At 59.8% G+C, this 230686-nt stretch carries 172 protein-coding genes, 3 tRNA genes, 5 pseudogenes and 2 riboswitches (2 of these 182 cut by a window edge); of the genes and pseudogenes, 80 read left to right on the top strand and 100 right to left on the bottom strand.

Features of this window, described 5'->3' with window-relative positions; translation table 11 throughout:
- From PspCFBP13508_RS01765 to PspCFBP13508_RS01750, 4 genes are all read right to left on the bottom strand, one after another.
- Positions 1 to 2441, bottom strand: partial view of an SIR2 family protein gene (locus tag PspCFBP13508_RS01765; RefSeq protein WP_241669483.1) — the 5' portion only. Its footprint begins 1264 nt before the window's first position; the window shows 2441 of its 3705 coding nt (coding positions 1-2441); the start codon lies at positions 2439 to 2441; its stop codon lies off the left edge, out of view.
- A gap of 1068 nt (positions 2442 to 3509) precedes the next feature.
- Positions 3510 to 4280, bottom strand: coding sequence for a molybdopterin-dependent oxidoreductase (locus PspCFBP13508_RS01760; protein WP_039760272.1), 771 nt, complete (start codon positions 4278 to 4280; stop codon positions 3510 to 3512).
- Positions 4277 to 4897, bottom strand: a complete 621-nt coding sequence (locus PspCFBP13508_RS01755) for a cytochrome b/b6 domain-containing protein (RefSeq protein WP_110599401.1) — start codon at positions 4895 to 4897, stop codon at positions 4277 to 4279. The genes PspCFBP13508_RS01760 and PspCFBP13508_RS01755 overlap by 4 nt, the downstream gene beginning before the upstream one ends.
- 71 nt (positions 4898 to 4968) lie before the next feature.
- Positions 4969 to 5577 (bottom strand): hypothetical protein, encoded by a 609-nt coding sequence (locus PspCFBP13508_RS01750; protein ID WP_137213456.1) that lies wholly within the window; start codon positions 5575 to 5577, stop codon positions 4969 to 4971.
- 215 nt (positions 5578 to 5792) lie between these two features.
- Between PspCFBP13508_RS01750 and PspCFBP13508_RS01745 the strand changes: the two genes are divergently transcribed.
- Together PspCFBP13508_RS01745 and PspCFBP13508_RS01740 are read left to right on the top strand one after the other, a co-directional pair.
- Positions 5793 to 6488: a heavy metal response regulator transcription factor gene (locus PspCFBP13508_RS01745; protein ID WP_039760267.1), complete on the top strand. Its 696-nt coding sequence runs from the start codon at positions 5793 to 5795 to the stop codon at positions 6486 to 6488.
- Positions 6461 to 7849, top strand: coding sequence for a heavy metal sensor histidine kinase (locus PspCFBP13508_RS01740; protein WP_039760264.1), 1389 nt, complete (start codon positions 6461 to 6463; stop codon positions 7847 to 7849). The genes PspCFBP13508_RS01745 and PspCFBP13508_RS01740 overlap by 28 nt, the downstream gene beginning before the upstream one ends.
- Here PspCFBP13508_RS01740 and PspCFBP13508_RS01735 read toward each other — a convergent pair.
- Both PspCFBP13508_RS01735 and PspCFBP13508_RS01730 read right to left on the bottom strand, forming a co-directional pair.
- Entirely contained in the window at positions 7821 to 8327 is a 507-nt protein-coding gene (locus tag PspCFBP13508_RS01735) for a nuclear transport factor 2 family protein (protein WP_042609814.1), read from the bottom strand. The genes PspCFBP13508_RS01740 and PspCFBP13508_RS01735 overlap by 29 nt on opposite strands.
- A gap of 79 nt (positions 8328 to 8406) precedes the next feature.
- Positions 8407 to 9165, bottom strand: coding sequence for an SDR family oxidoreductase (locus PspCFBP13508_RS01730; RefSeq protein WP_039760604.1), 759 nt, complete (start codon positions 9163 to 9165; stop codon positions 8407 to 8409).
- A gap of 267 nt (positions 9166 to 9432) precedes the next feature.
- Here PspCFBP13508_RS01730 and PspCFBP13508_RS01725 point away from each other — a divergent pair, with 267 nt between their 5' ends.
- Positions 9433 to 10845 carry an MFS transporter gene (locus PspCFBP13508_RS01725; protein ID WP_241669482.1) on the top strand — a complete coding sequence of 471 codons (1413 nt, stop codon included), beginning with the start codon at positions 9433 to 9435 and terminating at the stop codon, positions 10843 to 10845.
- Between the two features lies 1 nt (position 10846).
- Here PspCFBP13508_RS01725 and PspCFBP13508_RS01720 read toward each other — a convergent pair whose 3' ends face one another.
- Complete coding sequence (locus PspCFBP13508_RS01720; RefSeq protein WP_122704478.1) at positions 10847 to 11707, bottom strand: LysR family transcriptional regulator; 861 nt, start codon at positions 11705 to 11707, stop codon at positions 10847 to 10849.
- A gap of 148 nt (positions 11708 to 11855) precedes the next feature.
- Between PspCFBP13508_RS01720 and PspCFBP13508_RS01715 the strand changes: the two genes are divergently transcribed.
- From PspCFBP13508_RS01715 to PspCFBP13508_RS01700, 4 genes are all read left to right on the top strand, one after another.
- A complete protein-coding gene (locus tag PspCFBP13508_RS01715) occupies positions 11856 to 12677 on the top strand; it encodes an NAD(P)-dependent oxidoreductase (protein WP_241669481.1) in 822 nt (273 codons plus the stop codon).
- A gap of 34 nt (positions 12678 to 12711) precedes the next feature.
- Positions 12712 to 13044: a chorismate mutase gene (locus PspCFBP13508_RS01710; RefSeq protein WP_042609810.1), complete on the top strand. Its 333-nt coding sequence runs from the start codon at positions 12712 to 12714 to the stop codon at positions 13042 to 13044.
- A 46-nt stretch (positions 13045 to 13090) separates the two neighbouring features.
- Positions 13091 to 13744 (top strand): hypothetical protein, encoded by a 654-nt coding sequence (locus PspCFBP13508_RS01705; RefSeq protein WP_110599395.1) that lies wholly within the window; start codon positions 13091 to 13093, stop codon positions 13742 to 13744.
- A 232-nt stretch (positions 13745 to 13976) separates the two neighbouring features.
- Positions 13977 to 14369, top strand: coding sequence for a RidA family protein (locus PspCFBP13508_RS01700; protein WP_009049394.1), 393 nt, complete (start codon positions 13977 to 13979; stop codon positions 14367 to 14369).
- Between the two features lie 191 nt (positions 14370 to 14560).
- Here PspCFBP13508_RS01700 and PspCFBP13508_RS01695 read toward each other — a convergent pair.
- Positions 14561 to 15162, bottom strand: a pseudogene (locus PspCFBP13508_RS01695) (terminase small subunit).
- On the opposite strand from PspCFBP13508_RS01695, the pseudogene PspCFBP13508_RS01690 reads away from it, so the two are divergent.
- Positions 15162 to 15647, top strand: a pseudogene (locus tag PspCFBP13508_RS01690) (tyrosine-type recombinase/integrase); the annotation flags it as partial. The pseudogenes PspCFBP13508_RS01695 and PspCFBP13508_RS01690 sit on opposite strands and share 1 nt — an antisense overlap.
- A 93-nt stretch (positions 15648 to 15740) precedes the next feature.
- On the opposite strand, the gene PspCFBP13508_RS01685 reads toward PspCFBP13508_RS01690, so the two are convergent.
- Positions 15741 to 15827: transfer RNA gene (locus tag PspCFBP13508_RS01685), tRNA-Leu, on the bottom strand.
- 488 nt (positions 15828 to 16315) lie between these two features.
- On the opposite strand from PspCFBP13508_RS01685, the gene PspCFBP13508_RS01680 reads away from it, so the two are divergent.
- Positions 16316 to 16855 carry a GAF domain-containing protein gene (locus PspCFBP13508_RS01680; RefSeq protein ID WP_016774514.1) on the top strand — a complete coding sequence of 180 codons (540 nt, stop codon included), beginning with the start codon at positions 16316 to 16318 and terminating at the stop codon, positions 16853 to 16855.
- Positions 16856 to 16938: 83 nt separating this feature from the next.
- On the opposite strand, the gene PspCFBP13508_RS01675 is transcribed toward PspCFBP13508_RS01680, so the two are convergent.
- The 6 genes from PspCFBP13508_RS01675 to PspCFBP13508_RS01650 form a co-directional block, all read right to left on the bottom strand.
- Positions 16939 to 17012: transfer RNA gene (locus PspCFBP13508_RS01675), tRNA-Cys, on the bottom strand.
- 46 nt (positions 17013 to 17058) lie between these two features.
- Positions 17059 to 17134, bottom strand: a tRNA-Gly gene (locus tag PspCFBP13508_RS01670).
- 60 nt (positions 17135 to 17194) lie between these two features.
- Complete coding sequence (pgsA, locus tag PspCFBP13508_RS01665) at positions 17195 to 17755, bottom strand: CDP-diacylglycerol--glycerol-3-phosphate 3-phosphatidyltransferase (RefSeq protein ID WP_041478738.1); 561 nt, start codon at positions 17753 to 17755, stop codon at positions 17195 to 17197.
- A 32-nt stretch (positions 17756 to 17787) separates the two neighbouring features.
- Positions 17788 to 19611: an excinuclease ABC subunit UvrC gene (gene uvrC / locus PspCFBP13508_RS01660; RefSeq protein ID WP_137213455.1), complete on the bottom strand. Its 1824-nt coding sequence runs from the start codon at positions 19609 to 19611 to the stop codon at positions 17788 to 17790.
- A 2-nt stretch (positions 19612 to 19613) separates the two neighbouring features.
- Positions 19614 to 20255: a UvrY/SirA/GacA family response regulator transcription factor gene (gene uvrY, locus PspCFBP13508_RS01655; RefSeq protein WP_024012761.1), complete on the bottom strand. Its 642-nt coding sequence runs from the start codon at positions 20253 to 20255 to the stop codon at positions 19614 to 19616.
- Positions 20256 to 20382: 127 nt separating this feature from the next.
- Positions 20383 to 20826, bottom strand: a complete 444-nt coding sequence (locus PspCFBP13508_RS01650; protein WP_130909663.1) for a GNAT family N-acetyltransferase — start codon at positions 20824 to 20826, stop codon at positions 20383 to 20385.
- Between the two features lie 606 nt (positions 20827 to 21432).
- Between PspCFBP13508_RS01650 and PspCFBP13508_RS01645 the strand changes: the two genes are divergently transcribed.
- Positions 21433 to 22506 (top strand): 3-deoxy-7-phosphoheptulonate synthase, encoded by a 1074-nt coding sequence (locus PspCFBP13508_RS01645; RefSeq protein WP_130909662.1) that lies wholly within the window; start codon positions 21433 to 21435, stop codon positions 22504 to 22506.
- Positions 22507 to 22558: 52 nt separating this feature from the next.
- On the opposite strand, the gene PspCFBP13508_RS01640 is transcribed toward PspCFBP13508_RS01645, so the two are convergent.
- On the bottom strand, positions 22559 to 23638 hold the full coding sequence (locus PspCFBP13508_RS01640; RefSeq protein WP_130909661.1) for a hypothetical protein: 1080 nt from the start codon (positions 23636 to 23638) through the stop codon (positions 22559 to 22561).
- 334 nt (positions 23639 to 23972) lie between these two features.
- Here PspCFBP13508_RS01640 and PspCFBP13508_RS01635 point away from each other — a divergent pair, with 334 nt between their 5' ends.
- From PspCFBP13508_RS01635 to PspCFBP13508_RS01590, 10 genes are all read left to right on the top strand, one after another.
- Entirely contained in the window at positions 23973 to 24842 is an 870-nt protein-coding gene (locus tag PspCFBP13508_RS01635) for a triacylglycerol lipase (protein ID WP_137213793.1), read from the top strand.
- Positions 24843 to 24936: 94 nt separating this feature from the next.
- Positions 24937 to 25218 (top strand): peptidylprolyl isomerase, encoded by a 282-nt coding sequence (locus PspCFBP13508_RS01630; RefSeq protein ID WP_016774509.1) that lies wholly within the window; start codon positions 24937 to 24939, stop codon positions 25216 to 25218.
- 131 nt (positions 25219 to 25349) lie between these two features.
- Positions 25350 to 27218, top strand: a complete 1869-nt coding sequence (locus PspCFBP13508_RS01625) for an extracellular solute-binding protein (protein ID WP_137213454.1) — start codon at positions 25350 to 25352, stop codon at positions 27216 to 27218.
- Positions 27218 to 28279 carry a microcin C ABC transporter permease YejB gene (locus tag PspCFBP13508_RS01620; protein WP_137213453.1) on the top strand — a complete coding sequence of 354 codons (1062 nt, stop codon included), beginning with the start codon at positions 27218 to 27220 and terminating at the stop codon, positions 28277 to 28279. The genes PspCFBP13508_RS01625 and PspCFBP13508_RS01620 overlap by 1 nt, the downstream gene beginning before the upstream one ends.
- A complete protein-coding gene (locus PspCFBP13508_RS01615) occupies positions 28279 to 29301 on the top strand; it encodes an ABC transporter permease (protein ID WP_137213452.1) in 1023 nt (340 codons plus the stop codon). Before PspCFBP13508_RS01620 ends, PspCFBP13508_RS01615 begins: the two co-directional genes overlap by 1 nt.
- A gap of 9 nt (positions 29302 to 29310) precedes the next feature.
- Complete coding sequence (locus PspCFBP13508_RS01610) at positions 29311 to 30900, top strand: ABC transporter ATP-binding protein (protein ID WP_137213451.1); 1590 nt, start codon at positions 29311 to 29313, stop codon at positions 30898 to 30900.
- A gap of 129 nt (positions 30901 to 31029) precedes the next feature.
- Positions 31030 to 32445 (top strand): sigma 54-interacting transcriptional regulator, encoded by a 1416-nt coding sequence (locus PspCFBP13508_RS01605; RefSeq protein ID WP_137213450.1) that lies wholly within the window; start codon positions 31030 to 31032, stop codon positions 32443 to 32445.
- Positions 32446 to 32721: 276 nt separating this feature from the next.
- Positions 32722 to 34113, top strand: coding sequence for a GntP family permease (locus tag PspCFBP13508_RS01600; RefSeq protein WP_137213449.1), 1392 nt, complete (start codon positions 32722 to 32724; stop codon positions 34111 to 34113).
- A gap of 7 nt (positions 34114 to 34120) precedes the next feature.
- Entirely contained in the window at positions 34121 to 34894 is a 774-nt protein-coding gene (gene hbdH, locus PspCFBP13508_RS01595; protein WP_137213448.1) for a 3-hydroxybutyrate dehydrogenase, read from the top strand.
- 150 nt (positions 34895 to 35044) lie between these two features.
- Positions 35045 to 37000, top strand: coding sequence for an acetoacetate--CoA ligase (locus PspCFBP13508_RS01590; RefSeq protein WP_137213447.1), 1956 nt, complete (start codon positions 35045 to 35047; stop codon positions 36998 to 37000).
- Between the two features lie 48 nt (positions 37001 to 37048).
- On the opposite strand, the gene PspCFBP13508_RS01585 is transcribed toward PspCFBP13508_RS01590, so the two are convergent.
- Complete coding sequence (locus PspCFBP13508_RS01585; protein WP_137213446.1) at positions 37049 to 40804, bottom strand: hypothetical protein; 3756 nt, start codon at positions 40802 to 40804, stop codon at positions 37049 to 37051.
- Between the two features lie 131 nt (positions 40805 to 40935).
- Positions 40936 to 42045: a PilT/PilU family type 4a pilus ATPase gene (locus PspCFBP13508_RS01580; RefSeq protein ID WP_137213445.1), complete on the bottom strand. Its 1110-nt coding sequence runs from the start codon at positions 42043 to 42045 to the stop codon at positions 40936 to 40938.
- A gap of 110 nt (positions 42046 to 42155) precedes the next feature.
- Here PspCFBP13508_RS01580 and PspCFBP13508_RS01575 point away from each other — a divergent pair, with 110 nt between their 5' ends.
- Together PspCFBP13508_RS01575 and PspCFBP13508_RS01570 are read left to right on the top strand one after the other, a co-directional pair.
- Positions 42156 to 44705 (top strand): PAS domain-containing protein, encoded by a 2550-nt coding sequence (locus PspCFBP13508_RS01575; RefSeq protein WP_137213444.1) that lies wholly within the window; start codon positions 42156 to 42158, stop codon positions 44703 to 44705.
- Positions 44706 to 44745: 40 nt separating this feature from the next.
- Positions 44746 to 45021 (top strand): peptidylprolyl isomerase, encoded by a 276-nt coding sequence (locus PspCFBP13508_RS01570; protein ID WP_007912322.1) that lies wholly within the window; start codon positions 44746 to 44748, stop codon positions 45019 to 45021.
- A gap of 44 nt (positions 45022 to 45065) precedes the next feature.
- Here PspCFBP13508_RS01570 and PspCFBP13508_RS01565 read toward each other — a convergent pair whose 3' ends face one another.
- From PspCFBP13508_RS01565 to PspCFBP13508_RS01530, 8 genes are all read right to left on the bottom strand, one after another.
- On the bottom strand, positions 45066 to 45989 hold the full coding sequence (locus PspCFBP13508_RS01565) for a sugar kinase (protein ID WP_137213443.1): 924 nt from the start codon (positions 45987 to 45989) through the stop codon (positions 45066 to 45068).
- A gap of 134 nt (positions 45990 to 46123) precedes the next feature.
- Entirely contained in the window at positions 46124 to 47338 is a 1215-nt protein-coding gene (locus tag PspCFBP13508_RS01560) for an amino acid deaminase (RefSeq protein ID WP_137213442.1), read from the bottom strand.
- Positions 47339 to 47376: 38 nt separating this feature from the next.
- Positions 47377 to 48141 carry an IclR family transcriptional regulator gene (locus tag PspCFBP13508_RS01555; protein ID WP_110646502.1) on the bottom strand — a complete coding sequence of 255 codons (765 nt, stop codon included), beginning with the start codon at positions 48139 to 48141 and terminating at the stop codon, positions 47377 to 47379.
- A gap of 210 nt (positions 48142 to 48351) precedes the next feature.
- Complete coding sequence (locus tag PspCFBP13508_RS01550; RefSeq protein ID WP_130911291.1) at positions 48352 to 48738, bottom strand: RidA family protein; 387 nt, start codon at positions 48736 to 48738, stop codon at positions 48352 to 48354.
- 31 nt (positions 48739 to 48769) lie between these two features.
- On the bottom strand, positions 48770 to 49561 hold the full coding sequence (locus PspCFBP13508_RS01545) for an amino acid ABC transporter ATP-binding protein (RefSeq protein ID WP_073474746.1): 792 nt from the start codon (positions 49559 to 49561) through the stop codon (positions 48770 to 48772).
- Positions 49558 to 50220 (bottom strand): amino acid ABC transporter permease, encoded by a 663-nt coding sequence (locus PspCFBP13508_RS01540; protein WP_071172258.1) that lies wholly within the window; start codon positions 50218 to 50220, stop codon positions 49558 to 49560. The genes PspCFBP13508_RS01545 and PspCFBP13508_RS01540 overlap by 4 nt, the downstream gene beginning before the upstream one ends.
- Before the next feature lie 9 nt (positions 50221 to 50229).
- Positions 50230 to 50892, bottom strand: a complete 663-nt coding sequence (locus tag PspCFBP13508_RS01535; RefSeq protein WP_024012746.1) for an amino acid ABC transporter permease — start codon at positions 50890 to 50892, stop codon at positions 50230 to 50232.
- A 51-nt stretch (positions 50893 to 50943) separates the two neighbouring features.
- Positions 50944 to 51792 carry a transporter substrate-binding domain-containing protein gene (locus tag PspCFBP13508_RS01530; protein WP_016774493.1) on the bottom strand — a complete coding sequence of 283 codons (849 nt, stop codon included), beginning with the start codon at positions 51790 to 51792 and terminating at the stop codon, positions 50944 to 50946.
- 458 nt (positions 51793 to 52250) lie between these two features.
- Between PspCFBP13508_RS01530 and PspCFBP13508_RS01525 the strand changes: the two genes are divergently transcribed.
- Both PspCFBP13508_RS01525 and PspCFBP13508_RS01520 read left to right on the top strand, forming a co-directional pair.
- Complete coding sequence (locus PspCFBP13508_RS01525) at positions 52251 to 52682, top strand: thioredoxin family protein (protein ID WP_137213441.1); 432 nt, start codon at positions 52251 to 52253, stop codon at positions 52680 to 52682.
- A 115-nt stretch (positions 52683 to 52797) separates the two neighbouring features.
- Positions 52798 to 53874 (top strand): GGDEF domain-containing protein, encoded by a 1077-nt coding sequence (locus tag PspCFBP13508_RS01520; protein ID WP_130911295.1) that lies wholly within the window; start codon positions 52798 to 52800, stop codon positions 53872 to 53874.
- A gap of 35 nt (positions 53875 to 53909) precedes the next feature.
- On the opposite strand, the gene PspCFBP13508_RS01515 is transcribed toward PspCFBP13508_RS01520, so the two are convergent.
- The 5 genes from PspCFBP13508_RS01515 to cobW form a co-directional block, all read right to left on the bottom strand.
- On the bottom strand, positions 53910 to 55469 hold the full coding sequence (locus tag PspCFBP13508_RS01515) for a TerC family protein (RefSeq protein ID WP_130911296.1): 1560 nt from the start codon (positions 55467 to 55469) through the stop codon (positions 53910 to 53912).
- A 357-nt stretch (positions 55470 to 55826) separates the two neighbouring features.
- On the bottom strand, positions 55827 to 56519 hold the full coding sequence (locus tag PspCFBP13508_RS01510) for a VWA domain-containing protein (RefSeq protein WP_137213792.1): 693 nt from the start codon (positions 56517 to 56519) through the stop codon (positions 55827 to 55829).
- Positions 56492 to 57502, bottom strand: coding sequence for an ATP-binding protein (locus PspCFBP13508_RS01505; RefSeq protein ID WP_137213440.1), 1011 nt, complete (start codon positions 57500 to 57502; stop codon positions 56492 to 56494). Before PspCFBP13508_RS01505 ends, PspCFBP13508_RS01510 begins: the two co-directional genes overlap by 28 nt.
- 213 nt (positions 57503 to 57715) lie before the next feature.
- Positions 57716 to 61564: a cobaltochelatase subunit CobN gene (gene cobN, locus PspCFBP13508_RS01500; protein ID WP_137213439.1), complete on the bottom strand. Its 3849-nt coding sequence runs from the start codon at positions 61562 to 61564 to the stop codon at positions 57716 to 57718.
- 3 nt (positions 61565 to 61567) lie between these two features.
- Positions 61568 to 62632, bottom strand: coding sequence for a cobalamin biosynthesis protein CobW (gene cobW, locus PspCFBP13508_RS01495; protein WP_024012737.1), 1065 nt, complete (start codon positions 62630 to 62632; stop codon positions 61568 to 61570).
- 98 nt (positions 62633 to 62730) lie between these two features.
- A riboswitch (cobalamin riboswitch) is annotated at positions 62731 to 62943 on the bottom strand.
- 742 nt (positions 62944 to 63685) lie between these two features.
- Positions 63686 to 63905, top strand: a riboswitch (cobalamin riboswitch).
- Between the two features lie 122 nt (positions 63906 to 64027).
- Between cobW and PspCFBP13508_RS01485 the strand changes: the two genes are divergently transcribed.
- The 4 genes from PspCFBP13508_RS01485 (at position 64028) to cobM (ending at position 66172) form a co-directional block, all read left to right on the top strand.
- Entirely contained in the window at positions 64028 to 64225 is a 198-nt protein-coding gene (locus PspCFBP13508_RS01485) for a CbtB domain-containing protein (RefSeq protein ID WP_137213437.1), read from the top strand.
- Between the two features lie 11 nt (positions 64226 to 64236).
- Positions 64237 to 64938, top strand: coding sequence for a CbtA family protein (locus PspCFBP13508_RS01480; RefSeq protein ID WP_137213436.1), 702 nt, complete (start codon positions 64237 to 64239; stop codon positions 64936 to 64938).
- Positions 64935 to 65348: a cobalamin biosynthesis protein gene (locus tag PspCFBP13508_RS01475; RefSeq protein ID WP_130911562.1), complete on the top strand. Its 414-nt coding sequence runs from the start codon at positions 64935 to 64937 to the stop codon at positions 65346 to 65348. Before PspCFBP13508_RS01480 ends, PspCFBP13508_RS01475 begins: the two co-directional genes overlap by 4 nt.
- A 77-nt stretch (positions 65349 to 65425) precedes the next feature.
- Positions 65426 to 66172: a precorrin-4 C(11)-methyltransferase gene (gene cobM, locus PspCFBP13508_RS01470; RefSeq protein ID WP_130911563.1), complete on the top strand. Its 747-nt coding sequence runs from the start codon at positions 65426 to 65428 to the stop codon at positions 66170 to 66172.
- A 139-nt stretch (positions 66173 to 66311) separates the two neighbouring features.
- On the opposite strand, the gene nfuA is transcribed toward cobM, so the two are convergent.
- The gene (gene nfuA / locus PspCFBP13508_RS01465) at positions 66312 to 66896 is read right to left on the bottom strand and encodes a Fe-S biogenesis protein NfuA (protein WP_003225494.1); all 585 of its coding nucleotides are present in this window, start codon (positions 66894 to 66896) and stop codon (positions 66312 to 66314) included.
- A gap of 266 nt (positions 66897 to 67162) precedes the next feature.
- Between nfuA and PspCFBP13508_RS01460 the strand changes: the two genes are divergently transcribed.
- On the top strand, positions 67163 to 71629 hold the full coding sequence (locus PspCFBP13508_RS01460) for an SET domain-containing protein (protein WP_137213435.1): 4467 nt from the start codon (positions 67163 to 67165) through the stop codon (positions 71627 to 71629).
- Positions 71630 to 71753: 124 nt separating this feature from the next.
- Here the strand turns inward: PspCFBP13508_RS01460 and PspCFBP13508_RS01455 are convergent, their stop codons facing one another.
- Positions 71754 to 74048 (bottom strand): fatty acid cis/trans isomerase, encoded by a 2295-nt coding sequence (locus tag PspCFBP13508_RS01455; protein ID WP_137213434.1) that lies wholly within the window; start codon positions 74046 to 74048, stop codon positions 71754 to 71756.
- A 155-nt stretch (positions 74049 to 74203) separates the two neighbouring features.
- Between PspCFBP13508_RS01455 and metH the strand changes: the two genes are divergently transcribed.
- Positions 74204 to 77914 (top strand): methionine synthase, encoded by a 3711-nt coding sequence (metH, locus tag PspCFBP13508_RS01450; protein WP_137213433.1) that lies wholly within the window; start codon positions 74204 to 74206, stop codon positions 77912 to 77914.
- Positions 77915 to 77965: 51 nt separating this feature from the next.
- Here metH and PspCFBP13508_RS01445 read toward each other — a convergent pair whose 3' ends face one another.
- On the bottom strand, positions 77966 to 85300 hold the full coding sequence (locus PspCFBP13508_RS01445) for a DUF6543 domain-containing protein (RefSeq protein WP_137213432.1): 7335 nt from the start codon (positions 85298 to 85300) through the stop codon (positions 77966 to 77968).
- Positions 85301 to 85430: 130 nt separating this feature from the next.
- On the bottom strand, positions 85431 to 92630 hold the full coding sequence (locus PspCFBP13508_RS01440; protein WP_137213431.1) for a DUF6543 domain-containing protein: 7200 nt from the start codon (positions 92628 to 92630) through the stop codon (positions 85431 to 85433).
- A 170-nt stretch (positions 92631 to 92800) separates the two neighbouring features.
- Here PspCFBP13508_RS01440 and PspCFBP13508_RS01435 point away from each other — a divergent pair, with 170 nt between their 5' ends.
- The 3 genes from PspCFBP13508_RS01435 to PspCFBP13508_RS01425 all read left to right on the top strand — a co-directional run bounded on the left by PspCFBP13508_RS01435 (position 92801) and on the right by PspCFBP13508_RS01425 (position 95636).
- Positions 92801 to 93019 (top strand): DUF2970 domain-containing protein, encoded by a 219-nt coding sequence (locus PspCFBP13508_RS01435; RefSeq protein ID WP_130911569.1) that lies wholly within the window; start codon positions 92801 to 92803, stop codon positions 93017 to 93019.
- Between the two features lie 480 nt (positions 93020 to 93499).
- Complete coding sequence (locus tag PspCFBP13508_RS01430) at positions 93500 to 95158, top strand: nitrite/sulfite reductase (RefSeq protein ID WP_137213430.1); 1659 nt, start codon at positions 93500 to 93502, stop codon at positions 95156 to 95158.
- A complete protein-coding gene (locus tag PspCFBP13508_RS01425; RefSeq protein WP_130911571.1) occupies positions 95142 to 95636 on the top strand; it encodes a DUF934 domain-containing protein in 495 nt (164 codons plus the stop codon). The genes PspCFBP13508_RS01430 and PspCFBP13508_RS01425 overlap by 17 nt, the downstream gene beginning before the upstream one ends.
- 65 nt (positions 95637 to 95701) lie before the next feature.
- On the opposite strand, the gene sohB is transcribed toward PspCFBP13508_RS01425, so the two are convergent.
- Entirely contained in the window at positions 95702 to 96733 is a 1032-nt protein-coding gene (gene sohB, locus PspCFBP13508_RS01420; RefSeq protein ID WP_016774479.1) for a protease SohB, read from the bottom strand.
- Between the two features lie 204 nt (positions 96734 to 96937).
- Between sohB and PspCFBP13508_RS01415 the strand changes: the two genes are divergently transcribed.
- Positions 96938 to 97648: a histidine phosphatase family protein gene (locus PspCFBP13508_RS01415; protein WP_016774478.1), complete on the top strand. Its 711-nt coding sequence runs from the start codon at positions 96938 to 96940 to the stop codon at positions 97646 to 97648.
- A 63-nt stretch (positions 97649 to 97711) separates the two neighbouring features.
- Entirely contained in the window at positions 97712 to 98029 is a 318-nt protein-coding gene (locus tag PspCFBP13508_RS01410; RefSeq protein ID WP_016774477.1) for an SCP2 sterol-binding domain-containing protein, read from the top strand.
- Between the two features lie 78 nt (positions 98030 to 98107).
- Here PspCFBP13508_RS01410 and PspCFBP13508_RS01405 read toward each other — a convergent pair whose 3' ends face one another.
- From PspCFBP13508_RS01405 to PspCFBP13508_RS27795, 3 genes are all read right to left on the bottom strand, one after another.
- A complete protein-coding gene (locus PspCFBP13508_RS01405) occupies positions 98108 to 98713 on the bottom strand; it encodes a hypothetical protein (RefSeq protein WP_137213429.1) in 606 nt (201 codons plus the stop codon).
- 154 nt (positions 98714 to 98867) lie between these two features.
- Positions 98868 to 99362, bottom strand: coding sequence for an RES domain-containing protein (locus tag PspCFBP13508_RS01400; RefSeq protein ID WP_016774476.1), 495 nt, complete (start codon positions 99360 to 99362; stop codon positions 98868 to 98870).
- On the bottom strand, positions 99359 to 100231 hold the full coding sequence (locus PspCFBP13508_RS27795; RefSeq protein WP_343287054.1) for an MbcA/ParS/Xre antitoxin family protein: 873 nt from the start codon (positions 100229 to 100231) through the stop codon (positions 99359 to 99361). The genes PspCFBP13508_RS01400 and PspCFBP13508_RS27795 overlap by 4 nt, the downstream gene beginning before the upstream one ends.
- A 12-nt stretch (positions 100232 to 100243) precedes the next feature.
- On the opposite strand from PspCFBP13508_RS27795, the gene PspCFBP13508_RS01390 reads away from it, so the two are divergent.
- The 4 genes from PspCFBP13508_RS01390 (at position 100244) to PspCFBP13508_RS01375 (ending at position 105405) form a co-directional block, all read left to right on the top strand.
- The gene (locus PspCFBP13508_RS01390; protein WP_137213428.1) at positions 100244 to 101971 is read left to right on the top strand and encodes a hydrogenase maturation protein; all 1728 of its coding nucleotides are present in this window, start codon (positions 100244 to 100246) and stop codon (positions 101969 to 101971) included.
- 239 nt (positions 101972 to 102210) lie between these two features.
- Positions 102211 to 103074 carry a LysR family transcriptional regulator gene (locus tag PspCFBP13508_RS01385; RefSeq protein ID WP_024012724.1) on the top strand — a complete coding sequence of 288 codons (864 nt, stop codon included), beginning with the start codon at positions 102211 to 102213 and terminating at the stop codon, positions 103072 to 103074.
- A 112-nt stretch (positions 103075 to 103186) separates the two neighbouring features.
- On the top strand, positions 103187 to 104332 hold the full coding sequence (locus tag PspCFBP13508_RS01380) for an SRPBCC family protein (RefSeq protein ID WP_137213427.1): 1146 nt from the start codon (positions 103187 to 103189) through the stop codon (positions 104330 to 104332).
- Positions 104329 to 105405 (top strand): SMP-30/gluconolactonase/LRE family protein, encoded by a 1077-nt coding sequence (locus PspCFBP13508_RS01375; protein WP_137213426.1) that lies wholly within the window; start codon positions 104329 to 104331, stop codon positions 105403 to 105405. Before PspCFBP13508_RS01380 ends, PspCFBP13508_RS01375 begins: the two co-directional genes overlap by 4 nt.
- Positions 105406 to 105514: 109 nt before the next feature.
- Here the strand turns inward: PspCFBP13508_RS01375 and PspCFBP13508_RS27375 are convergent, their stop codons facing one another.
- Both PspCFBP13508_RS27375 and PspCFBP13508_RS01370 read right to left on the bottom strand, forming a co-directional pair.
- Positions 105515 to 105679 (bottom strand): hypothetical protein, encoded by a 165-nt coding sequence (locus tag PspCFBP13508_RS27375; RefSeq protein WP_165368399.1) that lies wholly within the window; start codon positions 105677 to 105679, stop codon positions 105515 to 105517.
- Positions 105680 to 105778: 99 nt separating this feature from the next.
- On the bottom strand, positions 105779 to 106033 hold the full coding sequence (locus PspCFBP13508_RS01370) for a DUF465 domain-containing protein (protein ID WP_130909934.1): 255 nt from the start codon (positions 106031 to 106033) through the stop codon (positions 105779 to 105781).
- A 204-nt stretch (positions 106034 to 106237) separates the two neighbouring features.
- Here PspCFBP13508_RS01370 and PspCFBP13508_RS01365 point away from each other — a divergent pair, with 204 nt between their 5' ends.
- Positions 106238 to 106759, top strand: coding sequence for a DUF4142 domain-containing protein (locus tag PspCFBP13508_RS01365; RefSeq protein ID WP_016774469.1), 522 nt, complete (start codon positions 106238 to 106240; stop codon positions 106757 to 106759).
- A gap of 56 nt (positions 106760 to 106815) precedes the next feature.
- Here the strand turns inward: PspCFBP13508_RS01365 and PspCFBP13508_RS01360 are convergent, their stop codons facing one another.
- Entirely contained in the window at positions 106816 to 107079 is a 264-nt protein-coding gene (locus tag PspCFBP13508_RS01360; RefSeq protein ID WP_137213790.1) for a hypothetical protein, read from the bottom strand.
- A 260-nt stretch (positions 107080 to 107339) separates the two neighbouring features.
- Here PspCFBP13508_RS01360 and PspCFBP13508_RS01355 point away from each other — a divergent pair, with 260 nt between their 5' ends.
- The 6 genes from PspCFBP13508_RS01355 to PspCFBP13508_RS01330 are packed head-to-tail and all read left to right on the top strand — an operon-like array spanning position 107340 to position 112768.
- Positions 107340 to 108191, top strand: a complete 852-nt coding sequence (locus PspCFBP13508_RS01355; RefSeq protein ID WP_137213425.1) for an STAS domain-containing protein — start codon at positions 107340 to 107342, stop codon at positions 108189 to 108191.
- A 2-nt stretch (positions 108192 to 108193) separates the two neighbouring features.
- Positions 108194 to 108556, top strand: a complete 363-nt coding sequence (locus PspCFBP13508_RS01350) for an STAS domain-containing protein (protein WP_016774466.1) — start codon at positions 108194 to 108196, stop codon at positions 108554 to 108556.
- Positions 108553 to 108957 (top strand): anti-sigma regulatory factor, encoded by a 405-nt coding sequence (locus PspCFBP13508_RS01345; RefSeq protein ID WP_016774465.1) that lies wholly within the window; start codon positions 108553 to 108555, stop codon positions 108955 to 108957. Before PspCFBP13508_RS01350 ends, PspCFBP13508_RS01345 begins: the two co-directional genes overlap by 4 nt.
- On the top strand, positions 108954 to 109967 hold the full coding sequence (locus PspCFBP13508_RS01340; RefSeq protein WP_137213424.1) for an ATP-binding protein: 1014 nt from the start codon (positions 108954 to 108956) through the stop codon (positions 109965 to 109967). Before PspCFBP13508_RS01345 ends, PspCFBP13508_RS01340 begins: the two co-directional genes overlap by 4 nt.
- Positions 109960 to 110835: an ATP-binding protein gene (locus tag PspCFBP13508_RS01335; protein ID WP_122507075.1), complete on the top strand. Its 876-nt coding sequence runs from the start codon at positions 109960 to 109962 to the stop codon at positions 110833 to 110835. Before PspCFBP13508_RS01340 ends, PspCFBP13508_RS01335 begins: the two co-directional genes overlap by 8 nt.
- Entirely contained in the window at positions 110825 to 112768 is a 1944-nt protein-coding gene (locus PspCFBP13508_RS01330; RefSeq protein WP_137213423.1) for a response regulator, read from the top strand. Before PspCFBP13508_RS01335 ends, PspCFBP13508_RS01330 begins: the two co-directional genes overlap by 11 nt.
- Before the next feature lie 734 nt (positions 112769 to 113502).
- Here the strand turns inward: PspCFBP13508_RS01330 and PspCFBP13508_RS01325 are convergent.
- The 3 genes from PspCFBP13508_RS01325 to PspCFBP13508_RS01315 form a co-directional block, all read right to left on the bottom strand.
- A complete protein-coding gene (locus tag PspCFBP13508_RS01325) occupies positions 113503 to 116136 on the bottom strand; it encodes an excinuclease ABC subunit UvrA (protein WP_137213422.1) in 2634 nt (877 codons plus the stop codon).
- 38 nt (positions 116137 to 116174) lie between these two features.
- A complete protein-coding gene (locus tag PspCFBP13508_RS01320) occupies positions 116175 to 118286 on the bottom strand; it encodes a PAS domain-containing hybrid sensor histidine kinase/response regulator (RefSeq protein ID WP_137213421.1) in 2112 nt (703 codons plus the stop codon).
- 135 nt (positions 118287 to 118421) lie between these two features.
- Positions 118422 to 119111 (bottom strand): GntR family transcriptional regulator, encoded by a 690-nt coding sequence (locus PspCFBP13508_RS01315; RefSeq protein WP_016774461.1) that lies wholly within the window; start codon positions 119109 to 119111, stop codon positions 118422 to 118424.
- A gap of 126 nt (positions 119112 to 119237) precedes the next feature.
- Here PspCFBP13508_RS01315 and PspCFBP13508_RS27530 point away from each other — a divergent pair.
- The 3 pseudogenes from PspCFBP13508_RS27530 to PspCFBP13508_RS27525 form a co-directional block, all read left to right on the top strand.
- Positions 119238 to 119351: pseudogene (locus PspCFBP13508_RS27530) on the top strand (metal ABC transporter ATP-binding protein); the annotation flags it as partial.
- An 8-nt stretch (positions 119352 to 119359) separates the two neighbouring features.
- Positions 119360 to 119485: pseudogene (locus PspCFBP13508_RS27790) on the top strand (metal ABC transporter ATP-binding protein); the annotation flags it as partial.
- Positions 119486 to 119778: 293 nt separating this feature from the next.
- Positions 119779 to 119889 (top strand): annotated as a pseudogene (locus PspCFBP13508_RS27525) (EamA/RhaT family transporter); the annotation flags it as partial.
- 140 nt (positions 119890 to 120029) lie between these two features.
- Here PspCFBP13508_RS27525 and PspCFBP13508_RS01295 read toward each other — a convergent pair.
- From PspCFBP13508_RS01295 to PspCFBP13508_RS01220, 16 genes are all read right to left on the bottom strand, one after another.
- Positions 120030 to 123107 carry an error-prone DNA polymerase gene (locus PspCFBP13508_RS01295; protein ID WP_137213420.1) on the bottom strand — a complete coding sequence of 1026 codons (3078 nt, stop codon included), beginning with the start codon at positions 123105 to 123107 and terminating at the stop codon, positions 120030 to 120032.
- Entirely contained in the window at positions 123104 to 124519 is a 1416-nt protein-coding gene (locus PspCFBP13508_RS01290) for a DNA polymerase Y family protein (protein WP_137213419.1), read from the bottom strand. Before PspCFBP13508_RS01290 ends, PspCFBP13508_RS01295 begins: the two co-directional genes overlap by 4 nt.
- A 5-nt stretch (positions 124520 to 124524) precedes the next feature.
- Positions 124525 to 125142, bottom strand: coding sequence for a translesion DNA synthesis-associated protein ImuA (gene imuA / locus PspCFBP13508_RS01285; RefSeq protein ID WP_122601792.1), 618 nt, complete (start codon positions 125140 to 125142; stop codon positions 124525 to 124527).
- Positions 125142 to 125756, bottom strand: coding sequence for a transcriptional repressor LexA (gene lexA, locus PspCFBP13508_RS01280; RefSeq protein ID WP_137213418.1), 615 nt, complete (start codon positions 125754 to 125756; stop codon positions 125142 to 125144). Before lexA ends, imuA begins: the two co-directional genes overlap by 1 nt.
- Before the next feature lie 198 nt (positions 125757 to 125954).
- Positions 125955 to 126233 carry a DUF971 domain-containing protein gene (locus PspCFBP13508_RS01275; RefSeq protein WP_137213417.1) on the bottom strand — a complete coding sequence of 93 codons (279 nt, stop codon included), beginning with the start codon at positions 126231 to 126233 and terminating at the stop codon, positions 125955 to 125957.
- Complete coding sequence (locus PspCFBP13508_RS01270) at positions 126230 to 127192, bottom strand: HEAT repeat domain-containing protein (protein ID WP_137213416.1); 963 nt, start codon at positions 127190 to 127192, stop codon at positions 126230 to 126232. The genes PspCFBP13508_RS01275 and PspCFBP13508_RS01270 overlap by 4 nt, the downstream gene beginning before the upstream one ends.
- Entirely contained in the window at positions 127189 to 128037 is an 849-nt protein-coding gene (locus PspCFBP13508_RS01265; protein WP_016774454.1) for an ABC transporter ATP-binding protein, read from the bottom strand. Before PspCFBP13508_RS01265 ends, PspCFBP13508_RS01270 begins: the two co-directional genes overlap by 4 nt.
- Positions 128037 to 128816 (bottom strand): ABC transporter permease, encoded by a 780-nt coding sequence (locus PspCFBP13508_RS01260; RefSeq protein ID WP_137213415.1) that lies wholly within the window; start codon positions 128814 to 128816, stop codon positions 128037 to 128039. The genes PspCFBP13508_RS01265 and PspCFBP13508_RS01260 overlap by 1 nt, the downstream gene beginning before the upstream one ends.
- Before the next feature lie 216 nt (positions 128817 to 129032).
- On the bottom strand, positions 129033 to 130442 hold the full coding sequence (locus tag PspCFBP13508_RS01255) for an ABC transporter substrate-binding protein (RefSeq protein ID WP_137213414.1): 1410 nt from the start codon (positions 130440 to 130442) through the stop codon (positions 129033 to 129035).
- A gap of 232 nt (positions 130443 to 130674) precedes the next feature.
- Positions 130675 to 130920, bottom strand: coding sequence for a ferredoxin family protein (locus tag PspCFBP13508_RS01250; RefSeq protein WP_003225615.1), 246 nt, complete (start codon positions 130918 to 130920; stop codon positions 130675 to 130677).
- A gap of 27 nt (positions 130921 to 130947) precedes the next feature.
- Positions 130948 to 132678, bottom strand: a complete 1731-nt coding sequence (locus PspCFBP13508_RS01245) for a fumarate reductase/succinate dehydrogenase flavoprotein subunit (protein ID WP_137213413.1) — start codon at positions 132676 to 132678, stop codon at positions 130948 to 130950.
- Positions 132675 to 133427, bottom strand: a complete 753-nt coding sequence (locus PspCFBP13508_RS01240; protein WP_137213412.1) for a GntR family transcriptional regulator — start codon at positions 133425 to 133427, stop codon at positions 132675 to 132677. The genes PspCFBP13508_RS01245 and PspCFBP13508_RS01240 overlap by 4 nt, the downstream gene beginning before the upstream one ends.
- 226 nt (positions 133428 to 133653) lie before the next feature.
- On the bottom strand, positions 133654 to 134619 hold the full coding sequence (locus PspCFBP13508_RS01235; RefSeq protein WP_137213411.1) for a Gfo/Idh/MocA family oxidoreductase: 966 nt from the start codon (positions 134617 to 134619) through the stop codon (positions 133654 to 133656).
- A 9-nt stretch (positions 134620 to 134628) separates the two neighbouring features.
- Positions 134629 to 135516, bottom strand: coding sequence for a Dyp-type peroxidase (locus tag PspCFBP13508_RS01230; protein WP_137213410.1), 888 nt, complete (start codon positions 135514 to 135516; stop codon positions 134629 to 134631).
- A gap of 75 nt (positions 135517 to 135591) precedes the next feature.
- Complete coding sequence (locus tag PspCFBP13508_RS01225) at positions 135592 to 136329, bottom strand: DUF72 domain-containing protein (RefSeq protein WP_178084463.1); 738 nt, start codon at positions 136327 to 136329, stop codon at positions 135592 to 135594.
- Between the two features lie 10 nt (positions 136330 to 136339).
- Positions 136340 to 138127 carry a thiamine pyrophosphate-requiring protein gene (locus PspCFBP13508_RS01220; protein WP_137213409.1) on the bottom strand — a complete coding sequence of 596 codons (1788 nt, stop codon included), beginning with the start codon at positions 138125 to 138127 and terminating at the stop codon, positions 136340 to 136342.
- A gap of 182 nt (positions 138128 to 138309) precedes the next feature.
- Here PspCFBP13508_RS01220 and PspCFBP13508_RS01215 point away from each other — a divergent pair, with 182 nt between their 5' ends.
- The 4 genes from PspCFBP13508_RS01215 (at position 138310) to PspCFBP13508_RS01200 (ending at position 143640) form a co-directional block, all read left to right on the top strand.
- Positions 138310 to 138813, top strand: coding sequence for a cupin (locus tag PspCFBP13508_RS01215; RefSeq protein WP_137213408.1), 504 nt, complete (start codon positions 138310 to 138312; stop codon positions 138811 to 138813).
- A 229-nt stretch (positions 138814 to 139042) separates the two neighbouring features.
- Positions 139043 to 139882 (top strand): glutathione-dependent disulfide-bond oxidoreductase, encoded by an 840-nt coding sequence (gene yghU, locus PspCFBP13508_RS01210; protein ID WP_137213407.1) that lies wholly within the window; start codon positions 139043 to 139045, stop codon positions 139880 to 139882.
- A gap of 268 nt (positions 139883 to 140150) precedes the next feature.
- Entirely contained in the window at positions 140151 to 142319 is a 2169-nt protein-coding gene (locus PspCFBP13508_RS01205) for a TonB-dependent siderophore receptor (RefSeq protein ID WP_137213406.1), read from the top strand.
- 127 nt (positions 142320 to 142446) lie between these two features.
- Positions 142447 to 143640, top strand: coding sequence for a GAF domain-containing sensor histidine kinase (locus PspCFBP13508_RS01200; protein WP_024012698.1), 1194 nt, complete (start codon positions 142447 to 142449; stop codon positions 143638 to 143640).
- Positions 143641 to 143648: 8 nt separating this feature from the next.
- Here PspCFBP13508_RS01200 and PspCFBP13508_RS01195 read toward each other — a convergent pair whose 3' ends face one another.
- A complete protein-coding gene (locus tag PspCFBP13508_RS01195; protein ID WP_024012697.1) occupies positions 143649 to 144581 on the bottom strand; it encodes an AraC family transcriptional regulator in 933 nt (310 codons plus the stop codon).
- A gap of 541 nt (positions 144582 to 145122) precedes the next feature.
- On the opposite strand from PspCFBP13508_RS01195, the gene PspCFBP13508_RS01190 reads away from it, so the two are divergent.
- The 4 genes from PspCFBP13508_RS01190 (at position 145123) to PspCFBP13508_RS01175 (ending at position 149044) form a co-directional block, all read left to right on the top strand.
- The gene (locus PspCFBP13508_RS01190) at positions 145123 to 146472 is read left to right on the top strand and encodes an MFS transporter (protein WP_122507058.1); all 1350 of its coding nucleotides are present in this window, start codon (positions 145123 to 145125) and stop codon (positions 146470 to 146472) included.
- Between the two features lie 98 nt (positions 146473 to 146570).
- Positions 146571 to 147263, top strand: a complete 693-nt coding sequence (locus tag PspCFBP13508_RS01185) for a fumarylacetoacetate hydrolase family protein (RefSeq protein ID WP_137213405.1) — start codon at positions 146571 to 146573, stop codon at positions 147261 to 147263.
- A 34-nt stretch (positions 147264 to 147297) separates the two neighbouring features.
- Positions 147298 to 148056 (top strand): SDR family oxidoreductase, encoded by a 759-nt coding sequence (locus tag PspCFBP13508_RS01180; RefSeq protein WP_137213404.1) that lies wholly within the window; start codon positions 147298 to 147300, stop codon positions 148054 to 148056.
- A gap of 31 nt (positions 148057 to 148087) precedes the next feature.
- The gene (locus PspCFBP13508_RS01175) at positions 148088 to 149044 is read left to right on the top strand and encodes a 2-hydroxyacid dehydrogenase (protein WP_137213403.1); all 957 of its coding nucleotides are present in this window, start codon (positions 148088 to 148090) and stop codon (positions 149042 to 149044) included.
- 888 nt (positions 149045 to 149932) lie between these two features.
- Here the strand turns inward: PspCFBP13508_RS01175 and PspCFBP13508_RS01165 are convergent.
- Positions 149933 to 150274 (bottom strand): hypothetical protein, encoded by a 342-nt coding sequence (locus tag PspCFBP13508_RS01165; protein WP_137213401.1) that lies wholly within the window; start codon positions 150272 to 150274, stop codon positions 149933 to 149935.
- A gap of 85 nt (positions 150275 to 150359) precedes the next feature.
- Positions 150360 to 151001: a class II glutamine amidotransferase gene (locus tag PspCFBP13508_RS01160; protein ID WP_051600691.1), complete on the bottom strand. Its 642-nt coding sequence runs from the start codon at positions 150999 to 151001 to the stop codon at positions 150360 to 150362.
- Positions 151002 to 151168: 167 nt separating this feature from the next.
- On the opposite strand from PspCFBP13508_RS01160, the gene PspCFBP13508_RS01155 reads away from it, so the two are divergent.
- The 3 genes from PspCFBP13508_RS01155 (at position 151169) to PspCFBP13508_RS01145 (ending at position 153183) form a co-directional block, all read left to right on the top strand.
- Positions 151169 to 151417, top strand: coding sequence for a hypothetical protein (locus PspCFBP13508_RS01155; RefSeq protein ID WP_122699173.1), 249 nt, complete (start codon positions 151169 to 151171; stop codon positions 151415 to 151417).
- Positions 151418 to 151522: 105 nt separating this feature from the next.
- Positions 151523 to 152680 carry a GGDEF domain-containing protein gene (locus PspCFBP13508_RS01150; protein ID WP_073474876.1) on the top strand — a complete coding sequence of 386 codons (1158 nt, stop codon included), beginning with the start codon at positions 151523 to 151525 and terminating at the stop codon, positions 152678 to 152680.
- An 8-nt stretch (positions 152681 to 152688) separates the two neighbouring features.
- On the top strand, positions 152689 to 153183 hold the full coding sequence (locus PspCFBP13508_RS01145) for a PaaI family thioesterase (protein ID WP_137213400.1): 495 nt from the start codon (positions 152689 to 152691) through the stop codon (positions 153181 to 153183).
- Between the two features lie 319 nt (positions 153184 to 153502).
- Here the strand turns inward: PspCFBP13508_RS01145 and PspCFBP13508_RS01140 are convergent, their stop codons facing one another.
- Entirely contained in the window at positions 153503 to 155707 is a 2205-nt protein-coding gene (locus PspCFBP13508_RS01140) for an OsmC domain/YcaO domain-containing protein (RefSeq protein ID WP_110599287.1), read from the bottom strand.
- Between the two features lie 220 nt (positions 155708 to 155927).
- Here PspCFBP13508_RS01140 and PspCFBP13508_RS01135 point away from each other — a divergent pair, with 220 nt between their 5' ends.
- The gene (locus tag PspCFBP13508_RS01135) at positions 155928 to 158537 is read left to right on the top strand and encodes an EAL domain-containing protein (RefSeq protein ID WP_137213399.1); all 2610 of its coding nucleotides are present in this window, start codon (positions 155928 to 155930) and stop codon (positions 158535 to 158537) included.
- Positions 158538 to 158540: 3 nt separating this feature from the next.
- Here PspCFBP13508_RS01135 and cydB read toward each other — a convergent pair whose 3' ends face one another.
- The 5 genes from cydB to ppk2 form a co-directional block, all read right to left on the bottom strand.
- The gene (cydB, locus tag PspCFBP13508_RS01130) at positions 158541 to 159542 is read right to left on the bottom strand and encodes a cytochrome d ubiquinol oxidase subunit II (protein WP_137213398.1); all 1002 of its coding nucleotides are present in this window, start codon (positions 159540 to 159542) and stop codon (positions 158541 to 158543) included.
- Positions 159543 to 159554: 12 nt separating this feature from the next.
- The gene (locus PspCFBP13508_RS01125) at positions 159555 to 160904 is read right to left on the bottom strand and encodes a cytochrome ubiquinol oxidase subunit I (protein WP_241669479.1); all 1350 of its coding nucleotides are present in this window, start codon (positions 160902 to 160904) and stop codon (positions 159555 to 159557) included.
- A gap of 27 nt (positions 160905 to 160931) precedes the next feature.
- Positions 160932 to 161321 carry a VOC family protein gene (locus PspCFBP13508_RS01120; protein ID WP_137213396.1) on the bottom strand — a complete coding sequence of 130 codons (390 nt, stop codon included), beginning with the start codon at positions 161319 to 161321 and terminating at the stop codon, positions 160932 to 160934.
- Between the two features lie 23 nt (positions 161322 to 161344).
- Positions 161345 to 161560, bottom strand: a complete 216-nt coding sequence (locus PspCFBP13508_RS01115) for a hypothetical protein (protein WP_016774424.1) — start codon at positions 161558 to 161560, stop codon at positions 161345 to 161347.
- An 816-nt stretch (positions 161561 to 162376) separates the two neighbouring features.
- Entirely contained in the window at positions 162377 to 163192 is an 816-nt protein-coding gene (gene ppk2, locus PspCFBP13508_RS01110; protein WP_130888068.1) for a polyphosphate kinase 2, read from the bottom strand.
- A 190-nt stretch (positions 163193 to 163382) separates the two neighbouring features.
- On the opposite strand from ppk2, the gene PspCFBP13508_RS01105 reads away from it, so the two are divergent.
- The 5 genes from PspCFBP13508_RS01105 (at position 163383) to msrA (ending at position 167987) form a co-directional block, all read left to right on the top strand.
- Complete coding sequence (locus tag PspCFBP13508_RS01105; RefSeq protein WP_137213395.1) at positions 163383 to 165509, top strand: TonB-dependent receptor; 2127 nt, start codon at positions 163383 to 163385, stop codon at positions 165507 to 165509.
- Positions 165510 to 165594: 85 nt separating this feature from the next.
- On the top strand, positions 165595 to 165954 hold the full coding sequence (locus PspCFBP13508_RS01100) for a hypothetical protein (protein WP_137213394.1): 360 nt from the start codon (positions 165595 to 165597) through the stop codon (positions 165952 to 165954).
- Between the two features lie 97 nt (positions 165955 to 166051).
- Complete coding sequence (locus tag PspCFBP13508_RS01095) at positions 166052 to 166513, top strand: NUDIX domain-containing protein (RefSeq protein ID WP_137213393.1); 462 nt, start codon at positions 166052 to 166054, stop codon at positions 166511 to 166513.
- 35 nt (positions 166514 to 166548) lie between these two features.
- Positions 166549 to 167334: an enhanced serine sensitivity protein SseB gene (sseB, locus tag PspCFBP13508_RS01090; protein ID WP_137213392.1), complete on the top strand. Its 786-nt coding sequence runs from the start codon at positions 166549 to 166551 to the stop codon at positions 167332 to 167334.
- Positions 167335 to 167480: 146 nt separating this feature from the next.
- On the top strand, positions 167481 to 167987 hold the full coding sequence (msrA, locus tag PspCFBP13508_RS01085; protein ID WP_016774420.1) for a peptide-methionine (S)-S-oxide reductase MsrA: 507 nt from the start codon (positions 167481 to 167483) through the stop codon (positions 167985 to 167987).
- Positions 167988 to 168005: 18 nt separating this feature from the next.
- Here msrA and PspCFBP13508_RS01080 read toward each other — a convergent pair whose 3' ends face one another.
- The gene (locus tag PspCFBP13508_RS01080) at positions 168006 to 169223 is read right to left on the bottom strand and encodes an MFS transporter (RefSeq protein WP_016774419.1); all 1218 of its coding nucleotides are present in this window, start codon (positions 169221 to 169223) and stop codon (positions 168006 to 168008) included.
- Between the two features lie 129 nt (positions 169224 to 169352).
- Here PspCFBP13508_RS01080 and PspCFBP13508_RS01075 point away from each other — a divergent pair, with 129 nt between their 5' ends.
- A complete protein-coding gene (locus PspCFBP13508_RS01075) occupies positions 169353 to 169976 on the top strand; it encodes a TetR/AcrR family transcriptional regulator (protein ID WP_016774418.1) in 624 nt (207 codons plus the stop codon).
- Positions 169977 to 169981: 5 nt separating this feature from the next.
- Here PspCFBP13508_RS01075 and PspCFBP13508_RS01070 read toward each other — a convergent pair whose 3' ends face one another.
- Positions 169982 to 171208, bottom strand: coding sequence for an MFS transporter (locus PspCFBP13508_RS01070; protein WP_130912175.1), 1227 nt, complete (start codon positions 171206 to 171208; stop codon positions 169982 to 169984).
- A 62-nt stretch (positions 171209 to 171270) separates the two neighbouring features.
- Here PspCFBP13508_RS01070 and PspCFBP13508_RS01065 point away from each other — a divergent pair, with 62 nt between their 5' ends.
- Both PspCFBP13508_RS01065 and PspCFBP13508_RS01060 read left to right on the top strand, forming a co-directional pair.
- Positions 171271 to 172263 carry an AraC family transcriptional regulator gene (locus PspCFBP13508_RS01065; protein WP_137213788.1) on the top strand — a complete coding sequence of 331 codons (993 nt, stop codon included), beginning with the start codon at positions 171271 to 171273 and terminating at the stop codon, positions 172261 to 172263.
- Between the two features lie 361 nt (positions 172264 to 172624).
- The gene (locus tag PspCFBP13508_RS01060; RefSeq protein ID WP_052269086.1) at positions 172625 to 173383 is read left to right on the top strand and encodes an NYN domain-containing protein; all 759 of its coding nucleotides are present in this window, start codon (positions 172625 to 172627) and stop codon (positions 173381 to 173383) included.
- Positions 173384 to 173406: 23 nt separating this feature from the next.
- Here PspCFBP13508_RS01060 and PspCFBP13508_RS01055 read toward each other — a convergent pair whose 3' ends face one another.
- The 3 genes from PspCFBP13508_RS01055 to PspCFBP13508_RS01045 all read right to left on the bottom strand — a co-directional run bounded on the left by PspCFBP13508_RS01055 (position 173407) and on the right by PspCFBP13508_RS01045 (position 175671).
- Positions 173407 to 174039: a carboxymuconolactone decarboxylase family protein gene (locus tag PspCFBP13508_RS01055; protein WP_241669478.1), complete on the bottom strand. Its 633-nt coding sequence runs from the start codon at positions 174037 to 174039 to the stop codon at positions 173407 to 173409.
- Positions 174040 to 174180: 141 nt separating this feature from the next.
- Positions 174181 to 174618 (bottom strand): cyclophilin-like fold protein, encoded by a 438-nt coding sequence (locus PspCFBP13508_RS01050; protein ID WP_241662941.1) that lies wholly within the window; start codon positions 174616 to 174618, stop codon positions 174181 to 174183.
- A 24-nt stretch (positions 174619 to 174642) separates the two neighbouring features.
- Positions 174643 to 175671, bottom strand: coding sequence for an alpha/beta hydrolase (locus PspCFBP13508_RS01045; RefSeq protein WP_137213390.1), 1029 nt, complete (start codon positions 175669 to 175671; stop codon positions 174643 to 174645).
- A 134-nt stretch (positions 175672 to 175805) separates the two neighbouring features.
- Between PspCFBP13508_RS01045 and PspCFBP13508_RS01040 the strand changes: the two genes are divergently transcribed.
- Complete coding sequence (locus tag PspCFBP13508_RS01040; RefSeq protein ID WP_137213389.1) at positions 175806 to 176714, top strand: LysR family transcriptional regulator; 909 nt, start codon at positions 175806 to 175808, stop codon at positions 176712 to 176714.
- Positions 176715 to 176916: 202 nt separating this feature from the next.
- Here the strand turns inward: PspCFBP13508_RS01040 and PspCFBP13508_RS01035 are convergent, their stop codons facing one another.
- From PspCFBP13508_RS01035 to PspCFBP13508_RS01025, 3 genes are read right to left on the bottom strand one after another with little or no spacing between them, the layout of a single operon-like run.
- Positions 176917 to 177159 (bottom strand): hypothetical protein, encoded by a 243-nt coding sequence (locus tag PspCFBP13508_RS01035; protein WP_137213388.1) that lies wholly within the window; start codon positions 177157 to 177159, stop codon positions 176917 to 176919.
- Positions 177159 to 177689 (bottom strand): hypothetical protein, encoded by a 531-nt coding sequence (locus PspCFBP13508_RS01030; protein ID WP_071171999.1) that lies wholly within the window; start codon positions 177687 to 177689, stop codon positions 177159 to 177161. The genes PspCFBP13508_RS01035 and PspCFBP13508_RS01030 overlap by 1 nt, the downstream gene beginning before the upstream one ends.
- 49 nt (positions 177690 to 177738) lie before the next feature.
- Positions 177739 to 177963 (bottom strand): DUF2188 domain-containing protein, encoded by a 225-nt coding sequence (locus tag PspCFBP13508_RS01025; protein ID WP_016774410.1) that lies wholly within the window; start codon positions 177961 to 177963, stop codon positions 177739 to 177741.
- A gap of 573 nt (positions 177964 to 178536) precedes the next feature.
- Here PspCFBP13508_RS01025 and PspCFBP13508_RS01020 point away from each other — a divergent pair.
- Genes PspCFBP13508_RS01020 through PspCFBP13508_RS01005 form a run of 4 tightly spaced genes read left to right on the top strand, consistent with a single transcriptional unit; the run spans position 178537 to position 195089 of the window.
- A complete protein-coding gene (locus PspCFBP13508_RS01020; protein ID WP_137213387.1) occupies positions 178537 to 190257 on the top strand; it encodes a BapA/Bap/LapF family large adhesin in 11721 nt (3906 codons plus the stop codon).
- Positions 190258 to 190300: 43 nt separating this feature from the next.
- Entirely contained in the window at positions 190301 to 191737 is a 1437-nt protein-coding gene (locus PspCFBP13508_RS01015; RefSeq protein WP_130910116.1) for a TolC family outer membrane protein, read from the top strand.
- Positions 191734 to 193896 (top strand): type I secretion system permease/ATPase, encoded by a 2163-nt coding sequence (locus tag PspCFBP13508_RS01010; RefSeq protein ID WP_137213386.1) that lies wholly within the window; start codon positions 191734 to 191736, stop codon positions 193894 to 193896. The genes PspCFBP13508_RS01015 and PspCFBP13508_RS01010 overlap by 4 nt, the downstream gene beginning before the upstream one ends.
- Positions 193897 to 193904: 8 nt before the next feature.
- Positions 193905 to 195089, top strand: coding sequence for an HlyD family type I secretion periplasmic adaptor subunit (locus PspCFBP13508_RS01005; protein ID WP_038862077.1), 1185 nt, complete (start codon positions 193905 to 193907; stop codon positions 195087 to 195089).
- Here PspCFBP13508_RS01005 and PspCFBP13508_RS01000 read toward each other — a convergent pair whose 3' ends face one another.
- Both PspCFBP13508_RS01000 and PspCFBP13508_RS00995 read right to left on the bottom strand, forming a co-directional pair.
- Entirely contained in the window at positions 195090 to 195620 is a 531-nt protein-coding gene (locus tag PspCFBP13508_RS01000) for a trypsin-like peptidase domain-containing protein (RefSeq protein WP_137213385.1), read from the bottom strand.
- 304 nt (positions 195621 to 195924) lie between these two features.
- Positions 195925 to 197814, bottom strand: a complete 1890-nt coding sequence (locus PspCFBP13508_RS00995; protein ID WP_137213384.1) for a sigma-54-dependent Fis family transcriptional regulator — start codon at positions 197812 to 197814, stop codon at positions 195925 to 195927.
- Positions 197815 to 198060: 246 nt separating this feature from the next.
- Between PspCFBP13508_RS00995 and PspCFBP13508_RS00990 the strand changes: the two genes are divergently transcribed.
- A complete protein-coding gene (locus PspCFBP13508_RS00990) occupies positions 198061 to 199884 on the top strand; it encodes an NAD(P)/FAD-dependent oxidoreductase (protein WP_137213383.1) in 1824 nt (607 codons plus the stop codon).
- Positions 199885 to 199998: 114 nt separating this feature from the next.
- Complete coding sequence (locus PspCFBP13508_RS00985; RefSeq protein WP_137213382.1) at positions 199999 to 201003, top strand: NAD(P)-dependent oxidoreductase; 1005 nt, start codon at positions 199999 to 200001, stop codon at positions 201001 to 201003.
- A gap of 21 nt (positions 201004 to 201024) precedes the next feature.
- Here the strand turns inward: PspCFBP13508_RS00985 and PspCFBP13508_RS00980 are convergent, their stop codons facing one another.
- From PspCFBP13508_RS00980 to PspCFBP13508_RS00920, 13 genes are all read right to left on the bottom strand, one after another.
- Positions 201025 to 202134, bottom strand: a complete 1110-nt coding sequence (locus PspCFBP13508_RS00980; RefSeq protein ID WP_137213381.1) for an NAD(P)/FAD-dependent oxidoreductase — start codon at positions 202132 to 202134, stop codon at positions 201025 to 201027.
- Entirely contained in the window at positions 202131 to 203234 is a 1104-nt protein-coding gene (locus PspCFBP13508_RS00975; RefSeq protein WP_137213380.1) for a DegT/DnrJ/EryC1/StrS family aminotransferase, read from the bottom strand. The genes PspCFBP13508_RS00980 and PspCFBP13508_RS00975 overlap by 4 nt, the downstream gene beginning before the upstream one ends.
- Positions 203218 to 204459, bottom strand: coding sequence for an MFS transporter (locus PspCFBP13508_RS00970; RefSeq protein WP_137213379.1), 1242 nt, complete (start codon positions 204457 to 204459; stop codon positions 203218 to 203220). The genes PspCFBP13508_RS00975 and PspCFBP13508_RS00970 overlap by 17 nt, the downstream gene beginning before the upstream one ends.
- Positions 204456 to 206720 carry a glycoside hydrolase family 65 protein gene (locus tag PspCFBP13508_RS27500; protein ID WP_206665444.1) on the bottom strand — a complete coding sequence of 755 codons (2265 nt, stop codon included), beginning with the start codon at positions 206718 to 206720 and terminating at the stop codon, positions 204456 to 204458. Before PspCFBP13508_RS27500 ends, PspCFBP13508_RS00970 begins: the two co-directional genes overlap by 4 nt.
- Positions 206714 to 208426 (bottom strand): NAD-dependent epimerase/dehydratase family protein, encoded by a 1713-nt coding sequence (locus tag PspCFBP13508_RS00960; protein ID WP_137213378.1) that lies wholly within the window; start codon positions 208424 to 208426, stop codon positions 206714 to 206716. Before PspCFBP13508_RS00960 ends, PspCFBP13508_RS27500 begins: the two co-directional genes overlap by 7 nt.
- A gap of 13 nt (positions 208427 to 208439) precedes the next feature.
- Positions 208440 to 208922, bottom strand: a complete 483-nt coding sequence (locus PspCFBP13508_RS00955; RefSeq protein WP_039758830.1) for an adenylyltransferase/cytidyltransferase family protein — start codon at positions 208920 to 208922, stop codon at positions 208440 to 208442.
- Positions 208923 to 208928: 6 nt separating this feature from the next.
- Complete coding sequence (locus PspCFBP13508_RS00950) at positions 208929 to 209432, bottom strand: GNAT family N-acetyltransferase (protein WP_039758832.1); 504 nt, start codon at positions 209430 to 209432, stop codon at positions 208929 to 208931.
- Complete coding sequence (locus PspCFBP13508_RS00945; RefSeq protein WP_161984063.1) at positions 209422 to 210819, bottom strand: aminotransferase class III-fold pyridoxal phosphate-dependent enzyme; 1398 nt, start codon at positions 210817 to 210819, stop codon at positions 209422 to 209424. Before PspCFBP13508_RS00945 ends, PspCFBP13508_RS00950 begins: the two co-directional genes overlap by 11 nt.
- A 438-nt stretch (positions 210820 to 211257) precedes the next feature.
- Positions 211258 to 214347: an efflux RND transporter permease subunit gene (locus PspCFBP13508_RS00940; protein ID WP_137213376.1), complete on the bottom strand. Its 3090-nt coding sequence runs from the start codon at positions 214345 to 214347 to the stop codon at positions 211258 to 211260.
- A complete protein-coding gene (locus tag PspCFBP13508_RS00935) occupies positions 214344 to 215453 on the bottom strand; it encodes an efflux RND transporter periplasmic adaptor subunit (protein ID WP_137213375.1) in 1110 nt (369 codons plus the stop codon). The genes PspCFBP13508_RS00940 and PspCFBP13508_RS00935 overlap by 4 nt, the downstream gene beginning before the upstream one ends.
- 100 nt (positions 215454 to 215553) lie before the next feature.
- On the bottom strand, positions 215554 to 216825 hold the full coding sequence (locus PspCFBP13508_RS00930) for an outer membrane protein transport protein (RefSeq protein ID WP_137213374.1): 1272 nt from the start codon (positions 216823 to 216825) through the stop codon (positions 215554 to 215556).
- A 171-nt stretch (positions 216826 to 216996) separates the two neighbouring features.
- Complete coding sequence (locus PspCFBP13508_RS00925; RefSeq protein WP_137213373.1) at positions 216997 to 217623, bottom strand: TetR/AcrR family transcriptional regulator; 627 nt, start codon at positions 217621 to 217623, stop codon at positions 216997 to 216999.
- 134 nt (positions 217624 to 217757) lie between these two features.
- On the bottom strand, positions 217758 to 219080 hold the full coding sequence (locus tag PspCFBP13508_RS00920) for an APC family permease (protein ID WP_137213372.1): 1323 nt from the start codon (positions 219078 to 219080) through the stop codon (positions 217758 to 217760).
- Positions 219081 to 219627: 547 nt separating this feature from the next.
- Here PspCFBP13508_RS00920 and PspCFBP13508_RS00915 point away from each other — a divergent pair.
- On the top strand, positions 219628 to 219990 hold the full coding sequence (locus PspCFBP13508_RS00915) for a hypothetical protein (protein WP_137213371.1): 363 nt from the start codon (positions 219628 to 219630) through the stop codon (positions 219988 to 219990).
- A 129-nt stretch (positions 219991 to 220119) separates the two neighbouring features.
- Here the strand turns inward: PspCFBP13508_RS00915 and PspCFBP13508_RS00910 are convergent, their stop codons facing one another.
- The 4 genes from PspCFBP13508_RS00910 to PspCFBP13508_RS00895 form a co-directional block, all read right to left on the bottom strand.
- Positions 220120 to 220251, bottom strand: a complete 132-nt coding sequence (locus tag PspCFBP13508_RS00910; RefSeq protein WP_096144211.1) for a YHYH domain-containing protein — start codon at positions 220249 to 220251, stop codon at positions 220120 to 220122.
- A gap of 238 nt (positions 220252 to 220489) precedes the next feature.
- Entirely contained in the window at positions 220490 to 221626 is a 1137-nt protein-coding gene (locus PspCFBP13508_RS00905; RefSeq protein ID WP_137213370.1) for a nickel/cobalt efflux protein RcnA, read from the bottom strand.
- A gap of 7 nt (positions 221627 to 221633) precedes the next feature.
- Positions 221634 to 221939 carry a metal-sensing transcriptional repressor gene (locus PspCFBP13508_RS00900; protein ID WP_122699136.1) on the bottom strand — a complete coding sequence of 102 codons (306 nt, stop codon included), beginning with the start codon at positions 221937 to 221939 and terminating at the stop codon, positions 221634 to 221636.
- Positions 221940 to 222315: 376 nt separating this feature from the next.
- On the bottom strand, positions 222316 to 223209 hold the full coding sequence (locus tag PspCFBP13508_RS00895) for an AraC family transcriptional regulator (RefSeq protein ID WP_161984062.1): 894 nt from the start codon (positions 223207 to 223209) through the stop codon (positions 222316 to 222318).
- Positions 223210 to 223481: 272 nt separating this feature from the next.
- On the opposite strand from PspCFBP13508_RS00895, the gene PspCFBP13508_RS00890 reads away from it, so the two are divergent.
- The gene (locus PspCFBP13508_RS00890; RefSeq protein ID WP_137213368.1) at positions 223482 to 223994 is read left to right on the top strand and encodes a nuclear transport factor 2 family protein; all 513 of its coding nucleotides are present in this window, start codon (positions 223482 to 223484) and stop codon (positions 223992 to 223994) included.
- A gap of 282 nt (positions 223995 to 224276) precedes the next feature.
- Here the strand turns inward: PspCFBP13508_RS00890 and PspCFBP13508_RS00885 are convergent, their stop codons facing one another.
- The 3 genes from PspCFBP13508_RS00885 to PspCFBP13508_RS00875 form a co-directional block, all read right to left on the bottom strand.
- Positions 224277 to 227696 carry a hypothetical protein gene (locus PspCFBP13508_RS00885; RefSeq protein ID WP_137213367.1) on the bottom strand — a complete coding sequence of 1140 codons (3420 nt, stop codon included), beginning with the start codon at positions 227694 to 227696 and terminating at the stop codon, positions 224277 to 224279.
- 2 nt (positions 227697 to 227698) lie between these two features.
- Positions 227699 to 227887 (bottom strand): hypothetical protein, encoded by a 189-nt coding sequence (locus PspCFBP13508_RS00880; protein WP_137213366.1) that lies wholly within the window; start codon positions 227885 to 227887, stop codon positions 227699 to 227701.
- Between the two features lie 211 nt (positions 227888 to 228098).
- Positions 228099 to 229016 carry a LysR family transcriptional regulator gene (locus tag PspCFBP13508_RS00875; RefSeq protein WP_137213365.1) on the bottom strand — a complete coding sequence of 306 codons (918 nt, stop codon included), beginning with the start codon at positions 229014 to 229016 and terminating at the stop codon, positions 228099 to 228101.
- Positions 229017 to 229224: 208 nt separating this feature from the next.
- Between PspCFBP13508_RS00875 and PspCFBP13508_RS00870 the strand changes: the two genes are divergently transcribed.
- A complete protein-coding gene (locus PspCFBP13508_RS00870; protein WP_241669477.1) occupies positions 229225 to 230208 on the top strand; it encodes an SDR family oxidoreductase in 984 nt (327 codons plus the stop codon).
- 58 nt (positions 230209 to 230266) lie between these two features.
- Positions 230267 to 230686 carry the 5' end (the start) of an MFS transporter gene (locus PspCFBP13508_RS00865; RefSeq protein ID WP_137213363.1) on the top strand. It continues 891 nt past the right edge of the window, so 420 of the gene's 1311 nt are visible here — the first part of the coding sequence; it begins with the start codon at positions 230267 to 230269; the stop codon falls past the right edge of the window.

Raw genomic sequence — 230686 nt, 5'->3', positions numbered from 1 at the left:
GCCTTTCCAGCAATCGTCAGCGCAGACAATGCCTTTCGCGGTTTGACTTTTACCAAGCCAGTGAAGGGTCGCCTCTCAGTAAAGCTGCCAAAATCACGCTTCAACTCTTCCTTTGCCTTCGAAACTACCTCGTTTATGGGGAGATCCAAGACTGCATCTGGTTTTTCGTCCGTGCCGACCCAGCCGGTGTATGAGCCGTGCTCGATGACCGTTGAAGTCGCCCAACCGTCGTTCCAATCAGCAATACCTTCAGTCATCACGGCAAGCCGTTCACTGTGAGCAGCTGCAAGTTCGCAACCTTGAAGTTCGAGATATCTCGCGTATCTAGCCGCGAACTCGCCTCGCAGCCGATGGAACTCCTCGTCAGACCAGTGGGCCTGCTGATCGGGGCCTGTCAAGATGCGGTCGATGAGTTGATTACGACTCGTCTCAGAGAGTTCTTTCCATCGGTCAACGATCAGAAAAAGCAGCTCTCGGGCCACATCAATGTCCCAAAAAGCTTCTTGATCTAAAAGTAACACTTGCTCGGCAATCGAGTCGGCCTCGAAGAGGTCGACTTTATTGAAGGCATAAAGCTTGAGCTTTCGGAAGAAGTACCGCTCCGTAGCGGGCCAAGTCATCGCATGCGCTATTGCAAGTACCGGCCATTTGGCAATCATTTGATCGAAAAGTTGAACAAACCAAACCACCGCCTCCGCGGGTTTCGTGATGTACTTTTCCCCGTCGACTTCGCGTACCGGATAGCAGGTCGGTGTACGGAAGTACATGGTCTCGATATCCCCCAATAGCCCTGAGGCGAAAGTAAGCTGCTCCTGAAGGATGCCAAATACCTGCGGTAGTAGGTCGTCGGGAATGTCTAAATCTTCGTCGTGCTTATCAAGGAACATAACTTCATACTGACCGAGGTCGCCGAGGTGAATGTCCATCCAGGATGCTGAGGGAGGCTTGGACTGCCCCAGACCAATCGGTCGCTTGATCTCCAAACGCGGAGTCGTAACCTTCCGGAATTCTCTTAGGACACTAGCCGTCCATCCTTCCACATTGATCCGTTCCCTCAGGCTAAACCATTCGCCATCCCACTGACGATTGCGAGGATCTCGATGGTGTTCGAGGATGAGATTCCAGATATGGCGCGCTCGTTTTTCGAGAGTTTTTGAGTGATCCAATTGCCACTCGATTTGTTGAAGAAGTCGCGGATGCAGACCGTTCTGTCGGATCGCCCACCAAGCCAGCACAGGGCTTACAATGGCCTTGCTGATCCAGGTGATAAGGTGAGCAAGCCTTATTGGCGTCGCCTTGAAACCTTCTGCTTGGCGACCACCGAGCCGATGAAACTCGTGTGGATTGTCGTCTTCATCTCTCCAAATTAATAGATTGTCGTTGCTTACGCCCTGCTTGCGATCTTCATCAGAGATATCGCTCAGATCGTCATCAAGTCCGTATGCGACCAGAGGATCAAAGGTCTCTGCATCAATGCCATAGTCACGTACTGATTCAGCCGATCGCACATACGCATCCATCACACATATCCATTCAGGATGTGGAGTCGGATTAGCTTCCGAGAATAATCTAGCGCCCTGTATCGTGCGAAGGGCATGAGCAACTTGGCCGCGCACATGAGGGGCAAGTACTTTCGGATCCTGCTGGGATTGAGCGATTACGGATGCACGCCATCTACGAGGATCATCAGCTCGCTCTGCCCAAGCTTCCATGCTCGTCCACAAGTCCGAGTGATCGGAATAGGCTATGGCTGTAACCCCTCGGTCACGCCATTTAGCTTCGATGTCCTCAGGAAGCCCACGGTCAAAGGCATAGAGTTGAGATCGATCATACTGGCCGTCATGGTTAAGGCCCTGAAGAAGATATTTGACGGGCGGGTCTTCTGCCTGATAACCGACTAAAACGACGGTATGTCGTTCTAGGAGGTGCCTGATAAAGTTGGTAGCCCATCCTTCTGATAGGTACGCACGTCCGAAGTCCGCGCTGCTAAGCACGTAGGGATGAGTTTCAGAGGCCGCCTCCACCAATCGCCCGTGAAGATAAGTGATCCCCTCAATTTTCGATCCGAAGTTCAGATCGGGAAAAGCAGGCGGCACGTGCCGGACCAGATGCCCTCCCACATGCCCGACTTCGAACAATCGGTCGAAGTTCGTCGTGACAATCTGCGGCACGCCGTTTTGACTTGAAGAAATCCGCTTAATCAGATCGTGTTCACGTCCCACATCTTTGATTTGTAAAGGAGCACTTAGTCGCTCCGTGACCAGTGCGTTAACTTCATCCTTACCGTATTCCAGGTGGAGGAGGTTGAAGATTTGGTCGAGTGGGACATTCGCAGCAGATTGATCATCCAGCCATGGCCGAAACGCGGCCATAATTTCTGAATCGGCTGGCGGATCAAAAAAATCAATGACGTGCCGAGTAAGACCGACGAAAGTAGGCATTCCAGATGGTAACGAAACTCCGGCGCCGCACAGAAATACGACGCGGCCAGCATCACAGCGCTCGAGGAGGATATCTGGTATCGCAGGGCCATCGGGATGGAATCTCATAAGTTCAATTCATCAATGCGTTAAAGTGGTCATACCGGAGCGGCAAATACGCTTTCGACGGTAGGGCTACAGATGCTGAGTCGCACAGTATAGGCGTGCATCGACAGTAACTGCCGTCTCCATCCCCATGTACTATGTTCATAGCTAACTTCTCATCCTGAAGGGTATCGGCAAGGGACCGCTTTTGGCCGAAAGCGGCCGTTCACGAACGACTACCTTCGGCCAAAAGTAGCCCTGATGGCGGGCTATAATTCTCTGATGCTCAGAATAAACGGGGGATGACAGCGGGGTGGAAAAATAGGCTGTAAGTCGACGCTGCCTCATAACACCACCTTCGCCACGGTAGAGAAGCCATCGGGCTTTCTACTTCAGGCGAACGAAAGACCATTCAACGCTACAGGTGAGAATTGGCGGTATGTGCTTCTCCCTTAATAATACTGGCCTACGGCGAGCAAGCTCTCGAGACACGTCTAATCATAACCCCTATCCTCCGAGCTTGACCGGTTGAGGAAGGAGCTCTCGGCTGAAGAGGGATTGCGACGGCGAAAAGTCCGTATCCCAGGCGAACGCAGTGGCGCTCGAACAATCTCGGTCGGTACCCAGGTGACGGTTAGCGGCGAAAGAGCCACTGCAATGGCGAACGCATTCAGTCCCCCTGTGCCGATAACATCAGAGCAGATAGCCCTTTTTTCGCCATTGAAGGTACATGCGGCAAGATTATCAAAGAGCATCCGAGTGCGAGCTTTATCTGACTGTTGTAAAGGTGGCCTGGACTGAGCCTGCAAGAGAGATTGGAAATCTGCTCCATCACTCGTTGCCCGCATCCTGGGTTCTGATGTTGGCCAGTCGGATGGTGCTGGCGGTACTGCAGAAATACCGGTCATCGGCATGCCTCATATCACGCTTGGTGTCATGAATCTCGCCAGTGTTCCTGGCGTGACAGTTCCGTTCTTTGCTTCATCAGATCCCGCTGAACCAGTTGTAGCCCTGGTCTTCCCAATACCCGCCCGGGTTGTCGTTGCTGACGAAAATCTCGACAACATGCTTGGGGTTTTTGAATCCCAGTTTGGTGGGGACCCGAACCCTCAGCGGATAGCCGTACTCGGGCGGCAGCGCCACGTCAGCGTAATCCAGTGCCAACAGCGTCTGCGGGTGCAAGGCAGTCGGCATGTCCAGACTGGAGTAGTAACGATCGGCACATTTGAAACCGACAAATTTCGCTGTGGTGTCGGCGCCGATGTGTTCCAGGAAGGTTTTCAGCGGTACACCTCCCCATTGACCGATCGCGCTCCAGCCCTCAACACAGATCAGCCGAGTGATATCGCTGCGTTGCGGCAGCTTGCGCAAGCTTTCGAGTGTCCACGGCGCCTTGTCCCTGATCCGGCCGGAGACGGCGAGCGAGTAACTGGTCAGGTCTACTTCAGGGATATCGTCCTGACCATAGAAAGCGTTGAACGGAAACGGCTTGGTGATCTGCGCGCGGGCGAAGGTCGGCGCCAGTTTCCGTCCACTGAACAGCCACGCCTGGACCCGGTCGTTCCAACGCGACATGGCCCAAAGCACTTTGTCGACCTGATCGCCGTCCTGCAGGTTGCAACCGGTCAGCATCGACATCGCGCCAACCGTCAGGCCGGCCCGAAGAAAATGCCGGCGCTGAATGTTTTCCAGTTCAAGCTGTTGCGCAGGTTCAATCCTGACGCGCTGACGCGTTGTTATTTTAAATTCAGTCATGACCCATTTTTCTCGTTATTAGGCGTCCGCACTCCACCCGTGATCATTGGCACCAGGGTTTTTGGTACCAGAATCACCAAGACCAGGTGAATCACTACAAACGCTGCAATCATCGCCATGGCCGCAAAATGTACGTAACGAGCAACGTCATAGCCGCCCAGTAACGCGACCAGCTCTTGAAGTTGAACCGGTTTCCAGATCGCTACACCCGAGATCACGATCAGTACACCTGCCGCCAGCACGATCCAGTACATCAGGCGCTGTACTGCGTTATAGACACCCTTTTCATGCACCAGCCGAAAGCGCAAGGCATCGGTCAGATCATGCTTCAATGCGGCAATGCCGATGGGCAGCAGCTCACGTTTGAAATGACGACTGGCCAACCCGTACAGCACATAGATTGCGCCGTTGATCAGCAGCAGCCACATGAACGCAAAATGCCAGGCAAGTGCCCCGCCCAGCCAACCGCCCACGGTCAATGACACCGGAAACCTGAAACTGAACAGTGGCGAGGCGTTGTAGATAGCCCAACCGCTCATGAACATGCAGACCATGCAGGCCGCATTGAGCCAATGGGTGAGGCGAACCGGCCAGGGATGCAGTTTCTTCTGTCTCACGTGGTTCCCCTTGCAAGCCTTCCGTGTAGCGGAGCGTTGCCAGACGGCAACGCTCAAGCTTTCTCAGATGATTACATCGGTGGCTGGAAGCCATCCTTGCCGACTGCAATGCCGCGTGCGGTGCCATCTGCAGCGGGGAACACGACGATTTTCGTTCCTTTGACCAGCTCATCGGCTTTGCCTGGCTCGACGTAGGCGATAGGCACGTCATCCGGCACGACGATTTGTTTCTCGCCGCCCTGGTAGTTGACGGTCAACGTGCGGCCGTCGGTTTTGGACAGTTTGCCAACGGTGCCGTTGGTCATGGTGCCAGTGCTACCGTCTGCGTTCTGCCAACCGTAATGACCTTCGCCGCTGCCCTTGAGCCTGGCGTCGAATACCGTGACCTCAAGCGCCTTCAAGGTTCCGTTGGCCTGCGGGATGGCCGCCGAGCCGATGAAGCTGTCGGATTTGATCGAGTCGATATTGGCCTTCGATACCCGGCTGATACCGGTCTTGTCAGTCAGTCCGATCGTCTGCTGCGCGCCAGAGCGGACAGTGAAGGTCAGCGTTTTGTTGCTGACGCTTTCCACCGTACCGCGCAGTGGTTTGATGACCGGCATGTCGGCGGCGGTGGCAATGACGGCAGCGCTGAGCATCACCAAACCGAACGTGGTAGACAGGGCGTTTTTGAGTTGCATGGCGACGATTCCTCATGGGTTGATGTGTCGCCATCCTCGACCGCAGACCGGGACGTCACGATGACCGCCGAATGACAATTTTGTCATTCGCCAACCCTGACCATGAATGACAGAAATGTAACCGACTGCGCCCGCTCATCCCGTTACACTGCACAGCCGAGATACCGATGTCGCGGACTGAATCCCGTCATGAAGAAACCCGAGCGCGCCTGACGATGCATATCCTGCTGATCGAAGATGACACCAAAACAGGTGAGTACCTGAAAAAGGGGCTCGGTGAGTCCGGTTACAACGTCGACTGGACCCAGCATGGCGCTGACGGCCTGCACATGGCCTTGCATACGACCTATGACCTGATCGTGCTGGACGTGATGTTGCCCGGGATTGACGGGTTTCAGATCATCGAGCTGTTGCGCGCCAGACAAGACGTACCCGTGCTGTTCCTTACCGCGCGCGACCAGTTGCAAGACCGCATTCGCGGTCTGGAACTGGGCGCCGATGATTACCTGATCAAACCTTTTTCGTTTACCGAACTGCTGTTGCGCATCCGCACTATTCTGCGCCGCGGTGTCGTGCGCGAAGCCGACCATTTCCACCTTGCCGATCTCGAACTGGATCTGGTCCGGCGCCGCGTGACCCGCCAACAACAGGTGATCGTGCTGACCAACAAGGAGTTCGCCCTGCTCCATCTGTTTCTCCGTCGAGCCGGCGATGTGTTGTCCAGGACACAAATCGCTTCGGAAGTCTGGGACATGAATTTCGACAGCGATACCAACGTGGTGGACGTCGCTGTCAAGCGCCTGCGCAACAAGGTCGACCAGCCCTACCCGATCAAGCTGATCCATACCATTCGCGGTATCGGCTATGTCTGCGAGGTGAGGCCATGCGGTCCCGACGCCAACCCTCGCTGACGCTGCGATCGACCGTGGCGTTTGCCATGGTCGCGATGCTGGCCGTGGCCGGCGCGGGCTTCTATCTGTATCAGACGATGAAGGCCTCGGTATTGGTCTACAGCGATCACGCGGTGATGGGCCGTCTGGAGCATTTTCGCAAGCTCCTGCATTACGAACTCGCCATCGAAAAGCTGCGCGACAGCCCGCAGATTTTCAAGAACATGCTCGACAGCGAAGACGACATCTTCATCATTGAAGAGCCGGGGCAGCCACCGGTCATCCAGGTCAATCCACTCAACGTCACGTTGCCTGAACTGCCGGTGATCGGCCAGGACACAAAGCTGAGCGTCAGTGATCTGCGCAGCGGCGTGACCGACTCGGGAACAAGGCTGCGCGCCGCCTCCGTAGTCACGACGTCGGGTGGCCGTGTAGTCCGATTGACGGCCGCCCACCTTATGGGCAAGGAAATGGCGATGCTTGCAGCGTATCGCGAGCGCATCTACCTGGCCGTGGCCCTTGCCTTTCTGGCAACCGCGTTGCTGGGTTATCTGTTATTGCGTCGCGGGCTGCGTCCGCTGCGCAAAATGGCCGCCCATGCCGCAGCCATAACGCCTGAGCGTCTGCACAGCCGTATGGACAGCGCCGATACGCCGGTTGAATTGCAACAGCTGAGTGACGCCTATAACGCGATGCTTGATCGTCTTGCTCAGGGTTATCAGCGACTGACGCAATTTTCCGCCGACCTTGCCCATGAAATCCGCACGCCGGTCGGGTCGTTGATGGGACATTGTCAGGTTGCCCTTCGCCAACGCCGTAGCGAGGACGAATATCAGGCGCTGATCGCTTCGAACCTTGAAGAACTCGAACGGATCTCGCGCATCGTCGAAAGCATTCTATTTCTGGCGCGCGCCGATGAAGCGCAAGCCGTAGTGGAGCGCCAGCAACTGTCGCTGCATGACGAATCACAGCGCATCGCTGAGTATTTTGAGGGTTTGGCTGAAGAGCGGCGAATGAGCTTCCAAATAACGGGCGATGGTATCGTGCTCGCTGACCCCTTGCTGCTGCGCAGAGCGTTGAGCAACCTGGTGGCGAACGCTGTTCGCTACGCTTACGAGGGCACCGAGATTCTGATACGGGTATTGGAAACCCACGGAGGTGCCCGGATTGAGGTGGAGAACCAAGGGCCGGTGCTGGGCGACGAAACCCTGGGCAAACTCTTCGACCGCTTTTACCGTGGCGATGCGTCTCGGCACCAGAATTCCGACTCCTACGGGCTTGGCCTCGCCATTGTCGTGGCCATCATGCAACTGCATGACGGCCACGTGGGTGTCGAACAGCCAAGGGCCGGGACTATTCGTTTTTCGCTGTCGTTCCCTTGAGCTGCTCGAACGGTGCAAACTGTTCTTCGCCCGCTGCGGGTACCCAATCTTTTAACGGCGTCAGGAAATGCATTTCAAAACGACGTGACAGGAACGCCCACTTTCCGTCCCGACGTTCAAACCTGTCGTGGTAAAGACCGCTGACTTGCACCGGGCCTTTTTCAATGTCATGAAACAGGCAATCCGCAGCTACCGTGCCCACTGCGCTGTCACCCTCGATTTCAATAAGCGGGTTGGCCATCCAGTGGTGCATATGGGGCATCTGGCGCCAGCTGTTTTGCGCCATCGCCAGGATTTCGTCACGGTTTCCAGCCTGGCCAAAACCCGGTAGATCCAGTGTCGACTCTTCGTGCCAGATTGAGCTAAGAAGCGAGGCGTCGATGCGGTCGAAAGCATTGGCGTAGGCGCTGATCAGCGACTCGATGGCGGCGCGACTTTCCAGGGCGTCCAGTCGGGCTGTCAGTTGTTCATTGTTCATGATGAGGTTTCCTGCAGGGGCTGCGCATAAGCGAGGAAGGCAGCCCTGCGCGAGGGCTGCGCTACGGTTGAGCACGTGGTCAGATCTGCGACAGGCCGCCGTCGACCATCAACTCCACACCGTTGACATATTTCGCATCGGCAGACGCAAGAAACAGCGCCGACGAGGCGATTTCCTCAGGCTCGGCCATGTACCCCAATGGCGTGATCTGCTCGACGTGCTGACGCAGCGCGGCGACGTCGGTTTCGCTCATCTTCAAGCCGTTATCCATCAGCGGTGTGCGGGTGAAGCCAGGGCTCAGGACATTCGCTCTGATCTTGCGACCTTTGAGTTCGTTGGCCCACGTCCTGGCAAAGGAACGTACCGCGGCTTTGGAGGCGTTGTAGAGGCTCAGTCCTTCCATGCCATTGCTGGAACAGATAGAGGCCGTCAGCACGATCGAAGCGCCATTTTTCAACAATGGCATCAACGTCTGTACAGTAAAAAAGACTCCCTTTACGTTGATGTCGAACATGTTGAAATAGGCGGCCTCGGTGGTCTCGCCCAGCGGGTTCTTTTCACAAATACCCGCATTGGCAAACACTGAGTCCAGTTGATCGCCGTGCGCCTCAATCGTCGCCTTGAGCTCGTCCAGATCAACCTGGCGCGCGACATCGGAAATGACCGCGACCGCCCTGTCGCCAAGCTTGGCCACCGCAGCCTCCAGCGTGGCTGCAGAACGCCCGGTGATGTAAACGCGCCTGGCGCCCTCGGCAATCAAACCCTGTGCAATCGCAAATCCGATCCCGGTGGACGCGCCGGTGACGACTGCGACCTGATCAGCGAATTTACCTGACATAACTGACTCCTCGATTTCGGTTGTGTGGCTCGACTGGAACCACAGTGCGGCCATTTTGCGAGGAGGCAGGGGCGCAGCGGCACTGCCATAAATGAACATTGGCCGTTCATTTATGTGAGGCGTCAGCCAGGGTTTGATCGTTTAGATTGAAGTCAGCTTATTCAAAGCATGACTCGCAATCGAAAATATTCTGGAGCCGAAGGGTTTCAGAAAGGAGACCTTATGCCTGAGAAAATAGTAGCCCTTCCGGAACAGCGGCGCTGGCTGATGTTCGCCATCCTGTTGGTCGGTGCATTCTTGCCGCCGCTGGATTTCTTCATCGTGAACGTAGCGCTGCCTTCGATTCAGCAATCGCTGGGCACGGCCTCCTCTGCCGAACAGTTGATCATCTCTTCTTACGCGGCGCTGTATGCCGTGACACTGATCACCGGCGGAAGGCTTGGCGACATCTTTGGCCGCATGAGAATGTTCTTCGTTGGCCTGATTGGCTTTGCCGTCGCCTCACTGATCTGCGGCGTCGCCGAGTCACCCTGGGTGTTGATCGCCGGACGCTCGCTGCAAGGCGTGACGGCCGCTGTCATGGCGCCGCAGGCACTCGCTTCAGTGCAGGCGATATTCCCTGAGTCGGAAAAACCCTTGGCGTTGAGCCTGTACGGTGCGGTGTTTGGTTTGGCGTCGGTAGTCGGCCAGGCACTTGGCGGGATTCTGATCTCGCTCAACCTGATGAACCTGGGCTGGCGGTCGATATTTCTGGTGAATCTACCGATTGCGTTGCTGGTCATTCTGATCGCCATCCCCGTGGTCAAGGAAACCCGCGCACCCCAGACCAGCAAGCTGGATCTGGGTGGAACGCTGTTGTCGATGGTGACGCTTGCGGCGCTGATCGTTCCACTGATCGAGGGACGTGAAGCGGGCTGGCCGTGGTGGGCCTGGCTGTCGCTGGCGGCGGTGCCACTGCTGGCCTGGCTGTTCTGGCGCTACGAAGCCCGCTTGTATCAAGCGCAAGGCGCGCCGTTGCTGAACCCTGCTGCACTGCGTGCGCCCGGGCTGGGCCGGGCATTGCTGGTGGCGCTGACTTTTTACGCGATCGGCGTGTTCTTCCTGCTTTTTTCCATCTATTTACAGGGAGCGCTGCATACGAGCCCGCTCAGTGCAGGTCTGGTCTTTCTGCCATTCGGCGCTGGTTTCTTGCTGGGGCCGCTCGCCACCCATCTATTCCGGCGTTTGCTGGGGTCTTATGTGAATCCCTTCGGAATGGCACTCGAAGTGCTGGGGTTCGTGCTATTGGCCTGGCTCGTGGCGCACACGCCAACCGCCGTCACGCCCTCTGCGCTGTCCCTTGCCGTGATTCTCTTTCTGATCGGTTTCGGACAAGGACTGGCCCTTCCGACATTGATGCGCATGATCACTGGACGCGTGGCACCGGCGTATTCCGGCATGATTGCGGGCATCACCAGTTCCACACTGCAAATCAGCACGGCACTGAGCGTAGCGATCATCGGTGGCATTTTTTACACGCTTCTGGGCAAGGACACGGACGCGGCGGCCATCACCCACGCCTTCACCGTCGCCATACTGTGCATCGCTGCGTGTCTGGTGGTAGGCGCAGGACTGAGCCTGAGTCTGGCGCGCCAATCTGCTGCAGAGCTGCAAACGGCGGCCATGCAGCCGGCAGAGTGAATCAACCGCCTGCCTGAGTGCCAATCATGACGGAGGCCAGGTCGGCAAGCGCGCGCAGACTGTCCATCTGGCGCATGTCCTGGTGGTAGCCCATCCAAATGTCGCGGCCTGGTGGCGGTTCATCTGAATCGATCAGACGCAGCGCCGTCAACTGGTCGCCCAAAGCGCGGGGCAATACCGCGACGCCCTGCCCCTGCGCACACATTTGCGCCTGGACTGTGCGGCTGCTACTGGTAAACACGGTACGCGCCAGAGGGTAACGCTGCTGCAGCCACTGCACATCGGGATAATGAGACTGGGCAACACTCATGGTGATCAGACCCAGCCCGGCGCCCTGTGGCTCAGGGTCAGCAGATCCAACGGCTGCGTATAACCCGTAAGTCAGGGAGATCAGCTTGCGGTGCACGATATCGGGTTCGGTGAACGGAACGATTCGAAACGCGATGTCGGCGTCGCGGCGAGCCAGATCAAACAATCGATGCCCGGCAATGACCTCGGGCACGATCAATGGATAACGCCGGCCCAGTTCACTCAGCACCGGGGCCAGCACATAACAGGCGAACCAGTCAGCGCAGGAAATGCGCAGCACACCTTCGGGCTGTGCGCTGTCCCCCGCGAGGCGCCTTTCGATGGCCAACGCACTTTGCTCCATTTCCTGCGCGAGGCTGAGGAGCTTCTCGCCGCTGTCGGTCAACACGAGACCTTGGTTGGTACGCAGGAAAACGGGTTGGCCACTGAACTGTTCCAGCACCTGCAAGCGCCGCCCCACGGTCGGATGGCTGACCCCCAACAGCTTGGCGGCAGCCCCTAATGACCCGCTGCGGGCAATCGCGAGAAAGACCCGCACATCACTCCAGTCCATGCTCCGCCCCCGTACAAAAATGAACAGTGAGAGTGCAGCAATGGCAGTGCCGTAGCAATCCCGTGCCCGACATACTTGTCTGCATTCACCGTCGTCGAATACCAACCGGAGACTGCAAATGAAGATTGGTTTTATCGGAGTGGGATGCATGGGCAGAGCCATCATTCCACTGCTCGTCCGCGCTGGCCATCACGTCTCGGCATGGAACCGCAGTCAGGCGGCGATCAAGGATCTCGAAGGCATCAGCGTTATCGAAACGCCGGCCTCGGCGTTCCAGCAAGAGGTAGTCATCACTCTTCTGGCCGATGATGCCGCCGTCAGGCAAGTGCTGCTCTCCAGCGCTGTTCTGGAAACTGCAGACAAAGCTTGCGTGCATGTCGTGATGTCGACCTTGTCGCCTTCGCTGATGTTGGAGTTGCAGCGCGAACATGAAGCCGTCGGCATGCCATTGATCGCGGCGCCGGTCTTCGGCGTGCCCGCCGTGGCGGCCAAGGGCGAGTTGAATATCCTGGCGGCCGGATCGCAGGCCGCTGTCTCGACCGTCCAACCGCTGTTCGACCTGCTCGGGAAAAAAACCTGGTATCTGGGCGACCAACCTGAACAGGCCTGTATCGCGAAAATCGCCGGCAACATGATGATCACCCAAGCCATCCAGTCGCTGGGCGAAGCCAGCGGACTCGTTCAACGCCACGGACTGAGCCCTTCGATTTTCATCAAGCTCATGACCCAGACCCTGTTCGCCTGCCCCAGTTATCAACGTTATGGGCAGAACATCGTCAGCAGCAATTTTGAACCGGGATTCAAACTGTCGCTTGGCCTCAAGGATATGAATCTGGCGATCGATGCGGGTCGTCTCAAGGGGCTGGAGTTGCCAGCGGCGGATGCCGTGCGATTGAAAATGACGTCGGCGGTAGCCAGGGGAGATGGCGACAAGGACTGGTCGGTTTTTGCTCAGCAGACGAATCATTGAGAAGCTCTTTCGAACACCTGTCACGAGGTCATTCATGGAAAACTCCGACATCGCGCGTCAACTCTCAACATTCAGGAAAACCATCGACAATATCGACGCCGCCCTCATCCACCTGCTCGCGGAACGGTTTCGCTGTACCGATGAGGTCGGATTGCTCAAGGCCCGATATCAGTTGCCTGCGGTAGACGAGGCCAGAGAGCAGCAGCAATACCAGCGTCTGGCAGCACTTGCTCAGGAGGCCGAGCTGGATACGGCCATCGTGCAGAGGCTGATGCAGTTGGTCATTGGCGAAGTGGTCGAGCGCCACAGGCAGATCGCCGCCAGGCATGCCCCGGCACCCGCCAATAACCCTGACCCTCGGGCCTGACCCCGGCGCCACTTATCGAAGCAATCAGACAAACGAGCAGAACCGCATGAAATGGCCAACGATCGAGCAAATTCGCAGCTTCACCGATTTACCCTATGGCTACAGTTGGGATTACCTGAAACGTGAGGAGATCAATGTCGCGACAGATTTTTTCCGGACATGGTTTCCCTCCATTTCGGTGGGGTTGGCAAGCCCGTTTCTGGACCAGCAGTTCTACGCAGACAACGTGGTGCTCGAAGACGATCCGGATCGAGGCATATTCGCTACCGTCGTCCGCCAGAACGATGAGATTGTCGCTATCGCCACGTGGGAAAAAATTGACGGTGCTGACGTTATTTTCGGGCGGGTCGGCGCGGTAGCCAAACCGCACAGACAAGCCAGACTGGCCGTTGCGGCCCAGGACCTGGGAGAAAAAATCGGCACGTTCATGGGCGCGGGGCTGATCTATGGCATGGCAACAACCCGCACGCCGTATATGCAACAAGCACTGGAGCAAGCCGGTTACAAAGCGGTAGGGATAATGCCTGGCTTGGACCGGGAAGAAACAGCACCTGGAATCGTGCGCAGGGTTTACGAAGTCATCTACGTAAAACGGCTCGCACCACACGCCGACTTTCTCATTCCTGCCGGTCATAACCTTACCCCTACAGTCGCGCGACTTTACGCAGATATATTTCAAGGTGATGACGACACGAACTGACGAGCCAGCCTAGCAGCGAACCAACCATCGAAATGCTTCTGATCAGTAACGCTACCGGCTCGCGCCTTTTGCATCGATCGAGGTAGCCACATTAGGTAATGAGTTCAAAAAGACTCAGCAGCGGCTAAAAGCACCTGTGGGGTTGATTAATAGATGAGAAGTGAACTGAGTGGACGCGGCTCTGGCCCCTGAGTTAGCTTTCGTAACCGTTCTAACTTGGGGCTCCGCAATCATGACTGACCGTCAGATCATTGTTCCAGATGGCATGAGATTGATCTACGAGCGCGCGGGTTATGCACCAGCAGTAAAGGTAGGAAAAACTCTCTACTGCGCGGGTCAGGTAGGCAGGACGCCGGAATTATCCGTCATTGAAGAACCTGAGCAGCAGTTTTTAGCTGCATGGGACAATCTCCGGATCGTCTTGGAGGCAGGTGGCTGTAAATTTGAAGATGTCGTAGAAATGACAACTTACCACGTCGACATGCACCGTCACATGCCAATTTTCAGACGCGTAAAGGATAAAGTATTTCCGAGAAGCACTTGTGCATGGACCTGCATTGGTGTCAGTGAATTAGCTCGACCTGGCCTTCTCGTGGAGATCAAGTGCGTCGCAGTAGAGCGATAACCCTCTGACAAGAACCTGCATATCCAGGTCTCAAAATGGGTGACTACGCATGCGGTGGTAGATTCAAAATTACACTTGCCTGCTGCATCGGTAGGCGCGTGATAACACTTTACGCCGACGGCTAATACTGACTGGAAGCAGGCGCCAATCAATTCCGATGCGAGCAGAAAAATGCCTATCAGCGGATATCCTTAGCACTCGCTAAACGCAAATCCAAAGTCATCGCTTGACACTTGTGCCGCTTCGTTAAGTCGTTGGCGCAGCGCAGCCGTTAGCTGCCTCTCCACCACCCACGGATCCGACAGCGCGGCGAGTTGTGGCGCCAATTGCGGCGACAGGCTCATTAGCGAATGATTAAGCGATCGCGCCGTTTCAAAAGCGGCTTTCTGCACAAAGCTGATTTCCACCAGCTCCCCCTGCGCCTTGCGAAACTCCATCTCAGCCATCCGCGCCAAGTAGTGCTCGCGATGTGCACGCGCTTTCTGAAAGTCCGGGGACTGCCCTTGCGCGGGATCAACGGGCGGCGGCGCAGCCATGTTGGTCGGTTCGGATTGTGTAGCGACGTGGCTGTACACATTACGCTGAAGCCGCTCCTGTTGGTGGCGAGCAGCGACGGCAGCCTTGCTCGGGTCAGCGGTATCGCGGATCAATGCTTCGGTGGCCAGAACGTCGACCTGCTTGCCATTGGGGACAGGACCAGTCGACCGTTTTCCTTCAGCCAGGTGATGTAACTCGGTGAGCGGCCGATGTGTGCGGCGAAGGCGCTCTTGGATAGGTACGTGGCTGCGATCATACCAGCATGCCGATCAACCATTAAGAGATGCTTTGGACCTGTTCTATCTAACAGGTCAGAGGGTCGCTGACACATTGAAGATGGATGAGCGCGACATAAAGGACGGAAAGCTCTCCGTCCAGCAAGGCAAAACTGGGGCTAAACGAAGGATCGAAATCATTGGTGAGCTCAAAGTCGTAATAGATCGAATCATGGCGCGAAAGACCGGACAGAAAATCAGATCAACACGCCTGGTAGTAATCGACTCTGGGCAGCCGATGACGACCAGCATGCTCAGAAAAAGGTTCGATGACGCCAGGGAAGCAGCCGGGATTCCAAAAGCAGAATTTCAGATGCGCGACCTACGAGCAAAAGCGGCCACGGATAAAGAGGAGTCAACAGGGAACATCAGAGAAGCTCGAGACCAACTTGGGCACACCACCGTAGGGATGACAGAACAGTACATCCGTATGCGGAAGGGCATGAAGGTCACCCCTACGAGGTGACTAACGGTCACGAATTGCGGAAAAGATTTTTTGATTGCGGAAAAAAGAACTAAGGGCTTGCATGAGGTATGTCATGCAAGCCCTTGATATTCATGGTGCCCGAAGCCGGAATCGAACCGGCACGCCCTTACGAGCGGGGGATTTTAAGTCCCATGCGTCTACCAGTTTCGCCATTCGGGCGGTAGCGCGGTGTTGCTTTGCTCAGCCTTGCGGTTGCGATCCTGACAGGATGGCCGCTTGAAAAGCCGAGCGGGGAATATATACATCACGTCCCGGTGAAGCAAGTTTGGAGTGCGCGATTTGAGAACTAAATATCGCTGACCGAGGAAAATCAAAAAGCCTCAGAAATCAGGGAGCTACGGAGTTTGCTTGAAGTAGACGCCGAGGTTACTGGCAAATCGCAGCAACCCGACTGGAAATTGAGACGATAAACTCAAAAGATTCAGACGCTCACCATCACCTTAGCTGCACGGGTGACAGATGTTTCATCGATTGAGATTATGAGCAGGCAACCCAGGACTGGACGGGATGTCTACGCTAAAGGATGGCGCCGAAATCAATAATCAAAGGGTAATCAGCACGCCCCCCCCTTCAACCACGATCACGCCTCACAGAACGTCACCAGAGCAGTGCTCAGGGATGTACAAGCAATCAGGAGATTTGATTCCATGCAAATGAGTGACACCGTTCTAAAAGCGTCTTTAAGCCAAGAGGAGCGCTCGGCGATCGCCGAGATCGAAGCGACCACCAATATCCTGCAACTTGTCACCCGTCTGACCGGTACACGCTTTGCCGGCATCGCAAAATTCACTGAAACAGAGTGGATCGTTTGTTCGGCGTACGATCCGATTGAACTGGGAATAAATGTCGGCGATACGCTGGATCTGGAAACCACCCTTTGCAGTGAGTTTCGACGAAATCCGCAAGCCCTCTTCCTTCCACAAATCAGCCAGGATGGACGACTTTCGTCACGTCCTGTGGTGAAGCAATATTCGATTGAAAGCTACGCAGGCGCGCCTGTTTTCCTGCCGGACGGGAGACTCTGGGGTGCCTTATGTGCTCTGGACTCAAGGGCTGTTCTGTTTGACAACCCCGATCTTGCAGAGACATTGACGCTGTTCGCGCGGCTCATTGGCTGCATCTTTTTCTCGAATCTCACGGTGGAAGGTGCCAGCCACATCCAGACCGGATCGTGCTTGACTGATTGACCCTCCGCAAACAGGTGAGCACCACATTTTTCTGCAGACAACAAAAAACCCCGTAGATCATTGATCTACGGGGTTTTTGATAGTGGAGGCCGAGGTCGGAATCGAACCGGCGTAGGTGGATTTGCAATCCACTGCATAACCATTTTGCTACTCGGCCTCAAAGTCTTTGCTGTCAGTAGCACAACAACAAACACTGTACAAATTGGAGCGGGAAACGAGACTCGAACTCGCGACCCCGACCTTGGCAAGGTCGTGCTCTACCAACTGAGCTATTCCCGCTTGGTGTGGCGCATTCTATAGAATTAAGATGCCCCGTCAACCCCTTGATTCAAAAAACTTTTATTTCTTTTCGACATCGGTCTTCAGGTGCGGCCAGGCGGCGCGAAGGTATTGAACCATCGACCATAGGGTCAGCCCTGCCGACACGATCAACAATGTGTAACCAAGCACGACCCAGAAGCTGAGAGCCTTTGGATGGGCCAGCAGAATCACCAATGCGAGCATCTGCGCAGCGGTTTTCCATTTGCCCAGATTGGAAACAGCCACCTGTGCCCGGGCGCCGAGTTCGGCCATCCATTCGCGCAGGGCCGAAATCACGATCTCGCGACCGATGATGACCGCCGCTGGCAGCGTGAGCCAAAGATTGCCGTGTTCCTGCACCAGCAGGACCAAGGCAACAGCGACCATGAGCTTGTCGGCGACCGGATCGAGAAACGCCCCGAACGGAGTGCTCTGCTCCAGTCGGCGCGCCAGGTAACCATCGAGCCAGTCAGTTGCGGCCGCAAAGGCAAACACCGAGGCGGAGGCCATGTAACTCCATTGGTAAGGCAGATAGAACAGCAAAATGAAGATCGGGATGAGCAGGACGCGTAGAACGGTAATCAGATTAGGGATATTCATCGGCACAACTGGCTACGAGGTGAAGGGGCATTCTACTCACTATGCAGGTTCGCATAAATCGACTCAGCGAGCTTTTTACTGATCCCCGGGGCTTTGGCGATCTCTTCGATGCTTGCACGAGACAGCTCCTGCAATCCACCAAAATGTTTCAACAGGTCACGGCGGCGTGTCGGCCCTACCCCTGCCACGCCTTCCAGCGTTGAGGTTCGGCGGGTTTTGCCGCGACGAGCGCGATGACCCGTAATTGCGAAGCGGTGCGCCTCATCGCGGATCTGCTGAATCAGGTGCAAGGCGGGTGAATCGCCGCGCAAGGTGAACTCGTGGGCCGCATCATTCAGATACAACGTTTCGAAACCGGCCTTGCGCGTGGCGCCCTTGGCGACGCCTAACAGGATCAGATCCGGTACGGCCAGTTCGTTGAGCACATCGCGGGCCATCGACAATTGGCCTTTGCCACCGTCGACCAGCAGGATGTCCGGCAACTTGCCCTCGCCGTCCTTGAGTTTGCTGAAGCGGCGAGTCAACGCCTGGTGCATGGCCGCGTAGTCGTCGCCGGCGGTGACGCCTTCGATGTTGTAGCGGCGGTAATCCGACTTGATCGCGCCTTCCGGCCCGAACACCACGCAAGAGGCCACCGTGGCTTCGCCGCTGGAATGACTGATGTCATAGCATTCCAGGCGTTGCGGCGGTTCATCCAGATTCAGCACTTCGGCCAGCGCGTCGAATCGCGCGGCGGTGTGCTGACGGTTGGCGAGACGCGCGCCCAACGCTTGCTCAGCGTTGGTCACGGCCAGTTGCTGCCAGCGCGCACGGGTACCGCGCACCCGATGGCTGATAGCCAACTCACGGCCGCGCAATGTGTGAATCCCTTCGATCAACGCCGGGAAGTCTTCGTGAACCACGTTGACGATCAGTTCGCTCGGCAGATCGCGTTCGGGGCTGCTGATGTAGTATTGGCCGAGGAACGCTGCCATGACCTCGGAAACGTCTTCCTCGATGCCCACCTGCGGGAAGAAATTCTTGCTGCCCAGCACTCGGCCACCGCGCACGCTGATCAAGTGAACACAGGCGCCGCCGGGATTGACGAATGCGGCAATAACGTCGATATCGCCGGTTCCGCCTTCCATGCTTTGCTGGTCCTGCACCCGACGCAGCAAGGCAATCTGGTCGCGCAATTCGGCCGCGCGTTCGAATTCGAGATTGATCGCTGCCTCTTCCATCGCGGTGGACAGCTCGTTAGTCAGCGCGTGGCTGCGACCTTCGAGGAACATCACCGAGTGGCGCACGTCTTCGGCGTAGACGTCAGGCTCGACCAAACCCACGCATGGTGCCTTGCAGCGTTTGATCTGGTATTGCAGGCATGGACGAGTGCGATTCTTGTAATAACTGTCTTCGCACTGACGGACGAAAAAGGTTTTTTGCAGGATGCTCAGGCTTTCACGAATGGCCCCGGCACTCGGATACGGCCCGAAATACTTGCCCTTGGCCTTTTTGGCGCCGCGATGGATGCTCAGGCGCGGAAACTGCCCGTCGGAGAGGAACACGTACGGATAGGACTTATCGTCGCGCAGCAGGATGTTGTACGGCGGGCGCCACTCCTTGATCAGCGTTTGCTCAAGCAGCAGCGCTTCGGTTTCGTTGGCGGTGATGGTCGTCTCGATCTGAGCGATACGCCCGACCAATGCAGCCGTTTTCGGCGCCAGCCCGGTCTTGCGAAAGTAGCTCGCCAGACGTTTCTTCAGGTTTTTCGCTTTGCCCACGTACAGCAGGCGCGCTTCGCTGTCGAACATGCGATAGACGCCGGGCCGACCGCTGACGGTCGACAGGAAAGCACTGGAATCGAATGTCTCGGTCATGGTCAGGCGCTGGCATCCACCATGCCGTGACGCACCGCGAGCAGGGTCAACTCAACGTCGCTGCTGATCGAAAGTTTCTCGAAAATGCGGTAGCGGTAGGTGTTCACGGTTTTCGGCGACAGGCACAACTTGTCGGAAATGATCTGGACCTTCTGGCAGCCTACAATCATCAAGGCAATCTGGATTTCCCGCTCGGACAACGCGTCGAATGGCGAATCATTGGTTGGCTGGAATGATTTGATCGCCAGCTGCTGAGCGATCTGCGGACTGATGTAACGCTGCCCGGCGAAAACCAGCCGAATGGCCTGAACCATCTCCGGCAGACCCGCGCCCTTGGTCAGGTAACCGGCGGCGCCGGCCTGAAGCAAACGCGTCGGGAAAGGGTCTTCCTCGCACACCGTAACGGCAACCACCTTGATATCCGGATGGCTGCGCAGCAGTTTGCGTGTGGCTTCGAGGCCGCCGATGCCGGGCATCTTGACGTCCATGAGCACAACGTCAGGCTTCAACTCACGGGCTTTGATCAGGGACTCTTCACCTGACTCGGCCTGACCCACCACCTGCAGGCCATCGATATCGGCCAGCATCCGTGTAATGCCTGTGCGAACGAGATCATGGTCGTCGACCACTAGCACCCTAATCAAGCAGACACCTCGCGATATGGTCTTATTGGGATGCCCGACACCTTAGCAAAAAGTGCCCGACAGACCTAGCGGAAAGCCGCATTTAAAAAGTTTCAATTCATCATTCAGGGCTTGCCGGCCGTGGGTTTCAGAGCACAGCTGTACTTAAATCGAGCTGCATCCTGAGGAAACACTCATCCCTGCCCACGATGCGCAGTCCCTTGCGTGCATACAGTTTCTGCGCCGGGTTGTTATCGAACACTGTCAGCCGTAGCGCCGGTCGTCTTGCCTGACGAGCCATGTCGATAACCTGATCAATGGCCCAGGAACCCGCGCCCTGCCCTTGCCTGGCATGATCAATCTGCAATTCGCGCATATAGAGCGCTCGCGAATCCTGGCTCAGACTGAAAAAGCCGATCGGCGTTTCATCCCCCAGAATCATCCAGTTGTCACGATACCGCCAGCCGGCGTCGAACGCCTCGTCCTGCCACAACAGATCGTGGTCAATGTAATAGCGCAGCATGGTGCGACAGGTCAGGTCCCGTGCAAAAGCAAGATCATGATCGGTGGCATGCCGAATTCGGTAACTCATTCAGCTCTTCTCCAAGCGCAAAAATGTACTTTAACCGGATCGTTTGCCACTGATAGCCGTTTTGCTCGGCGAGCAATAGCATTTTCTGATTGCTGACGCGTATCAGCGTCGAGTAAGCTCGGCGCATTCATCGGAGACAGACCATGTTCAACGCCCTTTCACAGTCTTGCATCGCCAGCGCCTCGCGCTCGGTGGCGGCTGCCCGGGCGAATGTCACCTGCGCTCCGGTCAATTTCTATTTTGGGTATTGGTTTAGCCACTGGCGCGCCTGATACCCACACGGCGCCCATGATAACGGGTCGCCTACCAGAGATTTCTCAACCCCCGGTCGGCCTCCCGACCGGGGGTTTTGTTTTTTCAGGCCCACAATTTTCAGCACCACACCAGACACTTCGAGGAATACACCATGAACTACGCCACTTATTACCGTTACGACAGCTTTAGCGCCTGGCGATTTACCAGCCTCCGCTCGGGACAGCCTGCCGCCTCCGATCGGTCACCTACAGGTGGCAAACACACACGCCTAGCCAGTACGGCCATTTGTCGAACACCCCAATAGGGCCGAGTGCGCGGGAAAAACCCGCCATCCGCCCAGGAAGACCAAACATGAACTCTTCAGTTTCCGCGTTGCCGCTGTCCACCCTCGATTCTGCCAACGAAGCGCTGACCCTGCGCCTGCCCAGCTCGTTGCAGCTCAAACAGCAATTACCGCTCAGCCATTCCCTGCATCAGCAGGTCAATGCCCATCGCCAGGCGGTGCGCGCCATCCTCAACGGTGAAGACCCGCGCCTGCTGGTCATCGTTGGCCCCTGCTCTATCCATGATCCGCAATCGGCGATCGAATATGCCGGCAAACTCGCTCGCCTGGCCGAGGATGTCAGCAGTGAAATGCTTCTGGTCATGCGCGCCTACGTCGAAAAGCCGCGTACGACGGTCGGCTGGAAAGGGCTGGCCTACGATCCACACCTGGATGGCACTGACGACATGGCCGCCGGCCTGACGCTGTCGCGCGAACTGATGCTGGAAATGATCCGGCTCGGGCTACCGGTCGCTACCGAACTCCTGCAACCCATGGCCGCCAACTACTTTGATGACCTGCTGAGCTGGGTGGCCATTGGTGCCCGCACCACCGAATCGCAGATTCACCGAGAAATGGCCAGCGGCCTGAACATGCCGGTGGGCTTCAAGAACGGCACCGACGGCGGCGCCGCCATCGCTGTCGACGCCATGCGCTCGGCAGCCCATCCGCATCGGCACTTCGGCGTTGACAGCCAAGGGCATCCGGCGATCGTGCAAACAGCCGGCAACGCTGACACCCACATCGTGCTGCGCGGTGGCCATCAAGGGCCAAATTACGACGAAACCAGCGTAGCGAAAATCAGGGCCGAGCTCAGCCGACTGAATATCCCCAGCCGGATCATGGTCGACTGCAGCCATGCCAACAGCGGCAAAGACCCATTGCGTCAGCCAGCGGTGTTCAACGATGTGCTTGAACAACGCCTGCGTGGTAACCAGTCGCTGATCGGCATGATGCTGGAGTCTCACCTGTTCGAAGGCTGCCAGCCGCTGAGCACCTCTCTGCGCTACGGCGTATCGGTCACCGATGGATGCCTCGGATTCGCCGCAACGGAACAATTGCTGACCGACGCTGCGCAGCGCCTCGCACAAGCCAGAGCCTGATATCAGATCGCCCTCCCTCTCCGTACAGAGTGCGGAGGGCCGACCGCCCAGGCTATGCCACTACGCTGATCCGCCTGACAGCAGATTGCTGACTGACATCGTCCAGACGTTCGATGGTGTAGGCAATATCGACTGTCGTGCCGTGATGCTCGCGCCAGAACCGATGGGGAACAATGAAACGCACCGGTTGCCCCGCCGTCTCTTGAGTGATCTCCAGGTCATCGCGATGGCTGAAAAACTCGCCGTCACACTTGAGATAGACCAATTCATCCGCCTGCACCTGCGCCTCTTCCATGCGAATGGAAACGCCGTCGAGCGAATCCTTCAGTGACAACACGTTTTCAACCGCCTCGACGACATCCGGCGCAGTCAGTTGCGCACGCACCGCAGGCCCGAGGAAAACCGTTGCAGGCTCCGACGTTCGAATCGTTCCACAACGCTGTTCGACACGATAAGCGACGACGACTTCACCACCACGATGCGCTTCGATATAGCTGCCCGGCACCCAGAACGACAAGCTTTGGGCGACGGCGTAGGCCTCAATGTTCAACGAGTCGGTAAAGATCTCTGGCGAGGTATCTCCGTGCCAGGACACCGCCACCCGATCTCCCGCAGACATTCTCGCGTAAGGCTGCAGAGTTACCAGGGTGCCCTCGGCCACTCGCGACGGATCCAGCGCTCCGTTTACCGAGCCTTCTATCTGCGGTGCCAACAATTGCGTACGGACATCGCCCACAGACAGTTGCAGGCGAGCAGATTCCATTGCCTTGGGTGCGGACGCAGTTCGAAGTGTCGAGTAAACCTCCAGCGAACCTCCATCCAGCGCGGCCACATGCATTCCTTTGATGACGAAAATTACGTCTTTGCCAATCTGCGCCTGGCTGATGAATCGAACGCTCTCGTATTGATAGGCAAAGCCTTCGATATCCAGCCCCTCCCAGTACAGCACCAGCTGATCGCCACAGCTCATGTTGGCATAAGGAGAAATGCGAACGATCGCCCTGACCAGCGAAGGATCCAACACGCTCCCTTTTAGCCCGTCAATCGTCGGCGCGATCAGAGGGTCGACGGACAGCTCGGCAACCATCGGCTGACGCATGCGCCAGCAAAACTCGACTTCATGGCTATTCATTTTCGTTTCCACTCCCTGGAAAACGTGCCGCCCCGAATGACGACACTGACATCTACATTGAGCATCTTTCCACACGATTTAGATGTCAGCTCAAGACACCGCGATGACGCGGCAAACGCGCCGCCTGAAGTAGGCAAGGACCCTCACGGTGAGTTCCCAACGACAAACGACCCTATGAACTTCCGATTCGGATTTCACAGCTCTCCGAAATTTCGTACGCCTCGTAGTCCATTTTCAAACACAACGCGAAGCCTCTTCGTACTTCCTCGGCGATATGGGTGTTTTAGAGTGGCTCGGTGATTTCCCGATGAACTTCTACGAAAAAGGTAAGAACATGCAACGGAATGCTACAACTCGTTATCCCATCCTGTTGGTCCACGGTCTGTTCGGGTTCGAGCGTATCGGTCATTTCGAGCTGTTCCATGACGTCAAGTCCGCGCTGAAAGCGGCTGGCTGTCGATTGTTTGTTCCACACCTTTCGGCCACCCACGACAATGAAATGCGGGGTGAGCAACTGCTGTCACAGCTGGCCTGCGTACTGCGAGGCACAGGCGCGAAGAAAGTCAACCTTATAGGACACAGTCAAGGCGCACTCGCTGCGCGCTATGCGGCGGCGCTTGCGCCAAACGTCGTTGCTTCAGTCACCTCCGTCAGCGGCCCGAACCATGGCTCGGAGCTTGCCGACTTCCTGCGCAAGGCGCTGATCCCGGGCAAGCTCCCCGAAGCTGTAGCACAGAACGTGGCGACGCAATTTGCTGACTTGCTGTCGCTGCTCAGCGGCAGCGTGGCACTGCCGCAGAATGCATTGGCGGCACTCAACGCACTGACGACAGTCGGCGTTGGTCAATTCAATGACAAGTTTCCCCAGGGCTTGCCGCAAACCTGGGGCGGCCACGGCGCCGAGCAAGTCAATGGCGTGCGCTATTACTCGTGGAGCGGCATTGTCCCGCAGTCCATGTACCCAGCGCAGGATCCGGTTCAGCGTATATGCGCTGTGCTGGCGCAATACTTCACCACCGAAGCCCAGCAGAATGACGGTTTCGTCGGACGCTTCAGCAGCCATCTCGGCCAGGTTATCTGCTCAGATTATCCAATGGATCATCTGGCGAGCCTGCGGCGTACCACTTGCGCAAACGGGCCATCGCCTGATCCGATTGAACTGTATGTCGAGCACGCCCGGCGTCTGCGGATCGCAGATCTTTGAATAGCGTCAGGGACGCAGAATGGAACTTTGCCGAGAATTCGCCCACCGATTCCGGTAGGCTTCACCTTTTATTGAAACAGTTCGGAGAATTCCCATGGCTAAAGCCACTGCCCGCCACATCCTGGTTTCCAGCGAAGACAAGTGCAACGAACTCAAGGCTCAGATCGAAGCCGGCGCCGATTTCGCTGAAGTCGCCAAAGCCAACTCCAGCTGCCCGTCCAGCCGTCAGGGTGGTGATCTGGGTTCGTTCGGTCCAGGCCAGATGGTCAAGGAATTCGACACCGTGGTGTTCAGCGCGCCGATCAACGTCGTGCAAGGCCCGGTAAAAACCCAGTTCGGTTATCACCTGCTGGAAGTCACCAGCCGTCAGGACTGATTCGTCGTCCGATTGCTGACAACGGCCCACCCTTTGGTGGGCCGTTGTGTTTCAGTTACATATACGGCTGGCGAGTGGCGCGCGGCTCGCGTACAACTTGCGCTTATCGATTTTGCGTTCCAAGGCTGACGATGCGACTGGTTTTTCCCACACTGATGCTCACCGCCCTCACCCTGCTCACGGGTGCCGCCGGTGCGACCGCTGCCCCGCAACACGCACTGACCGTTTACGGCGAACCGGCCAAATACCCCGCCGGCTTCGGCCATTTCGACTACACCAATCCGCAGGCGCCGAAGGGTGGGACGATGCGGCGCTCGGCAATCGAAATCGGCCACTTCGATCATCTGCTGCCTTATATAGACAAAGGCATCGGCGTGACGCAGATCGACGGTCTGCTGTATTCGCCACTGGCCCAGCGCTCGCTGGATGAGCCGTACACGGTGTACGGTCTGGTGGCGGAAAAAATGGAACGCTCGGAAGACGGTCTGTCGCTGCGCTTTTTCATCAACCCGAAGGCGCGTTTTGCCGATGGCAAACCGATCACCGCCGAGGACGTTCGCTACACCTACAACCTGCTGATGACCCAAGGCAGCCTGCGTTATCGCACCCAGTTTGCCGACGTCAAAGGCGTCGAAATCGAGGCACCGCTGACCGTGCGCTTCGACTTCAAAAGCAACGAAAACCGCACCCTGCCTCTGGATATCGCGACCCTGCCGGTGTTCCCCGAACACTGGTGGAAGAGCCGCGATTTCGCCGGCGGCGGTGGTTATGAACCGCCGTTGGGCAGCGGGCCGTACCGGGTCGGCAAGGTCGACTCCGGGCGCAGCATCACCTTTGAACGCAATGGCGACTGGTGGGGCAAGGACCTACCGGTCAGTCGCGGCCTGTACAACTTCGATCATTTCAGCATCGAGTACTTCGGCGACACCGACGTCGCCCGCCAGGTGCTGCGTGGCGGCGCCTATGACTACAACCGCGAGTTTTCCGCGACCGGCTATTCGATCGGCTACGACAGCCCTGCCCTCAGCGATGGCCGTTTGCAGAAAGCCCACCTCGCCACCGAAGCGCCGCAATCGGCCCAGGGTTTTGTATTCAACCTGCAAAAGCCGATGTTTCAGGACCGTCGCGTGCGCCAGGCGCTGGCGATGCTTTGGGACTTCGAATGGAGCAACCGGCAGATGATGCGTAACGTCTATATCCGCCAGCAGAGCTACTTTTCCAATACCGATCTCGCCGCCCGGCAGTTGCCCGATGCGCAGGAATTGAAAATCCTTGAACCGCTGCGCGGTCAGGTGCCTGAGGAAGTATTCAGCAAGGTTTTCGAGGCACCGAAGACCGATGGCAGCGGCATTATTCGTGACAAGCAATTGCAAGCCCTGGACTTGCTCGAACAGGCCGGCTGGAAGCCCGATGGCGATCAACTGGTCAACAGCGCCGGTGAGCCGCTGAGTTTCACTTTTCTGGTCAGCCAGAACGGCATGGATCGCCTGCTGCTGCCCTACAAGCGCACGCTGAAACAGATCGGCATCGAGCTCAATATCCGCCGCATCGACTCCTCGCAATACGTCAATCGCCTCATGAGCCGCGACTACGACATGATCGTCACTGGCTACCCCGTCACCACTTCGCCGGGCGGTGAATTGCTCAACTATTTCGGCTCGGCTGCGGCCAACGATCCGGGGGCGAACAATTACATGGTGCTGAAGGACCCGGCGGTCGACACCTTGATCAACGGGCTGATCCGCGCCTCTACTCAATCGGACATGCTGCATTACGCCCATGCGCTGGACCGGGTCCTGCAATGGAATTACTACTGGATTCCCAATTACTACCCGCCGGGCACCTCGACCGTATGGTGGAACCGCTTTGGCATTCCGACGGTGCAGGCGAGCAATGACGAAGCCATCGAGAGCTGGTGGGAAATCAGCCGCACGCCACTGACCAATCAGCAGATGACCGCTGAGAAAATCAGTCGCGGCAGACCAGGAGGACCGCACTGATGTGGGGTTACATACTGCGGCGCCTGCTGCTGATCATTCCGACGCTGGTGATCATCCTGCTGGTCAATTTCGTCATCATTCAAGCCGCGCCCGGCGGACCGGTCGAACAAGCCATCGCCCACCTGCAAGGCATTGGCGGCGCCGGTGTTAGCGGTGGTGCCAGCGAGACATCGAGCAACGCTTCGCGCGCCAGCCGTGGCCTCGATCCGCAACTGATCAAGGACATCGAGAAACAGTACGGTTTCGACAAACCGGCTCATGAGCGCCTGTGGCTGATGCTGAAGAACTACGCGCAACTGGACTTCGGCAAGAGCTTTTTTCGCGGCGCAACAGTCACTGACCTGATTCTGGAAAAGATGCCGGTGACCATTTCGCTCGGACTGTGGGCGACGCTGATCACCTATCTGGTGTCGATCCCGCTGGGCATCCGCAAGGCGGTGCACCACGGCAGCCATTTCGATATCTGGAGCAGCACGGCGATCATCATCGGCTATGCGATGCCGGCGTTTCTGTTCGCGATGTTCCTGATCGTGGTATTCGCCGGCGGCACTTCGCTGAACTGGTTTCCGGTGCGCGGGCTGGTCTCCGACAACTTCGAATCGCTATCGACGCTGGGCAAGATCGCCGATTATTTCTGGCATCTGGTGCTGCCGGTCACCGCGCTGGTGATCGGTGGATTCGCGACCTTGACGATCCTTACAAAAAACTCGTTCCTCAATGAAATCACCCGACAGTACGTCGTTACGGCCCGAGCCAAAGGCTTGAGCGAACGCCGTGTGCTGTACGGACATGTATTTCGCAACGCCATGCTGCTGGTGGTTTCGGGAATTCCTCAGGCGTTCATCAGCGTGTTCTTTGCCGGCTCGCTGCTGATCGAAGTGATCTTCTCCCTCGATGGCCTTGGACGCATGAGTTACGAAGCAGCGGTATCGCGGGACTATCCGGTGGTGTTCGGTTCACTGTTCATCTTCACCCTGTTCGGCCTGCTGATAAAACTGATCGGCGACCTCTGCTACACCCTGGTCGACCCGCGTATCGACTTTGCCGCGAGGAATGCCTGATGTTCAAGCTCTCGCCTTTGGGTCGTCGCCGCTTCGAACGCTTCAAGAAAAACCGGCGCGGCTGGTGGTCGCTGTGGCTGTTCATCGGCCTGTTCATCCTGACGCTGGGTGGCGAACTGATCGCCAACGACAAACCGTTGATGGTCAGTTATCAGGGCCAGTGGTATTTCCCGGTGCTCAAGCGCCATACCGAACAGGAGTTCGGCGGGCAACTGCCGTTTCAGGCCGATTACCGCAGCGAATACGTGCAGAACCTGATTCGCAAGGACGGTGGCTGGCTGCTGTTCCCGCCGATTCCGTTCAGCTCCGACACACCCAACTACGACTTGAACAAACCGGCGCCGAGCCCGCCGACTTCGGTCAACTGGCTGGGCACCGACGATCAGGCGCGGGATGTGCTGGCGCGGGTCATCTTTGGTGCTCGGGTGTCGATTCTGTTTGCCCTGATGCTCACATTTGTCAGTGCGCTGATCGGCATCGCCGCCGGCGCGTTACAGGGCTACTACGGCGGCTGGGTCGATCTGCTCGGTCAGCGCCTGCTGGAAGTCTGGTCGGGCCTGCCAGTGCTGTATCTGCTGATCATCCTGTCCGGTTTCGTCGAGCCGAATTTCTGGTGGCTGCTGGGGATCATGGCGCTGTTTTCCTGGCTGGCGCTGGTGGACGTGGTGCGCGCCGAGTTCCTGCGCGGGCGCAATCTGGAATACGTCAAGGCAGCACGCGCCCTGGGCCTGACTGACCGCAAGGTGATCTTCCGGCACATCCTGCCCAACGCAATGAACGCGACGCTGAGCTACCTGCCGTTCATTTTGACCGGGGCGATTTCGACGCTGACCGCGCTGGATTTCCTCGGCTTCGGCATGCCGGCCGGCAGTGCCTCGCTGGGCGAACTGATCGGTCAGGGCAAGCAGAACCTGCAAGCGCCGTGGCTCGGGTTGACCGCGTTCTTTACCCTGGCGCTGATCCTCTCCTTGCTGGTATTCATCGGCGAAGCGTTGCGCGACGCTTTTGACCCTCGATCCTGAAGCGTGACCATGACTGAAAACCTGATTGAAATCCGCAACCTCAATGTCGCCTTCCATGGCCAGACCGTGGTGCGTGACCTGTGCCTGGATATCCGCCCCGGTGAGTGCCTGGCACTGGTGGGCGAATCGGGCTCGGGGAAATCGGTGACCGCGCATTCGATCCTGCAGCTGCTGCCCGAGAGTGAAGCGCAAACCCGTGGCAGCATCCGCTATCGCGGGCAAGAATTGCTCGGTGCTGATCCGAAGGTCTTGCGAGAACTGCGCGGGAATCGCATCGCCATGATCTTTCAGGAGCCGATGACTTCGCTCAATCCGTTGCACACCATCGAAAAGCAGATTGGCGAAACCCTGTTGCTGCACCGTGGCCTCGGCGGCAAGCAAGCGCAGCAGCGCATTCTCGAACTACTCGGACTGGTCGGCATTCAAAAGCCCAAGGAACGTCTGAAAGCCTATCCGCATCAACTCTCTGGCGGGCAACGGCAACGGGTGATGATCGCCATGGCCCTGGCCTGCGAACCGGAGTTGCTGATCGCTGACGAGCCAACGACGGCGCTGGATGTGACTGTGCAGCGCAAGATTCTCTTGCTGCTCAAGTCCCTGCAACAGCGGCTCGGCATGTCGCTGCTGCTGATCAGTCACGATCTCAATCTGGTGCGCAGCATCGCGCAGCGCGTATGCGTGATGAAGGCTGGCGAGATCGTCGAGCAGGCGCCCTGCGAAACCCTGTTTACCGAACCCAAACACCCTTACAGCTGCGTGCTGTTGAACGCAGAGCCGGAAGGTGAAGCCCTGCCCCGTGACGAACGCGAAAATGTGCTGGAGGTCGCTGACCTGCGCGTTGATTTCCAGGTCGGCGGCGGGTTGTTCAGGCGCAAGCAGTATCTGCGCGCTGTCGATGGCATCAGTCTGAATATTCAGCGCGGCAAGACCTTGGGCATTGTTGGCGAATCCGGTTCGGGCAAGTCAACGCTGGGCCAGGCGATCCTGCGTTTGCTGGATTCCGAGGGCAGCATTCGCTTTCAGGGCGAAGCGCTCGATGGCCTCAATCAGAAGCAACTGCGCCCGTGGCGCCGGCAGATGCAGGTGGTGTTTCAGGACCCGTTCGGCAGCCTCAGCCCGCGCATGTCGGTGGCACAGATCATCAGCGAAGGCCTGGAAGTGCACTGCGAGTCGACGGCCAATGAGTGCGATGAGCAAGTGATCCGCGTGCTCAAGGAAGTCGGTCTCGACCCGGAAAGCCGCCATCGCTACCCGCATGAATTTTCCGGCGGCCAACGCCAGCGCATCGCCATCGCCCGGGCCTTGGTGCTGAAACCGGCGCTGATCCTGCTCGATGAACCGACCTCGGCCCTCGACCGCACCGTACAGAAACAAGTGGTCGCCCTGCTCCGTGATTTGCAGGAAAAATACGGTTTGACCTACCTGTTTATCAGCCATGATCTGGCGGTGGTGCGCGCGTTGGCACACGACATGATCGTGATCAAGGACGGCCAGGTGGTAGAGCGTGGTGCCAGTCACGACGTGTTTGACAACCCGCAACATCCCTACACCAAAGAGCTGTTGGCGGCGGCGCATCCGGGGTGGATTTTTTTCTGTTAATTCGCGGCGCGGCATTCGCGAGCAGGCTCGCTCCCACATTGGAATGCAGCCCCCTGTGGGAGCGAGCCTGCTCGCGAAGGGACCGGTACCGGTACCGGTACCGGCAACAAACAATCAGGATCAGCCTCCATGAACACCACCGAAAGCCTCAAGGACTACCAACGAGTCCGCACCCTGGCGATCCGTTCGCTGTTCGAGATCATCGAGCAATCCAGCGAAGGCACGGTGATTGTTGACCGCGATGCGAATATCGTCTGGATGAACGAACGCTACGCCCGTCGCTTCGGTCTCGATTCAGCGGCAGGCGCTATCGGCAAACCCTGCGAAAGCGTGATCCCCGGCAGCCTGCTGCGCGAGGTGGTACGCACCGGTCGGCCGATTCTGCTGGACATGCAGGACACGCCAAAGGAACCGCTGGTGGTGATGCGCCTGCCGATCCACGACGATGCCGGCAGCGTGATCGGCGCCATCGGTTTTGCCCTGTTCGACGAGTTGCGCACGCTATCGCCGATGCTCAAGCGCTACCTGAGCATGCAGGAAGAACTCGCCTCGACCCGCTCGCTGCTGCGTGCGCGGCAGACCAAATACAACTTCGCCCACTTCATCGGTACCAGCGCTGCCAGCCTCGAAGTCAAACGACGTGCGCGACGAAGCGCCAGCGCTGATTCGCCCGTGTTGCTGCTGGGAGAAACCGGCACGGGCAAGGAGCTACTCGCACAAGCCATTCACAGCGCTTCGCCACGTGCGCACAAAGCCTTCGTCAGCATCAACAGCGCGGCAATTCCCGAGGCGCTGCTGGAAGCCGAGTTCTTTGGCACGGCACCCGGCGCCTTTACCGGCGCTGATCGCAAGGGCCGCACCGGTAAATTACAAATCGCTCAGGGCGGCACGCTGTTTCTCGACGAGATCGGCGACATGCCGCTGCCGCTGCAAAGCAAATTGCTGCGGGTGTTGCAGGAAAAGGAGTTCGAACCGGTCGGCTCCAACGAAGTGATACAGAGCGATGTGCGGGTAATCGCCGCGACTTCGACGGATTTGCAGGCTGCGATCAAGCGTGGCGAATTTCGCGCCGATTTGTACTACCGCCTCAACGTACTGCCGATCCAGGTGCCGCCGCTGCGCGAACGTCTCGATGATCTGCCGGCGCTGAGCGAGGCGATTCTCGAAGAACTGCGCAGCCAGCATGAACTGCACCGCAATGCGCTGGCGCTGTTAGGCCAGCATGCCTGGCCGGGCAACATCCGTGAGTTGCGCAATGTGCTGGAGCGGGCAGCGTTGCTCAGTGATGACTTGATGCTGACCGAGCAGGATATTCGCGGCGCGATTGGCACGTTTACTCCGGTTGAGCGAACGTCCGAGCCGAGCATGCAAGCCTCCGCTGGGGAAACATTTGCACAGGCGCGGGCGCGGTTTGATCGGCAGTTGATCGAGTCGACCCTGGCGCAATGCGCGGGGAAAGTGCCGGAGGCGGCGGTTCGGTTGGGGCTTGGGCGGTCGACGCTGTACAAGAAAATGGCTGCGCTCGGGATTGCCGAGTCTATATAAAGAGACAGCCGATCTCTCTTTTAAGACGAGAGCAAAAGCTTCGCGAGCAGGCTCGGTCCCACAGGGAACCCGGTGTCAGCTGTGGGAGCGAGCCTGCTCGCGAAAGCGCCCTTCCAGCAACGAAAGTCTCTGATTAGAGACAATATCAATCCAAACATCTCTTTGAGAAGAATAATATCCATATATTTCAATAACTTGAGCTTCTGGCACAAATCTCGCTAACACCTCTCCACACCCGTTCCACCCACAAAAATAACAATCCTGGAGAGACACACCATGAGTGTGATCATTGCCTTGGCAGCCCTGACGCTGCTGATGCTCGCCGCCTACCGTGGCTACAGCGTCATCCTCTTTGCCCCGATCGCCGCCCTCGGCGCGGTCCTGCTCACCGATCCGTCCGCCGTTGCCCCTGCGTTCACCGGGGTGTTCATGGATAAGATGGTCGGTTTCATCAAGCTCTATTTCCCGGTATTCCTGCTCGGCGCGGTGTTCGGCAAGCTCATCGAATTGTCCGGTTTCTCGCGCTCGATCGTCGCCGCTGCGATTCGCCTGCTTGGCACCAGACAAGCGATGCTGGTGATCGTACTGGTCTGCGCCCTGCTGACGTATGGCGGCGTGTCGTTGTTCGTTGTGGTCTTCGCCGTTTACCCGTTTGCAGCGGAGATGTTCCGCCAGAGCAATATCCCCAAACGCTTGATCCCGGCGACCATTGCCCTGGGTGCATTCTCCTTCACCATGGACGCCCTGCCCGGCACGCCGCAGATCCAGAACATCATCCCCAGCACCTTCTTCAACACCACCGCATGGGCGGCGCCGTGGCTAGGTGTGATTGGCACAATCTTCGTGTTCTGCGCCGGCATGTTGTTTCTCCAGCGCCAACGCAACAAGGCACAGCGTGCCGGTGAAGGTTACGGCACTCAACTGCGCAACGAACCGGAAACCGCCGAAGACCTGAAGCTGCCCAACCCTTGGATTGCCCTGTCACCTTTGCTGGCCGTGGGCATCATGAACCTGCTCTTCACCCAGTGGATTCCGCAGTGGTACGGCAAGACTCACAGCCTCGCGCTGCCGGGCATGGCCGCGCCTGTCACTACCGAAATCGCCAAGCTCACGGCGATCTGGGCGGTGCAGGCGGCGTTGCTGGTCGGCATCCTCATGGTCCTGGCGTTCGGTTTTAAGGCGATCAAAAGCAAGCTCGCCGAAGGCAGCAAAAGCGCGGTCAGCGGTGCGTTGCTCGCAGCCATGAACACCGCGTCTGAATACGGCTTTGGTGCAGTGATCGCTTCGCTGCCGGGTTTCCTCGTGCTGGCCGACTGGCTCAAGCAGATTCCCAATCCGTTGGTCAACGAAGCGATCACCGTGACGCTGCTGGCGGGCATCACCGGTTCGGCCTCGGGCGGCATGAGCATTGCGCTGGCAGCGATGTCCGAGCAGTTCATCAGCGCGGCGCACGCGGCGAATATTCCGCTGGAGGTGCTGCACCGCGTGGCCGCGATGGCCAGTGGCGGCATGGACACCCTGCCGCACAACGGCGCGGTAATTACCTTGCTGGCGGTGACCGGACTGACCCACCGCGAAGCCTATAAAGACATTTTCTGTATTACGCTGATCAAGACCCTGGCGGTTTTCGTGGTGATCGGCACTTTCTACGCCACTGGCATTGTGTGAGGTATTCATGACCACTCTTTCCGGCAAGACAGCCTTGGTAACCGGCTCCACCAGTGGCATCGGCCTGGGCATCGCGCTGACTCTCGCGAAAGCGGGCGCCAACCTGATTCTCAATGGCTTCGGCGACGCCTCGAAAGTGATCGCCGACGTCGCTCAGTACGGCGGCAAGGTTGGCCATCATCCCGCCGATGTCAGCGACCCGGCGCAGATTGCCGACATGGTCGCCTACGCCGAGCGCGAGTTTGGCGGGGTCGACATTCTGGTCAACAACGCGGGGATTCAGCACGTTGCGGCGGTAGAAGAGTTTCCTGTTGAGCGCTGGGATTCGATCATCGCGATCAACCTGTCATCGGTATTCCACAGCACCCGTTTGAGCCTGCCGGGAATGCGCCGCAAGAACTGGGGACGCATCATCAATATCGCTTCGGTGCATGGGCAGGTGGGCTCCACCGGCAAAGCCGCGTACGTCGCCGCCAAGCATGGCGTGATCGGCCTGACCAAAGTGGTCGGGCTGGAAACTGCGACCAGTCAGGTGACTTGTAACGCGATCTGCCCTGGCTGGGTGTTGACGCCGCTGGTGCAGAAGCAGATCGATGATCGCGCCGCCAAGGGCGTCGATCCGCAGCAGGCGCAGCATGATCTGTTGGCGGAAAAACAGCCGTCGCTGGAGTTCGTCACACCGCAGCATCTGGGTGAGCTGGTGCTGTTCCTGTGCAGCGAGTCCGGCAGCCAGGTGCGCGGCGCGGCGTGGAATATTGATGGTGGGTGGTTGGCGCAATAAACATCTGGCCATTGTGGGAGCGAGCCTGCTCGCGAATGCGGTGTATCAGGCACAGTTCGGGATACTGACACAACGCTTTCGCGAGCAGGCTCGCTCCCACCGGGGATGATCTCCCTGGCCTGTACGAATCAGACAAGAAGAGGCAAACCCATGTCCGATATCCTCTGGCAACCCGACGCCCAGCGTATCGCCCGTTCTCGTATGGACGTCTTCCGGCGCGAGATCAATCAGCGGCATTCGCTACACCTCGACGACTATCCCGCCCTGCACCAATGGAGCATCAATCAGCGCCCGGCGTTCTGGCAGGCGATCGTCGATTTCTTCGACATCCGCTTTCGCACTCAGCCCGACGCCGTCTTGCGTGAAGGTGCAGAGATGCCCAGCGCCGAGTGGTTTCCCGGCGCGACGTTGAATTTTGCTGAACACCTGCTGCGCCGTCGCGATGATGCCGTAGCGGTGGTTGCTGTGGCGGAGAACGGCCAGCGCGAACAACTGACCTGGGCCGAACTGGCCGAGCACGTCGCCGGTTTCCAGGCCAGCCTGCGCGCGGCCGGCGTGGCTCAAGGCGATCGTGTAGCCGCGTGCATGCCCAACACCTGGCAAACCCTGGTGGCGATGCTGGCTACCACCAGTCTCGGCGCAATCTGGTCATGCTCGTCGCCAGACTTCGGCACCCACGGCGTGATCGATCGCTTCGGCCAGATCGAACCGAAAGTGCTGCTCACCTGCGCCGGTTATCAATACGCCGGGAAAACCCTCGATCAGACTGCCAAGCTCAACGAAATCCTGGCACAGCTGCCCTCGCTGCAGCAGTTGATCATTGTGCCGTACGCCCGTGCGCAAGCGCGTATCGAGGATTATCAAACCCAGGCCGACGTCGCCTTGTGGGAAGACTTCTATCAACCTGGCGGCCAACCGGATTTCACCCCGGTGCCGTTCAATCATCCGCTCTACGTGCTGTACTCCAGCGGCACCACTGGCGTGCCGAAATGCATCGTCCACAGCACCGGCGGCGTGCTCCTGCAACATGTCAAGGAGCACGGGTTGCATTGCGACCTCGGCCCCGGTGATCGCCTGTTCTACTACACGACCTGCGGCTGGATGATGTGGAATTGGCTGGTTTCAGCGCTCGCGGTTGGCAGCGCCGTGGTGCTCTACGACGGCTCGCCGTTTCATCCGGACCATCAGCGTTTGCTCGACCTGATCGACGACGAACGCATCAGTGTGTTCGGCACCAGCCCCAAGTTTCTCGCCACGCTGGAAAGCAGCGGCGCCAAACCACGGCAAAGCCATGAGTTGAGCAGTTTAAAAACGCTGCTGTGCACGGGCTCGGCTTTGTCACCACAAAGCTACGATTTCGTTTACCGCGACGTCAAAACCGACGTGTGCCTGGCCTCGATGTCCGGTGGCACCGACATCGTCTCGTGCTTCGTCAACGGCAATCCGCTGACAGCGGTACGGCGCGGGGAAATCATCGGCAAAAGCCTGGGCATGGCCGTCGAGGTCTGGAACGACGCTGGCCGGCCGGTGATCGGTGAGAAAGGTGAGCTGGTGTGCACGCGGCATTTCCCGGCAATGCCGATCGGTTTGTGGAATGACGCGGATGGCACAAAACTGCGCGAGTCCTATTTCAGCCTGTTTCCCGGCGTCTGGGCGCAGGGTGATTATGCCGAGCAGTTGGCGCACGGCGCGATGATGATCCATGGGCGTTCGGATGCGGTGTTGAACCCGGGCGGCGTGCGTATCGGCACGGCGGAAATCTATCGTCAGGTCGAGAAAATCAGCGAAGTGCTGGACAGCGTCGCCATCGGCCAGCAGTGGCAGGATGATGTGCGTGTCGTGCTGTTCGTGCGTTTGCGCGATGGCGTCGAACTCGATCAAGGGCTTGAGCAGCGAATTCGCGAGGTGATCCGCGCCAATACCACGCCGAGGCATGTCCCGGCGCGGATCGTTGCAGTGACGGACATACCGCGCACCATCAGCGGCAAAGTCGTGGAACTGGCCGTGCGTAATGTGGTGCACGGCGAACAGGTCAAGAACACTGATGCGCTGGCCAATCCCGAAGCGCTGGAACAGTTTCGGGACCGGCCGGAGCTTGTTGATTGAAAACGGCACTGGCGCCTCCATCCAACAGGTTGGCGGCAGTGCTTTTCATCAGCGAGGTTTGTTCAGGGTAATGACGATTGGCTCGCCAATGGCCTTGCCTGCATTGGCCTCGAGTGCGCCGCGCAGGATCGTCATGTTTTCATCGAAGGTAGCTTTATCGGTAGCCAACTGACTCAACAGCGAGGTTGCCAAGGCCAGCGAGTCGGCGTTTTCGAAGGCTCTGGACGGCGCGTGGCAGTCTGCCCCGGTGTCCGACTCACGCAGGCAGCCGGCAGCCAGATTCAGCAGTTCCGTCACGTCCAGGCGCTGGCCATCGTCACTTGTGTGCACGGCGTCGCTGGCATAGCCGACATCATCGGTTTGCGCACTGGCGTGGAACAGCTCATGAATCAGGTCGTCGGCAACCACGTCGTGGTTGAAGCCCATGCTGACGAAATGTCTGTTGAGGTTTTTTGTATAGACCTGCACAAACGCGATGTCGGCGCCTTGTTCTGACCCCGCGTCTTTCCAGCGTTGGTAATTGTCCGCATCGAACGATGCCAGGGTGTCGTTGATCTTGAGCCCGTCCAGAACCATGTTGCTCAAGGAAAAACCGGCGAAATCGAAACGAATCAAACGCAGGTAGTTCACCAGGCGATCAGTGGATATCTGTGAGGCACTGCCGAACACGATCTTCATCAGGGACTCGCGATCGCGTTTGAAATCATGACGGTTGAAGACTTCGATCGCGTTATCGATCTTGGCCCGCGCGCGCGGCAGACTTCGCTCGATAAACTTGCGCGTATAGCTGAGCGGCAATGTGCGTGGCGAATAGGGTAACTGCACCGGAGCGTGATACGCGAAACCATCCAGGGGCTGGCCCCAGAGGTTGCCGCGTCGGTTCAGTGCGTACCATTTGTCACCACGGCGGGCAGCAAGTACGCCAACGGCATCAGCGGTTGCGCGGGGTCGCCAGCTCCCCAGCCCCAGTTGCACATTATCGGCAGCCTCCAGCAGATCCCAGGATTGCCGGCGGCCACTGATCTTGTGCAACTGCCCACTGGCTTTGAGGATCAGGTCGTGACTGTTTTTATTGAACCGCAACAACCCTTTGTGCAGCAGTTTGCCGCCCGCTTGCAGGCCGGATGGCACACCGTCGAACGGATTGAAAAGTGAAATGGCCGAAGTCAGCGCCAGGCGGGTGAAGCGCGCGGCTTTGGCCGTCGTGGAAATAGCCTTGGCGCAAATGCTCAGCGCCTTCGAGCTGGCGCCAGCGACGGTTCCCACGAGACCGATGCCATCCATCAGACATCCGTAAAACCCGTCGACCATTTTGTTGTGGTCGCCCGAAACGATGTCCTCGATGCATTTCTTGAACGGAACCAGCAGGTCGATGAAGTAAGTCAGCAGTCGCTCACCCTCTTCTTTGGAAAGTTCCAGTGGAGTCGGTATGCGCACGAGTTCTCTTAGTTCGCTCCTGTTCAAAAACGGACGGTTATTCACCAGAAATTCAGCGATGCGCGCGATCGCCGGATCATTGAATTTCTGATAGAAGCCCGGCTTCAGTTCCGAAGACTGCATCGGCGCTGCAAGTTCACCGAAGTAATCGATGATCGCCATGCTGCTGGTAACCGAAGTGTCTTCGGCCGCTGCATGGGTATAGCGTTTGATGTTTAACGGCAGGCGTTGAGTTGCGGTGCGAGTCAGGGGCAGCGTCATGTTGGCGCTGGCACTGATCCGCGAACGTTGCAGGAACTTGCGCTCGCGTTTGATGAGAGCTCCCAGCGCATCATTTTTTCGGGTTTCTGCACGCGAGGTGAATAACTCATAACAGAGCTCGGCGTTTTCATGTGACGCATACATCACTATGCCGAAACGTCCTGTGGCGGCATCCCGGCTTTGCAGCGTCTCTTGTTCAAGGCCAATGCCGAGGGGGCCGCCGGCCCGACGCGTGACGACATAGACGGCAGATTCGCGCACAGTGAAAAAGTTGATGCCTGCATTCATGAATATCTGCAGATCGGCTTCCGGCATCTGCGCCAGGGCCAGTTTTACAGCGGACAGCATGCCGCTGTTCAACGCCTTGAAATGCGCAGCCAACTGCCGGTCCAGCTCAAGCTCGCAGGATTCGAGTTTGAGTAATCCCGGATAACGCGTGTACAGGCTGATACCCGACGGATTGTAATCAATGGCGGGAAGAAGAAGCCCTTGATTCACCAGGCGTACGGTGCGTCTGTCCCATTCACCGGTAGCCATGTCTCCCGATTGATGCAGATCGACCATTGACATGACTTGCTGCCCGCCTTGCTCGGAAAGCGCTTTCTCGTCGAGGGTGTCGCAACCTGGCGCGGCTTTTTTCAATTGAGTCCGGGCTATTTCTGCACGATTGGGCAACGGGGTCGAGAACGCACGGGCTACCTGCGCGAATTGCTCCGAATGTCGCTCGAAGGCATCAAGTGCAAGCCGTGTACTGGCCTCCTCTGATTGTTCGAGCTCAGTCCTGGCGATAATCCGGTTCAGCAATGCCCAATCGACAATCGGGTCGATCATCGCCAGATCGCGCAGATGTTTCTGCGCTTCACTGACTGCCTCCAGCTCGCCATAGGCAATGATCTGCGCATAGGTCATGACTCGCGAAGCTCCAGCCTTTGCCGCTTCAACCAGCGCAACCGCACGAGTAAGGTTGATCCAGGCGATCGAGCCGAGCGTAACCGTGGCCGGCACTTCAATGACCAGAAACTCCGGCGCGTTGCGAGCCAGAAGCAGATGGGCGACCAGGGGCGACAGCTCCGGATCAATCCAGCGCTTGTTGCGAACAAACTCGACGTACTCGTCGCGAATTTCTGAAGGATGACGTTCAAGATTGCCGGGCGAATACAGATCGCGGCGGTTGATTGAGTGACTGTTGCCAATGGATGGATCGAGATCAAGCAACACTGCGGTTATCAACAATTGGTGAAGGGTATTTGCGCAGACCGCTTGTCCCTCATTAACGCCATACCAATTCAGTTCTTTCAAATAACTGCCAGCGAGCGCCAGCGCGATTGGATGTTCGACGCATTCGGCAATGCGCTGCGCTGCGTTTTCAGCGGATATAGCGGCGCGGCCGGAGACGTTGTACAGAGCGGTCAGTAATTTGCGTTTGGGCATCAACTTCGCCGTGGCCTTGCGAATCCCCGAGAACTGCTCTTCAGATAGTGCTGCCAATACATCATCGGTCGTTTGAAAGTGCTCCCAGTAATCCCCGGGCTCTTTTACTTCAGGCGCAAACCTGAACAAACCGAGCAGATTCCTGACCTTGGCATTATTGTCAGGCAAGTCGATGTCATGAAACTTGAACCATTGATCGAGAGTGACATCCAGATCAGGCCATATGAAACCACCGGCTACATCTGCTATATCCGCAATCACCATCAACGCAGATCGTGTCGGCTGACTGAATTCAAAGTGACGCGCCGCGACCAGATCCACCCAACCTCTGTCGGCGCGGACTTCCATCTTGCCCTCTGGCGACACTCGTAGCAGTCCGTCATGATCGCGCGCCTCTTCGCGGGCAAGTGCGCCGACGACAGGGCCAGTTTCGAGCAACTCCGCAAGCAGAAGCCTGCCGGGGTTATAGATATCGTGAAGTGAAGAGCCCGGCCGCAGTTCTACTTCACGCGCATACCAGTTGATTATTTGATCGTCGCTGTATTCATCCAGCGCTTGCTCAAGATGAGCCAATACCTGTTCACGTTCCATCGCATCTGCTGCGGATTGATATTGCCAGCCTGCCAAAGTAACTTTTGCAGGGCGGAATATCTTGTCTTTCTTCAAGTCAATCATTAAAAGCCTCATCAAACCAACTGGCTGACCATTCAGCCTGATGAGGTTTTATCCAGTTCAACGCCAGCGATCCATAGGTTAAATATAAAGCAGTGTTGCGACATGCAACTTGAATCCCTGCAAGCTACTCGTCAGTCGATCAAACCCCATTCTCCTGAAGTTGAATCGCCCGCGCCTTTTTGATCGCCCTGAAGTTTGATTCGCAACTTCAGGTTATTCACCGAATCGGCATTCTTCAGTGCTTCCTGCTCGCTGATTGCGCCTTCTGCATACAACGCAAACAGTGCCGCGTCAAATGTCTGCATACCGAGTTCGGCTGACTTTTCCATCATCGGCTTGAGTTCTTCGAACTGGCCGCGTCGGACCAGGTCAGCGATGGTCGGCGTACCCAGAAGAATTTCAACTGCCGCGCGCCTTTGCCCATCGACAGTGCGGAGCAGACGCTGCGAAACACAGGCTTTCAAGTTGTTGCCCAATGTCTGCAAGAGCTGATCGCGCTTTTCCTCGGGAAACATATTGATGATGCGATCCAGTGCCTGATTGGCGTTCGTCGCATGGAGCGTCGACAGGACAAGATGGCCGGTGTCGGCAAACGACAGCGCATGTTCCATGGTTTCGCGATCACGGATCTCACCGATCAGTACGACGTCCGGAGCTTGGCGCAGAGTGTTCTTCAAAGCCGCATGAAAGCTTCGGGTATCGACGCCGACTTCACGCTGATTGATGATCGAGCGCTTGTGCCGATGGATATATTCGATCGGGTCTTCGATCGTCACGATGTGCCCGGCACTGTGGCGGTTGCGGTGATCGATGAGTGCCGCCAGCGAAGTCGATTTGCCTGAACTGGTCGCGCCGACAAAAAGAATCAGGCCACGTTTGAGCATCACCGTTTCCAGCAACACTGGCGGCAGCTTCAGGTCTTCGAATCGCGGGATGTCGACCTTGACGTTGCGGATCACGATCGAGACGTCATTGCGCTGCTTGAAAATGTTCACCCGGAATCGCCCGACGCCCGTTCGGGAGATTGCCAGGTTCATTTCCAGATCCCGGTCGAACTCCCGGCGCTGCTCGGCGTCCATCAGGGAGGTGGCGATGGCTGCGGTTTCACCGGGCTTGAATGGCTGCTCGCGCAACGCCGTCAGCACACCGTCAATGCGAGCGCTCGGGGGCGCGCCGGTAGAGAGGAACAGATCCGAGCCGTTTTTTTGCGACAATATTGACAACAGTGCATCGATTTCCATGGCTGAAAGCACCCGCGAAGCATTGAATGAGCAGATTTGGCCTACGCTTGGCGCGGCTCCTGCAACAATGATAGACCCCGTCTCACCGAACCACGCTCAGGATTGAAGTAATGAACGCTGTATCCGCCGTTGACGACGCCCAGGCCCTGATTGCCCGCACCGACTGGAGCCGCAGCCCGCTGGGCGCTGCCGGCACCTGGCCGCAGAGCCTGCGCACAGCGGTGGACATCGTGATTCATTCGCCGATGCCGATGCTGCTGTTATGGGGCCCGCAACTCACGCAGATCTACAACAATGGTTTCGCCCTGCTCGCTGGCAGCAAGCATCCCGAAGCGTTCGGGCAACCGACGCATGAGGTCTGGCCGGAAGTACGAGACTTTTCCGAGCCGATTTACCAGGCGGTGCTGCAGGGTCAGGTGCGCAGCTTCAGCGAGCAGCGGTTCAGCGTGCAACGCGACGGCAAGAAAACCGATTTCTGGCTGGATCTGACCTACAGCCCGATTCGCGATGAAACCGCACAGGTGGCCGGGATTCTGATCACCGCCATCGAAACCAACGAGCGCCGACGCATTGCCCTGGAATTGCAGCGTCGTTCCGAAGAAAGCCTCAAGGCCCAGCGCCAGTCCGAGGAGCGTCTGCAACTGGCCCTCGCCGCCACCGACGCCGTCGGCACCTGGGATTGGGACATTGGCGAAGACCGTTTCATCGCCGATGCGCATTTTGCCGAGTTGCACGGCGTGGATCCGGCCAGGGCCGGGCAGTTGCCGATCAGCGACTACCTGCACGGCGTGCATCCCGAAGACCGCGCCATGGTTGCGCGCGGCATCAAGCACTGCATCACCCACGGCACCGAGTACGCTGAAGAATATCGCTTGTTGCAGGCCGACGGCACGCTGCGCTGGATCTTCGCGCGAGGGCGTTGCTACAAGGACCATCATGGTCGGCCGATGCGTTTCCTCGGCGCAGCGCTGGATCTGACTGAACGCAAACACACCGAACAGGCGTTGCGTCAGAGCCAGACCGAACTTCAACTGATCATCAACGCCATGCCGATCCTGATCAGCTACGTCGACGCCGAGGAACGTTTCCGCCTGAACAACGCAGCCTATCTCGACTGGTACGGCCTGACGCCGCAGGAGCTGTATGGGCGCACGATCCGCGAAGTCATCGGCGAAGAGGCCTACTTCCTGCGCGCGCCTTATATCGCCGAAGCGCTGGCCGGACGCTCCTGTTCCTTCAGTTTCTACACGCCGCACCGCGATGGCAGTACCCGTCATGCGCTGATGAACTATCTGCCCCGGCATGGCGCGGACGGTGCAGTCAACGGCTTCTACATCTTTGTCATCGACGAAACCGAGCGCAAGAAAACCGAAGAAGCCCTGCGCAATCTCAATGAGACGCTTGAAGAGCGGGTCAGCGCGCGCACCGAGCAACTGGCTCAGGCCAACGAGCGCTTGCAGAACGAAATGTTCGAACGCGAGCGCGCCGAAGATGCCTTGCGCCACGCGCAGAAGATGGAAGCCGTCGGCCAGCTTACCGGCGGCATCGCCCATGACTTCAACAACATGCTCACCGGCATTATCGGCAGTCTGGACTTGATGCAGCGCTACATTGCCAATGGTCGCGCCGACGAGATCGGCCGTTTCACCGAGGCGGCCGTGTCATCGGCCAATCGCGCGGCGGCGCTGACCCATCGCTTGCTGGCGTTTTCGCGGCGTCAGTCGCTGGACCGCAAGCAACTGCACGTCAACGAACTGGTGCACTCGCTGGAAGACCTGATCCGCCGCACCAAGGGCGATGCCATCGAGCTGCAACTGCGCTTGCCAGAAGACTTGTGGCCGGTGAGTACGGACGTCAGCCAGCTGGAAAATGCTCTGCTCAATTTGGTGATCAATGCCCGCGATGCGATGCCCGAAGGCGGCACGTTGCTGATCCAGACCGCGAACGTGTATCTCGACAGCAGCGACACCACCATTCTCGAGCCGGTGAAGGCCGGGGAATACGTGATGCTCGCGGTCAGCGATAACGGCACCGGCATGACGCCGTCAATCCGTTCCAAAGCGTTCGATCCGTTCTTTACCACCAAACCGATCGGCCAAGGCACCGGGCTTGGGCTGTCGATGATTTACGGATTCGCCCAGCAGTCCGGTGGTCATGTCAGCCTCGACAGTGTGCCGGGGCAAGGTACTTGCGTACGTCTGTACTTGCCGCGTTTGCTTGAGCCGACGCCCGAATCCTCGTCTGTGGAGAAAGCCGAACCGATTGCCGCTTCATCTTCGGGCGAGACCGCGATCGTGGTCGAGGATGATCCGGCAGTGCGCATGCTGGTGCTCGATCTGCTCAAGGAACTGGGCTACACAACCTTCGAAGCGGAAAACGCCACGAACGCCTTGCCCGTGCTCGAATCCGTGCAACGCGTCGATCTGCTGGTCACTGATGTCGGGCTGCCGGGCATGAACGGTCGGCAGTTGGCGGAGATTGCTCGCCAGCATCGTCCGGGGCTTAAAGTGCTGTTCATGACCGGTTACGCGCAGATTGCTGCCGAGCGTCAGGGCTTCCTTGAAGAGGGCATGGACATGGTCGCCAAGCCCTTTGTCCTTGAAGTGCTGGCGAGCAAGATTCGCAAGTTGAGCAACCCGACCCCGCGACTTGAGGCATAATCGCGCGCCCCGCTGTCACCCCGTTATCAGGTATTGCACGATGAAAGCCCAAGCCCGCCACATTCTGGTGAAAACCGCCGAAGAGGCCGAACAACTCAAACAGCGCATTGCCAAGGGCGAAGCGTTCGATGTGCTGGCGAAGAAATTTTCCACCTGCCCGTCCGGCAAACGCGGCGGCGACCTGGGCGAAGTGCGGCCGGGGCAGATGGTCGGCGCGATTGATGCGGTGATTTTCAAGAAACCGCTGCGTACCGTGCATGGGCCGATCAAGAGCAAGTTTGGGTATCACCTGGTGCAGGTGTTTTATCGGGATTGATTGCTGCTTCTGTGTAGGAGCTGACGAGTGCAGGGGAATGCATTTCAAGTTCGGGGGATCAGCGCTCCGGGCACTTGAATCACCCGACTGGCCAATTCATGTCCTGCTTGCGCGGCCTCTGCCGGACTGCCGCCGAGCAGGCGCCTGGCCAGGTACGCCGCGCTGAACGAATCCCCTGCCGCCGTGGTGTCGACAACCTTGTCGACCTTTTGCGCCGGCACTTCAAACGCCTCACCGTCGCAACGAATCAGACACGCCTCGGCGCCACGCTTGAGCACCACTTCTGGCGTGCCAATCTGCGCATACGTCGCAAACACCTCGGCGCAATCGCCGAAACCGAACAGCGCCTGTTCGTCATCCACGGTCAGCAACGCCAGATCAACATAAGGCAAGACGCTGCGATACGCCGCTCGCGCCTCGTCCACCGACGCCCACAGGCGTGGGCGGTAGTTGTTGTCGAACACAATGCGCGCATCGCGTTGTCGGGCTTCGCTCAACGTCTTGATCAACCGGGCGCGGCCTTGCATGCCGAGTACCGCGAGGGTGATCCCACTGAAATACAGCACGTCGTAGTGCGGCAACGCCGCGAGGATCGGCTCGGCCGCAGGGGTGGTGAAGCAATCGCGTACCGCCGCTTCGTTGCGCCAGTACAGGAAACGCCGCTCGCCGTTGGCGTCGGTCTGGATGCAATACAAACCAGGCAGCCGACCGGGCAGGCGCTGCACCAGATCGAGGCCGATGCCTTCGCTGCGCCAGATCTGGCACATGGCGTCACTGAAACTGTCATCACCCAGTGCGGTGACGTAGTCGACTTGCGCCTTGTCGTCCAGCGCACGGGACAGATACACCGCCGTATTGAGGGTGTCGCCACCGAAGCTTTGCTGCAGACTGCCGTCGGCGCGTTGCTGCAGTTCGATCATGCATTCGCCGATCAGGGCGATGCGTGGGGTGTTGCGGGGGGTTTTCATCGGGTGGGATCTCTGGGGGTTCGGTGGTGGCTAAGCGGGCGTCTTCGCGAGCAGGCTCGCTCCCACAATGGAACGCATTGATCTTGTGGGAGCGAGCCTGCTCGCGAATAGCCGCCGCAACGCAATCTCAAGCCTTAGAAACAAGTCTCCATGGTCTCGATGACCGCCAGCTGCTCATCCACCAGTAACCCTACCCGCCACTTGTCGAACGTCAGGCACGGGTGCGAAGTGCCGAAGGAAATGATGTCGCCGACCCGCAGCTCTACCCCCGGCGCCACGCTCATGAACGCATGCTGATCCATCACCGCCGTGACCTTGCACGCACCGATATCATCCCCCGCCGCCGGCACCACACCGGCCTTGTAGCGCAACAACGGCACCGGCAAACCGGCATCGAAGGCGACGTCGCGCTTGCCCAGGGCGATCACCGCAAAACCCGGTTCCGGCAGCGACTGCACATGAGCCCAGACTTCCAGCGCCGGGCGCAGGCCTTCGTGCAGATCGCTGCGACGGTCGAGCACGCAGCACTGCGCCTCTTTGTAGATACCATGGTCGTGCGCCACGTAACTGCCCGGGCGCAACACACTGAGGAAACGGCCAGCGGCGTTCTGGGTTTCGAAGGATTCGGCGATCAGGTCATACCAGGCCGAACCTGACGCAGTGATGATCGGTTTGGCGATGGCAAAGGCGCCGCTGTCCTGCAACTGCACCGCCAGGCGCACCAGCGACGCGGCGAACTCGCGAATGCCACTGACCGCATGATCGCCATGAATCACGCCTTCGTAACCTTCGATGCCGGTCAGGGCCAGCGCCGGTTGCGCATCGATGGCCTTGGCCAGCTCGATGACTTCCTGCTCGCTGCGGCAACCGCAACGGCCGCCAACCACGCCGTATTCGATCATCACGTTGAGCTTCACCCCACGTGAAGCGAAGTAAGCCCCGAGGTCGGCGACGTTGTCGGGGTGATCGACCATGCAATAAAAATCGAACGTCGGATCGGCGAGCAGATCGGCAATCAACGCCATGTTCGGCGTGCCGACCAACTGGTTGGCCATCAATACCCGGCGCACGCCGTGGGCATAAGCGGCGCCGGTCTGGGTAGCGCTGGCGAGGGTGATACCCCAGGCGCCGGCGTCAAGCTGTCGTTTGAACAATGCCGGGGTCATGCTGGTTTTGCCGTGGGGCGCCAGTTCGGCGCCGCTGTCGCTGACGAATGTCTGCATCCAGCGAATGTTGTGCTCCAGCGCCTCGCGGTGCAGCACCAGCGCCGGCAGGCTGACGTCGCGGGTCAGTTGCGCGCCGATGGCGGCGTCGCCTTTTTCTACGGCAGAGTTGATGGCAGTGGTCATGATCCAATCCTCACAGTCGCGGCCGCAGGCAGCCGCGGTTATTCGTTGATCCGCCGGGCGAGGCTGTTGGCGCTCTCGATCAATACCCGGCGATAGTCGTTGTAATTGTTTTTCGCATCGGCCCGTGGGGCGACGATGCACAGGGTACAAATGGCCACGCCTTGCGGGTCTTTGACCGGCGCGGCGAAGCAATGGGTGAAGGTGTCGGCGACGCTGTCGAAGGAGAAGAAGCCATCGCTGCCGGCCTGACGAATCTCCGCCAGAAAACGCTCCAGTGGCAGGCGTTCGCCGTCGGGCAGGATGTAGTCATCCTCGTCGATCAAATCGATGATTTGTTGATCGCTCAAATGCGCGAGCAGCAGACGCCCGGAAGCTGTCCACGGGATCGGCGCGTTTTCGCCGATGTCGGACGAGATGCGGAAATGCCGCTCGCCTTCTTTCATCAACGCCACGGTGTATTTGCGCCCGTTGAGCAGGCACATCTGCGCAGTTTCACGGGTCTGGCTGACGATCTCCTGCAAAGCGTGATCGGCCTCGCGGCTGAGGTCGAAATGCCGCAGATGCGCCTGACCAAGGAAGTACAACTGGCGGCCAAGGTAGACGTGGCCATCCTTGCCCACCGGCTCCAGAATCCGTCGCTCCAGCAAGGACGCGACCAGTTCGTAGACCGTCGATTTCGGACTGCCGATGCCGTTGGCAATGTCATTGGGGCGCAGGGGCTGGCCGATTTCCTTGAGAAAATCGAGGATATCGAACGCCCGGTCCAGACCGCGTGCCCGGCGCTTGATGGTGTCTTCGGTCATGTCAGTGGTTTCCATTCAAAGTCGCCGGATGGTAACTGGCCCTTGATGCCATGTCAGTGACATTGCTGCCCTCACCCCCCGCCCTCTCCCAAAGGGAGAGGGCGCCTGATCGTGTCAATGCATAAATCACTGATAAACGCTGACTCTGCATCGATAAAGATCAGTTCCCTCTCCCTCCGGGAGAGGGCTAGGGTGAGGGGAAAGCTTCACTCAGATCTTCTTGTAGGCAATGCAGTCGATCTCAACCTTGCAATCAACCATCATGCTTGCCTGCACACAGGCCCGCGCCGGGGCGTGTTCGGGTTTGAAATACTCGGCGAAGACCTTGTTGAAACTGCTGAAATCCCGTGGATCGTCCAGCCAGACGCCGGCGCGGACCACATCTTCAAGACCATAACCAGCCTCTTCGAGAATCGCGATCAGGTTCTTCATGGTCTGGTGGGTCTGTTCGACAATGCCACCAACGATGATCTCGCCATCCACCGCCGGAACCTGGCCGGACACATGCAGCCAGCCATCCGCTTCAACTGCGCGGGCGAATGGACGAGGCTGGCCGCCGGCGGCGGTGCTGCCGGTGCCGTAACGCGTAATGCTCATGGGTGTTTCTCCTGATTGCAAAAGTACAGATTCAAAACCGCGTGCTCTTGAGAAATTCCGCCAGACGCGGCGATTGCGGGCGTTCGAACAGTTCCTTGGGAGGTCCCTGCTCTTCGATCCGCCCTTGATTCATGAAAACGATCTTGTCCGAGACCTCGAAAGCGAAACGCATTTCGTGGGTCACCAGCAACATGGTCATGCCGTCCTCGGCCAGGCCCTTGATCACGTTGAGCACCTCGCCGACCAGCTCCGGGTCGAGGGCCGAGGTGACTTCGTCGAAGAGCATCAAACTCGGGTTCATCGCAATGGCCCGGGCAATCGCCACGCGCTGTTGCTGACCGCCGGACAACTGGCCGGGAAAGTGATTGCGCCGCTCCAGCAGGCCGACGCGCTCCAGCCATTTTTCCGCAAGCACTACGGCTTCATCCTTGTGCATCTTTTTCACCTTGAGCAGGCCCAAGGTGACGTTCTGCAAAGCGGTCAGGTGCGGGAACAGGTTGAATTGCTGGAAGGCCATGCCGGTCATCGCACGATGGCGGGCAATAACCTTTTCCGCATGGCGCACACGTTTACCGTTGACCTCGTCGTAGCCGATGGACTCGCCGTCGAGCAGGATCTGCCCGCCCTGAAACTCTTCAAGCATGTTCACGCAACGCAGCAGCGTGGTCTTGCCCGAACCGCTGGAGCCGATCAGCGTGACGACGTTGCCGCGCTGCATGCTCAGGTCGACACCCTTGAGCACTTCCACCGCGCCGTACTGTTTGTGCAGGCCGCGAATGTCCAGCAATGCCTGATCCTGTGAAGCAACTTGAGCTTGAGTCATGGCAGGGCCACCCGCTTTTCAATGTGCCGGCCGAGTAATTCGATGCCGTAGTTGATGACGAAGAACAGAAAACCGGCGAACAGGTAGAACTCCAGGGTCATGAAGTTCCGGGCGATGATCTGTTGCGTGCTGAGCAGCAATTCGGCGACGCCTATCACCGAAAGCAAGGTCGAAGCCTTGACGATCTCGGTGGACGAGTTGACCCAGGTCGGCAAAATCTGCCGCAGCGCCTGAGGCAACAGTACGTAGCCGAGGGATTGATAGAACGTCAGGCCGATGGCTTTCCCCGCCTCCATCTGCCCGCGCGGCAAGGCTTGCAGCGCGCCACGGACGATTTCGGCGACGTGCGAGCCGCAGAACAGCGTCAGGCCCAGGGCGCCGGCCTGAAACGCGCTGATCTGCCAACCGAGCGCCGGCGCCATATAAAAGCAGGCCAACACCAATACAAACACTGGCGTGCCGCGAATCAGATCGACGTACAGCCGAAACGGCGCGCGCATCCAGAACTTGCCGTAAGTCAGCACCAGACCGGCGACCACACCAAGCAGCGTGCCCAACACAATAGCCAGCGCCGAGACCTGCACGCTGGTCAGAAAGCCCTGCCACAACGGCTCGCGCGCGACCCACAATTCATGTAACCAACTGGGAGATTCGTACATCGCAGCCTCCTATCGGCGGATCGCCAGACGCTGCTCGAGGTAACGCAGCAGCATGGCAATGAGGTAACAGGCCGCGACATACAACGCCGTGGTCACCAGCCAGGTTTCAATCACCCGGTAGCTTTCGACGTTGATCTTGCGCGCGTAATAGGTCAGCTCCGGCACCGCAATCGCGGCCGCCAGTGAGGTGTCCTTGAACAGCGAAATGAAGTTGTTCGACAACGCCGGCAGCACGTTGCGCAGCATCACCGGCACGGTGACGTAAGCCTTGACCTGCCATTCACCGAGACCGATTGCCAGCCCGGCTTCGCGCTGGCCTTTGGGAATGCTCAACAAGCCGCCACGGAACACTTCGGTCAGGTACGCGCCGGCATACAGCGACAGGGTGATGATGAACGACGGGATCTTGTCCAGACGAATCCCGAGACTCGGCAGTGCAAAGTAGATCAACAGAATCAAAACCAGAATTGGCGTGTTGCGCACTACCGTGACGTACACCGAGGCCAGCACCCGCAAGGCGCGATGCTTCGACAGCAAGGCAAACGCCATCAGCAGGCCGATCACGCAGCCGATGGCGATCGACACCAGCGCCAGCTGCAAGCCCAGACCGAGCCCCGCCAGCAAGGTGTCGAAATCGCGCCACACGGCGGCAAAGTTCAACTGATAGTTCATGGTCAGCAATACCTTGAGCGGGGCGACGGTCATCGCCCCACTCTCACGGGATCATTTGAATTCGACTGGGAAACCGATCGCGGGCGACGGCAGATCTACACCGAACCATTGTTTGAACGAAGCGGCATAGGTCGGGAATTCAACCCCGGTCATGGCTTCATGCAGCGCGGTGTTGACGAAGTTCAGCCAATCCTGATCGCCACGTTTGACGGCGCAGGCGTAAGTCTGCGGGCTCCAGGCGTAGCTTGGGCTGCGGTAGCGGCCCGGGTTCTGCACCATCAGGTATTTGACCGACGACTGATCGGTAGCGGCGGCATCGGCGCGACCGGAGTTCACCGCCTGGTACATCAGGTCAACGCTGTCGTACTGATCGACCTTGGCCTTGGGCAATGCCTGATGCACCAGTTCTTCCGCGTAGACGTTCTGCAGCACCGCAACGGTGACGTCATCGCCCGCCGCCTGCAGGTCTTCGATTTCCTTGTACTTGCTGTTGTTCGGCAACAGCAGGCCAACACCTTCGCGGTAGTACGGCAGGGTGAACGCGACTTGCTGTGCGCGGCTGGCGGTGACGGTGATGAACTGGCAGCTCATGTCGACCTTGTCGGTCAGCAGATTGGGAATCCGCGCATCGGACGACTGCACCACGAACTCGACCTTGCTCGGGTCGTTGAACAGCCCTTTGGCCACGATCCTGGCGATGTCGATATCAAAACCCTGCAACTTGCCGTCCGCGCCCTGAAAGTGCCACGGCGCATTGGTGCTGCCGGTGCCCACGATCAACTTGCCACGGGCGAGAACACTGTCGAGCTTGCTGTCGGCAGCCTGGGCCAGGCCCATAACCGAGGAAGAAGCCGCAAGAACAAAAACACACGCTTTGAACAACGAAGGACGGCGATGCATGGCAAGCACTCCATAATTGTGTTTATTCCGCTATACCGGAACACGGTTTATTACTACGGAATAGACAGCAGAAAGTGTGCCACAGGAATCTCGCGAAATCTGTAACTGCTTTGAATGCTATTGGAATCAACAAGATATGGTTCGTGGACCAAAGGGTTTGGCCCGAACTAGAACGAAGAAAATAGCTGACACAGCCATTAAAGGGGAAATGCGTTCCCAACTTGGGTCAGATCGCGCCGTTGTGGTGCGAATCAGGGTGACAGTTGAACAAGACCCGGTATCAGCGCTTTAGCGCCTGCCTGTAGACATCCCCACCCTGCCGTTTCCCGACGGCTATCACCGTCACGACAGCACTTCTCGTGTTTACGCAGCCCACCTGTAATTTCTGACAGTAGACCGCGACGCCCCTACTCCTATAACGTCAAGGAGCCTACCCGCTCGTTGAAAAGGACCCTTCGATGAACGCGACAAACACAACTTCCGCGCTGGATCCGGTTTACCGCAAAGCCCTGAAAACCTGGCGTCCGGTCATTCTTTATTTCGCCAATGAACACTGCCCCGCCTGCGAATGGGCCGGGCCGATCTTTCGGCAGATTGCCGAGCCTTACCGACTGCGCGCCAACATCTATATGCTCAACACCAGCCAATCGCCCAAGCACCCGAACGTCACGGGCACGCCAACAGTGCTGTTCTATAAAAACGGCAGGCTGCTGAAAAAGCTCAAAGGTATCGGCACCGAGGAAACCCTGGCGAAGGATATGGCCCGGCATGTCGGCAGAACGAAGGCGCCCGCAGCGCCACGCAAACATCACCATGATCTGGCATGGCTGAGGCGGACGCTCAGTTCATTGCGCACGGTCTCGCGTTCGCGCCACCGGCTTCTGCGCTGAACCCGACCGGGATTGGACAACCCGCGGTCTGCCTGCTTTGCTGTTGAGCGAACACATTGCGCGCCGCCCGCCGGTTCGGGTGGTTGCCAGGATCGGCGCAGACAGCGGGATAAGCATGTTCGAAACCATTGAAGCGCAAGCGTTGAAGGAAACCGCGTCTGACGAGTTGAGGGAAGAGTTTCTCCAGCGCGAATTCGAACGGCTCAAACCGTTCAGCCTGTTGATCTATGTGGTCAGCATTTTCATGTGGCTACTGTTTGATCTGATCGTCAGTTTTCTCGGCGGCCAGGGTTTCACGTGGCGCTCGATGGCGTTTCTCGCTGGTTTCGCGCTGTTGACGGTGGTGCTCGGCTTCACTCGCAGAGCCAGTCATTTCGATGTGCTCACCTTGCTTCTGGTTCTGGGATTGACCGTCGGTGTGCGAATGATCGTCGACGGCCTCGCGCCTGCTTCGCACAGCTTGTGGCTGGTGCTGGCAGCAGCGAGCATGTTGTACAGCGTGTCGGTACTGCCGCTGCGGCGCTGGGCGTTCTTTGCGGTACAAGTTGTGATCTGGGTGATCCTCAACCCGTTTCTCGCCACCACTACCGAAATCACTGAACTGCGCGGCGTCCTGACTGCCTGCTACAGCGTGTTCCTCTGCGCACTCACGGTGTACACCTTTTTGAAGTTCCGTGAGGCCAAGCTGAACAACTACCTGATGTCGCGGTTACTGCTGGAGCAGGCCTATAACGACCCGCTGACGCAGATTCCCAACCGGCGCTCGTTCATGACCCACGCAGGGCAACGGCTGCTGGCAAGCCCGCGCGAGCGCGATCATTACCTGATGATGATCGACATCGACAACTTCAAGAAGGTCAACGATACCTACGGGCATGACATCGGTGATGAGGTGCTCATTCGCGTCGCGGCCGATATCAAGGCAGTGATGGTTGCGTTTGACTACGCGCGTATGGGCGGTGAGGAGTTCGCGATCTATCTGGCGGGAGTGCGGCGCGAGGATGTTGAAAGCCTTGCCACGCAACTGTGCCAGTCAGTGCGTGAACAGCCCACCCAGCACCCGGTCACCATCAGCATCGGCATTACCCGGGTGGCTGAGGGTGACTCGTTGAATCAGGCGCTGATCAAGGCGGATGCGGCGTTGTACGAATCAAAGCATACGGGCAAGGACCGCTTCACTTTTCATCAGTAACAAGCGCAGCGACCGCTGCGCCATTCCGCGAATGCTCAAGCCACCTCACGCTCCAGCAACACCCGCGTCACCCGTCGCTCTTCAACCGCTTTGACGGTCAATTGCCAGCCCTCGTATTCCAGCCGATCACCGGTCATCGGCAACCGATCCAGCAGACTCATGACCAACCCGGCCATGGTCTGATAATCCTCGGTCGGCTCGGCATCGAAGCCGGTACGCTGGCGTACACGAGCCAAGGGCAGCGCGCCGCTGACCAGAAACCCGCCGCGCTCTTCGACCACATCAGGGCCTTCGATTTCACTGGCATCGGGCAACTCACCGGCGATCGATTCGAGGATGTCGGTCATGGTCAGCACGCCGACAAAATCGCCGAACTCATTGACCACGAAGGCAATGTGCGTCGATGCCGCGCGCATCTGCTCCAGGGCATTGAGGATCGAGTAACTGTCGAGCAGATTGACGGTCTTGCGTGCCAGATGCTCCAGGTTCGGCTCGTTGCCGGCCAGATACTCCTTGAGCAATTCCTTCTTGTGTACGAAGCCCAGCGGCTCATCCACCGCGCCATCGCGAATCAACGGCAAGCGCGAGTACGACGAATGCATCAGCTTGGTGCGAATGGTTTCGGCATCATCGGCAAGATCAATCAGGTCAACGTCGGCGCGCACCGTCATCAGGTTGCGAATCGGCCGCTCCGCCAGTTGCAGCACACCGCTGATCATCACCCGTTCACGACGGTCGAACAGCTCGGCCACCGGCGCTTCACCGTTGTCCAGCAGGTCGGAGATTTCCTCGCCGACCTCCTCCACCGCCAGCTTGCGGCCACCGAGCAGACGCATCACCGCATGGGCTGTGCGCTCGCGCATCGGGCGCACGCCCTGCATCGAACGCTTGCGCCGAGCCCGGGCGATCTGGTTGAAGACTTCGATGAGGATCGAGAAACCGATAGCCGCGTACAGGTAACCTTTCGGGATATGGAAGCCCAGACCTTCTGCGGTCAGGGCAAAACCGATCATCATCAGGAAGCCCAGACACAGCATGATCACGGTCGGATGCGCGTTGACGAAGCGGGTCAGCGGCTTGCTGGCAACGATCATCAGGCCGATGGAAATGATCACGGCGATCATCATCACCGCCAGTTCATCGACCATGCCCACGGCGGTAATCACCGCGTCGAGGGAGAACACCGCGTCGAGCACCACAATCTGCGCCACGATTGGCCAGAACAATGCGTAGGTCGTGTTGGTCGAGCGCTCGCCGACGTGGCCTTCGAGGCGCTCATGCAACTCCATCGTCGCCTTGAACAACAGGAACACACCACCGAACAGCATGATCAGGTCGCGGCCGGAGAAGCTCTTGTCGAACACCTCGAACAACGGCTGCGTGAGCGTAACCAGCCAGGAAATGCTCGCCAACAGGCCCAGGCGCATGATCAGCGCCAGGGACAGGCCGATGATCCGCGCGCGATCACGCTGATGCGGCGGCAGTTTGTCGGCAAGAATTGCGATGAACACCAGGTTGTCGATACCCAGTACCAGTTCCAGCACGATCAGAGTCAACAGGCCTAACCAGGCCGTGGGATCCGCTAACCATTCCATAAAACGTCTCGATCTCTCTTCAGTGAATTCAGGCGGCCAGACACGGCGAAGTGCAACGCGGAGGCTCAAGAGCCGCGTTATCAACCATAGTCGGGAGTCGGAAGACGGGGTGCTGCGAAAGAATCAAGACCGCGCAACGTTGCGCTGGAGAGTGCTGACTGGGAGGCTCCGAGAGGGTGTTCATGTAAATCCTGAATGAAAAATGGCCTTGGAGCGTACAGGGTCGGCTGGCCTGCTCCACAGCGGTAAATCATTTCAAAATCTGTATAAATGACCTTGATCGCAGACTTTCAGCGTTGCTGAAGAAGCCTTCGCCAGCAGGCTCGCTCCCACAAGGTTTGAGCGGCGCGGCGGATTTCAGCGCAGACCCAGCTCATCGATATGCTGATACTGCGCTTGCAGCGCGGTCGCCAGATCCTTCGCCCGGCCCAGTCGAATCGGCCCGCGCTCAATGTCGATCAGCAATCCCGGACACGCCAGCACTGGCAACGCCGACAGTTCTTTCACGCGACCATCGGTCACGATCAGGCAGCGTTGCTGTTCGGCAGAAAAGCGCTTGCGTCGCAGCGTCAGCCATTGCTGCGCCTGCTCCAGTGCCGCGAGCAACGGCGTGCCGCCACCGGCGCCCAGACCGTCGAGCCAGACGCTCAGGCCGCTTGAGGCCTTCAAACCTTGCACTTGCCATTGCGGCGCAGAACCGCTGGCGGTCAGCAACGCCAGCCGCGCCCGCTGGCGATAAGCATCGTCGAACAGCTGCGCGAGCAGGCCCTTGGCGTCGCTCAAGGCCTGATGGCGACGGGTCGAAGCCGACGCGTCGACGATCACCAGCCAGACTTCATGGGGCGAGCGGGTGCGCTGTTGAAACAGCAGATCGGCGCGGCGCTGGGGGCGGCCATTGAGCAGCGTGCCAGGCCAGTTCACCGCACCGGCGCTGGCTGACTGCCGTTGGCCCTGACGGCCATTATCGAGTTGTCCGGCACGGGGTCTGGCATTCGCCCCCGCGTCGGACCGGGGGCGAATGCCTAGGGCTTTTTTGCCAGTGGCGGCCAGCTCGGAACGTCGCGGCGGGCACCGGTGGCTTGCGCCGTCGCCGGCATCTCGCCCCACTGGCCCTGCCCTTCACCGGATTTGCTGTCTGCGCCTGACGGAGATTGCGCTTGTGGCTCCGCGCCGGCCAAGGGCTGCTCGCGACGGCGATGGCGCAGGGCAAATTCGGCCACCGCGTCGATGTCCTCTTCAGCAATCGCATCCGCCCCACGCCACGCGGCATGGGCGCGGGCCGCGCGCAACCAGACCAGATCGGCACGCAAGCCATCGACGCCAGCAGCGAAACAACGCTCGGTAATCAACGCCAATGCCGCGTCATCCAGTGGGATGGCTGCCAAACGCTCGCGGGCGCTTTCACAACGCGAACGCAATGTCTGTTGCTGGCTTGCCCATTGCCCGCAAAAGGCTTGTGGATCGCTGTCGAAATCCAGCCGCCGGCGAATGATCTGCCCGCGCTCGACGGGCGCGGTGTGGCCGTTGAGGGCGACATTCAAACCGAAACGGTCAAGCAGTTGCGGCCGCAACTCGCCCTCTTCGGGGTTCATGGTGCCGATCAGGACGAATTTCGCCGAATGCCGATGGGAAATGCCGTCACGCTCAATCAGGTTGATACCACTGGCGGCGACATCGAGCAGCAGGTCGACCAAGTGGTCGGGCAGCAGATTGACCTCGTCGACGTACAGAACGCCACCGTCAGCCTTGGCCAGAACACCGGGCGAAAACTGCGCGCGACCGTCGCTCAGGGCAGCGTCGAGGTCGAGGGTGCCCACCAGCCGCTCTTCGGTAGCGCCCAACGGCAAAGTGACAAACTGGCCGCTGGCGAGCAGATCCGCCAGGCCCCTCGCCAGCGTCGACTTGGCCATGCCGCGCGGACCTTCGATGAGTACGCCGCCGATTTTCGGGTCGATTGCGGTCAGGCACAGGGCGAGCTTCAAGTCATCGGCGCCGACCACGGCGGAGAGTGGGAAATGCGGGGTGTCGGTCATGGGTTACTCTTTCGTGGTCGTGGATGGTCATGACGTTGTGGTGTGTCAGTTGTTGCCCTCACCCTAGCCCTCTCCCAGAGGGAGAGGGCTAGGGTGAGGGCCTCTCGAGTTCTGTCGACGTGATGCATCGGGTCGACGCAAATTTCGACAGCGCTAGAGATCGGCTCCCTCTCCCTCCGGAAGAGGGCTGGGGTGAGGGTAGCTTTTTAGCGGCTACATATCTTCCTCGATATCCAACAGCAAATTCTCCAGCGCCTCTTTATAAGCCCCAGGCTCCTGCCACATCCCGCGCTGCTGCGCTTCGAGCATGCGTTCGGTCATGTCGCGCAACGCGTGGGGATTATGTTCACGAACAAAATCCCGGGTCGCCGGATCGAGCAAATATGCCTCCGCCAGCAACGCGTACTGATGGTCATCAATCAACTGCGTAGTCGCATCGAAGGCGAACAGATTATCAACAGTCGCCGCCAGTTCGAACGCGCCTTTGTAGCCGTGACGCTTGATTCCGTCGATCCACTTCGGATTCGCCGCGCGCGAGCGCACCACGCGATTGAGCTCTTCCTTCAAAGTACGAATCTTCGGCAGATCCGGCTGGCTGTGATCGCCGTGATAACTGGCCGCCGCTTCGCCGCGCAGCGTCTCCACCGCAGCGAGCATGCCGCCCTGGAACTGGTAGTAATCGTTGGAATCGAGCAAGTCATGCTCGCGATTGTCCTGGTTTTGCAGAACTGCCTGTACCTGGCTCAGGCGCTGGCTGAACTGCTCGCGGGCAGCCGTGCCCTCGTCGGCGCCGCCGTAAGCGTAGGCGCCCCAGTTCAGGTAGACCTCGGCGAGGTCTTCGCGGGTCTGCCACAGGCGCCCGTCGATCGCGCCTTGCACCCCGGCGCCATACGCCCCCGGTTTCGCGCCGAAGATGCGCCACCCGGCCTGACGCCGCGCGGTATCTTCATCGACGCCCGACTGCAACAGCGCCTGGCGTTCGGCGCGCACCTTGGCGGCCAATGGGTTCAAGTCGTCCGGCTCGTCCAGCGCGGCCACCGCTTGCACGGCGGCGTCGAACAGGCGGATGAGATTGGCAAACGCATCACGGAAAAACCCCGAAACCCGCAGCGTCACGTCGACTCTTGGACGATCGAGCAGACTCAGCGGCAGAATCTCGAAATCATCCACACGCTGACTGCCCGTGGCCCAGACCGGACGCACGCCCATCAGCGCCATGGCTTGGGCGATGTCGTCGCCGCCGGTGCGCATGGTTGCGGTGCCCCAGACCGACAGGCCGAGCTGGCGCAAGTGATCGCCGTGATCCTGCAAGTGTCGTTCGAGAATCAGCGTTGCCGACTGGAATCCGATGCGCCACGCGGTGGTGGTCGGCAGGTTGCGAACGTCCACCGAATAGAAATTACGACCGGTGGGCAACACATCGAGACGACCACGGCTCGGAGCACCGCTGGGCCCGGCGGGGACGAAGCGACCGCTGAGGGCGTCGAGCAGACCGCGCATTTCGGCCGGGCCACAAGCGTCGAGGCGTGGGGCGACGACTTCGCGCAGATGCTCGAGTATCGAATCAACCTCAGCCCACCCTGACCCTTGTGGGAGCGAGCCTGCTCGCGAAGGCGTCGGGTCAGACAACTGTTCTTTTACTGACACACCGCTTTCGCGAGCAGGCTCGCTCCCACAGGGGACATTCAGTGCTTGGGAGATCAGGTCTGCGGCAAACAATTCGAGGCGTTCGCGGGTGTCGCCGGCGGTGCGCCAGACTTCTTCGCTGATGGCCTGCAACTCGGTCGGACGCAGGCCGCTCCACGGATCGGCCAAGGCGCAATCCAGCGGATCAAAACCGAGAGCAAACGCTTTGGCCAGTGCTCGCAGCAGACTCGACTGCGCGCCCTTGCCGTCACCGCGCGGGATGCGCAGCAACGCCAGCAAGGTGTCGATACGCAAGCGCCCGCTCGGCGATTCGCCAAAAATGTGCAACCCATCGCGAATCTGCGATTCCTTGAGGTCGCACAGATAAGTGTCCAGACGCGGCAACCAGATCGCCGCATCGGCATCGCTGTCCAGCGCTGCGTCCAGTTGCAGTTCCCTGTCGATCTGCGTGTCCCGCACCAGTTGCAAAATGTCGCGCTGCAACTCGCGGGCACGGCGCGGATCGAGCAGTTGCGCCTCGTAATACTCGTCGGCCAGCAACTCCAGATTGCGCAGCGGTCCGTAGGTTTCGGCGCGGGTCAGTGGCGGCATCAGGTGGTCGATGATCACCGCTTGCGTGCGCCGCTTGGCCTGGGCGCCCTCGCCCGGATCGTTGACGATAAACGGATAGATATTTGGCAGCGGGCCGAGCAACGCATCCGGCCAGCAGTTTTCCGATAGCCCAACGCCCTTGCCCGGCAGCCATTCGAGATTGCCGTGCTTGCCGACGTGGATCACGCCGTGGGCGCCGTAGGTGTTGCGCAACCAGAAATAGAACGCCAGATAGCCATGCGGCGGAACCAGGTCCGGGTCGTGATACACCGCGCTCGGATCGACCTGATAACCCCGGGCCGGCTGGATGCCGACAAAGGTCAGACCGAAACGCAGACCGGCGATCATCAAGCGACCGTCGCGGCACATCGGATCGTTTTGCGGCGATCCCCAACGCTCGACCACCGCAGCGCGATTGGCCTGCGGCAGCGCATTGAACATTGCCAGGTAATCGTCCATCGCCAGGCTCTGCTGGCACGGGCGCAAGTCGAGACTATCGAGGTCGTTGCTGACGCCGCCGAGCAATTGCTGGATCAGCTCGGTGCCGCTGTCGGGCAACTCGGCCGTGATCGGATAACCTTCGGCACGCAATGCGCGGAGGATATTCAGCGCCGCCGCCGGCGTATCGAGGCCGACGCCATTGCCGATGCGGCCGTCGCGGGTCGGGTAGTTGGCGAGGATCAGCGCGATGCGTTTTTCGCCGTTCGGCACGCGTGCCAAAGCTACCCAGCGCCGCGCCAGTTCGGCGACGAAATCCATGCGTTCGGGCTGGGCGCGATAGCAGACCACATCGGACTGACTGCGCTCGCTGCGCCAGGCCAGATCCTTGAAGCTGATCGGCCGGCTGATGATGCGCCCGTCAAGCTCCGGCAAAGCAATGTGCATCGCCAGATCACGCGGCCCGAGGCCCTGTTCGCTGTCGCGCCAGCCAGGCTCGTTGTCCTGGGCGCAGATCGCTTGAATCACCGGGATGTTGCGGCGAAACGGGCGCAGATGCGGCGCCTCGGGACTCGATTGGGCAAAACCGGTGGTGTTGAGAATCACCCCCGCCTCGACTTCATCCAGCCAGTCCTCGACCACCGACAGACAACCGGGTTCTTTCAGACTGGCCACCGCGATCGGCAGCGGATTGAGTCCGGCTGCCTGCAAACGCTGGCAGAACACATCGATGAACGCGGTGTTCGCCGCCTGCAAATGCGAGCGATAAAACAACAGCGCCGCCACGGGTTGATCGGGCAGCCATTCGGCCTGCCAGTCACTCAGGGCGGCGCTGTTTTTCTGTGGGTGATAAATCGCCGTGCGCGGCAGGGTTTGCGGCTCGCTCCACGGGTAATCGCGGGCGAACCATTGGTTGCCCAGGCAACGGAAGAAATCCAGTGCATTGCCCATGCCGCCCTGACGCAGGAATTGCCAGAGTCGATCGCGTGCTTCGGCGCTGACCGTGCTCAAGTCGCTGAGCTCGGGGTCCGGGCGGTCATCGCCGGGCACCAGAATCAGTTGCACGCCGCGTTCGGACAACTCGACCAGCCGCTCGACGCCGTAGCGCCAATAGGCGATGCCGCCATGCAGCGAGATCAGAATGACCTTGGCGTGGCGCAGCACTTCGTCGACATACAGATCGACCGAGGCATGATTCTGCACCTGCATCGGATTGGCCAGGCGCAGGCTCGGGTAGTCATCCGGCAATTGCTGCGCAGCCTCGGCGAGCAGCGCCAGGCTGGAATCGCCACTGCACAGGATCACCAGCTCGGCGGGGGTTTGTCCGAGGTCGGCAATGTTGTCGTCCGAGACGAATCCGCCGGGCTGAGTCCTGAGCAGGTGCATGGCTTAAACGCTGAGCGCAGCGCGCAATTGCGCTTCAAGTTGTGCGGCATCGAGTTCCTGACCGATCAGCACCAGACGCGTGACGCGCGCTTCTTCGGCGCCCCACTGGCGGTCGAAATGCTTGTCGAAACGCGTGCCCACGCCCTGGATCAACAGGCGCATCGGCTTGTTCGGAATCGCCGCGAAACCTTTGACCCGCAGGATGCCGTGCTGCACCACCAATTGCGTCAGCGCGTCGAGCAGCAGGCTTTCGTCGGCTTGCGGAAGTTCGATGGAGATCGAATCGAAGGCGTCGTGATCGTGATCGTCGTCATCACCGTCGTGGTGATGATCGTGGTGACTGTGGCGGCTGTCGATATGCTCTTCGGAGCCGGCACCGAGGCCGATCAACACGTCAAGCGGCAGACGACCGTTGCTGGCTTCGATGATTTTGACTGCCGGCGGCAGCTCTTCGGCGACTTCAGCGCGCACGCGAGCCAGATCTTCCGCGCTGGTCTGGTCGGCCTTGTTGAGGATGACCAGGTCAGCACTGGCCAGTTGATCGGCGAACAACTCGTGCAGCGGCGACTCGTGATCAAGGTTCGGATCGAGTTTGCGCTGGGCGTCGACCTGATCCGGGAACGCGGCGAAGGTGCCAGCAGCGACGGCCGGGCTGTCGACCACGGTGATCACCGCATCAACGGTGCAGGCACTGCGAATTTCCGGCCACTGGAAGGCTTGCACCAGCGGTTTTGGCAGGGCCAGACCCGAGGTTTCAATAAGGATGTGGTCGAGATCGCCGCGACGGGCAACCAGTTCGCGCATTACCGGGAAGAATTCTTCCTGCACCGTGCAGCACAGGCAGCCGTTGGCCAGTTCGTAGACACGGCCGCTGGCCTCTTCTTCGGTGCAGCCGATGGTGCATTGCTTGAGGATCTCACCGTCGATACCGAGCTCGCCAAACTCGTTGACGATCACCGCGATACGCCGACCCTGAGCGTTGTCGAGCATGTGCCGCAGCAGCGTGGTTTTGCCCGAACCGAGGAAACCGGTGACGATGGTGACGGGGAGTTTGGCCAGTGTTTTCATCGGTATGCCCTTTGGCAAGCGGCGGGCATACGGGACGAGAACCGGCAGCGCGCGTGCACGCCGGAAGCATTCGCCACCGGATCACCCCGCCCGGTTGTAGTGAGAATCTGTGACGAGGCAGGTCTCCTGGCTGACGGCGTTCAGGCGTGGGGCCTGGCGTTCATTGCGCCTTCCCGCTGGCTCATCGATTGAGCTGGCAGTGGCGCGGCAACGAACATCACCGTTCACAGTTGCGGGGGCAGCCGCGGCTTTGACCGCGTTCCCTTCTTAGCTTCGGCGCGTGCCGAAGAACCTCGAAAGCGCAAGGCTACGCATGGGTCCGTCGTGGGTCAATGGTCGGTGAGTCTGGAACTGGGGGTATATCCGTTGCTGCGGTAACGGCTTCCTATGGTTTCGCTCTTACAGCGAGTCCCTTTTTCAAACGCCGGAGTGCCGGCCCAGCAAAAAGGAACCAAAAGGCTTTGCCCCGGCGTACGGCCCGCTCGCTGGGGCTCGGGGTACCTTCGTTACGGGACCGATCCCGTAACGAAGCCTGCCGAAGGGGCAAAAGATCAAGAGCCAGAGCAAAAGCCCCTCACCCTAGCCCTCTCCCGGAGGGAGAGGGCTAGGGTGAGGTGTTCAGGCGAAATACGCCGACTTGCGATATCGAGTCGAATGCAGATTCTGAAAAGCCCGCAAATCGGCTCCCTCTCCCTCGGGAGAGGGCTGGGGTGAGGGGCGAATCCAACACAGATCCAAAGCAGACCACACGCTTTTCACCACTCAACAATGAGCGCAAGCTCGAGTGCCCTTGATCTTGATCCACCGGCGACGTCGGAAGGCTGAGCGGATCAGTCCCGTAGCGAAGGAACCCGAGCCTGCGAGGGCCGAACGCAGGAGCAAGCCTTTTTGGGTACTTTTTCGGCGTTTGGAAAAAGTGCCTCGCCTTAAGGGCGAAACCGTAATCAGCAACACCCGCAGCAACGGATATACACACAAAAACATCAGAAAAACACCCCCACCGCAGCACCGAAAACTCGCTGGAAATTGACTCAAAACCCAAACCCATGTTCTCCTGCCCACCTTGTTACGGGTGCCCTTCACAGGGTGAAACGGGAAACCGGTGAATCATGTGCTTTACTCAAAGCCATGTCAGTCCGGTGCTGCCCCCGCAACGGTAAGCGAGCGAAGCGTCAGATCCACTGTGCCCCGGCATGGGAAGGTGACGCTTGCAGGTCGGCCTCGTGCCAACCCCTCGCAAGCCCGGAGACCGGCCCGCAACACCCAGCGCGCGCAAGCGTCGCTGACCACAAACAAACCCGCGGTGGGCGGGCGCTGTTCGAAATCCCTGCGTGCCCGGCTCGCAGGGATTTTCCTGCGCTCTGTTTACCCGCTGACATTTCAGAGGGAAGCGCTATGTCGATCACCAGCAATACCGTCAGCCACACTGACCACATTTCCAGCAGCACCACCTTGGGCCAACGCGTGGCCGCCGCCCTCTTCGCCTCGATCCTCGGTGCCAGTCTGGTCTGGTTCGCCGGTTTCTCGCACATCGAAGCGGTGCACAACGCCGCTCACGATACCCGCCACAGCGCCGCATTCCCGTGCCACTGAGGCCTGCCGAGATGATCAAGCGTATCGCGCAAACCGCAGGCTTCACCGGCTTGCTGGCCGCACTGCTCCTGACCCTGCTGCAGAGTTTCTGGGTTTCGCCACTGATTCTGCAGGCCGAAACCTTCGAGAAATCCGAACCGGTCGCCGAAGTTCACCAACACGCTGCCGGCACCGCGGCGCACAGCCATGATGGCGAAGCCTGGGAGCCGGAAGATGGCTGGCAGCGTGTGGCCTCGACCACTGGCGGTAATCTGGTGGTGGCGGTGGGTTTCGCCCTGATGCTCGCCGGCCTGTATACCCTGCGCGCGCCAACCAAGACCTCGCAAGGGCTGCTCTGGGGTCTGGCCGGTTACGCGACGTTCGTTCTCGCGCCGACCTTGGGCCTGCCACCTGAATTGCCGGGCACTGCGGCTGCCGATCTGGCATCGCGGCAGATCTGGTGGATCGGCACCGCCGCTTCGACCGCGGTTGGCCTGGCACTGATTGCCTTCAGCCGCCACTGGTTGATGAAGCTTCTCGGTGTCGCGATTCTTGCGGTACCGCACGTGATCGGCGCGCCGCAACCGCAGGTGCATTCCATGCTTGCTCCAGAGGCATTGGAAACCCAGTTCAAAATCGCTTCGCAGCTGACCAACGTCGCGTTCTGGCTGGCTCTTGGCCTGATCAGTGCGTGGTTGTTCCGCCGTAAAAGCGCAGGGCAATATCAGGCATGACCGATGACCGCGCAGCGCCGACCTTCGTGGTCGGCTTCGGCTGCCAGCGTGGCTGCCCGGCCAGTACGCTGCGTGCACTACTCGATCAGGCGTTGCAGGCACACCGCATCGAACTGCGAGCAGTCAAGGCTTTGGCCAGTATCGACCTCAAGCGCGACGAACCGGGGTTGCTGGAACTGGCCAGACAATTGAACCTGCCCCTGCAGTATTTCAACAGTGCAGAGCTGGCGCCCTTCCAGCAGCGCCTCAGCCATCAATCGCAGATCGCCTTTGAGCGCACCGGTTGCTACGGCGTGGCGGAAAGCGCCGCGCTGGCGCTGGCCGAGCTACTGATTCAGGCGCCGGCGAAGCTAATGATTCCGCGGCAGAAATATGCGCAGGCCACACTGGCATTGGCCGGCGCTGCATAAACCTCGATAATCCCCGCCATCGATCATGAGCACGCTTCATCTGCAGTGGGGCTGCGCCTCTTCACAAGGATTCAACGATGACCGTTTACTTCATCGGCGCTGGCCCAGGCGATCCGGAACTCATCACCGTCAAAGGCCAACGGCTGATTCGCAGCTGCCCGGTGATCATTTATGCCGGTTCGCTGGTACCCGCAGCGGTGCTGGAAGGTCACCAGGCCGAAATCGTGTTCAACAGCGCTGAACTGCACTTGGAACAGATCATCGATCTGATCAAGGCTGCCCATACCAAAGGCCAGGATGTCGCCCGCGTGCATTCCGGTGATCCAAGTCTGTATGGCGCGATTGGCGAGCAGATTCGCTATTTGCGTGAGCTGGACATTCCTTTCGAAATCGTTCCGGGCGTCACGGCCACAGCGGCATGCGCAGCGCTGCTGGGTGCCGAGCTGACCCTGCCGGACATTTCGCAAAGCGTGATCCTGACCCGTTACGCCGACAAGACCGCCATGCCGGCCGGCGAGGAACTGGCCAGTCTGGCGCAGCATGGCGCGACCATGGCGATTCATCTGGGGGTCAATCATCTGCAAAAGATACTGGTTGAATTGTTGCCGCATTACGGTGCGGATTGTCCGATTGCGGTGATTCACCGGGCAACGTGGCCGGATCAGGATTGGGTGGTGGGAACATTGGCGGACATTGCCGCAAAGGTCGAGGCCAAAGGGTTTCGGCGCACGGCGCTGATTCTGGTCGGACGGGTGCTGGGCAGCGAGGTGTTCAGCGAGTCTTCGTTGTATCGCGCCGGGCATGCGCATCTTTATCGCCCTTGAAGACGCCTTCGCGAGCAGGCTCCCACAGGTGATTGCGTTTCATTGTGGGAGCGAGCCTGCTCGCGAATCGGGCGGCAAAAGTTGCCCATAAAAAAACGGCGCTCACGGGGCGCCGTTTTTCATATTCGCAGCGAACGCCTTAGTAGTAAGCGTTTTCTTTCTGCGTGTGGTCGGTCACGTCGCGAACGCCCTTGAGCTCCGGAATGCGCTCGAGCAATGTGCGCTCGATGCCTTCCTTCAAGGTTACGTCAGCCTGGCCGCAGCCCTGGCAACCACCACCAAACTGCAACACAGCGATGCCGTCCTCGACCACATCGATCAGGCTGACCTGACCGCCGTGGCTGGCCAGCCCCGGGTTGATCTCGGTTTGCAGGTAATAGTTGATGCGCTCGTTGACCGGGCTGTCGGCGTTGACCATCGGCACTTTGGCATTCGGTGCCTTGATGGTCAGCTGGCCGCCCATGCGGTCGGTGGCATAGTCGACAACGGCGTCGTCAAGAAACGCTTCGCTGAACGAGTCGATGTACGCGGTGAAGCTTTTCAGCCCCAGCGCCGTATCTTCAGGCTTCTCTTCACCCGGTTTGCAGTAGGCAATGCAGGTTTCGGCGTACTGAGTACCAGGCTGGGTGATGAAAACGCGAATGCCGATGCCTGGGGTGTTCTGCTTGGAGAGCAGATCGGCCAGGTAATCATGGGCGGCGTCGGTAATGGTAATAGCGGTCATAAAAACTCCTCGCAGGCTTGGGCGCAGTTTACGCCAATCAGCGCGCGGGACAAAGTCCCAGTATTTTTGTCGGAAAACGGCCTTCTTGTCGCCTCGGACGGCGTTCTCCCGCCCCGCCGGTACTGCGCCTGGACGTCCATGCTGCGTTAACAACCGGATACCAGACGACCCGCGGCATATATATATGTATATCTCCCCCTGTTCCCCTCCTCCTTATATTCGTTGCCTTCGACTATTTGCCAGCCGCTCTCATTCAAAGGCCTCAAATGACTACAGGGTTATCCACGTTCTACAACAAGACACCGCCGCGCAGACTCCAGGATCTCAATCATCTGATCGATTACCTGCACGCGCTCATCGGCGACAACTTCAATACTGATGCCAGCCAGCTCTACTATCATCCGCCTGTCGGCTCTGAATTGGGCCGCGAGTGCAAGGAAGCGTTTCGTGTTTTACGAAAGCTGGAAGAAGATGAAGACTTCATAACCGACCTTTGCAAACCGAAGAAGCCTGACCATTCGCCCTTGGGCAACGACTTTCTCTACGACTTCGTGTCCTTCCAGATCAGTTCCACCCGAACACCAACCCCTGTACCGGCGGAAGTCTTCACCATTGCCGGGCATTCGGTAACGTTAAGAGATGTCCCGACGTATTGGTCCATCGATGTCGATGTCTTGCTGGATATTCACCGCAAGGTCGGCAATGGCTTGAAAAGCGACGGCTCCGTGCGTTTCGATCTGGTTCTCGCCTACTACTCGCTTGTCCCTTCGCGCCCCGCCGCTTTCGCCGATTGGCAGCGGTTGCTGCACAATCTCGTCGAGCACCGTGCGTTGTGGCTGCTGGGGCATCAGGGGCATATCAGTGACCTTGAGCATTTGCTCGGAGCTGCTGGCGATGAAACGATCATGCAGGTTGTCCGCCAGATCGAAGCCGAAACGTCACGGTGTCTGTTGGCCAATGTCGTACCGCTGACACTCAATACCAAACTTGAAGCCTTCGCAAAAACCACACCCATAGCGCTACTGGAAACCATTCTGCAATCGGCAAACAACCAGCAATTGGCTCAACGGATTGCCACAGGACTGAACTGGTACGGCGCAGAGCAAAACCAGAACTGTCCGACCAGCGTCTTGACGAAGTTATTGTGGCGCGCGCTCTGGTTGACCGTGAAGCCAGACCCGCACGGTATCTATCAGAACGAATTGCAGATACTGATCGAATCGGGTTGTGCTTATTCGTCGATCCACAAGTCGCTGATCAAACACTTTCAGCGGTCACTTGCCGTTGACCAGTCACTTGCTCTGTTGGCGGTAGCCATCCTCAAAAGTCATGTCGCCTGTGAAGCGTGGGTTCAGGATATTCCCGACGATCTGCCGTACGCGACATCCAGCACATGGGTCAATTTCAAAAGCGGTTTTATCCTCGCCGAATCCATCGCGCCCGGTTCATCCCGACACATGACATTCGAACAATTGCTCAACCTGCCGGCGGAGCATCATCGAACGTATGCGGATGATGTCGAGCAACAGCGACTGGTCGCCGCCGCAAAAATCCGCCCGACAGTGCAATGGGCAGCAGCAATGGGTTTGTTCGGAATGCGTCACGACGCCCACCCGATCAGCGAAATAGAACTCGCGTTGAGCACACTGGAACAGCATGAGCAAACGATGGCTGCTGCCACGACAAATCTGGCGCTCACCCCGCCGAGCCGTTTCAGGTATGAATCCGAAGCCGCGTTCGATGAAGCGTTTCATGCCTGGCTGAGTACTCCACGCGCCGCTTACAAAACCCTGATCAAAGCATTGTTGGCGCAATACCTGCCCGCATGCCGCGGCCATCTTGAGACGGACGAGGTGACTGTCTATTCGTTGCGGCTGCCCCTTCACGATACGCAGGTCGAACATGAGAACAAGGCAGACACCGACGCGGTTCGTGCCCGCTGCGGGTTCATTCTGCGAATGATCAATCCGACCTACCCGACAAAATCCCGCTACATCGAAGTCTTCCCTCGCGCGGGTGTAGTGCGCCTGCGCAGCGACATCCAGTCGCTGCGCATTGGCGGAGAGATCAAGGTAGAAAAGATCGGTTCCAGCAGCCGCACCAGCCGAGGCTCGTTCAGAAAAGGTACCGAACTGCCATTTGACTGGGAAGCCTATCGCGACGGCTCGAAGCCCAGAGACCAACAGCATGCGACGTTGATTGTGGAACAGGTCGGCGACACGTTTGCCGCTGTGCCCATTGAGCAACGCTCCCCCGACGTGGCTGCACGCACCCGGCCTTTCGCTGCCAATAATCTCACCTCTGCCCGGGCCGACGCGTTGGCCGGCATGATCGCCCGAGAGCTGTTTTTCAAAGATGAATCGGCATTGCTCGAGCAGACTCGCAAAGCCACCCGCAGCATGGATATCGGCAGAGATTTCCTTGAGGATCTGACGTTCTGGGGAAAAATGTTCGTGCCCTTCTGGGGTTCCATCGACGATCTGACCTCCGGCGACCCCAAGCGCATCGAGAGCGGCGGCCTTGGTCTGTTCACCGACATCGTTTCCTTTGCCCTGCCCATTGGCAAATACATTGCCGGCTGTACCCGCTTGGCGACCCAGGCTGGCAAGATCGGCATCCGTCTGGCCCTGCCCAGGTTCACCAGCCTGACCCGAACTCTGGTGATCTCGGTGATTCAGGAAGTCAATCCACTGGATTCGGTGCTCTCACTGCTCAGGCTAGGCCGATTCACCCTGCGCAAGATTGGCGCAGCGACAATGCATCAGGCGCGCCGGGCGGTGGCACATCTGCGTGATGGAACGATTGCCGCGCACCATCTGATGGCCGTCGACCCCAGCAGCTGGGTACCGCGCCAGCCTGGCGACCGGCTTTGCACAGTCGAGGGGATCGCCAATATTCCCATGCGCAACGTCGGCAGCGTCGACGCGGTGGATTATCGGCTGATCGACGCGTTGTCAGGCCAGGCTTTTGGCCCGCGCTATCGCGAACCGCTGACGGTGGTAAGCAACAACAGCCCCCTGCTGCGCCGCTATGCCGTCGAACCGCAGTGGATTCACGGACTGAAGGCTGATTCGCGGGGCATATTCTTTCGACCGGAGTACAACCAGAAATTCATCTGCAACGTCGATGAGCAAGGCACCATCGCCGTCTATCAGATACGGGAAAACTCCTACGGATTTATCAGCGAAACCGCGCAGACCGGGGAAAACAGCTTCTCTGTCGTGTTGGTCAATCCAAAGAACAACCGCGACCTGTCGATCAATCTGTCGTCAGTCAGACCCGGCCATTGGTACACCAACGAAATCAGGATGAGAGGCGGAGCGCCCGACGGCCCAGGCGAAGTAACGCCGCTGATTCTCAAGCAATGGTCGCAGTTCAGCGAACTGGCGCTGGGCAAAGCCATAGAGGATTTCGCGAAACAGCACCGGTTGAATCGGGCTGATCTTCAGCAATACGTTCATGCGCAAGGGCAATTGACGCCTCTCGGGCAACAAGTCCTGGACCAGGCCGATACTGCAAGGACGGCGGTTACCTTCGAAAACCTCGACCGCTGGCGTGCGCTGCCGCAGCAAGACCGCGACAGCCTTACCCGGGAAGGGTTTGCCGCACAGCATAATCTGGACCCCAAGGAATTCATCGCCCACGTTGAAACCGACGGCAGTTTCAAAGCGCGAGGAAAAGTACTGGAAAAGTACGCAAGCAACCAAGTATTCACTCCTTTGGAGCCCAGACATCTTGAGCAATGGCAGAGGCGCTTCAACGCAACCCGGTCTGCGAGCTCAATGAACTCATTCATTGAAGAGAACAATCTCAATCCAGTGCTCTGGTCGACCTATGTCAATGATCGCGGGGTATTGCGCAGTGCGGTAAGCGAGTGCCTGGCGTTGATGGGGCTATCCGGCTCGGATGTATTGCTCGCGCGTAAAACACTTCCCCGCGGGACAGCGATAAAATCCGTCCCCGTGCAGTCTTCTCTGCCGACAACACGCAAAAGCACAAGGACAGCATCGCAAGCTACGGCTGGTACTTCCAAACGTGCCCGAATCGAAAATGCACCTGCAGACGATGCTGCAGGCGAAGATCTGACACCGTCATTGGGGCACAAGATCAATAACAACGCGCCCATTCTGCAAGACCCGACAGACCTCAGAGTCAGTCTGACGCACAAGCTGGAAGGCGCTATCGAAAAAATCGAGATCACCGATAGCAACCGGTTTTTCGCGCACCTTTCAGAGACCCGGGCCAAAACTCTGGCCCGGGACATGACTGAGGACATCCACGAATGGATCGAGGAAGAGGGACGGCATCACCACAGGTTGAGCGAGCGTTTCGAGCTCAGACGGCCAGTCGATGGCCCGGAACGGGGTTTGTCAGTGTTCGCCAAAGTCGAGATCAATCCTTATGAAGTGCTGGGGCCCTACAGCGGCAAACTGCACCGCACCGTCAGATCGCTAGACGCAGAAATACTCGAAAAATCCAATTTGCAAGTCAGGACATTTTCGTATGGAACCAGAACCAAAAACGCCACTGTCAGTGGTCATGGCAACAGCAATATCTTGAGCATGATCAACGCCCCCGAAGTCCCCGGTGCCGCCAGGACAGGCACTGAGAACGTCGGCGCGATTTACGTCGGCAAATACATGGTTTTTCTGGTCGCCTGGGAAAAGATTCCGGCAGGCACCGAGCTGTTGCTTGATTACGGCCCCGCTTATTGGCCAACATTGACGCCCTGAACGCGGTACTCCGGACCGCTGAGGCTCGGGCGCTGGAAGGAACCGTCGGCGCCCGATTCAACATGAACAATCCTCAGCGGCAACGCAGCCCACAGCTCAAGGCTCGCAGCCTGCTCTTGCCTGGTCACAGATTCTCGTACCGGTTCATATCCAGCACGCCCTCTTCCACCGGGTCGGTTTCGTGGATGTATTGGCTCAGATCGTGGAAATACAGCCAGAACTGCGGGTGACTGCGCCGAATGCCCCAGCGCTCGACGATCTTTTCGAACCGACTGGCATCCCTGGCGTTTTCCATCGCATCGACAAACGCCGGCACCTGCTCGGCCGGTACGTTGAACATGAAGTTCGGGTAACTGCTGAGCACGCCCGGATAGATCGTCAGGGTGTCAAGCCCTGGCTGATAGCGCCGCGACTCACCGAGCAAAAACGCCACGTTGCTGTGGGCGCGGTTGCGCAGCAGGCTGTAGACCTCGCGCTTGCCACCGGCGGTTTCGACACGCAGCAAGGTCGCTTCGGGCAACTGGTCGATAACCTTGAGCCCCGCTGCCGGTCGCGAGGCCAGACGGCTCAAGGCCTGCTCGGCGTTCTGCAGGGCCGGATCGATGTTGGGCCGTGAGCAATAAGCACCGTCGCAGCGGTTGATCGGGTCCGGTCGTGCATTCAGATCGCCGTAGCGCGCCAGCAACTGCATGGCGAAATCGTGTTTCGGGTCTTTTTCGTCGAGTTTCAGCGCGGTCGGTTTGTCGTCGTCGATCGCCTCGTAATCGAGCCACATCTTGAACTGGCCGCCGTCCTGGTACCAATCGTTGAGGTAATCCTCGCGCGAGTCGGCGGGCATCAGGCGCAGGAAATTCTGCTCGGCGCCGTTGCGGATCAGGTCGAAATACAGGCGGGTCTGCGCCTGATGGGAGACGTTGCCGAACACGTCGAAGTTGACCGCGAGCTGATAATAGGTGCGCTCGAGCAGTGGATAGTCGAACAGCCACATCGTCTGCGGCACCTCACCGATCAAACCCTTGGTCACCGAAGCACTGTCGAAGTGGCGGAAAATGCTCAGCAAGGCGTTGTCGTTGCCGGCCCACAGCGTCGACCAGCTCGGCGCCGGCAGATCGGCGTAGCTGTCGCGGCGCAGGGCTTCGTATTCGTTGCGCTTGTCGCGATAGTTGCGCCACAGGCTCAGCACGCTGCCGACATCGTCGTTCTGCCCCGGCATCGCCAGCAGCGGCGTGGCCTGACCGCGGTAGTTCGGGTCGGTGATATAGAGGTCATGTTCCGGCGCCTGGAATAGCGCCCAGAAGTTGTCGCGGATCACGTCGGTCGCGATCTGCCCACGGCACACCGGCCCGCGAATAAAGGTGCGGACGAAGTATTCAGCGTTATCGAGCATGAACTGATAGCGCGCCTGCGCCGGAATCGCCTCGAAGGTGGCAAACGGATTGGCACGGCTCTGCGGCCCGTAACCCGGCAGCGCATTGACCTGCCAGTTGCCGCTGTAGAACAGGCTTTTGATCCGGGCCATTTTCGCCGCGCTCAGCGGGTAGGTGATGTGCGTCTTGTGCACGATCACCCCCTGCACCGGCCACAAGCGGTAATACACCTGCGTGCCGGGGTCGTCGTTGGGGCGGCGAGTGGCGATCAGGTCGATCGGTTGGCCGCTCGGCGTGCGCGAACGCACCCACTGGAAGTAATGCCCCGGCTCGCCGCCCTTGAAGTAGATGTGCGCCAGATACCAATGCTCGAACAGCCAGCGCCCGACCAGACTTTGCCGCGCGCCGGGAGCGTTGAGCAGGTTTTCCCACTGCGTGATCTGCAGCGCCTCTTGCGCACTCGGCGCCAGGCTCTGCTCGTCAATTGGCGCGCCGGACGCCAGCCAGCGTTGCAACGTCTGATATTGCTGATCGGTCAGGCCGGTGACCGCCAGCGGCATACCCTCTTTCGGGTGCGCACCGGCGTAGCCGTCGAACTCGGCAGGCATTGCGCAAAGATTGTTGCGATTGAGACCCAGCACAATGTCTTCGGGCAGCTTGGCATTGGGCGTCAGCGGCGTCTTGTGGCCAAGTTCGAGCATCCGTGCCATCAGCGCAGCCTGACTGCCCTGCGCGTCGAGCACCGAATAGAAATCCTTCTGCTGCCAGGCGCGCTTGCCGAAGGCGTCGTAAAACAAGCGCGTGGTTGGTGCGGCCTGGGTGCGTTCGCCGTCGTACACCGGCATCTTGCTCGCGCCACGGGCGGCGCCTTCGCCGCTGCCCAGATTCAATTGGCACGCCGAGTCATAACAGGCATGGCAGGCCACGCATTTCTCGGTGAAGATCGGCTGGATATCTCGGCTATAGGAGATAGAAGAAGAAACAGCGGGATCTTGCGCCGCGACGCTCCCACTCAGGACCAGCAACCATAAACTGATGAAGCGGTAAGGCATGCTGCTGATCCTGGTGGTAAAAAAAGGCTGCGATTCTACCGTTATGACGTCCGTACCAACATGAGCGATATTCATGCAAAAGCTGCACATGCTCTAAAAGCGCACAGGTTTGCTATGATCTCGCTCCTTCGTAATGGTCTTTTCGAGTAGTCCACATGTCCGATCGCAGCGTCCGCCTTCAAGCTCTCAAGCAAGCCCTCAAAGAGCGCATCCTGATTCTCGACGGCGGGATGGGCACGATGATCCAGAGCTACAAGCTCGAAGAGCAGGATTATCGCGGCAAACGCTTCGCGGACTGGCCAAGCGACGTCAAGGGCAACAACGACCTGCTGGTGATCACCCGTCCGGACGTGATCGGCGGCATCGAAAAAGCCTATCTGGACGCCGGCGCCGACATTCTCGAAACCAACACTTTCAACGCCACGCGCATTTCCATGGCCGATTACGGCATGGAAGAGCTGGCGTACGAGTTAAACGTAGAAGGCGCACGTCTGGCGCGCAAGATTGCCGACGCCAAGACCGCCGAAAACCCGGCCAAGCCACGCTTCGTTGCCGGCGTGCTTGGCCCGACCAGCCGTACCTGCTCGCTGTCGCCCGACGTCAACAACCCCGGCTACCGCAACGTGACCTTCGATGAGCTGGTGGAAAACTACACCGAAGCCACCAAAGGCCTGATCGAGGGCGGCGCCGATCTGATCCTGATCGAAACGATCTTCGACACCCTCAACGCCAAAGCGGCGATCTTTGCCGTGCAGGGCGTGTTCGAGGAGCTGCACATCGAACTGCCGATCATGATTTCCGGGACCATCACCGACGCCTCCGGTCGTACCCTGTCCGGCCAGACCACCGAAGCGTTCTGGAACTCGGTGGCCCACGCCAAGCCGATTTCCGTTGGCCTCAACTGCGCCCTCGGCGCCAGCGAACTGCGCCCGTACCTGGAAGAGCTGTCGAACAAGGCCAGTACCCACGTTTCCGCGCACCCGAACGCCGGTCTGCCGAATGAATTCGGCGAGTACGACGAACTGCCGTCGCAAACCGCCAAAGTCATCGAGGAATTCGCCCAGAGCGGTTTCCTCAACATCGTCGGCGGTTGCTGCGGTACCACGCCGGGCCACATCGAAGCCATCGCCAAAGCCGTGGCCGGTTACGCGCCACGTCAGATTCCGGACATTCCCAAGGCCTGCCGCCTCTCGGGTCTGGAGCCGTTCACCATCGATCGCAGCTCGCTGTTCGTCAACGTTGGCGAGCGCACCAACATCACCGGTTCGGCAAAATTCGCCCGCCTGATCCGCGAAGACAATTACACCGAAGCCCTCGAAGTCGCTCTGCAGCAGGTCGAGGCCGGCGCGCAGATCATCGACATCAACATGGACGAGGGCATGCTCGATTCGAAGAAGGCCATGGTCACCTTCCTCAATCTGATCGCCGGCGAACCGGATATCTCGCGCGTGCCGATCATGATCGACTCGTCGAAATGGGAGGTCATCGAAGCCGGCCTCAAGTGCATTCAGGGCAAGGGCATCGTCAACTCGATCAGCATGAAAGAAGGCGTCGAGCAGTTCATCCATCACGCCAAACTGTGCAAACGCTACGGCGCCGCCGTGGTGGTGATGGCCTTCGACGAAGCTGGGCAGGCCGACACCGAAGCGCGCAAAAAAGAGATCTGCAAGCGCTCCTACGACATTCTGGTCAACGAAGTCGGCTTCCCACCGGAAGACATCATTTTCGACCCGAACATTTTCGCCGTCGCCACCGGCATCGAAGAGCACAACAACTACGCCGTCGACTTCATCAATGCCTGCGCCTATATCCGCGATGAGCTGCCGTACGCGCTGAGCTCCGGCGGCGTGTCCAACGTGTCGTTCTCGTTCCGTGGCAACAACCCGGTGCGTGAGGCGATTCACTCGGTGTTCCTGCTCTACGCGATCCGCGCCGGGCTGACCATGGGCATCGTCAACGCTGGCCAGTTGGAGATCTACGATCAGATCCCGGTCGAGCTGCGCGACGCCGTCGAAGACGTGATCCTCAACCGCACCCCGGACGGCACCGACGCCCTCCTCGCCATTGCCGACAAGTACAAGGGCGACGGTAGCGTCAAGGAAGCCGAGACCGAAGAGTGGCGTAACTGGGACGTCAACAAGCGTCTGGAACACGCACTGGTCAAGGGCATCACCACGCACATCGTTGAAGACACCGAAGAATCCCGCCAGTCGTTTGCGCGGCCGATCGAAGTGATCGAAGGCCCGCTGATGTCCGGCATGAACATCGTCGGCGACCTGTTCGGCGCCGGCAAAATGTTCCTCCCGCAGGTGGTGAAATCCGCGCGGGTAATGAAGCAGGCCGTGGCGCACTTGATCCCGTTCATCGAACTGGAGAAAGGCGACAAGCCGGAAGCCAAGGGCAAGATCCTCATGGCCACGGTCAAGGGCGACGTGCACGACATCGGCAAGAACATCGTCGGCGTGGTGCTCGGTTGCAACGGCTATGACATTGTCGACTTAGGCGTGATGGTTCCGGCCGAAAAGATCCTGCAGGTCGCCAAAGAAGAAAAGTGCGACATCATCGGCCTTTCCGGCCTGATTACACCGTCGCTGGACGAGATGGTCCACGTCGCCCGTGAAATGCAGCGTCAGGACTTTCACCTGCCACTGATGATCGGTGGCGCGACGACGTCGAAAGCGCACACCGCCGTGAAGATCGAGCCCAAGTACAGCAACGATGCCGTGGTCTACGTGACTGACGCCTCACGCGCCGTGGGCGTGGCGACGCAGTTGCTGTCCAAGGAATTGAAAGCCGGTTTCGTCGAGAAGACCCGTCTTGAATACATCGACGTGCGCGAACGCACGTCCAATCGCAGCGCCCGCACCGAACGCCTGAGCTACGCCGCCGCGATCGCGAAGAAGCCGCAGTTCGACTGGGCCAATTACCAGCCAGTGAAACCGACCTTCACCGGCAGCAAGGTGCTCGACAACATCGATTTGAAGGTACTGGCCGAATACATCGACTGGACACCGTTCTTCATTTCCTGGGACCTGGCCGGCAAGTTCCCGCGCATCCTCGAAGACGAAGTGGTCGGTGAAGCCGCCACTGCGCTGTACAAGGACGCCCGGGAAATGCTCACCAAGCTGATCGATGAAAAACTGATCAGCGCCCGTGCGGTGTTCGGTTTCTGGCCGGCCAATCAGGTCAACGAAGACGACATCGAGCTGTACGACGATAACGGCAAGCCGCTAGCCAGGCTGCATCACCTGCGTCAGCAGATCATCAAGACTGACGGCAAGCCGAACTTCTGCCTCGCCGACTTCGTGGCGCCGAAGGACAGCGAAGTGACCGACTATGTCGGCGGCTTTATTACCACCGCTGGCATCGGCGCCGAAGAAGTCGCCAAGGCTTATCAGGACGCTGGCGACGACTACAACTCGATCATGGTCAAGGCTCTCGCCGACCGCTTGGCCGAGGCCTGCGCCGAATGGCTGCACCAGCAAGTGCGCAAAGAGCACTGGGGTTATGCCAAGGACGAAACCCTCGACAACGATGCGCTGATCAAAGAGCAATACCGTGGCATCCGCCCCGCGCCCGGCTACCCGGCCTGCCCGGATCACACCGAGAAAGCCGCGCTGTTCACACTGCTCGATCCAGAGGCTGCCGAAATGCGCGCCGGGCGCAGTGGCGTATTCCTCACCGAGCACTACGCAATGTTCCCCGCCGCAGCGGTCAGCGGCTGGTACTTCGCCCATCCGCAGGCGCAGTACTTTGCCGTGGGCAAGATCGACAAGGATCAGGTGCAGAGCTACACCGCGCGCAAAGGTCAGGATCTGAGCGTGACCGAGCGTTGGCTGGCGCCGAATCTGGGTTACGACAGCTGAGCCGCACCATGCCCGGGAGCATCTTGCTCTCGGGCACGGTCATTCATCCGTTCACGGGCGGCTCGAAGGGCCGGGCTGCGGTGACGACGGGCGTGGCTGCGGCGCGCCGCTACCTGGCGACGAAAGACTCTCAAGCTCTGTGCGGGACAGTTCTTTGAGCTTTTCCATACGCGTCGCCGGCAACTCGACCTCAAGCACCCCCATGGCATCCAGATACTCGGGGCTCGACAGGTCAGGATAGGCGTCCTCTACCGCACCATGTCGCCTCGATTCTTCGAGTTTCAACGCCTCGAACACCTCGCTGTGGCGATCTTCCAGGTAACGGACCCAATAGTCGCGTGAAATCAGCTCCTCCAGGAACGCTGGCGACGCCTCGTCGGCAAGCACCGAGGCGCGAGCGTTGATCAATACCTGCCCACGAATAGGCGTGCCGTACAGCATATGCGCCGGCTGTCCCGGCAGTTCCAGGCCATCCGGCCAGCCGCTGGTCATGCCGATCCGGTATTGCAGTCGGACCTCCGCACGGTCTTGGTTTATCGCAGCAGCTTCAGCGAGTCGGTCAACTCTCTCCAGGCGAAACAGGCGGCGGGTCAGATTGAGCAAGGCTCTGCCGCGTTGCTCGGGGCGATGCTGCGGGATATCGCGCAGGGTGTTGTATTCATAGACGCGGGCTTCCAGTTCGCTGAACGACAGGATCCGCCCATCAAGGCATGTGTCGTGGGTTTCGGCGTTGACAAACAACTGCTCGCGCAATTCGGCGTTTTCCGTGGCAGCCTGAATGACTTGCCAGACCCGATGGGTGAGATCGGCCCCCGACAATCTGAATTCGAGGGTGTCAGGCAAGGTCGAGAGCAGATGAAAGAACGCATCATGATTGGCCTGCCTGGCCAATTGCGCCCACAAAGCCTGCCGGGCGGCACGTACATCAGCCGGGGTGAATGTCAGCCAGGTCTCCATGGCTGGCGCGGCGACATTTTGCGCTGGGTTAGCGATGGCCTCAATGGCCTCGACCTGTGCGTGCACATCCACACGTCCGCCAACACCACCGCCTCCGAAGCCGTCACTGTCATCGCTGTCGCCATCCGAGCCGGAGCCGGGTTCACTGTCGGCTCCGCGTAAGCGCAGGTCAATCTCCCGATCGAGATGCGCCCGCGAATAGCCCATGACGTCACGATTTGCATTGGCGGCGCTGTAATCGCGCAGTTGTCGCAGGCTGTTGAGTGTCAAGGTGTTTTCCGACAGAACCGTGCCAGCGACCAGTTCCCTGTGACTACCGTCCAAGAGCCTGTCCGGGAACACGCTGATGTTGTTGCCCGTCAGATCGAGTGCGCGCAGATGCGGCAGTTCGAGCACGCCGTCCGGCCAGGAATCGAGGCCATTGTGGTCAAGCTTGAGGGTTTCGAGCCGACTGAAGGCGCTGGCACTGAACTCCTCCAGTTGATTGTGGCTGAGGTCCAGCCAGCGCAGGCGATTTCCACCCGCCTGGGTGTACAGGGACTCCCCGGTGGCCAGTTTATTCCCGCTCAGCTCCAGCCGCTCGAGCCCGCTCAGACCGCCAACGGCGTCTGGCAGCGTATCAAGGGCGTTGCCGTTGAGTACCAGGGTGGTGACTTCAGGGAAAGCGGCACAGAATTCGTTGAAGCTTTGTGCCGAAAATTCCACGCCGGTGAGATTCAGCGTTCTGACTGGGGAAAACACTTTCGACAGCCGCGGCAGATCTCCGGTGTTCAACCCCGTGAGATCAAGTGTGGATCCTGAGTGTTCGCTATGGCGTGTCAGACCCTCAGCCCAGCAATCTCTGACCTTCATCGCCAGAAACGATCGGTGCTTGGATTTATCCCCTCTGTTCCATGGTATCGCCCGAGTAAAGATCCAGCCGTTCAACTCACGCGTCAGGGCCTCGTCGCTGTCTCGCCAGACGGTCAGACGGGCGTCGATTTGTGCATCGCTCAGTCCCTCGCTGCGCAATCGCGCCAGACATTGCTGCGCTTGTTCTGTAGAAAGAAGCGGATTGACGTCCTGTAAGCGACTTGCAATGTCTGCGGCACCTTCGGCGACAGGTGCCAGAGGACGCAGCGGCAACAGAAATTCGTGCGCAAATGCCAGTGCAGTTCTCGGTACGCGCGCGTCGCCCACGCTTCGAGGGCCACTGGGGTAAATTTCAAACTGTTTGAGGGTGTCATCAGGCAAGCCGATTGCGGTCTCGATACGCCGCTGCGCAGTTTTCAGGGCTGCCGCACCTTCGGCACTCAATGAGCTTTGCGTCAGGTTGGTGTTGAGCATCACCCTGTCATCGGCAAGCACATGCTCAGGTAACGTACTGATTGGGTTTTCGCGCAGATCAAGCCATTGCAACCTTGGCAGCGTTTCGGCACCCGCCGGCCATGCCTGGAGACGATTGGAACTGAGGTCCAGAAGTTCAAGCTTCTTCAGAGCCGCGACATTCAGATCAGTCAGCTGGTTTTCGCGCAAATCCAAGAAATCGAGTTTATAAAGTGCATCAATTTGGCTTTGGACTTCTGGCGTGGTGCCGATCAGGTTGTGTGACAGATCCAGTCGAGTCAATTGCGCAAAGTCGCTCGGGCTGAACGGCACCTCAGTCAAATTGCAGCCTGTGATTTCTACCGTACGCGCACCGCTGAATGCTTGAAGAAACGCGCGCATCTGTGCCGCAGGCACGTTCAGATGATCAAGGGAAACGGTTTTCACATGAGAAAACGTACCGGCCGGCAATGACGGAAGCTCGCTTATGGATGGCTCGTCGCCAAAGTGTCCATCATCGAATAACTTGAACACTTCGCCACTTTCCAGCGGGGCGACCCCGTTCGGATTCCCTGGAGTGGGGACCTGCGCTTCTCTGCGCAGGCCATAACGTTCGCGCACGGCAGCCGCCCAGTTGTGCTCAAGTTCACGCACCACTGCAAGGTTCGGCAACGTTTCCCAGACCGGAGCAAGCGTAGCGGTGCGCAATCCATCGGACGTCGTCGGAAGGTAAAGCTGCCGGAAAATCCCGGCGTGCTCCAGGCGCAGCAGCTCGACAGCCTTGAGCCGGGTCTCGGGTGTATTCCACAGACTCATGATGCGCTCAGGCAAGCGATTGATATTTCCGCGCCGTCCAGTCAGGAATTCCAGCTCGCCGGCGCAGTACTGGCGGACCATCAGGTCCAGATCCAGCAGATGTCCCCACACGCCCCGGTAATTTTTGACGTACTCGTAGGCGGGCTTGAAATTTTCATGCGCGAAATTCGACCAGTCGAGCGACAGCCCCGCCCACAACTTCTCATGCCCTGTGTAGAGTGCTTGTGGAATGGACGAGATGGCCGTCTGCGTCAGATCAAGGCGCTCCAGCTCAGGCAGCTCCTGTACAAAATCGGGCCATTGGACCATTCCCGGCGCATCGATCCTGAGTTTCCTCAATCGCCTGAGCGGTGTGAGGTCAAGATTCGCCGTGACGCCGGTGCCCCTCGAAAGATCAAGATGAAGCTCTTCTACAGCAGTCAGCATGCGCAATCTTGTCGGCAGATCAGCCGCCAGCGCAGCCGCTGTGGTTCTGAACTTGAGGTTTTTCAGGCTCGGCATGCGAGTGACGGCCAGAGGCAATGTCGTCAATGACTGTTCGCGCCCCATATAACTGCCAAACAGACTGCCACGCTCGCCCAGCGAGAGCTTTTCGAGACGGCCAAACCGCTCCAGGAACGCGTCGGCATCGGTGTCCGTGATGCCATCCCCAGCGATGGAAAGTTCTCGTACGTGATCAAAATTTGCTGTCAGAGCTGGCAGCGGGTCGTACAGGACAAGATGAAGCTGATCGGCGCCGGGCAGATGGGCGGCGATCGGTGCGTTGCGCCAACAGTCCTTGAGCGCCTGTGCGGTACGTACTTTATAGTTCCACTCGGAACGGGCCCAAGCCGGTACTCTCGTTAGTCCCGACCACTCATCCAGCGTCGCTTCAAGCTGCGCCCATTCCTGTCGACGCGACAGCAGCAACTGGAAAATGTCTCTGTCGTCATTTCCCGCCCGATACTGTTCAAGGAGATAGCCGCGCGCCTGTTCATTTGTCAGCTGCGGATAAATATCACGCGTGCGTGCTATCAGGTTCGGTGACAATCCAGGGCCACGTCCGCTGGCAGGATAACCAATCAGAGTATCGCTGACGCGAACGGGCGGCTTGATCCATTTGACCTGGGGTTCCAGCAGCGCAGGCGCCTCGGCCTGGTGCAGATCGGCGTGGCGGATGATCTTTTCCCGCAGCTGGACCGACTGCCCGACCGCTGGCACACCGAGGCTGCGGCGCGCCTCGTCAGGCAGGGCGTGCATGATCGATGGGTAAAAATTGTCGCCGTGTTCGGGCAGGCTGTTGAGTGCCTCACCGCGCTCGTTGAATGCCTGAAACTGAGCACCTTTTTTTATCAGGTATTTTTTCTCGCTGGCTGTTTCACTGCCGATGCTGTCAAGCAGCGTGCCAGCATCATGATCCTCGCGAACCTCGATACGGAGGTTGTCAGGCCAACCCGGCAACTGCTGAAGCGTGTGCAATGCCAGACGCCGACTGTCCGCCGAAGCGACATTTTCGCTGCGCAGACCGGCATACGCGGTGACTCGACGGGTTTGACGCGCATACCAGCGCGCTTCTTCCAGCAGGCGCAGCGGTGCTCGCTGGCCCGACCGCAGCGCCTGCAACTCACCGGCATGGGCATGCGTCAGCACGGCTTGTGCTGCCGACTCGCCCAGCCCGGGACATTCCTTTTGCAAACCGGCGACCTCGGGGGCGATGGGGTCGGTGCCCTTGTAGATGCTTTCGAATATCGCCGATTGACGGGTGTTGGCGTAATTGGCAATTCGCTTGTTGAATTCCTGAAGCCTTGCCTCGGGCGTACGTGCGACCAGCTTGCCGAGCAAGCGATTGATTTCCGCTTCTTCGAGCGATGCAAGAATATGCGCGGGCAGTTTTCCGCCAAGGATGTCGGCCCGAGAAGTCCTGATTGGCGGCTTGACACCCACGTCACGAAAGCGCCGCGCAGCACCATACCTTACGGAACTGCCGGACAATGACTCGCCATCGAACACTTCAAGCACCCGGTTTTGCGGCCACAACGGCATTTCGGTGATCAGCGGCAAGGTATACAGGTAGAGCTCATCGATGGGGCGTTCCCCACGCAACTGCTCCACGACCAATGCCGCATCTGCATCCGCTTTCAACAGGCGCATCGCCTGCGCCAGCTCCGGTGGTGGCGGCGCGTGGTCGAGGTGCATCTTGCGCAAGGCGCCGTCACTGACGCCACTGATATCGGCAGCCCTGAGCAGTTCTGCGTCGGAAAACACTTCGGTTGCATGCCCCATGCGTCGCAACAGGGTCAGGCGGTCCCACTCCAGCGGGCGCTCAAGCGTGGATCGCCAGGCACCGTAACCATTGCTCTCGAGCACCGGCTGCCAGGCATCGGGATCGTTCGGGTGGCGGAGGCGCCACTTGCCGAGCGATGAATCGTAGTACTGCTCGTAAACCTTGCCGGCCTGACGAATGTAGGTCTTGCCGTCCAGTACATGTTGCCCCTGCGGATTCGGACCGGGGCTGTCCGGCAAAGCTATCGTTGACTCATACGCGCCAAGATCGGGTTTCCAAAGGCGGGTGTTGCCGCTAGGCAACTGCACCGGTTCCAGCTGTTCAATCACTGGCACGGCTTTGGCGCTGGAGAATTTCCGCACCCCGGCGCCTACCCCCGCCATCACCGCGATCTGCGCCAGATTTTCCGCCACGTCGATCAAATGATCCCTGGCCGCACGCCGGTCGCCTTCGCTCCATTCGATCGCGCCCTCCAGTGTTTCGTACATCAGCTGGCCGGCCATCACCACCATCATCACTTCGCCCAGCACCGGAACGAACATCGACACCATGTTCAAACCAAGCAGACCGATCTGCAGCAGGTGCGCCAGCCTGGCGTCGCGCGCCTTGACCTCGACGTCGTCGCTGGGTACCGCATGGCTGCGGGCGTCGGCCAGTACCTTGGCGCGGTTCTGGGTAAAGAGATAGAGCCAGAGATCTTCATTGGCCGCCCAAAGGCCATGCCCTCTGCGTCCGACCGCCGAAGGCGCAATGTAGGGATCGGGCTCCGGCTCCATCTTCACCCCGCGCTCGGGAGGAAGTTGCTTGATCCGGGTGAACACTGAAGTACCGCTGATTGCCTGAATGAACGCGACCCATGGAGAGCGCAATGTCGACCAGGCATCCTTCGGTGAGTCAGCAGCCTTTCGGGTGAACTGACTGAAATAATCGGGCCGCTGATCAACGGGCAGAAATTGACTGAGGAACCGCTGATAAGGCGTCGGTTGAGCCCCGCCAGCGAGCGGTTCATCGCGCGCAGTCAGCAAGCGTTTGAACTCCTCACGCATTTGCTGGTGGTTGTAGCGTTTGAACGGGTGCTGCGGGTCGTGAGGGATGTAAACGATCAATTCATCGCTGTAGCGGTATTTTTCGCTGATCACGAACACCACACAGCCAGTCAGACGTTTTCTCATCAGGCCCAGGTCCTTGAACCATACCTGTCGGTTGCCCATCCAGGGATTCATCTCGCCATCGATGACCGACCGGATCATGGTGTAGTCCGCCGGTTCTATATCCTTCTGCAATAACGCCTGCTCTGCGGCTGCGCGCATGGTTGCCTTCTGACTCGCGATGAACCGCTCGCGAAGCACGCCCTGCACCACCACATCGGCCGGGTGAAAAAATTCCTGCAGATAGTCCTGGTATTGCTTGCCGATATCCAGGCGACGGCACAGCGACATGAACTGGCTGACCGTCAGCGCGACACTAACGGACTCGAAAGTCTCCGCAGTATCGGTCGCCACCATGAATCCCGAGGTGTGGTGATAAGCCCCCTCCTCACACTCGCTGGCTTCGAAGTTGTGCAGTGCCGCCTCCAGCAGCGACAGCTTGAGAATTTCGAAGGACGCCAGCTCTGTGGCCTGAATGCCCACCTCTATCGGGCGTCGCAGGCACAACAAGGTTTTGTCGATGTCCACTTGCAGCTGATATTCGTCCTTCAATGCCTTGATCAGCAAGGGTCTGGCAAACACTTCGGCCTGCTCAAACCTCGACATGCTTTTATCGAGCATGTTTTGCGCCTGCACGCTGGCCTTGTAGCTGTCATTCAAGGCTGCGCGCTGGGCAGGCGTCGCATCCTGATACCACGCCGGCATCGCCGCAGGGGCGTCCTTGAACGCCTGGCGTCGTTGCGCCGTCACGTCAGTCAGCCAGGTGGGGATCGACTTTTCGAGGAAATCACCGTGAAGGCTCTGTGTTGCCTTCAGCGGTTTCGGGGCCGGCGCGTCGGTCGTGCGTGACGAGGATGAAGATGCCGTCGACGGCGGATTGGATGGGATAGCGATCATGGTCACTCCTTTGTCAATGAAGTGTGCAGCAGACCATTTCCGGCTACCCCGACTGCGGTATCCGCTTATGACTCACCGGCGAAAGGTAACAACTTGCTTCGACGAGCCTTGCAACCGCACCATGCGGCCGTCACGGGAGCGAGGAAGTCCCGGGCTGCGGTTCAAGGCGTCCAGGCTGTTGCGAGTCATCAGCGAAAGCTCGCAGGAGGTCGATTTCACGGCGCGTCAACTCGAGCCGTCTCTGTCGACGCAATGCGTGGACAGCTCTGGCCAGTGCTTTCAATTCCAGCTCGTACTGATTCTCGGTGAGTTCCCCCCGTTCGCGTCGTTCCTTCAGTTCGCCGCCAACCTGTTGCAGCTCTTCGATCTCGACATCGATCGCCTCCATTTCCTGCGGATAGCGTTCTTGCAAATAAGCGATCCAGTAATCGCGCTCGCCCATGTTCGCCGGCAGTTCATCAGTCTGCTCCGCCTCCAGTACCCAAATGCGAACTTGCGCCAGGACCTCATCGGTCAATGGACGTGCGTATAACATATGGGAGGGTTGCCCCGGCAGGTCCAGTCCATCACCCCAGCCACGGGTCAAATCGATGCGCGATTGCAGGCGAACCTCGGCACGATCCTGGCCCTTCGCCAAGACTTCGGCAAAGATCTCGACCCACTCCAGACGAAACAACTGTCGGGACACTTGCCATAATGCCCGGCCCCTGGCCATCGTTCGGCTGACAGGTATTCCCTGCAATGTGCGATAGACCCAAACCCGCACCTGCATGTCACTGAACGTAAGAATCCGCCCGTCCGGACAGGTGCCGTGCGTTTCTGCATCGTTGAACAGCGAGTCGCGCAGTTCGGTATTTTCGGTAGCCGCCTCCATGACTTGCCACACTCTGTGGGTGAGATCGGCCGGCACACGCTTGAACTCCTCGGTGTCACGCAGCAAACGCAGTAACTGAAAAAACCGCTGGTGATTCGGCTCAAGCGCCAATTGCGTCCAGATCGAGCGTCGTTGCGCCGCCAGTGCCAAGTCACTGTCCATCAGCCAGGGATCGCGAGATTCCGGCGCGATGTCATTGGCCGGATCAAAAATCGCTTCAGACGGCTGCACGCCTGCATATGGATCGGGGGCGACGGCATTGTTACCTGCCCCCTCCACTGCGCCTGGCGGCTGCGGTTGATCGGGCCCGATAACATGTCTATCGATCAATTCGTCGATGGATTCTTGTGAAAGCTGCATCACATAAGGGGCTGCGCGCTCGCGGGCGTAGCGCCGCAGATCCAGCAAGGCAGTCAGGGACAGGCGTGCATTCGCGGACAAGTCAGTCCCTTGCAGCAGACGCTCGTGATTGCCGTTGAACAGCTCACCAGGAACGTCCCCGATCCGGTTGTTGTGCAGATTCAAACCGCGTAAATGAGCGGCCTGTTGAGCTCCGGCCGGCCATTCGCTCAGGTGGTTGGTGCGTAGATCCAGAAGCTGCAAGGCACTGAAGTCCGGTGGGTTGAATACACGAAGCTGGTTATACCCGACGTCAAGCATGTGTAGACGCCCGCGCCCCAGCAACGGGTAGAAGCTGGTCGCACTCTGGAGATTGCAATGCTGCATTCGCAGATGCTGCAGATGCCGCATCCGCAACACCGGGCCGGGCAATGCACCCAGCTCATTGCCACTGAGCAGCAAGGTACGAAGGTCCTGAAAGGCGTTGAGAAAGCCGTCGGAGCCCCGCGTGGACAGGCCCACGCGGCTCAGGTCCAGCGTTGTCACCGCTGGAAACTGCACGGGCAGTTCAGGCAAGTCGCCGATTCGCAGATCTGCAAGCTCAAGTTCCCGTACCACGCTGCCACTGGCTTCAGTCAGTCCGCCAAGCCACGCGTCCCTGATCAGCCGCCCCGCAGAGGATCGTCTACCAGCCGTGATCGGGCCATCGGCCGTTGGAATCTCGCGGTTGTACAACCAGCCATTGAGTCGTCGAATCAACGCCTCACAGCTGCGATGCCATTCGGTAATCCGGGCTTCGATTTGCGCATCGCTCAATCCCGAAGCCTGCAGATGCTGCACATTCAGTTCAGCCTGCTGCCGCGGCATGAGCTGATTCAATCGTTGCACATGCAGCGAAGTTCCGCTCTGAGCCGGATTGACCAGCGCCTCTTCAGGCAGCGGCAACAGCAGTTCGATGAACGACCAACCGCTTTCGGCCGGCGGGAAAGTGTCCGGCACACGTTGCGCTGCGAACTGCGCCAACGTGCCCTGTTCCAAAGCCTTTTGCTGCTCGATTCGCTGAAATGCCGCGTCCAGGCTCGCTTGCCCCTCGGGACTGAAACGGTTGCCCGTCAGGTTGCTCCTCATCAGCACATCGGGGTGGGACAAGACTGGCTCTGGCAGGGAGGCGATCCGGTTGTCGCGCAGATCGAGCCAGGACAAACGCGCGAGGCGTTCGGCGCCGAGGGGCCAGGTTTGCAACGAAGTCGATCTCAGGTTCAACGCCCGCAATCGGCTCAACGTGCTGACGTCGACGGCATGCAGCGGGTTATCACGCAGATTCAACCATCGGACTTGCTGCAAGCCGCTCAGTTGCCTCTGTACCCCAGGCGTTACGACGATGGCATTGTCTGATGCATCAAGGTTCTTCAGCGCACGCAGATCGTCCGCCGCAAAGGGCAGTTCGGTAAAGCGGTTGCCGCTGATTTCAAGGCTTTCGACGTGACTGAATGCACGGAGAAACCCGCGTGCCTGGTCGATGGGGACATCCAGCAGCCGCAAACGGACAGTACGGACATGGGCAAAACTGCCGGCTGGCAGTTGCGGCAATTCGCGAAAGCGTGCTGCCGCCGGCAGCGCTTCGCTGCTCGATCGTGGGCCAGGCAGCTCGAACCTGTCCACGTTCGCAGTCAGCCCGTAACGCTGGCGCAGCGTGCCATACCAATTGGTTTTCAGCGCCCGGAGGACTTCGGCATCAGGTCCGGTTGCCCAGCGGCTTCTGACTGTCGAGTAGCGTGTGCCATGCCTGAGTGTCGGTGTGTAGAACTGCGCAAAGATTGCCTCATGCTCGGCCCTGATACTCTCGATCGCTGTCACCCGCGCTTGCGGCGTTGCCAGAGCGGTATAAAAAGCTTCGGGCAAAAGATCGACGAAGCCCGACGCCGGGGCCATGGTGTCCAGTTCGGCACGGCAAAATCCACGGACCATTTGGTGCAGGTCGAGCAAATGGCCGAACGGGCCGGAATACTGGCTGACGTAGTCGTAAGCACGCCGAAACGTGGTCGGGGTGACCCTCGCCCAATTCAACGACAGGCCGGCCCAGAGTTGCTCGTGTCCGTGGTACAGCGAGTCGGGCAAGGTTTCAATCAAGGTGTGGGTCAGGTCCAGGCGTCCAAGCCGCGGCAGCCGTTCGACATACGCCGGCCACCGCCACAAGGCATTCGGGGCGTCAATGCGCAAACTGTGCAAATGCGTCAGCGTGCTCAGTTCAAGATCATTCAGAGTGCTTGCATCGGCTCCCGAATAGTTGATATGCAGCGTTTCCAGTGAGGTCAGTGCCCGCAGCCTCTGTGCAAAGGTGGGCGCGAGAAACGGCGCGTCGGTAACGAAGCGCAGTTGAGTCAATCCGGTCAGCTGGCCAAGTGCTTGCGGCACGGTCGTGAGTGATCGGCCAGCAACGGTAAAGACACGTGGATCCCTCACCTCGCCAATCTGCAGGTCAGTGACGTTCGGAAACGCCGCCAGCAAACCATCGACATTGGCATCCGTGAGGCCAATGCCGCTCACTGCCAGTTCACGCACATGGGGAAAACGAGTACTCAACGCGGGGACAGACGCATCACAGACCAGTGACAGGCGGGCCACATCGGCAACCCGGCCGGCCAACGGGCCATTGCGCCACGCCTCTCTCAAAGTCCGCGCCAATCGCGCCCTGTGCTCGGCAGTCTGGCTGCTGCCTGGGACCGCCTGCCATCGCTCGAGTGTGACATTGAGCGACTCCCATTCCCGACGGCGCAACTCCAGCTCCTGATAAATCTGCGCATCGCTGCGGCCTCGCTGTCGAGCAAGAAAGGCAGCTGCCTGTCGCGGCAACGGATACAACTGCGCCACGCGCATTTCGAGCGAAGTGCTCCAGCCTCCACCTCGCCCACTCGCGTAATAGCCCGTCATCCTGGCCCGAACCCGTACTGGCGGTTTGAACCATTTGGCTCGCGGTGCCAGCATGTGCAGAGCTTCGCGCCAATGCACGCGGGCCGACAGGATAATCTGGTGCTGCAGCTCACCGCCTTTGCTGCCCTCGTACAGGCCCAGTGCCGCACGCATGTCATCAGGCAACGCATACATGAGCGAACGATAGAAACTGTCTTCCACCCTGGAAATTCTGTTGAGCACCTGCGCCTGAGCATTGAATGCCTGGTAGAAAGGTCCGTTCTTGACCAGATAGCGTTTTACCGGCGCCGAAGGCTCACCGACACTGTCAAGCAATGCGCCGGTCGTACTGCCTTCACGAATCTCCAGACGCAACGTTGGCGACCATTCAGGCAATCGCTCCAAGGCAAACAACGCCAGCCGTCGACTGTCGGCCGAGGCAAGGTTTTCGCTGTGCAGGCCGGCAAAGGCGCGCGTCTGGCGCCCCCGGCGAACATGCCAGCGCGCCTCTTCGAGCAGTTTCAACGGCGAACGCCCGGTGTGATCCATGCGGGCCAGCTCCGCTGCCGTGGCATGACCGAGCACGTCCTGTGCGGCGGCATTGCTCAGCCCGGGGCACTCACGTTGCAGGATCCGCGCGCGCAGACTCAGCGGCTCGGTGCCGCGGTAGAGGCTGTCGAAAATCGCCGACTGACGGGTGTATGCGAACTCGGCAAGCAAGCGCATGAACTCATCCGGCCTTGCCGGCCGGAACTGCGCGGCCCTGCTGCCCAGAAGCCGAATGACTTCGTTTTCCTCCAGCGCTGCCACAATCCGCGCCGGCATTTCGCCGTTCAATACCTGAGCGCGGCTGATGCGGATCACGGGTTTGCGTTCAATCCCCGGCAACACATTTTCCAGGCCATATTGAATCGACTGCTCAGTCTCCTGCGCCCCGGCGAAAATCTCCAGTACTCGGCCATGCGGCCAGCGTGGCAGTTCCGTCACCAGCGGCAGCGCATGCAGATAACGCTCGTCAATCGCTCGGGCACCACGCAATTGCTCGATCATCTGTCGGGCCGCGGCATCGGCTTCGAACAGCTGCATGGCATCGCGCAATTCGGGCGGCGGCGGTAGATGATCCATGTGCATCTGGCGCAACGTGCTGTCACTGACGCCGCTGATATCACCCAGCATCAGCAATCTGTCATCGGAGAAGCCGTCAGTGCTATGGCCCATGCGCCGTAGCAGCTCCAGTCGCTGCCATGTCATCGGCTGCTCCGATACCAGTCGCCAGGCGCCGTGGCCGTTATGGGCGAGCGCCGGCCTGTAGGCGTTGCGCTCGGTGGGGTGTTTCAGACGCCATTGCCCGGTCGAGCGATCGAAGACCTGCACGTAGATTTCACCGCCCAGACGAATGCAGGTCTTGCCGTCAATCCGGTACTGCCCCAAGTGATTGGGCACCGCGGCCTGGGCGAGTGCGATGTCGTGCTCATAACCGGTGAAGTCAGGCTTCCACAGGCGTGTCCGGCCGTTGGGTAACGTTACTGGCTGCAGTTGCTCGATGACCGGTTCCGGTCTGACGGCATTGATTTTATTGAACACCACGCCACCGCCGGCCATAACGGCAATCTGGGCCAGGTTTTCGGCGACATCCAGCAGATGCTCCTTGGCCGCGTGCCTGTCGCCCTCGCTCCATTCGACGACGCCTTCGATGGTTTCATAAAGCAGTTGCCCGACCATCACCACCATCATGATCTCACCGATTACCGGCACGAACATCGAGGCCACATTCAAGGCCAGCAGTCCGAGCTGCTCCAGGCCGGCGAGTTTGGCATCACGCGCCTTGGCATCGATGTCACGAGTCGGCACCGCATGCGCGCGGGCGTCAGCGATCACCTTGTCCCGGTGCTTCTCGTAAAGGTATTGCCACAGGTCGTTGTTGGGTTGCCAGGGATACACTTGCCGGTGCGGCATCAACGAAGCGGCAACGTAGGGGTCTGGCTCCGGCTGCATTTTTGGAGGCTTGGCAGAGACTTTCCAGATGTCGGAAAAAATCGGCGACGTCTGCAGCACCGTCCGCCAGACCGATGACAGCCAATCGGACCAGGGGTCGGCTGATTTTACGAATTGGCTGAAGTAATAAGCACGCTTCTCATAAGGCATGAACTGGCTGAAGAACCGCTGATAGGCGGTAGGCTCAGCGGTTTTTGCCTGATGCGCAGGGCGGGCACTGAGCAACCGTTTGAAAGTGTCGCTCATCTGCGTACCGGTATAGCGTTTGAGCGGATGTTCGGGATCATTGGGCACATAGAGAATGACCGCTTCGACCGACTGATATTTTTCCGCGATGGTGAATGCCACGCAGCCGACCAGTCGGTGCTGCATCAGGCCCATGTCGTGGAACCACACCGGTTTGTTGTCCACCCGGGGACGTCTTTCGCCGTTGAGCACGGAAACAATCATTGCGTGATCCTGCGGGCGGATTTCCTTGGTCAATAAAGCCCGCTCGGCCGCTGCGCGCATGGCAGCTTTCTGACTGGCAATAAAGTCGCGGCGCAAGGTTTCTTGCGCCTTCGGTTCGGCAGGATGGAAAAAAGTCTTGAGGTAAGCCTGATATTTCGTACCGATGTCCAGGTCACGACACAGGCTGAGAAAGTTTCTCACCGACACGTTTACCGGCACCGACTTGTAAGTGCCGGCTGTTGCGGTTTCGATGACAAAACCGGAGCTGCCGTGAAACGCGCCGAACACGCATTCGTCACTTTCAAAATTGTGCAGCGCCGCCTGCAGCATAGGCAGCGTCAGGGCTTCGACCGTGCCAAATTCCACAGAAATGATTCCCGCGCGTACCGCACGCCTGAGGGATAGCAGGGTCTTGTCGACATCAACCTCAACCTGAAAACGGGACTTCAAGGCCTGCAACAGTATCGGTCGGGCAAACGCATCGATGTCCTTGAAGCCGGACATCGTTTTGTCCAACCGCATCTGAGCCCTGAAGCTGCTTCGGAAACTGGCATGCAGCACCTGACGTTGCCGGGCTGTGGCTCTGGCGTACCAGGCAGGCATGAGCGGACGCGCCTGCTTGAATTCAGCCTTGCGTTGCGCCGAAGCGCCAATCAGCCACTGCGGCACTGCGGTTTCCAGGAAAGGCCCGTGGATACTATCCGTCGCCGAAGGCTGGATCGGTCGGTCAGCAGTTCGCGAATCGAGGGAATCTGGGGACATACATCGCTCCTGTAAATGGAGCGACAGCACATCACCTGTGCCCGACCGGGCAGCGGTACATAGTTATAGCGGCTGGCAATTGTTGTAACGGCGTATCTGGCGCAGCGTGTTCAGGCATCTGCGCACTGTTTGACTATGCTTGTGGGGCACGACATCGAGCAGAGGGATTTATGGACGATCCAGTCGACAACAAACCGCCGAGCTTCTGGCAAATGCTGCACAGCGTCATGGCTGCAGCGTTCGGCGTGCAAAGCGGCAAGAACCGGGAACGGGACTTCACCCACGGTAAACCCAGCCACTTCGTGATTCTGGGCGTTTTGTTCACGGCAGTGTTTGGCCTGACGTTGTTTGCCATCGTCAAACTGGTGCTGCATTTCGCGGGCGTCTGAAGGCTTCCGTCAGATAACCGGGCATGGTATGGCGAGCCAGTAATCCGGGCCGGAAAGCGGGCCCGGAATGTCGTCTACTGATGGCTTACCCAGAAGACCGCTGTCCCTACAACGAGAATGATCAGGAACAAAATTGCCCACGCATCGACGCTGCTGTCGCTTTTTCTGGCTTTGGTCGGGTTGCTCATTGCATCGCCTCTTGTCGGTTTTATCGGTGATTGCACAAAGACTCGATCACAGTTAAGACGATGATTGTCCGCACGACAAATGTGGAATAGATGACAGGCGTTCGCGTTAGGCGATTTGGTTCTTTACATATACTCAAACATCACTTTTGCGCATAACTGCAAACGGGTATATTGCCCCGGCTCCGTGACGGAGTGCGCGGCCGTGCGCGCAGAATTGCAGAGGCAACATCGGACTCCAGCAAGCGAAAACGCAGCGTTTTCCGAGTAGCCCAAGCCTGAGAACAGGACTTATATGTACGTATACGACGAGTACGATCAGCGGATCATCGAGGACCGCGTCAAGCAGTTCCGTGATCAGACCCGACGCTATCTGGCAGGTGAGCTGAGCGAAGAAGAATTCCGCCCCCTGCGCCTGCAAAATGGCCTGTACATCCAGCGCTTCGCGCCGATGCTGCGCGTGGCGGTACCTTACGGCCAGCTGACTTCGCGTCAGGTGCGCATGATGGCGAAAATCGCCCGCGACTACGACAAGGGCTACGCCCACATCAGTACGCGGCAGAACGTGCAGTTCAACTGGCCGGCGGTGGAAGACATCCCGGACATTCTCGCTGAACTTGCGACCGTGCAGATGCATGCGATCCAGACCAGCGGCAACTGCCTGCGCAACGTCACCACCGACCAGTTCGCCGGTGTCGCTGCCGACGAAGTCATCGACCCGCGTCCATGGTGCGAAATTGTCCGTCAGTGGACCACATTCCACCCGGAATTCGCTTACCTGCCGCGCAAATTCAAGATCGCCGTCAACGGCTCGACCAGTGACCGTGCGGCCATTGAAGTTCACGATATCGGCCTGGAACCTGTCTACAACGCCGCTGGCGAGCTGGGCTTCCGCGTGCTGGTCGGCGGTGGCCTCGGTCGTACGCCGGTGGTGGGCGCATTCATCAATGAATTCCTGCCTTGGCAAGACCTGCTGAGCTACCTCGACGCCATCCTGCGTGTGTACAACCGCTACGGCCGTCGCGACAACAAATACAAGGCGCGGATCAAGATCCTCGTCAAGGCGCTCACGCCTGAAGTGTTCGCGCAGAAAGTCGATGCGGAAATGGAGCACCTGCGCGGTGGCCAGACCACGCTGACCGAAGCCGAACTGCATCGCGTCGCCAAGCACTTCGTCGATCCGGACTACAAGACCCTCGAGAATCAGACCGCGCAACTGGCCGATCTGGACAAAGAGCACCCGGGGTTCGCTCGCTGGCGCAGCCGCAACACCCTGGCGCACAAAAAGCCGGGCTATGTGGCTGTGACGCTGTCGTTGAAGCCGACCGGTGTTGCCCCGGGCGACATTACCGACAAACAGCTCGACGCCGTCGCCGATCTGGCCGACCGCTACAGCTTCGGTCAACTGCGCACCTCCCACGAGCAGAACATCATTCTTGCCGATGTCGAGCAGAGCCAATTGTTCACCCTGTGGGGCGAGTTGCGTGAAGGCGGTTTCGCCACGCCGAACATCGGCCTGCTGACCGACATCATCTGCTGCCCGGGCGGTGACTTCTGCTCACTGGCCAACGCCAAGTCGATCCCGATTGCCGAATCGATCCAGCGTCGCTTCGACGATCTGGATTACCTGTTCGACATCGGCGAGCTGGACCTGAACATCTCCGGTTGCATGAACGCCTGCGGTCATCACCACGTTGGCCACATCGGCATTCTCGGCGTGGACAAGAAAGGCGAAGAGTTCTATCAGGTTTCCCTCGGTGGCAGCGCCAGCCGTGACGCGAGCCTGGGCAAGATCCTCGGCCCGTCCTTCGCACAGGAAGCCATGCCTGACGTGATCTCGAAGCTGATCGACGTGTACGTTGAACAACGCACCGAAGACGAGCGCTTCATCGACACTTATCAGCGTATTGGCATCGACCTCTTCAAGGAACGCGTCTATGCAGCGAATCATTAAGAACAACGAAGTCGTCGACGAGACCTGGCACCTGTTGCCCAAGGATTTCAATATCGACGAGATCAGCAACTGCGACGACTTGATCGTGCCGCTGAACCTGTGGCGCGAACACAGCCGCATGCTCTTGGCCCGCGATGGTGGCCTGGGTGTGTGGCTGGATGCTGATGAAGAGGCCGAGGAAATCGGTGAGGACGTCGCCAGGTTCCAGGTGATCGCCCTGAACTTCCCGGCGTTTACCGACGGCCGTAACTACTCCAATGCCCGTCTGCTGCGTGACCGTTATGGTTTCAAAGGCGAACTGCGGGCCATTGGCGACGTGCTGCGCGACCAGCTGTTTTACATGCACCGCTGTGGTTTTGATGCCTTTGCCATTCGCGCGGATAAAGACCCGTACGAAGCACTGGAAGGTCTCAAGGACTTCTCGGTGACTTATCAGGCTGCCGCTGACGAACCACTGCCGCTGTTCCGTCGCCGCTAAGCGTCGGACGTTGTTGCAGATATAAAAACGCCGGTCATGTGACCGGCGTTTTTTATGCCTGCGGTTTACCAGAAGCGTTGCTGAGTGAGGCGACTCCACCAGCTCAACAGCACGCGGTCTACCGAACCGCTGGCGGCCATGCCGATGCGTTCCTGCAGGCTTTTGCGCTCGGCGTAGTGCAGATGATAGACCTCGGCCTGTTTGGCCTTCTGTGCCAGGTATTCATCGCTGGTCTTCAGTTCGTCCACCAGTTGGTTTTCCAGCGCAGCGATACCGAGCCACACCTCACCGGTAGCCACCTCATCGATCGCCAGTTGCGGGCGATAACGGGCGACGAAGTTTTTGAACAAGCGATGGGTGATGTCGAGATCTTCCTGGAATTTTTCGCGACCCTTTTCGGTGTTTTCGCCAAACACGGTCAGAGTGCGCTTGTACTCACCGGCGGTCAGCACTTCAAAGTCGATGTCATGCTTCTTCAAAAGGCGATTGACGTTGGGCAATTGCGCGACCACGCCGATCGAACCGAGGATGGCGAACGGTGCACTGATGATTTTGTCGCCGATGCACGCCATCATGTATCCACCGCTGGCTGCGACCTTGTCGATACAAACGGTCAGTGGCACGCCCGCATCACGGATTCGCGCCAGCTGCGACGACGCCAGACCGTAGCTGTGCACCATGCCGCCGCCACTTTCCAGACGCAGGACCACTTCGTCTTTCGGCGTGGCGAGCGTCAGCAGTGCGGTGATCTCGTGGCGCAGGCTCTCGGTGGCGGAAGCCTTGATATCGCCATCGAAGTCGAGCACGAACACCCGGGATTTGGTCTCAGGCTTGTTCTTCTGTTTCTTCGCGCTTTTTTCCGTTTTCGCTTCGCCCTTGCGCAGAGCCTTGAGCTGATCCTTGTCGAGCAGGGTCTGCTCCAGGCGTTCACGCAGGCCTTTGTAGAAATCGTTGAGCTTGCTGACTTGCAACTGACCCGCCGATTTGCGCCGGCCCTTGCTGCGCAATGCGGCAAAACTGGCAAGCACCACCAGAATGGCGATCACCAAAGTAACGGTCTTGGCCAGGAAGCTGGCGTATTCGGTGAAAAAATCCACAGAGACTCCTCAAAGCAATGCGTGACGGTGTATTACACGCGGAATGACTCCAGCATACCCATGCGCTGGCTCATCGGCCAGCCGTGAAACCTCTGGCAACACGCCTGTAACGGGCATTTCAAACAAGCGTATGTTTTTTCATTGACAGCCTTACGCCATCCTCATAACCTCGCCTGACCTTCAACGTACCGGGACGACGCGGACGTGGGCAGCATCTACTTGATACGACATGGCCAGGCCTCCTTTGGTGCAGACGATTACGACGTGCTGTCGCCGACCGGTGTGCGTCAGGCAGAAATTCTCGGCCAGCACCTCGCCGACCTCGGTATCAGCTTCGATCGTTGCCTTGCCGGTGACCTGCGTCGTCAACAGCACACCGCCACCAGTGCACTGGAGCAATTCAGCGCCAGAGGCCTGCCGGTTCCGGTCCTCGAAACCGATTCCGCCTTCAACGAATTCGATGCCGATGCGGTGATCCGCGCTCTACTCCCGGCCATGTTGCCGGAAGAGCCGGAAGCCCTCGACATCCTGCGCAACGCCGCGCAGAACCGCGGTGAATTCCAGCGCATCTTCGCCCTGATCGTCGAGCGCTGGCTTGCTGGCACCTACGACACACCCGGACTGGAAAGCTGGCTGGGTTTCGTCGAACGGGTTCAGGCCGGGCTGCACCGCATCCTCGACCTGGCGGAAAAGAACCAGAAAATCGCCGTGTTTACCTCCGGCGGCACCATCACTGCCCTGCTCCACCTGATTACGCAAATGCCTGCCAGACAGGCCTTTGAATTGAACTGGCAAATCGTCAACACCTCGCTCAACCAATTGAAGTTTCGTGGTCGCGAGGTGGCCCTGGCTTCCTTCAACAGTCACGCACACCTGCAACTGCTGAAGGCCCCGGAACTCATCACTTTTCGCTGAGTCCGGCTTACTGTGACCCTGGCTGTAACCACCCAGCTCCCATGACCAAGAAAGGATCGAACCATGACCTCCGTAGCTGATGCCGTAAAAGCAATGCAAGCCAAGTTCAACCCAGCCGCCGCTGCCGGTCTGGACCTGGTCTTCGGTTTCAACATCACTGACGAAGACAAGCAATACGCACTGATCGTCAAAGACGGCACCTGCGACATCCAGGAAGGCGAAAACCCGGACGCCAACTGCACGCTGGTGCTGGACAGCCAGACCCTGAAAGACATCGTCAGCGGTGAAACCGACGGCATGCAGGCCTTCATGGGCGGCAAGCTGCGCGTTGAAGGCGACATGATGCTGTCGATGAAACTGTCCGAGCTGTTCCCTTCGTAAGAAGCTTCTTGGTAAAACACAAATCCCGCTTATTGGCGGGATTTGTCGTTTCAACCATTGAAGAAATGGCAACGTGAGTTAACGCTTGGCTGAAGCCGTCCCATCAAGCTCTTTTTTTACCTGAAGGTATGCCGCCTCTTCATCACTTTTTTCGATCAGATTCGAAGCCATCGAGCGGGGCAAGAGTTTCTTTTCTGTCACGTCCCAATCGATCGTAACGACCACGGTCTTGTTTGCAAACGTGATGAAAAGCCAATAGGAATCCACCGGCCTGTCAGGCTCGGCAAATGAACTATAGGCATACCGTATCTGGCGGTGCAGGTCCGGCGTATTCAGAATGAGGTCTTCGGTGTCCAACTTCGGAAACTGTCGCCCTACAGCGAATAACGCTTCTGTCAAGAGAACATCATTCTCAATATGTCGCAAACTTTCAGGCCTATTGCGCAGCATGGTCACTGGGCTCTCTTCAGGCGGAGTACCCATGAGACGCGGGCGATACATACCTGAACTGAACCACCGGCTGGCGTCGAAACGGTTTTCTTCCGGACTCCACGGACCGTAATACATAATCACCCGGGGGTGACTCTCTGGTTCTTTTGCATGAACAAGATTGCCGGTGAAGCAAGCGGAAACCAGCAGAGCACACGAAAACCAGTGGTTACCCAATAGGTTCGCAGCCTTCATTTCAATTTTGCCATGGTGAACTTCCTTGTCTGCGATAAAGCGGGGAATTTACCGGGCCAACACAGTGCCTGGAAGTAGCTTTTCGCTAGGTGTCCCGCGCCCGAGCCGCCGCGACGAATCCTTGCAGCGACTCTGAAGATCTCTACCGATACGATCAACCCTCCTGCAACAACCGCGTATCCAGCCCAAACCGCTCTTGCGAAACCATCCTGAACTGACCTTCCGCCAGATCGCAACTCACCAGCAAATTCCACGAGTGTCGGGTGGCCACCGAAGGCACCAGAACAAATGGATGTTCAGCCAACAGTGCATCGGCAAACTTTCGCTGGTTGGGCGAGGTTTTGATCGGGGTGAGCCAATGGGGATTGGGCACATCTTCCGGTTGCACGATTCTGACGCTGGCGTCGTGGGTGATTTCAAAACAGGTCAACACATAGGGCTCCTGATCAAGCGCATCGAAGCTGCCATGGGCGGCCACCTCCAGTATCGCCGTGGAGGGGTCGACCGACGCATAAACGACTCTGCGGCCGGGCGTATTCCAGCGGCCGCCGTCCCGTTTCGATCCGAGGCCGCTGTCCCAGGTCTCGCTGTACACCTCGCGATCCAGCCGCCAGGCGTACCAGCGATCATCCCAGGGCAAGGGGTTCATTGATAAACCCCGTATTTGATCTGGTTCAGATACTCCTCCACCATCCTGAAGCCCAGCGCATGTCCAACCAGATCGAGCGGCACATATCCGTAGAAGTAAGTGGCGCGGTGTTCCAGCCATGATTCGGCCTTGGCCTGACGCCCGAACACTTCGATGGCCAGTTCCAGCGCAGCGGCATATTGGTAGGCGATGACGCTCTGCGGCGTGTCCAGGCGCACCGACGCGCCTTCCTTGAGCAGACGTCGCACGGTTCTTACGGATCTGCCGGTGATGCGTTTGACCATCTCGCCCTGTTGGTACAGCTCGGAGGTTGCGATCATGTTCACCACATCAAGCAGCTCAAATCCTTCGCTTGTGCAGCGCAGGATGAGCATTGGATCGTCGCCGGTGTCCTGCCCACGCAACAGCAACTCCAGAGGTTTGCCCTCGAGCTTCTTCAAGCCCGTGAGCCGGGGCACTTTGGCGCTCGGCATGGCAACGTCCTCCGAGGGACACCTGGCGCGATCGTCGCGCCAATAATGGCGAGGCGAGTAAGCAGGCGTATGGCTTTCAATCAGTGGGATTCGCATATTCCATCCTTTGTCCAGGTCCAGAGCGATCTGTGCGCTCGATGACTTCAATGTCAGGACTGATGCTATAGACCCGGCGTCCGACGACCAACCTGAAAAAGTCGTCAGAAATATCCACATATCTGATCGAAACGCTTCTGTTTCCGTAGGACTTAAACGGAAATTCCAGCGACTGACCGACGCCTTGCCTGACACAACCTTGACCTCGGTCAGCTGTGTACGTGCAAGCACTGCGTACTCTTGCTGCTCCATCGACAGCCAAGGAAGGCTCACCGGGAGCCTGCGGCCGATCTCACTCAAGGAAGAATCCCCATGCAATCGCTCAAGATCATCCTGCTGGCGTCAGCGTTCAACGGCTTGACGCAAAGGGCCTGGCTGGAACTGCGTCAGGCCGGACACTCGCCCAGCGTGGTGCTGTTTACCGACGCATCTGCGGTATGTGAACAGATCGAGCACAGCGGCGCCGATCTGGTGATCTGCCCGTTCCTCAAGGATCGCGTGCCACAGGCGCTGTGGAGCGATTCCCGGCGTCCGGTGGTAATCATTCATCCCGGCATCGTTGGCGACCGGGGCGCGAGTGCGCTGGACTGGGCGATCACTAACGAACTCTCGGTCTGGGGTGTCACCGCGCTGCAAGCGGTCGAGGAAATGGACGCCGGCCCAGTGTGGGCGACGTGCGAATTCAATCTGCCGGCGGGCTTGCGCAAATCCGAGCTGTACAACGGCCGGGTCAGCGACGCGGCGATGGTGTGCATCCGCGAGGTGGTGGAAAAATTCGTCGAAGGGTTTCAGCCGGTCGAGCTCGATTACACCCACCCCAGCGTGCGTGGCCGTCTGCAACCGAACATGAGACAGGCTGATCGCAGTTTCAGCTGGCACGATTGCGCGCGCTTCATCAAGCGCTGCATAGACGCCGCCGACGGCCAACCCGGCGTACTGGCGAGTCTGGCTGGCGGGCAGTATTACCTGTATGACGCGCACCTTGATTCGCGCAGCGGGATGCCCGGCCAGATTCTTGCGGTACATGGCGACGCCGTGCTGGTGGCTGCCGGCGACCAGAGCCTGTGGATCGGCGCGCTGCGGCGCAAGCCTCAACCCGCTGAGGAAACCTTCAAGCGACCGGCGCGGCATGTGCTGGCCGGACTACTCAACCATGTGCCGGTGCTGGACTGGTCGATCGCCACACAGCCATTCAGCGAGGAAGCGTATCAGCCGATTCGTTACCGTGAGTCCGGGCACGTCGGGGAACTGACGTTCGAGTTCTACAACGGCGCGATGAGCACCGAGCAATGCCAGCGTCTGGCCGCGGCGCTGCGCTGGGCCAAGGCTCGGGACACGCGAGTGCTGCTGATCAGGGGCGGTCGCGGTAGCTTTTCCAACGGCGTGCACCTGAACGTGATTCAAGCCGCGCAGGATCCCGGCGCCGAAGCCTGGGCGAATATTCAGGCAATCGACGACGTCTGCGCAGAAATGCTCAGCGCGCGGCAACTGGTGGTCAGCGGCGTGACGGGCAACGCCGGTGCGGGCGGTGTGATGCTGGCGCTGGCGGCGGACATCGTGTTCGCCCGCGCCGATATCGTGCTCAATCCGCACTACAAGAGCATGGGTCTGTATGGCTCTGAGTACTGGACCTACAGCCTGCCCCGCGCCGTCGGCCCGGCACTGGCCGAGCAGTTGACTCAGGCCTGTTTGCCGGTCAGTGCGATTGAAGCGTGGCAACTGGGGATGGTTCAGGAGATCGGCCCACGCTGCCCGGACGAGTTTTCCCTGTGGCTGCTGCAACGAGCGAACAGCGCGCTGAGCGATCCGACTTATGCGCCGGTACGTGAGCGCAAATCGCGGATTGATCAGGCGTTGATCCATCGATGCCGAGAAGCTGAGCTGGAACAAATGCAGCAAGACTTGCTGCATGACCGCAATCGCTTTGCTGACAGGTGTGAGCACTTCGTTTACAAGCGCAGGGTGTGTGGCACGCCGGCGCGCTTGGTAGAGGAGTGGGCGCGGGTGGGGTTGGTGGAGCGGACCGAGTTGGCAAGTTAGATTTCTGGTGACTGTTTGCCCCTCACCCTAGCCCTCTTCCCAGGGAGAGGAAACTGAGCCGGGGATGTTCGGCACCTTCAGCGACCTGAATTCAAGCAGTGAATCCATGACCGACACGATTCCTGGAGGATGCATTACAAGGGGACAACCCAATCAGTTCCCTCTCCCTCCGGGAGAGGTCTAGGGAGAGGGACTTTTGACTTACAATGCGCCCCACCTCCAGAAATCGGCCCTGCCCCATGGACATCGACCTCGCCCGCACCTTCCTCGAAATCGTCCGTCACGGCAGTCTCGCCGCCGCCGCGCAGAAGCTGTTCGTCACACAAACCGCGATCACCGCGCGGGTGCAGAAACTCGAGAGCCAGTTGGGCAGTACGCTGTTTGTGCGCAATCGCGCCGGGGCGAAGTTGACGGCCAATGGCGAAGCGTTCGTGATCTACGCCAATCAACTGGTGCAGACCTGGGAAGCCGCGCGCCGCGACTTGCCGCTGCCCGAGGGTTATCACAACGTTCTGCACATCGGTGGCGAGGTCAGCCTGTGCAACCCGTTGATGCTCAGTTGGGCGGCGGAACTGCGGGAGAAAATCCCCGGCCACGCACTGCGCATGGAAATCCGCGATGGCGAGAATCTGTTGCGTCAGCTCGAACTCGGTGTGCTCGATGCGGCGCTGGTTTATCAACCGGAGTACTGGCCGGGCTTGCAGGTCGAGCAAGTGCTGGAGGAAAAACTGATTCTGGTGCGCGCCCCCGAGCGTCCGGAGCCTTACGTCTACATCGATTGGGGCCCGGATTTCCGCCGTCAGCACGACGCCGCCCTGCCGGAAAAAGCCAAAGCCGCGCTGAGCTTCAACCTTGGCCCGCTGGCCCTGCAATACATCCTCGAACATGGCGGCAGCGGCTATTTCCGTACTCGCGTTGTGCGCACTTACCTGGAGACCGGCGCCCTGGAAGCCGTCACCAAAGCGCCGGAATTCGGCTATCCGACCTATCTGGTGTATTCCCGTGATCGCGACTCGGCAGTGCTGCAGCAGGCCTTCGATCTGTTGCGCGAAGTGATCCGCACCGATGACGACTGGTCACAGCGCTGGAATCCGTTGAGCTGACGGACAGCTTCAGTCCAGAGCATGGCGCTTAAGGCCGCAAGGTTCGCCCTGCACAAGTCAGCGGATCGGCTAATCTGCCGGGTATAACAACAATACCCGCAGGTGAAACGCATTGAGGCAGACCACCGAGGCATTCCGCAGCCGCTATCGGGCGGCCATTCATCCTTTGTACAACCCGTGGCTGCATGGCGCGTTTGTCTTGCTGTTCGGCATTCTCGCAATCGCTGCGTTCTGGCGCCCGGTGCATTCGGTGAGCTGGCTGGAATGGCTGACCGTGCCGCTGAGCCTGTTGTTGTTCAACTTCGGCGTGTACATGGTCCATCGTCATTTGGGCCATCACAAAAAAGCCTTCGCAAAGATGTTCTACGCGCGGCATGCCGGCGACCATCACAGCTTTTTCACCCCCGGGCACATGACCTACGACAGCGCGCGGGACTGGCGGGTGATTCTGTTTCCAGCCTGGCTGATCGTCATTCATACCCTGGTGATCACCCTGCCCCTTTGGTGGCTGCTCGCGCAGGTCAACGCCAATGTCGCCGGGCTTTTCGCAGGGTGCATGGTGCTCGGTTATCTGCTCTACGAAGCCTTTCACGCCTGTGAACATCTGCCGCCGCGAAATCCCTTGACCCGGTTGCCGTGGATTCGCCAGATGCGCCGTCTGCATGAACTGCATCACCGCCGCGAGCGCATGCAGGAGCGTAACTTCAACATCGTTCTGCCCTTGATGGACTACCTGTTCGGCACGCTGTACCTCGAGCCGGAACCCGCCCCTTTGAGTAATTCGCAAATGCCCATGACGCGCATGCAGCACCAGATCGATATCGCCGGCGAGCCGGTCGCTGTGCTGGCCTATGCCGCCAGCGTCAGTCACTGGCCGGACTGGCATCCGTCTTCATTGAAAATTGACGGTCCGCAAGGCCCGCTGCATGCCGGTGCGCGTTTCGAAGAGGACATCCATGCCGGCGGACGTGCCGGTCACTTGCGCTGGGAAGTCAGTGAATACCTGCCGGGCCGGCGCTGGTGCGCACGCGCGCAAAGTGATCAGGGCCTGTCCCTGCGTTTGACTTACGAGTGCTCGGCGGAGGCTGGCGGCACGCGTTTCGTGCGCACGCTGGAATATCGCTTTGACGGTTTGCTCATGCGTCTGGCTAATCGCCTGTTGCTCAAGCGTCGCATCGAGCGCGAGTCTGCCGCGTCCATGCTTGCCCTGCGCGACACGACCGCGCAGTACATCGGCGCGGCGAGGGCCAGCGCGTGAAATTACGTTATGTGCTGTGCCTGCTGATCACTCTCGTCATCGCCTTCTTGTTGTTGCTGCCAACCAAAGTCGAACCAGTGGCCTGGACACCGCCACCGGCGCCCTCGTTGAAAGACGGCATCTACGCGGACAACCAGCGCCTCAAAGCTGTGGCGAAGGTCGGGCCGAGCGACATCGAAGGGCCTGAGGCGCTGCTGCTGGAAGACGAATTCCTCATCACCGGATTGCATGACGGTCGATTGATCCGCAGCAGCCTCGACGGCACGCAGCGCAAGGTCCTGGCCGACACCGGTGGCCGTCCACTGGGCCTGGCCCGTCATCCGAACGGCATGCTGGTGATTGCCGATGCGGTCAAAGGCTTGCTGTCGCTGGATGCACAGGGCCGCGTGATCCCCTTGACCACCGAGGCCAACGGCGTGCCATTTGGTTTCACCGATGATGTGGCGGTCGACAAGTCAGGCCACTACGCCTACTTCAGCGATGCCTCGAGCCGCTGGGGCTATGGCCATGACGGTGAGGCGATCATCGAGCACGGCGCCGACGGCCGTTTGCTGCGTTACGACTTTCAGAGCGGCAAGACCAGCGTCTTGCTCGACAAGTTGCAGTTCGCGAACGGCGTCACCCTTGGCCCCGACGAAGCCTATGTGCTGGTCAATGAAACCGGTGCTTATCGCATCAGCCGCTACTGGCTGAGCGGGCCGAAGGCCGGTACCCATGATGTGTTCATCGACAACTTGCCGGGGCTTCCGGACAACCTCTCGTTCAATGGCAGCAATCGCTTTTGGGTAGCGTTGTACGCGCCGCGCAACGCGTTACTCGATGGCACCGCGCAGCACCCGTTCGTACGCAAGATGATCGTGCGGGCGTTGACGGTTTTGCCCAAGCCTGTCGAAAAGCGTGGGTTTGTGCTGGGACTGGATCTGGACGGCAAGGTGATTGCCAATTTGCAGGACGCGAGCGAAGGCAATTATTCGCCGATTACCACGGTGCGCGAGTATGGGCAGTGGTTGTATTTCGGATCGTTGAAGGCGAGGCATATGGGGCGGATGGGGTTGGACGCGGCGCTGAAGTGAGCCTGCGCGATTTGCGGGGGAATGGACTTGCGCCTTCGCGAGCAGGCTCGCTCCCACAGGGGAAACGAATTCCAAATGTGGGAGCGAGCCTGCTCGCGAAGGCAGTCTGTCAGTTGCTGGACCGGTCGAACTTCTCCGGATCTTCATCCTCCGGCAATTCCTTTACGGTTTTTTCCGGATGCGCTGTGGTATGCGCCGGGCTGTTCGGTTCAGGGCGGGTCGGTATCGGGTCGAAGCCGCCCTGCTCTTCACTGGGGAATTTCGGATCGTTCATAAGGCACCTCGCAACGAGTCGATGGTTTGCAGACTCTGCACATTGGAGGTGCCGTTGGCCGTTGCCGTTCCCTTCACAGGGTGACCACGGGTCGGACAATTACTGTCCCGTCAGCGGCTGCCCGGCCAGTTGGGCGACGATCTGTTCCTTGACGATCACACGCTTCTCTTTGAGCTTTTTCAGCTCGTCGTCAGTGGGGGCATCGGACTGGGCGTTCTCGGCCTCGACGACCGCTTTATCGACATCGAAATACTTGTTGAGCAGCGAATCCAGCTTCGCATCCTCGGAGCGTTTTTGCTCGATCTCCTCCTTTTTGCAGCCCAGGTCCTGATACAGATCATGTGAAACCGGCATGAAACACCTCCATCAAATTGATCGACAACCAGCGCGACCGATGCGCTGACTCGTTATCAGCATGGCCTTGCGCAATGGCTTCTGTCGACACCCTGTCAGACCAGCGGTTGCCGTTCGTCGCCCTGTCGTAAATGCGATAAAACCTTTGGCGTTTGCGTTCGCTCCATTGGATAACGCTCACAAAAACCTGCGTGGAGATACCCAATGGACGGATTCAACCTGCGTCATCTCGCTCTGGCTGTTGCACTGTCTGCCGGCATGGGCAGCGCCTTTGCCGCGACCGACAATGACTTTGTCGATAACGCCGCCGCCGGCGGCATCGCTGAAATCGAAACCAGCCGCCTGGCTCTGGAAAAAAGCCAGTCAGCTGACATCAAAGCCTTTGCCAACCAGATGATCACCGATCACAGCAAAGCCAACGATGAACTGGCAGCAATTGCCAAGGCCAACGACATCGAAGTCCCGGACACCACCACCCTGGTCAAACAGGCCAAGGAAAAGATTCTCGACATGCGCGATGAATCGTTCGATGCGGCCTACGCCAACAACCAGGTCAAGGCTCACGAAGAAACCATCGAGCTGTTCAAGAAACAGGCGAACACCGTGACCGATGACAAGGCCAAAGGCGCTACTGAACTGAAAGCGTTCGCGCAGAAGATGCTGCCAGCGCTGGAAAAACACCTGGCCCACGCCAAAGAGCTGCAAGCCAAACATCCGAGCAAGTAACCGCCCGGCAATAAAAAGGCCGCATCCTTCGATGCGGCCTTTTTGCGTTTAAGCGATCAACCGCCATCGGTGTCGATATCGGCGTCGGTGCTCTCGCCGGGTTCAGGACGGTCCGGGTCAGGCTTGAAGCCGGGGCTGAAGTCGTTGCTGTTGTCATTGTGATGCTGCTTCTGATCGACCTCGGCACCCGCGCTGTCCGCTTGTCCTTGTTCAGCCGGCGCGGGGGTATTTTGCCCTGGTGTCTGCGGGTCGATGGCCGGGTCGTTGCGGTTAATTGACTCTGAGGACTGATTTTGCTGTTGCGGCGCTTGCTCGTTCATATCCACCTCATTCATAGTCCTGCCTCCTTCTTCCAGCACGACTGGAAAACGTCGGGCATGCAGATTCGAAGCCTGACGCCGCAGATTCGTTCAAAACATCGTTGCCTGCTGCCACGCCGACTAGAGTTAGCGGGGCGTTCGACGCGGCAGGCAGAAAAATTCGCCGCTGGGTGAACAACTATTTCAAGCGGCAAATGTCAGTCAATTCGCGCCGGTCATTTCGCTGAGCCGGCCCCTATACGTAACGGAGCGACACGCACATGGCAGCACTGCAGAACAGCACAGTTGAAGCAATCAGGAACAACCAGGCTCATCTGCTGAGCGAATGGACCAAACGCCTCGAAGCCAGCGGCGCCACGCGCAATCTCAAAGAACACGACCTCGCTCAGCAAACCCGCGACTTGCTCTCCCTGCTGCTGGCCGGTCTGGAAAACGGCAACGGCAGCAAGATTGCCGCCGCAGGTTGGGAAGATACCCGTCAGTTCCTTGAAAAACTGTCGCAGAGCCGCGCCCTGCTCGGCCAGGATTCCCAGCAAACCGCCAACTTCATCTTCGCGTTGAAAGGTCCGCTGTTCGCCCTGCTGCAAAACCATTATCAGGACCAGCCGGCACTGCTCGCCGAGCAACTGCTGGAAGTTTCCGAACTGCTCGATACGGTCGGCATGCACACCATCGGCACCTTCCAGAAATCCCGCGAAGCGGTGATCAAGCGTCAGCAGGAAGAATTGCTGGAACTGTCGACGCCGGTGGTCAAGCTGTGGGATGGCGTCCTCGCCCTGCCAATGATCGGCACCCTCGATTCGCAACGCACCCAGGTAGTCATGGAATCGCTGCTGCAACGCATCGTCGACACCGGTTCCGAGATCGCCATCATCGACATCACCGGCGTGCCGACCGTCGACACCCTGGTCGCCCAGCACCTGCTGAAGACCGTGACCGCGATTCGCCTGATGGGCGCCGATTGCATCATCAGTGGCGTGCGTCCGCAGATCGCCCAGACCATCGTTCACCTGGGTCTGGATCTGCAAGGCGTAGTCACCAAGGCCAATCTGGCCGACGCATTGAAACTGGCCTTGACCCGCTTGGGTGTCAGCCTCGTCAAGACGGCTTGACCATGGAACGTATTCCGATTCTTCAAATGGGCGATTTGCTGCTGGTGACCATTCAGGTCGACATGCACGACCAGCTCGCCATGACCCTGCAGGACGATCTGTCCGAGCGCATCAGCCGGACCTCGGCCCGTGGTGTGCTGATCGACATTTCCGCACTGGACATGGTCGACTCGTTCATCGGGCGCATGATCGGCACCATCTCGGGGTTGTCGAAAATCATGGACGCCGAAACCGTGCTGGTCGGCATGCAACCGGCGGTGGCGATCACGCTCGTTGAGCTGGGCATGACCTTGCCGGGCGTCAGCACCGCCCTCAACGTCGAACGCGGAATGAAACTGCTGCAGGATCGAGTACGCCTGCAATGACCGTACGCAGCAGTGGTACTCAACCCATCCTGATCGAACAGGACGTGGTACTGGCGCGCCAGACCACGCGCAAGCTCGCCACCGAATGCGGCATGCGCCTGATCGACCTGACCAAACTGGTCACCGCCGTCAGCGAGCTGGCGCGTAACACCATGGTCTATGGCGGCGGCGGCGACATGGACTGGCAGATCCTCGAGGAAAACGGCCGGGTCGGTTTGCGCATCACGTTCCGCGACGAAGGCCCGGGCATCCCCGACATCAAACTGGCGATGACCGACGGCTGGACTTCCGGCAGCGGACTAGGCCTCGGCCTGACCGGCGCCAAGCGCCTGGTCAATGAATTCGAACTCGACACTGAGCCCGGCAAAGGCACGCGCATTACGATCACACGATGGACATGAATATCACCGGGTCGTTGACCCAGGTTCTGCCGATCGAGGACAGCAGCCAGATCGGCCACGCCCGGCGCACCGCGCAGAAACTCGCCGAGCAGCATGGCTTCGACGAAAACGATGCCGGCCGCGTGGCACTGGTCGCGACGGAACTGGCGAGCAACGTGCTCAAGCATGCCCAGCGCGGAGAGTTTCACCTGCGTGTGCTGACTCGGCCGGATAATGGTTTCGGCATCGAAATGCAGACCGTGGATCGGGCGCAGGGCTTTGATCTGGATGCCTGTCTGGCCGATGGCTTTTCCACTGGCGGTACGCAGGGCATCGGCCTCGGCGCCGTATCTCGGCAAACCAATGTCTTCGATGTCTACGCCGACCACCGTGGCGCGGTGTTGCTGGCGCGGATCTTTGCGCGCAGCGATCGTCAGGCGGATATCCGCTTCGGGGTCAGCCAGCATTCGCTGCATGCCGATCCGGCCTGCGGTGATGTCTGGCATCTGGCGTATGAAGGTTCGCGGATCAGCGCGCTGGTGGTCGATGGCCTCGGCCATGGCGAGGACGCCGAACGTGCCGGCCTGGCCGGGGCTCAGGCATTCGCGCGGGCGCCGTTTGCCGATCCTGTGGTATTGATGGAAGACCTGCATCAGGAAATGCTCGGCACCCGCGGCGGCGCGGTCGCTTTCGCGCAGTTCGACAGCCAGCGCGATGGCCTGACGTTCGCCGGTGTCGGTAACATTGGCGCCAGTCTGCTCGAGGCTGGCAAATCCCGTGGCCTGGCCTCGCACCCCGGTATCGTTGGCGGCCAGTACCGTAAAGCCAAACCCTTTGACTATGCTCACGTGAACGGACATTTATTGATCATGTACAGCGACGGTTTACAGTCCCGTTGGAATCTCAAAGACTACCCCGGCCTGGTGCATCGCCATCCGTCCGTGATAGCCAGCGTCCTGCACCGCGACTTCTGTCGCGGTCGCGATGACGTGACGGTGCTGGTCGTTGATCTGGAGGCCGCCCATGGCTGAATCGACAACCCTGAGCCCTGCTGAACAGGCGGCGCTCATCGCTCAGTTGCAGCGCGAAACCACTGCCCTGCGCGAAGAGCTCGATGAAACCAACCAGGGCGTGCTGGCGCTGTACGCCGAGCTCGACACTCAGGCTGAAGAACTGCGTCAGGCATCGGATCTGAAAAGCCGCTTCCTGTCGTACATGAGCCACGAATTTCGTACGCCGTTGGGCTCGATCCTGAGCATCAACAGTCTGCTCGCTGACGAACTGGACGGCCCGCTCAGCCCTGAACAGCACAAGCAGGTAGCCTTCGTCAGCACCGCTGCCCGCGAGCTCAGCGACATGGTTGATGACCTGCTCGATCTGGCGAAGATCGAAGCCGGGCGCATCAGCATCTCGCCGGCCTGGTTCGACATGTTCGACCTGTTTTCGGCCCTGCGCGGGATGTTCCGGCCAATCGTCGATGCTTCGGCGGTGGATCTGATCTTCGAAGAGCCGCTGGGCCTGCCGCGCCTGTATACCGATGACAAGAAGCTCGGGCAGATCCTGCGCAACTTCATTTCCAACTCGCTGAAATTCACCACCCGTGGCGAAGTGCGCGTGTCGGCGCGACTGGAAGGTGAAGACAAGGTGCGCTTTGCCGTCAGCGACACCGGCATCGGCATCGCGGCCGAGCTGCATGACACGCTGTTCGAAGACTTCTCCCAAGTCGATTCGCCATTGCAGAAACGTCTGCGCGGCACCGGTCTGGGCCTGTCACTGTGCAAGCGTTTCGCCGCCCTGCTCGGCGGTGAAGTCGGGGTAGACAGTACGCCGGGCGTCGGCTCGACGTTCTTTGTCATCATCCCGCTGGCGATCGCTCTGGAGAACGTCGATGAATCGTGACATCCGCCTGTTGATCGTCGATGACAACGTCGCCACCCGTTACGCCCTGCGCCGACGCCTGGAGCGCCATGGCTACACGGTGCTCGAAGCCGGCACCGGCAGCGACGGCCTGGCCCTGATCGAGAGCGAAGCCCTCGATGCGTTGATCCTCGACGTCAACCTGCCGGACATGAGCGGTTTCGACATCGTCCGCCTGTTGCGCGCCGACCCGCGCACTGCGCTGCTGCCGGTGATTCATGTGTCAGCGGCGTCGATCCAGACCGGCGACATCATCACCGGCCTCAACGCGGGCGCCGATGCCTATCTGATTCACCCGGTTGACCCCGATGTGCTGCTGGCGACGCTGCGTACCCTGCTGCGGGTGCGCGATACGGAAAATGCCCTGCGTGAAAGCGAGGCGCGCTTCCGCGAGATTTTCGCCAACGTCTCGGCGCCGATCGCCGTGCTCGATGCCAGTCTCAAAGTGCATGAATGCAACCATGCCTTTGCCCAGTTGATCGTCGATAACCGCGACGCGCAGGCGCTGCGTGAATGTTTCGCCGATGATCAATCTTCGATCCTCGATGAACTGCGTCTGCGCCTGGTCGATGGCGAGCGCTGGAAAGGCACGCTGAACATGCGCGTGCAGGGCGAGATTCGCGAGACGCAATGGCAGATATCGCCGTATCGCACGCCAGAGCTGAGCCTGGTGTTCGTCGAGGATGTCACCGAACACCGCCACCGCGAGCGCTCGCACCTGGCGCGGCTGGATGACACCACCACGCAGCTGGCCAAGGAAGTCGCCGAACGCGTGCATGCCGAAGCGCAATTGCTGCAAGTGCAGAAAATGGATGCACTGGGCAAGCTCACCGGCGGTATCGCCCACGACTTCAACAACCTGCTGACCGGGATCATCACCAGTCTGGAACTGATCCAGAAACGCGTGGCCGATGAGCGTCTGGACAAGGTGCAGTTCTACACCGAAGCTGCACTGAACTCAGCGATGAGCGCGGCCTCGCTGACCCATCGTCTGCTGGCATTTGCCCGCCAGCAGCCGCTCGATACACGGCCGGTGGACATCAACGAGCATGTCCGCTCGCTGGAAGAATTGCTGGTGCGCACCATCGGCGAGCGCATCACCCTCAAGCTTGAACTGACCAACAAACCGGCAATTGCGCTGGTCGACCCGGTGCAGCTGGAAAGCGCCGTGCTCAACCTGGTGATCAACGCCCGCGATGCCCTGCCCTCCGGCGGCAATATCTGGGTCAATACTTACGCCGCTTATTCCCACGGCGATCCGAATCTGGCCGATGGCGCGTACGTGGCATTGTCGGTACGCGACGACGGCACCGGCATCGAACACAACGTGATCGACAAGGTTTTCGAACCGTTTTTCACCACCAAGCCGTTGGGTCAGGGCACTGGGCTTGGTCTGTCGACGATTTACGGTTTTGCCCGTCAGTCGGGCGGTGATGCGCACATTCGCAGCGTCGCCCGGCGTGGCACCGAAGTGACCATCATGCTGCCCGGCACCAACGACCCGACCGGGGCCGACGCGCCTGCGCCCGTGCCTGATGCCAAAGGCAGTGGCGAGCATGTGCTGATCGTCGAGGACATGGCCACGGTGCGCTTGTTCGTCACCGAAGTGCTGGAAGATGCCGGCTATCGCTGCACGCAAGCGGCGGATATCGAATCGGCGCTGGAGCGCTTGCAGAACGACCCGTCGATCGACCTGCTGCTGACCGACGTCGGCCTGCCGCGCATGAGCGGCCGTGAACTGGCGGATGTTGCCCGTGGCTGGCACGAAGGGCTGCCGATCCTGTTCATGACCGGCTACGCCGAAACCGCGCTCAACCGTCAGGTCTTCCTTGGCACCGGCATGGACATGCTGGTCAAACCGTTCCAGATCAGCGAACTGCTCGACAAGGTCCGCCGCACGCTGGATGGCGCCTGAACTGACACACATCCCCCGTATAGGAGCGAGCCTGCTCGCGAAAGCGTTCGTCCAGTCAGCTCATCTGCGACTGACATTCCGCTTTCGCGAGCAGGCTCGCTCCCACAGGGGATCTGGTGTGTGACGACCTGTCTGGGTACACCATTCAAAACTGTGGGAGCGAGCCTGCTCGCGAAGGTGTCCGTCCAGTCAATTCATCTGCGACTGACATTCCGCTTTCGCGAGCAGGCTCGCTCCCACAGGGGGTCTGCTGCGTTACCACTTTATTGGGTACAGCCTGCAAAACTGTGGGAGCGAGCTTGCTCGCGAAGGCGTCCATCCAGTCAGTTCATCTGCGACTGACACACCGCTTTCGCGAGCAAGCTCGTTCCCACAAGGGGTCTGCTGCGTTACCACTTTATTGGGTACAGCCTGCAAAACTGTGGGAGCGAGCCTGCTCGCGAAGGCGTCCATCCAGTCAGTTCATCTGCGACTGACACTCCGCTTTCGCGAGCAAGCTCGTTCCCACAAGGGGTCTGCTGCGTTACCACTTTATTGGGTACAGCCTGCAAAACTGTGGGAGCGAGCCTGCTCGCGAAGGCGTTCGTCCAGTCAGCTCATCTGCGACTGACATTCCGCTTTCGCGAGCAGGCTCGCTCCCACAAGGGTATCCGGGGATGGCCACCTTTCTGGGTACAGGCTGCAAAACTGTGGGAGCGAGCCTGCTCGCGAAGGCGTTCGGCAGGTCGCTGCCATCATCGGCTCAAAGCCCGAGCCAGAAACGGCGCAGTCTTGCTCTTCTTGCTCGCGGCGACTTTCTGCGGTGTGCCGGCGGCGACTATCCTGCCGCCCTGATCGCCCGCTCCTGGGCCGATGTCGATGACCCAGTCGCTCTGCGCGACGACACGCATTTCGTGCTCGACGACAATCACCGTGTGCCCCGCCGTCACAAGCGTATCCAGCTGCTCGAGCAATCGATCGACATCTCGCGGATGCAATCCAGTAGTCGGTTCATCCAACACATACAAGGTCGCGCCACGCTGGCTGCGCTGCAACTCGGTCGCCAGTTTGATCCGCTGCGCCTCGCCACCGGACAATTCCGTGGCCGGTTGCCCGAGACGCAGATAACCCAGACCAATATCGCGCAGCACTTCCAGCGAACGACGAATCCCTGCCTGCTCGGCAAACACCGACACCGCCTCATCGACAGTCAGTTGCAGCACCTGGGCGATGCTCAAGCCCTGCCAGAGAATCGCCAATGTCTGCGGGTTGTAGCGCGCGCCATGACAGGTCGGGCATGGCGCATACACACTGGGCATGAACAGCAATTCAACGCTGACAAACCCCTCTCCTTCGCACGTGGCGCAACGGCCTTTGGCGACGTTGAAAGAAAACTGCCCGGCGTCATAGCCCGCCGCTTGCGCCTCGGGTGTCGCGGCAAACAGCTTGCGCACGTTGTCGAACAGCCCGGTATAGGTGGCCAGATTGGAACGCGGTGTACGCCCGATCGGTTTCTGGTCCACCTGCACCAGCCGTTTGATCGACTCCAGGCCGGCGCTGATCTGCCCGGTGCTGGGCGGCGGCGTGTCATCTTCCAGGCTCGGTTCTTCTGACTCTGCCTCGGCCACCGGACGGCCCAGCTGCGCGCCGACCAGTTCCAGCAAGGCCTGACTGACCAGACTCGATTTGCCGGAGCCAGACACCCCGGTCACCGAGGTGAAACAGCCCAAGGGGAATTCGGCGCTGAGATTATTCAGGTTGTTGCGCGTCACGCCGTCCAGCTTCAGCCATCCGCTCGCCTTGCGCGCGGCGCGCTCAGGGCGTTGATTTTCGGCAAACAGATAGGCGCGGGTCTGCGAGTCTGCAATATCAGCAAGTCCCGCAGGCGGACCGCTGTACAACACGCGGCCGCCCTTTTCGCCCGCCGCCGGGCCGACGTCAATCAGCCAGTCGGCACGGCGCATGGTTTCGACATCGTGCTCGACCACAAACAGCGTATTGCCGTCAGCCTTCAAGCGCTGCAACGCCTCGAACAGCGCCTCGCCATCCGCCGGATGCAGACCGGCAGACGGTTCGTCCAGGACATAAATCACCCCGAACAGCTGCGAACCCAATTGCGTGGCCAGGCGCAAACGCTGCAACTCGCCCGACGACAGCGTCGGCGTACTGCGTTCCAGCGCCAGATACCCCAGGCCGAGATCGGTCAGGGTGCTGACCCGCTCCAGCAAATCCTCAGCAATGCGTTGCGCCGCCAAGCGTTTTTCCAGCGACAGGTTCGGCGTGTGGCGCACGTCCGGCGCGCTGGCATGCCCGCTGGCGCCATGGGCGACCCGCTGCTGACGCGCCTCGCGAGTTTGCGCATGGCTGAGGGTGTCGCCGCTCTCCTCAGTCTGTTCCAGATAATTCGCCGCCGCTACAGGCCGCAGCACTTCGGCCACTTGCAGCAACGGCATCTGCGACAACTCGCCAATGTCGTAACCGGCGAAGGTCACCGACAACGCCTCGCGCTTGAGCCGTTTGCCCTCGCACAATGGGCACGGGCTGCCGCGCATGAACTGTGAAACACGCTTCTTCATCAGCGCACTTTGCGAGTGGGTGAAGGTGTGCAGGATGTAGCGTCGGGCGCCGGTGAAGGTGCCCTGATAACTCGGTTCCATCTTGCGCTTGAGGGCGACGCGAGTTTCTTCCGGGGTCAGCCCGGCGTACACCGGCACCGTCGGCGTCTCTTCAGTGAAGAGAATCCAGTCGCGCTGCTTTTTCGGCAGTTTTTTCCACGGAATGTCGACATCGATGCCCATGGTCACCAGGATGTCGCGCAGGTTCTGCCCCTGCCACGCCAAAGGCCAGGACGCCACGGCGCGCTGGCGGATGGTCAGGTTCGGGTCCGGCACCATCAGCGCTTCGGTCACTTCATAGACGCGGCCAAGTCCGTGACACTCCGGGCAGGCGCCCTGCGGCGTATTCGGTGAAAAGTCTTCGGCATACAACATCGGCTGCCCCGGCGGGTAACTGCCGGCGCGGGAATAAAGCATGCGGATCAGGCTCGACAGCGTCGTCACGCTGCCCACCGATGAACGCGCACTGGGCGTGCCACGCTGCTGTTGCAAAGCGACGGCGGGCGGCAGTCCTTCGATGGAATCGACATCCGGCACGCCGACTTGATCGATCAACCGCCGCGCGTACGGCGCCACCGATTCGAAATACCGCCGCTGGGCCTCGGCATACAGCGTGGAAAATGCCAGCGACGACTTGCCCGAACCGGAGACGCCGGTGAACACCACCAGCGCATCGCGCAGAATATCGACATCAACGTTCTTCAGGTTATGTTCGCGGGCGCCGCGCACGCGAACCATGCCGGCGGGTGCTTTGGAATTGCGCTTGGAAATCATCGGCCTGCCTTGATTGAAAAACTGGGCAGCGCTCGGCATCAGGTGCCGAGCACCTCGCAAATCATCTGCAGTAAAGCTTGCGGGCTGTAGGGTTTGCCGAGCAGATGCGTATCGGGGCTGAGCTGGTGGTCGCGGGAAATGATGTCGCGGGTATGCCCGGAAGTGAACAGCACCGGCACCGGCGGCGTCTGCACCTTGGCCCACGCGGCCAGATCGGAACTCTTGATCAGCCCGGGCATGACCACGTCGGTGAAGATCAGATCGATGTCGATGCCTTCCAGCAACATCTGCATGGCCACGTCGCCATTGCACGCGGTCATCACCCGATAACCTTCTTCGCGCAGCAACTCCACCGCCGAAGCGCGCACGGCGTCATTGTCTTCCACCACCAGAATGGTTTCGTGGCCACCGCTCTTGCGTTCGCAGACACTGGCGGTCTCTTCGCGAACCGGACGCAGACTGCGCGGGAAATACAACTGCACCCGCGTGCCTTCGCCGAGCTTGCTGTCGATCTCGACGTGGCCGCCACTCTGTTTGACGAAGCCGAAAACCATGCTCAGACCGAGGCCGGTGCCCTGGCCGTCGGCCTTGGTGGTGAAGAACGGTTCGAAGACCTGTTCCAGCATTTGTGGAGCAATGCCCACGCCGGTGTCGGTGACCGCCACGCGAACATACTCACCGGCCGCGATGCCCTTGCCGGCACAGTATTCACTGTCCAGACAGACATTGGCGGCACTGAGGCCGATGACGCCCTCGCCCTTCATCGCGTCGCGGGCGTTGATCGCCAGATTGAGAATCGCGTTTTCCAACTGGTTGCGGTCGACGTTGATATGCCAAGGCTGCGGCGGCAGTTGCACGTCGATCTGAATGGTTTCGCCCAAGGCGCGTTGCAGCAACTCGCCAACGCCTTCGAAAATCTGCTCGGGGTTGCACACGGCGGGTGAAAGCGGTTGGCGGCGGGCAAACGCCAGCAGTTGCGAAGACAGTTTGGCACCCCGTTCGACCGCGGCCAGCGAAGCCCCGACCCGGCGCTGCACGTTGGCATTGTTCGGCTCATGCCGGGCCAGCAGGTGCAGATTGCCGGCAATCACTTGCAGCAAGTTGTTGAAGTCATGGGCAACGCCACCGGTGAGGCCGCCGATGGCTTCGAGTTTCTGCGACTGACGCAACTGTTCTTCTGCGGCCAGTCGCGCATCCACTTCGGCGGCCACGCGCTGTTCGAGGTTGCGGGTGAATTTGAGCAGCGACTCTTCAGCATTCTTGCGCTCATGAATATCAATAAGCACGCCGGGGAAGCGAAACGGCTTGCCTTGCTCATCGAACTCGCAGGCACCACTGGCCAGCACCCACAGATACTGGCCGTCAGCGCGGCGCACACGGTATTCGGCGTTATAGGGCTCGCCTGTGCGCACGCAATGGGCAACCCGCTCCTGCACCCAACGGTGATCTTCGGGATGAATGCGCGATTCGGCGATCTCTTGTTGCAGATCGCTCAGGTCCTGATCCGGCGGATAGGAAAAGGTGCGGGCGAAACGTTCGTCAGCGGAGAAGCGATTGTTCTTGATGTCCCAGACAAACGAGCCTAGCAGTGCGCCGGCATTCAGCGCCAGACGCACGCGCTCGTTGTCGGCGCGATAGGCATCTTCGGCCGCCTGGCGCAGGCGCTCGGAATGCACCAGTTCGGTGGTTTCGACCACCATCGCCATGACGCCGCCGGGCACGCCTTCGTCGTTGGCCACCGGGCTGTAATACAAATCCATCCAGACGTCTTCGGGCACGCCGTCGCGCAGCAATACCAGCTCTTTGTTGCGATAGGACAAGGTGCCGCCGGCCAGGCAGGTGTCGACGACGTGACGGTTGAATTCGGCGACTTCCGGCCAGCCCAGCTCAACCGGAACGCCGAGCAGATAGGGGTGGCGGCCACCGGCAAATTCGGAATAGGCGTCGTTGTAGATCATGTATCCGGCGTGGCCCCAGAGCATCACCATCGGCAACGGCGAAGCCAGCATCAGTTGCACGGTGTTGCACAGGCTGGCCGGCCATTCGGCGAGCGCGCCCAGTTCGGTGTGGCTCCAGTCGAACGCACGGATGCGCTCGGCCATTTCGCCTTTCCAGCCTTCACAACCGTGGCTTTCGGATAAAAACTGCATCGCCTGACTCAGTGTCCTTTTTTGCGGTTTTCCGATCTATCGCAACGCTACAACGACGCGACGCCCGTGTGTTTCGAGGCTGTGGAAACGCATTGGTTTCATCGCAGGTATAGCTGATTTGCGACGCAGAGCCATTCAGACGCCAATCAAGTGTTTGAGTGGGTGATAGCCGGTTTTCATTTTTGCCGCGACGTCGAGGATCGCTTTCTCGATTCCGTTGAGGTGCGTGCAGGTCAGTTCGATTGCGGCGCTCTGATTACCGGCTTCGATGTACTCGAGCAAACGCAGGTGTTCGTCGTCGCGGCAGGCCTGGTGGCTGTCATCGTCGAGCGCGGCGGCATACAGCGAGGCCCGCGAGATCAGCTTCTGGAACCAGTCGAGCAGCACCGGATTGTTCAGGCTGCGCGCCAGTTTGAGGTGGAACTCGCCGAGCAGATGGATCAGCCGTTCATGGTCGCCGGCCGCATGCGCGGCATCCTCCAGCAACAAGTGCTCACGCAGATCCTGCATGGCAACGCTGTCTTTGCGCCGGCACAGTTCGGTGACGATGCCGATCTCGATCAGCCGCCGGGTTTCGAACAAGGAACGCAGCTCTGCGTCACTGGGCAGCGACACCGACGCGCCTTTGTTGGGCTCGGTCGTCACCAGACCATCGGCCTCCAATTGCTTGAGCGCAGCCCGCACCGAGGTGCGGCTGACATTGAACAGCTCGGCCAGCGAGGCCTCGCCCAGCTTCATGCCCGGGCGCAACGAACGCTTGCTGATCGCCGCGTAAACCCCTTGGTAGACGCGGTCAACCGTGGTTTCCAGCTTTTTTTCGCTCATTCGAACACTCCTTTGGCGTCGGGCGATTCATCCTGGCGGTGGCTGGCCATAGAGACTGATCGGTTCCCGTACCAGTGTGAAGCGCAGAATATCTGCCTTCGGCCCAAAGGTGCAGCCTTTTGATTTATCTCGATTTTGGATAAACAGCCAAAACCTGTGGGAGCGAGCTTGCTGGCGAAGGCGGCGGCACATTCAACATCGTCATTGCCTGACACTGCGCTTTCGCGAGCAAGCTCGCTCCCAGACTGATCCGGGGCCGATCAACCATCTTCATCGCAACCAAAACCCCTGTGGGAGCGAGCCTGCTCGCGAAGGCGGCGGCACATTCAACATCGTCATCGCGTGACACTGCGCTTTCGCGAGCAGGCTCGCTCCCACACTGATACGGGGCAGATCGACCATCTTCATCGCAACCAAAATCCCTGTGGGAGCGAGCCTGCTCGCGAAGGCGGCGGCACATTCAACATCGTCATTGCCTGACACTGCGCTTTCGCGAGCAGGCTCGCTCCCACACTGATCCGGGGCCGATCAACCATCTTCAGCGCAACCAAAACCCCTGTGGGAGCGAGCCTGCTCGCGAAGGCGGCGGCACATTCAACATCGTCATTGCCTGACACTGCGCTTTCGCGAGCAGGCTCGCTCCCACACTGATACGGGTAGATCGACCATCTCCAGAGCAACCAAAGTCCCTGTGGGAGCGAGCCTGCTCGCGAAGGCGGCGGCACATTCAACATCGTCATCGCCTGACACTGCGCTTTCGCGAGCAAGCTCGCTCCCACACTGATCCGGGGCCGATCAACCATCTTCATCGCAACCAAAATCCCTGTGGGAGCGAGCCTGCTCGCGAAGGCGGCGGCACATTCAACATCGTCATTGCCTGACACTGCGCTTTCGCGAGCAGGCTCGCTCCCACACGGGTCAGTGGAAATCGCGGCTCTGCACGTGAATGCCGTTGAGCAGCGGGCTCAGGTCGCTCATGCGCCCGGCGATCAGGTGGCGTACATCGCCTTCGCGCTCCCAGCGGCCGTCGACCTTGAGCAATTGCGAACCGACCAGCACTTGTCGCTGACGCTCGGCCAGGTCACGCCAGACCACCACGTTGACGTTGCCGAACTCGTCTTCGAGAGTCACGAACGTCACACCGCTGGCCGTGCCGGGGCGCTGCCGGCCGATGACCAGCCCGGCCACGCTGACCGGCCGGCCATGTTCGATATCCATCAATTCCCGCGAGCTGCGGCAGCGCCGGGCCTGCAACTCGCCACGCAACAAAGCCAACGGATGCGGACCCAGCGTCGTCCCCACGGTCGCGTAATCAGCACGCAGGTCTTCGCCAACGCTGGGTTTGGGCAGGACGATTTTGACTTCTTCCTCGTTGGGCAGGCCGGCGAACAGGCCGAGTTGTTTCTGCACCCCGGCTACTTCCCAACGCGCACGATGACGATGCCCGGCCAGGCCACGCAAAGCGCCGGAGTCTGCCAGCAAGGCCTGCGCACGACTGTCGAGGGCGGCGCGCTCACCCAGGTCAGCGACATCGGCAAACGCCCCGTGGCGGCGCGCGGCTTCGATGCGCCGTGCGTCCTCTTCGCGAAACCCCTTGATCATGCGCAGGCCCATGCGAATCGCCGGTTGCCCGGCACTCAGCGGCTCGAGGCTGCAATCCCAGTCACTGGCGCGCACGTCCACCGGACGGATCTGCAATTGGTGCCGACGCGCATCCTGCAGAATCTGGTCCGGGCTGTAAAAGCCCATCGGCCAACTATTGATCAATGCACAGGCGAACGCCGCCGGCTCGTGACACTTGAGCCAGCAACTGGCGTAGGTCAGCAAGGCGAAACTGGCGGCGTGGGATTCGGGGAAGCCATAACTGCCGAAGCCTTTGATCTGCTCGAAGATCTGCGCGGCGAATTCCGGTGTGTAGCCGTTCTTTTTCATACCGGCGGCGAGACGTTCCTTGTGCGGCTCCAGTCCGCCATGGCGCTTCCACGCGGCCATGGAACGACGCAGTTGATCGGCCTCGCCGGGGCTGTAGTCGGCAGCGACGATGGCGATCTGCATGACCTGCTCCTGAAACAGCGGCACGCCCAGGGTTCTTTTGAGTACGACTTCGAGCGCTGGCGACGGATAGGTTTCCGCCTCTTCCTTGTTACGTCGGCGCAGATAGGGATGAACCATGCCGCCCTGAATCGGCCCCGGGCGGACGATCGCCACTTCAATCACCAAATCGTAGAACGTCTGCGGTTTCAGGCGCGGCAGCATCGACATCTGCGCCCGCGACTCGATCTGAAACACCCCGACAGTATCGGCGCGGCTGATCATTGCGTAGGTCGGTTTGTCTTCGGCGGGGATCGTCGCGAGGGTCAGGTCCAGATCGCGATGCCGGCGCAGCAGGTCGAAGCAGCGGCGAATCGCACTGAGCATACCCAAGGCGAGAATATCCACCTTGAGCAGGCCGACCGCATCGAGGTCGTCCTTGTCCCATTGGATGATGGTGCGGTCGGCCATTGCCGCGTTTTCGACCGGCACCAAGGTGTCCAGCGGCTGCTCGGAGATCACAAAACCGCCGGGATGCTGCGACAGATGCCGGGGGAAGCCGATCAGTTGCCCGGTCAGGCTCAGTACCCGGCGCAGCACCGGACTATCCGGGTCGAAGCCGCCTTCACGCAAGCGTTCCAGCGGCGGCGTTTCATCGCTCCAGCGCCCGCAACAATCGGCCAGTGCGTTGATCTGATCCGGCGGCAGGCCGAGGGCCTTGGCCACATCGCGCACGGCACCGGTGGCGTGATAGGTGCTGACCACCGCCGTCAGCGCCGCACGTCGCCGGCCGTAACGGTTGAACACGTATTGCAGGACTTCTTCGCGGCGCTCGTGCTCGAAATCGACGTCGATGTCCGGCGGCTCGTTGCGCTCTTTGGACATGAAACGTTCGAACAATAGCGTGGTGCGCTCCGGGTCGATTTCGGTAATACCCAAGGCATAACACACCGCCGAGTTGGCTGCCGAACCACGCCCCTGACAGAGGATTTTCTCTGTGCGGGCAAAGCGCACCACGTCGTGCACGGTGAGGAAATAGCTTTCGTAGCCGAGCTCGGCGATCAACTGCAGCTCGTCGTCGATCTGCGTGAGCACCTTGGCCTGAGGCCCTTTCGGCCAGCGCCAGGCAATGCCCTCCTCGGTCAGATGGCGCAACCAGGAACTGGCACTGTGGCCCTCGGGCACCAGCTCTTTCGGGTACTGATAGCGCAGCTCGCTCAGATCGAAGGTGCAGCGTCTGGCCAGTTTTAGCGACGCTTCGAGCAAGTCCGGCGGATACAGGGCGCGCAGCTCATCGAGGCAACGCAAATGCCGCTCGCCATTGGGATGCAGGCGCAAACCCGCTTCGGCCACGGGGACGTGATGACGGATCGCGGTCATGGTGTCCTGCAAGGCACGGCGCCCACGGGCGTGCATGTGCACATCGCCGCTGGCCACGGCTGGAATCTGCAACTCAGCCGCCAGAGCCAACAATGCCGCAAGCCGCTGCTGATCGTTCTGCCCGCGATGCAGTTGCACCGTGAGCCACAGGCGTTCGCCGAAGGTCTGTTTCAGCCAGCGACCCTCTTCGCGGTCATCCAGAGAATCCGGCACCCACAACACCAGCAAACCCGGCAGCGCTTCGGCGAAGTCTTCGCGCAGGAGCTGATACTGGCCTTTCTGCGTACGCCGCCGGGCCTGGGTGATCAGACCGCAGAGGGCCTGATAACCGACAAGGTTTTCCACCAGCAACACCAGTTTCGGGCCGTTGTCGATGCGCACCTCGCTGCCGATGATCAGTGGTAGCTCGACGGATTTTGCTGCTTGCCAGGCGCGGACGATCCCGGCCAAGGTGCATTCGTCGGTGATCGCCAGCGCCTGGTAACCGTGCTTTTTCGCTCGTTGAAACAGCTCGAGCGCGCTGGAGGCACCGCGCTGGAAACTGAAATTCGACAGGCAATGCAGTTCGGCGTAATCGGCACTCATGCGAACCAGCCCTGCAGCCACAACGGACCGCCCTCACCCACGGCGCGCCAGGCCCAGCCTTGCTGACCGGCGCGGTTCTGGATCAGGTAGTAATCACGCCGCACGTCACAACCGTCCCACCAACCGGATTCGATGCGCTCCGGCCCCATGAGAATCCGCGCCGAACCTTCCGGCACGCTCTGCGGTTCGTTGAGCAGCCAGCCCGGACGCTGGACGCTGGGCAACCCCGTGCAAGGCTGTTTATCGGCAGCGTTCTGCCATGCGCACTCAGGGCGATGATCGGCCTGAAATCGCAGCCCCTGCACCGCGTCATCACCCAGCCGTGCGCGCAGACGCTCGCGCAATTGCTCCCAGGGCAAGGTCTGTTGCGGGCGGTCGTCGAACAGCTCCTGATACTGCGGAACGAAACTCGGCAGGTCTTCGGCGCGCAAGCGAAAACCACGCACCGGTGCTTCGACCTGGACTTGCTCCAGCCGGCCACGGGCCAGTTCGAAGAGCATCGCCGCGTCACGCTCGGCGCTGAGCAGGCCGACCTTGATCACTGTGTCCGGCAGCCCGGCGTGTTCCAGAAGCAAATCGAAACGCTGCACGCCACTGTCGCGCCCACAGAGGAACGCCGACAAATCGCCGGTCAAGCGCCGTAACGGGAACAGCAAGGCTTGATGGGATTGCACGTCGAAATTCAGTTCGATGCGGATATCGAAACGGTCGGGCGGCAGATAGAACGCCAGCGCCAGAGGGCGTGCGCCGAACAGCGTGTCGAGGTGCTTGAGCATCTGCGCTTCGAAACGCCGGGCCAGTGCCTGGCGTGGCAGGCTTTGCACCTGACTGAGATTGCGCAGGCCCATGCGCGACAGCGCCGTGGCGACATTCGGCTCCAGCCCGACGCGGTCGACCGGCAATTGCCCGAGATGATGCTGCAAGGCCTCGCCGTCCGGCACCACCAAGCCATCGTAGGCATTGGCCAGCACTCGCGCAGCCACCGGGTTCGGCGCGGCGACGATGCGATGACGAAAGCCTAGATCTTTCAACTCCTGGCGCAGGCGAGCTTCAAATTGCGGCCAGGTACCGAACAGGCCCAGGCTCGATTCGATCTCGAACACCACGGTACGCGGGTAATGCACGCTGACTTGCGCGCTGAAACGGTAGGCCCATGCGGCGAGAAACTGCTGCCAGTGCTCGACCTCGGCCACCTCGTAATCGGCGGTGGCAAAGCCTTTGCTCATGGCTTGCGCGGCGGTCATCGACATGCCAGGACGCAGGCCGAGTTTGCGTGCCGCCGGATTAACCGCTTGCAGCACCCGCCGCTGGGCCGGGCCGCTGAGCAGGACCAGCGGCTCTTCAGGGTCGGGCCGCTGACGCAGCACGGCGTCGAGGGCCAATTGCGGAAACAGGATACATACCCAGCGCATGACGATCAGTGCCCCACGGCAAAGGCAATCGGCGTAGCACGCGCCAGCCCGCCACGGCATTTGAGTACGCGTAGCTGCACCGGTTTGGCATCGATGGCAATCCGTAACGCTGCCGGCGACGGGTTGACCGCTTCGCTCAACGGGCGCCAGGCAAAGGCCAGGGTCTGGCCGGTTTCCGCCGCTACCTGCAAACGCCGCAAGGCTCGGTCATCAGCCTTGTTCGGCCAGCACAGCACCGCGCCGCAACTGCCCGAGCGCAGGCATTGCTCCGCCGCCCACAAGGCATCGCGTTCGCTGGCCTGAATCACCGACAACTGTCGCAAATCGACTCCGGCATTGGCCCAAGCCTGCGGGTACGGCACGAACGGCGGCGCCACCAGCACGATGCGCTCACCGGCCGCGGACAATCGCGCCAGGGTTGGCCAGACCAGTTGCAACTCGCCGACACCGGGGCCGGCCAAGAGAATTTCACTCAGCGCCGCTTCCGGCCAGCCGCCGCTGGGCAGAGCCGCGTCCAATGCCGCATGCCCGGTCGGCTGTGGACTCGCTGCCGGTGGCGCAGGCCTGCCGCGCCAGACCTGGCCGCCATTGAACAGCGTATCCAACGCAACGACGGCGCCCATCAGCCTTGCCTCACCAGACCACAGAACACGCCTTCTATGGCCAGATCCTGATCATCACGCACGACAATCGGTTTGTACGCCGGGTTGCGTGGCAACAGACGCACCTCATCACCGACCCGTTCGAAGCGTTTGATGGTGACTTCACCGTCCAGACGCGCAACGACGATCTGGCCGTTCAGCGCCTCGGGATTGCGCCTCACACCGACCAGATCGCCGTCGAGGATGCCGTCTTCGATCATCGAGTCGCCCTGCACCCGCAGCATGTAATCCGGGGTGCGGGAGAACAGCGCCGGGTCGAGCAACAAACGGTTATGGATATCGGCATCGGTGCCAATCGGTGCGCCGGCAGCCACGCGACCGAGTACGGGAATCTCCAGCAGCTCCGGACGCGGCGGCTGACCGAGCAAACGAATGCCCCGGGCCTGATGCGGATTGACTTCGATAAAACCGGCTTCGCTGAGCGCCAGCACATGCTTGCGCGCCACGCTGCGCGAGGCAAAACCAAAAGCCTCGCTGATTTCAGCGAGGCTTGGGGGCTGACCGTGCTCGGCGATGCGATCGCGGATAAAGGTCAGAATGGCGGTACGGCGGGGAGTGAGCGTCATGGAGTACATTTGTACTCCTGTAGGAATTTCCTGACAAGAACCGCCAGTCGGCGCAAACCGACGCAGGGAGCTGCAATCAGATCAATCTGTGACCACAGTCCCTGTGGGAGCGAGCCTGCTCGCGAAGGCGTCGGCACATTAATCATCATCGTCGCCTGACACTACGCTTTCGCGAGCAGGCTCGCTCCCACAGGGGGCCAGGAAAAGTCAGGAATTCAGTTGCGCCAGGTACTCCCACGGGTAAATCCCGCGTTGATGGCCATCGCTGAACACCAGTTGCACACCATACCCCTGCGGATTGACCTCGATCAGGCGCACGCGCTCATCAATCAGCGGCGTGACGCCACGCAGGCGAAATGCGCGGCATTGCGAGCACGGGCATTGCCGGCGCAGATCGGCATGCTTGAGCAGCGATTCGCGCCCGTCCGGCCAGCTCAGGCGCAACGTGCGCGCACTCTGCGAGTTGCCCACCGCCAGCGGATTCATTGCAATTGACTCAGAGCGATGCGCACGGCTTTGCGCACTTCCGGGTCGCCGTCGTCCTGCGCTGCCTGCAACGCGGCCACGGCGCCGCGATCGTTCAATTCACCGAGGGCCAGCGCGGCTTCCTTGCGCAGATTGCTGATGCGGTGGCCGAGGGTGTCGATCAGCGCGTCCAGCGCCGGGACGAAGCGCAAGCGACCGAGGCTTCGGGTGGCGCGCAGGCGCACTTGCCAGTAATCATCGCTCAGCGCTTCGACCAAGGCCGGGCCGGCGTCGCTGTGGCCAACCTTGCCCAGCGTGGTCGCGGCTTCTTCGCGCACTTGCCAGGCTTGATCTTGCAAGGCCTGGCGCAACGCCGGCAATACTTCGGCGCCACTGGCCAGACCGAGCGCGCCGGTCGCGGCGCGGCGCACTTCGGTGTCCGGGTCGTCGCTGGCCAGGCGCGCCAAGGCTGGCAGCGCGTCGAGCTGTTTGAGCCAGCCGAGCACACCGACCGCTTCGCGACGGACATTGGCATCGGTGTCCTCCAACGCGGCGACGGCAGCCGACGCGGCCTCGGCGAAGCGCAATTCGCGTAACGCCCGAAAGGCGGCGATGCGCACACCGACATTGGCATGTGCCGTCCACGGCAGAATGACCCGCCCCGCCGCCGCAGTCTTGAGCAGGCTCAGGCTTTGCGCCGCCGCCGATTGCACGGCGGGCGCCGGATCCGTCAGCGCTTCGCACAAGGCTTGCACGACCGCATCGTCCTCCCACGCTTCGAGCAATCGCGCAGCTTCAGCACGAACATCCTCGGCAGGATCCTGACGAAGTCGATCAACCAGCCAGAGCAAGCCATCCGGTTCTTCGAGATCGGCCAGATCAATCAAGGCAATGCGCCGCACGCCAGCGTCTTCAGCCGTCAGGCGCGGTTGCAGGGCGAGGATGTCTTCGTTGTCGGTCACAGCAAAAATAGAGGTCATAGGGCAAATCGCGGCAAAGGGTTTTCAGGAGGCAGGCCGAGCGGATTGAGGCGCGGCAGCGGTCGGTCGTTGTCGTGGCGAAGCAGGTCGAGGCAGTGGCGCTTGAGGCGAGCGAATTCCGGGCTGGTCACCAGTTCACTGGTACGCGGGCGTGGAAAGTCCAGACGCAGGTCTTCGATGATTCGCCCTGGTCGCGCGCTCATTACCAGCAAGCGATCGGCTAGAAACAGCGCCTCGTCGATGTCATGGGTGACGAAAACCACGGTGGTGCGGATGCGCGTCCAGATGTCCAGCAGCAGTTCCTGCATGTTCAAGCGGGTCAGCGCATCCAGCGCGCCGAACGGCTCGTCCATCAGCAACAGGCGCGGGCGATTGACCAGCACCCGGGCGATCTCCACCCGCTGCTGCATGCCACCGGAAAGCTGATCAGGCCAGCGCTCGGCAAAGCCTTCGAGGCCGACCAGTTTGAGGATTTCATCAGCCGCGCGATGCCGCTCAGCCTTGCCGACGCCGCGCATCTTCAGGCCGAAGGCGACGTTGTCGCGCACCGTACGCCACGGGAACAGCGTGTGGTGCTGAAACACCATGCCGCGCTGCGGCGACGGGCCGGTCACCGCGCTGCCGTCGACTTTCAAGCTGCCGGTACTGGCACTCAAGTGTCCGGCCAGGGCGCCGAGCAAGGTCGACTTGCCGCAACCGGACGGGCCGAGGATGCAGACGAACTGCCCGGGTTCGATCTGGCAATCGAGGCCCTGCACCGCTTCGAAAGCCTCGCGGCCCTGGCCGAGGACGATGGACAACTGGCGAATGTCGATCCGCCCTTCCGGGGTTTGCATCACGCTCATCAGGCTTTGCCTCGCGGTCGATGCCAAGGCGTGAACAAGCCGCCCAGGCGTTTGATCAGCCAACTGCTGCCCATGCCCAACACGCCGATCAGGAGCATGCCGACGACAATGTCGGCGTAGTTCTGAATGGTGTAGGACTCCCAGGTGTAGTAACCGATACCGAACTGCCCGGAGATCATTTCCGCCGTCACCAGGCAGAACCACGACGTGCCCATGCCGATCGCTAGGCCGGTAATGATGCTCGGCGCAGCGCCTGGCAGAATCACCTCCAGCAGAATCGCCCGACGCCCTGCCCCGAGGCTTTTTGCCGAGGCGATCAGGCGTGGATCGACGCCTTCGACGCCGTGCACGGTGTTGAGCAGAATCGGGAACAGCGCGCCGGTGAAGGTAACGAAGACCATCGACAATTCCGAGGACGGAAACATCAGAATCGCCAGCGGAATCCACGCCACGGCGGGGATCGGGCGCAGGACCTCCAGTGGTGGCAGCAGAATGTCTTCGGCCCATTTCGACCGGCCGATGGCCAGGCCCAGGGCGATGCCGATGATCAACGCCGCCACGTAACCGGCGAAGACGCGGCCGAGGCTGCTGCTCAGGTGCTGCCAGAGTTTGCCCGAGTCGCCCAGGCCCAGCGCGGCTTCGATCACCGCCAGTGGCGTCGGCACGTTGGCGAAGGTGACCAGGCCGAGGTTCCAGTGATGGCTGGCGGCGAGTTGCCAGAAGAGCAGGCAGAGCAGCAGTGAGGCGGCTCTTGATGTCCAGCGCAACGGTGTTTTCATAGTCCGGTTTCCAGTTCGGGTTCTGTGTGATGGCTGTGATTTACCCCCTCACCCCAGCCCTCTCCCCCAGGGGGGGCGAGGGGGAAAGGGAGCCGATTTGCGTGCCTTTCACGACCTGAGTTCGACTCGGTACTTCACTTCGGCGTATCTCTCACCAACAACTCGGTCAGTCCCCTCTCCCTCCGGGAGAGGGTTAGGGTGAGGGGCTTTTGATCTTCAGCGCGCAGCAACAACCTGCGCAGTGGCATCGCTGAAGTCGAACACCTTGCCACCCTGCCCCGCAGCGTATTGCTGGGCCTGGCCCTTGAGCAGAAATGCGCTGAGGCGGCCCTTGGCGTCGCTGGCAAACCACGCCTGTTCAGCGAGCAACTTGATCCCGCTGTCACTGGCCTGCGCATACACCGCACGAATGCTCTTGCCCTCCTGCTTCAACCCTGCCAACGCGGTGAAGGCCGCTTCAGCCGAGCCATAACGGCGGACTTTTTCCTCGCCACGCACCCAGATTTCCGCGACATGGCTGACGTCGGTGATGGCTTTGCCCGTCGCCGCATCCACACCCGACAACGGCGTCTGCGCGTAGTTGACCAGTTGCGCGATGTAATCGAGGTTCGAAGCCTTGAACGCGGCGCGGATGTACTGGTCGTCGATGAAGCTGTTCAGGTCGAGACCGCGATCGGCTTTCTTCAGCAGCTTCAAGGTATCGATGGCAGTACCCACAGCCTGGCGGTATTCAGGTTTCCAGCTCAGGTCGCGGGTCTGCACGCCCAACGGGCCGTGGAACAGGTAGTTGACCTCGGCATCGACGCCGGTGACTTTGGCGATCAGTTCGCTGTACTTCTCCGGTTCGGCGGCGAGCAGTTGGTTGGCTTCGATGCTCGCACGCAGGTAGGCGACGACGATTTCCGGGTACTTCCTGGCGTAGGCCTGATCCACCAGTGCGCCATGGAAAGTCGGCGCGTTGGCCTGGGCGCCGTCGTAGATCTTGCGGGCGAAACCACGGCTCGGGAACAGCTCGGCGAAGGGCACGAAATCGGCGTGGGCGTCGATCTTGCCGGCCTGCAATGCCGAGCCAGCGACTTCCGGTGGCTGGGCGATGATGTTGACATCCTTGAGCGGGTCCCAGCCCTGCTCTGCCACGGCGCGCAGCAACATGCCGTGAGCCGTCGAGGCGAACGGCACCGAAATGGTCTTGCCCTTGAGTTCGCTCAGGCTTTGCACCGACGAAGCGCTCGGCACGACGATGCCATTGCCGCTGCCCTTGATGCTGCCCGACAGCACGCTGATGAACAGGCTGTGCTTGCCCGCCGTTTCGAACGCCACACCGTTGAACGCACCGGGAAAATCGGCCATGGCACCGAAATCGAGTTTGCCGGCGACCATCTCATTGGTCAGCGGCGCGCCACTGGTGAAGTTTTTCCACTGCACGTCGTACTTCGCGTCTTTGTAGGCGCCATCGTGGGGCAGGTATTTTTCCAGCAGACCGAGTTCACGGATCAACAGGCCGCCGGCGGCGCAATTGATAGTGGTGTCCTGAGTGCCGATGGCGATGCGGATGGTTTCGGCCGAGGCCGAGGCCGACAAGGTGAACGAAGCCAGTACCAGACCGGCGAGTGCTGCACGCAACATGAGTGTTTCCCCTCGAATCATTGGTTTGAAGTTCGTCTCCGCCGCGATCGGGGCGCGGTGGGAAACGAGGGGTGTTTTGCATTCAGCGTCCGGGGTTCACCGGATAGCTATTGAATAATCACAATTGCAACGTGGGATCGAGCCTGCTCGCGAAGGCGGCGGGTCAGTCACCATCATTGTTGAATGAACGATTGCTTTCGCGAGCAGGCTCGCTCCCACAATGGATGTGGGGTCAACGCAACAAATAGGGGATGTCGACCTTCACCGCCCCCGTCGGGCAATCCTTCTCGCACGGCATGCAGTACCAGCATTCATCGAACGCCATGTAGGCCTTTTGCGTGGCCGGGTTGATCGCCAGCAGGTCCATCGGGCAGACGTCGACGCACACCGTGCAGCCCTTTTCCGCGATGCATTTGTCCTCGTCGACGGTGACCGGCGCGTTGGAGCGGAAGAAGATTTCCTGAGCTTGATAAGCCATGGTTCGGACTCTCTGAAAAATGATGTCTCAAGCGGCGAAGGCGCCGACCCGCAGGCGGTCATACGCCTGCATTTCTTCGGCATCGAGCGGGATGATGTAGGGCTCGACGGCTTTCTTGAAACTGGTCATCTTGCCGTCCTCGCCCTTCTTCAGATGACAATGGCAGAACCACTCGGCGTCGTTGCGTTGCGGATGATCGACGCGATAGTGGTACAGGCCCCAGCGGCTTTCAGCGCGGAACAACGAAGCGCGGGCGGCCATTTCGGCACAGTCGCGGATCACGCTGGTTTCCATCGCTCGCATCAGTTCGTGAGCGTTGTTGGCTTTCATCTGCTCGAGATCACGCTCGATGTCGCTGAAGCGTTGCAGGCCGATCTGCATCTTCTTGGTCACTTTCGGCGGTTGCAGGTAGTCGTTGACGAAGCGCCGCAGCTTGTACTCGACCTGCGCCGGCGGCAGACCTTCCTGGCGATCGAGCGGCGCGTAGACCCGGGCTTTCTCCTTGGCGATCTGCTCGCTGTCCAGTGCGGAAAACTCGCGGCCGGCAACAAAGTCCGCCGCGTTGTGCCCGGCGAACCAGCCGTAAGTGAACGCGCCGAGCATGTAATTGTGCGGCACCGCAGCCATGTCGCCGGCCGAGTACAAGCCCTTGACTGAAGTCTCGGCACGCTCGTTGACCCACACGCCGGACGCCGAGTGGCCGCTGCAAAAGCCGATTTCCGAAATGTGCATTTCAACCATCTGCGTGCGGTAGTCGGTGCCACGGTTGGCGTGGAACTGGCCACGGCTCGGGCGCTCGTTGCTGTGCAGGATTTCCTCGATGTTCTGGATGGTTTCCTCGGCCAGGTGATCGAGTTTGAGGAACACCGGGCCGTTGCCGCTTTCCAGTTCCTGGTGAAATTCCCACATCATCTGTCCGCTCCAATAGTCGCACTCGATGAAGCGTTCGCCCTTGTTGTTGGCGGTGTAGCCACCCAGCGGGCCGGTGACGTAGGCGCAGGCCGGGCCGTTGTAGTCCTTGATCAACGGGTTGATCTGAAAGCACTCGAGATTGGCCAGCTCAGCCCCGGCGTGATAGGCCATCGCGTAGCCGTCGCCCGCATTGGTCGGGTTTTCGTAGGTGCCCATCAGGTAGCCCGACGATGGCAAGCCGAGGCGCCCGGCCGCGCCGCAGGCGAGAATCACCGCTTTCGCCTTGATCACATGGAAGTCGGCGGTGCGGCAATCGAAGCCCATCACACCGTTTACCGCGCCCTCCTCGTCGGTCAGCAAACGCGTGCAGACCAGGCGATTGGTGATGCTCACCCGCGCACGTTTCAACTGCCGATACAGGACTTTCTTGATGTCGTGCCCTTCCGGCATCGGCAGCACATAGGCACCCATGTGGTGGACCTTTTTCACCGCGTAGTCGCCGGTCTCGTCCTTCTCGAATTTCACGCCCCAGCGGTCGAGTTGTTCGATGGTTTCAAAACTGTGCGTCGCATAGGCGTAGACCGCCGCCTGATTGACGATGCCGTCGTTGGCGATGGTGATTTCCTTGGTGTACTGCTCTGGCGTCGAATGGCCGGGGATGATCGCGTTGTTCAGGCCGTCCATGCCCATGCTGATCGCGCCGCTGCGCTTGACGTTGGCCTTGTCGACCAGCAACACGCGCAAATCGCGGTTCTTCTCCTTGGCCTTGATCGCTGCCATCGGCCCGGCCGTACCGCCGCCAATCACGACGATGTCGTATTCCTGTTCTAGAACGTTGCGGGTCATGCCTGCTCCCCTTTCTGCCGGTCGATCCGCAGGCGGTACTGGAACGCATCGCCACGGTAATAAAGGTGTTCGAAGTCCAGCGGCTGGCCCTGGGCATCATGGGTCAGGCGCTCGATGCGCATGATCGGCGAGCCCGCTTCGACGTTGAGCGCCTGGGTCAGGTCGCTATCGGCCAGCACTGCGTCGATGGCCAGATCGGCGTGGCCGAGGGCGATGCCGCAGTCGTTTTCCAGAATCAGAAAGATGTCGCGGGTGACCAGATCAGCCTTCTCCAGCCGTTCGCCGACGGCTTTGGGCAGGTAGGTAATTTCCAGCGAAATCGGCTCGCGGTTGATCAGGCGCACGCGTTTGATCTGCGCGACGATCTCACCTTCGGCCACCTGCAGACGCTCGGCGACACGCTTGTCGGCCGGAATGAATTTGAAACTGCGCAGGCGGTTGATCACCTCGTAACCGCGCCCGGTCATCGACTCGGCGAGGCCTTGCAGGCTGCTGACGTTCTGAAAGGTTTTCGGCTTGGCGACGAAGGTGCCCTTGCCGTGGATCTTGAAGATCAGTCCTTCCTTTTGCAGATCACCGAGTGCCTGGCGCACGGTGATGCGGCTGACTTTGAACAGCGCGCCCAGTTCGCTTTCGGAAGGCATCTGACTGTCTTGCGGGTATTCACCGTCGAGAATCCGCGCACGCAGAACGTCGCGCAGTTGGGTGTGCAGCGGAACGCTATTGAGGGAGAGAACGTTATCGGTCATCGCGGGATCACTTGTCATAACGAGTTATGACGTGATCTTAGGGAGGTTATGACGAGGTTGAGAAATATTGTTTGGGCATAACCTTAGATGCGCGTTGCGCCGGCAAAACCTGTGGGACATCTGTGGGAGCGAGCCTGCTCGCGAAAGCATCCTGTCAGTCAGTACTTTAGTGACTGACACACCGCTTTCGCGAGCAGGCTCGCTCCCACAGGGGATCGTGAGCTATTCAGCGTTTGAGGATCCAGTCCATGACCCAATCGGTCTTGACGGCTTGCTCGGCCACGGCGGGATGCTGTGAATCACCACGAATATGCGCATTCATTCCCAGCACGTGATGCCACTGAATATGCTCGTGATGAGCAATCTCCAGGCTGATCTGCTCATCGGCATCCAGCTGCACCGGATGCTCGTCAAACACCGAAAACCCGATCCGCCCTTTGCTGCCGATAATCTCGACGCGATCCTCCCGGCGGTCCGCAACAAAGTTCCAGCAGCCCATACCCAGCGTCCCGGAGGCGAACCGCCAAGTGGCGCTGACCGCATCTTCGGCGGCGTACAGACCCGCCTGACGCGCGGTGAAGCCGGCGACTTCAACGATGTCGCCGAGCAGATACTGGAACAGGTCGAGACCATGGCTGGCCAGATCGGCAAAGTAGCCGCCGCCAGCCACCGCCGGGTCGGTGCGCCAATTATCGCGACCGTCGAGATCCGCCGGCGACGGCGCTTTGGTCAGCGTCCAGCTCAGATGGCGAACCTCGCCGATGCGCCCCTCCTCCAGCCATTGCCGCACCTGGGCGAAGCGCGGCAGCGAGCGGCGGTAATAGGAGACGAACAGGTGCAGACCGGCAGCGGCAAACGCTTGCTGCATCTCGCGGCTTTGCCCGGCGTTGAGCGCCATGGGCTTTTCCACGCAGCAATGCTTGCCGGCGGCGGCGACTTTCAGGCTATAGGCGTGGTGGCTGTCGGGTGGCGTGGCGATGTACACCGCATCCACTTCGGGATCGTTGATCAGCGCATCGACATCGGTATAGACGCGGCTGATGCCGTGGCGCGCGGCATAGTCGGTCACCGCTTCGAGGCGTCGGCCCATCACTGCAACCAGCGCCGAACCGGGCGCCTTGTAAAAGGCCGGCCCGCTCTTGCGTTCAGCGACACTGCCGCAACCGATCATGCCCCAGCGCACCACGTTCATAGGCAGTCCTCAGCCGATGCGCAACGCGCGCAGATCAAGGCGTCCGTCCTTGAGCGGCGGGCACCAGTAGTAGCCGCCGGTGATTGGCCGGCTGATCTGGTACAGGCCATCGGCGATACCGTCTTCCAGACCGCTCATGCGCCGCAGCTGTGCTTCGAAGGCATCGAGGGAGAAACCGAAAGCGAGGAACATCAAACCGGCACGATCGCCTTCAATCCATGGCATCGAGCGGCGCACGACGAACGCTTCCGGCGCGAAGCTCTCTTGCGCGGTGCGTTTGACGTGGGCGGAGATCGGCGCGTCGTCGATTTCTTCGTTATCGCTCAAGCGCCGTCCCATGATGTCGTCCTTGGCCCCGGCAGACAGGCGATGAAAACCCTTGAGGTCGTGCTGCCACTGCTGGATCGCGGCGAAGCTGCCACCGACCAGCCCGTCCGCGCCACTGCTCAGCAGCGCGGCCGCGACAGCGGCGTCATCGTGAGGGTTTTCCGTGCCATCTTCGTAACCGGTGAGGTCGTGGCCGTCCATGTGGCGGAAGGCTTCCTGCATCTCGACCAGACGCAAGGCCGGGGCCAGCGCGGCTTCGATAGCGTTGCAGCGGTTGAGCAGCTCGCCACGGTCGACACCGTGCAGCCAGATCCACAGGGCATGCTGGGTCGACGGGTTGTTCACGCCAACGCCGGTCAGCGCCGGGAAGCTGCGCAGGCCAGCGATTTCGACATTCAGCGCCTTGGTCAACGACTCACCAAAGCCAACCACCGCCGACTTGCCATCCACCAGCATCAGCAGGTTGTCGATCGCTTGCGGCAAGGCTTCCACCGACGCCAGGGCGAAAAACAGATGACGTGCTTGCGCAGGAACAGGGGTAGCGAGAATGCCCGGCTGGTAGTAACTCATGTGAACTCCTTGAAAAAGTGCGCGGAGTTTACCTGTAGCCGGATCGTTTGTGTGGGTTGGCGAGAGCGTCGTGGTTCAGCGTTCAACGCCTTCGATCAACGCCTTCAAAGCCAGCGCATCGGCCGTGGCGGCACCGCTGGCGGTGTTGTCGAAGATGCACCAGATGTCTCTGCCGTCGGCCTTCGCGCGCCGCAGGTTCTGAGCAAGCTGTTGCAGATAGGCCGCTTCATAAGCGCTGTGATAAATCCGTGGCGAGCCGTGCAGGCGCCAATACTGCAGGCCTTGCCAGCCACCCGGTGCGGTGTCGCTGCTGATCCGCGAGGGATCGACCACCGCCTGGGCAATCTGCAGATCCACCAGCACTGCCTCAGCCTCAGTCCAAGATTCGTGTCGCGGTTCCAGCACCACACTGCCCTTGAACCGCTCGCGCAGGGCATGAAAAAAAGCCTCGGCGACCGGTGCCTCAAACGCCAGTTTCGGTGGCAGTTGCATCAGCAGGCAGCCGAGTCGATCACCCAAGCCCTGGCACTGTCCGAGAAATTCATCGAGCGCGGCCGCGCTGTCCGCCAGCCGCTGTTCATGGGTGATGAGCTTCGGCACTTTCACTGCAAAGCGAAAGTCCGGTGCTACCGAGTCGGCCCAGCGTTCGTAGGTCTGACGCCGATGCGGGCGATAGAACGAGCTATTGATTTCCACACAGTTGAAGCGCGCGGCGTAGCGTTGCAGGTGCGTGCCCTCGGCGGGGAATGCCGGCCAGTGCTCGCGCCCGAGACTCCAGCCGGCGCAACCGATGAATATCGCTGGTTCGTTCAAGCGCGCACCGTCATTTCTTGCCCGGCAACACGGCGCCCAGCACCTGCTTGGCGGTCTGCACGATCACCCCGGCTTCGTCCGGATCGCCCTTGAGCAGGGTCGTGGCGAATTTCTTCGCTTGCTCAAGCTTGATGTGCGGTGGCAGCGGCGGCACGTTCGGGTCGGTCTTGAACTCGATCAGCACCGGCACTTCCGAGGCGAGTGCCTGTTCCCACGCAGCGGCGACCTCTTCTTCACGGTCAACGAAAATGCCCTTGAGGCCAATGGAGATCGCGAACAGGTGATACGGCACGTCCGGAATGCTTTGCGACGCTTCGAACTTCGGATCGCCCTCCATCACCCGCTGCTCCCAGGTGACCTGGTTGAGGTCTTCGTTGTTGAACACCGCGCAGATCCATTTCGGGCTCTGCCATTGCCGCCAGTATTTGGCGACAGTGATCAGCTCGGCCATGTTGTTCATCTGCATCGCGCCGTCGCCGACCAGGGCAATGACCGGGCGTTCCGGGAAGGCGAACTTGGCCGCGATCGCATAGGGCACCGCCGCGCCCATCGAGGCCAGGCCACCGGACAGTGAGCATTTCATGCCGCGACGGATTTTCAGGTCGCGGGCGAACCAGTTGGCGCAAGAGCCAGAGTCGCTGGTGATAATCGCCTGCTCGGGCAAACGCGGCGACAACTCGTAGACCACTCGTTGCGGGTTGACCGGATCGGCTTTGGCCATGGCGCGTTTTTCCAGGGTTTTCTCCCAACTCCCGCGCCAGCCTTCGATCTTCTTGCGCCATTTGTTCGAGGTCTTTTGTTCCAGCAGCGGCAGCAACGCGGCGAGGGTTTCCGCTGAATCACCGACCAGATTGACCTCCATCGGAAAACGCAGGCTGAGCATGTCCGGCTGCAAGTCGATCTGCACGCCGCGCGCCTGGCCTTCCTTGGGCAGAAACTCGGAATACGGGAAGCCCGAACCGATCATCAGCAAGGTGTCGCACTCGCTCATCAGCTTGTAGCTGGGCTCGGTGCCGAGCAGGCCGATGCTGCCGGTGACCCACTGCAAATCGTCAGGCAATGCGGCTTTGCCCAACAGGGCTTTGGCGACACCGGCGCCGAGTTTCTCCGCCACGGCGATGACCAGATCGGTCGCCTCCAGCGCACCGGCACCGACCAGAATCGCGACTTTCTCGCCGCTGTTCAGTACCTCGGCGGCGCGTTGCAGATCGGCTGCATAAGGAACGACTTTCGGCTTGCTGTAGCCGACGCCGGAATGCGCGGTGCCATGGGCGCGCGCCGGTTGTTCGTAGGGCAGATCCTGCAAGTCATTGGGCAGAATCAACGCGGTGACGCGGCGCTCGCCGACCGCAGTGCGCACCGCGCGATCAAGCAGATGGCGCACTTGCGACGGCGCCGAAGCCTGCTGCACAAACGCACCGGCGACATCCTTGAACATCGACACCAGATCCAGCTCCTGCTGGTAGTGACTGCCCAGCGCCGTGCGCGCCTGCTGACCGACGATGGCCAGCACCGGCATGTGGTCCATGCGCGCATCGTAGAGGCCGGTGATCAGGTGCGAAGCGCCGGGGCCGGAGGTGGCGATGCAAACGCCCAGCTCGCCAGTGAACTTGGCGTGGGCCGAGGCCATGAACGCAGCCATTTCCTCGTGCCGTGCCTGAACGAATTCGATCTTGCCTTTGGCCCGGCTCATGGCGCCGAACACGCCGTTGATGCCATCCCCCGGATAACCAAAAATCCGCGTGACGCCCCATTCGCTGAGCCGCTCAACCAGAAAATCACCAACTGTCATCGTCATCTTGACCCTCGCCATTTACCGCTGCATGGACATGTAAGGGTCTGGACAGCCCGCTGCGCGATGAAGTTTCGCTGGATTTTCCGGGTATCAACTTCGGCGCCGTGTTTGCGCGGCAATGATTTTTTTGAGGCGATTGCCCTGCGCTGCGGTCGACTGATAAATCGAGCGAAGGAGGATTGGCCATGACTGAAGTGCAAACCCTGCTGCTTCAACGCAATGACTGGGTGCCGAACAATCCGCGTCTGCCAGTACTGATATACCGCAGCGCGATTGCCGTTGAAGGCGACGATCCGGCCGGGCGCTTCGAGCAGACGTTCGGTGCCAATGGCTGGCCGGCGCAGTGGCGCTACGGCATTTATGACTATCACCACTACCACACTGAAGGCCACGAAGTGCTTGGCGTGGCGGCCGGTCAGGCGCGGTTGATGTTGGGCGGGCCTGACGGCCAAGTCGTCGACGTCAGCGCCGGGGATGTGCTGTTGCTGCCGGCCGGGACCGGGCACTGCAATCTGGGCTCGAGTGAGGATTTTCTGGTGGTGGGTGCTTATCCGCCGGGGCAGCAGGCGGATATTTGCCGGGCCGCGCCGAGTGATGCGCAGTTGGCGCGGATTGCGGGGCTGGCGTTTCCTGAGACAGATCCGGTGCAGGGAGTCGGGGGTGCGGTTGGGCGGTATTGGAGCCGTTAGGCGCGGCGACACTGCCGACGCTTCGCGAGCAGGCTCGCTCCCACAATGAATACGGGTGAACCCTGTTTCTCTGTCCAATACATACCCCTGTGGGAGCGAGCCTGCTCGCGAAGGCGGCAGATCGGCTTACATCATTCAATATGAATAACCGCACTCACCGCTGGCACCCGCCGGAAATTTTCCCTACGGTGTCTACCTGTTCTCTCCCAGCATCGACGAGGTCCGTTTCATGAGCAATGCGTCTTACGTTCCGCCCAAGGTCTGGAAACACGAAGCCCCTTCCGGCGGCCACTTCGCCAGCATCAACCGGCCGATCGCCGGGCCGACCCACGATAAGGAACTGCCGGTCGGCAAGCATCCGCTGCAACTGTATTCGCTGGCCACGCCCAACGGTGTGAAAGTCACCATCATGCTCGAAGAGCTGCTTGCACTCGGGCACAGCGAGGCCGAATACGACGCTTGGCTGATCCGCATTGGCGAAGGCGATCAGTTCTCCAGCGGCTTTGTCGAAGTCAACCCGAACTCGAAAATCCCGGCGCTGCTGGATCGCAGCGTCGAGCCGCCGATCCGGGTGTTCGAGTCCGGTTCGATCCTGCTGTATCTCGCGGAAAAGTTCGGCGCCTTGCTGCCCAAGGATCCGGCCGGTCGCACCGAAACCCTCAACTGGCTGTTCTGGCAAATGGGCTCGGCGCCGTATCTGGGCGGCGGTTTCGGGCACTTCTACGCGTATGCGCCGGAGAAGCTCGAATACCCGATCAACCGCTTCACCATGGAAGCCAAACGGCAGCTGGATGTGCTCAACCGCCGTCTCGCTGATAACGCCTATCTGGCCGGCGACGATTACACCATCGCCGACATCGCCGTGTGGCCCTGGTACGGGCAACTGGTGCGCAACAACGTTTACTCGGCGGCGGAATTTCTCGCCGCGCACGAGTACACCCATGTGCAGCGCTGGGCCGAAGAAATCGCCAAGCGGCCAGCGGTAATCCGTGGGCAGCGAGTGAATCGCACCTGGGGTGATGAAGACAGTCAGGTACCGGAGCGGCATGAGGCGAAGGATCTGGGCTGATAGCAAAAACCGCATAGCCCTGTGGGAGCGAGCCTGCTCGCGAAGGCGGAGTATCAGACAACGCATCTGTTGAATGACCCACCGCCTTCGCGAGCAGGCTCGCTCCCACATTTGCGTCCGAAGGCCATCGAATCCAATTGTGAAAAAATCGTTAACTAACTGACTCGTACGGGTTTATTCCCCCGGAAACTTCCGACATACTAATGCGAATAATTCTTACATGCACTCGCATTAGTTTCGTTTGGGTAAATCTTGGGGAAGCAGATAGATGTCGTTTCACACCATTCACCGCCGCTCGAACCTTTCACCTAACCTCCTCGCAATCGCCATCGGCATGGCCAGCATCGCTCCTGCGTTGGCTGAAGAAACCGCAGCCACTGCGCCCACCAATGGCCCGCTGGAACTGCAAGCGACCGAAATCGGCGCCACGCAGATGAGCAGCACCACCGAAGACACGCAGTCCTACACCACCGGCCCGATGCAGACCGCGACCAAGCTGTCGCTGACCATGCGCGAAACGCCGCAGGCGGTGACGGTGATCACTCGCCAGCGCATGGACGACCAGAACATGACCAGCGTCAACGACGTGGTGCGCGGCACGCCGGGGCTGTTCCTCAGCGAGGCCAGCGGCCCGGGCCGGCAGACTTACAAGGCGCGCGGTTTCGACATCGACAACATCATGTACGACGGTCTGCCCAGCTCGTATTCGCCGTTCACTTTGGCAGTGCAACCGAATCTGGCGATGTTCGACCGGGTGGAAATCGTCCGTGGTGCGACCGGCCTGGTCACCGGTGCCGGCAACCCGTCGGCGGCGATCAACATGGTGCGCAAGCGTCCGACCGCTGACCAGCGCGTGACCCTCACCGGCGCCGCCGGCAGCTGGGATGACTACCGTGGCGAAGTCGATGCCTCCAGCCCGCTGAACGACAGCGGCACCCTGCGTGGCCGGGTGGTGACGTCGTATCAGGGCGCCGACAGTTTCCGCGACAAGGAAGAAAACGATCACGGCCTGTTCTACGCCATCGGTGAAGCCGACCTGAGTGACAGCACCACCGCGACCCTCGGCTTCTCGCGGCAAAACGATCAGACCAACTATTTCTGGGGCGGCCTGCCGATCGGCGAAGACGGCCACCACCTCGACCTGCCCCGCTCCACCTACCCGGGCACCGATTGGGAAAACCGCAAGCTGCAGGTCGACACCGTGTTCGGTGAAGTCGAACACCGTTTCGCCAATGACTGGAAACTGCACCTCGGCGGTTCGACCTCAACCCTCGAGGGCGAATTCTCCGGCACGTACCTGTCGCGCTACGACGGCCCGCTGGAAACCACCGCCTACCAATCGCACCACACCGACAAGCAACTCGCCTTCGACGGTTTCGCCAGCGGCCCGTTCGAAGCCTTCGGCCGTACCCACGAATTGGTAGTCGGCGCCAGCAACCGCGTGTACGACGCCACCACCAAGGAATACGCGCCCTACGACACCGGCCTGCCGATCGCCGCGCCCAAGCCTGACTTCGTGCGCAGTGGCAAGTCGCGCAACGTCACCACCCAGGACGCGGTTTACCTGACCACGCGCTTGAGCCTGGCCGATCCGCTGACGCTGATCCTCGGCAGTCGTCTGGACTGGTATGACTACGACGATCGCAGTGCCGACGGTGACTTCAAGGTCACGCGCAACCTGACCCGTTACGCCGGCCTGATCTACAAACTCGATGACCATCACTCGGTCTACGCCAGCTACACCGACATCTTCACCCCGCAAACCCAGAAGGACCTCGGCGGCAAAGTGCTTGAGCCGATTGTCGGTGAAAACTACGAAGTCGGTATCAAGGGCGAATATTTCGACGGCGCGCTGAACGGCAGCGTGGCAGTGTTCCAGATGGACCAGACCAACCGCGCCACTCAGGCAGCAACCCAGCTCGGCTGCCCGGAACTGACCTGCTATGAAACCTCCGGCAAGGTTCGCGCCCAAGGCGTGGACATGGAACTGCAAGGTGCACTGACCGAGCAATGGCAAGTCGGCGCCGGCTACACCTACACCCGCGCCCACTACATCAAGGACGAAAACCCGGCCAACAATAACCAGAAATTCGACACCGACATGCCCGAGCACCTGTTCAAGGTCTCCACCGTGTATCGTTTCAAAGGCCCGCTGGAAAAACTGCGCGTGGGCGGCAACGTCTACTGGCAGAGCCGCATGTACAACGACATCGCTCTGGCCAACGGCGGCAGCTATCGCCTCGAACAGGGCGGCTACGCGGTCACAGACCTGATGGCCGGTTACGAGGTCAACAAGCACCTCGACCTGCAGGTCAATGCCAACAACATCTTTGACCGCAAGTACTATTCCTCCATCGGCACCGACGTGACCTGGGGCTCGACCGATAACTACGGCACCCCGCGCAGCTACATGATGACCGCCAAGTACAAGTTCTGAGGCGATAGCGCTCAGCAAGCACCACACAGGGCGCCGGGAGTTTTCCCGGTGCCCTTTTTTGCAGGTTCATTAGGCAAGGCCGGTAATTACCGATAGTCTCTGGCGACACTTTCGCGAAGCACCGGCCATGCCCCAGACAGATTTCTCCTCCGACCTCGAAGCCATCGGCAGCATTGACGCTGTGCCGGTGATCCTGAGCATGGTCAAGCATATGACCGGCATGCGCTTCGCCGCCGTAGCGCGGGTCACCGAGAGCAAGTGGATCGCCTGCGCCGTGGATGATTCGATTGACTTCGGCCTGTTGCCCGGCGGCGAACTGGTGCTGGAATCGACGATTTGTCATGAGATCCGTCAGCACCATCAGCCGGTGATCTTCGGCCATGCCAGCCAGCACCCGCTGTTCTCCACGCATCACACGCCGAAAACCTACGGTCTGGAAAGCTACATTTCCATTCCGATCATCAAGGCCGATGGCGAGTTCTTCGGCACGCTGTGCGCCATTGATTCGGTGCCGGCGAACCTCGACGACCCGGCCATCGAAAAGACCCTCACCCTCTTCGCCCAATTGATTGCGATGAGCCTGGATACCCAAGGCCATTTGCACGCGACCAAAACCGCGCTGGCCGATGCCAACGAAATGGGCCGTCTGCGCGAGCAGTTCATCGCCGTACTGGGCCATGACTTGCGCACGCCCCTCAGCGCCATTCGCATGAGCGCCGATCTGCTGGAAAGCAAAGTCGAGGACAAGCGCTCGCGCACGCTGCTGTCGGCGATTCGCACCAGCTCGGTGCGCATGGGCGTGCTGATCGAAAACATCCTCGACTTCGCTCGGGGTCGGCTCGGCAGTGGCATCCCGGTACAGCGCAAACTGGTCGATGACTTGCAGCAAACGCTGCGCCAGACCCTGGAAGAAATCCAGGTGGCCTACCCGCAGGCGAAGTTTATCGATTCGCTGGAGGTGCCGGCCGGGGTCTATTGCGACCCGCTGCGGATCAGCCAGTTGTTGTCGAATCTGCTGGGCAACGCCGTGACCCACGGCTCCACCGCCGAACCGATCGTGCTCAAAGCCTTTGCCGAGGGCGACGAAATCGTTATTTCGTTGACCAATCAGGGCACGCCGATCCCGCCTGCGCTGATGCCGCTGCTGTTCGAACCGTTTTCCCGTTCCGAAGCAGGCCAGCGTCATGAAGGGTTGGGACTGGGCTTGTACATCGCCGGGCAGATTGCCAATGCGCACAACGGCACCTTGAGCGTGACATCCGACCGTGAAACGGGCACCTGTTTTGTCGCGCGCTTCCCTGCCCGCTTCAAGTGGGTCTGAGCGCCGTTCTAAGTATTCAGTGGCGTCTGCGGCGTGTCGGGGTTGAGCTGGCGGCGGCGGAACTGCCCCGGTGGCTGGCCATGAATCTGGCGAAACCGCCGGGAAAAATAGGCCTCATCGGCGAACCCGCACAACCGCGCCACCTCGCCCACCGAGCGCGTACTGTTGAGGAGGAAGTTGCGCGCCGCGTGCATGCGCCGCTCCAGCACCAGCTCGGTGAAGGTCTTGCCGATCTCTTTGCGCAACCAGTGCGTCAGGTAGGTCGGTGACAGATAGGTCGCAGCGGCGACTTTGATCAGGTTGAGATCAGGATCGGCGATGTTCTTCCGCAAATACTCGAACATGCGGCTCAAGGCGTCGCGACGACTGTTCTCGGCAGCATTCTCTTCGGCCAGGCGCTTGAGCGGCTCGGCGTAGAGAAAACACACGCTGCCGATCATCTGCAGCAACAAGCCCTTGAGCATTTCCCGCGTGCCGAACTGACGGTTCTCATCGAGTGCGCGCATCTGTTCGATCAGGCCGCAGACCTGAGCGAAATCCTCATCGCCCAAAATGAAATCCAGATGTTCCTGAAAGCGGAACGGCGACAGCTCAGGCGCGAGCAGGATCGACACCTCTTCCAGATCCATCGGGTCGCATTGCAGATGCGGCAATAGAAACGTCTGGGAAAAATTGATGACGATGAAATTACTGTCTGCGGGATGCGGAATCACATGCACGCGGTGCGGCAGGATGAACGCCAGAGTGTTGCGCGGGAATGGCCGCTGCACGCTGCCGATGTGCTGCACGGTGTCGCCACCGAGGTTGATCTGGATCTGGAAGTACTCGTGCCGGTGCGGCGCGGTTTCGGCGCGCCGACCCTTTTTGTCGCGAATGTAGAAATCGGTCAATTCGCTGCGTTGCTGCATGACGTAAGTCGGGATACGGCTGGGTGAAGACATGGGCAGAAGGTCCTCCGGGCAGTGAGGTAGCGCCTGTCATCTTGCAGGGTTGGGCGGTGGGCGGCAATGAGTCATACGATGACGTTAGCTTTTTTGAAAGAAGCCACGCCATGTGCCTGTCCAAAAACCGCATTATTATAAAAATACAATTAGTCGTTATTTTTCATACGCTTGGGAGTTGGATCTGATCTTTATTCTCAAGACAAATCGTATTTATCTTTTTGGACACGTTCGCCAAACCCACTTTTTTCAAGAAAAAACGTTCTAACCCATCGGTTGATTTAGAACCGTTGTACGACCACTGTAATGACCAACGCAGCCCAACCTCTTTCAAAAACAATCAAAGGTGCGCACGTCATGATCCTGCTATTTCCCCTCGCCGCCCCGCCCGACCTCCCCTTGAAATCAATCGCACAAAGACGTTCCTGAACGTCTGAAACCCGCGCTGCAAGCCGTCCGATTGCCTTGCCCCACACGTTGCGGGCAACGGCATCGGCTGCTCGAAAAATCTCGACTCTTCTAACAATAACGAGGTCTCCGCATGTCCAACTCCCATTCTTCCAGTGCCACGGTGCCGCCGGTGATTGCCGGTGCACGCGATGCCGTTACGGCGCAGCGCCTGCCTACGCGGCGGCGCTGGTTCATGCTGTCGCTGCTGCTGATCGCGACGATCATCAATTACATCGACCGGGTGAACATCTCGATCGCCGCGCCATTCATGGCCAAGGACCTGGGCCTGGACAAGATCGAGATGGGCCTGATCTTTTCCGCGTTCGCCTGGACCTATGCCTTGGCGCTGGTGCCGGCCGGCTTCATTGCCGATCGGTTTGGCTCGCGCTTCACCTACGGCGTTTCGCTGATCAGCTGGTCGACCGTCACCGTCTGCCAGGGCTTCGCCACAGGATTTGCTTCGCTGTTCGGCCTGCGCCTGGCGGTCGGCGCCATGGAAGCCCCGGCTTTTCCGGCCAACAGCCGCGCAGTGACGGTGTGGTTTCCGGCGCGGGAACGCGGGATGGCCAGCAGCATTTACGTGTGCGGCCAGTACCTCGGCACGGCGCTGTTCACCGGCGCGCTGTTATGGCTGGCGACCACTTTTGACTGGCGCCACGTGTTCTACAGCACCGGCGCACTCGGCATCGTCTTCGGTGTGCTGTGGCTGTACCTGTATCGCGATCCGCTGAACTGCAAGAAAGTCAGCCAGGAAGAATTGAAGTACATCGAAACCGGCGGCGGTCTGGTCAAGAGCAGCCAGGAGCGCACCCGCTTCAACTGGCGGCAGATTGCCGAGCTGTTCAGCTATCGGCAGATCTGGGCGATCTGCATCGGCAAATTCGCCAGCACCTCGGCGCTGTACTTCTTCCTTACCTGGTTCCCGACCTACCTGATCGAAGAACGCAAACTGACCATGATCAAGGCCGGGATCTTCGCCGTGCTGCCCTTCGTCGGTGCCACGGTGGGGATTCTGCTGGCCGGCATCGTTTCCGACCTGCTGATCCGTCGCGGCTACTCGATGTCGTTTGCGCGCAAGTTGCCGCTGGTGGTCGGTTCGATGCTGGGCATGTCGATCGTGCTGGTCAATTTCACCGACTCCAACCTGATCTGCATCGCCGTGCTGACCATCGCCTTCTTCGCCCAGGGCATCGCGTCCTCGTCGTGGGCGGCGGTATCGGAAGTCGCGCCGAAAGAGCTGATCGGCCTCACCGGCGGCATTACCAGCCTGGCGGCGAACATCGGCGGCATCGTCACGCCGATCGTGATCGGCGCCATCGTCCACGCCACCGGCACCTTCGCCTATGCCTTCTGGTTTATTGGCGGCGTCGCGCTGATCGGCACCCTCTCCTATTCGTTACTGCTCGGACGCCTGTATCGCATCGAGCTGAAGGTGCGCTGAGGCAAGAACCCGGATTTGTCCAAACACAGGCGGCTTTCGTCCAACTTCGCCGACGCCAGCCGCCGTACGCTGCCCTTTCAAACAGGATGACCCGCAGGATGAACATGACCGAATACGTCTTTACCCCGGATCTGCCGGTGACCTTGCCGGTGCTCGGCACCGAGCAGCGCTTCCCCGTTGGCCGGGTGTTCTGTGTCGGCCGCAACTACCCATGGCCGGACTCTCAAGGCCAGTCGCGCCAGCCGCCGGTGTTTTTCATGAAACCGCCGAGCTGCGTGGTCGACGCCGTCGGCGACATCGCCTTCCCCTCAGTGTGCGAGGACTTCGTTCACGAAATCGAACTGGTCGTCGCAATTGGTGAAGGCGGCGCCAATATCCCCGAGGATCAAGCGCTCGCCTACGTGTGGGGCTACGCCGCCGGCCTCGACCTGACCCGCCGCGATGTGCAACGCGCAGCCAAGAGCAACGGCTTGCCGTGGGAAGGCGCCAAGGTGTTCGACGGCGCCGCGCCGATGACTGCCGTCGTCCCGGTGAGCCGCAGCGGCCATCCCGAGGGCGAGTTGTGGCTGAACGTCAACGGCGAAGAACGCCAGCGCGACAATCTCGACAGCCAGATCTGGTCGGTCAGTGAAGTAATCGCGCGCATCTCGCAATCCGTGGCCCTGCGCGCCGGCGACCTGATCATGACCGGCAGCCCCGCCGGCGTTGACAGCCTGCAACCGGGCGACGTGATCAGCGCTGGCATAGACGGCATCGGCCACCTGGAAATGCTCGTCGGCCCACGGCCCTGATTCCAGCGGATTGAGAAAAAAGGAGAACAACAATATGACGACCTCTTTGAAAGTTGCGCTGGTCACCGGCGCCGGCAGTGGCATCGGCCGCGCTGTGGCGCTGGGCCTGATGGCCGACGGCTTCACCCTCGTGCTCGCCGGTCGCCGGCCCGAGCCCTTGCAAGCGCTGGCCGAACTGGCGCTGAGCCAGGGTTATCAAGCCTTGGCGGTGCCCACCGACGTGCGTGATCCGGCCAGTGTCGACGTGCTGTTCGCGACCATTGCCGAGGTCTACGGGCGCCTCGATGTGGTCTTTAACAACGCCGGCGTCAACGCCCCCGCCGTGCCGCTGGACGAGCTGACCTTCGAGCAGTGGCGCAACGTGATCGACACCAACCTCAACGGTGTCTTTCTCTGCGCTCGCGGCGCGTTTGGGCTGATGCGCAAACAACAGCCGCAGGGCGGACGAATCATCAACAACGGCTCGATTTCCGCACACACACCGCGCCCGTTCAGCAGCGCCTACACCGCGAGCAAACACGCCGTGCTCGGCCTGACCAAATCCCTGGCGCTGGACGGCCGCGAATTCAACATCGTCTGTAGCCAGATCGACATCGGCAATGCCCTGACGGAAATGTCGGTGCGCATGACCAAAGGCGTACGCCAGGCCAACGGCAGCATCGCCGTCGAACCGATGGTCGACGTCAAACACGTCGCCGACGCGGTGCGCTACATCGCCGGCCTGCCGCTGTCGGCCAACGTCCTGAACATGACCGTCATGGCCAGCGCCATGCCGTTTGCCGGCCGCGGTTGAGCCGGCCTTTTTATTGCGTAACGAGGTAGCCATGAAGCCAGAAATCCTGCAACTGAGCCCGATCCTGATCCCGCAAATCAACGCGCGTCTGGACGAACTGTTCACCGTACGCCGCTACTTCCAGCAAGCGGACAAAGCCGCCTACATAAACGAACACGGCGCCAACATCCGTGGCGTGATCACCGGCGGTCACACCGGCATCAGCCAGGCGCTGATGGCGCAACTGCCGAACCTGGAAGTGGTCGCGGTGAATGGCGTCGGCACCGACGCCGTCGACCTGGCCTACGCCCGCGACCGCGGCATCCGCGTCACCGCCACCATCGGCGCCCTCACCGAAGACGTCGCCGACCTCGCCATCGGCCTGCTCATCTCGGTCTGTCGCGGCCTGTGCACCAGCGACCGCTACGTGCGCTCGGGCCAATGGCCACAAAGCCCGACCCCACTCGCCCCGCTGCCCTTGGCCCGACAAGTCTCCGGCATGCGCATCGGCATCGTCGGCATGGGCCGCGTCGGCCGCGCCATCGCCACCCGCGCCGCCGCCTTCGGCTGCCCGATCAGCTACACCGACCTGCAACCGATGAGCGACGTCCCTCACACCTTCGTCGCCGATCTCAAACAACTGGCCCGCGACAGCGACGCCCTGATCCTCGCCGCCGCAGCGGACAAGGGCGAAGCGATCATCGACGCGCAAGTGCTGCGAGCGCTGGGCAAGGACGGTTATCTGATCAACGTCGCCCGGGGCAAACTGGTGAACGAAGCGGATCTGGTTGCCGCGCTTTCGGCTGGGGAAATCGCCGGGGCTGGACTGGATGTGTTTGTCGATGAACCGAATGTGCCTGAAACGTTGTTTGCTAATGAACAAGTGGTGCTGCAACCGCATCGGGCCAGCGCAACATTGCAGACTCGCACGCGGATGGGGGAAATGGTCGTGGCGAGTCTGGTTGATACGTTTGCGGGGAAAGTGCCGGTTGGGTGTGTGACCGGGTGAATGGTTGTTTGGGATAGGCTGCAGATTGCGTTGAGTCAGTGAAATCCAGCCCCCTCACCCCAGCCCTCTCCCCCCAGGGGGCGAGGGGGAAAGGGAGCCGATCTTCGTTGAATCCAAGAACGAGCTCGACGCAGAGTCTCAGGTCGGCGCATCTTCAACAAACACCTCGACCAAGTCCCCTCTCCCTCTGGGAGAGGTTTAGGGTGAGGGCCGTCCCTGGAGAAACCGGATCGCAAGACAAAAGAACACTCCCCAATCATCATCGTGTTGCCTGATACACAGCCATCGCGAGCAGGCTCACTCTTGCAGTTTTGATCGGATGCATGCAGTGAGAAAACGGTCGGCTGTCAGGCCGCCTTCGCGAGCAGGCTCGCTCCCACAGAAAAGCAAAAGCAGCGCAGCTGCCCGCGGCGAAGCCGCCCCACTCAACAATGAGCGCAAGCTCGAGTAGCTTTTGATCCTGGAGCCCGTCGGCAGGCTGAGTGGAGGGATTGATCCGGGGGTGGGAGCGCAGCGACCGTCTGGCGCAGCCAGACACAGCGGAAGGAGGTCCAGCGGAGCAAACCGTAGCCGCTGCGCCCGGATCGATCCCGGAGCGAAGGAACCCCGAGCCCCAGCGAGCGGGCCGAACGTCAGGGCGCAGCCTTTTGGTTACTTTTTGCTGGGCCGGCATTCCGGCGTTTGAAAAAGTGACCCGCTGTAAGAGCGGAACCGTAATCAGCCACACCCGCAGAAACGGATATACACCCAAAACCCGAAGAGCATGGTCGGCCCAAAGGCCGCCAAGACCCAAAAAAAGCCCCACAACCGAAAACCAGTGTGGGGCGAAAAAATTGGTTGGTTGCGGCCAACCAAAGGAGCTCTGTCAAAACCCGTCAAGCGCTCAGATCAAATGCAATCCTGAGCCGCCCGCTCAAAACTCGAAGGCAACAAATTCGACGCCAGCAAATGTCGCTCATAAATGAACACCTTGCCGCCCTTCCCCGCCTTGTACGCCTCCAGCACGTTATCCGCCGACACCTTGCTCGGCACCACAATCCGATAACTGCGCTGACTCTGCGAAACCGTCGGATTCAACGCACTGCCCTGCAATTTCGGCACCACGCAATCGGCGTACTGCGCCGGCGTCTTGCTGGTCTGCAACGTCAGGGTCGGATCGTTCGGCGCCGAAGCACAACCGGCGAGCAACAGGGAAACAAAAGCCATGGCTGGCACGAATAAAGGACGCATCTGGGTAATCCTGAAAATAAAGGTTCGGTTCAACCGGCAACGGTTCGACTTCACGGCGCCGCCGTTGCCATTTACGTTTTAAGAATCAGCTCGACGCCACCAGGGCCTTGAGCGACACATCGAATTGCTTCAGCGCATTGAGTTGCAGGTCACGCTGCTGATTGATCTGCGCGGCGATTTGTGGCGCCGCCTGGTTGTGCACCCACACCGAAGGCAACTCTTGCTCAATCGCCCCCTCGGCCTTGCCGATGTATTGCAGGTCGGCGTCGTAGAACCGTGCAGAGAAGCGCGCCTCGACCAAACTGTTGCGCTGAGTCAGCAAGCGGTTGAACGTGTCGAGCTTGACCACCACGTCCGGATGGGCCTGAACCAGCGCATCGAGGTTGTCGTAGACGGTCACCGAGACGAACTGCTGTTGCAGCGAACTCACCAGCCAGTCGAGGGCCAGTTCCGGGTCGGAGCTGCCGACAAAGGCGTCGCGGATACGCGAATCCAGTGCGTCTTTCGCACCGTTCAGCGCCATGTCGTGGTAGCGCTCCAGGTATTGCAGGTTCTGCAACGTGTTTTCGCTCAACAACACACCCACTGTCTGCGTGTGCTGCAAGGCCGAGGCGCTGGCAGCGATGGGTTGAAGGTGACACGACCGGGCGTCGTCTGCGTAAGCCGGTGCGGTAACTACCCCGCCCATCAGCAGGGCGATCATTGCCAGTCGAGTCAGAATGTTCATCGCGCAATTTCCTTGAGCTGCGTCTTCGATGGAGGCGATTTTCCGCCGATCGCCGGCAAAGCAGAACTTGCGTTTCTTGATGGTCACTATTACTTCCAGCAATAGTTGCGTGTCGCGCAGACTGATGCACACTGGATACATCCAAGAAAAATGATGAGGGTCTCGCCTTGAGAACGTTTGATCTGATCCGTGACGCCGTGCTGCCCGAATATCGCGACCGCGTAGCCGAATACCTGATGCAGTACGAAAGCGTCCTGCTGGACAAAAACAGCCGCGATGCGCAAGTGATCCGCGACACTGCCCAGCAACTGCGCGGTTACCTGCGCGGGCTCAACACCACGCGAGTGCTGGGCATGGCCTATTGGGAAGAGCTCGATCGCCGCGTGGTAGACACCTGGCTAAGCCCGCAAGAGTGACCGCTGAAGCGCCAGTGGTCTGCCCGGCAACGCGCCCCCTGCGAAAAACCTGACCAAACGCTTACAATCGCAGGCCTATTGCCATACAAACAGGCTTGCCCGGAAATGCCGCTCGACCCGCCAACGATGCTGACCATCACGATCGCCCTCGCAGCCGCTGCCGCGCTGTACCTGGCGGTCGAGTGGCGCAGCATCCGTGAGCCTTCGCTGCTGTTCTGGAGCGCCGGTTTCGCCACCATCACCATCGGTTCCACCCTCGCGCTGCTGCGCAGCAGCGGTTTTCTGCTGCTGGGCATCTGGTTCGCCAACGGCCTGCTGGTGACCGCGCACTTCTTTTTCCTGCTCGGTGTGGCGCGCTTCACCCAGACCCGACTGTCGCCGGCGTGGTACCTGATTTTCGCGACGTGGCTGATCATGTTGATGTTGCCGGACGGCCCGCTGTGGTCCAAGGCCATGCTGGTGGCCAACTCGCTGCTGGTGGCGATCCCGACCCTCAAGGCCAGTTCGCTGCTGCGCCCGCACGGCAAGTCGTTGAGCGTTGGCGCGGTGCAACTGCGTTATGTGCTGCTCGGCCACGGCATCTTTTATGTGGCCAAGGCCCTGACCGTGGTGATCCCCGGCACGCTGATCGATCTGGCGGCGTTTCGTGGCGAGATCATTCAGATCTCGCTGGTCGAAGGCGCGATGGCGATCATGTTGATCGCCCTGTCGATGACCGGCACCGAGCGTTATCGCCGGGAAAAACAGATTGCCCGCCTCGCCGAGCGCGATCCGCTCACGGCCCTCTACAACCGCAGGGCCCTGGAAAAACGCACGCCTCGCCTGTTGGCCGGTGTCTCCGCGCAAAGACCGGGTGCGTTGCTGTTGATCGATATCGACAACTTCAAACTGGTCAACGACCAGTACGGGCATATCGCCGGTGATCGCTTGCTGATTGCTCTGAGCGAGATGATCCGCGCCCAGCTGCCGCCCCATGCGCTGACGGCGCGGCTGGGTGGCGATGAGTTTCTGATGCTGCTCAACAACGCGTCAGCCGAAGCTATCCTTGAACTGGGCAATGCCTTGCGCGAACAGTTTCTGGCCTTGGCGTCGCACACCTATCCCACGTCCGCCGCGGTGACTTTGAGCATCGGCGCCACCCTGTTCGACAAACCGCCGGCCAGTCTGGCGGCGCTGATCGAACTTGGCGACGCCGCGCTCTACGAGTCCAAACGCGGCGGACGCAACCGCTTGCGCCTGTCCGGCCTCGCCACTCCAGGATGAAACCCGCCATGTCCAGCCACGACATCCCGCTGCAAGACCTCGCCGCCCCCGAAGGCGTTTGTTACGGCTGCGGCGGCCGCAATCCGCAAGGCCTGCACGTGAAAAGTCGGTGGGATGAGGACGGCAGCCACGTCATCGCCGAGCATATGCCCGAAGCCCAATACTGCGGCTGGCCGGATCTGGTTTACGGCGGGCTGATCGCCATGCTCGTCGACTGTCACTCCAACTGGACCGCCATGGCCTGGCACTACCGCGCAGAAAACCGCGAAGCTGGCAGCCAGCCGCGCATCGACTGCGTCACCGGTAACCTTGGGATCAAGTTCATCAAGCCAACGCCGATGGGCGTGACGCTGCTCTTGCGTGCACGGGTCGAAGGTGAAGTCGGGCGCAAGACCCGGGTGATTTGCGAGGTGTATGCAGGGGAAGTGCTCACGGCGGTGGGTGATTCGGTGTTTGTGCGGGTGGATACGGGGCAGTTGGCGGATGCAGCGCATGGCCGCTAAAGCCAAAGCCCCTCACCCTAGCCCTCTCCCAAAGGGAGAGGGAACTGACCGCGGTGTTTGGTGCAGATACGCCGACCCGGGAAACCGGGTCGAACTCAAATCCTGAAAAGCCCCTCACCCTAGCCCTCTCCCGGAGGGAGAGGGAACTGACCGAGTTGTACATGCGAAGTACGCCGGCCCGAGATACCGAGTCGAGTGCAGGTTTTGAACACCACACAAATCGGCTCCCTCTCCCTCGGGAGAGGGCTGGGGTGAGGGGCTGCGGTTCAAGCCTCGCAGCCACACTCAAGCCGAAAGCGAAACGTCCTGAGCCAGCTCTTCAACGCGACAAAGCCGCCACACCCGCCCGCGCCGCATGCAGCTTTTTATAGCTCTCGATCAAGCGCAAATGCCGATCCAGCCCTTCCAGCTTCATGCTCGTTGGCGTCAAACCGTAAAAACGCACACTGCCATTCACCGACCCAATCGCCGCATCCATACGCTCGTCACCAAACATCCGACGGAAGTTGGCCTCGTAGTCTTCCAGCTCGAGATCCTCGTCCAGCTCCATCTCCAGCACCACATTCACAGCCTGATAGAACAAGCCGCGCTCAACAGTGTTGTCGTTGTATTGCAGGAACGCCTCAACCAGATCCTTGGCCTCGTCAAACTTCTGCAGCGCGAGGTAGATCAGCAGACGCAGTTCCAGAATCGTCAGCTTGCCCCATGGTGTGTTGTCATCGAACTCGATGCCGATCAGCGTGGTGATATCGGTGTAGTCATCCTGCTCGCTGCGTTCCAGGCCCTGTACCAGATTGCGCAGGCCAACCTTACTGAGGTTGTGCAGATTGAGGATGTCGGCGCGAAATTGCAGGGCTTTGTTGGTGTTGTCCCAGATCAGGTCTTCGATCGGGTAGATCTCCGAGTAATCCGGCACGAGGATGCGGCAGGCCTTGGCGCCGATGTGCTCGTAGACCGCCATGTAGACTTCCTTGCCCATGTCTTCGAGGATGCCGAACAGGGTCGCGGCTTCTTCGGCGTTGGAGTTTTCGCCTTGGCCGGAGAAGTCCCACTCGACGAATTCGAAGTCTGGTTTGGCGCTGAAAAAGCGCCACGACACCACACCGCTGGAATCGATGAAGTGCTCGACGAAGTTGTTCGGCTCGGTGACTGCCTGGCCGGAAAAGGTCGGCTGCGGCAAATCGTTAAGGCCTTCGAAGCTGCGGCCCTGGAGCAGTTCAGTCAGGCTGCGTTCGAGCGCGACTTCCAGGCTCGGGTGCGCGCCGAACGAGGCGAAGACGCCGCCGGTGCGCGGGTTCATCAGGGTCACGCACATCACCGGGAATTCACCGCCCAGCGAGGCGTCCTTGACCAGCACCGGGAAGCCCTGCTCTTCCAGGCCTTTGATGCCGGCGAGGATGCTCGGGTATTTCTCCAGTACCTCTTGCGGTACGTCCGGCAGAGCCATTTCGCCTTCGAGGATTTCGCGTTTGACTGCGCGCTCGAAAATTTCCGACAGGCACTGCACCTGCGCTTCGGCCAAGGTGTTGCCGGCGCTCATGCCGTTGCTCAGGTAGAGGTTTTCGATCAGGTTGGACGGGAAGTACACCACTTCACCGTCCGACTGGCGCACGAACGGCAGCGAGCAGATGCCACGCTGGGTGTTGCCGGAGTTGGTGTCGTACAGGTGCGAGCCACGCAGTTCGCCGTCGCGGTTGTAAATGCCGAGGGTGTAGTCGTCGAGAATCTCGCTTGGCAACTCGTCCTTAGGACCTGGCTTAAACCATTTCTCGTCCGGGTAATGGACGAATTCGGCATTGGCGATGTCTTCGCCCCAGAACTGGTCGTTATAGAAGAAGTTGCAATTGAGGCGCTCGATGAACTCGCCCAGCGCCGACGCCAGTGCGCCTTCCTTGGTCGCGCCCTTGCCGTTGGTGAAGCACATCGGCGAATGCGCGTCGCGAATGTGCAGCGACCAGACGTTGGGCACGATGTTGCGCCACGAAGCGATTTCGATTTTCATGCCGAGGTCGGCAAGGATCTTCGACATGTTGGCGATGGTCTGTTCCAGCGGCAGGTCCTTGCCGGCGATGTAGGTGCCAGCCTGGGAATCGGACTGCGGCATCAACAAGGCCTGGGCATCGGCGTCGAGGTTGTCGACTTCTTCGATGATGAACTCGGGGCCGGTCTGCACCACCTTCTTCACGGTGCAGCGGTCGATGGAACGGAGGATGCCCTGGCGATCCTTGTCCGAGATGTCGGCGGGCAATTCGACCTGAATCTTGAAGATCTGGTTGTAGCGGTTTTCCGGGTCGACGATGTTGTTCTGCGACAGGCGAATGTTCTCTGTCGGGATGTTGCGCGTGTCGCAGTACAGCTTGACGAAGTAAGCCGCGCACAAGGCCGACGACGCCAGGAAGTAGTCGAACGGCCCCGGTGCCGAGCCATCGCCCTTGTAGCGAATGGGCTGATCGGCGATCACCGTGAAGTCGTCGAACTTGGCTTCAAGTCGAAGGTTGTCGAGAAAGTTGACCTTGATTTCCATGCGGGATTACCAGAATACGGCTAAACGAATGGCGGCCATTATCCGGTTTTTGTGCGGGAAGTCTCGCCCTTTCGGGATTCGCCGCTGGCCGGCGGTTCTGGAAATTCCATCGGATTCGCTACACTTTGAAAAAATCCAGGCGATACCAATAACAACAATCTGAACATTGTGCGCTCGCCATTGTTCTAGATTCAGAAGACACCGGATCAAGGACGAGCACATGGCCGTTACTCTCCCTGCGCAGCCAATCCCCACCCCGCAACGCGCCGTGACCCGGCGCCTGGCCATCGCCGTTGGCGCACTGTTTGTTGCGGGTGTCATTGCCGCGATCAGCACCCTGCTTGGCATTGCCAATTCCCTTGACGCGAAAGACCTGGAACAGAACCAGTTCTATTCCGTGCGCGCCGTGGAAAACCGCGTCACCGCGTCGAAAAACTACATCACCAGTTACGCCTACTGGACCCGCGCCTATGAGGCCTTGAGCGGGCCGATTGACGTCAATTGGGCCTATACCGAACAGAACATGGGCAAGACCCTGTTCACCAGCGACGGCTACGACGGCGTGTTCGTCCTTGACCGAAATCGCACCAAGTACGCGGTGATTCGCGGGCAGATGGTTGAAACCGACGTATCCGGCGTACTGCAAGCGCCCGCCTCGGCACTGGTCGAGCAGGTGTTGAGCCAGCCTGATCTGACCAAGCCGATCAGTAGCTATTCATTGTTCGAAGGCTGGCCGGCGCTGATCACCGCTGCCGCGATCATTCCCAACGACGAGCGCCCGCTGGATGAATTGAGAAACACCTCGGTGCTGGTGTTCGTCGACAAGCTGACCCCGACCAAACTGCGCAAGATCGGCAGCGGTTATGGCCTGACGAACCTGACCCTGGTCCCGGACGACACCATTGAAAAAGGCCATCCAAGCGTGCCCCTCGACAGCACCGGCTACAGCCTGGTCGCCGACCTGCAACGGCCCGGTCAGCAATTGTTGTGGACGCTGGTGCCACCGCTCGGCGCGACGTTTCTGGTACTGATGCTGCTGACGGCATACTTTTTCCGCCACGCCCTGCGCTCTTCGCAATACGTCGATAACAGTATCCATGCGATGCAGGCGTCGAATCAGGCACTGGAAGCCGCCAATCATGCCCTCGAAGCCAGTGAGGAACGCTTTCGCGCCGTGGCCGAAGCGGCGTCGGACTGGATCTGGGAAGTTGATGATCAGCTGTCGCTGACCTATCTGTCGGCGCGCTTCAGCGAAGTTACCGGCTACCCGCAGGCCCTGTGGCTGGGCCAGGACATCGGCGAATTACTGACTTGCGACACCACACCACTGGAGCTGTGGCTGCGCAAACTCAGCGAAGAAAACAGCGCCGGCGATTTGCGCTGCACTTATCGCGATCACTCCGGGCAGCCACGCCACTGCCGGCTCTCGGCGCGGCCGATTTTCGACAAGGACAGCGTCGTCGGCTATCGCGGCACTGCCAGCGATATCACCGACGAAGTCGCCGCCCATGCGCAGATCCAGCACCTGTCGATGCATGACGCCCTGACCGGTCTGCCCAACCGCAACAAACTGGCGCGTTATCTCGACGAGGTCTTGGTGTTGAAGGAACATTCGCCACCGCTGTCGCTGCTGATGATCGATCTGGACAACTTCAAACCGATCAATGATTCCCTCGGCCATCCTGCCGGTGACGCGGTTCTTCAGGAAGTCGCTACGCGCCTGCGCGAATGCACCCGCGAACATGACCTCGTCGCCCGCCTCGGTGGTGATGAATTCGTCGTGGTGCTCAATGGCATGGACAGCCATAACGAGATCGACAAATTCTGCACGAGGCTGATCGGCAGCCTGCATCAGCCGATCCTCTACGAACAGCATCCGCTGCATATCGGCGCCAGCATCGGCATCGCCCTGAGTCGTCGACACGGTTTCGTCGCCAGCGATCTGATCCGCTATGCCGACATCGCGCTGTATCAGGCCAAATCCGACGGCAAGAACACCTGGTGCTATTTCGAAGCGCACATGAGCGATCAGATCCAGACGCGCCGGCAAATGGAAGATGACCTGCGCCATGCGCTCAAGCACAACGAATTCGTCCTGCACTATCAGCCGCGCTACAAGGTCGATGGCAAGCACATCGTTTCGGTGGAAGCGCTGGTGCGCTGGCAGCATCCGACCCAGGGCCTGCTCGGGCCGGACGTGTTCATTCCGCTGGCCGAGCAGACCGACCTGATCGTACCGCTGGGCCGCTGGGTGCTGCGCGAAGCCTGCGAAACCGCGCTGGAATGGCCCCATGACATTCTGCTGTCGGTCAACCTCTCGCCTGCGCAGTTCGCCCTCAGCGATGTCGTCGAGGATGTTCGCGAAGTGCTGGTGGAAACGCGTTTCCCGGCCAGCCGCCTGGAACTGGAGATCACCGAGAACGTGATGCTCAACGACACCGATGGCGCGCTGACCACCATGAACCAGCTCAAGGAGCTCGGCGTACGCCTGAACATGGACGACTTCGGCACCGGATATTCGTCGCTCGGTTATCTGCGCGCCTATCCGTTCGACGGGATCAAGATCGACAAACGCTTTATCGCCTCGATCAGCAGCGGCACCAACGATCGTGCCGTGGTGCAGGCGATCATTGGCTTGGGCAAGGCCATGGGGCTGACGGTGACGGCCGAGGGCGTCGAGACCGAGGAGCAACTGGCGATTCTCGGCAAGGATCAATGCAACGAGGTGCAGGGTTATTTCATGAGTCGGCCGATCGACAAGGCGGCTTTTGCTGATCTGCTACGAGCTTCGCGCCTGTCGCTGGTGAACAAAAAAGGTCGGGTAACGTGAATCTCAACCATCGTTGGCAACGCGCACCTTGCCGCTGAACACGCGGAAACCGAAGGTGTTGTAGGCCAGGGTGATGGGGATCAGCACGGCGAATCCGACCAGCATGAAGATCTGGCTGTTGGGGCTTGAGGCTGCTTCGCTCAAGGTCAGATCCGGCGGAATGATGAAAGGAAATAGCGCGACCAGCATCACCGCAAAAGCCAAGACGAAAATGCCCAGTGCGGCGAACAGCGGGATGAAGTCGAAGCGGCTGTGAAAACCTTTGCTGAATACCCATCCTAGAGCACCAAGGATGAGCCCTGCCGGCAACCACAGCCGAATATCGGCAAGCCGCCGGGCGTATTGCGGCTGCAACGTCGCCGTCCATGCGATCAGCACCAGCAATAACGCCACAACGACCAGCGACAGCACGCGGGCCTCTCGCGCCGAGTGCTGCTGCAGTTCATCAAGGGTGCGCCAGTACAACCAGCACGTCCCCAGCCAGACGTAACCGAGCACCAGCACCAAACCGCAAAACACCGGGAACGGATTCAGCCAGTCGCGGCCATCGCCAATGTACTGACCGCCTTGATGGGCAACGCCTTGCACGAGGGTGCCGAGCACCATGCCCTGGACAAACCCGGTCAGCAGCGAAGCCAGGGCCAACACGCCGTCGACGATGCGCTTGCGTCGCTCGTTCGATGCGTAATCGCGAAACTCCAGCGCCATGGCCCGCGCGATCAAGGCGAGGAACATCACGATAAACGGCACGTACAAGGCCGGCAGCAAGATCGCATACGCCAGCGGGAACAGCGCCAGCAGCCCGCCGCCGCCGAGCACCAGCCAGGTTTCGTTGGCGTCCCACACCGGCAGAATCGACACCGCCATAGCCCTGCGCTGCTTGCTGCAAGGGGTGATGCCCATGAGCATGCCGACGCCCAGATCGGTGCCGTCGAGCACTACGTAGTTCATCACCGAGAACGCCAGTGCGGCAGCGCACAACAGCGTCAGCCAGTCGGTGTCCATGTCTGCGACTCCTCAGTGCCCGGTTTCGTCGGCAAGGGTGGGCTGCGGCCCGGGTTGATCCTCCTGCGGCGGCTCGCGCAACAGGCGCAGCAACACCCACAGACCGATGCCGAAGATCAGCAGATAAAACAGCAGAATCAACCACGTCGAGCCGACGACTTGAGTCCTCGACACCGACGACAGACTGTCCGCCGTGCGCATCAATCCGTAAACGGTAAACGGCTGTCGCCCCACTTCGGTGACGACCCAGCCGCTGAGCATCGCAACAAAACCGGCCGGTGCCAGCAGCACGCACGCACCCAGCCAGCGAGGCGATGAGTAAAGACGATCGCGTCGGCGCAGGATCAGGCTGACCACACCCTGCCCAAGCATCAACAGCCCCAGCCCGACCATCAGCCGGAACGCGAAAAACACCGGCGCCACGGGCGGGATGTCCTCAGCCGGAAATTCATCAAGCGCGGCGATGGTGCTGGTCAGGTCATGCTGCAGGTAGAGGGAGCCGATGCGTGGAATGGCGACTTCCCAATGGTTGCGCCGCTCGTCCATATCCGGCCATGCGAACAGGCGCAGTGGCTCCCCTGCCCCTTGAGCCGGGCGCGTCCATGAAGCTTCGATCGCTGCCACTTTCTGCGGCTGCGCTTGCAAACTATGCCGGCCATGCAGGTCCCCGACGACAATCTGCACCGGCATCAGCAGCGCAATCACCCACAGCGCCATGGAAAATTGCAGACGAGCACGCGGGTTTCCCGGGGCCTTGCGCAACTGCCAGGCACTGATCCCGGCTATCAGCGTCGCGCTGCCGATGAACACGGCGAGCAGCATGTGCGCCAGGCGATAGGGAAACGAAGGATTGAAGATGATTGCCCACCAATCCTCGGCGAGGAAACGCCCGTCCGCGCCAATCGAATAGCCGGCCGGGGTTTGCATCCACGAATTGGCAGAAAGAATCCAGAACGCGCTGATCAGCGAGCCCACCGCCACCGCACACGTTGCAAAAAAGTGCAAACGCGGGCCGACCTTCTTCAGGCCGAACAGCATGATGCCGAGAAATCCCGCTTCGATGAAAAACGCCGCCATCACTTCATAGAACATCAGCGGACCGAGGACATCACCGGCCTGCACCGACAGCCGCGACCAGTTGAGGCCGAACTGATACTCCAGAATCAATCCCGACGCCGTGCCCACTGCGACATTCAGCGCAAACACCTTGAGCCAGTAGCGATAGACATCCAGATAAACCTGGCGCCCGGTCCTCAACCACAACGCTTCCAGCACCATGAGGAAATTCGCCAGACCGATGCTGAACGCCGCCAGCACGATGTGGAAGCTGATCGTGATCGCGAACTGGGTGCGGGCGGCCATCAGGGCCGAATCAACAGGCTCCATCCATCAGCCGCTGTAGAACACAGCCAGCTTGTTGCCTTCAGGATCGCGCAGATAGGCCACGTAAAAGTCCGGCGTATAGGCCTCGCGAGTGCCCGGCGGGCCTTCGTCGCTGCCGCCACTGTCGAGCCCGGCCTTGTGCACCTGATCAACCTTGTGCCGCGAATCGGCGCGAAACGCCGGCATCATGCCGTTGCCCGGTGTCGCCGGCTCACCATTGAACGGTTTCGAGATGTGCACACTGCCGGGGCCATTGGATTTGTCGACGCAATCGGGCAGGTAAAAACAGTAGTGTTCTTCGCGATCATGCCGGTAGCCAAGCGGCGTCAGGATCGCCTTGTAAAAATCCGCCGAACGCTCGACATCGTTGGCGCCGATAAACAGATAACTGAGCATGGGATCTCCTCCGATGGCAGCTGTCAGCGCTGTGGCTGTTCCTCGTTCAGGGTGAAAACGTTGCCGGCGTCACGCACCAATTGGCGCCATTCGGCACTGGTGATCAGGCCCTGCTCCTCCATCTGATCCGCAGCCTTGAGCAACTCGTCATACTGCTGTTCCGGATCCAGATCGCCCTCGGCCTGCTCCGCCATCCTGCGCCATGCCGCCAGTGATGCCTTCTTTTGCTGATCGAACATATGGGTATCTCCTGAGGACTTACCCGGTAGAAAAATCAGCGCGACAGAGGTTCAGGGCAGACGACGGATGGACGGGTGATGCGCAAAACCTTGTGAGAGAGACCCTGCTCGCGATAGCGATATATCTGTCAAATTAAATTTGAATGTCCCTCCGTCATCGCGAGCGGGCTCACTCCCACAGAAAAGCAAAATCAAAAGATCGCAGCCTTCGGCAGCTCCTACAGTTGGATCGGGTGAATCGACAGAAATTCGTTGACCAGCAGGCCGCCTTCGCGAGCAGGCTCGCTCCCACAGAAAAGCAAAATCAAAAGATCGCAGCCTTCGGCAGCTCCTACAGTTGGATCGGGTGAATCGACAGAAATTCGTTGCCCAGCAGGCCGCCTTCGCGAGCAGGCTCGCTCCTACAAAACCCAAGCAGCGCAACTGCCCGCGGCGAAGCCGCACCACTCAACAATGAGCGCAAGCTCGAGTGCTTTTGATCTTGATTCACCGGCGACGTCGGAAGGCTGAGTGGAGGGATTGATCCGGGCGTGGGAGCGCAGCGACCGTTCGACGAAGTCGAACACAGCGGAAGGAGGTGCAGCGAAGCAAACCGTAGCCGCTGCGCCCGGATCAGTCCCGTAGCGAAGGAACCCGAGCCTGCGAGGGCCGAACGCAGGAGCAAGCCTTTTGGGTTACCTTTTTGGCGTCTGAAAAAGGTGACTCGCCGTAAGGGCGAAACCGCCAGCCGCAACACCGCAAAAACGGATATTCACCCAAAACCCCCAGAGCATGGCCGGCCCAAAGGCCGCCAAGCCCCCAAAAACCCCGCAAATGTCAAAACCGCTCCGCCACCCGCTTATACGGATAATCCGGCTCCCGATACTTGCCCGGCTTCTGCCGTTTCGGCAACTCGACCTTGTCGCGCTCCACCTCCTCATAGGGGATGCGACTGAGCAGATCAGTGATGATGTTCAGCCGCGCACGACGCTTGTCATTGGAGTCGGCAACCCTCCACGGCGCCCAATCGGTATCGGTATGCTTGAACATCTCGTCCCGCGCCCGTGAGTAGTCATACCAGCGGCTGTAGGATTTCAGATCCATTGGTGTCAATTTCCAGGTCTTGCGCCCGTCATTGATTCGCGCTTCTAGCCGGCGGGTCTGTTCCTCAGGACTAACCTCAAGCCAGTACTTGAGCAGGATCACCCCCGAATCGACGATAGCGTTCTCCACCCAAGGGATCGATTTGAGAAACTTGTCAGCCTGTTCTTCCGTGCAAAAGCCCATGACCCGTTCGACGCCGGCGCGGTTGTACCAACTGCGGTCGAAAATCACCACCTCGCCGCCCGCCGGCAGATGCGGCAGATAGCGCTGTACATGCATCTGGCTCTTTTCTCGATCGGTTGGCGCCGGTAATGCCATCACGCGGAACACCCGTGGGCTGACGCGTTCGGTGATCGCCTTGATCACCCCGCCCTTGCCCGCACCGTCGCGCCCTTCGAAAACAATACACACCTTGACACCTTTGGCGATGACCCACTCCTGCAGCTTGACCAGTTCAATATGCAGCTTGCGCAGCTGTTCCAGATAGTCCTTGTTTTTCAAGCGCGGACGTTCGATTGCCTTCGCAGGTTTCTTCTTGTCTTTCGCCATGAACCTGTCCTCACGCTTCAACAGCCCGCTGAATTTGTTTATTGACCCGAAGGGCCTGATCCGTGAGGTTAGTTCACGCCCGGTTGTTTGCCATTGCCGGGCAAAAAAGCCCTGTCGCCATGTGTTTCCTGAGGTTGTTCCGACGTCGCACTGTTCATTGCCCGATCCCCTGTTTGCTGGAGTTTTTTCGATGCCGTCGTCCAAATCATTGCCCACTGCCCTGCTCGGTCTGACCCTGGCCTGCCCGGCGATGGCCGAGACCCAAGGTCTGGAGCTGGGGCAAGTGCTGATTTCGGCAGATGAGCGCAGTGGCAGCGATGCAGCGGTCGAAGAAGCGCGGGAACGCCTTCAGCAGGTTCCCGGCGGCACCAACGTGGTCGACATGCGCCAGCCGTTGCAGGGCCGCGTTGCCAGCAATCAGGATGTACTGGCCTATCAGCCGGGCGTGTATGCCCAATCGGCGGGCAACGAAGGTGTGAAGATCTCCATCCGCGGTTCAGGCATCAACCGCGCACCCGGCGCCCACGCCTCGGGGCTCTACACGATGCTGGATGGCTTGCCCCTCACCGGCCCCGGCGGCACACCGTATGAATTGCTCGAGCCGTTGTGGGTCGACCATGTCGAAGTGCTGCGCGGCGCCAACGGTTTCGATCGCGGCTCGCTGGCGCTGGGCGGCGCTATCGATTACGTCAGTCACACCGGTTACACCGCGCCAAAGCTGCAAGTGCGCTACGCCACCGGCAGCCATGGCTATCAGCAGCGCCAGGTCAGCTCCGGGCAAGTGCTGGGGGATTTCGATTACTACGTGTCGCTGACCGATGCCAATGCCGACGGCTATCAGGACCACACCGCCAGCGAGAGCAAAGGCCTGATCGCCAACTTCGGCTATCGCTTCAACCCGAATCTGGAAACCCGCTTCTATTTCCGCTATCGCGAAACCGACAACGACCTCGCCGGTCGCGTGACCAAGCATTCCATCGAACACAGCCCACGGGCCGCCAACCCGGCGTATGTGGCCCGCGATGACAGCCGCAAGCAGCCCGGCAGCACCTTCATCGGCAACAAGACCACGTTCTACCTCGACGACGATTCGAGCATCCAGACCGGCCTCGTCTACCACGACTACCCGATGGATTTGCGCGAAGGCCCGAACCGGTTGAAAGTGGCTTATACCGACGTCAGCGGCACCTTCGACTACAAGCGCCGCGACACCCTGTTCGGCATGGAAAGCCGCAGCAATGTCGGCCTGCGCGTGACCAAGCACCTGCCCAACGATGGCGCCAGCGAGTTCGTGCGCATTCCGAGTGGCAACACCGCCAGCTATGCCCCCGGCACGCGGATGCGTAATTTCACCTATCAGGGTTCGGATACCGTCCTGCATTTCGGTAACGACCTGGAAATCGCCGACGACCTCTGGCTGACCACCGGCCTCGCCGCGATCTACACCCGCCGCGAAAGCGCCGTGACCTATCCGCAGGGCGGCGGCAAAACCAGTCTCAGCGACTGGGACTATGCACCGCGCATCGGCCTGCGCTATCTGATCACCCCCGACGTGCAAGTGTTCGGCAACCTCAGCCGCTCCGTCGAAGCACCGCACCCGTGGTCGCTGATCTACAGCTCCAACGTGCGCTTCCCTGCCGGCAATGGCGCCGCCACCGGCACCCAGCGCGACCCGGTCGAACTGCAAAACCAGACTGCAACCACTCTGGAAATCGGTGGCCGTGGCGACAGCCATTTGGGCGAATGGAGCCTGGCCTGGTACTACGCGCAAGTTCGTCACGAACTGCTCTCGGTACTGCCGGACGCCAACGCCGTCACGCCCTACGAACTCAACGCCAGCCCGACCGTGCACCAAGGCATCGAGGCCAGCCTCAACAGCAAACTCTGGACCGCCGCCGACGGCCGCCAGCTGAGCTTGCGCCAGGCCTACACCTTCAGCGACTTCCACTACCGCGACGACGAACGCTTCGGCGACAACCGCCTGCCGGGCCTGCCGATGCATTATTACCAGGGCGAACTGCGTTACGACTGGCCGCAGGGCTTCTTCGCCGCCGTGAACACGCAACTGGTGTCCAAAGTTGCCGTGGACTACGCCAACAGCTACTACGCCGACCCTTACGCCCTGTTCGGCGCCACCCTGGGCTACAACGCGCCGAAGGGCGACTGGCAAGGCTGGGTCGACATGCGCAACCTGACCGGCAAGCGTTATGCGGCAACAGTCACGCCGGGGTATGACGACAAAGGTCTGGATGCTGCGCGGTCAACCCCGGGTGAAGGGATGGGGGTTTATGTTGGGGTTTCGTGGAGTTTGTTGTGAGGCCTGTTGGCTGTAGACGGACAACTCCAGCCAATCTGCACTACGCTGGCTAGCGAAATGAGACAGCTTGCGGAAGGTTCGCTCAATGACAGTCTGCTGCCCTGATTGTGGGTTCACCACGGATAACCTACCGCCCACGCATAAATGCCCTGAGTGCGGAGAGTTTTCCCACGATTGGTTGATTTACGACTGGGAAGAATTTGCTGCGATCAAACGTCGGCACATCAAGTACAACGTCGCGATTCTTGGGGCATTGCTGATCAATGTGCTTCTGGCCCTCGCGCTTCAGTCCAGCAATGCTTTCCAGTGGTTTCTGACGCTATTGGCGATACCGGCGATCATCAGCTGGCTTCGTTGTCGCAGGCAATTGCGGGCGAGGTCAGCGTATAAAGGCCACGAAGCTGGAGTTGTTTTTCCGTGGTTTAGCTGGTTGGGTGGTCTTTAATGGCTGTGCAATAAGGAGCTCTTGCCAGCCCGACGTCCTCTTGCAATACGAATCCGAAACGCAACAAGCAGTGGCAAGCCCTTCAAGGAAGATGTAGATGCGCGAACGCAAAGCAGCACGATTACTGGTCATAAGTCCCTCGCAAGAAGTTCTGCTTTTCAGATTCATCCATGAAAACGGCGCCTTGGCCGGCAGAAATTACTGGGCAACCCCAGGCGGCGGCCTTGAGGCCGGTGAGACATTCCATGACGCTGCAATACGTGAGTTGCGTGAGGAAACCGGTATTGAGGTCATCACGGTTGACGGACCTGTAGCGCACCGTGATTTTTCCATGCTATTACCCAGCGGCGAAACTGTACTCGCGGTCGAACAATATTTCGTCGTGCATACGCCAAGCGAGCGGCTATCCAGAGCTGGCTGGACTCAGGAAGAAACCGAGGTCATGGCCGATCATCGTTGGTGGTCCGCTAAATCACTACGTGGCACCGATGATCAGATATGGCCCGAGAGGCTGGATGAAATGCTGGTGAATGAAGGCATCTTCGAACCGGCCAGGTAATCATCGCTCTCCATTGAAAATAACGGACTGACCTCATGGATACTTCTCAAGAAAACCCATTGGAAACATCACTCCGGCTGGCCGCGGACGAACCCGCGCATCGCCCTGAGTTCTATCGAACCCTGCTGGACTCGACCGTCTACATCCTCGGCACCGCTGGTGCGGCGCAAGGTCATGTCAATCTCCAGGCCGGCAGCAATATCAGCATCGCTCATTGGCAGAAGCCCGATGGCACCCCGGTCATTCCGTTCTTCTCCTCACTGCCGACGCTGCAACAATCCATCGACAGCGAGCAGAGCTATGTGGAGATACCGGCCCGATCATTGTTCGAAATCACGCTGGGCGCGCTGCTCTTTCTGAATCCGAAGTCGCCGTACGGCAAGGAATTCCTTCCGGAGGAAGTGCAACGCCTGCTCTCAGGCGAAATCGGCCGGCCCGCCACGCAGCGTACCGTTGAAAAAGAAACCGACGTGTTGATTGGACAGCCTTCGGACTACCCATCGACGATGGTCCATTCGCTCTCGCAATTGCTGGCCAAACACGCCAATGTGAAACGCGCATTCCTGGCGCTGATGCACGACGCCTCGGTTGATGAAAAACCGCACCTGATCGTCGGCATCGAAGCGGATGGCGATATCGAGCAGGTCATGCGCGAGGCCGGCAATGTCGCTGGGGATACAGCCCCTGATGGCGGGCCGGTTGATTTTTGCCGCGTGCTGACGGGACAAGCCGGGCTGAGTGATTACTTCCTCAGGGAGACCAAACCGTTCTACGAGCGCAAGTCACCGAGCAAGCTGCGCTCGTTCTTTGGCTTTGGTTGAATACGTACTGACGAACATCGCAGTCGCCTGCATGTCGCCTGATCAGGTGGCCAGTGATCGATTCTGATAAGCGTAACCTTGGATTCTCTCAACCCGCCCTCATAACAGTGGGTATACCCCCATCGTCTCGAGAGGAAGCACACACCATGACCACTCAAACCGAAACTGCCATTCTCGCCGGCGGCTGCTTCTGGGGCATGCAGGATTTATTGCGCCGCTACCCGGGTGTGCTGAAAACCCGCGTCGGCTATACCGGCGGCGATGTGCCGAATGCGACCTATCGCAACCACGGCAACCACGCCGAAGCCATCGAGATTGAATTCGATCCGGCGGTAATCAGCTACCGGCAGATCCTCGAGTTCTTCTTCCAGATCCACGACCCGAGCACGCCCAACCGTCAAGGCAACGATCTTGGCCCGAGCTACCGGTCGGCGATCTACTACCTCAACGACGAGCAGCGTGCCGTCGCCGAAGACACCGCTGCCGATGTAGACGCCTCGAAGCTGTGGCCGGGCCGTGTGGTAACCGAAATCGAACCGGCCGGGCCGTTCTGGGAAGCGGAACCCGAGCATCAGGATTACCTGGAGCGGATTCCGAATGGCTACACTTGCCATTTCATCCGGCCTAACTGGAAACTGCCGAAGCGCGGTTGAAGAAACTGCTGGCGGGGTTCAATGCCCCGCCACCACCGAAGCTTCTACAGAGCGCGGGCCCGACTTGAAACCGTGGGCCCGGGCACCCCAGGCAATGGCGAAGGCGATAGCGACCAGTGCCAGCATGGCCCACGGAAATGAGGCAACGCCCCACTGATCGAGCAGCACGCCGCCGACGACACCGCTGCCAGCGATCGCGCTGTTCCACGCCACTACATTCAACGACAAGGCGACATCCGCTCCGTTGCCCGCCGCGTCAGCCAGCGCCGTTTGCAACAGCGTCGCCGCGCCGCCGAACGTCAAACCCCATACCGCCACGCCGAGATAAATCACCTCTGGGTTGCGTCCGCCAAAACCCAGCGCCACGCAGACCGCGGCAAAGGTCGCCAAACTCAGCAGAACAGTCGAGCGCAGCAGCGGCTCGACCAGCTTCGCCGTCAGCCATATCCCGACCAGCGCGGCGATGCCGAAGATCAACAACACCACATCCACCCGCTCGGCCATGCCCGCCGGCGCCACGAACGGAGCGATATAGGTGTAGAGAATGTTGTGCGCCAGCATCCAGCTGATCACCACTGCAAGCACAGGACGCACGCCCGGGGTAGTCAAGACTTTGCTCAGCGATAGGCGTTGATGGGCCGGCTGCGGCGGGTAGTCGGGCACTTTCACCAGCACCCAGACGATCAGTACCAAGGTCAGCGCCGACATCAGGCCGAATGTAGTGCGCCAACCGACCAGCCCACCGAGCCACGTACCCAGAGGCACGCCCAGCGACAGCGCAATCGGTGTGCCGACCATCGCCAGTGCCAACGCCTTGCCCTGCTGTTCGGGCTCAACCATGCGTCGCGCATAGCCGGCCAACAGACTCCATGCCAAACCCGCTGCAACCCCGGCGAAGAACCGCGCGACCAGCGTAACGCCGTAGTGCGACGACAGCGCGGTAATCGAATTGAACAGCAGGAAACCGACAATCGTCAGCAGCAGCACGTTGCGGCGCCGCCAGCCCCGGGTGGCGATGGTCATCGGGATCACCGCCAGTACGGAACCCAATGCGTACGCGGTAACCATTTGCCCGGCCATGGACGGCGAAATCGCCAGGCCTTCACTGATCAACGGCAACAGGCCCGCCGGCAGGGTTTCGGTGACGATGCAGATGAAGCCAGTCATGGCCAGCGCCAGCAAAGCGCCGATGGGCAGACCTTTTGGCGTAGCCGTTAACGTGATTGAAGGTGTCACTGGAAGCTCCTCGAAAAACCGACTCAGATTTAAATACCGATCGATCTAGATCCTGAGGGTGCATGCGCAGCGTTGTCAACAATTTCTGTATCGACTAGTCTTTATATTAAATCAATGAGGAGTCAGGTCATGGCGAGAACCGGTCGCCCCCGTCAGTTTGATCGCGACGACGCCGTCGATCAGGCTTTGCAACTGTTCTGGCAACACGGCTACGACGCGACATCGCTGGCCCAATTGAAGGCAGGCCTGGGTGGCGGTATCTCTGCACCTAGCTTCTACGCCGCGTTCGGTTCCAAGGAAGCGTTGTTCGATGAATGCGTGCAGCGTTATTTAACCACCTATGCGCAAGTCACCGAGTGCCTGTGGGACGACAGCCTGCCACCACGCCAGGCGATCGAGACCGCTTTGCGCCAGTCGGCACGCATGCAGTGCGACGACACACACCCCAAGGGCTGCATGGTTACCCTCGGCGTCATGAGCGCACCGAGCCCGGAAACCGCCCATGTGGCGCAAGCCCTGACCCACTCAAGGCAGCGCACCCGTGCCGGCATTCAAGCCTGCGTCGAACGCGCTGTGAATGCCGACGAGCTGGCCAGCGGCACAAGTGCGGCGGCGATGGCGACGGTATTCGACAGTTTCCTGCAGGGCATATCCATCCTCGCCAGAGACAACACCGCGCTGGATAACATTGATGCTGCTATCACTCAGGTCATGCAAACCTGGGACATTGCCGTCACGCGTAAGGCGGATTGATCAAATCACAAATGCACCGGTGCCACCGGCGCCGAACCCGGCTCCGGCACATCGACATTGACCTTCAGTGCAATCAGCAGCGCGGCCAGCAACATCAGAATTCCAGCCGCTACAAACACGCCATTGATACCGCTGAAACTGAACACCGAACCGCCAGCGGCGGCGCCTGCGGCAATTGCCGACTGCACGGACGCCACAACCATGCCGCCCGCGCTTTCGGCCTGATCGGGTATCGAGCGCGCTACCCAGTTCGACCATGCGACCGGCACACCACCGAAAGCCATCCCCCACAGCGCCAAGAGCAACGCCTGCCCGGTGACCGAGGCCGGTAACCCGACCAACGCCAGAGCAGCAACGCCCACCAACACCGGCATCAGCACCAACGTTGTCCTTGGATTGCGCTGCAACAGCCAGCCGGCTAACAGCGTGCCGCCAAAGTTCGCCACGCCGAAACCAAGGAGCATCAGTGCTAGCGTCTGCGGGCCGACGCCGGTGGTGCTTTCCAGAAATGGCCTGATGTAGGTGAATAACGCGAAGTGGCCGGTGTGCACCAATACGCAGCCGAACATGCCGATGGCAATGCCCGGTCGCAGCAACACCTCGAGCACCGTGCGCAGGCGTGACGGACGATGCGGCGCCAGACTCGGTAGCGTGAACATTTGAAAGACCAGCGTCACCACGCCAACCGCCGCAGCTGCGAAAAACGCACTGCGCCAGCCAAACTGACCGCCGAGATAACTGCCCAATGGCACCGCGACCACGGTCCCCACGGCGATCCCGCTGAAGATAATCGACAGCGCCCGTGGCAGCAGCGCCGCCGGCACCAGGCGCATCGCCACGGCCGCCGCCATGCTCCAGAATCCGCCCAGAGCTATGCCCAAAAGAATGCGCATGATCAGCAACACCGCGAGGCTGGACGACAACGCCACCAGCAGATTCGACGCGATCATCAGTACCGAGAAACCGAGCAAGACCAGGCGCCGATCAAGACTGCGCGTCAATCCAGGTACGAGCAATCCGGCAAACAGCGCCACCACCGCAGTCACCGTCACCGCTTGCCCGGCCAGCGCTTCGCTGACGCCGAGATCGAGCGCCATCGGCGTCAGCAGGCTGGCCGGCAGATATTCCGCCGTGAGCAGACCAAACACGCCCATCGCCAGCGAAAACACCGCCATCCAAGCAGGCACCAGCGGCCCCCCTTCAGTTCGCCCATCACCTACACGTTCATTCATTTCAAGACCCCCTCGGACATTTCGAGAGGGCAGTCTATTGGCGACAACCCGGATGATCTATGATGCGCAGTCTTGAACTTTTGATCGAAACCCCGAACATGAGCAGCACCGATCCCTTTGCACTGTCATCAGACCTGATCACTGAATTGCTGCGCAGCATGCGTCTGCGTGGCGTGCAATATCGGCGGATCCACGCTGGTCCGCCGTATGGTCTGGGTTTCAGCGACAAGCCCGGCCATGCGTATTTCCACTTCGTCGCCGCTGGATCGACGGTATTGCGACTGGAGGACGGCAGCCTGTACGAGTTGTCAGCAGGCAATGCGGTATTCATTGCTCATGGTGCCGCGCACCAGTTGCTGTCACACCCGGGCGCCGAGGTGCAGGACATTGACAGCGCCGTCGCCGCACCGCTCGGCGACACGGTCTGCGCGGTGCAGGTCGGGCAAAGCGCCGATTCGCCCGATAGCGCCCTACTCTTTAGTGGCTGTATGGAGTTCGAACTCGGCAGCCTGCAAGGCCTCGGTCGGCTGATGCCGGGTCTTATGCTGATCGACGCCGGCGGCCAGCGTTATCCGGGACTTATGCCAATCCTTGCGACCATGGAACGCGAAGTCAGCGCAGCGCGCATTGGCTTCGCCGGCATTCTCGCGCGCCTTGCCGACGTAGTGGCGGCAATGATTGTTCGCGGCTGGGTCGAATGCGCTTGCGGCAATGCCTCCGGTCTCGTCGCCGCCCTGCGCGACCCTCGCCTGGCGCAGGCCTTGCTGGCCCTGCACCAACAACCGGGGCGCGACTGGAGCGTCGCCGAACTCGCAACGCTGTGCAACACCTCACGCTCGGTCTTCGCCGAACGCTTCCAGACCACCCTCGGCACCCCGCCGCTGCGCTACGCCACCGAACTGCGCATGCGCCTGGCCAGTCAGTGGCTGACGCTGGAAAGACTGCCAATCGAAGAAGTGGCGCAGCGCTTGGGCTACACCTCCCAAGCGGCGTTCAGTCGTGCGTTCAAGCGGATAACAGGAAACTCACCGGGAGCGAGTCGGCGCCAGCGCTGAAGACGAGAATCGCCGTAACAGAGCCGCTCTCATTATGTGCCCCCCCCCCGGATTTCTGCCCAACACCGCGCTCGCCCGCTCACGGATAACCGAGCCTACGAGACACAGCGCTTTTGCCTACAAATCTTACGGAAGTCGCTGTCTTGCCCGCTTACCCTCCGCAATTTATCGTTTCCCCGTCGCCACCTGAGAGTTGAAAGCGCTGGGCACATTCGACTTTGTGCAAACAGGTCAGACGAAAAAGGTGTTGTTGACGTATCCGTCACTCCTACCTAATCTGCTCCCATCCCGCCCAAGGCAGTACGCCGTTCTAATCATCCAGAACGTGCCAAACCCTTGGGCGTTTTTTTAGGTAAAAAACATGCCCACTGCGGTGTTAGTCGATGGCGCCTTTTTCATCAAACGCTTTCGACGAATCGAACCTCAAAACGCCTTCAACGCTGAACGCGCGGCCGATCTGGTCCATCGATGGGCAACCGCCCACCTCCTCAATAAAACCTTGACCCGTCCAACGGGCGCCATTCGAGAGCTACGACAACGAGCCAGGAAAGAGCTTTACCGTATCTTCTTTTATGACTGCCCCCCACTGGACACCAAACAGCACAACCCAATAAGCAAAAAAGCTGTGGATTTTTCCAGGTCCAGGGAGGCGGCATTTCGCAAAGAGCTGCACTCCAGACTGCGAAGTAAACGTAAGCTGGCGTTACGACTTGGACATTTGTCGAAGGATGTCAGATGGACCATCAAACCCGCAAAAATCGCTGAGCTGTTGAAAGGCAAAATCCAGATGACTGACCTTATGGAAAATGACGTCAGTATTGAGACCCGTCAAAAAGGTGTCGATATGCGGATCGGCATTGATGTCGCGTCGCTGTCCTTTAAACAGCAGGTCGATCAGATAGTGTTGATAGCAGGCGACGCAGACTTTGTTCCAGCGGCAAAAATGGCAAGGCGAGAAGGTGTGGACTTCATTCTCGATCCGATGTGGCAGAGCATTCCCGATAGCTTGATGGAGCACATAGACGGTTTGCGCTCAACATGCCCCAAGCCGCCGCTTCGTGAAAATAAGGCGGCGTTCTTGGAGATGCAGCAACCAGGTTCAGTCATTGGTGAGAAATAATGGTACTGGTATCCCCGTCGACTTCAGCCCCCCAATTTCCCCAGCCCCGCGCCCACCCGCTCAGCAGCCTGCAAATCCCCACGCGCCTCCAATTCCCGCGCCACTTGCCGCAACTGCTCAACCGTCAGTCCCACATTCAGACTGATCTTCAAATGCGACTCCAGTTGCGACTCGACCCCAGCCATTGCCGCCAGCGCGCCGACAGTCGCCAGTTCCCGATCCGTCCATGTCAGATTGTCGCGGGCAAAGATGTCGCCGAACAGATGCACTTTCAGAAACTGATCGATCGCCGGGGCGAATTCGAACAGTGGGCCGGACACTGGCGCGCCGACCAGGCGGGTCTGATTGTCGGTGCCGAGTTCGGTGAGCGCATATCCCGACGGAACCGGACCCGGCTCGCGTCCCGGCACGTCTTCGATGCCCCGCGCGGCGCGTTCCTGCAAAACCTTCATCAGCAATGACAAGGCGTTAAGGCTGCGCGGGAACCCGGCGTAGGCGTACAGCTGCACCAGAACTTCCCTGGTTTCGCTGATGCTCAGCCCGGCATCGAGACCACGATTGAGTGCGTCGTGCAAACGCGGCATGTCGCCGATGGCAGCGTTGGCGGCAATCGGGGCGATCGCCAGTTGTCTAAGCGTCAGAGGCTGTTCTTTCATGATCGGTTTCTCCGGTGATCGGGAAGGATTGGCGCAGAGGGGATTCACGCAGGCTGAACTGGCAAGGACCGCGCAGCCGAGGGCCACAATGCGCAAAAGACGCCCTTGATTTAACGATTTCTGGTTCATCAATGACTCTCCTCACTCATGCAGAGTGAACGTCACCCGCACATCGCCGCGCCCCAAGACTTCGGCCAAGTCCTGCGGGCGTTCGATGCGGCCAAGACGCGAATAGCGGTAGGACGAATCGAAGGTTTTATAGAAGACCACCAACGTATCGTCGCCATACAAAAGGAAATCGCCGTTGTGGATCGTGCCCGGCCGGTAGGGCTGGGTGGGCAATGGCGGCTGCACGGTGGCGTATTTTTCATTGCCATGCAGGTCAGCCATGTCCAGGCTCAGCGGCAATCGCGTGAGCAATTGCCGAGTGCTCGGGTTGTCCTCAAGAGCAATGGCAAAACGCTGTTCCCCGACGGTCATCCACATCGTGCTGGCCTCCATAGCGGTCGGTGCAGACAGAGCAACGGGCAGCCATGCCATCAGTACGAATCCCTTCCAGCCGTTGGCAAAAGTCCGCATCGCTTTGCTCCGTCGCGTTGAAAGTTACTTCAGGTTGCTCTTGAAGAACTGCGTCAGCTTGGCAAAAGGAATCAGCTCGACCCGGTCGTACAGATCGACATGGCCGGCATTCGGCACGATCACCAGTTCTTTCGGCTGCCCCGCCAACCGGAACGCCTCTTCGCTGAACTCACGGGAGTGCGCGTCTGCACCGGCAATAAACAACATTGGGCGCGGCGAGATGCTCTCGATATCGACGAATGGATAGAAGTTCATGAACTTGGTGTTGCTGCTCAGCGTTGGACGCGTGGTCTGTTGCGGCGTCGAGCTGGCCGGGGTGAATTCGCCGCGCGGGGTGCGGTAGAAATCGAAGAATTCACGCTGGATCGGATGGGTGTCGGCCTTCAGTTCCAGCACCGTGCCGCCGGTGTATGCGACCTTGCCGCCAGTGAACTCGGCGTAACGCTGCTCGGCCGCTTGCGCAATGATCTGCTTGCGCTGCGCAAGGCTTTGCGAGTGCTTGAGGCCATCACGGTTGGCCGCGCCCATGTCGTACATGCTGACGGTGGCGATGGCTTTCATGCGTGGGTCGATTTTCGCCGCGCTGATCACGAAGCTGCCGCTACCGCAGATGCCCAACACGCCGATGCGCTCGCGGTCGATGAATGGCCGTGTGCCGAGGTAATCGACGGCCGCGCTGAAGTCTTCGGCATACATGTCCGGCAACACCGCGTTGCGCGGCGCGCCCTCGCTTTCGCCCCAGAACGACAAATCCAGCGACAGGGTGACAAAGCCCTGCTCCGCCAGTTTCTGCGCATACAGATTGGCGCTCTGCTCCTTTACCGCGCCCATCGGATGGCCAACGATAATCGCCGCGCTGCGCGCTGCCGGGTCGCGTCCTTTGGGCACAAACAGGTTGCCGACCACGGTGAGTTGATATTGGTTTTTGAAGCTGACCTTCTGCACGGTCACCTTGTCGCTCTTGAAGAAATTGTCGGCACCGTGGGACATGTCAGCTCCGAATGCAGTAAATGAACTCAGGAGAAACCCGAGCAGTATGAACAGTCGTTTCATGGGGGCGTCCTTGATCGAGAAACCAGGCGAGGCCGGGATGGAGGTATTGTTGCGCAGGCGCAAGGCTTTGATTAGCTAATGAGTGCTTAATGCGGTTATAAACACTGCTAATCAATAAACCCGAGCGTCACGCCATGGCTAAACCCAACTTCAATGACCTGCTCGCCTTCGTCACCGTGGCCCGCACCGGCAGTTTCACCCGTGCGGCGGTGCAACTGGGCGTGACGCAATCGGCGGTGAGCCAGGTAGTCTCGGCGCTGGAAGCGCGTCTGAAAATTCGCCTGCTGACCCGCACCACACGCAGCGTGTCACTGACGGCGGCCGGCGATCGCTTGCTGCACACCGTGGGCCATCGTTTCGATGAGATCGAAGCCGAGCTGGACGCGCTGACCGAGTTGCGCGACAAGCCTGCCGGTACGGTGCGCATCACCTGCGGCGACAACATCATCAAGACCACTCTGCTGCCCAAGCTGACGCCACTATTGCTGCAATACCCGGACATCAAGCTCGAGTTCGATATCAACTACGGTTTCCGCGACATCGTTGCCGACCGCTTCGATGCCGGCGTGCGTTTCAGCGATACCGTCGCCCAAGACATGATCGCCGTACCGATCGGCCCGCCGCTGCGCATGGCCGTCGTCGCCTCGCCCGACTACTTTGCCCGGCATCCCGCCCCGCAACATCCGCGCGATCTGGCGGCGCACCGCTGCATCGACATTCGATTTCCGACCTACGACGGTGTCGATGCCTGGGAATTCGAGCGTCAGGGCAAAAAGCTGAAAGTGCGGGTCGACGGCCAACTGGTGTTCAACTCCACCGTGCACATCACCGACGCGGCCGTGAACGGATTGGGAATTGCCTACCTGCCTGAAGACGAGTTCGGTGCGCATCTGGCCGAAGGGCGTTTGGTCAGAGTGCTGGAAGACTGGTGCGAACCATTCGGCGGCTTCCACCTCTACTACCCCAGTCGCCGTCAACCGTCGCCGGCGTTTTCACTGGTGGTGGATGCGTTGCGCGTGGTGAGAGATCCAGCCCCGTTGTAGGAGCGAGCCTGCTCGCGATAACGTCGGCACATCCAACAGAGTAAGTGCCAGATCCAGCGCTTTCGCGAGCAGGCTCGCTCCCACAGGGATTTGCGTCAGACCCCGGAAATCAATCGATTCACGAATCAATTGTGGGAGCGAGCCTGCTCGCGAAGGCGCCAGACCAGGCAAATCATCTCTGCATGCCACCCCCGCGACACCCTCACAACTTCGGCACGTCCCCGGTCGCCTCGGCAATCGTCGCCAACGTTTCCTCCATGCTGGCGATGTCTTCTTGCAGCTTTTGAAACACCAGATCCAGCGCCTCGGGAGCGTCCACGGTCTGATGGCCACGCAGCGACTCGACGCTGGCGCTCTCCACGTGCTGGAGAATGTCCACACTTTCTCGCAGTGCCAACAGCTGATCGAAGATCGCGGCAATTTGCGCCTGGCTGCGGGCGCTCATCATTTCCACCCAAGCCTGGCAATGATTTCACGGCGATACGGCGTGTCGATCTGCGCCGGCACCTGTTCGATATAGTCGCGCGCTTGTTCGTGCGCCGCGCCGCTCAACCCGGCCAGATAAGAAACTGCGTCGTCGACATTCGGCACCAGGCCTTCAATGTTCTTGAATCTGCCGGGCAGCGCCGTCCAGATCACCGCATCGAGTTGCCGAGGAATTGCCCATTCAGCAAGCACGCCCATCGCCGAGGGACCGAGGGTGAAGCTGCCGATGCCATCCTCCCTGCCCTCCGGCACGCCTTCTCGGATACGCAGGAGCTCACGGGCCTGATCGAGATCGGTCACGTCGAGGACCGACCACAGCACTTTGCACGGCGGCGCGTTCGCGCTTATGGCTGTAGTCAACTCGCCAGTGTCACTGACGCGAACGAAGTCGATCGGTACCTGCGGCCCGTCGGCAAACCATTCGCTGGCCAGCGGCAAGCCGTCCGGTTTCCAGATCAGTGAGCCCCATCCCAGACATGCAATGACCATAAATCAGACCCTTCTGAAGAAACGATGAACACAGAAAAGAACAGCCTGCTCAGCCTTTGGTTTTTCGCGGGTCGGCTGCGCGCGGAAAGGTGCGTTCTTCCTGGATCGTCCCGTCTTCTTTATGAATTTTCAGCGAGGCGGTTTTGTCCTGCAGATAGTCGCTGGCAATTTGGGTGATCTCGGCTTTGGTCGCAGCCGTTTTCGACGCACGCTGCGCGCCCTCTTTGACCAGTTCCCAGCGCTGCTGGTTTTTGTTGATGTGGTAGTTATCCATTCCTTCACCTCTGATGTGAATGACGTGACCGTTACAAGGATTGACCTTGAGCGGTTCAGAGAGTTTGAAAGAAATCGCGATGCGCTCTGTGCCACGTAAACGCTAGTGCACATCCGTTCTCTATCACTTCGGCGATCGATAGCTAGCGCATGAAGTGATGTGGAGGCGAAAAATCCGCTGAAACGAAAAAGCGTAAATACTTATACAAAGCTTGTCGTCCTTCCTGCGCTTATTGATTAATACCTTCGCCAATGGACGACTGCGCAATGCATTTATAGCGCTTAATAATTTCAATACTAATTAGCCATCAACGTTACGGTTGCGATTCTGCTTCCTCTTCGGTCTTTTTTGCCAATTTTAAAAAAGACACATTTTGTTTCATCCAACCGTTCGTTGGATCCAACGGCCCGACAAACGGTAGCCTTATAAATCTCTTTTAATATCAGCTGGATAATCGTTGGCAAAATGCCACTTCGGTAACTCGTCAAAAATCAGGCGGCCTTATTTCAAACTCCCTATCTATGGTTTTAAAACCATCCGTGACGTCCACCCACCCATTTACAGGGAGTAGTAATGGACAACATCGTCATTGCCGACAAAGCCAATTCTCAGCTCACTGCCCAGAACTGGGGCAATGTTCAGCTCAGTCAGCCTTCAGTTGTACAAATTCCGGTCCGCCCCGACCAACTGGCGTCGACCAGTCGCAGCGGTCAGGATTTGATCGTCAATCTGAAGTCTGGCGAGCAAATCAAAATCTCCAATTTCTTTGTCACCAGCCCTGACGGCGTGCCTAATGACATTGTCTTTCAGGGTGACGACGCGACGCTGTGGCAGGCGCGCTACAGCGCCGAGCCGTTCAATGGCTTTACCTTTGACGAAATCAATTCGCTGGACGAGCTGATCGCTGGCGTCGGTGTGGTGGATGGGGCGACGCCGGCCTGGGCGATTGCCGGGCTTGGCCTGTTGGGCGCGGGTGGTGCGGCAGCCGCTGCCGGCGGAAGTGGGGGCGGCGGAGGTGGTGGTGGCGGTGGAGACGCGACGCCTCCCGCGCCTGCGACCGGATTAACCTTGTCGGCCGATGGCCGGGTGCTGAGTGGTTTTGGCGAAGCTGGCAGTGTCGTTCAGGTACGCGATGCGGCCGGCAACCTTTTGGGTTCCGGAACCGTTGGCGCCGACGGCAGTTTCCAGGTCGACCTGGGTACGCCACAGAACAATGGCCAGCCGCTCGACGTCACGCTCACCGATCCTGCGGGCAACGTTTCGACACCCGGTACGGTCACTGCGCCGGATACCACCGCGCCCACCGCGCCTGGCAACCTCGCTGTGAGCGCCGATGGCACGCAACTCGGCGGCACCGGTGAAGTCGGCTCGACCATCCAGGTGCGCGCCGCCGATGGCAGCCCGCTCGGCAGCGCCGTGGTTGCGGCGGATGGCACCTTCAGCGTCATCCTCAGCCCCGCGCAAACCGGCGGTCAGCCGCTGACAGTGAATGCCACCGATGCCGCAGGCAACACCTCGACCGGCGCAACGATCAGCGCGCCGGAGATCGTCGAACCGACGACGCCAGGCAATCTTGGTTTGAGCAGCGACGGCAGCCAGCTGACCGGCACCGCCCGGGCCGGCACCACCATTGAAGTCCGTGCCGCCAACGGCGAATTGCTCGGGCGCGCGGCGGTGGCCGCTGACGGTACTTTCCTGCTGACGCTGGTTCGTGCGCAGGCCAACGGTGAAACCTTCAGTGTCGTGGCGGTCAACAGCGCCGGTGCGCAATCGCCGGCCGTTACCTTCAACGCACCAGACATCACCGGCCCCGCCGCGGCGACCGATGTAGCGGTGAGCAGCGATGGCCTCTCGGTGACCGGCCGTGGCGAACCCGGCAGCACAGTCAGCGTCTCCAATGCCCAAGGCACGCTGCTGGGGACAGCTTTGGTCGCCGCCGATGGCTCGTTCACCGTGCAACTCAACCCCGCGCAAATCGATGGCGAGGCGCTGAGCGTGCTGGTCACCGACGCCGCCGGCAACCCTTCGCCAGCAGTGACTATCATCGCGGTTGACCTCGACGGGCTGACTCAACCGAGTGACATCGCAGTGAGCGTCGATGGCACGCAATTGAGTGGACGCGGCCAGCCCGGTTCGACCGTGACGGTGCGTGACGCCAACGGCAATCTGCTCGGCACGGCCGTTGTCGCGGCGGACGGCACGTTCAGCCTGCAACTGAGCAGTCCACAGAACAACGGCGAAACACTGCAGATCAGTGCCAGCGACGCCGCTGGCAACACCTCCGCACCACTGAGCTACGTCACGCCTGACACCCAAGGACCCACGGCCGTCTCCGATCTCGCGCTCGACGCTCAGGGGCAGACGCTCACCGGTAAGGGTGAGTTGGGTGCGTCAGTCACCGTGCGCGATCCGGCCGGCAATATCATCGGCACCGGCACGGTGGGTGCCGACGGTAATTTTACCGTTCCACTTTCCACACCACAGACCGATGCGCAACAGCTGCAAGTGATCCAGACCGACGCAGACGGCAATCCTTCGGCGCCGGTCAACGTGATCGCACCCGATCTGACCACGCCGGTTGCCGTGACCGATGTAAGCATTTCCGCCAATGGCGCCGTGGTCTCCGGCGCGGGTCAGATCGGCGCCACCGTTACTGTCACTGACACCAATGGGACCGTGCTGGGAACAGCTATTGTCGGCAGCAACGGCCGGTTCGAGGTCACCCTGTCCTCGCCACAAACCAATGGCCAGAACCTCAGCGTCGTGCAGAGCGACGGCTCGCCGTCGGGCTCGCCGGCAGTTCCAGTTGAAGCGCCGGATATCCAGGCTCCCACTGCCCCTTCGGATCTGACGCTGAATGCAGGTGGCACTGAACTGAGTGGCACCGGCGAACCCGGTGCCACGGTGTCAGTCAAGGATTCGGCGGGCAATATTTTAGGTACCGCGATCGTCGACGGCAGCGGCGCCTTTACAGTGCCGCTGAACAGCCCGCAGATCGAAGGCCAACAACTGCAAGTCAGCCAATCGGATGGCGTGAACGTTTCCCCCAGCACACCACTAACGGCGACGGACACCACCGCGCCGCTGGCGCCGGACAATGTCGTGCTCGCCAGTAACGGCGTGACCTTGACCGGCACCGGGCAAGCGGGCAGCACCGTAACCGTCAGCGCGCCCGACGGCACGGTGCTTGGCACTACGGTGGTCGCCAGCGACGGCAATTTCAGCGTCAACCTGAGTCCGGCTCAGCTCGACGGTCAGGTGCTGAACGTGATCCAGACCGATGCGAGCGCCCTGCCCTCGCCGGCCACGCCGGTCACCGCACCGGACATCACCGCCCCGCCTGCACCGACCGGGCTGGCCGTCGATCCTTCAGGTGCCACGGTCACCGGTACCACGCAGCCCAATAACACGGTGCAGGTGCTGGATGCCGACGGCAACGTCATCGGCACTGCGACCGCTGACGGCACGGGCGCCTTCACGGTCAACCTCGATAATGCGCAGACCAATGGCGAAGCCTTGCAAGTCGTGGTGTCGGACGGCGCCAACAGTTCGCTGCCAGGCACCGTTGCCGCGCCGGACAGCACGCCGCCGGCAGCGGTCAGCGATCTCGCGCTCAACCCGGCCGGCACGCAGGTCTCTGGCCTTGCCGAACCGGGCACGACGGTCACCGTCAGCATTGCCGGCGGTGGCGCTGTGCTGGGCACCGCGACGGCCGATGCGGATGGCCGCTTTGTCGTGACCCTCAGCCCACCGGCCGAGCCTGGCGGCAATCTGGAAGTCATCAGCACGGATGGCGGCGGCAATGATTCGCCCGTCGTGCCGCTGGCAGGACTGGACGGTAGCCAGGTCGCGACCCCGACCGATCTGGCCTTGAGTGCCGATGGTTTCACCCTGACCGGTGCCGGAACGCCCGGTTGCACCGTGACGGTGACCAGCAGCAGCGGCGCTGTGCTCGGCTCAGGTCTGATCAACAGCTTCGGCCGCTTCACCCTGTTGCTCAGTAGCAAACAGATCAACGCGCAAGTTCTCCAGGTGACGGCCACCAGTCCCGACGGGGACGTCTCGATTCCGGGCACGGTGACGGCGATCGATGGCACGGCGCCAGACGCTGTGACCGATCTGGCGCTGAATGCCAACGGCACAACACTCACTGGACGCGGTGAGGCCGGGGCGACGGTCACTGTCACCGACGCCACAGGTACCGTGCTCGGTACTGCACTGGTCGCCAGCAACGGCACGTTCAGCCTGACGCTGACGCCGGCACAACTTAATGGCCAGGCGCTTACCGCGATCCAGAGCGACGCCGCCGGCAACCTGTCGCAACCCGCTGGCATCATTGCCAGCGATCTGCAACCGCCCGCCGCAGCGACTGGCGTTACGATCAATGACGTCGGCACCGTGGTCAAAGGCCAGGGCGAAGCCGGCAGCACCGTGACCGTGCGCGATGCCGCCGGTAACGTGTTGGCCACCGGCGTAGTCGATCAGAGCGGCAACTTCCAGGTCACCTTGCCCAATGCGCAGAACACTGGCGAAACCCTGCAGGTCACTCTGACCGACGCCAACGGCAACGCCTCGACTTCCACTGGCGTGATCACTGTCGACGGCACCCCGCCGGCCGCTGTGCAGAATCCACTGATCAGCGCCGATGGCAGCACCCTCAGCGGCACAGGTGAGGCTGGCGCAACAGTCAATGTCACCACCGCCAACGGCACCCTGCTGGGCAGCGCCGTGGTGGGCGCGGACGGCTCGTTCAGCGTGACCCTGGCGCCAGCGCCGACCAATGGTGAGGCGCTGGCGATCAGCCAGACCGACTCTGCCGGCAATGTCTCGCCGTCGACCAGTGTCAACGCACCCGACATCAGCCCACCGGCGGCACTGACCCAAGTCGCGGTGAATGCCGACGGCGTCACCGTTACCGGCCACGGCGAACCCGGCGCCACCGTGTCTGTACGCAGCGCCGACGGCACCTTGCTCGGCACCGCACAGGTCGGCAGCGGCGGCGCGTTCACTGTCACGCTGAACGCAGCACAACTGAATGCCGAAGTGCTGACCGTCACTCAGGAAGATCCGCCGGGCAACGTTTCGACGGCGGTTGAAGTCATCGCCGCGGATTTGACCGCGCCGGCGATTCCGAGCGCATTGACCCTCAATGCTGCTGGCGTGCAACTGGCCGGTAACGCCGAGGCCGGCAGTACCGTGACCGTACGCGACAGCCAGGGCAATCTTCTCGGTACAACCACGGCGGCCGCAAACGGCACTTTCCAGATTACCCTCAACAGTCCGCAAACCAATGGCCAGTCGCTGAACGTGACGGCCACCGATGCGGCAGGCAATCCGTCGGCCCCGGCAATCGTCAATGCGGTCGATAGCACGGCGCCGTTGGTGGCGAGCGATCTGGCGGTCAGCGCCAATGGTGCCACCCTGACCGGCATCGGCGAGGTCGGCGCCAGCGTGGAAGTTCGCGATGCCGGCGGTGTTTTGCTGGGTACTGCGACCGTTGCCAGCAACGGCAATTTCAGCGTCACGTTGTCCCCGGCGGCGGTGGCTGGATCGAATCTTTCCGTGGTGCAGATCGATGCTGCCGGCAACACCGGACCGGCGGCGCCGGTGACTGCACCGGGCAATCTGGCGGAAAGTGCACCGACCAATCTGGCCCTCAGCGCTGACGGTCTAACCCTCACCGGCTCGGCCACCGCCGGCAGCACCGTGAGCATTCGCAATGCCTCGGGCGTGTTGCTCGGCAGCGCGCTGGTGGCGGCCAATGGCACTTTCAGCGTCACCCTCAACGCCGCGCAACTCAACGGTGAACAGCTGTCTGCCGTGGCAACCTCGAGCACCGGTATCAATTCGTCACCGACCGACTACACCGCTGCCGACATCGCCGCGCCAACACCGCTGAGTGAACTGAGTCTGGCACCGAACGGCACGGCCCTGACCGGGCGCGGTGAAACCGGCGCCACGGTGACCGTGCTCGGCACCGGCGGAGTGGTTCTCGGCAGCGCCGTGGTGGCGGCCAATGGCACCTTCAGCGTCACCCTCAGCCCGGCACAGACCTCTGGCCAGACTTTGAGCCTGAGCCAGGCCGACACCGCCGGCAACGAATCCAACAGCGTCAACCTGATCGCCCCGGACCTGCTCGCCCCCAATGCGCCGGCGGCGCTGGTGGCAAGCCCTGACGGCACCTTGCTGTCGGGTACCGGTGAGGCCGGCACCACGGTCAACGTATACAACGCTGCCGGAGCGCTGGTCGGCACCGGCACCGTGAGCATCGACGGCACGTTTGCGATCACCCTGACCACGCCGCAAGCCAACGGTCAGGCGCTGACCGTGTCGCTGACGGATGCGGCGGGCAACACCTCGGCAGCCACGCCGTTCACTTCGGTCGACAGCACACCGCCAGCGGCCGTTTCGCAACTGAGCATCGGCGGCGACGGCGCAAGCCTGACCGGGCGCGGCGAACCGGGCGCGCAGGTCCGGGTCATCGACAGCGACGGCAACGTGCTTGGCACCGCCGTGGTCAGCGCGACCGGTACCTTCACCCTGCCACTGAACCCGGCGTTGACCAATGCCGAAGTGATCACCGTGGTCCAGGCCGACGCGGCGGGCAACGACTCGCCGGCAGTGAACCTGACCACACCGGACTTCACCCCGCCTGATCCACTGGACAACGTCGATATCAACTCGTCCGGCGCGTTGGTCATCGGTACTGGCGAACCCGGCGCGACCGTGACCGTGCGCGATGCCAATGGCACCTTGCTCGGCACCAGCGTGGTGCTCGGCGACGGCACCTTCAGCGTCTCCCTCAATCCGCCGCAGATCAATGAACAGATCCTCAGCGTGCAGCAGGCCGATCCACCCGGCAACGTCAGCGCGCCGGTGTCGATCACCGCACCGGATCTGACCCCGCCAGCGACGCCGGCCGATCTGCAACTGAATGCCGATGGCGACACCCTCACCGGGACCGGCGAAGTCGGCGCCATTGTCCGCGTGACATCCGCAGACGGTACCGAGCTGGGCACCGGCACCGTGGGCAGCGATGGCCGTTTCCAGATCACCGTGACCCCAACACAGACCAATGGCCAAGCGCTGTTCGTGGTGTTGGCGGATGCGGCCGGCAATGCCTCGCCTGCCGGCACCCTGACGGCGCCTGACAGCACGCCTCCTGCAGCACTGACCGATGTCGAGATCGACGCCAGCGGCAGCCTGATCACCGGCTCCGGTGCGGCTGGCTCGCAGGTAGTCGTCACCAACGCGGTGGGCACCATCGTCGGCACCGGCACCGTCGCGGCCGATGGCAGTTTCAGCGTCATCCTCGATCAGCCTCTGCTCAACGGTGAAGCCTTGTCGGTGATCCAGCGCGATGCGGCGGGCAACCCTTCGCCGATCGTGCCCGTCACTGCGCCGGACATCACCCTGCCCGCTGCGCCCACCGGCCTCGTTCTCGCGCCCGACGGCGTGACATTGACCGGTACCGGTGAAGCCGGCGCCACGGTGCGCGTGCTCAGCGCGACTGGCACTGTTTTGGGCTCGGCAACCGTGACCGGCAATGGCTCGTTCAGCGTGACCCTCAATCCGCCGCAGGTGAATGGCGAGCTGTTGAGCGTCAATCAGACTGATCCGGCTTCAAACATTTCACCCACAGCACCTCTGCAGGCGGGCGACAGCACTGATCCGCTGGAAGTGGCCGACCTCAATGTCAGCCAGGACGGCTTGACCGTCACCGGCACCGGCGAGCCCGGCGCAACCGTCACCGTGCTTGACGGCGCGGTGGTGCTCGGCACGGCGACGGTGGCGGCAGATGGCAATTTCAGCGTCACGTTGTCGGCTGCGCAACTGGATGGCCGCGCGCTCTCGGTAGTGCAAGCCGACGCGCAAAACAACCAGTCCGAGCCCGTACTGGTCGACGCGCCGGACAGCACTGCACCGATCGCACCAACGGTGACATCGCTGACCGGCGCCGGCACCTTGCTCGCCGGGACCGCCGAAGCCGGCAGCACCGTGACTGTGCTGTCCGCCACCGGCACCGTGCTCGGCACAGCAGTGGCATTGGGCGACGGCACCTATACAGTCACGCTGAATCCGGCCCAGGCCAACGGTCAGTTGTTGTCGGTGATCGCGACGGACGAAGCGCAAAACGCATCGCCAGAGCTGCTCTACCCGGCGGCAGATACCACGGCTCCGGATGCCGTCACCGGTCTGACCATCAGCGGCGATCTGAGCCAACTCGCCGGTCGTGGCGAAGCCGGCGCGAGTGTCGAGGTGACCGATGCGCTGGGCAATGTTGTCGGCACCGGCACGGTCGCGGCCAACGGCACATTCCTGATCGATCTGGATCCGGGCATCACTGCCGGCCAGGTGCTGACAGTGAATCAAACAGACGTCGCGACTAACGTGTCCGCAGACGCCGACCTGACTGTTCCGGCAGTGCCAGCCCCGGCTGCGCCGGACAATCTTGTACTGACAGCCGACGGCGTGACGCTGACCGGCACGGCGGCGATCGGCACCACCATCAATGTCTACGCGCCGGACAACAGCCTGATCGGCACCGGCGTCACCGGCGGGGATGGCACGTTCAGCGTGGTGCTGACGCCTGCGCAAACCAACGGCCAAAGCCTCGAAGTCACCGCCAACACTGCGTTGGGTGGCGCCTCGCTGCCGACTGAAATCACCGCAGGCGACACTTCGGCGCCGGCGCCACTCAGCGATCTGGCGGTCAATGCCAGCGGCACACTGGTCACCGGTCGCGGCGAAGTCGGCGCGTCGGTGACCATCACCGGCACTGGCGGCGTAGTGTTGGGCAATGCGACGGTTGGCGCCAATGGCACCTTCAGCGCGCAGCTCAATACGCCGCAGGTCAACGGTCAGGTGCTCAATGCGACTCAGACCGATGCGGCCAACAACAGCTCATCCGGGCTTAACGTAACCGCGCCAGACATCACCCCTCCGGCGGCGCCCACGGCGCTGGTCCTCAGCGGCGCCGGACTGGTGCTCGGCGGGCTCGGTGAAGCCGGCGCCACCGTCACTGTTCGCGGTGCGGGTGGCACGGTGCTGGGCACGGCGACGGTGGCGGGCAATGGCTCGTTCTCGGTGACCTTGTCCTCCGCCCAACTCAATGGCCAGCAACTGAGCGTCACGCAGAGTGACGCGGCGGGCAACGTTTCACCGGTTACCAACCTCAGCGTCGCCGATACCACCGCGCCGGCGCCGCTGAGCAATGTCAGCCTGAACGGCACCGGCCTGGCGGTCAGCGGCACGGGTGAAGCCGGCGCGACCGTCAGCGTGACCAACGCAGCCGGTACCGTCCTCGGCACCGCTGTGGTCAATGCTGGCGGCACCTTCACCGTACAACTGTCCAGCGCGCAACTGAACGGCCAACAGCTCAACGTCCAACAAGCCGACCCGACGGGCAATCTGTCGCAGGTCTTCAATCTGACGGCCCCTGACGTGCAGGCGCCGATCGCAGCCAGCGGTCTGACGCTCGCTGGCAACGGTCTGACCCTCAGCGGTACGGGCGAAGCCGGTGCGACGGTCAACGTCTACGGCCCGGGCGGTGCGCTAATCGGCACCACCACCGTGGGCAGTGGCGGCACGTTCAGCTTCGACCTGAACACCGCGCAACTCGACGGACAGCTGTTGACCGTGCGTCTGGTCGACCCGGCCGGCAACCTGTCGCCCAACGCCAGCCTGACAGCGCCGGACAGCACCGCCCCCGGCGCGCCGACTGGCGTCAGCGTCAATGGCAGCGGCACCGTGCTCACTGGCGTCGGCGTGCCCGGTTCGACCATCAGCGTACTCGGCGCCGGCGGGGTGGTGCTCGGCACCGCCACCGTCGCCGCTAACGGCAGTTTCTCCGTGGCACTGGCCTCAGCGCAGATCAACAGCCAGGTACTCAGCGTCACCCAGGCCGATCCGAGCGGCAACGTATCGGCTGCGGCGACTGCGACGGCGCCAGACCTGACACCACCCGCTGCCGCCACGGCGCTGCTGGTCGGTGCCGACGGCCTGACCGTCACCGGTACCGGTGAAGCCGGTGCAACCGTGACCATCAAGTCGGCCAGCGGCACCGTTCTGGGCACCGGCACGGTCAACAACCTCGGCGTGTTTACCGTCACCCTGAGCAGTGCGCAGATCAACGGCGAAAACCTCACCGTCAACCTCAGCGACGCACGCGGCAACGTTTCGGTAGCCGCCAACGTCATTGCGCCGGACGTCGACGTCAACGCGCCAGTGATCGCCAGCGATGACCTTGCCGTCGGCACCGTCACCCTGACTCCGGTCACCGCGTCGCAGACCTTCAACGACTCGTTCACTACGCTGCTGGCCGGATTCTCGAAAACCTTCACTTTCACCGTCGCCGGCGGCACGCGTCTTGATCCGACCCTGACGCTGACCACCAGCAGCCTGATTTCGCTGATCGATGGCGTGGTCTACACCCTGCAAGTCAAGGATGCCAGCGGCAACTGGGTGACTCTGGATGTCAACGGCAGCGGCGGCCTGCTCGACCTGATCGCGCTCGCCGGCCAAGGCGTGCGGGTCGACATCGGTAACCTGCTGTCAGGCGATTATCGACTGACGGTTTCGAGCACCGGCATCGGCGTGCTGACCACGGTCAATACCCAGCTGCAACTGGACGTCAGCAGCCTGACCCAGTTCAACGGCGTTGCCGGGCCAGCGGTGACCGGCAACGTCATCACCAACGTTGGCGTCGATGGCACGGCCGATCAGACCGGCCCGGACAACGGCGCGCAGTTGCAGATCTTCAAGAACGGCGCCTGGATCAGCGCTGGGGCCGGCACCACGGTGCAAGGGTTGTACGGCACGCTGACCATCGACGCCAACGGCAACTACAGCTATAAACCGAACGGCAGTGTTGGCAGCGTCGGCAAAGTCGACGTGTTCAACTACCAACTGGTGCACCCGAACGGTTTGAGCGACACCGCCAATCTGTATGTGCGCATCGACAGCCCGCAAGCCAGCGAAGTGTGGAATGACGCCAACCTTGGCAGCCCGGCATTGGTGGTTGATGCCACAGCGGACATCGCCTCGACTGACGTCACCCTGATCAACCGCGAAGTCACCACCAACTCAGCCCTCGGCACGTTCAATGTGCTGCTGGGCGGCGGCAGCGGTAACTACAACACGGTGGTCGCGGCCGATACCGTCAGTGACCTGACCGTGGTGGTCAATTCGAGCAATCTGCTGGCGCTGCTCGGTTCGATGACGGTGGGCCTGTACAAGCTCAACACCGCCACCAACCAGTACGTGCTGGTCAAGAGTTACGGCGGCAACGCGCTGGTCAATCTCGGCGGCGGCAACTACGGGATCAAGTTCGACGACCAGACCGCCGGCAGTTATCAGGTGCGGGTGGCAGTGGGCGGCCTCGGCCTGCTGACCAGCGTCAACACCAGCCTGATCAACGTCGCGACCTACAACAATCAGTTTGTGGTCGGCAGCTACACGCCGGTATCGGGCAATCTGCTCACCGACACCGCGGGCGGCGGTGCCGATGTGTTGGGCTCGGTCTACACCTTGCTCAGCGTGCTGGTCGCCGGCAGTTACGTCGCGCCGGGTTACAACGGCGTCTCGCTGGTCGGCAATTACGGCACCCTGGTGGTGCAGGCCAACGGCAACTACACCTACACGCTCAAGGCCGGGCTGACCGATGCGGTGATCGGCCAGGAAGACACCTTCACCTACCAACTCACCCACCCCAACGGCACCGTGGATACCGCGACGCTGACCATCGACCTGAACAAGGCCGGCGCATTTGCCAGCACCGCTTTCTCGGCCCTGGCCAGTGATGACCTCGGTCTGGCCCAAGCCACTGGCATTGAGCTGATCCAGGGCACCGAGGGCAACGACACCCTCGACGGCTCGCACGGTGGCGCCGTGACCCTGCAAGGTGGCGGTGGCGACGACACGCTGATCATCGCCGACCAGCAGTTCAACTCGGTGGATGGCGGCAGCGGCACCGACACCCTGCTCTGGGCCGGTGGCGACGTGTCGATCAACCTCGGCGATCTGCAGAGCAAGATCCACAACGTCGAAATCCTCGACCTTAACCATTCAAGTGCGGTTGCGCTGACATTGAATCTCGGCGACCTGCTGGCGATTACCTCTTCGGACAACAACACTTTGCTGATCAAGGGTGACGACAGGGACAGCGTGCACATGACCGATGGCTGGGTCGCCGATGGCACGCAACAGGCCGACGGCATCGACTATGTTCAATACACGGCGCAGGAGGATCCGAGCCACCACTTGTGGGTACAGAACGGCATTCAAGTGGTTTGAAACAAGCCATCGAACGTTGGTCTCTCAACAGTAAGGGAAGTCTGTGGAGTCAGTTTTTCGCCAGAAATGGCCGGTGGTCCTGTTGACCATCGGCCTCTACCCCGCTTTCACCGTCGGCGTTCGCGCCGACGACAATCTCGACATCAGCTTGCGCAGCATCAGCCCGTCGCAACTGCAACAACCGGCAGGCACTGACAATCGTCAGCGCCCTGCCCTCGCTTCCAAAGCGTCTGCCGATGCGGATGCGTTGGGTCTGGAACAAGCGGTCAGGCTCGCCGTGGACTGGCACCCACGCATCGGCGAGGCCATCGGCACCCTGTTCCAGCAAGGCGAAGGGGTCAACGTCGCCGAATCCGGCTATTACCCGCAGGTCACCGGCGGCATCAAGGGTGGCTACACCAGCGGTTACGGCAGCGATGCCGGCAGCCAGTCGGTGAACATTTCCCTCAAGCAGATGCTGTATGACTTCGGCAAGGTTTCCAGTTCGGTCGACGCCGCCCGCGCCCGGGTGGCGCGCAGTCAGGCCGGGATTCTGCTGGCGATCGACGACATCGCCCGCGACACCGCCAGGGCCTACATCGAGGTGCAGCGTTATCAGCGTCTGCTCGAGGTTGCGCGCGAGCAGATTCAGGGCATCGGCGGCATCGTTGATTTGGCCAAACAGCGCAGCGACATGGGCGCCAGCACCCGCTCCGATATGGTTCAGGCGCAGTCCCGGGCCGAAGGCGCGACGGCGACGTTGCAGGAATTCAAGGCGCAATACGCACGCTGGCAAGCGACCCTGACCAGTCTGCTCGGACGGCGCACGCCGCCGGCGGTCAGCGACGCCGCCGCGCCGACGCTAACCCAGGCCTGCGACGCCTCGCAGATCTCCGACACCCTGCCCGCCGTGCTCCAAGCCGCAGCGCAACGCACGCAGGCTCAGGCCGAACTGGCGCAAGCCAAGGCCGAAGCCTACCCGACCCTGTCGCTGCAACCGTCGGTCAACCAATACCTGGACGACCACTACGACGATCAGAACTCGCGCGCTGATCGCACCCAGGTGGGAATCTTCCTCAACCTCGAAGTGCCGATCTACCAGGGCGGTGCGATCAGTGCGCGCAGCCGCGCCGCCGGGCATGCGCTGACCGCAGCGGATTCGGCCGAAGACTTCGCCCGTCTGCAAGCGCGCCAGGGTCTGGCTGAAGCCCAGGCGCAAACCTCGGGCCTGAACCGGCGGCTGCGCTCGCTGGAATTTCGCCAGACCAGCATCACCGAAGCGCGCATGTTGTATGGCCGCCAGTACCTGGAACTGGGCACGCGACCGCTGCTCGACCTGCTCAACGCCGAGCAGGAAATCCATCAGTCGCGCTTCGATCTGGTCAATACCCAGGCTGATCTGCAACGCCTGCAGATCGACTGCTTCTACAACAGCGGTGCGATTCGCCGGGTCTTCGGCATCGACCACAGCGCCATCCAGAATGTCGAGATCCTGCCATGACCGATGCCAGCATCACTGTTCCCGAACCCGCCGCTGCCGAGGCTCGCGAGGATTATTCACCGTGGCTGGAAGCGGTGCTCAAGGTCGCCCGCCACTATCGCCTCGACGTCTCCCCGGAAAGCGTGCGCCTGGCCTCGGTGCACAGCGAAGGCCGCGTCGAAGAAGTGGTTCGGCACATGGCGCGTCAGGCCGGTTTGAGCGTGAAATTCGCGGTATTCGATAACAAGAGCCTGAGTCGCTGGCGCACGCCGCTGGTGGTGCAACTGCGCGACGGTCAGGTCGGCGTGCTCGAAAGCATCGGCGAAACCGGCGAGCTGGGCATCTGCTTCAGTGGCGATCAAGGTTTGCAGAGTCGCATGGACGCCACCGCGCTCGCCGAGCAGGCATTGCGCACGGTGATTCTGCGTCCGACGCAACCGGTGGCCGACGTGCGCACCAACGATTACATCAAGCCCTACGACGAGCACTGGTTCCGGCGCATCGTCCTCACCGATCTGCGGCCTTACAGCCAAGTGATGATCGCCTCGCTGGTGGCCAACCTGCTGGGCATGGCCGGGGTACTGTTTTCCATGCAGGTGTACGACCGGGTGATTCCGGCCGAGTCGCTGCCGACCCTGTACGTGTTGTTCGGCGGGGTGATGCTGGCGCTGCTGTTCGATTTCGTCATGCGCATTCTGCGTCTGCGCATCACTGATGTGCTGGGCAAGCGCGCCGACTTGCGCGTCTCCGATCTGGTCTTTGGCCACGCCCTTCGCCTGCGCAATTCCGCGCGGCCGAAATCCACCGGTTCGTTCATTTCGCAGTTGCGCGAGCTGGAGCAGATCCGCGACCTGATCACCTCCAGCACCGCCACTGCACTGGCGGACATGCCGTTTTTCCTGCTGTTTCTGCTGGTGTTCTATTTGATCGGCGGGCCACTGGTGCTGATTCCACTGGTGGCGCTGGTGTTCATGTTGCTGCCCGGGATCATCGCGCAACCGCGTCTGGCGCGACTGGCCAATGCCTCGATGCGTGAAGCGGCGCTACGCAACGCCATGCTGGTAGAGAGTATTCAGGGCCTCGACGACATCAAGGCATTGCAGGCCGAGCAGCGTTTCCAGCAACAGTGGAACCAGTACAACGCCGCCTCGGCGGACAGCAGCCTGCGCCTGCGCACCTTGACCAACAGCCTGGTGGCGTGGACGCAGAACGTGCAAGGCGGAGTGTTCGCAGTGGTCATCGTGTTCGGCGCGCCGATGGTGATTGCCGGCGACCTCACCACCGGCAGTCTGGTCGCGGCGTCGATTCTGTCGTCGCGGATGATGGGGCCGATGGCGCAACTGACCCACGTGCTCACCCGATGGCAGCAGGCCAAGGTCGCGCTCGAAGGCTTGAACCGGATCATGCAGATGCCGGTGGATCATCCCGAAGGCAGTCAGCGCGTGCACCTGCCGGCGATTCGCGGCGACTACCGCCTGCGTCAGGCCAGTTTTCGCTACAGCGAGGAGTCGACCCCGGCGCTCAACAACATCGACCTGAGCATCCGCCCCGGCGAGCGCATCGCCCTGCTCGGCCGCAACGGTGCTGGCAAGTCGACGCTGCTGCAAGCGCTGGGCGGCGCGATGGATCTGAGCAGCGGTGAAACCACTCTGGACGGCATCGCCCTGGCACATCTGGATCCGGCCGATCTGCGCCGCGACGTCGGCCTGCTGTCGCAACAGGCGCGACTATTTCACGGCACCTTGCGCGACAACATCACCCTCGGCGCCGGTCAGGCCAGCGATCAGGAAATCATCGCCGCGCTGACTGTCACTGGCGCGCTGGATTTCGTTCGTCAGCTGCCCAAAGGCATGGATCATCTGGTGCTTGAAGGTGGCTTGGGCCTGTCGGGCGGTCAGCGTCAAAGCCTGTTGCTCTCACGCTTGTTGATCCGTCAGCCGCAAGTGCTGCTGCTCGACGAGCCAACGGCCGCGCTGGATGACGTCACCGAGCGTCTGCTGCTGGAAAAACTCGCGACCTGGACCCAGGGCCGAACGCTGGTAGTCGCCACGCACCGGGTCAGTGTGTTGCAACTGGTCGAGCGGATCATCGTTCTCGACAACGGACGTATCGTCATCGACGACCACCGCGACGCGGCATTGGCGCGGCTGCGCGCACCGGGCAAAGGAGTGGCGGTATGAAGCCGATGATGACCGATGTGCCGGACCCGATGTCCTACCTCGACGGCCGCGATGAGCGCGCACTTGCCGGTGGCGCAAAGGTGATCTGGGGGTGCGCGCTGATGCTCGCCTGCTTCATTGCCTGGGCCGCGTGGTTCGAGATCGTCGAAGTCTCGACCGGCACCGGCAAAGTGGTGCCCAGCTCGCGCGAGCAGGTCATTCAGTCGATGGAGGGCGGCATTCTTGAGCAGCTGAATGTCAGCGAAGGTGCTTTGGTCGAGCGTGGGCAGATTCTCGCGCAATTGGACCCGGTGAAGAACCAGTCCAACGTCGGCGAAAGCGCGGCCAAGTACCGCGCGGCGCTGGCCAGCGTCAACCGCTTGCAGGCCGAAGTCAGCGAAAAGCCGCTGACCTTCGACGCATCGCTGCAGGAATTTCCCGATCTGATCCGCGCCGAAACCGAGCTTTACCAGACCCGGCGCAAAGGTCTGGCAGAAACCCTCGACGGTATTCAGAGCTCGCTGAAACTGGTGCGCAGCGAACTGGCGATTACTGAAAACCTGGCGAAGATCGGCGCCTCGAGCCGGGTCGAAGTGCTGCGCCTGACCCGTCAGCGCTCGGAGCTGGAATTGAAAGCAACCGAAGCCCGCTCCGATTACATGGTCCGCGCCCGCGAAGACCTGGCCAAGGCCAACGCCGAAGCGCAGATGCTCGAAGCGGTGATCCGTGGGCGCACCGATTCACTGTCGCGCCTGACCCTGCGCTCGCCGGTGCGCGGCATCGTCAAGGACATCGAGGTCAGCACGATTGGCGGCGTCATTGCGCCCAACGGCCAGGTCATGCAGATCGTGCCGCTCGATGAACAACTGCTGATCGAGACGCGCATCTCGCCGCGCGACATCGCCTTCATTCACCCGGGCCAGGCGGCGAAAGTGAAAATCACCGCCTATGACTATTCGATCTACGGCAGCCTCGACGGCGAGGTGGTGACGATCTCGCCGGACACGATTCAGGACGAAGCCAAGCCGGAAATCTTCTACTACCGCGTGTTCATCCGCACCGCTTCGGATGAACTGCGCAACAAGGCCGGCAAACGCTTCGCCATCGTGCCCGGGATGATCGCCACGGTGGACATCCGTACCGGCGAAAAAACCGTGCTCGACTACCTGATCAAACCACTCAACCGCGCCCGCGAAGCGCTGCGCGAACGCTGATCAGCGGCTGGCCAGTTTGGTCGCCGGAGGCGCTGTCGGGGTGATGCTGGCCTGATAGCGCGACCACTCGCGATTGATCTCCGCGTACGGCAAAAAGATGCTTACGCGCGGTTGATCGAGCAAGTCCTTGCGCTTGAGGCGGCTGACGTCGTCACGGGTGAGGAACGCCACGTTGATGCCAACCACTTTCCCGTCGGCGGAAAACACCGGCCCGCCGGACATGCCTTTGGCCAATGCGCCATTGTGGGTGCCGTAAAGCACGTTGCCCTCTTTGACGTCGAGGCGAACCATGGCCGGCAAGGCCTGGCCGGTGCCCTTGACCGACATGTACAGCGAATTGAAGCCCACCGAAGTCAGCTCTTCACCCGGCTTGTAGCCGCGCCACGCCGGCACGCTAGTGGCCTTGTGACGGAAGAACTGCACGTCTGCCTGCCCCTGGAAAACCGTGCCCGACAAGTAAGGAATGTGCTTTACCGTCACGGCGAAGTCTTCATTCCATTGCACAGCCGAACCCATCAGCAGGTAAGGCAAAGGCGCTCCGGAGTGAACGACAAAGGCTTGGTCTAAAACAGGATCCTGAACAAAAGCGACTGGCATTCCATTGCACCCGCTGAGCAGCAACGAGGCTGCAACAAGTGACTTGAGGGGGCGCATTTTCGGTACATCTTGAAGTGAGGGAAGGTGCTGCAATATGTCATTGCGCCATCACTTCTAGCAATAGGCTCAGCCTACCGCTTGTCGGCATGCGATATAGTGAGTTAATGATTGGATCCAAGCAAATTCCCGGCAATGCACGCAATCGACAGCGAATGAACGCAAATGATCGCGATTGTCTTCAACCAGGTCGATTGATCCCATGCTGACGAAGCTTGCGATACAGCGTATTGCGGCTGATCCCCAGACGACGGGCAACACGCGCGACATGCCAGTGTTCAGCTTCAATCAAGCTGAGCAGAGTTTGCCGTTCGGATACGCCCAGTGGATCGTCAACAGCTTGGTCGTGGCTTACAGGCAATAACTCCTGCACGTCCTCCAGCGTGACCCGGCCGTCCACCGCCAACGCCACCAGCGTACGCAAACAGGTGCGCAGTTGCCGGACGTTGCCCGGCCAGGGCTGAGCCAGCAAGTGTTGTCGAACTCCCGCTTCCAGCCGCACATTGGCACCCGCCGCTTCTTCGCGCAGCAGAAGGTCGAGCAGACGGCCCTTGTCGGAACGCTCGCGCAGCGGTGGCAGTTCCACGGCGAAACCGCCAACGCGATAGAACAGGTCCTCGCGCAGGCGTCCGTCGGCCACGCAGGCTTGCAGATTCTGGTGGCTGGCGCTGATCAGGCGTACATCGAGCGGTCGCGGCGTTGCGCTGCCCAACGGCACGACCTGACGCTCTTCGAGCACGCGCAGCAGACGGGTCTGTACCGCGAGGGGCATGTCGCCAATTTCGTCGAGAAACAGAATGCCGCCATGGGCCTGCTCAAGCTTGCCGACCATGCCGTCCTTGCGCGCGCCGGTGAAGCTGCCGCCGCGATAGCCGAACAGCTCGCTTTCGATCAACGTCTCGGGGATCGCCGCGCAGTTGATCGCGACAAACGGCTGGCCGGCGCGCGAGCTGGCGCGATGCAGCGCTGCCGCAAAGGCCTCCTTGCCGGTGCCGGTTTCACCTTGCAGAAACACTGGCACGTCGCGCTCCAGTACACGGAGTGCGCGGGCGAATCCGCGTTGCAGGCGCGGGTCTTCCAGGCACACGCGCTCATCCTTGATTGGCGGGACAGGCGCAAGGGTCAACGGCGCGGAGCGGATCGGTTCGCGCAACTGGCCGTAGAACAGGCGTCCATCTATCAACCGCATCGGCCAGCAGACGTGCGCCTGGGCACTGGCCTGATTGAGCAACTGCTCCATCGGCGTTTCCAGCAGCATAGTCAACGACTGCCCGACCATCTGCTCGCGGCTCAGGCCCAACAGATCCAGCGCCGCCGCATTCACCGAACAGATTCGCGCACTCTCGTCGAAGCTGAGCAGGCCTTCACCCAGCAGCCCGACAAACCCGGCATCCGGATGAAACCGCAGCAAATAGCGTTGCGGATCGTGGCCGAGGAAAAAACAGCTCTCGATCAACCTGGCCGACAGATTGGTCAGGGCCATGGCCTTGAAGCGTTGCTCAAGGCTGCTTTCCTCGCGCACGGAGGACAGGTTGAGCACCGCGAGCAACTCACCGCTGGCGTCGAATATCGGGCTGGCCGAACAGGTCAGGCCGACGTGCTGGCCACGAAAATGCTCGTCGCGGCGAATGGTCACGTGCTGGCGCTCGACCAGGCAGGTGCCGACACCGTTGGTGCCCTCGTGCTCCTCGCTCCAGACCGAGCCGAGCCACAGCCCGGAGCGCTGGAACTCGCCGCGTTCGGCTTCGTTGAACACGCTGTCGATTGCCACACCGCGGGCATCGGTGAGCAGCACGACATGGCCGTCACGTCCCAGTTGCTGGTGCAGGCTGTTCATCTGCCAGTGCGCCACGGAAATGATGTGTTCCAGCGGCGCACGGTGTTCGCGCAAACGCGCCTGTTCGAGCACATCCGGCGCGCGGCGGCTGGCCGGATCGAGCTGGTATTGATCCAGGCAACGCCGCCACGAACGGGTGATCGCCAGGTCTGCCGCCGCGCTGTGGCTGGCAACAGAGCCCTGCACCGCTTGCAGTACCTGGCGCGCGTGGGCGTTGATCGAGGCCGGTTTCATTGTTGTTGTTCTCCGCTTCGGTGAAGACACGGGTGTGTCCGCAGCTTAGATGAAAAGCTCGTTGCGGGGGAATTTCGCGCCGAGTGACACAGTGTCATCCGCGATTCTCGAATTTGTGACATGTCGCCTGTGCCAAGCCTTGTCGGCCTTTGCATCAAACGCTCTGGCCCGCGTCTTTCAAGGAGATGGCCCAAGCCTTGCTCTGATGCCATGGCTTACCAAAACAACAAGATCGGGAGTGGCCCCATGAACATCGCTATTGAAACCTCTTTGCAATCGCCAACAGCGCAACTCGCCGCTTGGGTCGAACGCCTCGGCGGACGTCTGGCGCAACGAGATGTGGACGGCACGCTGGAGCTGTTTGCCGAAGAATGCCACTGGCGTGACTTGCTGCTGTTCAGCTGGAACCTCGTCACCCTGGAAGGCAAACCGGCGATTCGCGACATGCTCGAAACACGCCTTGAGCAGACCCGGCCCGAACGCTGGCAACTCGAAGGTGAAGCCACGCTTAGCGATGGCGTGCTTGAAGGCTGGATGAGTCTGGAAACCGACTCGGCGCGCGGCAAAGGCTATGTGCGCCTGAAAGACGGTTTGTGCTGGACGCTGCTGACCACCATGCGCGAACTCAAAGGCTTCGAAGAACCCAGCGGCCGCCGCCGGCCGATGGGCGCGAGCCACGGCCATGCCCACGCTGACAAGCGCAACTGGCTGGAGCGCCGCCGCGAAGAAGAAGCGGCGCTGGGCATCACCACGCAACCGTACTGCCTGATCGTCGGCGGCGGTCAGGGCGGGCTCGGCCTCGGCGCAAGGCTCAAACGCATGGGCGTACCGACGCTGATCATCGACAAAGCCGAACGCCCCGGCGATCAATGGCGCGGCCGCTACAAGTCGCTGTGCCTGCACGACCCGGTCTGGTACGACCACATGCCCTACCTGCCCTTCCCCGACCACTGGCCGGTGTTCACCCCGAAAGACCAGATCGGCGACTGGCTGGAGATGTACACCAAGGTCATGGAACTCAACTATTGGCCGCGCACTGAGTGCCTCGGCGCTACGTTTGACGAGCAGACTGGCCGCTGGACCGTGGAGGTCCTGCGCAACGGCGAGCGCATCACCCTGCAACCGACGCAACTGATCCTCGCCACCGGCATGTCTGGCGTACCGAATGTGCCGGTGTATCCAGGCGCCGAAGACTTCAAGGGCCAGCAACATCACTCCAGCCGTCACCCCGGCGGCGATGCGTGGAAAGGCAAGCGCGCAGTGATCATCGGCGCGAACAATTCAGCCCACGACATCTGCGCCGATCTGGTGGAAAACGGCGCCGAGGTGACCATGGTGCAACGTTCGAGCACGCACATCGTGCGTTCGGACAGCCTGATGGAACTGGTTTTCGGCGGGCTTTATTCCGAAGAGGCGCTCGAGTCGGGTCTGACCACGGACAAGGCCGATCTGCTGTTCGCATCGATTCCGTACAAGGTAATGCCACAGTTTCATCGGCCGATCTTCGACGCGATCAAGGAGCGCGACAAGGACTTCTATGAACGCCTGAGCCGGGCGGGTTTCATGCTCGATTTCGGCGACGATGAATCGGGTTTGTTCATGAAATACGTACGCCGTGGCTCGGGTTACTACATCGACGTCGGCGCCTCGGAACTGATCGCCAACGGCACCATCAAGCTCAAGAGCGCGCCGGGCCTCGGCGTCGAACGCATCGAAGCGGACGCGGTGGTGCTCACCGATGGCAGCCGCTTGCCGGCCGATCTCATCGTTTATGCGACAGGTTATGGCTCGATGAACGGCTGGGCCGCGAAGCTGATTTCCCAGCAAGTCGCCGACAGGGTCGGGCGCTGCTGGGGCCTGGGTTCCGGCACCACCAACGACCCCGGCCCGTATGAAGGTGAACTGCGCAACATGTGGAAGCCGACCCAGCAGCAAAACCTCTGGTTCCACGGCGGCAACCTGCATCAGTCACGGCACTATTCGCTGTATCTGGCGTTGCAGTTGAAAGCCCGTTTCGAAGGCCTCGACACCGATGTTTATCGCCTTGCACAGCGGCATCATCTGGGCTGATTCCTCAAGTGGTCGTTCGTCGGTGCGCAGACCAGGCGCACCGGCGAACTGGAAAGTGCGTGCTAGGGTGTCTAGCCCAAGCACGTTTCAATCCAGGAAAAATGAGGAGGATTCATGCCACTTCATCCCATTCTGTTCATGGGCGGCTCCGGCGCCATCGGCCATCAGACGGCCCGCGCATTGCGCGCGGCGCATCCCGACGTCCCCTTGCTGATCGGCGGACGCGACCTCGCCAAGGCTCAGCAAACCGCCGAGCAAATCGGCAATGCCCAGGGTGTGGTCATCGATGCTCGCGCAGATGATCTGGGGCTGGGTGATCGCCCGGTCAGCGCCATCGCCCTGTTCTACATGGACCACGCCCTCGCCGGGCTGCGCTTTGCGCAAAAGCGCAAGGTGCCGCACTTGAGCATCTCTTCCGGCGTGTTCGAAATCGCCCCGCAGATCGCCAGTTTCATGCACACGCCTGACGTGTCGCCCATTGTCCTCGGCTACGAATGGATGGTCGGCGCCACCACGGTAGCGACGCTGCACATCGCCCAGGCATTCGCCCGCGTGCACGACATCCGCATTCATGCACTGGTCGACGAACAGGACGGCGGCGGCCCGACCGTGGCCGTCGACTTCGAACACCTGAACAAAATGCTGCCCGCCGCGCTGACCCGCCGTGACGGCGAATTCATCTGGCGTGAAGGCGACGACGCCAAGGTCAGCTTCCGCGCCGTCGACGGCACGACCCTGCAGGGCACCGGCTTCTCCTTGATCGACGTCACCGGCCTGGCCGCCGCCACCGACGCCCCGAACGTCGAGTTCAACCTCGCCAGCGGCGTCAGCTCGACCCGGCGTCAGGGTCAGCCGATGTCGACGGAAATACTCATTGAACTCGAAGGCACGGATCACGATGGACAGCCATTGCACACCCGCCACGCCGTAGTTCACCGCGCAGGTGCAGCGGCGTTGACCGGGCTCAGTGTGGCCATGTTGCTGGAGCGGCTGGTTGGGCTGGATGGGCAAGCGCCGGTAAGGCCGGGGCTGTATTTTCCGTATCAATTGCTGGAGGCGCAGGTGTTTTTGCAGCGGTTGGAAAAGGAAGATGGCGAGCTGATCGAATTGGACGTGTGACCCCCTCTGGACAAAGGCTGGTCAATTTTGCCCGAGCGCCTGTACGACACGCTCCGCGATGGCGAGACAGCTCGTCAATCCTGGAGATTCGATGCCGAACAGATTAACCAGCCCCGGCACTCCATGCGCCGATGGGCCACTGATGACAAAGTCCGCCGCCGGTTCGTGTACGGCGTTGATTTTCGGGCGGATGCCGCTATAGGCCGGTTCCAGGCTGCCATCGGGCAGGCCGGGCCAATAGCGGCGAATCGCCTGATAGAAACCTTCGGCCCGCTGAGGATCCACACGGTAATCAACCTGATCGATCCACTCGACATCCGGTCCGAAACGCGCCTGCCCCCCCAGGTCAAGCGTCATGTGCACGCCAAGACCCGCGGCTTCGGGCGCGGGATAGATGAGATGGCGAAAAGGTATCCGACCGCTGAAGCTGAAGTAGCTGCCTTTGCACAACCTGGCCAACGGGACGTATCGTGAAGACAGACCGACAATGTGACCCGCAAGCTGGGGCGCAGACAAGCCCGCACAGTTGATCAGTTCGCCACAGCTGACGTTCATGGGTTGCGCACCGCCGATCTGCAACTCAAAACCCTGCGGGCGACGACAGGCCGATTCGAACGGCGTGTTAAAGGCAAACGAGGTGCCCGCCGCCTCGGCGTCTGCCTGCAAGGCAAGCATCAAGGCATGGGAGTCGACAATTGCGGTAGAGGGCGACCAGAGTGCCGCGATACATGACAACTCAGGCTCCAGTTCCAGCGCCTGCCGGGCGCTGAGCAGTTGCAGGTCGTTGACCCCATTGCGCCGTCCCTGCTGCCATAACCGCTGCAATGCCCCGCACTGCGCCTCATCGGTTGCGACAACAAGCTTGCCCAGAGGTTGGCGCGCTACTGCGTGCGCTTCGCAAAAGGCATACAGGCGATGCCTGCCGTCGACGCACATTTGCGCCTTGAGGCTGCCAGTGGGGTAGTAGATGCCGGCGTGAATGACTTCTGAATTGCGCGAGCTGATGCCCGTGCCAATGCGTTCACCCGCCTCCACCACGATCACTTCACGGCCGCTCACGGCCAGGGCCCGGGCGACAGCCAGCCCGAGCACTCCGGCGCCAATCACGACACATTCGATATCGACGCTCACCACCTCACCGTGCGTTCAAATTGCTTGATCAGCGTGACGACCTTTTCCACGTCGCCATCCGACAAATGATGGTGGCAAGGAAGTGTGATCATTTGCCGGGACAGGCGTTCGGTTGTGGGCAACGCAATGCGCGGCTGACTGCTCAACCATGCCTTCTGCCAATGAATGGGCACCGGATAATGAATGGCCGCTTGCACATCGTGCTCTGCCAGATAAGCCTGCAACTCGTCACGATGCGTGGATTGCACGACATAGTGATAGTAGGCATTTCCCGGTTTGCCGCGCCCCAGGTCAGTGCCCGTGCGGGTTGTCGAGAGGACGTCATCATAGAACGCGGCAATTTCCACGCGTCGCTTCAGCCACTGATCCAGATACTGCGCTTTGATGTTGAGTGCTGCTGCCTGCAACGAGTCGAGTCTGGAGTTGATGCCGAACCGGATCGATTCGTTACGGTTTTCCAGGCCGTGATTGCGTGCAATCCGCGCGTATTCGGCAATTCCCGGATCGCGAGTCACCAGCATCCCACCGTCACCCAGACCACCGAGCGTCTTCAACGGATGCATGGAAAACGCTGACGCATCAGCGCGAGTGCCGACTTGCCGGTCATCGATCGTAGTGCCGATCGCCTGAGCGCAATCCTCGATCACGGCAACCCCGCGCGAGCGGCACAGGTCGATGATGGGGTCGATATCCAGAGGGCGCCCGCGCAGATAGACAGGAATCACGGCTTTGGTCCGATCAGTCACAAGTGGCGCAATCGTCTCGACGCTCAGGAGTTCATCGTCACCCACATCTGCCAGGATCGGCCGGGCACCAACAGCAACAATGGCTCCGACTGTGGCAACAAAGGTATTGGCGCAGGTGATCACCTCGTCACCGGGGCCGATATCGAGCGCGCGCAATGCCAGAAACAGCGCATCCGTGCCTGAATTGAGGGCAACGGCGTGCGCGCCGCCACAACGATCCGACATCCATGACTCGAACGCCAGAACCTGATCGCCGAGAATGAACTCGCCCGATTGCAACAGCTCCCGCCAGCGTTCAAAGATCTCGCCACAGAGATCCTGGGCCTGTTCCTGTACGTTATTGCACTTGATCATTACGCGCACTCCCTGGCATGAACATGATGGACGTCAGGACGATCAGCAGAGTGCCAACCGCGCTGATGACGGCGGTCAACGCAAGCGTCTGGGAATAGCCGATCATCCCGCCGACTACGCCGCTGCCCAGATAAATGAACGGGTGCACACCGCTGGTGACAAAGGTATCCACCGCCACGACTTTGCCCAGATCCTTTTCGGGCGACAGTGTTTGCATGGCGGTTGCCCAGCCGGTGAGCCAGGACGCTTCGACGATACCGACGAACGTCGCCCCCAGAACCGCCATCCATGCCGCCGTTCCCAGCCCGAGTAACGCCATCGCTCCGGCCAGGAACAACCCGCATACCACAGCAAGGCCCACCAGGCGTTCGTGCCCCGAGGCCAGCACGGTGACAACCGATCCGAGACAAGCGCCGAACCCTGATGCTGCCAGGCAATATCCCCACATTTCTTCGCTGAAACGAAGACTGATCGCGTAGGGTGCAACGACCAGAAAAATCGGAAAACACAGCACGTTCACCACCAGCGTCGCCGCAAACCCCAGCAGCAGCGTGGCGTTACGGCTGACCACGGTGATGCCCTTGAACGCCTCGCGCAGGGAGAACTCTTCTTCGGATTCATGACGGCCGACATTCGGTAACTGAGCGGTGTAAATCGCCGCGCCGAAGAAGGTCAAGCCATCGATCAGTATCCCCCAGACCGGATCCCACAAGATGATGAACACGCCCAACGTCGCCGGAAACAGAATGGCGACCAGGTTATCGAGGAAGTTCATCGCGCCGTTGCCCGCGACCAGCGCCTTTTTGGGTAACAGGCTGACCAGCAGCACCTGAGCGCAGGGCCGAGAAACGCCGATGCCGATGCCGAAGATCAGATAGGCCAGCACCAGCCAGCCCCAAGGCGCACCGGTCAGAAGCAGTGCGACGGCCGCAAGCTGCGCCATGCCTCGGGCCGTATCGGTGTAGATGAGCACCTGTCGAGGCGACTTGCGATCCGCCAGCATGCCGCCGGCCAGAGCACCGACGACGGTTCCGATTCCGACTGCGGCCATGATGAAGCCAAACACATCACCACCAAAACCGTCCCGTATCAGCGCTATCGGCAGCGCCGCCAGACAGATGGCGTCGCCGGCCATCGACAGGCCCTGGCCGATCAGCAACTTGCGAAAAGGCAAGACTCGCAGCGCATCGTTATAGGGGGATAAGCGTTCTTTGATAGAAATCATCGGTGCCCCTCCTTGAGGCATATATATCCATCCTGGGCACGTTCGGTTGGCAACTGCCGGCCGCCCTCGCGGATTTCCAGCTCATCGTCCCCGATTACGGAAATGCGCAGACGCCGGCCCCGAAACTCAAGGGTGAAGTGGTAGGCATCCCAATCGGCGGGCAACCTCGGGCGGAAGGCCAGTTGGTCCGCAACGAGATCAAGTCCTGCCAGCCCTTCCACCAAGCCCTGCCAGGCTCCGGCATAGGCGGAAAGATGCAGGCCATTGCTGTAGTCGTCGAGCGGGGTGAAATCCAGGTTGTAGCGGCTGGCCCGAGCAATGAAATCGGCACTGATCGACGTCTTGCCCAAGTGCGCGGCGACAACCGCGTGCGGGCCGTAGCTCAATGACGATTCATGCACCGTACGCGGTTCATAATATTGGAACGCTGCGCGTTTCACGTCCGTTGAAAAATCTTCTGGAAACATCGACATCAACAACACGATGTCCGCCTGTTTGACCACCTGCGACGCGAAATTCTGCAGATTCTCTGCGCTCTCCCGTTCGGCCTCGTCCGCAAACTGCGGCCCACGCTTTTTGTCGGAACGCAGCTGCGTGTCAGGTAAGGCGGCATAACCCTCGAACTCTTCAGGAATGACCACCCCACCCACAGTGATCCAGGGCAGAAAGACGTTATCGGCTATCGACTGCCAGCGCCTGGACTGTGCCTCGGGCAATCCCGGAAAGCCCGGCCGGTCGCACAGGGAAAGCGTTGACCGGAGACACCAGCGCAGCATGTAATTGGTAAAAAAGCTGTTGTCCACATGATAGTGGTATTCGTCCGGCCCCATGACCGATTCAACGACATACGCCTGACGACTCTCGGACCACTTGAACACGGACGCGGCGAAACGGGCGCACTCAAGCAGCATTTCAAAGCCGCGAGAGATCATGAACGCATCGTCACCAGTGACCTTCCAGTATTTGTTCACGGCATAGCAAACGTCTGCCGAAATGTGGAGCACCTCATGGACACTCCACTCTCGTCGAATGTCCTGTTCGGGATACGCCAGCACATAATGGGGACCATTTTCCCGCCCTCGATCATTGGCTGCTTCCGGAAAACGCGCTCCCTCATAGCCACTGGCCCGAGCAAACTCCCGCGCTTGTTCCAGACAGTGGTAGCGATAGTCAATCAACGCCCTGGCGACGCCGGGTTCGTTCCAGATCCAGAACATGCACTTGTGCAGTTCGGTATCGAAAAACGTCGCTCCGGAGTGATACGTACTGGTCAGGCCGCGCGCCGGCGAGAGCGTTCCCCGCTCGGGGGGCGCGACTCCCACGCCGTGCTGCAGCAATTGAAACATCGCGTACTTGATGCCCAGATCGATACCTCTCTGCGCGGTTTGAACGGTGACGTCATGCTCGCTCCAGATCCTGCTCCATCGGTCAAGATGGCTGCTCTGGATATGGGTCACATCGAAGTCGCCAGAAAGCGCGTCGGGCATACTGTGCTCGCCATCGATTGCAACCCGCCAATGCGTGGCGATGCGATGCTGCAGCACCGAGTTGAAATCCATGGTGACGGAAGCAATACAACCCTGCAGGCCGTGTCGCCAGCAAACAACGGAACTCGCCGCTGAACCGGACTGTTCGACACGTACGTCGTAGCGCAGCCGATACTCTGCGGCATCGACATCCACAGTGAAGGCCGTTCGATCGACAACACTTTGCCCAAAACGGTAATGTCGGGCGGTCAGCCAGTCACTGGTGCCCAGGTATTCATTCTCGGCACTGCCATCCACGCCGTAATCCAGTCGCAATCGGTGCGCACCGGTCGGCTCGCCCAGTCGAGTCAGACTGATGCGGGTCGACACGGCGCTGTCATCAGGGGCATCAATGAACTGATCAACCGTCAGCTCATAACGGACGCCCCGCAATTGGAACAGCTCGCGGCTGCTGACTGTCGCCTGATCCATTGCCAACACCACCGCCGGTCCATCGCCTGATGGCTCGAGAGGTTCGCCCGTGTCCACATCGTAGAGGCGCAGGACTGCCGGCGCTGGCAAAGAAATGATCTCCCGCGAAACGCCGACCCCGGGTGCATAGACCCCCGCGCAGAGCAGTTGCGTGCGCCGTGTGCGCGGCGAGGCACTGGGCACATGCGGGCGCACGCCGATCAAGGGATTGGCCAGCATTGCCACGCAGGCTGCGAAGGACGATGTCCGCGGCTCGATACCGACGATATCCTCGCACTCCTCTCCATAAGCGATGGTCAGCACGACGTGTCCCCCGACGGCTGGAACGACCAGTCTTTGTGCAGCATGTTGCGCACATTGTGATAGCGGGTGTCGGATAACACATCGTCACTGTCGTTGAAGTTCCCGGATTGCCATTGCTCGCAGATTTCCACGATGGCATCCCTGATCGAATAGATGAACTCGAAACCCAGTGTCTCCTGCACCCGTCGCGAATCCAGACGGTAAGACCGAACATCATCGCTGCGGGTAGTGGTGATCGGCACGTTGACGAGGAAGTAGCGATCGACAACCTGTTTCACCTGATCGGCTATCTCGGTCACCGTGTGGTTTTCGTAGCCGACGTTGATTGCGGTTCCGCAGACTTCGTCCAGCGATTCGCGCTCCACGAGCATCGTATACAGCCGGGTCAGATCGCCGATATGCACATTGGGGCGGTATTGACTGCCGCCGAACACGGTAATTTCACCGCGCGCCAGCGCACTGGCGGTAAGGATATTGACGGTCAGATCCAGGCGCTGGCGAGGCGACCAGCCGCACACGGTAGCGGCTCGAACCGCGACGGTTTCAAAGGATGCATCAGTGAGCCCGAACAGTATTTTTTCGCCGTCAGCCTTGAAGCGGTTGTAGTCGGTGATGGGCACGCAGGGTTGGCGCTCATCGACAAATGGTTCTGTATTGACGCCGTAGACACTGGCTGAGGATGCATAGATAAAGCGCCGGCAGCCAAGGCGCTTTGCACTGCTCATGAGATGCGGCAGACAATCGATATTGATGGACTGGCCGAGTTCGGGTGCCGAATTGAAACTGGGATCATTGGCCACTGCGGCAAGATGGACAACGGTGTGCATCCCCCGAAGCGACTGCTCGACGAGCAGCGGATCGCGAATATCGCCCTTTATGAATTCCAGTGCCGGATGGTTCATCACGCCCTCCAGGCCGTTGCCGAAATAAAGCGCATCCAGTACCCGGACCCGGTAACCGGCAGCCAGCAGTTTTGGTACCAGACGCGAGCCAATGTAGCCCGCACCGCCTGTAACGAGAACAGCGGATTGATTATTCATGGTCCTTCCTTGGGATGGGTTTGCCAGGGGGTATTCATCAAGCGATGACAGTATTGATGCCTGTGGATGAGCAGCCTTGGGCTCAAGAGCATGCCGGCGGATCTGCCAGGCGTGGAGCCCCAGGCCACAGGCCAGATCCGTTGCATAGGGACTGTCGTCAATCAGCTCGACATCCTGCGGATCGCGGCTTCCGACCAGTTGTTGAATCAGCGCTTCGCGGCTCTGACCGGGCGCCTGTCGGGTAATCGATAACCTTGATTCTTGCCGCAGACTGGAGCGCTCGATAGCCGCCTCGAACAATTGCGGCGCATTCAGAGACGCCGTATAAAACATCACTGGCTGTGCGGCTTGTGCAATGCGTTCCAGCAAGCGCTTTGCATCCTCGAACAGCTCAGTGCCCTGAGAGAGCTGAAGAAATTCCCTTTGTTTGTACTCCGCCAGTTCGTCTGCGCTGAGCGAGGCGCTCCTTTGAGCACCGATGTCATCGGTGATCAGCGCCAGCAATCGTGAAGCGCCTTCCATGCGAGGGCGCCCCGCAATGTGGTCAATGTATTCGCGCTGAGTCAGTTGTTTGCCGGCAAGTCTGTGAGCGGCGTTGCTCCACGCTTGAAAATGCGGCGTGTCGATCATTGTTCCGTCGAGGTCAATCAGCAAAAGTTTCGACATGATTGCTTACCTGTCATCTGTGCGTGGACATGACGAGCCGGGCGATTCTGGACGTCGAGTCGAATATCTTGTCGTCCGTCAAGATCATTCGCCCCCCTGCGCTTTCAACCAGTGCGCGCTCCGCCTGAAGTCTCACGTCTGACCCGTCACTGTAATCCGCACCCTTGAAATAGAGGTTGGGACGTAGCGTCTTGATCATCAATTCAGCAGTGGGTGTGTGATTTACGATGACATGATCGCAATAGCGAATAGAGGCAAGAAACTCTGCGCGTTTTTGATCGGGGAATACCGGCCGGTCCGCTCCTTTATTGACATATGGGTCGGCGGTAACTGAAACGAACAATCGATCCACCATTGTTCTGGCACGTTGCAAATGATAAAGGTGCCCAGGATGCACAATGTCGAAACAGCCGTGACAAAGACCGATAGTCAAACCTTTTTCGCGGCAATAAACCGCCTCATCCTGCAGTGCAGTGATGTCACTTAAAACGCCCATGATTATTCATTCCTTTGAGATAAGAGATTTAGCCATGATGTTCAGGTGTTCAAGTTCTCCCCAGTAATCGGGAAGCTGCCCGACGATTTGAAAGCCATTGCGTAAATGAAAACGGTAGGCTGCACGCTCTTTGTCAATATTTCCTATATCCAGACATAACCATGTCTTTTCATTTGCCAGAGCATACTTTTCAATTTCGTCATACAACAACGAAGCCACCCCGTATCGACGGTATTGGCTATCAACAATCAACCAGTCTGCCCACAGGACATACTTCGAGGGGATCGGACCTGCGGCGCAGCCCATCGTCCCGATCACCCGTCCGTCTACTGTGGCGACAAATCGCCCCCCCTCAAATTGAGGATTGGCAAGTTCATTGGCAAATTGCTGACCCGCAGACTCGGTAAGATCCTCGCCAGAGGCAATCTGGGCGACCAACCCCAGAACAGCTTCCATGTCAGCCTTTGCAAATCGCCGCAGGCGAATCTTCGTAACAGGTTCATTTGGCATGGTACTGAACCCTCTTGAGTGCCGAATCCAGCCGCTCACAGGCGTCCGCCAACATTTCAGTCGTATGCGATGCACTCAGGGTGACAGGCTCTGGGCAATAACTGAGGGGCATCAAAAAGCCATACAAGTTGTACTCACGGGATAGCAGGGCGAACAACTTCTGGGCAAAGTCGATCGGGTAGAAATGCTCTATCTCCCTCATGGTTCGAGGACGTTCGGAGGTTCCGATGTGGACGCCGATTCGACCGCCGTACCCATCGATATGACAGGGTATGTGGTGTTTATCGAAAACGTCCCTAAGCCCGGCCTTCAAGCGCGATTCCAGCGCGGCGATGTGCCGGTGCACCGCTCCATCCTGCAAATGCTCGATGGCGGCAAGCGCGGCGGACACGGACAGGTATCGCCCCGTATTGGTCCCGCTGACCTGAACAGGACCGCGTGGTGCGATTACGTCCATGTATTCGGCTTTACCGGCAATACCCGCGATCGGCATGCCGCAGCCGAACGCCTTGCCGAAGGCGGCGATGTCGGGTACGACACCGAAGTCCTTTTGCGCACCACCAATGTTTGCGCGGAAACCGGTGAGCACTTCGTCGAAGATCAGCAGCGCACCCTTACGGCTGGTCAGCGCACGCACATTTTGCAGAAAACCTTCATCCGGCCTGATGCATCCGATATTCAATGCAACAGGTTCCAGGATCACCCCTGCCACATCGTCCTTGTATTTTTCAAAAGCATTTTCCAGCGCTTCCAGATCATTCCATGAAACCGAAACCGTCAAGTTTCCGAATTCGTCAGGAATTCCCACAGTGCCCGATAAACGCTCCAGTTCTCTTCCCGCCAATAACGCGCCAGAGCGCGGTGAAGAATCCACGTTCCAGGTCAAAGAATCATTCAGCCCATGAAAATGCCCTTCGAACTTGATGATGATGCGTCGACCGGTAACGGCACGGGCGATACGCGTCGCATACATGGTCGCTTCCAGTCCGGAGTTGACCAGCCGCAACTTTTCGGCGCAGGGAACGACCGCACAGAACCGCTCACTCAACAGACGATGTTCATCGGTCTCATACTGCTGAAGAAAGCCCCGCTCCAGTGCCTTGAGAATAGAGTTTTTGATGACCGGACTATCGTGCCCCAACAGGCAGGATCCCCAGCCCATAATATAATCATCGCGCCATTCGCCCGATGACAGCTGAACCCGCGCGCCGGCGGTATTCTGCACATTTATCGGCCCGACTACCGACAAGTGATTCCATCCCGACAGCACATTGCCGACTCGTGTTTCCTTTAAACAATCCATGACGACTGACTCTCCCTTTAAAAAGTTTAGAGCGAACAAAGTCCAATACCCAGGCAAATGAAATTCGCCATGGCGTTCAAACAAGATTCAATCGTACGATACGCAATAACGCACAAAGCAGCGCAGCAAGTTGGAGAAAAAACTAGCCCCGCCATCTACGCTGCGTCAATTTAAAAAATAAATGACCAGCTAACAGCTTGTTTGCCAATGAAAACTGTTTTTCTTAAGAGAAAGTCGCGCAAAACATTAGGCGCATTATTTCAAACAGATATAAATGAATTTTCGCACTTATATTTCAGCAAGTTAGCCACAGCAAAACGCATTCTTTCAATGATGGGAAAATCTGATCCGCAAAATTCGCAAACAACTGTGATGCTTATTAATGACATCCTGTATAAACGGCGGACCTGGTTAATTACGAGGGTCAACTCCGCACACTTGAAAATCTCCAATAGCCAAGAGAGAGAGTTAGTCGCGGATAGCAAAAGGCCCGTCATTGACGGGCCTCTTTCAAACTTGACCTTATACCGAACGCGAGGGTTGAACCTGCCCCCTGTTTTCAGGCCGAATCCTGAACCAGATCGCATACATCGCCGGCAGAAACACCAGCGTGATGATGGTGCCAACAAACGTGCCGCCGATCAGCGTGTACGCGAGCGTGCCCCAGAACACCGAGTGGGTCAGCGGAATGAACGCGAGAATCGCTGCCAGCGCGGTCAACAACACCGGCCGCGCCCGTTGCACCGTCGCTTCGACCACGGCATGGAACGGCGCTAGGCCTTCCTGCTCATTGTGATGAATCTGCCCGATCAAAATCAGCGTGTTGCGCATCAGAATCCCCGACAGCGCGATCAACCCGACCAGCGCATTGATACCGAATGGCTGGTTGAAGATCAGCAGCGTCGGCACCACACCGATCAGGCCTAACGGCGAGGTCAGGAATACCATGATCATCGCTGAGATCGAGCGTACCTGGACGATGATGATGAGCAGCGTCATGGCGATCATGATCGGCAGCAACGGCAGAATCGCTTTGCCGGCCTTGCCGGATTCTTCGATGGCGCCCGCCTGTTCAATCCGGTAGCCGGAAGGCAGGTTTTCGATGATCGGCTGCAACTGCTGGATGATCGCGCCGGAAACGTCCGGTGGCTGCAAACCTTCGGCGATGTCGCCACGGACGGTGATGGTCGGCGTGCGATCGCGGCGGCGCAGGATCGGGTCTTCCATGCGCACTTCGACCTGGCCGATCTGCGACAGCGGGATGCGCTGCCCCGCCGCACCGACCAGGGTGAAGCCTTCGATCTGTGCCGGGTCCAGGCGGATATTGCCCGCCGCACGGCCAACGACCTGCACGGAACGGATGTCTTCGCGCACCGCCGTGATCGGCACGCCGCTGAGCAGAAACTGCAACTGCTGGGCGACTGCGCTGGAAGTTAGCCCCACCGCCTGCAAGCGGTCCTGATCCAGGTTGAAATGCAAGGTCGGCGTCAGCGGCCCCCAGTCAGTGTTGACGGTTCTCATCATCGGGCTGTCCTGCATCACCGCCCTGACCTGCTCGGCGATGTCGCGCAGCTTCGCCGGATCAGGCCCCATCACCCGGTAGGCCACCGGGAATGGCGAGTACGGGCCGAATACGATCTGCGTCGCCCGAACCCGCGCCTCTGGAGCAAGCCCTTCGGCGACCGCTTCGCGCAAACGCAACTTCAGAGTTTCACGGGCGTCCTGGTTGTCGGTCAGCACGACGATTTTGGCGAACGATGGATCCGGCAACTCCGGCGCCATTGCCAGGAAAAACCGTGGTGCACCCTGACCGATATAGGCGGTGACGATTTTTGCCTCTTCCTGCTTGTGCAGCCAGGCTTCGACTTTGGCCGCCGCGGCGCTGGTCTGCTCGATGGACGTGCCGTAGGGCATCTGCACTTCGATCATCACTTCAGGGCGGTCAGAGGTCGGAAAGAACTGCTTCTTCACCAGCCCCATGCCCGGAATCGCAACGGCAAACAACGCAATCACCATGCCCGCCACCAGCCATTTGCGCGTTATCACCCACGTCAAAATGCGCCGGAAGCGGTTGTAGCGCGGCGTGTCGTAAATTGCCGCGTGCCCGCCTTCGACTTTCTTGATGTCCGGCAACAGCTTCACGCCCAAGTACGGCGTGAAAGCCACGGCGACGACCCACGAAGCAATGAGCGCGATGCCGACAATCCAGAACATGTTGCTGGTGTACTCGCCCGCCGTTGATTGCGCGAATCCGTTGGGCAGAAAGCCAATCGCCGTGACCAGCGTACCGGCCAGCATTGGCGCTGCCGTGTGGCTCCAGGCATAAGCGGAGGCCTTGATGCGGTCGTAACCCTCCTCCATCTTCACCACCATCATTTCAATGGCGATGATCGCGTCATCGACCAGCAAGCCGAGCGCCAGAATCAGCGAACCCAAGGTGATCCGGTCAAAGTTCTTGCCGGTGGCCGCCATCACCACAAACACGATCGCCAGGGTCAACGGCACCGCCGCTGCGACGACCACGCCGACGCGCCAGCCCATGCTGAGAAAGCACACCAGCATGACCACCAGCAGCGCGACAAAGAACTTGACCATGAACTCGCCCACAGCCGAGTCGATATTCACTGCCTGATCGGTGACTTTGGAGAGGGTCATGCCCAAGGGCATTTCTTCGTTGATCCTGACTGTCTCGGCATCCAGCGCCTTGCCCAGATCGAGACCGTTCCAGCCCTCGCGCATGATCACGCCGAGCAATAACGCTTCTTCGCCGTTGTTGCGCACCAGAAAGGTCGCCGGGTCTTCGTAGCCGCGCTCGACCTTGGCCACGTCAGACAGCTTGAGTGTTCGGCCTTGAGCGACAACAGGCGTGTCACGAATTTTCTGCAGCGTGTCGAACGCGCCATCGACGCGCAAAAAAACCTCCGGCCCTTTGGTTTCGACCGACCCGGCCGGCGTCAATACGTTCTGATTGTTCAGCGCGGCGAAGATGTCCTGCGGCGACAAGCCCAGCGTCGCCAGCCGATCATGGGAAAACGAAACGAATATCCGCTCGGCCTGCTCGCCGATGATGTTGACCTTTTTCACCCCCGGCACGTGCAACAGGCGCTGGCGCAACGTCTCCGCATCGCGTACCAGCAAGCGCTGCGGCTCGCCCTTGGCTTTCAAGGCGAACAGCGCGAAGGTCACGTCGGAGAACTCGTCGTTGACCATCGGCCCGATGACACCCGCCGGCAGCTTGATTGCTTCGTCGTCGAGCTTTTTCCGTGCCTGATAAAACTCTTCCTGCACCTGCGATGGCGGTGTGCTGTCGAGCAACGAGACCATAGTGAATGCCAGTCCCGGACGCGTGTAGGTTTCCGAGCGGTCGTACCACTTCAGTTCCTGCAAGCGTTTTTCGAGGGGTTCGGCGACCTGATCCTGCATCTCCTGCGCGGTCGCCCCTGGCCACGCCGTAATCACCGTCAGCTGCTTGACCGTGAACGGCGGATCTTCCGCCCGGCCCAATTTGAAGAACGACAGGACGCCGGCCACGGCGATGAGAAAAATCAGAAACACCGTGATCGCACGTTGGCGCACGGCGATAGCGGAAAGGTTGAAGCGGCCCTCGCTCATGGACGACTCCCGGCAATCTGGCCATCGTCGTGGGCAAGCAAGCGCACTTCTTCGCCATCGCGCAGCAAATGCGCGCCCAGCGCGACAATCGGTTCACCGACGTTGAGCTGGCCAGCGACACGGGCCGAGTCATCGCTCAAGCCCAGCACCTCGACCGGGCGCCAGCTCACTTTCGCCGGAGTGCCGGCGATGACCCACACGCCGGGGCCTTTGCCCGGGTTATAGATCGCGGCGACGGGCACTTTCAGCGCCTGATCTGGCGAAGAACCCTGGGCAATTTCGACGGTGACCGTCGAGCCGATTGGCGCATTGGCCAAACTGCCTTCGAGCACATAGCGCGCCTCGAAAGTACGAGTCGTGCTGTCGGCCGAATCGGAAAGCAGACGCAGTTTTGCGCTCACGGCAGCCGACGTATCGCCATACAGTTTTGCCTGAGCGGTTGAGCCCGGCGCGGGGCGCAAGGTCTCGGGCAGATGGACGATGGCCTCCCGCTGACCGGCCCGCGCCAGCCGCACCACCGGTTGTCCCGGGCTGACGACTTGCCCGGGTTCGGCGAGGGTTTCCACCACCACGCCATCAGCGTCCGCCACCAGAACCGCGTAGCCCGAGGCGTTGCGCGCTACGTCCGCTTGCGCCACAGCAGCATTGAGCTGCGCCCTGGCGGTGTCAGCGGCGGCTTTGAACTGATCGTAGGCCGATGCCGAAATAGCGCCGGCGGCGACAAGTTTGCGATTGCGCGCTTCGTCATCGGCAGTCTGTATGGCTCGGGCGCGAGCGGCGCTCACCGCTTCTTGCTGGGCTCGCGCCTGCAGGCCGAGGTCGATCGGGTCGAGGCGCATCAGTGGCTGGCCGCGCTTGACCGTCTGGCCGGTATCAACCAGACGCTCGAGCACCTTGCCCGTAACGCGAAAGCCCAGATCGCCCTGGGTGCGCGCGGCGACGACGCCGGTGAATGATCGAGATCCATTTTCTGCCGGTTGCACCGCCGCCGATCTAACAATCGGCGCCAAGGTACGTGGATCTTTTGCGCTGGAGGAATCCCCGCACGCCGTCAGGGCCAAGGGCAACAAACATACCGCGAGGGGGAAAGGTCGGAGCCGGCGCATGGAATTCCTTTACTGAAAATAGGATGATCATCATATTCTCAGTCTTGTGACCGATATCGTCAACAGTCACTAAGTTACCGGCCCGATTTTCAGCGCTGAATCAGAAGCGATAGCTGACAGAAGTACCGAGCCCGCTGGCGCTGTTCTTGTATTTCGCGCTGTACGAACCCTTGCCCGCCGAGGTGTCGTTGATCTCAACGCTCTCTTCCCAGAGATACGAATAGGCGACGTCGATGGTGACATTCTCCGCTGGAGTCCAACCGGCACCGAGGCTGAACACCTTGCGATCACCCGTGGGAATACGCGGCCCGCGATTGGTATTGTTCGCCGGAGACTGATCAACCGAGAACCCGGTACGCAGCACCCATTGGTTGTTCAACCGGTACGCCGCGCCGATGGCGTGAGCCCAGGTGTCGTGCCAGTTCTGCTCCTCGCTGATCGTGCCCAACTGACCGGCGAGCAATGGCGGCAATCCACTGTTTTCGATGGTCAACTCTTTGAAGCGACTCCAGCGCGTCCAGGTGCTGCCGGCATACAGCGTCCAGTCGTTGTTCAGTTGATGGGTGACCGAGAAGTCCACCGACTCCGGGGTGTCGACGTCCAGCGAGGCGTCATAGCTGCGACCGCTGACCCCAAGCACGTTGAAGATGCCATCGCTGAGTTTGCTTTTCGCGTCGAGGTGGTAACTGACTTTTGAGTGATAGGTCAGACCCAGGCGGGTCTGCTCGGTGGCCTGGACCATGACCCCGGCGTTAAAGCCCAGCGCGGTGTCGTCGCCGGTGCTTTTGACTTTGCCGTCGTTGCGCCCGGGGCTCAGCGGATTGGCCACCATCCCCGACAGCTCGCCGCTGATGCGGTTGATGGTTGGGCCGAAGCCGATCGACACCTTGTCGTTGAAGGCATAGCTGATGGTCGGCTGGAACGTCAGCGTGGTGACTTCGCTTTTGTTGGCGTAGTAGCGGCCGGCAAAACCGCTGCCGTAGTCGGTGATCAGGCCAAACGGTACGTAGAACCCCACGCCGAACGCCCAATGCTCGTCGATCGGCTTGACGTAATAGCCCATCGGTACCGTGGTGGTCGGCACCATGTCGCCGTCTTCCTTGCCGCCAAACGTGCTGCGGGTCTGGCTGATATCGGACTTCGCAAACAGCGTCGCCTGCCCGACGCTGGCCTGCTCGCGCTTGAGCCGCGCCATGCCTGCCGGGTTGCCGAAAACGGTACTGGCGTCTTCCGCAGAAGAAGAGCGACCGGCAAAACCCGATCCCATGCCGCTGACGCTTTGCTCATTGAGCGCGAAACCGCCGGCCAGAACGTTGGAGGACGCAAGAACGACAGTCAGCCCCACCGGGTGCTTGAGCATTGTTTTTTTCATTGTGTGGACTCTGTGGGTGTCTCGGAAATGGAATACCTGAACTGCGGCGGCCATGTTATCCGAGTGACCATATCAGTCAACAGTCACATTTTAGGTAATTCATCTTCTGCCCCTGTACGGGCGAGGCGAGATTAGGGGGCGACTGATCCGAGTATTCGGATCAGCAGAGGGTCAAGGCATCAAGCTGCGCAAAATGAGGTTCGAAGTCAGCGTCGGCGCCACTTCGATGAAATCGAGGTTGTGTTGCAGCATCAGTGGATTGACGAAGGGCCGCAGCGCCAAGTGGATCGATTCGACGGTTTCATCCAGCGGCGTCCTGCGCTCGAACTCACCGGCCTCGCGCCCTTCGCGGACAATGTCGGTGATAAAGCGCTTGATCTGCGCATCGTAACGCTGCGCACTTGGCCAATTCTCACCCGCTGCAAACGCGGCAATGTCGTAGAGCTTGCGGTCGTTGAAGAACAGGTTCACGCCCGTAGCGATCACGGTTTTCACCAACCGGCGGAAACGCTCGGTGGGCGTTAGTTCTTCCTCGTTTATCGCCTCCTCGACCGCCGCAACGATCTGCCCTAGACAATTCGCGCAGATGGCTTCGCCAATCGCCTGTTTGGAATCGAAGAATTTGTAGATGTACGCCTTGGAGAAACCGATGGCCTTGGCCAGATCAGACACCGTGGTCTTGGCGTAGCCGTACTGGCTGAAATGCTCGTTGGCAGCCGCGACAATCTGATCACGAATGTCGTGATCAACGGGACCACGCGGGCCGGGGAAGGATGGGGAAGCTGAGGACTGATTCATGTCGGCAGCTTACTCACCCGCCCGCCGACTGACAACGTGTGACTCATTCTGAAAACCACCACCCATCCACTGTGGGAGCGAGCCTGCTCGCGAATACGCCCGCCCAAACAACACCAATTCCCCAAGCTGCTGCACTACCCGGCCTTACTGATCGCGGAAAAATTGATACGAGAAAAGCCGTGCAGCAACATCCCGACAATGATCAACGCCCCCGCGCGCAACCACGTTTCCCACCCCTGCTGACTGAGCAGCACCAGACACGAAACGATCGCAAGCACCGGGACAAAGGTCGGTACGCGAAAGTGGTCCTCCTCGACCCTGTCACGACGAAGAACCAGCACCGCCACGTTGGTACTCAGAAAAACGAACAGCAACAGCAAGACCACGGTCTCTGCCAGCGTTGCCAGCGTGCCTGTGAGTGTCAGGGCAATAGCGACCAAGGTCGTTGCGACAATGGCAGCCCACGGAGTTTTTCGTTCAGGCAGCACCGCACCCAGAACGCCCGGCAACAGCCCCAGATTCGCCATGCCATAGGTCAATCGGCTGGCCATGATCATGGTTAACAACGCACCGTTGGCCACAGCGATCAGCGCAATAAAAGAGAACAGCGCCGGCGGGATTGCGAGGGTCGATGCGCGGACAACTTCGAGCAAAGGCGCCGACGTTGCCACCAACTTCTCGGTAGGCAACACCGAAGAAGCGGCCACACCCACCGCCATGTAAACCACCCCAGCGGTGAGCAAAGCGGCGAACAAGGCGCGCGGGTACACCTTGCGCACGTCTTTGATTTCCTCGGCCAGATTGGCCGAGGTCTCGAAACCGACGAAGGAATAGAAGGCCAACAATGCCGCCCCCAGCACCGCCAGCACGGGACTGACGCCCGGTTTGAACGTGAGCGTCCGTCCCAGGTCCGCATCGCCTGTGCGGAAATACCAGACAGCGGCGACGATCACCAGAATCAACCCGGACAGTTCAATCACGGTCATCACCAGGTTTGCCCCAAGCGACTCCTTGATCCCCCGCGCGTTGAGCAGGCCGATAGCCAGGAGAAACACCAGCGCTGCAATCTGCGGCGATACGTCGACAAAGGCGTTGAGGTAATCACCGGCAAACGCCAGCGACAAACCCGCTGCACTGGTGACCGCAGCCGCCAGCATGCAAAAACCGACCAGGAAGGAAATGAGCGGTGACTTGAAGGCTTTTTCCGCGAATACCGAAGCCGCCCCGGCGTGGGGATATTTGGTCACCAGTTCTGCGTAGGAACCCGCCGTCAACATGGCGAAGAACAACGCGATCAGCAGCGGCACCCAAATCGCGCCGCCCACCTCCCCGGCAATGGTTCCGGCGAGTGCGTAAACACCCGCGCCGAGTACATCGCCGAGAATAAACAGAAACAGCATCGGGAAAGTGATAGCCCGGCGCAGAGCAGGTTTATGAGTGGGAGCCGTCACGGTCATTCCTTGGTTCAGGTGGGTAGGAGCTGGAGGGTTGTCACCTCAAACAATGGAAAATGGTGAGCAAAGCAAAGTTCCAAATCTATGACGGCCCGATTGGCACGGCGCTATAAACATTGCCCACTCGACACCTGTGGGAGCGAGCCTGCTCGCGAAGAAGCCAGCCCGATCAACACAAAACCTCAGCCCAAACCAATTCCCTAAACACCCCGTTTAAAGCCGACATCCAGACTATTCCAGCAAGCTACAACGCCTTGCGCCATTGCCTACGACTACGCCAGAATCCGCCGGCTTGTGCGCCTCAGGCCGTGGTTCTATCGTTGGCCGGTCACTGAAAAACAGTGATCGGGTTTGGTAGCCCGCTTTCCACATGGCGCATAACGTCATCCTATGCAGATGCTTTCGCATCGGTTTTATGGTGGCCATGCGCAGGGCGTTTTCGAGCGCGCCGGTTTTTCCATGTGGGCCGGTCTACCAACCTTCGTATGGCCACCACCCTTCGTTTGGTAGCGAGAGTGATGGCTCCCTTGGCCACATATGGAGCTTCACCATGTTCAAAGTCACGCCAAACCCGCCACAGTCAGACGAAACCTCCCCCTACGAATCCCTCGACTCAAAAAAACTCCACAAAGCCGCCGACCGCGCCCTCGACCACTACCTCAAACCCACCGACACCCTCAAAACCACGCCCTACCAGACCAGCAGCATGTTCCTCGCCAACCCGAAAATCGCCACCGAAGAACTGCTGGTCAACGCCAGCGAATCGCTGGGCTCGGCCTCGGTGATGTTGAGTGATGTGATCGGGATGGTTGAAGGATCTGCGCGCAAGACACTGCAAGGTATTGCGCAGGTAGTGATGCTCGGCGAGCTGGCGGTCAATCAGGCGTTGGATAATGTCGTGCCGGTGGAGTAAACGAAAATGCCCTGTTACCGGTGAGGTGCAGAGTTTCAAATACAAGCGATGAAGGTCGGGCGTGCGCTTATGTCCCGCCCCCCACCGCGCTCATCACAAGAGCCCAGCCTTGCGCTGGGCTCTTGCCGTTTAGTGGCAGTGGTAGTCGTTGGTCTTGTGGTTGCGATGGCAACCCTTCGAGTCAGTGCCACCGCTGTGCGCAAAGGCAGCAACGGATGTAATCGATAATAGTGCGGCAATCAGAATGGCGGACAGTTTCATCAGGGCTTGCTCCATGCTCGTGTTGTTATTCTTTGTGAGATGTCTCACGCGGAGCAGCGTATGGCCAGGTGCCTTCATTGAGCAAGCGACTTCTCCGAGGATTCGATCAAAGGTCGATTGCTTGCGATGGCTGGGTCACTGGGCGCGAACATCAGCCAAACGACGTCGTTTGTCGGGCTGGTTATGGTGGCAGGTGGCGGCACTGAGTGCCGCAACGAAAAGCACCAACACTCCCGCCTTATGCGCTCAGGCCAATCCAGCCATGGAAGCCGACATACAGGCCAACGCCAATGATCAGCACGCTGGACAGATAAGGAGCGCGGCGCGCCACGGTTCCCAGCCACGGCCAGCGATTGGAAGCCTGCCTGGCACCAATGGCCGCAGCGGCACCGACAGTGACCAAAGTCAGCGCCAGGCCGATGCTGAAACACAGAACGAGCATGCCGCCGAGCGCGACCTCTTTGACTTGCAGGCACAGCAACAGCACAGTGATGGCAGCCGGACAGGGAATCAGGCCGCCAGTCAGCCCGAACATGACGATCTGACCCGTGGTCACTTCACGGTTGGTGAAGCGCTTACGGATGTCGTTGGCATGAGCACGTTCGTGCGCATCCTGATAGCCATCAATCGACAGTTCCAGGCCTTCGAGTTCGGAATGCGCATGCCCGTGACCATGCTCCTGGAACGTCAGATCGTAATCATGCGAATGCCCGGCGTGTCCAAGGCTCAAGCGAGCGCTGAACTCGTGCGGCTCCGGAATATCCACCGTCGACTGCAGAAAGCCTTCGCGCTCGACGAACGCGAACGATTGGCTGCTGCCGTCCGGACGCGTCGTGGTCAGGCGAACATCCGAGGCTGCCCAGGCGTGTCCGCTCAGGGTCTTCAAACGCCAGTGCGGTGGCAGGCCTTCTTCGAAGATCGACAGTTCAACACGACCATGGCCGGTATCTATTCGGTGCGTTTCATCATGATGACCATGGTCGTGTTCGCCGTGATGGTGATCATCGCTTTGCTCGAACTTGAACATCTGCTCACCGCGCCAGGTACGCCACAGCATCCACAGGGCAATCGCGATGATCAGTGCAGAGGAAGCAAGCTGGAAATACGGCTCAGTGGTTTCAGCATCCAGGCCTTTGCCCAGGTACATGCCGCCGATGGCGACCAGCCACACCACGGCGGTGTGCGAAAGCGTTGCGGCCAACCCCAACAAAACAGCCTGTTTGACCGAGCCACGGATGGCCACGATGAAGGCCGCCATCATGGTTTTCGAATGGCCTGGCTCCAGGCCATGCAAGGCGCCGAGCAGAATCGCGCTCGGGAAATACAGCCAGGCGTGAGCCCCGCCTTGTTGCAGCAGTTCAGCAAAGTTGGGCATGTCAGACCTAGAGGTACTTGGTGATTTGTTTGAAGGCTTCCAGCGGTGCGCGCTCGCCATTGCCCAGGGCCGAAACGGTATCTTCGAGGCAGTGGTCGATGTGATCCTGGATGAGCGTGCGTTTGGCCTGGCAGATCGCTTTCTCGACCGCATGAAGCTGCTGGGCGATATCCACGCACTGACGCCCTTCTTCGATCATGGTGATGATGCCGCGCAAATGCCCGTCCGCCCGTTTGAGGCGTTTGATGATCGCCTCATGACTTTGGTGGGTGTGGGGATGGCTGTGGTCGTGTTCGTGTTCGTGCTCACTCATGAGTTGAGTCTCAGGGCTCGATGAATTACGCTGGCATCGTATCCCCCCCGGGGGGATTAGGCAAATCGCTTGGACGCCCTGTCAACGAGTTGAAACCTTTAACGCCATGTACAGCAAAACACTGACAACCACGGTAGTAATCGCGCTTGCTCCCGCCATGTTCATGGCCTGGGCCAGGGCATACCTATTCGTTGTCAGTCACCTCGGGGCAGCCAGCCTGGGAGATCGCTCAGGACGTCCATCATTCTCACGGCGAAGAGTCGTCATCCAGCCACGACCGGCGATTACCTGAGCGTCGAACAGTAGTCCGGAACACATGGAAAACGAGGCCGCAAATGCGGCCTGGTTTTTTTCTGCGCGAAGAAAAGTGCTGGATTCAAATTCCACAAATGTCCGTGCGCAGCCGCCAGGCGTCCTTCGCCGGCGGCATACCGAACAAGCGGGCGTAGTCCCGACTGAACTGCGAGGGACTTTCATAACCGACTGCATATCCCGCCTCTGCGGCGTCGACCGCTTCGGTGACCATCAGCCGACGTGCTTCCTGTAGCCGCAACTGGTTACGAAACTCCAGCGGGCTCATCGAGGTGATCGCCTTGAAATGCGTATGAAACGAAGAACGACTCATGCCGGCGATTTCGACGAGTTGATCTATCCGACACGCTTCGTTGTAGTGGCTGCGCAGCCAGGCAATAGCCTTGGCGATCTGGTTCAAGCGGCTGTCTGCTTGTGCCATCTGCCTGATGATGCTGTTGCCGTTTTCGGTTAGAAGGCGATAAAGCATTTCGCGAATCACCAGCGGAGCGAGCGCTTCGATATCCCGTGGCCTGTCGAGCAGCCCGGCCAGCCGAACCGCAGCATCCAGCAGTTCTGGAGTCGTATTGTTGAGCGCAATGCCTGCTGGAGGCGCACTGACGCTCTCTTCTCGTAGCGGATGGCGCAGCGCAAGTTCACTCAACACAGCGGTATCGAGATCCAGCGCCAGGCACAGATAGGGAACAGCCTCACTCGCCTCGATGACCGAGCCCATTACCGGAAGATCTACCGATGCAATCAGGTACTTGGCCGGATCGTAAACATAGGCGGTAGTGCCCAGCATCGCTTGTTTACGTCCTTGGGCGACCAGGCAGAGTGTTGGCTCGTACACCACCGGCATAGGCATCGTGGGCGAAGCCGAACGAATCAGGCTGACACCCGGAATCGCGGTGCTGTGAATGCCGTCATCCCGGACGTGACGACCAACGATATCGACAAGCTTTGAAAGGGAATTCAAACACAACTCCATAACGTCGGAATGCGGCGGTTAGACATCTGGTATCGGATGATCAAGCAAGAAATCAGGACGATCCTGCAACAGCCCTCCTCCGCTCGTAAGTCACACTTCAAATGAAGCCCAGAGATACTGCCGGCCACACCCGCGCCGATTCTTTGCCAAAGCCCCATATAGAGCAACGGCGTCGGGGAACGCAACTAGCGGCTTACAGATAACAACAACGGCCCATCCAACTCGACGGGACTCATCGGACAGATTAAGGAGCACAGGAAATGACGTTTGTTCAACGCCTCTCTACAGCGCTAGCACTGGTCCTCACCACAATCATTGCAGGGCCGGCGCCCGCCGTGGCCAGCGAACCGACTACGGAACGCAACCGCCAATTCATTGCGCAAGCGTTCAACCAGTGGGCTCAGGGCGGCCGGACGTTCTTCACAGATGTCCTGGCTCCCGATGTGATCTGGACAATCAAGGGGACGAGCCCTTCGGCAGGTACTTATCGGGGCCGAGACGACTTCCTGAAACGCGCAGTCCAACCCTTCGCAAAACGGCTCACCTCGCCCGTTCGCCCGACGGTGACGGATATCTGGGCTGAGGGCGATGACGTCGTTGTGCACTGGGACGGCACCGCCACCGCAGCCGATGGCGCGCCTTATCGCAACAGCTACGTATGGATCATGCGCATACGAAATCTGCAGGCAGTTGAAGTCATTGCCTTTCTCGATCTGGTGCCTTACGACGACGTTATCAGGCGAATTCCGCTTGAAGCTGGCGATGTGGAATAGATAAGCCCGCCAGGATCGACTGGAGGATCTGCTCGCAACGCTGCAAGATATATGCAGATAGCGATGTCACCGAATGTCGGCTTTCGGCCATAAGCAGCCATTTGTGAGTGGCCTTTTTCTCAAAAACGCATGGATAGCGAGGTTGGCGATGGCACTCACGGAGCTGAGCTAATTTAGAAAAAGCTCAGATTGCGTAGCCCGTGAAAGGGTAAGCCGTGCAATTAGCTCAGACACCTGAATCACATAATTTATTGTTTTCAACGTAACCGCCATCGAGAGCTATTATTTGTAAAAATGTCCATGCCACCAGCCTACAATGAAACGTTTCAGTCTGAGCACGGGAAGATCCATAAGCTCTCTCAGCTTTAGCCTACCACCTGGGATTGCGATCAGTTTGTCTAATAACATTGAGGTGGCTTTCATCGCTTTAACAGATGGAAAGGCATCACCATGGTTGTTTAGAAGTAGGCTCTCAAGCGCTAGATCATAGTTAGGATTGTAGTCTAGCAACCAGCGCATCAAAATGAATTGAAGTATTATCTTAAAATGACTTTCTAGCTCTGCCTGAGGTCCTCCTATGAATTCACACAGAGTGGACATTTGCGAGAGATCTGGGGTGGAATCATTCTTATAAACATATTCCAGAAGATAAACTCCGACCGACACAAACCTGTGTTTGCGTTCTGCCAAGCCAAGCATTGCGTTAGAATACAATTCAAACGTTATAGCTTGACGTTGCAGCATAACGTTTAGCACAGCTTGAAGCCAAACACTGTCTAAAAGCTGATAAATATTTGAAGCAAAACCCCTAGAGTACGAATCCTCTGAAATAAATAGCGCCGCTCTATCTTTTGCAATGAAGTATGGCGCTATGCCGGCAGCATTCATTTTGACCAGCTGACTCGTCAGTTCGTCCGACTCTCTAGGAAAATTATACTCAACAACCTCACATCGGCCTTGAATCTTACTTATTGCTTCTAATGCGCGAGCACTCTCAGCGGAAACAGCACCAAACAACCCTTCCTTATCAACCGATAACATCTGTAATGTCTGCAACGTACTATGTGGAACAATGACGCTACTAAAGAAAGAACTCAATGAGTCCAGAAGTCCAAGTTCAGCTGCGACCCTCGCAGTATAGGTATCAAGGATAACGGGCTTGCCTTGGTAGCTTTCAACTAACCGCATTGCGCTCAGCCGCTCTTCTTCCGTACCTACACAGGTGCTAACCGCTCCCGCCCTGGATCGAACCAGATCGTAAACATCAAATATTCCTTTTTTGCTGAGGCCTGAAGCAATTTCCAGAGGCATATTTTTATCAATAATTTCGCCAAATAAAGTGTCATCCCAATCAACTTGTCGCTGCAATATTGCGAGTAATGAGTCAAGATTATTATCCTCTACGCGCAGCGACCACAATCCGCCTGCAGTTGGGAACCGTGTCTCATAGGTCTTGCATATCTCGTGGAAAGCGTAAAGATAAGGGTGTTTTACTTCTTCAACTTTCCAAACTATATTTCCTTGCAATTTTTCTTGAATGAATTCGTACCCGGCGCCTTTACCCCATACTTGTTGAGTATAGAAATCTACTTTCTCTGGGGAAAGCTCAAGAAGATCTTCAGAGTTTGGCTCAACCTCCCTCTCAATTGCTTCTCCTTCTGAAGGTACGAGTCGGTAATAGCATCCATTACCAACAACCGTTACGGCATCCAAAATTTTGTCTTTTTCGACCATGATAAAGGTGCCAAAGAAGCCTAGTGCGATGGGAGCCAAGTCAGGATTATCTATCCATAGTTGATAAGCTTCTGCAAGCGCTTCAGCCCCCTGACCTAGTGATGCACGCAGTTTCGCTATATGCATACGCTGTTCAGGAGTACCGTGTAGTGTATTGAGATCATAGGTATTAAAGAGCTGCTTCAATGCCGAAGTATCATTACTCAACTTGGCAATATCACATAATACGATAAAAGCAAATAAATCCTGCCCGCCATTGTCAATGTATTTTTCTATTAGTGGAACTGACCGTTTAAAATCATTACGCTTAAAGTATAAACATCCGGCCAGAAGCTCGAAGCCTTGGGGGTTCGGGATTATGTGTTTTTCGAAAAAGTCGACGGCTTCTGCCCTGATTGGATGTTCATTGAGAAATCCCAGAGCGAGCATGTGCTTCAGTTCGTAGTTCTCAATGGCGGCCGGGTGAGATTCCAATCGGGAGACGATCTCTTGCCATAACATCATGTGGCGAACGAGCTTCATGTAGTGAAAGAACTCAATAACTTCGCTGCGTTCCGTAACGCGAGTGTATCCATATGAGTGAGCCATCTTGGCAATAGAAAAAATTTCACTTGCGGCAGCAAATTCAAATAGCAGCAGCCGACCACGGCTATCAAGCTCAGAATTCGCAAGAAGCTCTTTCAATTGTTCTTTACCACGAGCCTTACCGACAAATGCCCGTGATATGTAAATTACTACTCTGGCATGGTCAGCGAAGGGATTGTCAAACCTATCAATAGCATAATCCTGAATCGCACTCAGTCCGACCCAGTCTTTCCTAGCTATTTTATTCAAAAGTCTAAGTTTTTTTTCGTTGGCGTTATCGGCAACCTTTTCCACAGCCCGTTCGAATAACTCGGCTTCCTGAAGGTCGATTAAACTGCGCGCTATTATCTCGATGATCTGCTGGTCATCTGTCAACTCAGCCAGTACATAAGAACACTCTCTCGTGAGAGCCTCAATGTTGTTCGAAAGTTTGTAGAGAATTAAAAGATTTTGGATGTTCTGAAGGTCACTGTCATGCGCAACTCTATCGCTTGCCTTAAAGGTCTGCCAGTCAGTAGCTATGTAGTCCGCAGCCAACTTAAGCTCGCCCACCTCGTCCTCAGTGAATGTAAAACCGTTAGCAGTTTGACGATTATTGACATAGTGATGAAGGATGTCCGTCGCTATCAAGTTTTTGACCTGAGCGTCGTCCGGGAATTCTTCCAAGAAGTTTTTAGCTAAATCTTTCCACCCATCAACCCCTTGCGAGGCGAGAAGATGAATATGCGCAATACGCACAGACTGGTTCAGTTTTACTCGTTCACTGAACTGGTCAAATGGATCTACATAGGTATCATTATTGTGATATTTAATACGAGTAGCTTGTAAAATAAAGCCAGCTAAAATCTCATTGTCCGGTTGGTCGAGAATTTTTTCGCTACCATATTCCAGAGCTTTATCATTATCCCCATCAAGGATGTATGCTAAAGTTTTGAATGCGACTGCTCGTTTATCCTCTGGTGCGTAAGTGCAAGCTTCGAGAAGAAGATTTGGAGCTTTAGAGGTGCTACCTAGCTGATATTGACAAAGTGCGATATTTGCTTTCACTCGAAATATCAAAAGATCAGTAAGGTTATTTTTTTGATCTGCTAAAAGCTTTTCAAAGGATGCCAGAGCAGTCTTTACCGCGCCGGAGTTCATTTGGTCTTTATAATGATCAATTTGACGATCGAATTCAGTTTGCAGACCTCCAGCCACCCCTTGGGCTAAAGCGGCGTATTGAACCACGCCGGATTTAGAAAGGGCCTCAGCAATCGCATCAACATCATTTATCGTTATAGGAGCATTATTCGGCCCACTGATGGCCACACTCGAATTTTGCGCAGTCACGTTAGTATCAACTGGCTTCCCGATGTAGCGATTGATGAGATCCCTTAAATTCACTGCTACTTCTCTTTATTATGATTGATGGTTATATTTCCCGAATTCTTTCCATTGATGGCAGCAGAACCGTTGTCTGCATTAACTCTGACATTCCGATTTCGCACGAATTTAAAGCTGACGACAACCACTAGGCAAAGCAGTAGCGCCCCACCCAAAATTAACTCAGGATTTTCAGCCAATGAAAAACTCATACCAACTTCCCTTTGATCGACATTTGGATCCTAATCCTACCCGAGAGGATAGCTATGTGCCATGCGATATCGTCGGCCACCAACGGGTTGGTCCGGCGCGTCAGTTGGACGCGTTTACACGCGCCGATGACTGACCCCTTATGGCCGATTGCTGCCCGCCGCCACGGGCGCCCTGCTGGCAGACCGTGCATTGACCTCACGAAACAGCGCTTCAAACACATGCACTCTCCGCAATCTCCCCTTCCCCCCGCAAAAAACCCACAAACGCCCTGAGCGGCGAAGGCATGTGGCGGCGGCCGTGGTAGTAAAGAAACGGGCCGTCGAAGGACTGCCACCAGTCGTCGAGAATCGGCACCAGTCGACCGTCGGAAAGCGGCTCGCGTAGAAAGTCCTCGAAGGTATAGACGATGCCCAGTCCGTTGATGGCCGAGCGAATTTTCAGATCGTGCGACGACGTCAGCAGTTGCCCCTGAGGCGGGATACGCACGATACGGCCGTCTCGATGGAACTCGAATACGCCGACTTTGCCACTCTCGAACCGATGGCCAAGCAGGTCATGGCCCGGCAGTTCTTCGGGGTGAGTGGGCGTACCGCGTTCAGCCAGATAGCCCGGGGCGGCGGCTGCAACGAAGCGTTGGCGACGCGGGCCGATGGGCACGGCGATCATGTCTTTGGCCAGGCTCTCTTCATAGCGCACGCCGGCGTCATACCCGCCAGCGTTGACGTCGACGAAGGTGTTGTCCATGACGACTTCGACACTGACCCCTGGATAAAGGCGCAGAAAACGCGCCAGCAGGTCGGGCAACAGAAAGCGTGCCACCGGCACTGGCACATTGAGCTTGAGCGTGCCGACCGGGCGCTGAGCGTCGTCGTCGAGATCGTTGAAAGCGGCGTCGATTTCTTGCAAGGCCGGGCGCAGGCGCTCGAGCAATCGTTCGCCGGCCGCCGTTGGCGTGACGCTGCGCGTGGTTCGATTGAGCAGGCGCACGCCCAGGTCGCTTTCCAGCCGACGCATGCAGTCGCTCAACGACGAGGCGGACAGCCCGCGCTTTTGCGCGGCAGCACGAAATCCCCCCGCCTCGACCACCGCAGCAAATATCGACACATCGGTAAGGTTTGGTTTACGCATGGATGCTTCCTCCGCAAGCGGCTGACTGTACGCCATACCGTACGGGCCATCCACCAATGCCCGACTTATCGTCGCGTATCCGTACACCGATACTGCTCACTCGCCCCGCCAACCGGGAATCTATGACGCGAATGAGAACTCCCCGATGATTCATTCACCCGCTACGCCGAGCAATACTGCGACCCAACGCCTTCTCAAGGCCACCCGAATGCTGTTCGCCATTTCCGCGATGGCCGGCGCACTGGCTGCGCAGGCTGCTCCCCAAACGGAGCCGAAGCCGGACTGGTCAGCCCACGATATGCCCAGCCAGAAAGGCCGCATTGTGCTGGTGACCGGAGGAACCAGCGGCATGGGCTATGAAGACGCGCTGGCCCTGACGCGAGCCGGTGCCGAGGTGATCATCGCCGCACGCAACGCCGAGCGCGGCCGCGAAGCGATCACGAAGATCAAGCAAGCCGTGCCCGAGGCGCGCGTGCAATTCGAAACGCTGGACCTTGCCAATCTGCAATCGGTGCGCGACCTCGCCAACCGTCTGCAAGGGCGCCTGCCGAGGCTCGACGTGCTGATCAACAATGCCGCGATCATGTCGCCGCCTGTTCGAGGCGTTTCCGCCGATGGCTACGAGATGCAATTGGCGACCAATTACCTGGGGCATTTCGCCTTGACCGGCCTGCTGATGCCCCTGCTACGCAAAAGCGACGATGGTCGGGTGGTCAGCCTGTCGAGCATCGCCGCCGGGCGCGCAAGCCTTAATTTTGATGACCTGCAGGCTGAGCGCAGTTACGACCCTTTCGCCAGCTACAGCCAGTCGAAACTGGCGGTTCTAAAGTGGAGCATTGAGCTGCAGCAGCGCAGCGATGCCGCCGGTTGGGGGATACGCAGCATCGCCGCGCACCCCGGCGTTGCCGTGACCGAACTGATCGCCCGGGGGCCTGGCCTGGACAGTGAATTCGGCAAACAATGGGCTGTAGAGCGGGACCTGTATCATTCCGCAGCGCAGGGCGCGCTGCCCACGCTGTATGCGGCGACGGCGCTGGAGGCGGTCGGCGGCGCCTACTACGGCCCCACCGGTGATAACGAGAAGCGCGGGCCGCTGGGCTTCGCCAAGATGCCGCCGGCCGCTGCCGATCGCTCGAATGCGGCCACACTGTGGCAACTCTCCGAGCGACTGACCGGCGTCACCTACCGCTGACCGCCCGGCACGGGGCAGGCCCCGTGCCATTGCCCCGCCACTCCCACAGGAGCGCAACATGGATACGTCTCTTCTCGCCCACCGCGCCGGCGCCATCATCAATGCCGAGGCTCACGAGCTGCGCCCTGCGCTCAACGGTTTTCTGCTGTTCGTTTGCCTGTTCGCCGGCTATTTCATGCTCCGTCCGATCCGCGAATCGATGGGCATCACTGCCGGCGTCGAGAACTTGCAGTGGCTGTTCACCGCGACCTTCCTGGTCATGCTGGCGGCCGTTCCGCTGTTCGCCTGGCTCAGCGCACGCGTGCCGCGCCTGCATTTCGTGGACTGGGTGTACGGATTCTTCTGCACCAATCTGCTGTTGTTCGCCGTCTTGTTCCTGGGCGAGGAAAGCCCGTGGCTGGCGCGCGTATTTTATGTGTGGATATCGGTCTACAACCTGTTTGTCGTATCGGTCGCCTGGAGCCTGATGGCCGATGTC

The organism is Pseudomonas sp. CFBP13508 (assembly GCF_005233515.1).
In the GTDB taxonomy this organism is placed as follows: Bacteria; Pseudomonadota; Gammaproteobacteria; order Pseudomonadales; family Pseudomonadaceae; genus Aquipseudomonas; species Aquipseudomonas mercuritolerans.
The sequence above is the reverse complement of the archived record's forward strand: the minus strand, read 5'-3'. Positions and strand labels throughout refer to the sequence as shown.

Bases quoted from the DNA above. Each gene is read 5' to 3' on its own strand.
- PspCFBP13508_RS01760 (WP_039760272.1), bottom strand. From the start codon at position 4,280: ATGACTGAATTTAAAATAACAACGCGTCAGCGCGTCAGGATTGAACCT.
- PspCFBP13508_RS01750 (WP_137213456.1), bottom strand. From the start codon at position 5,577: ATGCAACTCAAAAACGCCCTGTCTACCACGTTCGGTTTGGTGATGCTC.
- PspCFBP13508_RS01745 (WP_039760267.1), top strand. From the start codon at position 5,793: ATGCATATCCTGCTGATCGAAGATGACACCAAAACAGGTGAGTACCTG.
- PspCFBP13508_RS01740 (WP_039760264.1), top strand. From the start codon at position 6,461: ATGCGGTCCCGACGCCAACCCTCGCTGACGCTGCGATCGACCGTGGCG.
- PspCFBP13508_RS01735 (WP_042609814.1), bottom strand. From the start codon at position 8,327: ATGAACAATGAACAACTGACAGCCCGACTGGACGCCCTGGAAAGTCGC.
- PspCFBP13508_RS01730 (WP_039760604.1), bottom strand. From the start codon at position 9,165: ATGTCAGGTAAATTCGCTGATCAGGTCGCAGTCGTCACCGGCGCGTCC.
- PspCFBP13508_RS01725 (WP_241669482.1), top strand. From the start codon at position 9,433: ATGTTCGCCATCCTGTTGGTCGGTGCATTCTTGCCGCCGCTGGATTTC.
- PspCFBP13508_RS01720 (WP_122704478.1), bottom strand. From the start codon at position 11,707: ATGGACTGGAGTGATGTGCGGGTCTTTCTCGCGATTGCCCGCAGCGGG.
- PspCFBP13508_RS01715 (WP_241669481.1), top strand. From the start codon at position 11,856: ATGGGCAGAGCCATCATTCCACTGCTCGTCCGCGCTGGCCATCACGTC.
- PspCFBP13508_RS01710 (WP_042609810.1), top strand. From the start codon at position 12,712: ATGGAAAACTCCGACATCGCGCGTCAACTCTCAACATTCAGGAAAACC.
- PspCFBP13508_RS01705 (WP_110599395.1), top strand. From the start codon at position 13,091: ATGAAATGGCCAACGATCGAGCAAATTCGCAGCTTCACCGATTTACCC.
- PspCFBP13508_RS01700 (WP_009049394.1), top strand. From the start codon at position 13,977: ATGACTGACCGTCAGATCATTGTTCCAGATGGCATGAGATTGATCTAC.
- PspCFBP13508_RS01680 (WP_016774514.1), top strand. From the start codon at position 16,316: ATGCAAATGAGTGACACCGTTCTAAAAGCGTCTTTAAGCCAAGAGGAG.
- pgsA (WP_041478738.1), bottom strand. From the start codon at position 17,755: ATGAATATCCCTAATCTGATTACCGTTCTACGCGTCCTGCTCATCCCG.
- uvrC (WP_137213455.1), bottom strand. From the start codon at position 19,611: ATGACCGAGACATTCGATTCCAGTGCTTTCCTGTCGACCGTCAGCGGT.
- PspCFBP13508_RS01650 (WP_130909663.1), bottom strand. From the start codon at position 20,826: ATGAGTTACCGAATTCGGCATGCCACCGATCATGATCTTGCTTTTGCA.
- PspCFBP13508_RS01645 (WP_130909662.1), top strand. From the start codon at position 21,433: ATGAACTCTTCAGTTTCCGCGTTGCCGCTGTCCACCCTCGATTCTGCC.
- PspCFBP13508_RS01640 (WP_130909661.1), bottom strand. From the start codon at position 23,638: ATGAATAGCCATGAAGTCGAGTTTTGCTGGCGCATGCGTCAGCCGATG.
- PspCFBP13508_RS01635 (WP_137213793.1), top strand. From the start codon at position 23,973: ATGCAACGGAATGCTACAACTCGTTATCCCATCCTGTTGGTCCACGGT.
- PspCFBP13508_RS01630 (WP_016774509.1), top strand. From the start codon at position 24,937: ATGGCTAAAGCCACTGCCCGCCACATCCTGGTTTCCAGCGAAGACAAG.
- PspCFBP13508_RS01625 (WP_137213454.1), top strand. From the start codon at position 25,350: ATGCGACTGGTTTTTCCCACACTGATGCTCACCGCCCTCACCCTGCTC.
- PspCFBP13508_RS01620 (WP_137213453.1), top strand. From the start codon at position 27,218: ATGTGGGGTTACATACTGCGGCGCCTGCTGCTGATCATTCCGACGCTG.
- PspCFBP13508_RS01615 (WP_137213452.1), top strand. From the start codon at position 28,279: ATGTTCAAGCTCTCGCCTTTGGGTCGTCGCCGCTTCGAACGCTTCAAG.
- PspCFBP13508_RS01610 (WP_137213451.1), top strand. From the start codon at position 29,311: ATGACTGAAAACCTGATTGAAATCCGCAACCTCAATGTCGCCTTCCAT.
- PspCFBP13508_RS01605 (WP_137213450.1), top strand. From the start codon at position 31,030: ATGAACACCACCGAAAGCCTCAAGGACTACCAACGAGTCCGCACCCTG.
- PspCFBP13508_RS01600 (WP_137213449.1), top strand. From the start codon at position 32,722: ATGAGTGTGATCATTGCCTTGGCAGCCCTGACGCTGCTGATGCTCGCC.
- hbdH (WP_137213448.1), top strand. From the start codon at position 34,121: ATGACCACTCTTTCCGGCAAGACAGCCTTGGTAACCGGCTCCACCAGT.
- PspCFBP13508_RS01590 (WP_137213447.1), top strand. From the start codon at position 35,045: ATGTCCGATATCCTCTGGCAACCCGACGCCCAGCGTATCGCCCGTTCT.
- PspCFBP13508_RS01585 (WP_137213446.1), bottom strand. From the start codon at position 40,804: ATGATTGACTTGAAGAAAGACAAGATATTCCGCCCTGCAAAAGTTACT.
- PspCFBP13508_RS01580 (WP_137213445.1), bottom strand. From the start codon at position 42,045: ATGGAAATCGATGCACTGTTGTCAATATTGTCGCAAAAAAACGGCTCG.
- PspCFBP13508_RS01575 (WP_137213444.1), top strand. From the start codon at position 42,156: ATGAACGCTGTATCCGCCGTTGACGACGCCCAGGCCCTGATTGCCCGC.
- PspCFBP13508_RS01570 (WP_007912322.1), top strand. From the start codon at position 44,746: ATGAAAGCCCAAGCCCGCCACATTCTGGTGAAAACCGCCGAAGAGGCC.
- PspCFBP13508_RS01565 (WP_137213443.1), bottom strand. From the start codon at position 45,989: ATGAAAACCCCCCGCAACACCCCACGCATCGCCCTGATCGGCGAATGC.
- PspCFBP13508_RS01560 (WP_137213442.1), bottom strand. From the start codon at position 47,338: ATGACCACTGCCATCAACTCTGCCGTAGAAAAAGGCGACGCCGCCATC.
- PspCFBP13508_RS01555 (WP_110646502.1), bottom strand. From the start codon at position 48,141: ATGACCGAAGACACCATCAAGCGCCGGGCACGCGGTCTGGACCGGGCG.
- PspCFBP13508_RS01550 (WP_130911291.1), bottom strand. From the start codon at position 48,738: ATGAGCATTACGCGTTACGGCACCGGCAGCACCGCCGCCGGCGGCCAG.
- PspCFBP13508_RS01545 (WP_073474746.1), bottom strand. From the start codon at position 49,561: ATGACTCAAGCTCAAGTTGCTTCACAGGATCAGGCATTGCTGGACATT.
- PspCFBP13508_RS01540 (WP_071172258.1), bottom strand. From the start codon at position 50,220: ATGTACGAATCTCCCAGTTGGTTACATGAATTGTGGGTCGCGCGCGAG.
- PspCFBP13508_RS01535 (WP_024012746.1), bottom strand. From the start codon at position 50,892: ATGAACTATCAGTTGAACTTTGCCGCCGTGTGGCGCGATTTCGACACC.
- PspCFBP13508_RS01530 (WP_016774493.1), bottom strand. From the start codon at position 51,792: ATGCATCGCCGTCCTTCGTTGTTCAAAGCGTGTGTTTTTGTTCTTGCG.
- PspCFBP13508_RS01525 (WP_137213441.1), top strand. From the start codon at position 52,251: ATGAACGCGACAAACACAACTTCCGCGCTGGATCCGGTTTACCGCAAA.
- PspCFBP13508_RS01520 (WP_130911295.1), top strand. From the start codon at position 52,798: ATGTTCGAAACCATTGAAGCGCAAGCGTTGAAGGAAACCGCGTCTGAC.
- PspCFBP13508_RS01515 (WP_130911296.1), bottom strand. From the start codon at position 55,469: ATGGAATGGTTAGCGGATCCCACGGCCTGGTTAGGCCTGTTGACTCTG.
- PspCFBP13508_RS01505 (WP_137213440.1), bottom strand. From the start codon at position 57,502: ATGACCGACACCCCGCATTTCCCACTCTCCGCCGTGGTCGGCGCCGAT.
- cobN (WP_137213439.1), bottom strand. From the start codon at position 61,564: ATGCACCTGCTCAGGACTCAGCCCGGCGGATTCGTCTCGGACGACAAC.
- cobW (WP_024012737.1), bottom strand. From the start codon at position 62,632: ATGAAAACACTGGCCAAACTCCCCGTCACCATCGTCACCGGTTTCCTC.
- PspCFBP13508_RS01485 (WP_137213437.1), top strand. From the start codon at position 64,028: ATGTCGATCACCAGCAATACCGTCAGCCACACTGACCACATTTCCAGC.
- PspCFBP13508_RS01480 (WP_137213436.1), top strand. From the start codon at position 64,237: ATGATCAAGCGTATCGCGCAAACCGCAGGCTTCACCGGCTTGCTGGCC.
- PspCFBP13508_RS01475 (WP_130911562.1), top strand. From the start codon at position 64,935: ATGACCGATGACCGCGCAGCGCCGACCTTCGTGGTCGGCTTCGGCTGC.
- cobM (WP_130911563.1), top strand. From the start codon at position 65,426: ATGACCGTTTACTTCATCGGCGCTGGCCCAGGCGATCCGGAACTCATC.
- nfuA (WP_003225494.1), bottom strand. From the start codon at position 66,896: ATGACCGCTATTACCATTACCGACGCCGCCCATGATTACCTGGCCGAT.
- PspCFBP13508_RS01460 (WP_137213435.1), top strand. From the start codon at position 67,163: ATGACTACAGGGTTATCCACGTTCTACAACAAGACACCGCCGCGCAGA.
- PspCFBP13508_RS01455 (WP_137213434.1), bottom strand. From the start codon at position 74,048: ATGCCTTACCGCTTCATCAGTTTATGGTTGCTGGTCCTGAGTGGGAGC.
- metH (WP_137213433.1), top strand. From the start codon at position 74,204: ATGTCCGATCGCAGCGTCCGCCTTCAAGCTCTCAAGCAAGCCCTCAAA.
- PspCFBP13508_RS01445 (WP_137213432.1), bottom strand. From the start codon at position 85,300: ATGATCGCTATCCCATCCAATCCGCCGTCGACGGCATCTTCATCCTCG.
- PspCFBP13508_RS01440 (WP_137213431.1), bottom strand. From the start codon at position 92,630: ATGTCCCCAGATTCCCTCGATTCGCGAACTGCTGACCGACCGATCCAG.
- PspCFBP13508_RS01435 (WP_130911569.1), top strand. From the start codon at position 92,801: ATGGACGATCCAGTCGACAACAAACCGCCGAGCTTCTGGCAAATGCTG.
- PspCFBP13508_RS01430 (WP_137213430.1), top strand. From the start codon at position 93,500: ATGTACGTATACGACGAGTACGATCAGCGGATCATCGAGGACCGCGTC.
- PspCFBP13508_RS01425 (WP_130911571.1), top strand. From the start codon at position 95,142: ATGCAGCGAATCATTAAGAACAACGAAGTCGTCGACGAGACCTGGCAC.
- PspCFBP13508_RS01410 (WP_016774477.1), top strand. From the start codon at position 97,712: ATGACCTCCGTAGCTGATGCCGTAAAAGCAATGCAAGCCAAGTTCAAC.
- PspCFBP13508_RS01405 (WP_137213429.1), bottom strand. From the start codon at position 98,713: ATGAAGGCTGCGAACCTATTGGGTAACCACTGGTTTTCGTGTGCTCTG.
- PspCFBP13508_RS01400 (WP_016774476.1), bottom strand. From the start codon at position 99,362: ATGAACCCCTTGCCCTGGGATGATCGCTGGTACGCCTGGCGGCTGGAT.
- PspCFBP13508_RS01390 (WP_137213428.1), top strand. From the start codon at position 100,244: ATGCAATCGCTCAAGATCATCCTGCTGGCGTCAGCGTTCAACGGCTTG.
- PspCFBP13508_RS01385 (WP_024012724.1), top strand. From the start codon at position 102,211: ATGGACATCGACCTCGCCCGCACCTTCCTCGAAATCGTCCGTCACGGC.
- PspCFBP13508_RS27375 (WP_165368399.1), bottom strand. From the start codon at position 105,679: ATGAACGATCCGAAATTCCCCAGTGAAGAGCAGGGCGGCTTCGACCCG.
- PspCFBP13508_RS01370 (WP_130909934.1), bottom strand. From the start codon at position 106,033: ATGCCGGTTTCACATGATCTGTATCAGGACCTGGGCTGCAAAAAGGAG.
- PspCFBP13508_RS01365 (WP_016774469.1), top strand. From the start codon at position 106,238: ATGGACGGATTCAACCTGCGTCATCTCGCTCTGGCTGTTGCACTGTCT.
- PspCFBP13508_RS01360 (WP_137213790.1), bottom strand. From the start codon at position 107,079: ATGAACGAGCAAGCGCCGCAACAGCAAAATCAGTCCTCAGAGTCAATT.
- PspCFBP13508_RS01355 (WP_137213425.1), top strand. From the start codon at position 107,340: ATGGCAGCACTGCAGAACAGCACAGTTGAAGCAATCAGGAACAACCAG.
- PspCFBP13508_RS01350 (WP_016774466.1), top strand. From the start codon at position 108,194: ATGGAACGTATTCCGATTCTTCAAATGGGCGATTTGCTGCTGGTGACC.
- PspCFBP13508_RS01345 (WP_016774465.1), top strand. From the start codon at position 108,553: ATGACCGTACGCAGCAGTGGTACTCAACCCATCCTGATCGAACAGGAC.
- PspCFBP13508_RS01340 (WP_137213424.1), top strand. From the start codon at position 108,954: ATGAATATCACCGGGTCGTTGACCCAGGTTCTGCCGATCGAGGACAGC.
- PspCFBP13508_RS01335 (WP_122507075.1), top strand. From the start codon at position 109,960: ATGGCTGAATCGACAACCCTGAGCCCTGCTGAACAGGCGGCGCTCATC.
- PspCFBP13508_RS01330 (WP_137213423.1), top strand. From the start codon at position 110,825: ATGAATCGTGACATCCGCCTGTTGATCGTCGATGACAACGTCGCCACC.
- PspCFBP13508_RS01325 (WP_137213422.1), bottom strand. From the start codon at position 116,136: ATGATTTCCAAGCGCAATTCCAAAGCACCCGCCGGCATGGTTCGCGTG.
- PspCFBP13508_RS01320 (WP_137213421.1), bottom strand. From the start codon at position 118,286: ATGCAGTTTTTATCCGAAAGCCACGGTTGTGAAGGCTGGAAAGGCGAA.
- PspCFBP13508_RS01315 (WP_016774461.1), bottom strand. From the start codon at position 119,111: ATGAGCGAAAAAAAGCTGGAAACCACGGTTGACCGCGTCTACCAAGGG.
- PspCFBP13508_RS01295 (WP_137213420.1), bottom strand. From the start codon at position 123,107: ATGAGTGCCGATTACGCCGAACTGCATTGCCTGTCGAATTTCAGTTTC.
- PspCFBP13508_RS01290 (WP_137213419.1), bottom strand. From the start codon at position 124,519: ATGCGCTGGGTATGTATCCTGTTTCCGCAATTGGCCCTCGACGCCGTG.
- imuA (WP_122601792.1), bottom strand. From the start codon at position 125,142: ATGGGCGCCGTCGTTGCGTTGGATACGCTGTTCAATGGCGGCCAGGTC.
- lexA (WP_137213418.1), bottom strand. From the start codon at position 125,756: ATGTACTCCATGACGCTCACTCCCCGCCGTACCGCCATTCTGACCTTT.
- PspCFBP13508_RS01275 (WP_137213417.1), bottom strand. From the start codon at position 126,233: ATGAATCCGCTGGCGGTGGGCAACTCGCAGAGTGCGCGCACGTTGCGC.
- PspCFBP13508_RS01270 (WP_137213416.1), bottom strand. From the start codon at position 127,192: ATGACCTCTATTTTTGCTGTGACCGACAACGAAGACATCCTCGCCCTG.
- PspCFBP13508_RS01265 (WP_016774454.1), bottom strand. From the start codon at position 128,037: ATGAGCGTGATGCAAACCCCGGAAGGGCGGATCGACATTCGCCAGTTG.
- PspCFBP13508_RS01260 (WP_137213415.1), bottom strand. From the start codon at position 128,816: ATGAAAACACCGTTGCGCTGGACATCAAGAGCCGCCTCACTGCTGCTC.
- PspCFBP13508_RS01255 (WP_137213414.1), bottom strand. From the start codon at position 130,442: ATGTTGCGTGCAGCACTCGCCGGTCTGGTACTGGCTTCGTTCACCTTG.
- PspCFBP13508_RS01250 (WP_003225615.1), bottom strand. From the start codon at position 130,920: ATGGCTTATCAAGCTCAGGAAATCTTCTTCCGCTCCAACGCGCCGGTC.
- PspCFBP13508_RS01245 (WP_137213413.1), bottom strand. From the start codon at position 132,678: ATGACCCGCAACGTTCTAGAACAGGAATACGACATCGTCGTGATTGGC.
- PspCFBP13508_RS01240 (WP_137213412.1), bottom strand. From the start codon at position 133,427: ATGACCGATAACGTTCTCTCCCTCAATAGCGTTCCGCTGCACACCCAA.
- PspCFBP13508_RS01235 (WP_137213411.1), bottom strand. From the start codon at position 134,619: ATGAACGTGGTGCGCTGGGGCATGATCGGTTGCGGCAGTGTCGCTGAA.
- PspCFBP13508_RS01230 (WP_137213410.1), bottom strand. From the start codon at position 135,516: ATGAGTTACTACCAGCCGGGCATTCTCGCTACCCCTGTTCCTGCGCAA.
- PspCFBP13508_RS01220 (WP_137213409.1), bottom strand. From the start codon at position 138,127: ATGACGATGACAGTTGGTGATTTTCTGGTTGAGCGGCTCAGCGAATGG.
- PspCFBP13508_RS01215 (WP_137213408.1), top strand. From the start codon at position 138,310: ATGACTGAAGTGCAAACCCTGCTGCTTCAACGCAATGACTGGGTGCCG.
- yghU (WP_137213407.1), top strand. From the start codon at position 139,043: ATGAGCAATGCGTCTTACGTTCCGCCCAAGGTCTGGAAACACGAAGCC.
- PspCFBP13508_RS01205 (WP_137213406.1), top strand. From the start codon at position 140,151: ATGTCGTTTCACACCATTCACCGCCGCTCGAACCTTTCACCTAACCTC.
- PspCFBP13508_RS01200 (WP_024012698.1), top strand. From the start codon at position 142,447: ATGCCCCAGACAGATTTCTCCTCCGACCTCGAAGCCATCGGCAGCATT.
- PspCFBP13508_RS01195 (WP_024012697.1), bottom strand. From the start codon at position 144,581: ATGTCTTCACCCAGCCGTATCCCGACTTACGTCATGCAGCAACGCAGC.
- PspCFBP13508_RS01190 (WP_122507058.1), top strand. From the start codon at position 145,123: ATGTCCAACTCCCATTCTTCCAGTGCCACGGTGCCGCCGGTGATTGCC.
- PspCFBP13508_RS01185 (WP_137213405.1), top strand. From the start codon at position 146,571: ATGAACATGACCGAATACGTCTTTACCCCGGATCTGCCGGTGACCTTG.
- PspCFBP13508_RS01180 (WP_137213404.1), top strand. From the start codon at position 147,298: ATGACGACCTCTTTGAAAGTTGCGCTGGTCACCGGCGCCGGCAGTGGC.
- PspCFBP13508_RS01175 (WP_137213403.1), top strand. From the start codon at position 148,088: ATGAAGCCAGAAATCCTGCAACTGAGCCCGATCCTGATCCCGCAAATC.
- PspCFBP13508_RS01165 (WP_137213401.1), bottom strand. From the start codon at position 150,274: ATGCGTCCTTTATTCGTGCCAGCCATGGCTTTTGTTTCCCTGTTGCTC.
- PspCFBP13508_RS01160 (WP_051600691.1), bottom strand. From the start codon at position 151,001: ATGAACATTCTGACTCGACTGGCAATGATCGCCCTGCTGATGGGCGGG.
- PspCFBP13508_RS01150 (WP_073474876.1), top strand. From the start codon at position 151,523: ATGCCGCTCGACCCGCCAACGATGCTGACCATCACGATCGCCCTCGCA.
- PspCFBP13508_RS01145 (WP_137213400.1), top strand. From the start codon at position 152,689: ATGTCCAGCCACGACATCCCGCTGCAAGACCTCGCCGCCCCCGAAGGC.
- PspCFBP13508_RS01140 (WP_110599287.1), bottom strand. From the start codon at position 155,707: ATGGAAATCAAGGTCAACTTTCTCGACAACCTTCGACTTGAAGCCAAG.
- PspCFBP13508_RS01135 (WP_137213399.1), top strand. From the start codon at position 155,928: ATGGCCGTTACTCTCCCTGCGCAGCCAATCCCCACCCCGCAACGCGCC.
- cydB (WP_137213398.1), bottom strand. From the start codon at position 159,542: ATGGACACCGACTGGCTGACGCTGTTGTGCGCTGCCGCACTGGCGTTC.
- PspCFBP13508_RS01125 (WP_241669479.1), bottom strand. From the start codon at position 160,904: ATGGCCGCCCGCACCCAGTTCGCGATCACGATCAGCTTCCACATCGTG.
- PspCFBP13508_RS01120 (WP_137213396.1), bottom strand. From the start codon at position 161,321: ATGCTCAGTTATCTGTTTATCGGCGCCAACGATGTCGAGCGTTCGGCG.
- PspCFBP13508_RS01115 (WP_016774424.1), bottom strand. From the start codon at position 161,560: ATGTTCGATCAGCAAAAGAAGGCATCACTGGCGGCATGGCGCAGGATG.
- ppk2 (WP_130888068.1), bottom strand. From the start codon at position 163,192: ATGGCGAAAGACAAGAAGAAACCTGCGAAGGCAATCGAACGTCCGCGC.
- PspCFBP13508_RS01105 (WP_137213395.1), top strand. From the start codon at position 163,383: ATGCCGTCGTCCAAATCATTGCCCACTGCCCTGCTCGGTCTGACCCTG.
- PspCFBP13508_RS01100 (WP_137213394.1), top strand. From the start codon at position 165,595: ATGACAGTCTGCTGCCCTGATTGTGGGTTCACCACGGATAACCTACCG.
- PspCFBP13508_RS01095 (WP_137213393.1), top strand. From the start codon at position 166,052: ATGCGCGAACGCAAAGCAGCACGATTACTGGTCATAAGTCCCTCGCAA.
- sseB (WP_137213392.1), top strand. From the start codon at position 166,549: ATGGATACTTCTCAAGAAAACCCATTGGAAACATCACTCCGGCTGGCC.
- msrA (WP_016774420.1), top strand. From the start codon at position 167,481: ATGACCACTCAAACCGAAACTGCCATTCTCGCCGGCGGCTGCTTCTGG.
- PspCFBP13508_RS01075 (WP_016774418.1), top strand. From the start codon at position 169,353: ATGGCGAGAACCGGTCGCCCCCGTCAGTTTGATCGCGACGACGCCGTC.
- PspCFBP13508_RS01070 (WP_130912175.1), bottom strand. From the start codon at position 171,208: ATGAATGAACGTGTAGGTGATGGGCGAACTGAAGGGGGGCCGCTGGTG.
- PspCFBP13508_RS01065 (WP_137213788.1), top strand. From the start codon at position 171,271: ATGCGCAGTCTTGAACTTTTGATCGAAACCCCGAACATGAGCAGCACC.
- PspCFBP13508_RS01060 (WP_052269086.1), top strand. From the start codon at position 172,625: ATGCCCACTGCGGTGTTAGTCGATGGCGCCTTTTTCATCAAACGCTTT.
- PspCFBP13508_RS01055 (WP_241669478.1), bottom strand. From the start codon at position 174,039: ATGAAAGAACAGCCTCTGACGCTTAGACAACTGGCGATCGCCCCGATT.
- PspCFBP13508_RS01050 (WP_241662941.1), bottom strand. From the start codon at position 174,618: ATGCGGACTTTTGCCAACGGCTGGAAGGGATTCGTACTGATGGCATGG.
- PspCFBP13508_RS01045 (WP_137213390.1), bottom strand. From the start codon at position 175,671: ATGAAACGACTGTTCATACTGCTCGGGTTTCTCCTGAGTTCATTTACT.
- PspCFBP13508_RS01040 (WP_137213389.1), top strand. From the start codon at position 175,806: ATGGCTAAACCCAACTTCAATGACCTGCTCGCCTTCGTCACCGTGGCC.
- PspCFBP13508_RS01035 (WP_137213388.1), bottom strand. From the start codon at position 177,159: ATGAGCGCCCGCAGCCAGGCGCAAATTGCCGCGATCTTCGATCAGCTG.
- PspCFBP13508_RS01030 (WP_071171999.1), bottom strand. From the start codon at position 177,689: ATGGTCATTGCATGTCTGGGATGGGGCTCACTGATCTGGAAACCGGAC.
- PspCFBP13508_RS01025 (WP_016774410.1), bottom strand. From the start codon at position 177,963: ATGGATAACTACCACATCAACAAAAACCAGCAGCGCTGGGAACTGGTC.
- PspCFBP13508_RS01020 (WP_137213387.1), top strand. From the start codon at position 178,537: ATGGACAACATCGTCATTGCCGACAAAGCCAATTCTCAGCTCACTGCC.
- PspCFBP13508_RS01010 (WP_137213386.1), top strand. From the start codon at position 191,734: ATGACCGATGCCAGCATCACTGTTCCCGAACCCGCCGCTGCCGAGGCT.
- PspCFBP13508_RS01005 (WP_038862077.1), top strand. From the start codon at position 193,905: ATGACCGATGTGCCGGACCCGATGTCCTACCTCGACGGCCGCGATGAG.
- PspCFBP13508_RS00995 (WP_137213384.1), bottom strand. From the start codon at position 197,814: ATGAAACCGGCCTCGATCAACGCCCACGCGCGCCAGGTACTGCAAGCG.
- PspCFBP13508_RS00990 (WP_137213383.1), top strand. From the start codon at position 198,061: ATGAACATCGCTATTGAAACCTCTTTGCAATCGCCAACAGCGCAACTC.
- PspCFBP13508_RS00985 (WP_137213382.1), top strand. From the start codon at position 199,999: ATGCCACTTCATCCCATTCTGTTCATGGGCGGCTCCGGCGCCATCGGC.
- PspCFBP13508_RS00975 (WP_137213380.1), bottom strand. From the start codon at position 203,234: ATGATCAAGTGCAATAACGTACAGGAACAGGCCCAGGATCTCTGTGGC.
- PspCFBP13508_RS00970 (WP_137213379.1), bottom strand. From the start codon at position 204,459: ATGATTTCTATCAAAGAACGCTTATCCCCCTATAACGATGCGCTGCGA.
- PspCFBP13508_RS00960 (WP_137213378.1), bottom strand. From the start codon at position 208,426: ATGTCGAAACTTTTGCTGATTGACCTCGACGGAACAATGATCGACACG.
- PspCFBP13508_RS00955 (WP_039758830.1), bottom strand. From the start codon at position 208,922: ATGGGCGTTTTAAGTGACATCACTGCACTGCAGGATGAGGCGGTTTAT.
- PspCFBP13508_RS00950 (WP_039758832.1), bottom strand. From the start codon at position 209,432: ATGCCAAATGAACCTGTTACGAAGATTCGCCTGCGGCGATTTGCAAAG.
- PspCFBP13508_RS00940 (WP_137213376.1), bottom strand. From the start codon at position 214,347: ATGAGCGAGGGCCGCTTCAACCTTTCCGCTATCGCCGTGCGCCAACGT.
- PspCFBP13508_RS00935 (WP_137213375.1), bottom strand. From the start codon at position 215,453: ATGCGCCGGCTCCGACCTTTCCCCCTCGCGGTATGTTTGTTGCCCTTG.
- PspCFBP13508_RS00930 (WP_137213374.1), bottom strand. From the start codon at position 216,825: ATGAAAAAAACAATGCTCAAGCACCCGGTGGGGCTGACTGTCGTTCTT.
- PspCFBP13508_RS00925 (WP_137213373.1), bottom strand. From the start codon at position 217,623: ATGAATCAGTCCTCAGCTTCCCCATCCTTCCCCGGCCCGCGTGGTCCC.
- PspCFBP13508_RS00920 (WP_137213372.1), bottom strand. From the start codon at position 219,080: ATGACCGTGACGGCTCCCACTCATAAACCTGCTCTGCGCCGGGCTATC.
- PspCFBP13508_RS00915 (WP_137213371.1), top strand. From the start codon at position 219,628: ATGTTCAAAGTCACGCCAAACCCGCCACAGTCAGACGAAACCTCCCCC.
- PspCFBP13508_RS00910 (WP_096144211.1), bottom strand. From the start codon at position 220,251: ATGAAACTGTCCGCCATTCTGATTGCCGCACTATTATCGATTACATCC.
- PspCFBP13508_RS00905 (WP_137213370.1), bottom strand. From the start codon at position 221,626: ATGCCCAACTTTGCTGAACTGCTGCAACAAGGCGGGGCTCACGCCTGG.
- PspCFBP13508_RS00900 (WP_122699136.1), bottom strand. From the start codon at position 221,939: ATGAGTGAGCACGAACACGAACACGACCACAGCCATCCCCACACCCAC.
- PspCFBP13508_RS00890 (WP_137213368.1), top strand. From the start codon at position 223,482: ATGACGTTTGTTCAACGCCTCTCTACAGCGCTAGCACTGGTCCTCACC.
- PspCFBP13508_RS00880 (WP_137213366.1), bottom strand. From the start codon at position 227,887: ATGAGTTTTTCATTGGCTGAAAATCCTGAGTTAATTTTGGGTGGGGCG.
- PspCFBP13508_RS00875 (WP_137213365.1), bottom strand. From the start codon at position 229,016: ATGCGTAAACCAAACCTTACCGATGTGTCGATATTTGCTGCGGTGGTC.
- PspCFBP13508_RS00870 (WP_241669477.1), top strand. From the start codon at position 229,225: ATGCTGTTCGCCATTTCCGCGATGGCCGGCGCACTGGCTGCGCAGGCT.